211 protein-coding genes, 5 tRNA genes and 1 pseudogene (2 of these 217 running past the window's edge) are annotated in these 230,686 nt (G+C 74.4%); 89 read left to right on the forward strand and 128 right to left on the reverse strand.

The window, feature by feature from the left end; translation table 11 throughout:
- The 6 genes from OOT42_RS16255 to OOT42_RS16280 all read right to left on the reverse strand — a co-directional run.
- Positions 1–2,123, reverse strand: the 5' end (the start) of a protein-coding gene (locus tag OOT42_RS16255) for a hypothetical protein (protein ID WP_273652199.1). The gene continues 2,497 nt to the left of window position 1, outside the view; the window shows 2,123 of its 4,620 coding nt (coding positions 1–2,123); it begins with the start codon at positions 2,121–2,123; the stop codon falls past the left edge of the window.
- A gap of 397 nt (positions 2,124–2,520) precedes the next feature.
- On the reverse strand, positions 2,521–3,726 hold the full coding sequence (locus OOT42_RS16260) for a nitrate/nitrite transporter (protein WP_273652200.1): 1,206 nt from the start codon (positions 3,724–3,726) through the stop codon (positions 2,521–2,523).
- Positions 3,723–4,484, reverse strand: a complete 762-nt coding sequence (gene narI, locus OOT42_RS16265) for a respiratory nitrate reductase subunit gamma (RefSeq protein ID WP_273652201.1) — start codon at positions 4,482–4,484, stop codon at positions 3,723–3,725. The genes OOT42_RS16260 and narI overlap by 4 nt, the downstream gene beginning before the upstream one ends.
- Positions 4,484–5,212, reverse strand: a complete 729-nt coding sequence (gene narJ / locus OOT42_RS16270; RefSeq protein ID WP_273652202.1) for a nitrate reductase molybdenum cofactor assembly chaperone — start codon at positions 5,210–5,212, stop codon at positions 4,484–4,486. Before narJ ends, narI begins: the two co-directional genes overlap by 1 nt.
- Entirely contained in the window at positions 5,209–6,951 is a 1,743-nt protein-coding gene (gene narH, locus OOT42_RS16275) for a nitrate reductase subunit beta (RefSeq protein WP_273652203.1), read from the reverse strand. Before narH ends, narJ begins: the two co-directional genes overlap by 4 nt.
- Positions 6,952–6,988: 37 nt before the next feature.
- A complete protein-coding gene (locus OOT42_RS16280) occupies positions 6,989–10,702 on the reverse strand; it encodes a nitrate reductase subunit alpha (RefSeq protein WP_273652204.1) in 3,714 nt (1,237 codons plus the stop codon).
- 10 nt (positions 10,703–10,712) lie between these two features.
- Between OOT42_RS16280 and OOT42_RS16285 the strand changes: the two genes are divergently transcribed.
- The 3 genes from OOT42_RS16285 to OOT42_RS16295 all read left to right on the forward strand — a co-directional run bounded on the left by OOT42_RS16285 (position 10,713) and on the right by OOT42_RS16295 (position 13,060).
- Positions 10,713–10,910 (forward strand): hypothetical protein, encoded by a 198-nt coding sequence (locus OOT42_RS16285; RefSeq protein ID WP_273652205.1) that lies wholly within the window; start codon positions 10,713–10,715, stop codon positions 10,908–10,910.
- Positions 10,911–11,134: 224 nt separating this feature from the next.
- Entirely contained in the window at positions 11,135–12,637 is a 1,503-nt protein-coding gene (locus OOT42_RS16290; protein ID WP_273652206.1) for an MDR family MFS transporter, read from the forward strand.
- 30 nt (positions 12,638–12,667) lie between these two features.
- On the forward strand, positions 12,668–13,060 hold the full coding sequence (locus tag OOT42_RS16295; RefSeq protein WP_273652207.1) for a hypothetical protein: 393 nt from the start codon (positions 12,668–12,670) through the stop codon (positions 13,058–13,060).
- A gap of 54 nt (positions 13,061–13,114) precedes the next feature.
- On the opposite strand, the gene OOT42_RS16300 is transcribed toward OOT42_RS16295, so the two are convergent.
- Positions 13,115–14,062, reverse strand: coding sequence for an AraC family transcriptional regulator (locus OOT42_RS16300; RefSeq protein ID WP_273652208.1), 948 nt, complete (start codon positions 14,060–14,062; stop codon positions 13,115–13,117).
- A 107-nt stretch (positions 14,063–14,169) separates the two neighbouring features.
- On the opposite strand from OOT42_RS16300, the gene OOT42_RS16305 reads away from it, so the two are divergent.
- Positions 14,170–14,868 carry a class I SAM-dependent methyltransferase gene (locus tag OOT42_RS16305; protein ID WP_273652209.1) on the forward strand — a complete coding sequence of 233 codons (699 nt, stop codon included), beginning with the start codon at positions 14,170–14,172 and terminating at the stop codon, positions 14,866–14,868.
- 39 nt (positions 14,869–14,907) lie between these two features.
- Here OOT42_RS16305 and OOT42_RS16310 read toward each other — a convergent pair whose 3' ends face one another.
- Positions 14,908–15,564 carry a hypothetical protein gene (locus OOT42_RS16310; RefSeq protein ID WP_273652210.1) on the reverse strand — a complete coding sequence of 219 codons (657 nt, stop codon included), beginning with the start codon at positions 15,562–15,564 and terminating at the stop codon, positions 14,908–14,910.
- 61 nt (positions 15,565–15,625) lie between these two features.
- On the opposite strand from OOT42_RS16310, the gene OOT42_RS16315 reads away from it, so the two are divergent.
- Both OOT42_RS16315 and OOT42_RS16320 read left to right on the forward strand, forming a co-directional pair.
- The gene (locus tag OOT42_RS16315; RefSeq protein WP_273652211.1) at positions 15,626–16,384 is read left to right on the forward strand and encodes a class I SAM-dependent methyltransferase; all 759 of its coding nucleotides are present in this window, start codon (positions 15,626–15,628) and stop codon (positions 16,382–16,384) included.
- A gap of 17 nt (positions 16,385–16,401) precedes the next feature.
- Positions 16,402–17,130 carry a GNAT family N-acetyltransferase gene (locus OOT42_RS16320; protein ID WP_273652212.1) on the forward strand — a complete coding sequence of 243 codons (729 nt, stop codon included), beginning with the start codon at positions 16,402–16,404 and terminating at the stop codon, positions 17,128–17,130.
- A gap of 84 nt (positions 17,131–17,214) precedes the next feature.
- Here OOT42_RS16320 and OOT42_RS16325 read toward each other — a convergent pair whose 3' ends face one another.
- From OOT42_RS16325 to OOT42_RS16335, 3 genes are all read right to left on the reverse strand, one after another.
- Positions 17,215–18,441: a family 16 glycosylhydrolase gene (locus OOT42_RS16325; protein ID WP_273652213.1), complete on the reverse strand. Its 1,227-nt coding sequence runs from the start codon at positions 18,439–18,441 to the stop codon at positions 17,215–17,217.
- 308 nt (positions 18,442–18,749) lie between these two features.
- On the reverse strand, positions 18,750–19,946 hold the full coding sequence (locus OOT42_RS16330; RefSeq protein WP_273652214.1) for an RNA polymerase sigma factor: 1,197 nt from the start codon (positions 19,944–19,946) through the stop codon (positions 18,750–18,752).
- Complete coding sequence (locus OOT42_RS16335) at positions 19,943–20,320, reverse strand: YciI family protein (protein WP_273652215.1); 378 nt, start codon at positions 20,318–20,320, stop codon at positions 19,943–19,945. Before OOT42_RS16335 ends, OOT42_RS16330 begins: the two co-directional genes overlap by 4 nt.
- Positions 20,321–20,457: 137 nt before the next feature.
- Here OOT42_RS16335 and OOT42_RS16340 point away from each other — a divergent pair, with 137 nt between their 5' ends.
- From OOT42_RS16340 to OOT42_RS16350, 3 genes are read left to right on the forward strand one after another with little or no spacing between them, the layout of a single operon-like run.
- Positions 20,458–21,039, forward strand: a complete 582-nt coding sequence (locus OOT42_RS16340; RefSeq protein WP_273652216.1) for a DUF3592 domain-containing protein — start codon at positions 20,458–20,460, stop codon at positions 21,037–21,039.
- Between the two features lie 37 nt (positions 21,040–21,076).
- Positions 21,077–21,562, forward strand: a complete 486-nt coding sequence (locus tag OOT42_RS16345; protein WP_273652217.1) for a PPOX class F420-dependent oxidoreductase — start codon at positions 21,077–21,079, stop codon at positions 21,560–21,562.
- Positions 21,563–21,579: 17 nt separating this feature from the next.
- The gene (locus OOT42_RS16350; protein WP_273652218.1) at positions 21,580–22,068 is read left to right on the forward strand and encodes a GrpB family protein; all 489 of its coding nucleotides are present in this window, start codon (positions 21,580–21,582) and stop codon (positions 22,066–22,068) included.
- Between the two features lie 5 nt (positions 22,069–22,073).
- Here the strand turns inward: OOT42_RS16350 and OOT42_RS16355 are convergent, their stop codons facing one another.
- Entirely contained in the window at positions 22,074–22,838 is a 765-nt protein-coding gene (locus OOT42_RS16355) for a glycerophosphodiester phosphodiesterase (RefSeq protein ID WP_273652219.1), read from the reverse strand.
- A gap of 75 nt (positions 22,839–22,913) precedes the next feature.
- On the opposite strand from OOT42_RS16355, the gene OOT42_RS16360 reads away from it, so the two are divergent.
- Both OOT42_RS16360 and OOT42_RS16365 read left to right on the forward strand, forming a co-directional pair.
- On the forward strand, positions 22,914–23,327 hold the full coding sequence (locus OOT42_RS16360; protein ID WP_273652220.1) for a DoxX family protein: 414 nt from the start codon (positions 22,914–22,916) through the stop codon (positions 23,325–23,327).
- Between the two features lie 329 nt (positions 23,328–23,656).
- A complete protein-coding gene (locus tag OOT42_RS16365) occupies positions 23,657–24,007 on the forward strand; it encodes a hypothetical protein (protein WP_273652221.1) in 351 nt (116 codons plus the stop codon).
- A gap of 1 nt (position 24,008) precedes the next feature.
- Here OOT42_RS16365 and OOT42_RS16370 read toward each other — a convergent pair whose 3' ends face one another.
- Positions 24,009–25,541: an MATE family efflux transporter gene (locus tag OOT42_RS16370; RefSeq protein ID WP_273652222.1), complete on the reverse strand. Its 1,533-nt coding sequence runs from the start codon at positions 25,539–25,541 to the stop codon at positions 24,009–24,011.
- 396 nt (positions 25,542–25,937) lie between these two features.
- On the opposite strand from OOT42_RS16370, the gene chvE reads away from it, so the two are divergent.
- The 7 genes from chvE (at position 25,938) to OOT42_RS16405 (ending at position 33,879) form a co-directional block, all read left to right on the forward strand.
- Positions 25,938–27,092, forward strand: a complete 1,155-nt coding sequence (gene chvE, locus OOT42_RS16375) for a multiple monosaccharide ABC transporter substrate-binding protein (protein WP_273652223.1) — start codon at positions 25,938–25,940, stop codon at positions 27,090–27,092.
- Between the two features lie 115 nt (positions 27,093–27,207).
- On the forward strand, positions 27,208–28,743 hold the full coding sequence (mmsA, locus tag OOT42_RS16380; protein ID WP_273652224.1) for a multiple monosaccharide ABC transporter ATP-binding protein: 1,536 nt from the start codon (positions 27,208–27,210) through the stop codon (positions 28,741–28,743).
- On the forward strand, positions 28,743–29,924 hold the full coding sequence (gene mmsB, locus OOT42_RS16385; protein WP_273652225.1) for a multiple monosaccharide ABC transporter permease: 1,182 nt from the start codon (positions 28,743–28,745) through the stop codon (positions 29,922–29,924). Before mmsA ends, mmsB begins: the two co-directional genes overlap by 1 nt.
- Positions 29,925–30,058: 134 nt before the next feature.
- Entirely contained in the window at positions 30,059–31,243 is a 1,185-nt protein-coding gene (locus tag OOT42_RS16390; protein WP_273652226.1) for an ROK family transcriptional regulator, read from the forward strand.
- A 58-nt stretch (positions 31,244–31,301) separates the two neighbouring features.
- Positions 31,302–32,081: an ATP-binding cassette domain-containing protein gene (locus OOT42_RS16395; RefSeq protein ID WP_273652227.1), complete on the forward strand. Its 780-nt coding sequence runs from the start codon at positions 31,302–31,304 to the stop codon at positions 32,079–32,081.
- Complete coding sequence (locus tag OOT42_RS16400; protein ID WP_273652228.1) at positions 32,078–32,521, forward strand: hypothetical protein; 444 nt, start codon at positions 32,078–32,080, stop codon at positions 32,519–32,521. Before OOT42_RS16395 ends, OOT42_RS16400 begins: the two co-directional genes overlap by 4 nt.
- Before the next feature lie 152 nt (positions 32,522–32,673).
- A complete protein-coding gene (locus OOT42_RS16405) occupies positions 32,674–33,879 on the forward strand; it encodes a Fic family protein (RefSeq protein WP_273652229.1) in 1,206 nt (401 codons plus the stop codon).
- 30 nt (positions 33,880–33,909) lie between these two features.
- Here the strand turns inward: OOT42_RS16405 and OOT42_RS16410 are convergent, their stop codons facing one another.
- Genes OOT42_RS16410 through OOT42_RS16435 form a run of 6 tightly spaced genes read right to left on the reverse strand, consistent with a single transcriptional unit; the run spans position 33,910 to position 40,481 of the window.
- A complete protein-coding gene (locus OOT42_RS16410; protein WP_273652230.1) occupies positions 33,910–34,551 on the reverse strand; it encodes a transaldolase family protein in 642 nt (213 codons plus the stop codon).
- A 2-nt stretch (positions 34,552–34,553) separates the two neighbouring features.
- Entirely contained in the window at positions 34,554–36,026 is a 1,473-nt protein-coding gene (gene xylB / locus OOT42_RS16415) for a xylulokinase (protein WP_273652231.1), read from the reverse strand.
- The gene (locus OOT42_RS16420; protein ID WP_273652232.1) at positions 36,026–36,682 is read right to left on the reverse strand and encodes a KpsF/GutQ family sugar-phosphate isomerase; all 657 of its coding nucleotides are present in this window, start codon (positions 36,680–36,682) and stop codon (positions 36,026–36,028) included. The genes xylB (OOT42_RS16415) and OOT42_RS16420 overlap by 1 nt, the downstream gene beginning before the upstream one ends.
- A 52-nt stretch (positions 36,683–36,734) precedes the next feature.
- Complete coding sequence (locus OOT42_RS16425) at positions 36,735–38,333, reverse strand: sugar ABC transporter ATP-binding protein (protein WP_273652233.1); 1,599 nt, start codon at positions 38,331–38,333, stop codon at positions 36,735–36,737.
- A gap of 1 nt (position 38,334) precedes the next feature.
- The gene (locus OOT42_RS16430) at positions 38,335–39,354 is read right to left on the reverse strand and encodes a substrate-binding domain-containing protein (RefSeq protein ID WP_124342704.1); all 1,020 of its coding nucleotides are present in this window, start codon (positions 39,352–39,354) and stop codon (positions 38,335–38,337) included.
- A 41-nt stretch (positions 39,355–39,395) separates the two neighbouring features.
- On the reverse strand, positions 39,396–40,481 hold the full coding sequence (locus OOT42_RS16435) for an ABC transporter permease (RefSeq protein WP_273652234.1): 1,086 nt from the start codon (positions 40,479–40,481) through the stop codon (positions 39,396–39,398).
- A 110-nt stretch (positions 40,482–40,591) separates the two neighbouring features.
- On the opposite strand from OOT42_RS16435, the gene OOT42_RS16440 reads away from it, so the two are divergent.
- The 8 genes from OOT42_RS16440 (at position 40,592) to OOT42_RS16475 (ending at position 48,402) form a co-directional block, all read left to right on the forward strand.
- Positions 40,592–41,584 carry a sugar-binding transcriptional regulator gene (locus OOT42_RS16440; RefSeq protein WP_273652235.1) on the forward strand — a complete coding sequence of 331 codons (993 nt, stop codon included), beginning with the start codon at positions 40,592–40,594 and terminating at the stop codon, positions 41,582–41,584.
- Positions 41,581–42,282 (forward strand): ribulose-phosphate 3-epimerase, encoded by a 702-nt coding sequence (locus OOT42_RS16445; protein ID WP_273652236.1) that lies wholly within the window; start codon positions 41,581–41,583, stop codon positions 42,280–42,282. Before OOT42_RS16440 ends, OOT42_RS16445 begins: the two co-directional genes overlap by 4 nt.
- Before the next feature lie 97 nt (positions 42,283–42,379).
- On the forward strand, positions 42,380–42,667 hold the full coding sequence (locus tag OOT42_RS16450; RefSeq protein ID WP_273652237.1) for a hypothetical protein: 288 nt from the start codon (positions 42,380–42,382) through the stop codon (positions 42,665–42,667).
- A gap of 61 nt (positions 42,668–42,728) precedes the next feature.
- Complete coding sequence (locus OOT42_RS16455) at positions 42,729–43,244, forward strand: putative immunity protein (protein ID WP_273652238.1); 516 nt, start codon at positions 42,729–42,731, stop codon at positions 43,242–43,244.
- A gap of 269 nt (positions 43,245–43,513) precedes the next feature.
- On the forward strand, positions 43,514–45,304 hold the full coding sequence (locus OOT42_RS16460) for an FAD-dependent oxidoreductase (RefSeq protein ID WP_423776020.1): 1,791 nt from the start codon (positions 43,514–43,516) through the stop codon (positions 45,302–45,304).
- Positions 45,305–45,520: 216 nt separating this feature from the next.
- Positions 45,521–45,790, forward strand: coding sequence for a metal-sensitive transcriptional regulator (locus OOT42_RS16465; protein WP_273652240.1), 270 nt, complete (start codon positions 45,521–45,523; stop codon positions 45,788–45,790).
- Between the two features lie 87 nt (positions 45,791–45,877).
- Entirely contained in the window at positions 45,878–46,564 is a 687-nt protein-coding gene (locus tag OOT42_RS16470) for a Type 1 glutamine amidotransferase-like domain-containing protein (protein WP_273652241.1), read from the forward strand.
- A 215-nt stretch (positions 46,565–46,779) separates the two neighbouring features.
- Positions 46,780–48,402 carry an LCP family protein gene (locus tag OOT42_RS16475; protein ID WP_273652242.1) on the forward strand — a complete coding sequence of 541 codons (1,623 nt, stop codon included), beginning with the start codon at positions 46,780–46,782 and terminating at the stop codon, positions 48,400–48,402.
- Positions 48,403–48,594: 192 nt separating this feature from the next.
- Here OOT42_RS16475 and OOT42_RS20330 read toward each other — a convergent pair whose 3' ends face one another.
- The 9 genes from OOT42_RS20330 to OOT42_RS16515 form a co-directional block, all read right to left on the reverse strand.
- Positions 48,595–49,080 carry a ribonuclease H family protein gene (locus OOT42_RS20330; RefSeq protein ID WP_423775919.1) on the reverse strand — a complete coding sequence of 162 codons (486 nt, stop codon included), beginning with the start codon at positions 49,078–49,080 and terminating at the stop codon, positions 48,595–48,597.
- Positions 49,077–49,472, reverse strand: coding sequence for a TIR domain-containing protein (locus OOT42_RS20335; protein WP_423776021.1), 396 nt, complete (start codon positions 49,470–49,472; stop codon positions 49,077–49,079). Before OOT42_RS20335 ends, OOT42_RS20330 begins: the two co-directional genes overlap by 4 nt.
- Before the next feature lie 572 nt (positions 49,473–50,044).
- Positions 50,045–52,201, reverse strand: coding sequence for a DEAD/DEAH box helicase (locus tag OOT42_RS16485; protein WP_273652244.1), 2,157 nt, complete (start codon positions 52,199–52,201; stop codon positions 50,045–50,047).
- Positions 52,177–53,073 carry a HamA C-terminal domain-containing protein gene (locus tag OOT42_RS16490; RefSeq protein WP_273652245.1) on the reverse strand — a complete coding sequence of 299 codons (897 nt, stop codon included), beginning with the start codon at positions 53,071–53,073 and terminating at the stop codon, positions 52,177–52,179. The genes OOT42_RS16485 and OOT42_RS16490 overlap by 25 nt, the downstream gene beginning before the upstream one ends.
- Before the next feature lie 801 nt (positions 53,074–53,874).
- Positions 53,875–53,947: transfer RNA gene (locus tag OOT42_RS16495), tRNA-Arg, on the reverse strand.
- Between the two features lie 249 nt (positions 53,948–54,196).
- Positions 54,197–55,714, reverse strand: a complete 1,518-nt coding sequence (locus OOT42_RS16500) for a non-reducing end alpha-L-arabinofuranosidase family hydrolase (RefSeq protein WP_273652246.1) — start codon at positions 55,712–55,714, stop codon at positions 54,197–54,199.
- A gap of 73 nt (positions 55,715–55,787) precedes the next feature.
- Entirely contained in the window at positions 55,788–57,275 is a 1,488-nt protein-coding gene (locus OOT42_RS16505) for an endo-1,4-beta-xylanase (protein ID WP_273652247.1), read from the reverse strand.
- Positions 57,276–57,335: 60 nt separating this feature from the next.
- Positions 57,336–59,444, reverse strand: coding sequence for a family 43 glycosylhydrolase (locus tag OOT42_RS16510; protein ID WP_273652248.1), 2,109 nt, complete (start codon positions 59,442–59,444; stop codon positions 57,336–57,338).
- A gap of 246 nt (positions 59,445–59,690) precedes the next feature.
- Positions 59,691–60,047 carry a VOC family protein gene (locus tag OOT42_RS16515; protein WP_273652249.1) on the reverse strand — a complete coding sequence of 119 codons (357 nt, stop codon included), beginning with the start codon at positions 60,045–60,047 and terminating at the stop codon, positions 59,691–59,693.
- Positions 60,048–60,143: 96 nt separating this feature from the next.
- Here OOT42_RS16515 and OOT42_RS16520 point away from each other — a divergent pair, with 96 nt between their 5' ends.
- From OOT42_RS16520 to OOT42_RS16530, 3 genes are all read left to right on the forward strand, one after another.
- Positions 60,144–60,491: a VOC family protein gene (locus tag OOT42_RS16520; protein ID WP_273652250.1), complete on the forward strand. Its 348-nt coding sequence runs from the start codon at positions 60,144–60,146 to the stop codon at positions 60,489–60,491.
- Between the two features lie 330 nt (positions 60,492–60,821).
- Complete coding sequence (locus OOT42_RS16525; protein ID WP_423775920.1) at positions 60,822–61,238, forward strand: DUF6318 family protein; 417 nt, start codon at positions 60,822–60,824, stop codon at positions 61,236–61,238.
- Positions 61,239–61,543: 305 nt separating this feature from the next.
- Positions 61,544–62,131 (forward strand): hypothetical protein, encoded by a 588-nt coding sequence (locus OOT42_RS16530; RefSeq protein WP_273652252.1) that lies wholly within the window; start codon positions 61,544–61,546, stop codon positions 62,129–62,131.
- Between the two features lie 248 nt (positions 62,132–62,379).
- Here the strand turns inward: OOT42_RS16530 and OOT42_RS16535 are convergent, their stop codons facing one another.
- Entirely contained in the window at positions 62,380–64,029 is a 1,650-nt protein-coding gene (locus OOT42_RS16535) for a glycosyl hydrolase family 18 protein (RefSeq protein WP_273652253.1), read from the reverse strand.
- Between the two features lie 446 nt (positions 64,030–64,475).
- On the opposite strand from OOT42_RS16535, the gene OOT42_RS20250 reads away from it, so the two are divergent.
- The 5 genes from OOT42_RS20250 to surE all read left to right on the forward strand — a co-directional run bounded on the left by OOT42_RS20250 (position 64,476) and on the right by surE (position 67,985).
- Positions 64,476–64,997, forward strand: a complete 522-nt coding sequence (locus tag OOT42_RS20250) for a VOC family protein (protein ID WP_337251877.1) — start codon at positions 64,476–64,478, stop codon at positions 64,995–64,997.
- Between the two features lie 84 nt (positions 64,998–65,081).
- On the forward strand, positions 65,082–65,291 hold the full coding sequence (locus OOT42_RS20255) for a VOC family protein (protein ID WP_337251898.1): 210 nt from the start codon (positions 65,082–65,084) through the stop codon (positions 65,289–65,291).
- A 58-nt stretch (positions 65,292–65,349) separates the two neighbouring features.
- A complete protein-coding gene (locus tag OOT42_RS16545; protein ID WP_273652254.1) occupies positions 65,350–65,712 on the forward strand; it encodes a nucleotide pyrophosphohydrolase in 363 nt (120 codons plus the stop codon).
- A 99-nt stretch (positions 65,713–65,811) separates the two neighbouring features.
- A complete protein-coding gene (locus tag OOT42_RS16550; protein WP_273652255.1) occupies positions 65,812–66,786 on the forward strand; it encodes a 1-phosphofructokinase family hexose kinase in 975 nt (324 codons plus the stop codon).
- Positions 66,787–67,220: 434 nt separating this feature from the next.
- Entirely contained in the window at positions 67,221–67,985 is a 765-nt protein-coding gene (gene surE / locus OOT42_RS16555) for a 5'/3'-nucleotidase SurE (RefSeq protein ID WP_273652256.1), read from the forward strand.
- Between the two features lie 15 nt (positions 67,986–68,000).
- On the opposite strand, the gene OOT42_RS16560 is transcribed toward surE, so the two are convergent.
- The 6 genes from OOT42_RS16560 to OOT42_RS16585 are packed head-to-tail and all read right to left on the reverse strand — an operon-like array spanning position 68,001 to position 73,365.
- Positions 68,001–68,870 carry a prenyltransferase gene (locus OOT42_RS16560; protein WP_273652257.1) on the reverse strand — a complete coding sequence of 290 codons (870 nt, stop codon included), beginning with the start codon at positions 68,868–68,870 and terminating at the stop codon, positions 68,001–68,003.
- Complete coding sequence (locus OOT42_RS16565) at positions 68,867–69,229, reverse strand: lycopene cyclase domain-containing protein (RefSeq protein ID WP_273652258.1); 363 nt, start codon at positions 69,227–69,229, stop codon at positions 68,867–68,869. The genes OOT42_RS16560 and OOT42_RS16565 overlap by 4 nt, the downstream gene beginning before the upstream one ends.
- Positions 69,226–69,606 carry a lycopene cyclase domain-containing protein gene (locus OOT42_RS16570; protein ID WP_273652259.1) on the reverse strand — a complete coding sequence of 127 codons (381 nt, stop codon included), beginning with the start codon at positions 69,604–69,606 and terminating at the stop codon, positions 69,226–69,228. The genes OOT42_RS16565 and OOT42_RS16570 overlap by 4 nt, the downstream gene beginning before the upstream one ends.
- Positions 69,603–71,342 (reverse strand): phytoene desaturase family protein, encoded by a 1,740-nt coding sequence (gene crtI, locus OOT42_RS16575; protein WP_423775921.1) that lies wholly within the window; start codon positions 71,340–71,342, stop codon positions 69,603–69,605. The genes OOT42_RS16570 and crtI overlap by 4 nt, the downstream gene beginning before the upstream one ends.
- Positions 71,339–72,220, reverse strand: coding sequence for a phytoene/squalene synthase family protein (locus tag OOT42_RS16580; RefSeq protein WP_273652260.1), 882 nt, complete (start codon positions 72,218–72,220; stop codon positions 71,339–71,341). The genes crtI and OOT42_RS16580 overlap by 4 nt, the downstream gene beginning before the upstream one ends.
- 41 nt (positions 72,221–72,261) lie before the next feature.
- Positions 72,262–73,365: a polyprenyl synthetase family protein gene (locus OOT42_RS16585; RefSeq protein ID WP_273652261.1), complete on the reverse strand. Its 1,104-nt coding sequence runs from the start codon at positions 73,363–73,365 to the stop codon at positions 72,262–72,264.
- A gap of 226 nt (positions 73,366–73,591) precedes the next feature.
- On the opposite strand from OOT42_RS16585, the gene galE reads away from it, so the two are divergent.
- Positions 73,592–74,551, forward strand: coding sequence for a UDP-glucose 4-epimerase GalE (galE, locus tag OOT42_RS16590; RefSeq protein ID WP_273652262.1), 960 nt, complete (start codon positions 73,592–73,594; stop codon positions 74,549–74,551).
- A 39-nt stretch (positions 74,552–74,590) separates the two neighbouring features.
- Here galE and OOT42_RS16595 read toward each other — a convergent pair whose 3' ends face one another.
- Positions 74,591–75,523, reverse strand: coding sequence for an LLM class flavin-dependent oxidoreductase (locus OOT42_RS16595; RefSeq protein WP_273652263.1), 933 nt, complete (start codon positions 75,521–75,523; stop codon positions 74,591–74,593).
- A 70-nt stretch (positions 75,524–75,593) separates the two neighbouring features.
- Complete coding sequence (locus tag OOT42_RS16600) at positions 75,594–75,938, reverse strand: metallopeptidase family protein (protein ID WP_273654873.1); 345 nt, start codon at positions 75,936–75,938, stop codon at positions 75,594–75,596.
- A 144-nt stretch (positions 75,939–76,082) separates the two neighbouring features.
- Here OOT42_RS16600 and OOT42_RS16605 point away from each other — a divergent pair.
- The 6 genes from OOT42_RS16605 (at position 76,083) to OOT42_RS16630 (ending at position 77,806) form a co-directional block, all read left to right on the forward strand.
- A tRNA-Glu gene (locus tag OOT42_RS16605) sits at positions 76,083–76,155 on the forward strand.
- 45 nt (positions 76,156–76,200) lie between these two features.
- A tRNA-Asp gene (locus tag OOT42_RS16610) sits at positions 76,201–76,274 on the forward strand.
- Positions 76,275–76,313: 39 nt separating this feature from the next.
- Positions 76,314–76,386 (forward strand) — tRNA-Phe (locus OOT42_RS16615).
- A 142-nt stretch (positions 76,387–76,528) separates the two neighbouring features.
- Positions 76,529–76,969 (forward strand): phage holin family protein, encoded by a 441-nt coding sequence (locus tag OOT42_RS16620; RefSeq protein WP_273652264.1) that lies wholly within the window; start codon positions 76,529–76,531, stop codon positions 76,967–76,969.
- 112 nt (positions 76,970–77,081) lie between these two features.
- Positions 77,082–77,492, forward strand: coding sequence for a phage holin family protein (locus OOT42_RS16625; RefSeq protein ID WP_273652265.1), 411 nt, complete (start codon positions 77,082–77,084; stop codon positions 77,490–77,492).
- Entirely contained in the window at positions 77,489–77,806 is a 318-nt protein-coding gene (locus tag OOT42_RS16630; protein WP_273652266.1) for a DUF3618 domain-containing protein, read from the forward strand. The genes OOT42_RS16625 and OOT42_RS16630 overlap by 4 nt, the downstream gene beginning before the upstream one ends.
- A gap of 355 nt (positions 77,807–78,161) precedes the next feature.
- Here OOT42_RS16630 and OOT42_RS16635 read toward each other — a convergent pair whose 3' ends face one another.
- Positions 78,162–78,371, reverse strand: coding sequence for a BldC family transcriptional regulator (locus OOT42_RS16635; RefSeq protein ID WP_124343038.1), 210 nt, complete (start codon positions 78,369–78,371; stop codon positions 78,162–78,164).
- 414 nt (positions 78,372–78,785) lie between these two features.
- On the opposite strand from OOT42_RS16635, the gene OOT42_RS16640 reads away from it, so the two are divergent.
- The gene (locus OOT42_RS16640) at positions 78,786–78,998 is read left to right on the forward strand and encodes a DUF3073 domain-containing protein (RefSeq protein ID WP_124343037.1); all 213 of its coding nucleotides are present in this window, start codon (positions 78,786–78,788) and stop codon (positions 78,996–78,998) included.
- A 222-nt stretch (positions 78,999–79,220) separates the two neighbouring features.
- Here the strand turns inward: OOT42_RS16640 and purM are convergent, their stop codons facing one another.
- The 22 genes from purM to OOT42_RS16750 all read right to left on the reverse strand — a co-directional run bounded on the left by purM (position 79,221) and on the right by OOT42_RS16750 (position 99,409).
- Positions 79,221–80,342 carry a phosphoribosylformylglycinamidine cyclo-ligase gene (gene purM, locus OOT42_RS16645; protein ID WP_273652267.1) on the reverse strand — a complete coding sequence of 374 codons (1,122 nt, stop codon included), beginning with the start codon at positions 80,340–80,342 and terminating at the stop codon, positions 79,221–79,223.
- Entirely contained in the window at positions 80,339–81,886 is a 1,548-nt protein-coding gene (gene purF / locus OOT42_RS16650) for an amidophosphoribosyltransferase (protein WP_273652268.1), read from the reverse strand. Before purF ends, purM begins: the two co-directional genes overlap by 4 nt.
- A gap of 90 nt (positions 81,887–81,976) precedes the next feature.
- Positions 81,977–82,372, reverse strand: coding sequence for a histidine kinase (locus OOT42_RS16655; protein WP_273652269.1), 396 nt, complete (start codon positions 82,370–82,372; stop codon positions 81,977–81,979).
- Positions 82,373–82,397: 25 nt separating this feature from the next.
- Complete coding sequence (locus OOT42_RS16660; RefSeq protein ID WP_273652270.1) at positions 82,398–82,778, reverse strand: sterol carrier family protein; 381 nt, start codon at positions 82,776–82,778, stop codon at positions 82,398–82,400.
- Between the two features lie 114 nt (positions 82,779–82,892).
- The gene (locus OOT42_RS16665) at positions 82,893–84,248 is read right to left on the reverse strand and encodes a glycoside hydrolase family 6 protein (RefSeq protein ID WP_273652271.1); all 1,356 of its coding nucleotides are present in this window, start codon (positions 84,246–84,248) and stop codon (positions 82,893–82,895) included.
- Positions 84,249–84,517: 269 nt separating this feature from the next.
- The gene (locus tag OOT42_RS16670; protein WP_273652272.1) at positions 84,518–85,696 is read right to left on the reverse strand and encodes a flagellar hook protein FlgE; all 1,179 of its coding nucleotides are present in this window, start codon (positions 85,694–85,696) and stop codon (positions 84,518–84,520) included.
- A gap of 36 nt (positions 85,697–85,732) precedes the next feature.
- A complete protein-coding gene (locus OOT42_RS16675; protein ID WP_273652273.1) occupies positions 85,733–86,179 on the reverse strand; it encodes a flagellar hook assembly protein FlgD in 447 nt (148 codons plus the stop codon).
- Positions 86,180–86,279: 100 nt separating this feature from the next.
- A complete protein-coding gene (locus OOT42_RS16680; RefSeq protein ID WP_273652274.1) occupies positions 86,280–87,755 on the reverse strand; it encodes a flagellar hook-length control protein FliK in 1,476 nt (491 codons plus the stop codon).
- Complete coding sequence (locus tag OOT42_RS16685; RefSeq protein ID WP_273652275.1) at positions 87,752–88,495, reverse strand: C40 family peptidase; 744 nt, start codon at positions 88,493–88,495, stop codon at positions 87,752–87,754. Before OOT42_RS16685 ends, OOT42_RS16680 begins: the two co-directional genes overlap by 4 nt.
- Positions 88,492–88,917: a flagellar export protein FliJ gene (locus tag OOT42_RS16690; RefSeq protein WP_273652276.1), complete on the reverse strand. Its 426-nt coding sequence runs from the start codon at positions 88,915–88,917 to the stop codon at positions 88,492–88,494. Before OOT42_RS16690 ends, OOT42_RS16685 begins: the two co-directional genes overlap by 4 nt.
- A complete protein-coding gene (locus tag OOT42_RS16695; protein WP_273654874.1) occupies positions 88,914–90,221 on the reverse strand; it encodes a FliI/YscN family ATPase in 1,308 nt (435 codons plus the stop codon). Before OOT42_RS16695 ends, OOT42_RS16690 begins: the two co-directional genes overlap by 4 nt.
- 92 nt (positions 90,222–90,313) lie before the next feature.
- On the reverse strand, positions 90,314–91,144 hold the full coding sequence (locus OOT42_RS16700) for a FliH/SctL family protein (protein WP_273652277.1): 831 nt from the start codon (positions 91,142–91,144) through the stop codon (positions 90,314–90,316).
- Complete coding sequence (gene fliG / locus OOT42_RS16705) at positions 91,137–92,138, reverse strand: flagellar motor switch protein FliG (protein ID WP_273652278.1); 1,002 nt, start codon at positions 92,136–92,138, stop codon at positions 91,137–91,139. Before fliG ends, OOT42_RS16700 begins: the two co-directional genes overlap by 8 nt.
- Positions 92,138–93,748, reverse strand: coding sequence for a flagellar basal-body MS-ring/collar protein FliF (gene fliF, locus OOT42_RS16710; RefSeq protein WP_273652279.1), 1,611 nt, complete (start codon positions 93,746–93,748; stop codon positions 92,138–92,140). The genes fliG and fliF overlap by 1 nt, the downstream gene beginning before the upstream one ends.
- Positions 93,748–94,056, reverse strand: a complete 309-nt coding sequence (fliE, locus tag OOT42_RS16715; protein WP_124344291.1) for a flagellar hook-basal body complex protein FliE — start codon at positions 94,054–94,056, stop codon at positions 93,748–93,750. Before fliE ends, fliF begins: the two co-directional genes overlap by 1 nt.
- Positions 94,056–94,454, reverse strand: a complete 399-nt coding sequence (gene flgC, locus OOT42_RS16720) for a flagellar basal body rod protein FlgC (RefSeq protein WP_124344292.1) — start codon at positions 94,452–94,454, stop codon at positions 94,056–94,058. Before flgC ends, fliE begins: the two co-directional genes overlap by 1 nt.
- The gene (locus OOT42_RS16725) at positions 94,454–94,801 is read right to left on the reverse strand and encodes a flagellar basal body rod protein FlgB (RefSeq protein WP_273652280.1); all 348 of its coding nucleotides are present in this window, start codon (positions 94,799–94,801) and stop codon (positions 94,454–94,456) included. Before OOT42_RS16725 ends, flgC begins: the two co-directional genes overlap by 1 nt.
- Before the next feature lie 135 nt (positions 94,802–94,936).
- Positions 94,937–95,293, reverse strand: coding sequence for a hypothetical protein (locus tag OOT42_RS16730; protein ID WP_273652281.1), 357 nt, complete (start codon positions 95,291–95,293; stop codon positions 94,937–94,939).
- A gap of 1 nt (position 95,294) precedes the next feature.
- Positions 95,295–95,738 carry a flagellar export chaperone FliS gene (fliS, locus tag OOT42_RS16735; protein ID WP_273652282.1) on the reverse strand — a complete coding sequence of 148 codons (444 nt, stop codon included), beginning with the start codon at positions 95,736–95,738 and terminating at the stop codon, positions 95,295–95,297.
- 23 nt (positions 95,739–95,761) lie between these two features.
- Entirely contained in the window at positions 95,762–97,120 is a 1,359-nt protein-coding gene (fliD, locus tag OOT42_RS16740; protein WP_273652283.1) for a flagellar filament capping protein FliD, read from the reverse strand.
- 149 nt (positions 97,121–97,269) lie between these two features.
- A complete protein-coding gene (locus tag OOT42_RS16745; RefSeq protein WP_273652284.1) occupies positions 97,270–98,379 on the reverse strand; it encodes a flagellin in 1,110 nt (369 codons plus the stop codon).
- A gap of 139 nt (positions 98,380–98,518) precedes the next feature.
- The gene (locus OOT42_RS16750; RefSeq protein WP_273652285.1) at positions 98,519–99,409 is read right to left on the reverse strand and encodes a sigma-70 family RNA polymerase sigma factor; all 891 of its coding nucleotides are present in this window, start codon (positions 99,407–99,409) and stop codon (positions 98,519–98,521) included.
- 380 nt (positions 99,410–99,789) lie between these two features.
- On the opposite strand from OOT42_RS16750, the gene flgN reads away from it, so the two are divergent.
- The 5 genes from flgN to OOT42_RS16775 all read left to right on the forward strand — a co-directional run bounded on the left by flgN (position 99,790) and on the right by OOT42_RS16775 (position 104,371).
- Entirely contained in the window at positions 99,790–100,269 is a 480-nt protein-coding gene (flgN, locus tag OOT42_RS16755; protein ID WP_273652286.1) for a flagellar export chaperone FlgN, read from the forward strand.
- 15 nt (positions 100,270–100,284) lie between these two features.
- Positions 100,285–101,712, forward strand: a complete 1,428-nt coding sequence (gene flgK / locus OOT42_RS16760; protein WP_273652287.1) for a flagellar hook-associated protein FlgK — start codon at positions 100,285–100,287, stop codon at positions 101,710–101,712.
- Positions 101,713–101,716: 4 nt separating this feature from the next.
- Positions 101,717–102,598, forward strand: a complete 882-nt coding sequence (gene flgL / locus OOT42_RS16765) for a flagellar hook-associated protein FlgL (protein WP_273652288.1) — start codon at positions 101,717–101,719, stop codon at positions 102,596–102,598.
- Positions 102,595–103,023, forward strand: a complete 429-nt coding sequence (locus OOT42_RS16770) for a flagellar assembly protein FliW (protein WP_273652289.1) — start codon at positions 102,595–102,597, stop codon at positions 103,021–103,023. Before flgL ends, OOT42_RS16770 begins: the two co-directional genes overlap by 4 nt.
- Positions 103,024–103,156: 133 nt before the next feature.
- A complete protein-coding gene (locus tag OOT42_RS16775) occupies positions 103,157–104,371 on the forward strand; it encodes an EAL and HDOD domain-containing protein (RefSeq protein ID WP_273652290.1) in 1,215 nt (404 codons plus the stop codon).
- Between the two features lie 93 nt (positions 104,372–104,464).
- Here OOT42_RS16775 and OOT42_RS16780 read toward each other — a convergent pair whose 3' ends face one another.
- From OOT42_RS16780 to OOT42_RS16795, 4 genes are all read right to left on the reverse strand, one after another.
- Positions 104,465–107,560: a sacsin N-terminal ATP-binding-like domain-containing protein gene (locus OOT42_RS16780; protein ID WP_273652291.1), complete on the reverse strand. Its 3,096-nt coding sequence runs from the start codon at positions 107,558–107,560 to the stop codon at positions 104,465–104,467.
- The gene (locus OOT42_RS16785; protein WP_273652292.1) at positions 107,557–108,459 is read right to left on the reverse strand and encodes a DUF3027 domain-containing protein; all 903 of its coding nucleotides are present in this window, start codon (positions 108,457–108,459) and stop codon (positions 107,557–107,559) included. Before OOT42_RS16785 ends, OOT42_RS16780 begins: the two co-directional genes overlap by 4 nt.
- Before the next feature lie 2 nt (positions 108,460–108,461).
- Complete coding sequence (locus OOT42_RS16790; RefSeq protein WP_273652293.1) at positions 108,462–108,842, reverse strand: cold-shock protein; 381 nt, start codon at positions 108,840–108,842, stop codon at positions 108,462–108,464.
- A 130-nt stretch (positions 108,843–108,972) separates the two neighbouring features.
- A complete protein-coding gene (locus OOT42_RS16795) occupies positions 108,973–110,220 on the reverse strand; it encodes a M20 metallopeptidase family protein (protein WP_273652294.1) in 1,248 nt (415 codons plus the stop codon).
- A 211-nt stretch (positions 110,221–110,431) separates the two neighbouring features.
- Between OOT42_RS16795 and OOT42_RS16800 the strand changes: the two genes are divergently transcribed.
- Entirely contained in the window at positions 110,432–113,179 is a 2,748-nt protein-coding gene (locus OOT42_RS16800; protein ID WP_273652295.1) for a helicase-associated domain-containing protein, read from the forward strand.
- Entirely contained in the window at positions 113,176–114,822 is a 1,647-nt protein-coding gene (locus OOT42_RS16805; protein WP_273652296.1) for a DNA repair helicase XPB, read from the forward strand. Before OOT42_RS16800 ends, OOT42_RS16805 begins: the two co-directional genes overlap by 4 nt.
- Before the next feature lie 234 nt (positions 114,823–115,056).
- On the opposite strand, the gene OOT42_RS16810 is transcribed toward OOT42_RS16805, so the two are convergent.
- Positions 115,057–115,602: a hypothetical protein gene (locus OOT42_RS16810; RefSeq protein ID WP_273652297.1), complete on the reverse strand. Its 546-nt coding sequence runs from the start codon at positions 115,600–115,602 to the stop codon at positions 115,057–115,059.
- Between the two features lie 220 nt (positions 115,603–115,822).
- Between OOT42_RS16810 and OOT42_RS16815 the strand changes: the two genes are divergently transcribed.
- Entirely contained in the window at positions 115,823–117,859 is a 2,037-nt protein-coding gene (locus OOT42_RS16815; RefSeq protein ID WP_273652298.1) for a TPM domain-containing protein, read from the forward strand.
- A gap of 122 nt (positions 117,860–117,981) precedes the next feature.
- Positions 117,982–118,758 carry a PspA/IM30 family protein gene (locus OOT42_RS16820; protein ID WP_273652299.1) on the forward strand — a complete coding sequence of 259 codons (777 nt, stop codon included), beginning with the start codon at positions 117,982–117,984 and terminating at the stop codon, positions 118,756–118,758.
- Positions 118,759–118,852: 94 nt separating this feature from the next.
- Here the strand turns inward: OOT42_RS16820 and OOT42_RS16825 are convergent, their stop codons facing one another.
- Positions 118,853–119,605: a type 1 glutamine amidotransferase gene (locus OOT42_RS16825; RefSeq protein ID WP_273652300.1), complete on the reverse strand. Its 753-nt coding sequence runs from the start codon at positions 119,603–119,605 to the stop codon at positions 118,853–118,855.
- A gap of 215 nt (positions 119,606–119,820) precedes the next feature.
- Between OOT42_RS16825 and OOT42_RS16830 the strand changes: the two genes are divergently transcribed.
- From OOT42_RS16830 to OOT42_RS16840, 3 genes are read left to right on the forward strand one after another with little or no spacing between them, the layout of a single operon-like run.
- On the forward strand, positions 119,821–120,549 hold the full coding sequence (locus OOT42_RS16830; RefSeq protein ID WP_273652301.1) for a response regulator transcription factor: 729 nt from the start codon (positions 119,821–119,823) through the stop codon (positions 120,547–120,549).
- Positions 120,546–122,129 carry a sensor histidine kinase gene (locus OOT42_RS16835; protein ID WP_273652302.1) on the forward strand — a complete coding sequence of 528 codons (1,584 nt, stop codon included), beginning with the start codon at positions 120,546–120,548 and terminating at the stop codon, positions 122,127–122,129. Before OOT42_RS16830 ends, OOT42_RS16835 begins: the two co-directional genes overlap by 4 nt.
- Before the next feature lie 3 nt (positions 122,130–122,132).
- Positions 122,133–122,924, forward strand: coding sequence for an HD domain-containing protein (locus tag OOT42_RS16840; RefSeq protein ID WP_273652303.1), 792 nt, complete (start codon positions 122,133–122,135; stop codon positions 122,922–122,924).
- 97 nt (positions 122,925–123,021) lie between these two features.
- Here OOT42_RS16840 and OOT42_RS16845 read toward each other — a convergent pair whose 3' ends face one another.
- On the reverse strand, positions 123,022–123,543 hold the full coding sequence (locus tag OOT42_RS16845; RefSeq protein ID WP_273652304.1) for a DinB family protein: 522 nt from the start codon (positions 123,541–123,543) through the stop codon (positions 123,022–123,024).
- A gap of 196 nt (positions 123,544–123,739) precedes the next feature.
- Here OOT42_RS16845 and OOT42_RS16850 point away from each other — a divergent pair, with 196 nt between their 5' ends.
- On the forward strand, positions 123,740–124,030 hold the full coding sequence (locus OOT42_RS16850; RefSeq protein WP_124341363.1) for a WXG100 family type VII secretion target: 291 nt from the start codon (positions 123,740–123,742) through the stop codon (positions 124,028–124,030).
- A 69-nt stretch (positions 124,031–124,099) separates the two neighbouring features.
- Positions 124,100–124,378 (forward strand): DUF4031 domain-containing protein, encoded by a 279-nt coding sequence (locus tag OOT42_RS16855; protein WP_273652305.1) that lies wholly within the window; start codon positions 124,100–124,102, stop codon positions 124,376–124,378.
- Positions 124,379–124,390: 12 nt separating this feature from the next.
- Here the strand turns inward: OOT42_RS16855 and atzF are convergent, their stop codons facing one another.
- From atzF to urtA, 8 genes are all read right to left on the reverse strand, one after another.
- A complete protein-coding gene (gene atzF / locus OOT42_RS16860) occupies positions 124,391–126,316 on the reverse strand; it encodes an allophanate hydrolase (protein ID WP_273652306.1) in 1,926 nt (641 codons plus the stop codon).
- A gap of 162 nt (positions 126,317–126,478) precedes the next feature.
- Complete coding sequence (gene uca / locus OOT42_RS16865; protein ID WP_273652307.1) at positions 126,479–130,126, reverse strand: urea carboxylase; 3,648 nt, start codon at positions 130,124–130,126, stop codon at positions 126,479–126,481.
- A gap of 319 nt (positions 130,127–130,445) precedes the next feature.
- Positions 130,446–131,213, reverse strand: coding sequence for a GntR family transcriptional regulator (locus OOT42_RS16870; RefSeq protein WP_273652308.1), 768 nt, complete (start codon positions 131,211–131,213; stop codon positions 130,446–130,448).
- A gap of 202 nt (positions 131,214–131,415) precedes the next feature.
- A complete protein-coding gene (urtE, locus tag OOT42_RS16875) occupies positions 131,416–132,111 on the reverse strand; it encodes an urea ABC transporter ATP-binding subunit UrtE (RefSeq protein WP_273652309.1) in 696 nt (231 codons plus the stop codon).
- A complete protein-coding gene (gene urtD / locus OOT42_RS16880) occupies positions 132,111–133,025 on the reverse strand; it encodes an urea ABC transporter ATP-binding protein UrtD (protein WP_273652310.1) in 915 nt (304 codons plus the stop codon). Before urtD ends, urtE begins: the two co-directional genes overlap by 1 nt.
- The gene (urtC, locus tag OOT42_RS16885; RefSeq protein WP_273652311.1) at positions 133,022–134,185 is read right to left on the reverse strand and encodes an urea ABC transporter permease subunit UrtC; all 1,164 of its coding nucleotides are present in this window, start codon (positions 134,183–134,185) and stop codon (positions 133,022–133,024) included. Before urtC ends, urtD begins: the two co-directional genes overlap by 4 nt.
- On the reverse strand, positions 134,182–135,066 hold the full coding sequence (gene urtB / locus OOT42_RS16890) for an urea ABC transporter permease subunit UrtB (RefSeq protein WP_273652312.1): 885 nt from the start codon (positions 135,064–135,066) through the stop codon (positions 134,182–134,184). Before urtB ends, urtC begins: the two co-directional genes overlap by 4 nt.
- Before the next feature lie 90 nt (positions 135,067–135,156).
- Positions 135,157–136,419, reverse strand: a complete 1,263-nt coding sequence (gene urtA, locus OOT42_RS16895; RefSeq protein WP_273652313.1) for an urea ABC transporter substrate-binding protein — start codon at positions 136,417–136,419, stop codon at positions 135,157–135,159.
- 239 nt (positions 136,420–136,658) lie between these two features.
- Here urtA and OOT42_RS16900 point away from each other — a divergent pair, with 239 nt between their 5' ends.
- Entirely contained in the window at positions 136,659–137,885 is a 1,227-nt protein-coding gene (locus OOT42_RS16900) for a pyridoxal phosphate-dependent aminotransferase (protein ID WP_273652314.1), read from the forward strand.
- A gap of 12 nt (positions 137,886–137,897) precedes the next feature.
- On the opposite strand, the gene OOT42_RS16905 is transcribed toward OOT42_RS16900, so the two are convergent.
- Positions 137,898–138,725 (reverse strand): AfsR/SARP family transcriptional regulator, encoded by an 828-nt coding sequence (locus OOT42_RS16905; protein WP_273652315.1) that lies wholly within the window; start codon positions 138,723–138,725, stop codon positions 137,898–137,900.
- 207 nt (positions 138,726–138,932) lie between these two features.
- Between OOT42_RS16905 and OOT42_RS16910 the strand changes: the two genes are divergently transcribed.
- From OOT42_RS16910 to OOT42_RS16970, 13 genes are read left to right on the forward strand one after another with little or no spacing between them, the layout of a single operon-like run.
- Complete coding sequence (locus OOT42_RS16910; RefSeq protein WP_273652316.1) at positions 138,933–139,604, forward strand: hypothetical protein; 672 nt, start codon at positions 138,933–138,935, stop codon at positions 139,602–139,604.
- Between the two features lies 1 nt (position 139,605).
- Positions 139,606–139,908, forward strand: coding sequence for a hypothetical protein (locus tag OOT42_RS16915; RefSeq protein WP_273652317.1), 303 nt, complete (start codon positions 139,606–139,608; stop codon positions 139,906–139,908).
- Positions 139,905–141,047 carry a hypothetical protein gene (locus OOT42_RS16920; protein WP_273652318.1) on the forward strand — a complete coding sequence of 381 codons (1,143 nt, stop codon included), beginning with the start codon at positions 139,905–139,907 and terminating at the stop codon, positions 141,045–141,047. The genes OOT42_RS16915 and OOT42_RS16920 overlap by 4 nt, the downstream gene beginning before the upstream one ends.
- A gap of 1 nt (position 141,048) precedes the next feature.
- A complete protein-coding gene (locus OOT42_RS16925; RefSeq protein ID WP_273652319.1) occupies positions 141,049–141,570 on the forward strand; it encodes a phage baseplate assembly protein V in 522 nt (173 codons plus the stop codon).
- A complete protein-coding gene (locus tag OOT42_RS16930; RefSeq protein WP_273652320.1) occupies positions 141,570–141,887 on the forward strand; it encodes a hypothetical protein in 318 nt (105 codons plus the stop codon). The genes OOT42_RS16925 and OOT42_RS16930 overlap by 1 nt, the downstream gene beginning before the upstream one ends.
- Positions 141,884–142,309 (forward strand): GPW/gp25 family protein, encoded by a 426-nt coding sequence (locus OOT42_RS16935; RefSeq protein ID WP_273652321.1) that lies wholly within the window; start codon positions 141,884–141,886, stop codon positions 142,307–142,309. Before OOT42_RS16930 ends, OOT42_RS16935 begins: the two co-directional genes overlap by 4 nt.
- Positions 142,306–144,876 carry a baseplate J/gp47 family protein gene (locus tag OOT42_RS16940; RefSeq protein ID WP_273652322.1) on the forward strand — a complete coding sequence of 857 codons (2,571 nt, stop codon included), beginning with the start codon at positions 142,306–142,308 and terminating at the stop codon, positions 144,874–144,876. Before OOT42_RS16935 ends, OOT42_RS16940 begins: the two co-directional genes overlap by 4 nt.
- Positions 144,873–147,419 (forward strand): hypothetical protein, encoded by a 2,547-nt coding sequence (locus OOT42_RS16945; RefSeq protein ID WP_273652323.1) that lies wholly within the window; start codon positions 144,873–144,875, stop codon positions 147,417–147,419. The genes OOT42_RS16940 and OOT42_RS16945 overlap by 4 nt, the downstream gene beginning before the upstream one ends.
- Positions 147,416–149,605 (forward strand): phage tail protein, encoded by a 2,190-nt coding sequence (locus OOT42_RS16950; protein WP_273652324.1) that lies wholly within the window; start codon positions 147,416–147,418, stop codon positions 149,603–149,605. The genes OOT42_RS16945 and OOT42_RS16950 overlap by 4 nt, the downstream gene beginning before the upstream one ends.
- A gap of 1 nt (position 149,606) precedes the next feature.
- Entirely contained in the window at positions 149,607–152,669 is a 3,063-nt protein-coding gene (locus OOT42_RS16955; protein ID WP_273652325.1) for a DUF6519 domain-containing protein, read from the forward strand.
- The gene (locus OOT42_RS16960) at positions 152,666–153,805 is read left to right on the forward strand and encodes a DUF4157 domain-containing protein (protein WP_273652326.1); all 1,140 of its coding nucleotides are present in this window, start codon (positions 152,666–152,668) and stop codon (positions 153,803–153,805) included. Before OOT42_RS16955 ends, OOT42_RS16960 begins: the two co-directional genes overlap by 4 nt.
- Before the next feature lie 31 nt (positions 153,806–153,836).
- Complete coding sequence (locus OOT42_RS16965) at positions 153,837–154,817, forward strand: DUF4157 domain-containing protein (RefSeq protein WP_273652327.1); 981 nt, start codon at positions 153,837–153,839, stop codon at positions 154,815–154,817.
- Complete coding sequence (locus OOT42_RS16970; RefSeq protein WP_273652328.1) at positions 154,814–155,149, forward strand: hypothetical protein; 336 nt, start codon at positions 154,814–154,816, stop codon at positions 155,147–155,149. Before OOT42_RS16965 ends, OOT42_RS16970 begins: the two co-directional genes overlap by 4 nt.
- Positions 155,150–155,197: 48 nt before the next feature.
- Here the strand turns inward: OOT42_RS16970 and OOT42_RS16975 are convergent, their stop codons facing one another.
- From OOT42_RS16975 to groL, 10 genes are all read right to left on the reverse strand, one after another.
- The gene (locus OOT42_RS16975) at positions 155,198–156,286 is read right to left on the reverse strand and encodes an eCIS core domain-containing protein (RefSeq protein ID WP_273652329.1); all 1,089 of its coding nucleotides are present in this window, start codon (positions 156,284–156,286) and stop codon (positions 155,198–155,200) included.
- The gene (locus OOT42_RS16980) at positions 156,283–158,286 is read right to left on the reverse strand and encodes an ATP-binding protein (protein ID WP_273652330.1); all 2,004 of its coding nucleotides are present in this window, start codon (positions 158,284–158,286) and stop codon (positions 156,283–156,285) included. The genes OOT42_RS16975 and OOT42_RS16980 overlap by 4 nt, the downstream gene beginning before the upstream one ends.
- Positions 158,283–159,560, reverse strand: coding sequence for a DUF4255 domain-containing protein (locus tag OOT42_RS16985; protein ID WP_273652331.1), 1,278 nt, complete (start codon positions 159,558–159,560; stop codon positions 158,283–158,285). The genes OOT42_RS16980 and OOT42_RS16985 overlap by 4 nt, the downstream gene beginning before the upstream one ends.
- Positions 159,557–160,054, reverse strand: coding sequence for a hypothetical protein (locus tag OOT42_RS16990; protein WP_273652332.1), 498 nt, complete (start codon positions 160,052–160,054; stop codon positions 159,557–159,559). Before OOT42_RS16990 ends, OOT42_RS16985 begins: the two co-directional genes overlap by 4 nt.
- A 699-nt stretch (positions 160,055–160,753) precedes the next feature.
- Positions 160,754–161,476, reverse strand: a complete 723-nt coding sequence (locus OOT42_RS16995) for a hypothetical protein (protein WP_273652333.1) — start codon at positions 161,474–161,476, stop codon at positions 160,754–160,756.
- Between the two features lie 4 nt (positions 161,477–161,480).
- Positions 161,481–162,002, reverse strand: a complete 522-nt coding sequence (locus OOT42_RS17000; RefSeq protein ID WP_273652334.1) for a phage tail protein — start codon at positions 162,000–162,002, stop codon at positions 161,481–161,483.
- A gap of 11 nt (positions 162,003–162,013) precedes the next feature.
- The gene (locus OOT42_RS17005) at positions 162,014–163,558 is read right to left on the reverse strand and encodes a phage tail sheath family protein (RefSeq protein ID WP_273652335.1); all 1,545 of its coding nucleotides are present in this window, start codon (positions 163,556–163,558) and stop codon (positions 162,014–162,016) included.
- 107 nt (positions 163,559–163,665) lie between these two features.
- On the reverse strand, positions 163,666–164,337 hold the full coding sequence (locus OOT42_RS17010) for an SIMPL domain-containing protein (RefSeq protein ID WP_273652336.1): 672 nt from the start codon (positions 164,335–164,337) through the stop codon (positions 163,666–163,668).
- A gap of 21 nt (positions 164,338–164,358) precedes the next feature.
- Entirely contained in the window at positions 164,359–165,006 is a 648-nt protein-coding gene (locus tag OOT42_RS17015; RefSeq protein WP_273652337.1) for a hypothetical protein, read from the reverse strand.
- Between the two features lie 191 nt (positions 165,007–165,197).
- Positions 165,198–166,823: a chaperonin GroEL gene (groL, locus tag OOT42_RS17020; RefSeq protein ID WP_273652338.1), complete on the reverse strand. Its 1,626-nt coding sequence runs from the start codon at positions 166,821–166,823 to the stop codon at positions 165,198–165,200.
- Between the two features lie 355 nt (positions 166,824–167,178).
- Between groL and OOT42_RS17025 the strand changes: the two genes are divergently transcribed.
- Positions 167,179–168,804, forward strand: coding sequence for a glycoside hydrolase family 15 (locus OOT42_RS17025; RefSeq protein ID WP_273652339.1), 1,626 nt, complete (start codon positions 167,179–167,181; stop codon positions 168,802–168,804).
- A gap of 111 nt (positions 168,805–168,915) precedes the next feature.
- On the opposite strand, the gene OOT42_RS17030 is transcribed toward OOT42_RS17025, so the two are convergent.
- The 3 genes from OOT42_RS17030 to OOT42_RS17040 all read right to left on the reverse strand — a co-directional run bounded on the left by OOT42_RS17030 (position 168,916) and on the right by OOT42_RS17040 (position 170,185).
- On the reverse strand, positions 168,916–169,119 hold the full coding sequence (locus OOT42_RS17030) for a cold-shock protein (protein WP_013769803.1): 204 nt from the start codon (positions 169,117–169,119) through the stop codon (positions 168,916–168,918).
- Between the two features lie 122 nt (positions 169,120–169,241).
- On the reverse strand, positions 169,242–169,844 hold the full coding sequence (locus tag OOT42_RS17035) for a LytR C-terminal domain-containing protein (protein ID WP_273652340.1): 603 nt from the start codon (positions 169,842–169,844) through the stop codon (positions 169,242–169,244).
- Positions 169,845–169,873: 29 nt separating this feature from the next.
- Positions 169,874–170,185 (reverse strand): DUF3263 domain-containing protein, encoded by a 312-nt coding sequence (locus OOT42_RS17040; RefSeq protein ID WP_273652341.1) that lies wholly within the window; start codon positions 170,183–170,185, stop codon positions 169,874–169,876.
- 122 nt (positions 170,186–170,307) lie between these two features.
- Here OOT42_RS17040 and OOT42_RS17045 point away from each other — a divergent pair, with 122 nt between their 5' ends.
- On the forward strand, positions 170,308–170,985 hold the full coding sequence (locus OOT42_RS17045) for a uracil-DNA glycosylase (protein WP_273652342.1): 678 nt from the start codon (positions 170,308–170,310) through the stop codon (positions 170,983–170,985).
- A 6-nt stretch (positions 170,986–170,991) separates the two neighbouring features.
- On the opposite strand, the gene OOT42_RS17050 is transcribed toward OOT42_RS17045, so the two are convergent.
- From OOT42_RS17050 to OOT42_RS17065, 4 genes are read right to left on the reverse strand one after another with little or no spacing between them, the layout of a single operon-like run.
- A complete protein-coding gene (locus OOT42_RS17050) occupies positions 170,992–171,840 on the reverse strand; it encodes a hypothetical protein (RefSeq protein ID WP_273652343.1) in 849 nt (282 codons plus the stop codon).
- Positions 171,841–171,881: 41 nt separating this feature from the next.
- Complete coding sequence (locus OOT42_RS17055; protein WP_273652344.1) at positions 171,882–172,307, reverse strand: hypothetical protein; 426 nt, start codon at positions 172,305–172,307, stop codon at positions 171,882–171,884.
- Positions 172,291–172,854 carry a signal peptidase I gene (locus OOT42_RS17060; RefSeq protein ID WP_273652345.1) on the reverse strand — a complete coding sequence of 188 codons (564 nt, stop codon included), beginning with the start codon at positions 172,852–172,854 and terminating at the stop codon, positions 172,291–172,293. Before OOT42_RS17060 ends, OOT42_RS17055 begins: the two co-directional genes overlap by 17 nt.
- A gap of 38 nt (positions 172,855–172,892) precedes the next feature.
- The gene (locus OOT42_RS17065) at positions 172,893–173,369 is read right to left on the reverse strand and encodes a hypothetical protein (protein ID WP_273652346.1); all 477 of its coding nucleotides are present in this window, start codon (positions 173,367–173,369) and stop codon (positions 172,893–172,895) included.
- Positions 173,370–173,560: 191 nt separating this feature from the next.
- Between OOT42_RS17065 and OOT42_RS17070 the strand changes: the two genes are divergently transcribed.
- The gene (locus OOT42_RS17070) at positions 173,561–174,376 is read left to right on the forward strand and encodes an SGNH/GDSL hydrolase family protein (protein ID WP_273652347.1); all 816 of its coding nucleotides are present in this window, start codon (positions 173,561–173,563) and stop codon (positions 174,374–174,376) included.
- A gap of 6 nt (positions 174,377–174,382) precedes the next feature.
- On the opposite strand, the gene OOT42_RS17075 is transcribed toward OOT42_RS17070, so the two are convergent.
- The 4 genes from OOT42_RS17075 to OOT42_RS17090 form a co-directional block, all read right to left on the reverse strand.
- The gene (locus OOT42_RS17075; protein ID WP_273652348.1) at positions 174,383–175,501 is read right to left on the reverse strand and encodes a hypothetical protein; all 1,119 of its coding nucleotides are present in this window, start codon (positions 175,499–175,501) and stop codon (positions 174,383–174,385) included.
- 4 nt (positions 175,502–175,505) lie between these two features.
- Positions 175,506–176,153: a signal peptidase I gene (locus OOT42_RS17080; RefSeq protein WP_273652349.1), complete on the reverse strand. Its 648-nt coding sequence runs from the start codon at positions 176,151–176,153 to the stop codon at positions 175,506–175,508.
- Between the two features lie 5 nt (positions 176,154–176,158).
- Positions 176,159–176,584, reverse strand: a complete 426-nt coding sequence (locus OOT42_RS17085) for a hypothetical protein (RefSeq protein WP_273652350.1) — start codon at positions 176,582–176,584, stop codon at positions 176,159–176,161.
- Positions 176,585–176,810: 226 nt separating this feature from the next.
- Positions 176,811–178,019, reverse strand: coding sequence for a sensor histidine kinase (locus OOT42_RS17090; protein ID WP_273652351.1), 1,209 nt, complete (start codon positions 178,017–178,019; stop codon positions 176,811–176,813).
- 117 nt (positions 178,020–178,136) lie between these two features.
- Between OOT42_RS17090 and OOT42_RS17095 the strand changes: the two genes are divergently transcribed.
- From OOT42_RS17095 to OOT42_RS17105, 3 genes are all read left to right on the forward strand, one after another.
- On the forward strand, positions 178,137–178,805 hold the full coding sequence (locus tag OOT42_RS17095) for a response regulator transcription factor (protein WP_273652352.1): 669 nt from the start codon (positions 178,137–178,139) through the stop codon (positions 178,803–178,805).
- Between the two features lie 121 nt (positions 178,806–178,926).
- Positions 178,927–179,154 carry a hypothetical protein gene (locus OOT42_RS17100; RefSeq protein WP_273652353.1) on the forward strand — a complete coding sequence of 76 codons (228 nt, stop codon included), beginning with the start codon at positions 178,927–178,929 and terminating at the stop codon, positions 179,152–179,154.
- Positions 179,155–179,279: 125 nt separating this feature from the next.
- Positions 179,280–180,326 carry a LacI family DNA-binding transcriptional regulator gene (locus OOT42_RS17105; RefSeq protein ID WP_273652354.1) on the forward strand — a complete coding sequence of 349 codons (1,047 nt, stop codon included), beginning with the start codon at positions 179,280–179,282 and terminating at the stop codon, positions 180,324–180,326.
- A gap of 22 nt (positions 180,327–180,348) precedes the next feature.
- On the opposite strand, the gene OOT42_RS17110 is transcribed toward OOT42_RS17105, so the two are convergent.
- From OOT42_RS17110 to OOT42_RS17130, 5 genes are all read right to left on the reverse strand, one after another.
- Positions 180,349–180,936 carry an NADPH-dependent FMN reductase gene (locus OOT42_RS17110; protein WP_273652355.1) on the reverse strand — a complete coding sequence of 196 codons (588 nt, stop codon included), beginning with the start codon at positions 180,934–180,936 and terminating at the stop codon, positions 180,349–180,351.
- A gap of 222 nt (positions 180,937–181,158) precedes the next feature.
- A tRNA-Thr gene (locus OOT42_RS17115) sits at positions 181,159–181,235 on the reverse strand.
- A gap of 111 nt (positions 181,236–181,346) precedes the next feature.
- Positions 181,347–182,270, reverse strand: a complete 924-nt coding sequence (locus OOT42_RS17120) for a DsbA family protein (RefSeq protein ID WP_273652356.1) — start codon at positions 182,268–182,270, stop codon at positions 181,347–181,349.
- Positions 182,271–182,311: 41 nt separating this feature from the next.
- Positions 182,312–182,797, reverse strand: a complete 486-nt coding sequence (locus tag OOT42_RS17125; protein ID WP_273652357.1) for a hypothetical protein — start codon at positions 182,795–182,797, stop codon at positions 182,312–182,314.
- Between the two features lie 81 nt (positions 182,798–182,878).
- Positions 182,879–184,699: a serine/threonine-protein kinase gene (locus tag OOT42_RS17130; RefSeq protein ID WP_273652358.1), complete on the reverse strand. Its 1,821-nt coding sequence runs from the start codon at positions 184,697–184,699 to the stop codon at positions 182,879–182,881.
- A 153-nt stretch (positions 184,700–184,852) separates the two neighbouring features.
- Here OOT42_RS17130 and OOT42_RS17135 point away from each other — a divergent pair, with 153 nt between their 5' ends.
- The 5 genes from OOT42_RS17135 to OOT42_RS17155 all read left to right on the forward strand — a co-directional run bounded on the left by OOT42_RS17135 (position 184,853) and on the right by OOT42_RS17155 (position 191,555).
- Positions 184,853–186,280, forward strand: coding sequence for an alpha,alpha-trehalose-phosphate synthase (UDP-forming) (locus OOT42_RS17135; RefSeq protein ID WP_273652359.1), 1,428 nt, complete (start codon positions 184,853–184,855; stop codon positions 186,278–186,280).
- Complete coding sequence (gene otsB / locus OOT42_RS17140; protein ID WP_273652360.1) at positions 186,273–187,070, forward strand: trehalose-phosphatase; 798 nt, start codon at positions 186,273–186,275, stop codon at positions 187,068–187,070. The genes OOT42_RS17135 and otsB overlap by 8 nt, the downstream gene beginning before the upstream one ends.
- 63 nt (positions 187,071–187,133) lie before the next feature.
- Entirely contained in the window at positions 187,134–188,759 is a 1,626-nt protein-coding gene (locus tag OOT42_RS17145) for a PQQ-binding-like beta-propeller repeat protein (RefSeq protein WP_273652361.1), read from the forward strand.
- A gap of 198 nt (positions 188,760–188,957) precedes the next feature.
- A complete protein-coding gene (locus OOT42_RS17150; RefSeq protein WP_273652362.1) occupies positions 188,958–190,085 on the forward strand; it encodes an ABC transporter ATP-binding protein in 1,128 nt (375 codons plus the stop codon).
- A gap of 183 nt (positions 190,086–190,268) precedes the next feature.
- Positions 190,269–191,555, forward strand: a complete 1,287-nt coding sequence (locus tag OOT42_RS17155) for a DUF4032 domain-containing protein (protein WP_273652363.1) — start codon at positions 190,269–190,271, stop codon at positions 191,553–191,555.
- An 18-nt stretch (positions 191,556–191,573) separates the two neighbouring features.
- Here the strand turns inward: OOT42_RS17155 and rlmB are convergent, their stop codons facing one another.
- From rlmB to OOT42_RS17180, 5 genes are all read right to left on the reverse strand, one after another.
- Entirely contained in the window at positions 191,574–192,578 is a 1,005-nt protein-coding gene (gene rlmB, locus OOT42_RS17160) for a 23S rRNA (guanosine(2251)-2'-O)-methyltransferase RlmB (RefSeq protein ID WP_273652364.1), read from the reverse strand.
- Between the two features lie 83 nt (positions 192,579–192,661).
- On the reverse strand, positions 192,662–194,086 hold the full coding sequence (cysS, locus tag OOT42_RS17165) for a cysteine--tRNA ligase (RefSeq protein WP_273652365.1): 1,425 nt from the start codon (positions 194,084–194,086) through the stop codon (positions 192,662–192,664).
- A 112-nt stretch (positions 194,087–194,198) separates the two neighbouring features.
- Entirely contained in the window at positions 194,199–195,434 is a 1,236-nt protein-coding gene (locus OOT42_RS17170) for an alanine racemase (RefSeq protein ID WP_273652366.1), read from the reverse strand.
- The gene (locus tag OOT42_RS17175) at positions 195,431–196,729 is read right to left on the reverse strand and encodes an MFS transporter (protein ID WP_273652367.1); all 1,299 of its coding nucleotides are present in this window, start codon (positions 196,727–196,729) and stop codon (positions 195,431–195,433) included. The genes OOT42_RS17170 and OOT42_RS17175 overlap by 4 nt, the downstream gene beginning before the upstream one ends.
- Positions 196,726–197,397, reverse strand: a complete 672-nt coding sequence (locus OOT42_RS17180; RefSeq protein WP_273652368.1) for a TetR/AcrR family transcriptional regulator — start codon at positions 197,395–197,397, stop codon at positions 196,726–196,728. Before OOT42_RS17180 ends, OOT42_RS17175 begins: the two co-directional genes overlap by 4 nt.
- Before the next feature lie 163 nt (positions 197,398–197,560).
- Here OOT42_RS17180 and OOT42_RS17185 point away from each other — a divergent pair, with 163 nt between their 5' ends.
- Positions 197,561–198,928 carry a D-arabinono-1,4-lactone oxidase gene (locus tag OOT42_RS17185; RefSeq protein WP_273652369.1) on the forward strand — a complete coding sequence of 456 codons (1,368 nt, stop codon included), beginning with the start codon at positions 197,561–197,563 and terminating at the stop codon, positions 198,926–198,928.
- A gap of 121 nt (positions 198,929–199,049) precedes the next feature.
- A complete protein-coding gene (locus OOT42_RS17190; RefSeq protein ID WP_273652370.1) occupies positions 199,050–200,000 on the forward strand; it encodes a quinone oxidoreductase family protein in 951 nt (316 codons plus the stop codon).
- A gap of 102 nt (positions 200,001–200,102) precedes the next feature.
- Here the strand turns inward: OOT42_RS17190 and OOT42_RS17195 are convergent, their stop codons facing one another.
- Both OOT42_RS17195 and OOT42_RS17200 read right to left on the reverse strand, forming a co-directional pair.
- Positions 200,103–200,333, reverse strand: a complete 231-nt coding sequence (locus OOT42_RS17195) for a hypothetical protein (protein WP_273652371.1) — start codon at positions 200,331–200,333, stop codon at positions 200,103–200,105.
- A gap of 68 nt (positions 200,334–200,401) precedes the next feature.
- The gene (locus tag OOT42_RS17200; RefSeq protein ID WP_273652372.1) at positions 200,402–201,313 is read right to left on the reverse strand and encodes a LysR family transcriptional regulator; all 912 of its coding nucleotides are present in this window, start codon (positions 201,311–201,313) and stop codon (positions 200,402–200,404) included.
- A 96-nt stretch (positions 201,314–201,409) separates the two neighbouring features.
- Between OOT42_RS17200 and OOT42_RS17205 the strand changes: the two genes are divergently transcribed.
- Positions 201,410–202,471, forward strand: a complete 1,062-nt coding sequence (locus OOT42_RS17205) for an EamA family transporter (protein WP_423775924.1) — start codon at positions 201,410–201,412, stop codon at positions 202,469–202,471.
- Here the strand turns inward: OOT42_RS17205 and OOT42_RS17210 are convergent.
- From OOT42_RS17210 to OOT42_RS17220, 3 genes and pseudogenes are all read right to left on the reverse strand, one after another.
- Positions 202,393–202,815, reverse strand: a pseudogene (locus OOT42_RS17210) (2-C-methyl-D-erythritol 2,4-cyclodiphosphate synthase); the annotation flags it as partial. The gene OOT42_RS17205 and the pseudogene OOT42_RS17210 sit on opposite strands and share 79 nt — an antisense overlap.
- The gene (ispD, locus tag OOT42_RS17215; protein ID WP_273652374.1) at positions 202,812–203,672 is read right to left on the reverse strand and encodes a 2-C-methyl-D-erythritol 4-phosphate cytidylyltransferase; all 861 of its coding nucleotides are present in this window, start codon (positions 203,670–203,672) and stop codon (positions 202,812–202,814) included. The gene ispD and the pseudogene OOT42_RS17210, both read right to left, overlap by 4 nt.
- 46 nt (positions 203,673–203,718) lie before the next feature.
- The gene (locus tag OOT42_RS17220) at positions 203,719–204,201 is read right to left on the reverse strand and encodes a CarD family transcriptional regulator (RefSeq protein WP_013769765.1); all 483 of its coding nucleotides are present in this window, start codon (positions 204,199–204,201) and stop codon (positions 203,719–203,721) included.
- 345 nt (positions 204,202–204,546) lie between these two features.
- Between OOT42_RS17220 and OOT42_RS17225 the strand changes: the two genes are divergently transcribed.
- A complete protein-coding gene (locus OOT42_RS17225; RefSeq protein WP_273652375.1) occupies positions 204,547–205,128 on the forward strand; it encodes a hypothetical protein in 582 nt (193 codons plus the stop codon).
- 91 nt (positions 205,129–205,219) lie between these two features.
- On the opposite strand, the gene pstB is transcribed toward OOT42_RS17225, so the two are convergent.
- The 8 genes from pstB to OOT42_RS17265 form a co-directional block, all read right to left on the reverse strand.
- Positions 205,220–205,999, reverse strand: coding sequence for a phosphate ABC transporter ATP-binding protein PstB (pstB, locus tag OOT42_RS17230; RefSeq protein ID WP_273652376.1), 780 nt, complete (start codon positions 205,997–205,999; stop codon positions 205,220–205,222).
- Positions 206,000–206,008: 9 nt separating this feature from the next.
- Entirely contained in the window at positions 206,009–206,968 is a 960-nt protein-coding gene (gene pstA / locus OOT42_RS17235) for a phosphate ABC transporter permease PstA (protein ID WP_273652377.1), read from the reverse strand.
- Positions 206,968–207,987, reverse strand: a complete 1,020-nt coding sequence (pstC, locus tag OOT42_RS17240) for a phosphate ABC transporter permease subunit PstC (protein WP_273652378.1) — start codon at positions 207,985–207,987, stop codon at positions 206,968–206,970. Before pstC ends, pstA begins: the two co-directional genes overlap by 1 nt.
- 90 nt (positions 207,988–208,077) lie before the next feature.
- On the reverse strand, positions 208,078–209,190 hold the full coding sequence (gene pstS, locus OOT42_RS17245) for a phosphate ABC transporter substrate-binding protein PstS (protein WP_273652379.1): 1,113 nt from the start codon (positions 209,188–209,190) through the stop codon (positions 208,078–208,080).
- Positions 209,191–209,344: 154 nt separating this feature from the next.
- Complete coding sequence (locus OOT42_RS17250; RefSeq protein ID WP_273652380.1) at positions 209,345–210,061, reverse strand: response regulator transcription factor; 717 nt, start codon at positions 210,059–210,061, stop codon at positions 209,345–209,347.
- Positions 210,058–211,263, reverse strand: a complete 1,206-nt coding sequence (locus OOT42_RS17255; protein ID WP_273652381.1) for a sensor histidine kinase — start codon at positions 211,261–211,263, stop codon at positions 210,058–210,060. The genes OOT42_RS17250 and OOT42_RS17255 overlap by 4 nt, the downstream gene beginning before the upstream one ends.
- Positions 211,264–211,391: 128 nt before the next feature.
- A complete protein-coding gene (locus tag OOT42_RS17260) occupies positions 211,392–211,874 on the reverse strand; it encodes a DUF1269 domain-containing protein (RefSeq protein ID WP_273652382.1) in 483 nt (160 codons plus the stop codon).
- Positions 211,875–211,904: 30 nt separating this feature from the next.
- Positions 211,905–212,306, reverse strand: a complete 402-nt coding sequence (locus tag OOT42_RS17265) for a DUF7144 family membrane protein (protein ID WP_273652383.1) — start codon at positions 212,304–212,306, stop codon at positions 211,905–211,907.
- A 206-nt stretch (positions 212,307–212,512) separates the two neighbouring features.
- Here OOT42_RS17265 and OOT42_RS17270 point away from each other — a divergent pair, with 206 nt between their 5' ends.
- A complete protein-coding gene (locus tag OOT42_RS17270; RefSeq protein WP_273652384.1) occupies positions 212,513–212,734 on the forward strand; it encodes a hypothetical protein in 222 nt (73 codons plus the stop codon).
- A gap of 33 nt (positions 212,735–212,767) precedes the next feature.
- Here the strand turns inward: OOT42_RS17270 and OOT42_RS17275 are convergent, their stop codons facing one another.
- Positions 212,768–215,176 carry a LuxR C-terminal-related transcriptional regulator gene (locus OOT42_RS17275; protein WP_273652385.1) on the reverse strand — a complete coding sequence of 803 codons (2,409 nt, stop codon included), beginning with the start codon at positions 215,174–215,176 and terminating at the stop codon, positions 212,768–212,770.
- A 235-nt stretch (positions 215,177–215,411) separates the two neighbouring features.
- Here OOT42_RS17275 and phoU point away from each other — a divergent pair, with 235 nt between their 5' ends.
- On the forward strand, positions 215,412–216,077 hold the full coding sequence (gene phoU, locus OOT42_RS17280; protein WP_273652386.1) for a phosphate signaling complex protein PhoU: 666 nt from the start codon (positions 215,412–215,414) through the stop codon (positions 216,075–216,077).
- Between the two features lie 114 nt (positions 216,078–216,191).
- On the opposite strand, the gene OOT42_RS17285 is transcribed toward phoU, so the two are convergent.
- The 6 genes from OOT42_RS17285 to OOT42_RS17310 form a co-directional block, all read right to left on the reverse strand.
- Positions 216,192–216,932 (reverse strand): phosphoglyceromutase, encoded by a 741-nt coding sequence (locus OOT42_RS17285; RefSeq protein WP_273652387.1) that lies wholly within the window; start codon positions 216,930–216,932, stop codon positions 216,192–216,194.
- 72 nt (positions 216,933–217,004) lie between these two features.
- Positions 217,005–218,345: a glycosyltransferase gene (locus OOT42_RS17290; RefSeq protein ID WP_423775925.1), complete on the reverse strand. Its 1,341-nt coding sequence runs from the start codon at positions 218,343–218,345 to the stop codon at positions 217,005–217,007.
- Positions 218,346–218,500: 155 nt separating this feature from the next.
- Complete coding sequence (locus OOT42_RS17295; protein ID WP_273652388.1) at positions 218,501–223,684, reverse strand: glycoside hydrolase family 3 N-terminal domain-containing protein; 5,184 nt, start codon at positions 223,682–223,684, stop codon at positions 218,501–218,503.
- Between the two features lie 197 nt (positions 223,685–223,881).
- Positions 223,882–224,937, reverse strand: a complete 1,056-nt coding sequence (locus tag OOT42_RS17300) for a lactonase family protein (protein ID WP_273652389.1) — start codon at positions 224,935–224,937, stop codon at positions 223,882–223,884.
- Between the two features lie 65 nt (positions 224,938–225,002).
- Complete coding sequence (locus OOT42_RS17305) at positions 225,003–225,398, reverse strand: hypothetical protein (protein WP_273652390.1); 396 nt, start codon at positions 225,396–225,398, stop codon at positions 225,003–225,005.
- A 117-nt stretch (positions 225,399–225,515) separates the two neighbouring features.
- The gene (locus OOT42_RS17310; protein ID WP_273652391.1) at positions 225,516–226,751 is read right to left on the reverse strand and encodes an ROK family protein; all 1,236 of its coding nucleotides are present in this window, start codon (positions 226,749–226,751) and stop codon (positions 225,516–225,518) included.
- A 101-nt stretch (positions 226,752–226,852) separates the two neighbouring features.
- On the opposite strand from OOT42_RS17310, the gene xylA reads away from it, so the two are divergent.
- Both xylA and xylB (OOT42_RS17320) read left to right on the forward strand, forming a co-directional pair.
- The gene (gene xylA, locus OOT42_RS17315; protein WP_273652392.1) at positions 226,853–228,040 is read left to right on the forward strand and encodes a xylose isomerase; all 1,188 of its coding nucleotides are present in this window, start codon (positions 226,853–226,855) and stop codon (positions 228,038–228,040) included.
- Positions 228,041–228,218: 178 nt separating this feature from the next.
- On the forward strand, positions 228,219–229,667 hold the full coding sequence (xylB, locus tag OOT42_RS17320; protein WP_273652393.1) for a xylulokinase: 1,449 nt from the start codon (positions 228,219–228,221) through the stop codon (positions 229,665–229,667).
- Positions 229,668–229,848: 181 nt separating this feature from the next.
- Here xylB (OOT42_RS17320) and OOT42_RS17325 read toward each other — a convergent pair whose 3' ends face one another.
- On the reverse strand, positions 229,849–230,686 hold the 3' end of the coding sequence (locus tag OOT42_RS17325) for an endo-1,4-beta-xylanase (RefSeq protein WP_273652394.1). The gene runs 3,938 nt beyond the window's last position; only the last 838 of its 4,776 coding nucleotides appear in the window; its start codon lies off the right edge, out of view; the stop codon is at positions 229,849–229,851.

Raw genomic sequence — 230,686 nt, forward strand, 5'->3', positions numbered from 1 at the left:
GCGAACGGCAGGTCCGCCAGCCCGCTGCCGCCCGGGGTCGTGGCGAGCACCTCGTCGAGGGCCCGCAGGTCCTCCGCGACGGCCTGGTGCTCCTCCTCGATGTGCTCGAGCCCGTCGGGCAGCCGCGGCCAGCCGCCCGCGGGGCAGTGCGCCTGCCAGATCTCGCGCTGCGCCTGCACGTCGAGCAGCGCGGTGTGCAGGTCGGCGACGGGCCGGCCCGGGCGGACCATGTCGCGGGCCTGGCGCCGCAGCCGGCGACGCAGCCAGAAGCCCATGTCGACGCCGCGCTCGGCGCGCCACTGCGGCGTCGCGGTGGCGGCGACGAGGTCCGCGGCGGTCCGCTCGAAGACGATCGGGAGGAACACGTCGAGGGCTCCGCGGACGCCGTCGAGCATCCGGAGCTGCTCGGCCCACGACGCGACGGACGTGGCCTGCGTGAGCCCGGTGTCGGCGGCGACCTGCGCGGTGCGCTCGACGAGCGCGGGCAGCGCCCCGTCGAGCAGGCGTGAGATGCGCCGCACGACGACGTCCGCGTCGGCGCGCGTGCGCAGGTCGGCGCCGTACCAGGGCGTGTCGGTGGGCTTGACGTCGAACGCGCCGAGCTCGCCGGCCCGGACGAGGTCCGCGCCGAGCGCGGCGCGTCGCTCGGCGTCGAGGACGCGTGCGACGTCGGGCGTGAGCCGCACCGTGGTGCGGGGCGCGGGGCGGGTGGACGTGAGGCGCGCGAGCTGCTGGAGCGCGTCGTACGCGGACGCGCCCCACGGCGAGCGCGGGGCGTGCAGGTCGTCGACGTAGGCGCGCAGGCGCTCGCGGTGCTCGACGAGCCGCGTGCGCAGGACGTGCAGGCTCTGCCCGTCGACGGCGGGCGCGTCGAGCGTCATGGCGCCGAGCAGGCGGCGCGCGGCGGCGGTGCGCCAGCCGGCCTCGGGGGCGACGTCGAGCAGCAGGTCGCCGAGGCCGAGCTCGTCGAGCCGAGTCGCGAGCGCGGCCGCGGCGCGGCGGTGGCCGGGGACGTAGAGGACGGTGCGGCCGGACGCGGCGGCGTCGGCGACGACCGCGGCGAGCGTGCCGGTGACGTCGGCCCCGGTGGGGGCGTCGACGAACAGGTGGGCGCCGGTGCTGAGCGCGTCGAGCAGGTGCTGCTGCGCGGGGTCGAGGTCGCCGACGCCGCGCTCGACGCCCGGGTCACGGTCTCCCGCGACGGGCTCGGGCAGGCGGACGACGAGCCGCTCGCGGTCGACGTCGACGCCCGCGAGGGCGCACACGACCTCGTGCTGGTCGAGCTCCGCGGAGAGCGCGTCGAGGTCGTCGACGAGAATCTGCCCGGGGTGCACGAACGTCCCGACGACGACCTTCTCGAAGAGCCGGAAGTCGTCGAGCACGGCCTCGCCGAGCGACGACAGCCGCGCGAGCGCGCCGCGCGGGTCGAACCCGCCGCTCTCGAACGTGCCGCGCGCGACCGCACCGGGGTCGAGGAGCGCGCCGCGGGTGCGCAGGGCGCGCGCGAGGACGGGGTTGACGTCGAGCGTGGGCTCGAGGGCGATCTCGTAGTCGGCCTCGCCGGTGCCGCGGGCGCGCAGCGTGACGGGGCGCAGCAGGACGGGCGCACGGACGGTGCGCGCCTGCGTCGTGGAGCGCGGCGCGGGCTCGGTGGGCCGGGTCGCGACGGCGAGCGCGTCGACGTCGTCGTGGTCGCCGTGCGCGGCGGGCCGCTCGGTCCAGGTCGCGACGCCGATCGCGAGCGCGGTGGGGGCGATGCCGTAGCGCTGCTCGTACACGGCGGCGCGGGCCGCGACGGCGCGCGCGCGGCGGCGGGCGGTCGACAGCGCGGCGCCCTCGCGGACGAGGTTGGACAGGCGGGTGGGCCGGCCGGCGAAGAGCTGCGCCATGCCGGACGGGTGGGCGGCGGTGAGGTCGAGCGCGGCGTCGCCGAGCAGCTCCATGTCGGCGAGCGTCGACCCGCCGGCGGCCTCGACCAGCCCTTCGCGCCAGCGTTCGACGGCACGGTCGACGAGGTCGGCCCGGGTCGGCGGGGCGACGAGGGCGACGGGGGCGTTCGGGGTCACGTCGGTCGCGGGAGCCTGGTCGGGACCCGTGCCGGACGAGCGCGCGGGGACTGTCACCCCAGGAACGGTAACGGCACGTCCAGCGGTCGGCGGGGTGGCGCGCCGAGGCTCGCCCGATGGTGTCGCGGCACCTGCGTCCGGTGGGGTCGACCCGCGGTCCTCCCGCGTCGTCATGCGGTTCTCCCGCCGTCCGGGCCGGGCCGGGGAGGTCGTCGGCCGACCCACGGCGCGGGCCGTCGACGTGCCCGCAGACGACAGGAGCGGGACGGTTCCGAAGACCCGTCCCGCTCCTGGGAAGTCAAAACGGTGCGCACCGCGCAGGGGGCAGGCGATGCGCACCGTCGAGTACGAGTGTGCGCCATGAGGGGCCTCCTGGTCAAACGTCCAGGCCAGGCCGACGGGCGGTTTTCACACGATCGGGTCTGCCGTTGCTCGGGCACCTCGATCGGTCGTGTCACGCTACCCGGTCCTCGCGCTTCAGGCGCAGCAGGACGAACAGGAACGACACGATCGCGGTGGCCGACAGGAGCAGCAGCCCGACCGTGTAGGAGTGCGTCGCCTCGTCGTAGGTGGCGCCCATGACCAGCGGCGGGAAGTACCCGCCGAGACCACCCGCGGCGCCGACGATGCCGGACACGGCACCGACCCGGTCGGCGGGCGCGCGGCGCGCGACCCACGCGAACACGCCGCCCGTGCCGATGCCGAGGAAGAACGCCATGAGCACGAACTCGGTGCCGGCGGGGACCTCCGGGACGGGCTTGAACGACAGCAGCACGGCCATGACGGCGGCGCCCGCGAGGGACACCAGCACGATGGGCTTGGGGTGCACGCGGTCGGACAGGATGCCGCCGATCGGGCGCGCGATCACGGCGGCGATCGCGAACCCGGCGGTGCGCGCGCCGGCGTCGGCGAGGTCGTAGCCGTAGACGTCGGACAGGTACGTCGGCAGGTAGGTGGAGAACGCGACGAACCCGCCGAACGTCACCGCGTACAGGAACGACATCTGCCAGGTCACGGGCAGCTTGATCGCCGCGCGCAGCTTCGGGACGACGGGCTGCGTCGACGGCTTCCACGCGGGCGCGTCGCGCGTGACCGTGAGCACGACGAACCCGGTGACCGCGAGCGCGACCGCGACGAGGACGTGCGTCGTCACGTACCCGAACGAGTTGACGAGGCGCGGGGTGAAGAACGACGACAGCGCCGTGCCGCCCATGCCGATGCCGAAGATGCCGGTCGCGAACCCGCGGCGGGCGGGCTCGTACCACGCGTTGACGAAGGGGATGCCCGCGGCGAACGTCGTGCCGGCGATGCCGAGCAGGAAGCCGAAGACGAGGAGCAGGACGTACGACTCCTGCTCCCCCGCGAACGCGACGAGCAGCACGGGGACGATCGAGATCAGGGACAGCACGCCGAGCATGCGGCGGCCCCCGACGCGGTCGGTGAGCGCGCCGACGGGGATGCGCCCGACGGCACCGACGAGCACCGGTGTCGCGACGAGGAGCGACTTCTCGGTCGACGACAGCCCGAGCTCCTCGGTGTACCGCGCGGCGAGCGGGCCGACGAGGTTCCAGGCCCAGAACGTGATGGCGAACGTCCACGTCGCGAGGACGAGGTTGAGCGTGCGGCCCGCCACGCGGGTCACGGGTGCCGTCGTGGTCATCGACCCCTCCTCGTGCCTTCGCGGTCACGCGTGCCGACCGGGTCCCAGCCGCGCCGCGGGGCGCTCGCGCCCGGGGTCGGGCGGGCGTCCCGGCTGCGGTACACGACGTACGGGCGGAACAGGTAGTGGAACGGCGCGGTGAACGCGTGCACGAGGCGCGTGAACGGGAAGATCGCGACGAGCGCGAGGCCGACCAGGGTGTGCCACTGGAACGACGCGGGCGCGGCCGCCATCGACGCGACGTCGGGCTGGAGGACGAACAGCGACCGGAACCAGGGGGCGACGGTCTCGCGGTAGTTGTGCGCCTCGTGGCCCGCGCCGACCGAGTTGAGCGTGGTCCACAGGCCCAGCACGATCGCGGCGACGAGCGCGACGTACATCGTCTTGTCGTTCTTCGTCGTCGCCATGAAGACGGGTCCGGTGCGGCGCCGCCGGTAGACGAGGATCGCGACGCCGACGAGCGTGCAGAAGCCCGCGATGCCCCCGATGATCAGGGCCATCGCGTGGTACGCCTCCTGCGACAGCCCGGCCGCGTCGGTCCACGACTGCGGGATCACGAGGCCGCCGACGTGCCCGACGATGACGAACACGAGCCCGAAGTGGAACAGCGGGCTGCCGATCCGCAGCAGGCGCGACTCGTAGAGCTGCGACGAGCGCGTCGTCCAGCCGAACTGGTCGTACCGGTACCGCCAGATCGTCCCGCCGACGAGCGTGACGATCGCGAGGTACGGGACGACGCCCCACAGCAGCACGTCCATCAGCGGCTCCCCCCGGTCGGTGCGGACGCGGTCCCGAGGACGCCGGCGGTGCCGCCGGCTCCCCCGCCCGCGAGCGGCAGCAGCCGCGGGTCGGCGGCGTCCAGCCCGACGGACTCGCGGGGCGGCCCGGCTGCCGCCATCGCGTGCACGGCGGCGCGGTCACGCGGCGACTCCCCCGGCAGCGTCGCGCAGACCGCGGTGAGGACCCCGGCCCACGGGCTCCCCGACTCGACGAGCGCGAGCCGCACGAGCTCGAGGCTCGGCCGGTACTCCTGGAGCAGCGCGGGACCGTCGACGGGGTCCGCGACGGCGGCGTACTCGAGCACGAGCGGGACGTGGTCGGGCAGCTCGCCGCGGGTGTCGACGAGCATCCCCGACGCGCGGTAGCGGGCCTTGAACGCCGCGAGCACCTCGCCGCGGCGGCGCGTGTCGCCGTCGGTCCAGTACGACAGGTAGAGCGTCTGGCGACCGGACAGGTCGAACGCGTCGACGTAGGCGCGCTGGAGGTCGGCGAGCGGCGTCGTCGCGGCGTGGTCGAGGAACGCGCGCAGGCCGTCGCGCGCGGGTCCGGCGGGCAGCTCGTCGACGGCCGCCACGAGCAGCGGGAGCCGGTCGACGAGGTCGTCGTCGGGGTACGCGAGGCACCACGACGCGACCTGGTGCACGACGCGCGCGGACGTGCGCCGCTCCGACGACCCGCGACGACCGCGCACGAGCGGCCCCCTCACGACCGTGTCCCCGTCACGCCCGGGTCGACGCCCGGCCCGTCGTCGGCGCCACCCGTCGCGCCCGGCCCGGGCGCCGTGGCCCGCCCGCCCGACGACGGGAACAGGCCCGGCGGGGTCCCCTTGCCGTCCCAGTTGAGCAGGTTGACCCGCCCGTGCATCTCGGACGGCGTCGCGACCCCGTCGGACGTCTGCCGCTGCTTGAGCGCGTGGAACGTCTCGACCGCGACGGGCACGGGCCGGCCGGACGCCTCGCCGAACGGCGCCTGCTCGTACATGCCGGGGCCCTCGTCGTAGTCGAGCGAGCAGCCGAGCTCCTCGAGCTCGTGCCCGCGCTCCTCGTGGGCCTTCGGGATGACGTACCGCTCGTCGTACTTGGCGATCGCGAGCAGCCGGTACATCGCGTACATGAGCTGCCCGGTCATGCCGACGGACGCGGGGATCCGCTCGTCGGCGTCCTCGTCGAGCGTGATGCCGCGCAGGTAGCCGCGCATCGCGGCGAGCCGGCGCAGGACGCCGGTGACGACGTCGGTGTCGCCCGCGGTGAACAGCGACGCGAGGTACTCGACGGGGATGCGCAGCGCGTCGATCGCGCCGAACAGGTTGCCGTGGTCCTCGGCGTCGTGCCCCTGCTCGCGCAGCAGGTCGACGACGGGCGACAGCGGCGGGACGTACCAGACCATGGGCATCGTCCGGTACTCGGGGTGCAGCGGGAGGGCCACGCGGTAGGTCTTGGCGAGCGCGTAGACGGGTGAGCGCCGCGCGGCGTCCATCCAGTCGGCGGGGATGCCCTGGTCACGTGCCGCGGCGACCACCGCGGGGTCGTTCGGGTCGAGCATGAGGTCGAGCTGCGCCTCGTAGAGGTCCTGGTCGTCCGGGACGGACGCGGCCTCGGTGACGCGGTCGGCGTCGTAGAGGACGAGCCCGATGTACCGCAGCCGCCCGACGCACGTCTCCGAGCAGACCGTCGGCAGCCCCACCTCGACGCGCGGGTAGCAGAACGTGCACTTCTCGGCCTTGCCGGTCTTGTGGTTGAAGTAGATCTTCTTGTACGGGCAGCCGGTCACGCACTGGCGCCAGCCGCGGCAGCGGTCCTGGTCGACGAGGACGATGCCGTCCTCGGCCCGCTTGTAGATCGCACCCGACGGGCAGGACGCCATGCACGACGGGTTGAGGCAGTGCTCGCAGATCCGCGGCAGGTACATCATGAACGTCTTCTCGAGCTCGAACCGGATGCGGTCCTCCGACTGGGCGCGCACCTTCGCGACCATCGGGTCGAGGTGTCCCAGCTCCGCGGTGCCGCCCAGGTTGTCGTCCCAGTTGGCCGACCAGCGGATCTTGGTGTCCTCGCCGGTGATGAGGGACTTGGGGCGCGCGACGGGGAAGTCGTCGCCGAGCGGCGCGTCGACGAGGTTCTCGTAGTCGTACGTCCACGGCTCGTAGTAGTCCTCGAGCTTCGGCTGGACGGGGCTCGCGAAGATCGTCAGGAGCTTCTTGACGCGGCCGCCGGCCTTGAGCGTCAGCCGCCCGCGCTTGTTGAGCGTCCACCCGCCGCGCCACTGCTCCTGGTCCTCGTACCGCCGGGGGTAGCCCTGCCCGGGGCGGGTCTCGACGTTGTTGAACCACACGTACTCGACGCCCGCGCGGTTCGTCCACGCCTGCTTGCAGGTGACCGAGCACGTGTGGCACCCGATGCACTTGTCGAGGTTCATGACCATCGCCATCTGCGCCATGACCCTCATGAGCCGGCCCTCCGCTGGACCTCCGGTGCCGCGAGCATCAGTACTCCACCTCCTGCGAGCGGCGGCGGATCGTCGCCACGATGTCCCGTTGGTTGCCGGTGGGGCCGAGGTAGTTGAACGTGTAGGACAGCTGTGCGTAGCCGCCGACGAGGTGCGTGGGCTTGACCAGCAGGCGTGTCACGGAGTTGTGGATGCCGCCGCGCCGCCCGGTCTTCTCCGACTTCGGGACGTCGATCGTGCGCTCCTGCGCGTGGTGCACGAACACGACGCCCTGCGGCAGGCGGTGGCTGACGATGGCCCGCGCGACGAACACGCCGTTCGCGTTGACGCACTCGATCCAGTCGTTGTCCTGGGCGCCGATGATCGCGGCGTCCTGCACCGACACCCAGCAGACGGGGCCGCCGCGCGACAGCGACAGCATGAGCAGGTTGTCCTGGTACTCGGAGTGGATCGACCACTTGTTGTGGGGCGTCAGGTACCGCACGGTGACCTGCGCGTCGCCGTCCGGCCCGAGCCGGGGTTCGCCGAGCAGTCGGTGCAGGTCGAGCGGCGGGCGGTAGATCGGCAGCGCCTCGCCGAGGTCCGTCATCCAGTCGTGGTCGAGGAAGAAGTGCATGCGCCCGGTGAGCGTGTGCCACGGCTTGAGCCGCTCGACGTTGACGGTGAACGGCGCGTACCGGCGGCCGCCCGTCTCCGACCCCGACCACTCGGGCGACGTGATGACCGGCACCGGGCGGGCCTGGGTGTCGGCGAACGTGATCCGCTTCTCCTCCGACCCCTCCGCGAGGTCGGCGAGCGGCTTGCCGACCCGACGCTCGAGCGACCGGAAGCCCTGCGTGGCGAGCTCGCCGTTCGTCGTGCCGGACAGGGACAGGATCGCCTCGGCGAGCTTGACGTCGGTGTCGAGCGCCGGCCGCCCGTCGCCCGCGCCGCCGAGCATCACGCCGTTGAGCCGCCCGAGCCGGTCGACCTCGTGCTCGAGCCGGTAGGTGACGTTCTTGATCGTGAACCCGAGCCGGTCCGCGAGCGGGCCGAGCGAGCCGAGCTTGTCCGCGATCGCCGTGTAGTCCCGCTCGACGACCTGCAGGAGCGGCAGGTTGACGCCGGGCTGCGGCGCGATCTCGCCGCTCGCCCAGTCCCGCGCCCGGCCGCCGACGTGACCGGCCGCCTCACCGGGGGTGTCGTGCTGCACGGGCACGCTCACGACGTCGTACCGCGTCCCGAGGTGGGTGCGCGCGAGCTCGGAGAACCGACGTGCGACCAGGTGGAACGCGTCGAAGTCCGAGCGGGCCTCCCACGGCGGGTCGATCGCCGGGGTGAACGCGTGGACGAACGGGTGCATGTCCGTCGAGGACAGGTCGTACTTCTCGTACCAGGTCGCGGCCGGGAGGACGACGTCCGACAGCAGCGTCGTCGACGTCATGCGGAAGTCCGCGCTGACCAGCAGGTCGAGCTTCCCCTCGGGCACGCCGTCGCGCCACGTCACGTCCCGCGGCCGCACGTCGGCCGGCTCGGCCGTGACGTTCGAGTGCGTGCCGAGCAGGTAGCGCAGGAAGTACTCGTTGCCCTTGGCCGACGACCCCAGCAGGTTCGCGCGCCAGAGGATCAGCGTGCGCGGCCAGTTCTCGGGCGCGTCGACGTCCTCGACGGCGAACTTCACGCGGCGGTCCGCGATGCGCTCGACCAGGGCGGCCGTCGCGTCGGGCGCCTCGCCGGCGTCGGCGGCCGCGCGCACCTCGTCGGCCAGGTCCAGCGGGTTGCGGTCGAACTGCGGGTAGAACGGCATCCACCCGAGCCGCGCGGACTGCGCGATCGTGTCCGCGGTGTGCATGCCCGCCAGGTGCCCCTCGGCGAGCGGCGACGCGAGCGCGTCGGCGCGGTAGCCGTCGAACCGCCACTGGTCGGTGTGCATGTACCAGTACGACGTGCCCGTCATGGTCCGCGGCGGCCGCGACCAGTCGAGCGCGTTCGCGAGCGAGAGCCACCCCGTGAGTGGCCGGCACTTCTCCTGCCCGACGTAGTGCGCCCAGCCGCCGCCGTTGCGGCCGAAGCACCCGGTGAGGGCCAGCAGCGCGAGCACCGCCCGGTACGTCGCGTCGCCGTGGAACCACTGGCAGATGCCCGCGCCCATGATGATCATCGACCGGCCGCGCGACTTCTCCGCGTTCGCCGCGAACTCGCGGGCGATCCGCGCGCACGCCGCCGCGGGGACCGACGTGATCGCCTCCTGCCACGCGGGCGTGTAGGGGGTGTCGGCGTCGTCGTAGCCCGCCGCCCATGCGCCCGGCAGTCCGTCCCTGCCGACGCCGTACTGCGCGAGCATGAGGTCGTAGACGGTCGTGACGAGGTGGTCGCCGACGCGCCGCGCGGGGACGCCGCGGTGCAGGACCGAGCCGGAGCCGTCGGGCTGGTCGAACACGGGCAGCAGCACGGGGACCGGCTCCGCGGCCGTCGTCCCGGCGTCGGCCGCCGACAGCGCCGGGTCGACGCCCTCGAGGTCGAGGTTCCACCGCCCCTCGCCCGACTCGGTGTAGCGGAACCCCATCGACCCGTTCGGCACGACGGGCCGCCCGGTCGCCGCGTCGAGCAGGACCGTCTTCCAGTCGTCGCCCTCGCCGCCGGGGACCGCCCCCGGCAGGTCCGACGCCCGCAAGAATTTCGATGGGACGTACCCGCCCTCGGCGTGCTCGGTCAGCGTCACCAGGAACGGCAGGTCCGTGTACTGCTTGACGTAGTCGCGGAAGAACGGCACCTCGCGGTCGACGAGGAACTCGCGCAGCACGACGTGCCCCATCGCCATCGCGAGCGCCGCGTCCGTCCCCGCCTGCGCGGGCAGCCACTCGTCGGCGAACTTCGTGTTGTCCGCGTAGTCCGGCGACACGGTGACGACCTTGGTGCCGCGGTAGCGGACCTCCGCCATCCAGTGCGCGTCGGGCGTGCGCGTCACCGGGACGTTCGAGCCCCACATCATCAGATAGGTCGCGTCCCACCAGTCGCCCGACTCGGGGACGTCCGTCTGGTCGCCGAACATCTGCGGGCTCGCGACGGGGAGGTCCGCGTACCAGTCGTAGAACGACGTCATGACGCCGCCGATGAGCTGCACGAACCGCGTCCCGACGCAGTGCGACACGATCGACATCGCCGGGATCGGCGAGAACCCCGCACAGCGGTCGGGGCCGTACGTCTTGATCGTGTGCACGTGGCCCGCGGCCACCATCTCGACGGCCTCGTCCCATCCCACCCGCACGAGCCCGCCCTTGCCGCGCGCCTGCTGGTAGCGCCGCCGGCGCTCCGGGTCCCCGACGACGTCCGCCCACGCGAGCACCGGGTCCTTCAGGCGAGCCTTCGCCTCGCGGTACATCTCGACGAGCACGCCGCGCGCGTAGGGGTACCGGACGCGGGTCGGCGAGTACGTGTACCAGGAGAAGGCCGCTCCGCGCGGGCAGCCCCGCGGCTCGTAGTCCGGGCGGTCCGGCCCCGGCGACGGGTAGTCCGTCTGCTGGGCCTCCCACGTGATGATCCCGTCCTTGACGTAGACCTTCCACGAGCACGACCCGGTGCAGTTCACGCCGTGCGTCGAACGGACCACCTTGTCGTGGCGCCATCGGTCCCGGTAGAACGCGTCGCCGCGCCGGCCGCCCTCGCGGAACACCGCGCGGCCGTCCGCCGTCTCGTCCCACCGCGTGAAGAAGCGCCCTGCCTGCAGGAGCGCGTCGGTCGCAGGTCCGTCGAGTCGAGCCCCATCGCCCATGGCCCCGACCATGCCGGAGCCTGCCGACGGTCGCCACCGGAGCGTGCTCGCGGAGGGCGAGCGGCACGGCCTGCGGTCGCGCGCCGAGGGGCACCGGGTCGACCGGGGCCACCAGGTGATGGACCCCGTGCTGGTCGCCGGGCCGTGGGTGCTCGCCGCCGCCGGTGCGGTGCTCGTCGTGCGCGCGCTGCGCCGCCGGACCGCCTGAGGGCCGCCCGGCCCGGGTGACGTGCCCGTCCGCGGGAAGCAGCGGGCGGGCCGATGAGTTGTGGCGTGGTGGGCGGTCGGTCAGGGAGAGGCCCGTCTGCCGGTGGCGTATTTGCGTCGACCGTGTCAGACCCCTCGACAAGACTGGACGCTCCGCCGTCGACGCCGCTCGCGTCGACGCGTGCGACACCACTCCCGACCGTCCCCCGGAAGCCAGGTGCCCCTGTGACCGAGACCTCCACCGCCGCCGCGCGCGACGAGACCGCCCCCGGCGGACCGTCCGCCGCGCCGGTCGCCGCCGCCGACCGGATGAACCCGCGCGACCGCCTCGCGGTCACGGTCCTGCTCGTCTCGACGTTCGTCGTGATCCTCAACGAGACGATCATGGGCGTCGCGCTGCCGCGCCTCATGGCGGACCTGGCGATCACGGCGTCGACGGCGCAGTGGCTCACGACCGCCTTCATGCTGACGATGGCCGTCGTCATCCCGGTGACCGGGTTCGTGCTGCAGCGGATCACGACGCGGCCCGCGTTCCTGCTCGCGATGACGCTGTTCGCGACGGGCACGCTGATCTGCGCGCTCGCGCCCGGGTTCGTCGTGCTGCTCGGCGGGCGGATCGTCCAGGCGACGGGGACGGCGATCATGCTCCCCCTGCTCATGACGACCGTCATGACCGTGACGCCGCCAGCCGCGCGCGGCCGCACGATGGGCAACATCTCCGTCGTCATCTCCGTCGCGCCCGCGATCGGCCCGACGATCTCCGGCCTCATCCTGTCGGTGCTGAGCTGGCGCTGGATGTTCGGGCTGGTCCTGCCGATCGCGGTCGTCGCGATCGTGCTCGGCGCGATGCGCCTGCCGAACGTCACCGAGCCGCGGTACGCCAAGGTCGACGTCACGTCGGTGATCCTGTCCGCGCTCGGGTTCGGCGGGATCGTCTACGGCCTGTCCGGCCTCGGCGAGATCACCGACGGCGGGGTCGCGACGGGCACGTGGATCTCGCTCGGGGTCGGTGCGGTCGCGCTCGTGCTGTTCGTCCTGCGGCAGCGCTCGCTCGCCCGCGTCGACGACGCGCTGCTCGACCTGCGCGTGTTCTCGTCCCGGACGTTCGCGGTGTCGGTCGCCCTGCTCGCCGGGCTCATGGTCTCGCTGTTCGGCGTCATCATCCTGCTGCCGATCTACGCGCAGTCCGTCCTGGGCCTCACGACCCTGCAGACGGGGCTGCTGCTGCTGCCGGGCGGGCTGCTCATGGGCCTGCTCGCGCCGTCCGTCGGGCGCGCGTACGACAAGGTCGGCCCGCGCCCGCTGCTCGTCCCGGGCGCGCTCGCGCTGAGCCTGGCGCTGTGGGGCTTCGTCCTGCTGCAGCCGGACTCCTCGCCGTGGATGCTGCTGGCCGCGCACCTCACGATGTCCGCGGGCCTGGCGCTCATGTTCACGCCGCTGTTCACCTCGGCGCTCGGGTCGCTGCCCGCCGAGCGGTACTCGCACGGGTCCGCGGTCGTCGGCACGCTCCAGCAGGTCGCGGGTGCCGCCGGCACGGCGCTGTTCGTCACCGTGCTCACCGCGCAGTCGATCGCGCTCGCCGAGGGCGGCGCGGGCGAGGTCGCGGCCACCGCGGGCGGCATCCACTCCGCGTTCCTCGTCGGCGCGATCCTGTCGCTCGTCGCGCTCCCGGTCGCCTTCCTGGTGCCGCGCGAGCGCGTCGAGGGCGCGCACGGCGGCGGGCACTGAGCGCCGGGCACTGAGGGGCGGGGTGCACGGATGAGCGGGCTGACGGCCGACTGGATCGAGCACCGGCGCGAGGGCGACCGGGAGCTGCTCGGCTGGATCCGCGTCGACGGCGACGGCTTCGTCGCCGTCGACCGGATCGGCCGCGAGCTCACCGGGGTCGTCGACTGGCACGACGCCGAGGAGACGCTCGACGCGCACGGCCTGCACTGGCTCGCCGACCGGTGGCAGCTCACGCTCGACGACGGGCGCGTCGTGCGCGTGCGGATGTCCGAGGTCGCCGCCGACCGGGTCGTCGTCACGACCGACGACTTCGGTGACGTGAACGCCGTCGTCGAGCGCTACGTCCTGCCGTTCCCCGCGCCCGCGACGCTGCGCCCGTTCGCGGGCGACCCCGGCCTGATCGACGGGCTCGGCGCGCACTGACCGGGCACCGACCGGGCGTCGGGCCGCACGTGCGGTGTGGCGTCGCGGGCCGTCTCAGCGGGCGCCGCGGCGCCACCGTGCCGGGGTCACGCCGTGCTGCTCGCGGAAGCGTCGCACCAGGTAGGCGGCGTCCCGGTGGCCCGTGCGCTCGGCGACGACCGCGACCGGCAGGTCGGTCTCGACGAGCAGCCGGCGCGCCTCGATCATGCGGCGCTCGGTGAGCCACTCGAGGACCGTCCGCCCGGTCCGCTCACGCACGACGGTCGTGAGGTGCCCCGTCGTGTAGCCGAGCGCACGGGCGACGTCCCGCGTCGAGATCGGCTCGCGGAAGCCGGCCTCGACCGCGTCGAGCACAGCCGCCACGAGCGGGTCGGCGCCGCCGTCCGCGGGCGGCCCGACCAGCCGCGCGAGCGACACCAGCAGCAGCGTCAGCGCCGCCGTCGCCGCCTCGTCGGTCGCCGCGAGCGCGGGCGGGTCGCCGTGCGCAGGTGCCTCGCGCGCGAGCACCTGCAACAACGCCTCCCACGTGTCGCGGTCGCCGTCGGGCAGGTGCAGCGTCCGCGGACCGCTCGGTGGCAGGTCGGCGAAGGCCGCGAGCAGGGGGTGGAAGCGCCAGGCCAGGGGGCTCGCGGTCGCACCCGCCACGGCGTCGGCGGTGAAGAACACGACCCACGAGCGCGCGTCCGCGGGATCGTCCGTGGTCGCTCCGCCGACGACCTGACCCGGGGGGACGAGGCAGAGGTCGCCCGGGACGAGCGGCACGGACCGGCCGTCGACGAGCAGCGTCCCCGACCCGCGTGCGACGTGCACGAGCACGAAGAAGTCGTGCGCGTGCGGCACGCCGCCGGGCAGCGCCTGCGGCGAGACCTGGTCGCCGGTGAAGAGCTCGGCACCGACCGGGACGCGTCCCGGGCGCCGGTCGTAGGCGACGACGGGGGCGCCGTCCGCGCGGCGGCGGGCGCGCGTGAAGGGCAGCGGCGTGGCTGCCGAAGAACGTCGCATTCTCCCCGCACTTCCGTCCTGGTCCGCTCCCCGGCGGGGTCGGACGCTGGTGTGAGCCCGGCGGACGGTCTACCACGCCGCCGACGACCAGGAACAGGTGGTGCCCGATGTCCCCGCAGCCCGACGTCCGGCTCGTCGACGACCTCGCCGACGATGCCGTCACTCCCTACCTCCCCCCGACCGGCAGGTCGTCGCTCCTGCCGTTCTACGACCTGCTCAGCACCGTGACCCGCGTGCGCCGCCGGCACGCGCAGCTCGTCGCCCTGGCGGGGATCGCGCCCGGCGACCGCGTGCTCGACCTCGGGTGCGGCACCGGCAACGTCGCGCTGCTGGTCGCCCGGACGGTCCCCGGGACGGTCGTCACGGGCCTCGACCCGGACCTGCCCGCGCTGCGTCGCGCGACCCGCAAGGCGCGCCGGGCGCGCGTGCCGCTCACGTGGGTGCGCGGGTACGGGCAGCGGATCCCGCTGGCCGACGCGAGCGTCGACCACGTCGTGTCGTCGCTCGCGCTGCACCACGTGCCCGACGCCGACCGTGCCGCGACCGCGGCCGAGGTCGCGCGGGTCCTGCGGCCGGGCGGCACGGTGACGGTCCTCGACTTCGGGGGCGGTGCGCACGGCGGCCACTCGGCCGTGCGGGCGCACCTGCCGCGGTTCGGCCCGGCCGTCGCGGACCGCGTCCGGGCCAACCTCGACGACGGGATCGTGCGGATGCTCGCGGGTGCGGGGCTGGTCGACGCGCGCGAGGTCGAGCACGGCCGCCTCGCGGGTGCGGAGATCACGTTCGTGCAGGCGCGCAGGGCCTGACGCGCGGCGCCGCTCGTCTCCCGTGCGCGGCTCGCCCGGTCAGCCCGCCGACCGCGCCGCGTCGGCGCCCGGCACCCCGTCGGGGGCACCGGACGGGCGCTCGATCGTCGTGCGGACCGCGGTGACCGTCGGGCGGCGGGGCACGGACGAGAACCCGAACGCGACGGGCGGCACGGCGGCCTGCAGGTCCCCGCACGGCGTGCCGCCCCACGTGACGCGGGCGTCGACGACGCGGTGCTGGTCGGTCGCGCCGTACCACTCGCGGCGTCCGGCGCCGGCGCTGCCGCGGGTCCGGACGCCGGGCAGCAGGGCGCGGGCGACGGGGTCGGCGAGCGTCGCGAACGCGCGGGACCGGGCGAGCGGCCGTGGCACCGCGCGCAGCAGCCGGCCGAGCGGGGTGCGGTCGCCGATCGTGACGTCGGCCGTGAGCGGACCGGCGTCGACGAGCCAGCGCCGACCGGTCGGGTCGCACGTCACGCGGACCGGCACCAGCTCGACCTCGTCGAACTCGTACGTCGCGGCGATCTCGTCCGCGACGTCGCGGTGCGGCGCGAGCAGAGTCCTGCGGCCCGACGCGTCCTGGGTCATGACGTCCGCGAACGGCGGCCACGGCGAGCGCAGCCAGCGGCCGATCACCACGCGGCGGCCGTCGGCCGTCGCGAGCCCGAGGATGTGGCCGTCGTAGCGGTCGAGCACGCCTCAGTGTCGCCGCGTGCGGCTCCGGTCGCGCGCGGGCGGCCGGGCATACGCTGCCCCCGTGCCCGACCCGATGCACTTCGACGGCATGGCGGACCTCTACGACCGGGCGCGGCCGCCCTACCCCGACGCGTTGTGGGAGCGCCTGCGTGCGCTCGGCGTGCTCGGTCCCGGGACGCGCGTGGTCGAGCTCGGCGCGGGGTCGGGTCTCGCGACGGCGCCCCTGGTCGCGGCGGGGGCGCGCGTCACGGCCGTCGAGCCCGGCCCGGCGCTGGCCGACCTGCTGCGGCGGCGGGTCCCGGAGACGACGGTGCTGGTCGGGACCGCGGAGTCCGTGCCGCTCGACGACGCGGCGTTCGACCTCGCGGTGGTGGCGACGGCCGTGCACTGGCTGGACCTCGACGTCGTCCTGCCCCGGCTGCACCGCGCCCTGGTCCCCGGCGGCCACCTCGCGGTGTGGCGGCACGTGTTCGGCGACCCGGCGGCGGCACCCACCCCGTTCCGCGAGCGCGTCGCCGGCATCGTCCGTGCCCGCGGGGACGTCCCACCGCGACCGGGTCCGACCGAGGTCGACACGGCGGGATGGGTCGCGCGGCTGACCGCGGGCGGCTGGTTCGCGCTGCGTGCCGTCGAGGAGCTGCGGTGGTCCGTCGGCCTCGACGCCGAGCAGGTGCGCGACCTGTTCACGACCTTCAGCGAGTGGTCGGCCGAGGAGGCCGACGCGGCCGGGCGCGCGGTGCTGGACCTCGGCGGCCGCGTCACGGAGCACTACCTGACGCCGCTGCTGGTGCTGGGCCGCGCCGAGGTGCCCGACCGCTGAGTGCGAGGATCGTCGCCATGGAGCAGGACCGCGCGCAGGAGCCCGCACCGCCCGTCGGGCAGGTCGTCGAGCGGAGCCTCGCGGAGCTGACGGACGCCGAGGTCGACGAGGTGTACCGGCGGCTGCTGGTGCCGACGTTCCGACCCGAGGAGCTCGTGACGCTCGGCGAGGTGCGCGCGACGTTCACCGGGCCGGACGCGCAGCCGTCGGACGTCGTGCTGGCCGACGGCCGGCCGGTGGGCGTCATGCTGGGCACCTGGTACGCCGGCCGCCGCGCGCTGCTGCTCACGTACCTCGCGCTCGACCCGTCGGCGCGGGGGCTCGGCCTCGGCGGGAGGCTGGTGCGCGAGGTGCTCCCGCGGTGGGTCGCCGCGTCCCCGGGGGCGCTCGTCGTGGCCGAGGTGGACGACCCGCGCGCCTGGGCGGCCGACGCGACGCAGGGCGACCCGGTCGCGCGGCTGCGGTTCTACGGCCGGCACGGTGCGCGGCTCGTGCCGCTCCCCTACGTGCAGCCGTCGCTGCGCCCGGGCGCGCCGCGCGTCGACGGGATGCTGCTGCTGCGGCTCGACGCCACGCCGGGCCTGACGGGCGACGTCCTCGCGACGTTCCTCGCGGACTACTACGTGGATGCGGAGGGACCGGCCGCACCGGCGGACCCGCAGGTCGCGGCTCTGCTGGCCGCGGCGCGGGCGCTCGACCTCGACGCGCTGTGGCCCGTGGACCGCTGGGCGGACGTCGACCGCTGAGCGTCCGCGGGCGACGTCATCGGCTGACGGGCCGGGTGCGTGTCGGCGCACCCGGCCCGTCAGGGTCCGGACCCGGTCAGCGGGTCACAGGTACCACTGCTGGTTCGCCTGGTTGTTGCAGTCCCAGATCTGCACGCGCTGACCGTCGTGGACGGGGAGCCCGCCGACGCCGTCGAGGCAGCGCCCGGACTGCGGGTTCTTGATCGCGCGCGTGCCGGAGTCGTACGTCCAGCGCTGCGCGGCGGTGCCGTTGCAGGTCCAGAGCTGCACGACGGTCCCGTTGGCGGTGCCGCCACCGCTCACGTCGAGGCACTTGCCGAGCGCGCGGATCGTGCCGTCGGAGCCCCGGGTCCACGACTGGGCGGCGTTGCCGTTGCAGCCGACGACCTGGATCGGGTTGCCGTCGTGCGTCTGCGCCCACGGGACGTCGAGGCACAGGGAGTTCGCGACGCGGATCGTGCCGGTGCCGGTCGGCAGCGAGCCGCCGCCCCCGCCTCCGCCGCCGCCCGTCGCGCCGTTGTCGTAGACGCGGACGTAGTCGACCTTCATCTGCTGCGGGAGCTGGGTCGACCCGTCGGGGTAGCCGGGCCACTGCCCGCCGACGGCGACGTTGAGGATGAGGAAGTACGCCTTGTCGAACACCCAGGGGTTGCCGCCGACGCGGCTCGTGGTGACCTGGTGGAAGACGTTGCCGTCGACGGACCAGGTGATCGAGCCGGGCTTCCAGTCGACCGCGTAGGTGTGGAAGGTGTCGGCGAACGACCAGTTCTGCGGGTGCTGGTAGACGCCGCTGATCCCGGCGCCGCCGGAGTAGCCGGGCCCGTGCACCGTGCCGTAGATGCGGTGGGGCTCCTTGCCGACGTTCTCCATGATGTCGATCTCGCCGCTGCTGGGCCACGACGTCTGCGGGAAGTCGCCGCCGAGCATCCAGAACGCGGGCCAGATGCCCTGGCCGCGCGGGATCTGGATGCGCGCCTCGACGCGGCCGTACTTCACCTCGACCTTGTCGTTGCTCTGCAGCCGGGCGGACGTGTACGACCCGTCGGCCTCGCGCCGCGCGGTGATGACGAGGTTGCCCTGGCCGTCGAGCGCGGAGTTGTTGCGGGACGTCGTGTAGGTCTGGAGCTCGCCGTTGCCCCAGCCGCCCGCGCCCGTGTCGTAGTTCCAGACGCTGCCGTCGGGCGCGCTGCCGGCGCTGCCGTTGAACTCCTGCGACCAGACGACGTCGCCGACGGCGGCGGCCGCGGGTGCCGTGGGGCCGCCGGTGAGCTGGGCCGCGGTGAGGGCGCTGGCGACGAGGCCGGCGGTCATGACGCTCGCGCCGATCACGCGGCGGCGGGCGTGGCGTGGGCGGGACGTGCGTGGGCGTGACGTGTGCGGGCGGGACGTGCGGGGACGTAGGCGTGCGACGGGCATCGGTGCCTCCTCGGGGTCGTCTGACGGACGACGGAGGCGCGGCTGACTCGTGTCACTTCGCTGTGCCGGGCGCGCCCTGCCGTCCGGCGACCGACCGTAACGGCCCTGCTTACTGACAGGCAAGTAATCCTTACGGGTGGCCGCGTGACCGCGCGTCGGCAGCGCGTTGACCTGCGACGACGTGGCGCGGCGCGCGAATCGATTCAGGAGGAACCGGACCGTCGGCGCCCTTCGAGGTAGTCACGGACGGCGTCGTCGTCGGACAGCGCGGCCGCCCGCGCGAACGCGTCCGCGGCCTCGTCGGGACGCCCCGCACGGGCCAGCAGGTCACCGCGCGCCGCCCACCACGGCTGGAACGCCGGCACCGGCTCGGGCGGCAGCGCCGCCAGCCCGGCCTCGGGCCCGTCGAGCCGCCCGACCACCACGGCGAGCGCCGTGCGCGACCCCAGGCTCGGCGCGACCGCGTCCAGCGCCCGGTACAGCGTCCGCAGCGCCGTCCAGTCGACGACGCCCGTGCGTCGCCGGTCGCAGTGCACCGCCTGGATCGCCGCCTCCAGCCGGAACCGCCCCGGCGGCCCCGGGCGCGTCGCGCGGCGCAGGTACGACTCCCCCTCCGCGACCAGGTGCTCGTCCCAGGTCGACGGGTCCTGCTCGTCGAGCGGCACGAACGCGTCCCCGGCCTGGCGACGGGCCAGCGACAGCGTCACGAGCGCCGCGAGCGCCCACGCCTCCGCGTCGTCGTCGAGCAGCGACGCGAGCACGACGGCCAGGTGCTGCGCCTCCCCCGCGAGCTCCCGCCCGTCCTGACGCCACGTCACCGCCGCGCAGCCGTACACCGCCTCGAGCACCGCGGGCAGGCGTTCCGGCATCGACCGCCGGTCCGGCACGACGAACGGGATCCGCGCCCGGGCGATGCGCCGCTTCGCCCGCACGAGCCGCTGCTGCATCGCGCCGGGCGACACCGCGAACGCGCGCGCGACGACCTGCGAGTCCAGGCCGAGCACCGTCTGCATCATGAGCGGCGTGCGCACGTCGGGCGCGATCGCGGGGTGCGCGCACACGAACAGCAGCGCGAGCCGCCGGTCCTCGATCGCGTCCGGGTCGACGTCCACGCCGTCCGGCGCGGCCGGCGCGCGGGCGTCGTCGAGCGGCGCCGACCGTCGCACGGCGGCGGACCGCCACACGTCACGGAGCCGGTTGCGGGCCACGGTGAGCAGCCAGGCGTCGGGGGCGCGCGGGACACCGTCGGCCGGCCACGTCGTCAGCGCCCGCTCGAACGCGTCGGCGAGCGCGTCCTCCGCCTGCGCGAGGTCGCCCGTCGACGCCGCGAGCAGCGCGACCAGCCGGCCGTAGGAGTCGCGGGCGGCACGCTCGGCGGCCGCCCGCGCTCCCGCGGTCACGCGTTCGGCACCCACACGCCGTCGACGACGTGCGTCGCGCCCGGCCGGACCTCGACCGCGCCCCAGCTCACCGACGGCGCGCGCTTCGCCCACTCGAGCGCCGCGTCGAGGTCGGGGACGTCGACGACGAACGTGCCGCCGAGCTGCTCCTTCGTGTCGGCGAACGGCCCGTCCTGCACCTGCAGGACGCCGTCGACCGTGCGCAGCGTCGTGGTGCTGCTCGACGGCTGGAGCACCTCGGCGCCGACGAGCACGCCCGCGGCGTGCAGGGTCGCGGCGTACGCGCTGAACTCGCGCTCGCCCTCCTCCCACCCGCCCTCGCCCAGGTCCTCGGGAGTCATCTCGGGGTAGTGCAGCAGGATCGTGTACCGCATGGGGTCCTCCTCGGTGTCGTCAGCGTAGGTCGCGAGCAGGGCCGCGACACCAGCATGACGATCTCGACCGTGCCGGGCAGACACCGCTGCCCGCATCCGCCCCCACGCGTCGCGTCCGTCGCGCTAGCGTGCGCGTCATGGCAGGTCACCCGGCGCCGCCCCGCGGCCCCGACGAGCCCGCCGCCGGCTCCCCCGGGACCGCCCGTCGTGCACGGGTCGCCGCACCGTCGCGGCGCCGGCCGGCGCGGGTCCTCGCCACGACCGCGGCCCTCGTGTCGGCGCTGGGCCTGGTGCTCGCCGTGGTCGCCGTGTTCCTCGTCGTGCGGGACTACCGGTTCCGCGGCGAGGCGATCGCGCTCGACACGACCGGGCGGACGGCGACGGTCGAGCACGCGGAGGTCACCGACCGCGGCACGGTGCAGGTCCGCTTCGTCGTCGCCGGCCGTGACGTGACGACCCGCCCGCTCGGGTCGAACCCCGACACGACCGACGTCGACGGTCCCCTGGTGGTCCGCTACGACCCGTCGGACCCGCAGCGGGCGATGCTCACCGGGGACGTCACCTACTACGTGGAGGACGCCATGCTCGGCGGCGTGCTGGCGTCCGTCCTGTTCGTCCTGCCTGCCGTCGTGACGGCCCTCGTGTGGCGGCTCGCGGGCCGGCCCCCGTGGTGGCGGCACGTCGCGTGGCGCCACGGCTTCGGTCCCACGATCCCCTGACCTCCGCGACGGCCGCCCGACGCCTACCGTGGACGGCATGCCCCGCACCGTCGCCACCACCCGCACCGTCGACCTGCCCGAGCTCCTGGACTTCGTCCGGCCGCGCCACCACTTCCTCCTCGTGACCGCGCGCGCCGACGGCCGCCCGCAGGTGTCGCCGGTCAGCGGCGGCGTCGACGACCGGGGCCGGCTGGTCGTGTCGACGTACCCGGGCCGGGCCAAGACCCGCAACGCCGAGCGCGACCCGCGCGTGAGCGTGTGCGTCCTGTCCGACGACTTCGGCGGTGCGTGGGTGCAGGTCGACGGCGACGCCGAGGTGCTGCACATGCCCGAGGCGGAGGACGCGCTCGTCGACTACTACCGCTGCATCGCGGGCGAGCACCCCGACTGGGACGAGTACCGCGCGGCGATGCGCCTGCAGGACAAGTCGCTGATCCGCGTGACCCCGACGCGCTGGGGACCGGTCGCGACGGGCGGCTTCCCGGAGGACGTCGCGGCGCGGCTCGACGCGCTCGACGCCTGACCGGCCCGGGGCGACGCGTGCTGCGCCGGTCCGACGAGGTGCGCGACCAGGCGGCCGCGGTGGTCGATGCGGAGCGCGCGGCGCTGGTCGCCGCCGGGGTGCCCGGTGAGCTCGCGTGGGTCGGCGGGTCGAGCGTCCCGGGCGCGCTGACGCGCGGCGACGTCGACCTGCACCTGCGCGTGCCGCCCGACGCGTTCGCGTCCGCGGTCGACCTGCTCCGGCGCGACCACGCCGTCGTGCACCCGGAGATCTGGTGCGCGACGCTCGCGACGTTCGCCGTCGACGCACCGCTGCCGGCCGGGCTCGCCGTCACGCCCGTCGGCTCGGAGCACGACGTGCGCTTCATGCGGACGTGGGCGCGGCTGCGCGCGGACCCGGCGCTGCTCGCCGAGCACAACCGCGTGAAGGCCGAGGCGGACGCGCTCGCGCCCGACGAGTACGAGGCCCGCAAGTCCGCGTTCTTCGACCGCGTCCTGGCCGCCGACGACCCGGCACCCGGCGTCTGACGACGTCAGCGCCAGAGCCCGCGCTCGGTGAGCACGTCCTTGAGGACGTCGGCGCGGTCGCTGATGATCCCGTCGACGCCCAGGTCGAGCAGCGTCCGCATGTCGTCGGCGTCGTCGACCGTCCACACGTGCACGAGCAGCCCCGCCGCGTGCGCCGCCTGGACGTGCCGGCCGGTCAGCACCTGCCGCCCCCGGAACCGCCACGGCACCTGGTAGACGTCGAACCGTCGGCGGGAGAGCCCGTGGAACCGCACGCGACCGCCGCTGCGCACGAAGGCGACGGCCTCGGTCGTCCCGGCCGACGTGGCGACGGGCCGCGACAGCCTCGCGACGGTCGCGTCCCGCCGCGACGCCGAGAACGACGCGACGCACACCCGGTCGTGCGCCGCGGTCCGCTCGATGGCCTCGGCGACGGGCACGATGCCCGACCGCTCCTTGACGTCGACGTTCACGCGCAGGTCGGGCCAGGTCGCGAGCACGTCCTCGAGGAGCGGCACGGGCTCGACGCCGCCGATCCGGGCCTCGCGCACGCGTGCCCACGGCAGGTCGGAGACGCGACCGGTGCGGTCGGTCGTGCGGTCGAGCGTCGCGTCGTGCAGCGCGACGGCGCGCCCGTCGGCGGTGCCGTGCGCGTCGGTCTCGACGTACGTGAAGCCGAGGTCGACCGCCGCCTGGAACGCCGCGAGCGAGTTCTCGAGCCCGTCGGGCGAGAACCCGCGGTGCGCGAGCGCGGCGACGCCGCCCGGTGCGTCGAGGTACGGATGGCTCACGTCGGACCTCCCGATGCCAGCACAGCACACCGTCCCTGACCTGCGCGATCCGGCCGCGCCGGTGACGATGGGGCCATGTCGCACCTCGCACGCACCGCCCGCGTCGCCGGCCAGGTGGCCCTCGGGGCCGCGCTCCTCGCGGCCGGGACGTCGCACCTCACGACGAAGCGGGAGGAGTTCCAGGCGCAGGTGCCGTCGTGGTTCCCCGCCGACCCGGACGCCGTCGTGCTCGTGTCGGGCGTCGCGGAGCTCGCCCTCGGGGCTGCGCTCGTCGGGACATGGAAGCAGCCGGCCCGTGGGTGGGTGGGCGCCGCGGCGGCGGCGTTCTTCGTCGCGATCTTCCCCGGCAACGTGGCGCAGCTCGTCGAGCGCAAGGACGGCTTCGGGCTCGACACCGACACCAAGCGCGCCGTGCGGCTCGTGTTCCAGCCCGCGCTCGTCGGGTGGGCGCTCGCCGCGACCGACGCCCGCCGCGCGCTCACCCGCTGACCGGGCGAGGACTTCACCCGCTGCCCCGTACGCGGGCCGGGTGTTTGCCGTGCCCGCGTCCCACCTCCGGGGTGACAGGCAGCCCCGAGAGACGGGAGGCGCACATCCACCGCACCCCATCCACGCACGCCGTCGCACCTGAGACCAGGGGCGGGTCGCTCGCGACGGAACGCTGAGCCGCCACGCCGGGTCCCTCTCCCCCGTCCCCGGGACCCGCCGCGGCGCACCGCCCCATCCCGCGGCACGTCGGGTCCTCGTCCTTCTCCCCCGGTCGACGAGAACCCGGCGTGCCGCTTCCCCGTCCGGGCGAGTGCCGCCACGATGACCACGTGCCGTCCCGTCTCCGGCAGTCCCGCGTCGTCCTCGCCGTCCTCGCCTCGGTCGTGCTCGGCGCGTCCGCCGCGGGCTGCTCGTCCGGGTCGGGACTGCCCGAGCGGGACCCCGACGTCACCGCGACGATCGCCCGCACGACGGACGCGGCCGTGCTCACCGACGCGGACGACCCGTACTACGAGGGCATGTCGCTCGCCGACGACCTTCCCGTCGTGGGCGGCGACGGCGCGGCCGCGACGGTGGCCGGGCTGGTCGACGGCGACCGCGTCCGGGTGTGGATCGGCGGTTCGTGCGCGGAGTCGTGGCCGGTGCTCTGCGAGATCGTCGGCGTGGAGCTCGTCGAGTGAGTCAGTCGCGCGTGGCGCAGCCGTCGTGGGCGAGGACCTCGTCGGGCGCGCGGTCGTCGGACGGCTCGGAGGCCACGCCCTCGGGCGCCGGGCGCGGCGACGGCAGCGCGTCGACGTCCGGGACGACGGCCTCCAGGACCGCCGAGCCCTCCGCGGGCCCGTCGGCGACGAGCGTGACCGGGGGCTCGCCGACACCCGTGACGGGCTGCTGCGCGAGGCGGCGCGCGGCGGCGAGGTACGCCGGGACGAGGAGCGCGACGGCGCCGATCCACGCGAGCGGGTTGCCCCACACGACCCCGTCGTACCCGTAGGACGCCCCGAGCACGACGGCGGCGCCGACGCGGCAGACGAGCTCGATCGCCCCGGTGACGGTCGGCACGACGGTCTGCCCGAGACCCTGGAGCGCCCCGCGCAGGACGAACAGCACCCCGAGCACGACGTACAGCAGACCGTTGACGAGCAGCAGGTGCGCGGCCATGCCGACGACGGACTCCTCGCCGTCCCCGACGAACAGCCGGACGATCGCACCTCCACCGGCGACGAGCACGGCGCCGACGAGGACCGAGCCGACGACGGACATCCACGCGGCCTGCACGACGCCGCGCCGGATCCGGTCGGGTCGCCCGCCGCCGAGGTTCTGGGCGACGAACGTCGACACCGCGAGGCCGAGCGACGCGAGCAGCGCGACGGCGAGCCCGTCGACGCGCGCGGCGGTGGTGTAGGCGGCGACGGCGTCGGAGCCGAGCTCGTTGAGCCGGACCTGCACGGCGAGCGTGCCGATGGCGATGATCGACGCCTGGAAGCCCATGGGCAGGCCGAGGCGCAGGTGCAGGCGCAGCTCGTCGCCCGTGACGCGCCAGTCGTCGCGGTGGACGCGCAGGACGGGCACGCGGCGCCGGACGTGGTCGAGGCACAGCACGACGGAGACGCCCTGCGACACGACGGTCGACAGCGCGGCGCCACCGACGCCCCAGTCCAGCCAGGCGACCGCCCCGACGACGAGCGCGATGTTGAGCACGCAGCTGACCGTGAGGAACACGAGCGGGGTGCGCGAGTCGCCGATGGCCCGGATCACCGCGGACAGGAAGTTGAAGAACATCATCGTGCTCGCGCCGAGGAAGCTCACGACGGCGAACGTCGTGGCCTGCGGCAGCAGGTCCTCGGGCGTCTGGAGCAGCCGCAGCGCGGGCGCGGCGAGCAGCGGTGCGGCGACGGTGAGGACGAGGCTCGTGATGCCGGACAGCACCGCGCCGGCTGCGACGGAGCGGCGCACGGCGTGGTGGTCGCCGGCGCCGAACGCCTGCGCGGTCGGGATCGCGAAGCCGTTCGTCATGCCCCACGCGAAGCCGAGCAGGAGGAACAGCAGCGAGCCGGTGGCGCCGACGGCGGCGAGCGCGTCGACGCCCAGGATGCGGCCGACGACCATGGCGTCGGCGGCCTGGTAGAGCTGCTGGACGATGTTGCCGACGAGCAGCGGGACGGCGAAGAGGAGGATGACGCGCCAGGGGCGACCGGCGGTGAGGACCTTGGGCACAGCGATTCCCGGGACAGGAGAGGGCGGGCTGGGAGGGGGCGCGGTGGTCGGGTCGTGCCGGTCGCGTCAGGCATCGATCGTATCGATACGATCCGCCGCGGACGAATCGATTTGATCGCACATCGGCGTCACTCGATCGAGTTTCATCCGTCCGGGGGAAGCGCTCGCTCACGCGACCTCGGCGTGCCCGGACCGTTATGGATTCGAAACCCAAAAACAGAAACACCGGCTTGACTTCGGTTCTCGAACACAGGACCGTGGTCGTTGCTGCCGGGCGCTGTCGCCCGAAGACCAGGCCCCGGTGCGGGACCGCGCAGCGAGCGGGTCGCTCCCGCGGTTCGACAACACAGGCACGCCCCAGGGGCGGCCGATCTCAACGACGAGAAGGAGTGCACGATGCGACGCAAGATCACCATCGCCGCCATCGGCGCGACGCTGGCCCTCGGGCTTGCGGCCTGCTCCGGCGGTGGCGCCGGGAGCACGGACGACTCGACCAGCGGCGGCGAGGGCGGCGAGGGCCAGCTCGTCGGCGTGGCGATGCCCACGCAGACCTCCGAGCGCTGGATCGCCGACGGCGACGCGGTCAAGGAGGGCCTCGAGGCCGCCGGCTACAAGGTCGACCTCCAGTACGGCAACGACGACATCCCGACGCAGCAGTCGCAGATCGACCAGATGATCACCAAGGGCGCCAAGCTCCTGATCGTCGCCTCGATCGACGGCACCGCGCTCGCCAACCAGCTGCAGGCCGCGGCCGACGCGGGCATCCCCGTCATCGCCTACGACCGCCTCATCCGCGACACCGAGAACGTCGACTTCTACGTCACGTTCGACAACTACAACGTCGGCGTGCAGCAGGCGACCTCGCTGCTCGTGGGCCTCGGCGTCCTCGACGAGGACGGCGTCGCCGTCCCCGACGTGGCCGGCCCGTTCAACATCGAGCTGTTCGCCGGCTCGCTGGACGACAACAACGCGCACTTCTTCTGGAAGGGCGCGATGGACACCCTCGAGCCCTACATCGAGGAGGGCATCCTCGCCGTCCCGTCGGGCCAGACGGACATCGAGCAGGCGGCCATCCTGCGCTGGCAGCAGGAGACCGCGCAGAAGCGCATGGAGGACCTCCTGACCTCCACGTACGGCGGCGGCGCCAAGCTCGACGGCGTGCTCTCCCCGTACGACGGCCTGTCGCGCGGCATCATCACGGCGCTGCAGAACGCGGGCTACGGCCCGACCCGCTCCGCCGCGACGCCCATGCCGGTCGTCACCGGCCAGGACGCCGAGATCGCGTCGGTCAAGCTCATCCAGGACGACGTCCAGTTCTCGACGATCTTCAAGGACACCCGCAAGCTCGCGGAGCAGGCCGTCGTCTCGGCCGACCAGTTCCTCGCGGGTGAGACGCCCGAGTCGAACGACAAGGACACCTACGACAACGGCGTGAAGGTCGTGCCGTCGTACCTCCTCGAGTCCGACATCGTCTACGCGAACAACATCCAGGCGCTGCTGATCGACACCGGCTACTGGACCGCCGAGCAGGTGGAGAAGGGTCAGGCCTGACCTTCCCCCCGCGGGTCGCGCCGCACGCCGCGGCCGGTCGGCGCCCTCACGGGCGTCGGCCGGCCCGGCCGGCGGGCCCCACGCCACGAGCAACCAGAGAGGCGGTCGGACGCAGATGAGCACCATCCTCGAGATGCAGTCGATCACCAAGACGTTCCCTGGGGTCAAGGCCCTCCAGGACGTCAACCTCGTCGTCGAGCGCGGTGAGATCCACGCGATCTGCGGCGAGAACGGCGCCGGCAAGTCGACGCTGATGAAGGTCCTGTCGGGCGTCTACCCGCACGGCACCTACGAGGGCCGGATCCTGTTCGAGGGCGAGGAGGTCGCCTTCGGGTCGATCAACGACTCCGAGGACAAGGGCATCGTCATCATCCACCAGGAGCTCGCCCTGGTCCCCTACCTGTCCGTCGCCGAGAACATCTTCCTCGGCAACGAGCAGCGCGGTGCCGGCGGGCTCATCGACTGGAACCGCACGAACGCCGAGGCCGCCCAGCTCCTCGCGCGCGTCGGCCTCGACGAGCTCCCCGTGACGCCCGTCGGCCAGCTCGGCGTCGGCAAGCAGCAGCTCATCGAGATCGCCAAGGCGCTGTCGAAGAAGGTCAAGCTCCTCATCCTCGACGAGCCGACCGCCGCGCTGAACGACAGCGACTCCGAGCACCTGCTGGACCTGCTGCGCCAGCTCAAGGACCACGGCATCACCTCGATCATGATCAGCCACAAGCTGAACGAGATCGCCGAGATCGCCGACTCCACCACGATCATCCGCGACGGCAAGACCATCGAGACGCTGAACATGAAGCGCGACGGCGTCACGCAGGAGCGCATCATCCGCGGGATGGTCGGCCGCGACCTCGAGCACCGGTACCCGCCGCACGAGTCGACCCCCGGCGCCGAGGTGCTGCGCGTGGAGGACTGGACCGTCCACCACCCGACGCAGCCCGACCGCGTGGTCGTCGACAACGCCTCGTTCTCCGTGCGCGCCGGCGAGATCGTCGGCATCGCGGGCCTCATGGGTGCCGGGCGCACCGAGCTCGCGATGAGCCTGTTCGGTCGCACCTACGGCAGCCACGTCACCGGCCGCGTCTACCTGCGCGGCGAGGAGATCCGCACGCGCACCGTCGACGAGGCCATCGGCCACGGCATCGCCTACGCGACCGAGGACCGCAAGAAGTACGGCCTCAACCTCATCGAGGACATCCGCACCAACATCTCCGCCGCGAGCCTGCGCAAGCTGTCCCGCCTGGGCTTCGTCAACGGCAACGAGGAGATCAAGGTCGCGGAGGACTACCGCAAGTCCATGAACATCAAGAGCCCGACCGTCATGGCGCTCACCGGGAAGCTCTCCGGCGGCAACCAGCAGAAGGTCGTCCTCTCCAAGTGGATCTACACGGACCCTGACGTGCTGATCCTCGACGAGCCCACGCGCGGCATCGACGTCGGCGCGAAGTACGAGATCTACACGATCATCAACCGGCTCGCGGACCAGGGGAAGGCGATCATCGTCATCTCCTCGGAGCTGCCCGAGCTGCTCGGCATCTGCGACCGGATCTACACCCTGGCCTTCGGCCGGGTCACCGGCCAGCTGCCCCGCGGCGAGGCCACCCAGGAGAGCCTCATGGAGCTCATGACCAAGGAAAGGGAGAACGCCTGATGACTGCCGTCGCGGGTCTCAAGGACATCTTCACGCGCAACCTGCGCACGAGCGGCATCTACATCGCCTTCGTCGCGATCATCGGGCTCTTCACCATCCTCACGGACGGCATGCTGCTGAGCCCCGGCAACATCACCAACATCGTCCTGCAGTACTCGTACATCCTGATCCTGGCCATCGGCATGGTCATCGTGATCATCGCCGGGCACATCGACCTGTCGGTCGGGTCGGTGGTGGCGCTCACCGGAGCAGTCGCGGCGGTCGTCGTCATCAAGAACGGCAGCCCGTGGTGGATCGGCGTGCTCGCCGCGCTGGCCGTCGGCCTCGCCGTCGGCGCATGGCAGGGCTTCTGGGTCGCGTACGTCGGGATCCCCGCGTTCATCGTGACGCTGGCCGGCATGCTGCTCTTCCGCGGCATGACGCTGCAGGTGCTCGACAACATCTCGCTGTCGCCGTTCCCGGCCGAGTACCAGAAGATCGCCGGCGGGTTCCTCAACGGCATCCTCGGCGGCCAGGGCTTCGACGTCTTCACGCTCGTGATCTTCGCGATCGCGATCGCCGGCTACGCGTTCAGCCAGCTCCGCGCCCGCCAGGCCCGCATCAAGTACCAGCAGACCGTCGAGTCGTTCCCGCTGTTCGTCCTCAAGCTGGTGCTCATCGCGGCCGTCGTCATGGCGTTCGCCTACCAGCTGTCGCGCAGCCGCGGCCTGCCGATCGTGCTGATCATCCTCGGCGTCCTGATCCTCACCTACCAGATCGTCACGACGAAGACGGTGTTCGGCCGCCACGTCTACGCGATCGGTGGCAACCTGCACGCCGCCGAGCTGTCCGGCGTCAAGGTCAAGAAGATCAACTTCTGGATCTTCGTCAACATGGGCTTCCTCGCCTCGGTCGCCGGCGTCGTCTACTCGTCGCGGTCGAACGGCGCGCAGCCGGGTGCGGGCAACATGTTCGAGCTCGACGCGATCGCCGCCTGCTTCATCGGCGGCGCGTCCACCACGGGCGGTGTCGGCCGGGTCACCGGCGCGATGGTCGGTGGTCTGATCATGGGCGTCATGTCCAACGGCATGCAGCTCATGGGCATCGACCAGTCCGTGCAGCAGATGGTCAAGGGCCTCGTGCTGCTGCTCGCCGTCGCGTTCGACATCTACAACAAGCGTCGCGCGGGCGCCGCTCGCTGATCGCGCACCGGCCGGGTCCCCGGCGGCGCTCGTCGCCGCGGGGGCCCGGCCTTTCGCACACACCTCCGACTCCCGGCCTACCGACGCGTTCGCCCAGGCCAGGTAGTCTCTGCCGCGTGAGAGGACGGTAGGCGGTGGCCGGTTCGCAGTCCTCGTTGCGTGAAGCCAACCGCAGCGCCGTCGTCGAGACCGTGAAGCGCCACGGCGGGCTCACCCAGGTCGAGCTCGTCGGTGCCACGGGGCTCTCCCCCGCGACCGTCTCCACGATCGTCAAGCAGCTCGTCTCCGACGGCGTCGTCGAGGTCCGCACCACCATCCGCACCGGCCGCCGCGCGCAGCTCGTCACGCTCGCGCACCGGGTCGGCCTCGCGGTCGGCGTCCACGTCGGCCAGCGCCACATCCGCGTCGCGATCGCCGACTTCACGCACGAGGTGCTCGCCGAGCGCGTGCTCCCCATGCCCGTCGACCACCCCGTCGACACGTCCCTCGACCGGACCGCGCTCCTCGTCGTCGACCTGCTCGAGCGCCTCGGGCTCGCGATGCAGGACGTCGTCGGCATCGGCATCGGCCTGCCTGCCCCCGTCGACGACGCGACCGGCATGATCTCGGTGCGCGGCGTCATGCGCGGCTGGGACGAGGTCCACGTCGGGCACGTCCTGTCGAAGCGCCTCGCGCTGCCCGTCTACGTCGACAACGACGCCAACCTCGGCGCGCTCGCCGAGAGCACGCGTGGCGCGTCGCGCGAGTACCGCGACAGCGTCTACGTCCGCGCCTCCTACGGCACCGGCGCCGGCATCATCATCAACCACCAGCTGCACCGCGGGTTCGCCGGCACCGCCGGCGAGATCGGCCACGTCCAGGTCGACCCGCAGGGCGACATCTGCCGCTGCGGCAGCCGCGGGTGCCTCGACACCGTCGTCGGCGCCCGCGCGATCGTCGAGCCGCTGCGCGCGACGCACGGCAACCTCACGCTGCGCGACGTCGTGCAGCGTGCCCGCGAGGGCGACCCCGGCTGCGCCCAGGTCATCGCCGACGCCGGCGCCGAGATCGGGGCCGTCGTGTCCGGCGTCGCCATGACCGTCAACCCGCAGTGCATCGTCGTCGGCGGCGAGCTCGCCGAGACCGGCGAGATCCTGCTCCAGCCCATGCGGGAGGCGCTGCGGCGGCGCGTCCTGCTCAACCAGATCGCGCCTCTCGAGGTGATCCCCGCCGAGCTCGGCAACGCCGCCGAGGTCGCGGGGGCCATCGCGTTGGTGATGCAGCACGCCGACGTCGACCTGGACCCGCCGGTGACCGCTCCCGAGCGGGCCGACGCATGAACCGCCCGGAGGCATGATGACTGGAACGACCGTGAAGGACGAAGGGCAGGTGCGACCGATGGCGACGATGCCACCCCGCGTGCCGCTGCTGTCCATGAAGCAGATCACCAAGAGCTTCAACGCCGTCGAGGCGCTCGTCGGCGTGGACTTCGAGGTCCACGCGCACGAGGTCGTCGCGCTCGTCGGCGACAACGGCGCCGGCAAGTCGACGCTCGCGAAGATCGTGTCCGGCGTGCTCACGCCCGACTCCGGCATCGTCGAGATCGACGGCGAGCCCGTGTCCATCCACTCGCCGTCGGCCGCGCACGCGCTCGGCGTCGCGACCGTCTTCCAGGACCTCGCCCTGTGCGACAACCTCGACGTCACCGCGAACCTGTTCCTCGGCCGTGAGCTCACGCGCGGCGGGTCGGGGCTCAAGGACGGCGAGATGGAGCAGACGACCAAGCGGATCCTGCACGACCTCAACAGCCCGATCCCGTCGGTGAAGACCGAGCTGCGTGCCCTGTCCGCCGGTCAGCGGCAGTCCGTCGCCATCGCGCGCACCCTCATCGGCAACCCGCGCATCGTCGTGCTCGACGAGCCCACCGCAGCCCTGTCCGTCGCGCAGACCGCCGAGGTGCTCACGCACATCGAGCGCCTGCGCGAGCTCGGTCTCGGCGTCATCCTCATCAGCCACAACATGGTCGACGTGCGCGCCGTGTCGGACCGGATCGAGGTCCTGCGGCACGGCCGGAACAACGGGTCGTTCGACGCGGGGACCGCGAGCTACGAGAGCATCCTCGCCGCGATCACCGGCGCGACGAAGTACACCCAGGGCGGGGACCGGCGGTTCGGATGAGGATCCCGGGTCGTCGCACGCACGTCGCCGGCGTCGTCGGTGCCGGCTTCATCGCCGCCGAGGCGCCCGCGCTGCAGACGTCCCTGGTCGCCGCGCTCACGATGCACGAGCGGGCCGCCGAGCGGCCCGTCACCGTCGAGCTGCGCGTCGACCGCGGCCGCGGCACGCGGCTGGTCCTGAGCGCGCGCAACGTCGTCATCGGGTTCGTGCCGCCCGACGAGGTGCCCCTGCTCGCCGCGCAGCTGCCGTCCGGGAGGGCGCTGCTCGTCGTGCCCGGCGTCGTCTACCACCAGGACGGGCTCTGGCGGCTGTGGGTGGGGCCGGAGCCGTCCTCCTTCCCTGCGCCCGCCGACGACCTCGACACGCTCCCCGTGCCCGACCCGTCGATCGCCGGGATCCCGCTGAAGATCCTGCGGTCGAAGGACGACGACGACCGCTGACCGTCTTCTGTCGACGGGCGTCGTCGAACGTCACCTCCTGGTCGACGTCACTGACGGAAGTCACTGCACGGAGGCGTCGATCCTTCAGGAACGACGTACCGTTACTGAAGGCTAACGCGGTAGCCTTCAGTAACGAGCGCAGGAGGTGAAGGATGGAAGCCCCGACGGCTGCCGAGCCACCCGCTGCGCCGTGGCCCGCCTTGTCGTTCGAGGCACGCGACTGGACGCCGAACAATCCGCACCTGGACGCGTTCCAACGTCTACGGACGACCCGCCCGTACCAGGCCGCCATCCCGCCGGCCATCGGCGATCTCGCCGTCGACACGCCGCCGCGCGTGCGGGCGATCGCCGAGCAGGCGACGCTCGACGTCGCCCGGTTCGACCAGGAGATGGCAGCCCTGCCCTTCCCGATGCCCGCCGTCCTGCTGCGGACCGAGTCCGCGTCGAGCTCGCAGATCGAGCACCTGACGACCAACGCCCGCAACCTCGCCCTCGCCGCACTCGGTGCGCCGTCGCGCCAGAACGCCGAGCTCGTCGCCGCGAACGTGAGGGCCATGACGACCGCCCTCGCGGGCGGCGACGAGGTGACCCCCGAGCACATCCTGAGCGTGCACGCCACGCTCCTGCGCGAGAGCGAGCCCGACGTCGCGGGTCGGTGGCGTCAGGAGCAGGTGTGGGTGGGCTCGTCGACCCTCAGCCCGCACGGTGCCGACTTCGTGCCGCCGCACCACGAGCGGGTCCCCGCGGCCATCGACGACCTCGTCACGTTCGCAGCCCGGGGTGACGTCCCGGCGATCGTGCACGCCGCGGTCGTCCACGCGCAGTTCGAGACGATCCACCCGTTCACCGACGGGAACGGTCGTACGGGACGTGTCCTCGTGCACACCATGCTCCGCCGCCACGGCCTCGCGCTCCATACCACCGTGCCCGTCTCGGCCGGCCTGCTCCGTGATCCCGACGCGTACTTCGCTGCGCTCGGGGCGTACCGACTCGGCGACGTCGGGCCGATCATCGAACAGGTGGCCGATGCCGCCACGGCCGCGACGGTCAACGGCCGCGCGCTCGCCGCGGACATCACGTCAACCCGGGCGCGGTGGCACGAGATGATCCACGCGCGCACCGACTCGACCGCATGGCGGCTCGCTGACGCGCTGTTCGCGCAGCCCGTCGTCACCGCGGACTACGTGACGACGACGCTGGGCGTGTCGGAACGAGCGGCGTACAACGCGATCGAGGTCCTCGTGCGCGACGGCGTCCTGCGCTCGCCCTCGACGGGTCGTCGCTCCCGCGTGTGGCAGGCCGACGACGTCCTCGTCGCGATGGACGACTTCGCCGCACGGGCCGGCCGGCGTCGCTGACGTCCTCGCGGACGCCCCTGAGCCTTCCCGTCAGCGGAGAGCCGCGACCGCCTCGTCGAACTGCGCGAGAGCGGCGTCGGTGAGGGGCTCGACGAACAGGTCCTGCGCGACGGCGGCGCCGAGCGTCACGGCGTGCGCGCCCGCGGCGGCCAGCGTCACGACGTCGTCGACGGTCCGGATGCTCGCGACGAGCACCTGCGTCGCCGTCCCCTCCAGCACGCGGACCATCTGGGCGACCTGCCCGTGCCCGTCGCGGCCCGACTCGGTCATGCGGCCGAGGTACGGGGCGATCCACCGGGCGCCGGCGGCGGCCGCGAGGACGGCCTGCCGCGCGTCGTAGACCGCGGTGACCAGCACGGGGACGCCGTCGTCGGCGAGGCGGCGGGTCGCGGCGAGCCCGTCCCGAGTCGCGGGGACCTTGACGACCAGGCGGTCGGACAGAGCGCGCAGCGCGTGACCCTCGGGGACGATCGCGTCGACGTCATGGGCCGTGGTCTGGACGAACACCTCGGAGGTGCGCTCGAGCAGCCAGCCGACGAGGTCGGGCACGGCGTCGAGGCGCACGTCGCCGCGCTGGAGGATCAGCGGGTTCGTCGTGACACCGCGGAACAGGCCCGTGGCGAGCAGCGGCTCGAGCGCGGTGCGGTCGGCGCTGTCGAGGTAGAGGTCCATCGTCACTCCGGGGTCTCGTCGGGCTGGCGGGCGTCGGCCAGCGCGCGGTAGCGGCGCCACACGTCGTCGTCGACGGCGCGCTGCGACTCGACGACACCCGTCGTGGCAGGGGTCCAGGTGTCGCGCACGGTGCGCACATCGGCGCCGGCGAGGACGGCCGCGGCCTGCACGGTGGCGCCACGCGCGGTGGCCTCGTCGACGTCCCGCGTGTGCACGGGTCGGCCGAGCGCGTCGGCGAGCACCTGCCGGTACGCGAGCGACCGGGCTCCCCCACCGGTGACGACGACCTCGCCGTCGGCGGTCGCACCCGCGGCGCGGATCGCGTCGTGGCCGCGCACGAGCCCGAGCACGACGCCCTCGTAGGCGGCGAGCGCGAGCTCCTCGCGGGTCGTGTCGGAGCGCAGCCCGGCGAGCACGCCGCGCGCGTCGGGGCGGTCGGGGCTCCGCTCGCCGTCGAGGTACGCGGCCATGACCATGCGGTCGGCGCGACGCGGTGCGGCGAGGGCGAGGCGCGTGAGCTCGGGGTGGTCGACGCCGAGCAGTCGCGCGACGGTGTCGGTGACCTTGGCGCAGTTGAGCGTGCAGACGAGCGGCAGCCAGCCACCCGCGGCGTCGGCGACGCCGTCGACCCACGCGGTCGCGTCGTGCACGGGCGTGGGCGAGGTCGTCATGACGACGCCCGACGTCCCGAGGCTGTAGAGCACCTGGCCGGGCGCGAGGCCGATGCCGAGCGCGCCCGCGTGCTGGTCGCCCGCGCCCGCACCGACGACGACGTCGACACGGAGGCCGAGCGCGCGGGCGTCGGCGGTCGACGCGGTGCCCGCCGCCTCCGACGGGCCGAGGACCGTGGGCAGCAGCGTGGACCACGGGAGGTCGTCGCGGACCCAACGGTCGAGGTTGTCGACCAGGTACCGGCCGTCGTGCGCGGCGTAGTAGCCGGTGCCCGAAGCCTCCGAGCGATCGGTCACCGCGCGGCCCGTCAGCCGGTAGGTGAGGTAGTCGTGCGGCAGCAGGACGCGGGCGGTCTCGTCGAGGAGGTGCGGCTCGTGCTGCGCGACCCACGCGAGCTTGGTGATGGTAAAGGCGGCGGTCGGCACGGAGCCGACGGCGTCCGCCCACCCAGCCGTGCCGAGGTCGCGGACCAGCGCGTCCGCCTGCGGGCTCGACGTCGTGTCGTTCCACAGCTTCGCGGGCCGCAGCACGCGGTCCTGCGCGTCGAGCAGGACGAGGCCGTGGCACTGCGCGGCGACGCTCACGGCGTCGACGTCGCCCGCGCTCAGCCCGGCGTCCGACAGAGCACCGCCGAGCGCGAGCCCGAACGCCGCCCACCAGTCGGCCGGGTCCTGCTCGCTCACCGGCGGCGACGTCGGCGGGTGCGCGCTGCGGCCCGACCCGAGCAGCCGGCCGGAGCCCGCGTCGCGCAGCTCGACCGTGCAGGACTGCGTCGAGGAGTCGACGCCCGCGACGACGCCCATCAGGCCTCCGGGCGGCGCTCGGCGCCGTCGGACGCGAGCGACGGGAGCGCGTCGGGCAGCTGCTCGATCCGCCCGACGGCACCCGCGGGGTGCGTGAACAGCACCTGCTCCCAGCCGTACCCGCGGATCTGCATGAGCACCGCGGCGAGCGCGTCGCCCCACGCGGCGGTCGCGAGCGTCGAGCCCATCGCGATGACGCCGCCCGGGTCGACCTCGGGCCCGGCGTCAACGACAGCGGTGAGGTCGGCGAGGGTGCCGAGCGTCGAGGTCGGCGACGCGGTCAGGGCGATCACCGGGACGCCCCGCTGCTGCACGCGGCGGGACAGGTCGTTGAGCTCGTCCGACTCGCCGCCGCGCGAGATTGTGATGAGCAGGTCACCGGACACCACGGCACCCATCGTGCCGTGCAACGCGTCCATGCCCGGCAGGAAGACCGCCGGGGTGCCGCACACCGACAGCAGGTGCGCCATGCGGCGCGCGACCGCGCCCGACGTGCCCGAGCCGGTGACGAACACCTTGCCGGTCACGCGGCCCACGAGCTCCACGGCCGCGACGAACGACTCGTCGAGCTGGTCGGCGACGTCCGCGACCCCCTGGCCCTCGCGCCGCACGATGTCCCGTGCGGTCTGGAGGGTCGCCGCAGCGCTCGTCGTCATGGGGGTGCTCTCTTCCGTCGGTGGTCCGTGGTGCGTCATGAGGAGGCCGGGATCAGGCGGCGGCCCACGCCGCGAGGCGCAGCGCCTGCGGGGTGCGGTGCTCGGCGGACAGCTGCTCACCGGTGCTGCGGCCGTGCGAGACGACGACGATGTCGTCGGCGACCTCGCAGATCTCCTCCTCCTCGGAGGAGACGAGCAGCACGGTGAGCCCGGCGTCGTGCGCGAGCGAGCGGACGATGCGGTGGATCTCGGCCTTGACGCCGAGGTCGACGCCCTTGGTCGGCTCGTCGAGCAACAGGACCCGCGGTCGCTGCGCGATGGCCCGCGCGAGCAGCACCTTCTGCTGGTTCCCGCCCGACAGGCTGACGACGGGCCCGTGCACGTCGCCGCGCACGCGCAGCTGCCCGAGCAGGTCGTCGGCGTCGCGCAGCATGCGGCGCTTGTCGAGGAGACCCGCCCGGCGGTACCGGCGCAGCACGGGCAGCGCGACGTTCATCGGGGAGTCGAGCTTGGGCACGATGCCGTCGCTCTTGCGCTCCTCGGTGACGTACACGACGCCCTCGCGCTGGGCCCTCGCCGGTGTGCCGGGGCGGTACGGACGGCCGTCGAGCAGGACCGTCCCGGCCGTGACGGGCGCGAGGCCGACGAGCGCGCGCATGACCTCGGTGCGGCCCGCGCCGACGAGGCCGTACAGGCCCAGGACGCGGCCGGGCTCGGCGGTCAGGCTGACGCCGTGCACGCCCGGCGCGTGCAGGTCTCGCACCTCCAGGCGGGGCCCGCGCGTCGCGTCGGGGAGCCAGCGGCGGACGTCGGCGACGGGTGCCGCCTCGGCGTGCTCGGGCTCGGGCGTGCGGACGGCCTGCGCCGGGGCCTCACCGGCGCGCAGCCGGTCGTCCATCTGGGCTGCCTCGTCGCCCGCGATCGCCGCGACGACGTCGTGCCGGCTGACCTCGTCGACGCGGGCGTCGATCCGGACGCGCCCGTCGACGAGCGCGACGACCCGGTTGCAGACCGCGTAGAGCTCGTCGAGCTTGTGGTCGACGAACACGATGCCGAGCCCGCGGTCGGCCGCGAGGGACCGGACCATGTCGAGCAGGCGCTCGACCTGCCCGCCCTCGAGGCTCGTCGTCGGCTCGTCGAGCAGCAGGTACTTCGCGTCGCGGTGCGTGGCGACCGCGATCTCGAGCATCTGCCGGGTCGCGACGGGGTAGTCGCCGAGCTTGCGGTCGACGTCCACGTCGAGCCCGAAGGACTCGACGAGCTTCCGCGCCCCGGTGCGCATCTCGTCGCGGCGGAGCAGCCCGCCCCGCGAGTGCTCGTCGCCGAGGTAGACGTTCTGCGCGACGGTGAGGTTCGGCAGGAGCGAGAGCTCCTGGTACACGGTCGCGATGCCCGCGGCGATCGCGGCGGCGGGCGAGTCGATCGTCTCGGCGCGGCCGTCGACGACGATCTGGCCGCCGTCCGGGGTGGTCGCCCCGGCGATGGTCCGCAGGAGCGTCGACTTGCCCGCGCCGTTGTGGCCGACGAGCCCGACGACGTCCCCCGGCCGCACGTCGACCGAGACGCCGTGCAGCACCGACACACCCGAGTACCGCTTGATGATCCCTCGGACGCTCAGCCCTGCCGGCGTCCCGGTCGACGTCGTGGTCATGTCAGCCGACCTCGCCCGGACCCGGCGTCTGGCCGACGGTGAAGAGCTTGAGCGACTGCAGGATCTCCGCCTCGGGCGTCGCGCCGTCGACCCACGCTCGGATCTGCTCGACGACCTGCTGGCCGTAGGCGTTCGGCTCCTGGGCGACGCACGCGGGGTACTGCTCGGTCAGCGTCTGCTCGGAGGCGCAGAACCCGTAGACCTTGACCGCGCTGTTGGCGCCGAGGGCCTGGAGCGCGCCGTAGGCGGCCGGGCCCGTCGACGCGAAGATCACGTTGATGTCCGGGTTGCCGGAGAGCATCTCGGTGGTCGCGCGCAGGCTGTCGTCGGGCTTGACGTTGCCGTCGACCTTCGCCACGACGGACGCGTTCGGGTTCGCGGACAGGGCCTCCTCGAAGCCGGCGTCGCGCATCTGCGTCGGGGTCTCGTCGGGCTCGGTCACGAAGCCGACCTTGATCTCGGCGTCGGCGCCCAGGTCGGCGAGGACCTGCTCGGCGGTCTGGCGGCCGCCCGCGGTGTTGTCGGCGCCGAGGTACTGCACGATGCTCGCGCCCTGCGACTCGAGCGCCTCGGGGTCGATGCCCACGTTGACGGTGAACACCGGCACGCCCGCGTCGTTCGCGGCCTTGACGATCGCGGCGCCCGGCTCGGACTTGACCGCGTTGAGGGCGAGCGCGCACGGCTTCTTCTGCAGCATCGACTGCGCCTGCGCGAGCTGGTTGGCGTCGTCGTCGTCGGCGATCTGCACCTCGACCGTGAACCCGTTCGCCTCGGCCGCCTCCTCGAAGCCGGCCTTCATGGCGACGTAGTAGGGGTTGGTGAGGTTCGGCAGCGCGACCGCGATGAACGGGGTCTCGTCGTCGCACGAGTCCGGGCGGGGGATCTCGCCGGAGGCGGCGGTGGCCGCGCCGGACGAGCCGCCGTTCGACGAGCCCGTGCCCGTGTCGACGGCACCGCACGCGCCGAGCACGAGGGTGGTGGCGGCCAGGCCGGCCGCGAGGGCGGGGATGCGAAGCTTCATCGCTCTGTCTCTCCTGGGGGTGGGTCGGGGTCGTGCCGGGTTCACCGGTGGTCGGGGGTGCCCGCGGTGACGGGGGTCGCGGGGGACGCGGGGGTGACCGCTGCGTCGGTGCCGCTCGGGGGTCCGCCGCGCAGGCGGCGGCGGAACAGGTCGCTGAGCGACGACTGGCGGCGGTAGGTGTCGAGGATGACGCCGCCGAGGATGATCAGGCCGATGACGAGCGGCTGCCAGTACGACTGGACGCCGACGACGTTCATGCCGTTGGACACGGTCGCGATGAGGACGGCGCCGAGCAGCGCACCGGGCAGGGAACCGATCCCGCCGAACAGGCTGACACCGCCGACGACCGCCGCGGCGATCGAGTAGAAGAGCTCGTTGCCCGAGCCGGCCGACGGGTAGCCGACCATGAGGCGCGACGTGACGATGAGGCCGCCCATGCCCGCGCAGAGCCCGGAGACCGCGTAGACGAGCATCGTGACGCGGCCGATCGGGATGCCCGACAGGCGCGAGGTCTCGGCGTTGCCGCCGACCGCGTAGATGTGGACGCCGGTCGGGGTGAGCCGCAGCAGGACCGTGAAGACGATCGCGAACACCGCGACGAGCACGACCGGCATGGGGATCCCGAACAGCGACCCGCGGCCGATGATCGCGAACATCGGGTCGGCGACGTTGACGGAGCTCGCGCCGGTGAGGATGAGCGGGATCGACGCGGCGACGCCGAACGCCGCGAACGTCACGATGAACGGCGGCAGCTTCAGGTAGTGGATGAGCGCGCCGTTGATGACACCGACGAGCGCGCCGACCGCGAGCGCCGCGAGGGCGGCGGCCCACCACGGGAGTCCGCTGCGCATCGCGAGGGCGGCGATCATCCCGGTCAGGGCGACGTTGGAGCCCGTCGACAGGTCGATGCCGCCGGTGAGCAGCACGAACGCCTGGCCCATCGCGAGGAACGCGATGACCGTGCCGTTGAGCAGCAGCAGGTTGGCGTTGTCGAACGTGCGGAACGTCGGGGACATCAGGCTGAAGATCACCGCGACGAGCACGATCACCACGCCGATGCCGAGCTCCTCCGGGATCCGGCGGCGCTTCACCATGTCTGCCTCCTCGCAGCCTGTGTTCTTGCTCATATGAGCACCACGCGTTGCTCATCTGCCTTCGACACTACGTCGCGGATCTCGCTCGGATCAACTTGGCCAGATCACGATTGGGCAACGTTCGAGCGCGCTATGGTGCTCACATGAGCGAAGCAGAGGGGCGCGGCAACGGCGCCGACGACCGCGGGCTGATGGTCCTGGCGGCCCGGCGCTACTACGTCGACGACGTGTCGAAGGTGCAGATCGCGGAGGAGCTGGGCGTGTCCCGGTTCAAGGTCGCGCGCCTGCTCGAGCACGCGAAGGCGACCGGCGTCGTCACGATCACCATCCACGCCGACGGGCTCCAGGACCCGGCGCTGGGGGCTGCGCTGCGCGAGCACCTCGGGCTCTCCGCCGTGACGGTCGTCGAGACCAGCGGCGACGCCGACGCCGTCCGCCACCAGGTCGGCGAGGCCGCCGCGCAGGTCCTCGGCGCGACGCTGCGCGAGGGCGAGGTGCTCGGTCTCGCGTGGGGCCGCACCCTCACCGCCATGAGCGCCGCGCTGCCGCCGCTCCCCCGCGTCGACGTCGTCCAGCTCACCGGCGCGATCGGCACCGACCTCGACGAGTCGCCCGTCGAGATCGTCCGCCGCGTCGCCCTGCGCTCCGGCGGCACCGCCCGCCCGATCTTCGCGCCGCTCGTCGTCGACGACGCCCGCACCGCCGACGCCCTGCGCCGCCAGCCCGACGTCGCCGCCGCCCTGCGCATGTTCGACTCCGTGACCACCGCCGTCGTCTCCGTCGGGTCGTGGGAGCCGCCGGACTCGCAGCTCCTGCGCACCATCAGCGACGCCGAGCGGTCTGCCCTGCTGGAGTCGGGCGTGCGCGCCGAGGTCGCGTCGCTGCTCGTCTCCGACTCCGGCGAGCTCGTCGCGCCGCACTTCCAGGACCGCTGCGTGACCATCGAGTTCGCGCAGATGCGCGCCATCCCGCGCATCGTCGCCGCGGCCGGCGGGGCGCAGAAGGCGCAGGCCGTCGCCGCGATCGTCCGCGCCGGGCTGTGCACCGAGCTCGTCACCGACCGCGCGCTCGCCGAGGCGCTGCTCGCACTGCCGCGCGTGTCGCCCGCGCCGGGCGACGCCGGGGCGGACTCGTGACGCTCGTCGTCGCCGCCTCGCTCTGGTCCACCCCGCCCGCGCTCCTCGCCGACGAGGCCGTGCGCCTCGCCGCCGCCGGGCTCACACGGTGGCACTGGGACGTCTCCGACGGCGTGTTCGCCGCGCCCGGCGGCTTCGATCCCGACACCGCGTGCCGGCTGTCCCACCTGACCGGGCTGCCCGGCGAGGCGCACCTCATGGTGTCCGACCCGCTCGCCGAGATCGACGCGTGGACCGCCGTCTGCGACACCGTGATCGTGCACGTCGAGGCCGCAGGCTGGGCGCGCGCGGTGTCCCGGATCCGATCTGCCGGGCGGCGTGCGGGTGTCGCGATCTCCCCGTCGACGCCGCTCTCCGCCCTCGACGACCTCCCACCCGACGTCGCGGTCCTCGTCATGTCCATCACCCCCGGCCAGGCGGGCTCGACGTTCCTGCCGTCGACGCTGTCCCGTCTCGACGCGCTCGCAGGTGGCCGCGATGCTGACGCCGGCGGTGGCGTCGCGGCGGTCGGCCGTGGCGCGGGTCGCCGCGCGCTCGGCGTCGACGGCGGCGTCACGCTCGACCACGCGCACGACTGCGCCGCGCACGACGCCACCTGGGTCGTCAGCGGCTCCGCCCTGTGCGGCGCCCCCGACCCGGCGTCCTGGCTGGAGACCGCGAGCGCCGCACCCGTCGGCGGGACGGCCGCCCGCCGCTGAGGCCCCTACCGCGGAGCACGCGCCGCGGAGGGCTCCCGGCTGCGTCGACGCTCCCCCGGCGGGAGCATGGGAGCGTCGCCGACGACGGGAGCGCACGATGAGCGAGCTGACCAGGACCACGACCGACCCCGACGAGATCCGGCGGTTCGTCGAAGGCCACCAGGCGGTCCCCGCGCTGATCCGCGCCGTCTACCCGAAGGACCCCCGCATGCCCGCGGTCATCTTCCCGGAGGGCCCGAGCGGTCACGGCGCCGAGCGCGCGACGTGGGAGGAGTTCTTCGCGGCCCTCGACGCGTCGAACCTCGCCTTCCAGTACCCGCTCCCGGCCACGCCCGGCGGCCACACACCCCCGTTCTTCGAGCTCATCCAGCGCGAGGACGACTGACGCGCCAGCCCTGGACGGGGGCCTGGACGCGCACGTCAGCCCTCTGCGCCAGGATGAACGCGTGCCGATCCTCCCGCGTGAACGCGACCCCCGGCTCATCACGATCCGCCGCGGCGGCACGCTGACCGACGAGCACCACGTCCTGCTCGCGCGCTGGGCGCTCGCGTGCGCGGAGCACGTGCTGCCGCTGTTCGAGCGCGAGAGCGATGACGGCCGCCCGGCGGAGGCGCTGCGCATCGGACACGCCTGGACCCGCGGCGAGGCGACGATGCGTCAGGCGCACGACGCGGCCTTCCGGGCCAACGCCGCCGGTCGCGGGCTGCCGGACCCGGCGCGGTTCGCCGCCCTCTCGGCGGGTCAGGCGGTCGCGGTGGCGCACGTCGCCGCGCACGACCTGGGGGCCGCGGCCTACGCGATACGCGCGGTCACGGCGGATGTCCCCGAGGCCGAGCGCGAGACCGCCCGCGTCGCCGAGCTGCGGTGGCAGCGCGACCTGATCCCCGACGACCTGCGGGACCTCGTGCTCGACGACCAGCGTCGGCGGAACGCGATCTGCTGGGACGTCTTTTCCGACTGAGGCCCCGCGGCTCGACGACGGCGCCCCCCCTGCGCCACGGCGTCCGGGGTGCGGGCTGCGCACTGCGGGCTGCGGGCTGCGGGCCGGCTCGGCGGTTCCGCTCCTGCCCACGTCGGCTCCATGTAGCGGGCTTCACGGACGCCGCGGCTTGATGATCGGATACCCCCGGGGGTATCGTTCGAGCCGTGCCCAGCACCGAGACCCCGCTCCCCGCGCACCCGAGCGACGCCCCGCGCCGCCTCGTGATCGTCGGTGGCGTCGCGGGCGGCATGAGCGCCGCCGCCCGGGCCCGACGGCTGTCCGAGTCGGCCGAGATCGTCGTCCTCGAGCAGTCGCCGTACGTGTCGTTCGCCAACTGCGGCCTGCCGTACCACCTGTCCGGCGAGATCGCGGACCGCGACGACCTGCTGCTCCACACGCCAGTGAGCCTGCGCGCCGCCCTCAACCTGGACGTCCGCACCGGCCACCGCGCCGCCGCGATCGACCGCGCCGCGCGCACGGTGACCGTCGCGACTGCCGACGGTGCGTACGCGCTTCCCTACGACGCGCTGCTGCTCGCCCCCGGCGCGGTCGCGGTCCGCCCGCCGATCGACGGCCTCGACCACCCCGCGGTCCACGCGCTGCGGACCGTCCCCGACGTCGACGCCCTGCGCGACCGCGTCGACCAGGCGCTCGCCCGCGCCACGGGCACGTGTCCCCCGCGGGCCGTCGTCGTCGGCGCCGGCTTTATCGGCCTGGAGGCCGTCGAGGCGCTGGTCGCGCGCGGCTTCGAGGTCGACCTCGTCGAGCTCGCGGACCACGTCCTGCCGCCCCTCGACGCCGAGCTCGCTCCCCTGCTCGCCGACGAGCTCCTGGCCCACGGCGTCGCGCTGCACCTCGGCGTGTCGGCGACCTCCGTCGTGGATGCCAGCCCGGCCGCCACCTCCGTCGCGGATGCCTTCCCGGCCGCCACCTCCGTCGTGGATGCCCTCCCGACCGCCACCTCCGTTCCGTCTGGCGCGGCCGGGACCGACCGCGCGACGAGCGCGTCGAGCGCGTCTGGTCCTGCCGATGCCCCCGCCGGGCAGGTGACCGTGACCCTCTCCGACGGCACCGCGCTCGACGCCGACCTCGTCGTGGTCAACGTCGGCGTCCGCCCCGCGAGCGACCTGGCCCGCGACGCCGGCCTCGACCTCGGGGCGCGCGGCGCGATCCGCGTCGACGCCGACCACCGCACGTCGGACCCGCACATCTGGGCCGTCGGCGACGCGATCGAGGTCCGTCAGGCCGTCACCGGCGACGCCGGCCCGGTGCCGCTCGCCGGACCTGCCAACCGCCAGGGCCGGCGCGCCGCCGAGTCGATGCTCGGCCACCGCACGACCCCGCAGGCCGCCGTCCTCGGCACCGCGATCGTCCGCGTCTTCGGCCTGACCGCGGCCGTCACGGGAGCCAGCCAGGCCACGCTCGTGCGCGCGGGCATCGAGCACGAGGTCGTCCACCTGCACCCGAACCACCACGCGGGCTACTACCCGGGCGCGTCGGCCGTGCACCTGGTCGCGTCGTTCGCGCCCGACGGTCGCCTCCTCGGCGCCCAGGCCGTCGGCCGCGAGGGTGTCGACAAGCGCATCGACGTCCTCGCGACGGCGCTGCGCGCGGGCATGACCGCCGACGACCTGGCCGAGCTCGAGCTCGCCTACGCGCCGCCGTACGGCTCGGCGAAGGACCCGGTCAACATGCTCGGCTTCGTCGCGCAGAACGCGCTCGACGGCACGATGCCGCAGTGGCAGGCCACCGACCTGTCTGATGCGATGGAGTCGACCCTGATCCTCGACGTCCGCTCCGCGAAGGAGCGCGCCGCCGCCCACCTGCCCGGCTCGCTGCACGTCCCGCACACCGAGCTGCGCGACCGCCTCGACGAGGTCCGTACCGCCGCCGACGGCCGCCCGATCAGCGTGCACTGCGCGAGCGGCGTCCGCTCCTACCTCGCGACCCGCATCCTGCGCGGCGTCGGCCTCGACGCCCGCAACCTCTCCGGCGGCTGGCAGACGCTGCAGGCCGTCCACCCGTCCCTGTCCGCCTGACCCCTGCTCCGCCCTTCCCCGAGGAGAACCCCCATGTGCTACCCGGTCACCTGCCCCACCTGCGGCAAGACCACCTGGGACGGCTGCGGCATGCACGCCCAGGACGTGATGGGCTCCGTTCCGCCCGCCGACCGCTGCACCTGCCCCCGCTGACCTCGCTTCACCCGGTACCCGCGGGGGTATCGTCGCCACACGCGTCCGACGAGGAGAACCGCCATGCAGCTCGACCCTGACGAGATGACCAGCGTCACCAACCGCCTCAAGCGCGCGCAGGGCCAGCTCGCCGGCGTCATCCGCATGCTCGACGAGGGCCGCGAGTGCGAGGACGTCGTCACGCAGCTCTCCGCCGTGTCCCGCGCACTCGACCGCGCCGGGTTCGCGATCATCGCCTCCGGCATGAAGCAGTGCATGACCCCCGGCGCCGACGGCTCCGAGGGAACCCTGGACGTCGCCAAGCTCGAGAAGCTCTTCCTCTCGCTGGCCTGACCCCACCGGTTGCCGCTGAGTCCGGGCGCGGTCGACAGTCTCCCTGTCGACCGCGCCCGTTCTCGTCCCGCGACCCGGAGGCCCCTGGTGAAGCTGCTCCTCACGTCGGGCGGGGTGACCAACCCGTCGATCCGGGCCGCGCTCGTCGAGATGCTCGGCAAGCCGATCGAGGAGAGCCACGCGCTGGTCATCCCGACCGCGCAGTGGGGGCACCCGATGTGCGGCCCGTCGTCGGTGCATCGGACGGTGGCCGCGGGGGCGGGTGCCGAGCACCTCACCGGCCTGGGCTGGGCGTCCCTCGGCGTCCTCGAGCTCACCGCCCTGCCGACCATCGGAGCTGACCGCTGGATCCCCTGGGTCCGCGAGGCGGACGCCCTCCTCGTCGACGGCGGCGACGCGACCTACCTCGCCCACTGGATCCGCGAGTCCGGCCTCGACGACCTGTTCCCGTCGCTGCCCGACACCGTCTGGGTCGGCGTCAGCGCCGGCAGCATGGTCATGACGCCCCGCATCGGCGACCTGTTCGTCGAGTGGCCCGGCGCCCCCGACGACCGCACCCTCGGCCTCGTCGACTTCGCGATCTTCCCCCACCTCGACGCGTTCCCCACCAACACCATGGCCGATGCCGAGCGCTGGGCGGCCGACCTCGACGTCCCGTCGTTCGTCCTCGACGAGCAGACAGCGATCGCCGTCGTCGGCGGCTCGGCCGACGTCGTCTCCGACGGCCGGTGGAAGCGGTTCGAGGCGGGATCCTCGACGGCACGGCACCCGTAGTCGCGTCCGGATCACCAGCAGCACCCTCGACGTCTCGCCGACCTGATGCGACGCCATCACCGTGCGCTCGCGCCCCTGACCAGTGGCACCAGGAAAGGGGCAGATTCGCGAGATGCAGCGGTGGCGCGCGGCCGGGACGGTGGCTTCTTCGCGACGGACAATTGCCTCGAAGACCTCTATAGCGGGCGTCCGGGGTGTCCCCACACACTGGCTCGATGGGCCCGTCCGGTGCCGTCCCGGCGACGGCAGTGGCGAACCACTTCGACGTGCTGCTGGTCGGCGCCACGAACGTGGGTCCCTCGCTCGCGGCCGAACGACTCCTGCGCGCCCGGTTCGGCGACGACAGCGCCGTGACGGTGACGAGCGCCGGGATCGACGTCGCTCCGGACGACCCGGTCCCCGAGCACCTCAACGAGCTCCTCGCGCGCGAGGGCCTCGCCGTCGATGGCCACCACGCCCGGGAGGTCGACGCGACCATGGTGGCGGAGGCCGACCTCGTCCTCACCGCCACCCGGCACGAGCGGTCGGCGGTCGTCCGCAAGGTCCCCGCGGCGGTCCGGCGGACCTTCACGCTGTGCGAGCTCGCCCGGGTCGCCACGTCGTTGGGCCCGTCGGCCCTGCCGGAGGGCGATGTCGCGGCGCGCCTATCCGCGCTGGCCCAGCTCGCACCGGTCCACCGCGTCGGCACCGCCCCGCCGGTGGCCGAGGACGACGACGTCCCCGACCCGGGCGAGACCGGTCGACGCGGCTACGAGAAGTCGTTCGCCAAGGTCCGGGCCGCCGTGGACGGCATCGCGTGGACGGTGCTCACACCTCCCGACGAGCCGAGCCCGCCCCCGCCCGAGCTCCCTCGAACTCCGCCCAGCCACCGCGGCCGGAACATCGCGCTCGCGGTCCTCGGATCGTTGGTCCTGCTGCTGCTCGTCGCCATGGGCGGGGCACTCGTCGTCGCCGGCACGCTCGACAACCGGCTCGAGCGCTTCCCCGACCCCGTCGCACTCACGGACCGACCCGCCCCTCTCCCGCCGGCCGAGGCCGGCGGCCCCGTCCCGGTGACCATCCTCATCCTCGGCTCGACGAACGACGTCCGCACCGAGGGCGGCCAGGACTGGGTCGCCGCGGCCGCCCAGACCGACATCGTCATGCTCGCGCACGTCTCGGCCGACCGGTCCAGCGTGAACGTCATCGCGATGCCCCCCGACCTCTCCGTGGACGTGCCCGGGTCGGGCCCGGGGACGCGGCGCTCCGCCTTCGCCCAGGGCGGCCCGACGGGCGCGGTGCAGACGGTCGAGCGGCTGACGAACGTCCGCCTCGACCACGTCGCGCTGACCGACTCCGAGACGTTCGCCCGGCTGACCGACGGGCTCGGCGGCGTGGAGATCGAGCTAGACAGCAGGCTGGTGGTCGACGGCGGTCAGACGTTCCCCGCCGGCCGTCACCGACTCACGGGCGAGGAGGCCCTCGTCTGGGTCCGCGGGGACGGCCTCGACGACACGTCGCGTGCGGAGCGTTCGGCGGTGTGGCTCCGCGCGATCCTCGACCGGTTGGGAGACGACGACGTCCGACGCAGCCCGGCCACATGGCTGCGGCTTCTCGGCATCGTCTCCGGCTCCGTCGCCGTCGCCGTCGACGAGAGCTTCGACCGCTCCGAGCTGGTCGGCCTGCTCACGAGCGTCCGCCACCTCGGCCCCGAGGAGGTCCGGGTCCTGCCGGTCCCGACGACGGTCGTCCCCACCGGCGACTCCGCCGCGCTGGCCCCCGACGCCAGACCCTTCGGCGCCCTGATGGAAGCCCTCCGCAGCGACGCGCTGGACGAGCACCTCGTCACCGGTTCCTAAACCCTCGACCGCCCGCCTACGCCGTCGACGACCAAAGAGCCAAGGGCGTTGAGGACACCGTTAGGGACGCCAGTTCGGCGGGCGAGTGAAAGGCGCTCTAGGCGGAGATTTGCTCAGATCTCGGCAAGCAGGGCCCAGGAGGGCGCGTGACTGAGCGAAGCGCAGCCGAGCGGCCCACAACTCGCCGGCACTCTAGACCGCCCCCGAGACGCACCGCGTGTTGCCCGGTCCGGTACTCACTGGCCTACCTTCTTTCACGGCGGTCGCCGCGTCTCTTGCGTGTTGGTCGGCGAGTTCGTTCTCGATGTGCCCCGCATGGCCACGAACGTGCGCCCAGCGCACATCGCGACCATCCAGCAATTGCTCGATCATTTGAATGGGCCGCTGATTCGCGACCGGCTTTCTGCCCGACGTCCGCCAACCACGTTGCTTCCAGCCCGCAAGCCACTCGGTAAAGACGGAAATCGAATATGCACTATCTGTTTGAATCAGTAATGGGCGAGACGGAGGAGTGACGAGCAGCGCCTCGTAGATGGCACGCAATTCCATCAAATTGTTCGTCGTCCCGTTATGCCCCCCTGCGGCCCAACAGTCCGCCGACACGACCCACGCCCAGCCTCCTGGACCGGGGTTGCCCAACGACGAGCCGTCGCAGGTTATCACCAGCCGCCCTGTCATAGGGCACCTGGATCGACTTGATACCCCGCTGCCTTAAGTTCCTTAAATAGCGCTGTCTTCACCTCGTTCACCGACGACTTGTAGGGGAGATACAACAGACCGTCAATGTCACTCGGACGCTCGATGTCATGCTGAGTGAGGATCGCTACGCGCGCTCGGCCAAGTCGAGCGAGGACCATTCCGAGTTCGAGGATGACATTCTGTCGCGCGCGCGGCCGCGCATCGGCTGGCGAATCCTTACGATGGCCAATGTCGTCGGGAGTCAAGAGGACGCACGCGAACCCAACATTCCCGCTGTCACTCAAGTGATGCTCGAGCTTCTCGATAATGGTGTGACCGGTCGCAGGGAGGTTGGCGAGAAGGACGACGTCAAGGCCAAACTTGAGCAACATCAGTTCGACGGCGTCCCTCGCAGCCTGATCATGGCCATAGACGACGAACACCAATTTACTTGGGCCGGGCGTCGTACCTACGGCGCTTCCAGTGACGCCCGGCGCCGCTGGGACAGGAGTCAGCCCACTTGTCTTCCACGCTTCGAGCTCCTGCCGAAGCGTGGTCTTTGTTCCTCCGACAACCACGGCGCCGCTCGCGTAGAAGTTGATCGTCTCACCAGTCGCGACCCGCAATTGACGGGCATGATCGATCTCGCGTTCGGTGTAAGGAAGGCCCCGCTGTACTAGCCACGCAGCTACGCTGTCGAAGTCCACTAGGCCAGTAGATCACGAGCAAGCGCGGGCGTTGTGAAGTCGGACGGCATGTCGGCGCACCGCGCTGCGTCAAGCCGAGATCTGCACGCCGGCACTCAGCGGATCCCCACAATGTCCGAAAGGGTCTGCGGTCTCAGAGGTGGCCCGCGCGGGCCCTCGTTCGCAGGGCACGCGTGCGTGCGGGAGCCATCCGCCAGCGTCAGGCCACGGACTCACCGGTCGCAGGCACGACGGCCCCTTTGAAGGCCTTGAAGGGCTCACACCTCTCCGACCATCCGGGCCACAAGAGATCGTTCGAACGGAGACAACTCAGGCAACGACTGCGAAGCGACCATCCGAATACGCCCCAGCAGGTCGTCGAGTGTGTCGGCCGACCTGAGCTTCGCTGCCAGCTTGCGGGTAACTTCGATCGGGAGGCCAAACTCTTCAACAGACGCGAATAGCGGTTGAGCGAAATTTGCCTCCACGCGAGCCGCATATGCTTCGAACGAACCAGGCGTCATGCCTCGACTTTGCAGCACGTCGGCGGCTATCCGATCAACCGCACGAACCAGTTGCGGAAAATTGTGATCAACCCAGAAGCGAACAAAGTCAAATGCGAGCTCGATGCGATCGTCAAGATCCTCACCTGCCCGCCACCAATTTGGATCCTTCGTGAAGTCGGCAATAACGTCACGCATGCGACCATCGGCTTGGCTCGCGGTGGCGATATAACGGGTCAGTTGCTTCGCGGACGTCGGGCCATGCCCTTGGTGATAATCCGGCGGGATGAAATTCCAGATCAGCGATGACAGGCCTTCCAGTTGACCGTACCGGGGATAGGCGGTCGTCCATTGCAGTTCCGCCAAGCGAGCGCGCGGCATTCCATTCAGATGCTTGGCCAGCTCAATCTGCTGCTCAGGCTCGACGCCCATTACGGCCGCCATAGTGTCTTCGCTCACCAGATCTTGCTCAAGGATCGGACGCAAACGCTCTTGCGTCTGCTCCGTTCGTTCTGCGCTGTCGATGTCGAGAAGAACCGAACTCGGTGCCGCATCACTCTGCGTCAGGACCGGGACGTCAATCGTCGGAAGTTCGCCTCTGGGCTCATCGTGGAAGACGTAGACAGTACCAACAAAATGCTGCAACATTCTGCCGGCCCGACCGCGAATGTTGGCAAATGTAAAATAGCTATATGCTCGTCGGGCGATATTCTTGTCAAGAATGATGATCCGCTTCGCACGGGTGTTCACGCCTTCGATCAGCGAGTTGCTACAGACTAGGACCCCCAAGTCACCGCGATTGAAGCCGTCGACCATGTGCTGAGCTAGCCATCGAGGCAAGCGGCCGTGATGCGCGCCGATCCCATGGCGCATAGCCCGAGGAAGAATCCATTCCGGATGGTAGTTCTGTTCCACCCATTCCGCCGCATCGGGCAACCCGGAGCCGTACCGTTCAGGTGCGTCGGCCTCCAGCAACCACTTTACGACCAGCCGCACCCGTGCTGGACTCTGGCAATAGATCAGCGTCGGTTCCTCGGATCCCGCCAGTACTTCAAGGATCTTCGCCCGTCGCTCCGTATCGTTGTTTGCTTCGAGCCTCACGGTGTCGGCAGCAACGGTCGCAAAGTCCGTCTTCACGAACGAAGCCGTGAAATCCTCCGGCAGGAGGTCGTCCAGGGAGCTGATACTGGGGCCTGCCATGTAAAACTGAGCGCCGGTCTTCAAGAGCCGCGCGACCGCGCGATTTAGTAGCGCGGACCTGCCGCTCAACTGGCCATTCGGCTCATTGTCAGAGAGCTTGTAGAACTCATCAATGAAGAAGAGGTCGACATCGGGAATCTCGTCAAGGGCCAGAAAGCGCTCCTGAGTCAACACCAGGAGGTTCTTCTCTCCGTAGGCCTGCCCGGGGTGTGTGATCATTTTATACCCAGGCTGTCGACTCAATCTGCGCCGCGTTTCGTCGAGAAGTGCGATCGTCGGGACTATTATCACGACGTTGCGATATTGCCCTGCCTCAAGCAGGGCATCAACGATCAGGCTCTTTCCGAAGCTGGTCGGGGCTGACAGAATCACATTCTGACCGTCAAGAAGGCGCCGAAACACCTGCGCCTGGACACGGTGAAACACCGTATCCGATCCATCGTGCGGCCGATGCAGTTCCAGAAGTACCCGATCGCGGAATATCAACGGGTCCTCCCTGGAGCCACGAGGTACGTAAGGGTAGAGCCCGCTCGCCATCGCGAGAGCATTTAGCAAGGCCGCCTCGGCCTCAAAATCGTGAGCGCGATCGAGTGCGCGAATCACGAGGTCCACGGCTTGAGACCGGTTCTCGCCTACATCGAGGATCGCCGCGATTTCTCCGAGGAGCGAGAATTTGTCCTCGATCACCGGGCCAGCGAGCGCCGTCCTTAGGGCTTCGTAGCCGTCTGCCACGCTTTTAGCCTCCCATCAAACGCGTCTACGAGCGTTTGCTTTGTCGCCATCGGCAGGAGGAAGAGGTGCGCCCTGACCGTCCTTGGGAGCGTCCAACTGCTGTAGCGACGTTTGAATGTCTCCCATTCCTGGGCGAGTTCAGCCTCAATTTCTTGCAGGTAGACTTGTGACGACTCGCCATGCTTACCAGTCACGTCGCTGTCGTACGTGATGAAGACCGGAATGACCACGCGACGGAAAGCCGCGTCGAGAGAAGTCTTCCGCGCGAGAAGCGCCCGAATCTCGTCCCGGTGCGGATAAGCTCTCGGAATCTTGTCGGATATCGCGGCGAACTCGTACCTTAGGTAGTCGCGTTGCAGATGCACGCGAAGTTCTTCGTATATCTCTGCCATTGCACTTCGGCTGTCCGTGTAGAATTTTGCCTCTCCCAGCCATAGCTCCAAGCTTGACGTGCCATCGTCTTCTTGACCGGATTCGACTACGTGGACTGCATCGAATCCCTTCACAGTATCGTTTGCTGCATCTTTGAAGTAGATGCGCGTGATGAGGCGTTCGCTCTTTAGGAAAGTGCGAAGGATGATGTGCAAGAGAAGCTCACCAACCTCGCCACGTCGCTTGTAGTCGATGGTTTCGTAAACGCGACTGAGAGCCTTATTGAACAGGTCGAGATGGTTGGTAGAACTAAACTCTTCGAGCTCGTCCGCGGAGAGAATCCAGTCGGTGGCCCACTGGACGAGGTCGTACGAGAGCTGTCGATGACGCCAAGCACCGTCCTCGAACCCCGCACACACACCCAGGAGCGGGACATCGTCGTCGAGTTGGGTGACAACGACTTCCAACACGGTGTCTGGACGCGCAGCATCATTGGGCATCGTGCTTCCAACACCTCGCTTCCGACACCAAGAGTCATCGCAAGATAGCGTGATGAGCGGTACGCGGGCGTTTTTCGCACTGCGCCGCGTGTTGCCGTTGCCACCTCCTCCCCGAGTAGGCGGTCGCGCGCGGTCGCCCAGTGAAAATGAGCGCGCGGCGCTCCTTCGAATACGTCACTGAGCAGGAGCATGGCAGACGACATGCACGCGCTGTGCGCGGGAAGTCGTCCGGCGTGGCAATCGGGTAGTGGGCCTCGCGGTCAAGAGGGGATCTGCGACGGGGGCGCCTCGCGACGTCCTCCAGGTCCTCGGGGTGTGGTTGGCCTGGCGCCGCTGGCGGCCGGAGATCGTACTGGCGGGCTGACGACCCGCCGTAGACTCGCCAGACGTCGCACCCGACACTCGATGCCGTGCTGCGCGCGATGTCGATGCCGTGCTGAGCGCGATACGGAAGGGTTTGCAGTTTGAGGGGATTTATGTGAGAGAGCTTCCTCATCTGAAGGACGCCCAGCTTGGTAGCAATTGGTCAATACGTCCGAAATTGGGGCGGCTCAACACTGGCGATAGAGTTATCGTTGCTTTGGCCCGCGCAGCCCTTTCAGCCCCGCGACGCCGCGACCGCCGTGATCGTGCGACCGTCTGCGAGCACCGCCTTGTACCGCTGCTCCGCCACGCTCATCTCCCTCATTAAGGGAGCGTCAAGGATCAACCGGAACCGGTGTCAACCATCACCCGGAACCACGTCAGCCCTCAGCCGAACACGAAACGTCCAGCATCAGGCGGAACTACACAACACCGCTGTGCGCCTGGGCAGATTCGAACTGCCGACACCCGCTTTAGGAGAGCGGTGCTCTATCCCCTGAGCTACAGGCGCTCGGGCTCGTTGAGCCCGTGCGTCGTCGGCGGCCCGGGGGCGTGCCGACGCGGTGGTCAGCCTACCGGCACGCCGTCGCGCCGGGTCGTCGGCCCGCCAGGGCGGTGAGGCGGCACCGACCGGACGACCGTACGGAGACGATGAGAGAGGGCGGGCTTCATCGGAAGCCCGCCCTCTCCGTTTCCACGTCGCCTGGGTGATGCGTCCGTGCCCCTCAGCGACCCTAGCGGCGACGCGGTGGTGCGACGGTCAGCGCTGCAGCGTCAGCAGGCCCGGCCGGTACGGCAGGAGCCCGTAGTCGCCGCCGGAGGACGGCGAGCGGCCCTGGTAGAGCAGCTGCAGGTTGCACGGGTCGATGGTGTTGGTCTGGTCCGCGGAGGTGCGGATCAGCTCACCGTGGCTGATGTCGTTGGTCCACGTCGCACCGCTGTTGGCCTTGCCGGCGAACGGGCGGCTCTCGGTGGCGGCCTGCGGGGTCCAGGTGCCGTTGAGGCTGGTGGCGGTGAACGAGCGGAAGTACCGGCCGTTCGAACCGATGGCCTCGACGATCATCAGGTAGAGGTTCTGGTCCTTGACCTTGTAGACCTGCGGCGCCTCGAACAGGTTGTTCGTGGTGTCGCTCATGACGACGGTCGAGGAGGACCCGAAGGAGCCGGGGAAGTTCCCGATCGGCATCGAAGCACGGTAGATCTTGCCGTTGTCACCGGCGAAGAACAGGTACATGTTCTGGCTGTCGCCGATGATCGTCTGGTCGATCGGGCCCGTGCCGGAGCCGGAGATCGAGCCGGAGAACAGGGTCTGCGGCGACGACCAGCCGTTGGCGTTCGTGGGGTTGCTCGACGTGCGGTAGGAGAACGCCGCGCCGCCCCACTGGTAGGCGAGCACCCAGATGTTCTTGGGCGCGAAGTAGAACAGCGAGGGCGCGACGGTCCCGGAGGACATGGCGTTCTGCGACGCGGAGCCCAGCTGGGAGAAGTTCGAGACGAGCCCGAAGTTCATCGAGCCCCACGACGTGCCGAAGTCGTGCGTCGTCGCGTAGACGAGGTGCTGGCCGTTGTACGGCGCGGTCGTGAAGTCCTTCAGCGAGGCCCAGCCGGACCGCGGCTGCGCGAGCGCACCCGTGGAGGACCAGCGGTAGGTCGACGGGAGGGAGCACTGACCGGTGGGCGGCGGGCTCGTCGGCGGCGGCGTGGTCGGGTTGCCACCGCCGAGGCGCACGAGCTGCCACTGCTGGTTGGCGCCGTTCCAGTCGGCGTACTGCACGACGGCAGCCCCGTCGGAGCCGGACGCGCCCTGCACCTCGACGGCCTTGCCGCTGTGCCGGGCGATGAGCTGGATGTACCCGTCGATGTCCTGGATGCTGAACTGCTGGTTGGTCGAGTTCGCGTCGGACCACTGGATGACGGCGGCACCGTCAGCGGTCGAGCGGTTGGAGATGTCGAGCACCTTGCCCGACAGCTTCGACTTCAGCCGGTAGTAGCCGCCGCCGGAGTCGACGAACTGCCACTGCTGCTGCGAGCCGTCGTTGCGCGACCACTGCACGATCTTCGCGCCGTCGTTCGTCGCGAGGTTGTAGACGTCGAGCGCCTTGCCGCTGCTGCGGTTGACCAGCACGTACGACGCGGACGTGTCGATCGACGCCGCTTGCGCGGGCGGTGACGCCGTGACCGCGGCGACCAGGCCGGCGGCGGCGACGGTCACCACCATCAAGCCCGCCTGCAGGCGTCGTTGCCCGCTCACGGCGAGCGTTCCTTGGGTCGTTCTCATGTGTGTCCCACTCCTTCGGGGGTCTCGGGGGTGGGGCGCCCGGTCGGCACCCCACCCCGGTGAGAGGTGTCGGTCATCCGACCCGGACGAGCTGCCACTGCTGGTTGGCGCCGTTCCAGCTCGTGTACTGGACGATGTTGGCGCCGTCGGCGGTCGAGGCTCCCTGCACCTCGAGGGCCTTGCCGCTGTTGCGGTTGACGAGCGTCGCGTAGCCGTTGGTGATCGTGGCGCGCCACTGCTGGTTGGCCCCGTTGTTGTCGGCCCACTGGACGATCGCGCCGCCGTCGGCGGTCGACTTGGCGTAGACGTCGAGGTTCTTGCCCGACAGTCGTGACTTGACCTCGTAGTAGCCGTCGCTGTTCAGCTGGAACTGCCACTGCTGCTGGTTGCCGTTGTTCCGGGTCCACTGCGTGATCCGGGCGCCGTCGTTGGTCGCCAAGTTGTAGACGTCGAGGGCCTTGCCGCTGTTGCGGTTGACCAGCACGTACCAGGCGCCGGCCTCGATCGAGGAGCTGCCACCCGGGTCGGGGTTGTTGGTGCCCGCGTTGAGGGCGTTGAGGACCGACGTGTACGCCGCCTTCTTGTTGCCGGACGCGTCGAAGAGCAGCGGGTTGGCACCGGTGCGCCACGAGTCGGAGTCACGCACGCCCCAGACGGTGATGCCCGTGCAGCGCGCCACCGCGAGGCACGCGTTCGTCACCTGGGCGTACGCGTTCGCCTGGTTGCTGCCCTGCTGGATGTCGAGCTCGGTGAGCTGGACGTCGACGCCGAGGTCGGAGAAGCGCTGCAGGTTGGCCTGGAAGTCGCTCGGCATGCTGGTGCCGAGGTGTGCCTGGAACCCGACGCAGTCGATCGGCACACCGCGCGACTTGAAGTCGCGGACCATGTTGTAGACGGCGGTCGACTTCGCGTTGATGCCGTCGGTGTTGTAGTCGTTGTAGCAGAGCTTGGCGTTCGGGTCGGCCGAGCGGGCGGCGCGGAACGCGGCCTCGATCCAGTCGTTGCCGGTGCGCTGCAGGTTCGAGTCGCGACGGCTGCCGCGCCCGTCGTCGGCGAACGCCTCGTTGACGACGTCCCAGGCGTAGATCTTTCCGCGGTAGTACGACGCCACCTGCGTGACGTGGTTGATGAGCGCGCTGCGGAGCGCGGAGCCCGACATGTTCTGCATCCACCCGGGCTGCTGGGCGTGCCACGCGAGGGTGTGCCCGCGGACGCGCTTGCCGTTGCTGAGCGCCCAGTTGACGATGCGGTCGCCGTTGGTGAAGTTGAAGCGGCCCTGCGACGGCTCCGTCGCGTCCATCTTCATCTCGTTCTCGGCGGTGATCATGTTGAACTCGCGGTTCGCGATGTTGATGTAGGTGCTGTCGCTCATCCGCCCCGCGGCGATCGCGGTGCCGTAGTACCGGCCCTTCTCCGCCGCCGACGCGCCGAGCGTCGACGCGGCCTGCGCCGGGCTCGCCACGGCGGCGAACGTCGTCAGCACCAGACCGGCCGTCGCGGCGAGGGCCGCCGCCCGTCGTCGCACCGGGTGCCGTCGTGGCTGCTGTGTCCTGCTGTGCATCGTCACTCGCTCTCTGCCGGGACGGCGCACCGGTGCGCCGTCGGACTGGGGCACGCCTCGTCAGGGCGTGGTGAGGTCGAAGCTGCGGACCGTGACGGCTCCGCCGAGGGCTCGGGTGGCGTAGTTGAAGATCCCGAACCGGTAGCCCATGAAGAACTCCCACGAGTTGTTCAGGGTGAACGAGGGCCCGAGCGGGACGAAGCTCGTCCCGTCGGTGCTGTAGGAGAAGGTCGCCGTCCGGCCGGAGCCGGGGCGGATGTCGGCCTTGGCGCGCAGCCAGATCCGCCCGCCGCTGACGGTGGCCCCGGCCCGTTCGACGCCCGTGCCCGTGGTCGCCCACGAGCCGTTCATCGTGAGCCCGTCGGTCATCACGACGCGCGTCTGGCCGTTGTTTTTGACCACGCCGATCCAGGCCGACGACTGCCGCAGCATCGCCAGGCCCGACCGGTCGCCGTCGGCCATCTGCGAGTAGTCGAGCTCGATGGTCGCCGTCGACGTCGGCCCCTGGATGCGGTGCGTCAGCGTGTTGCGGGCGTTGTAGAGGTCGTTCGTGACGGTGGCCGTCTGGAGCCGCAGGCCGTTGTTCACGCTGAACCGGCTGGTGTCGGGGTTGTGGTTCCACTCCCACCGGTGCCCGAGCGTCGGGCCGGTGAACGTGTCCCGGCCGATCATCGACGCGACCGTCTTGGTCGTCGAGATCCGGGGCTTGTCGTACGTCGTGCCCCACCGGCCGTTCACCGTCTGCACCGACGGCCACCCGTCGGCGCTCCACGTCAGCGGCGCGAGCGTCGGGACGCGGCCGCCCGGGTACGCGTCGGTGAACGCCATGTACCACCAGTCGCCCGCCTGCGTCTGGACGATGCCGCCCTGGTGCGGCACTCCCCCACCCGAGATCGGGCCCGGCAGGTCGAGCAGCACCTGGCGCATCTCGTACGGCCCGAACGGCGACGAGGACCGCAGCACGTACTGGCCGTTCGCCGGCCGCGTCAGCCAGATGTAGTAGTAGCCGTTCCGCTTGTAGAAGCGCGCACCCTCGAGTGTCCCGACGCTCGACGGCGTCTGGAACACCTGCTGCGCCCGCACCTGCGCGGTGCCGTCGGCGTTGAGCTGCGCGACGCTGATCGTGCCGTTGCCGTACGCGACGTACATCGTGTCGTTGTCGTCGACCAGCAGGCCCGCGTCGTAGTAGCAGCCGTTGATCCGCGCTTTCTTGGTCCACGTCGCGTCGACCGCGGGCGCCGTGTAGACGTACGTGCGGTTGAACTCCGTGCAGCCGAGCCAGTAGTAGGTGCTGTTGCTCGGGCGGTAGGTCAGCGCGGACGCCCAGATGCCCTTGACGTACTTGCGGCCGCCGTTGAGGTCGTAGCCGCTGTCGTCGAAGTCGAGGCGCGGGACCGAGTGGCCGGCGTACTCCCAGTTCACGAGGTCGTACGAGCGCAGGATCGGAGCGCCCGGCGAGTAGTGCATCGTCGACGCCGAGTAGTAGTAGGCGTCGCCGACGCGGATGATGTCGCCGTCGGCGAAGTCCTGCCAGACGACGGGGTTGGTGAACGTGCCGGTGGTGGGCGGCGGGGTCGTCGTGCCGCCGAGCTTGACGAGCTGCCACTGCTGGTTGGCGCCGTTCCAGTCCGCGTACTGCACGACGGCCGCGCCGTCAGCGGTCGACGCCCCCTGCACCTCGACGGCCTTGCCGCTGTGCCGGGCGATGAGCTGGATGTACCCGTCGACGTCCTGGACGCTGAACTGCTGGTTCGTGGAGTTCGCGTCGGACCACTGGATGACGGCCGCGCCGTCGGCGGTGGACCGGCCGTTGATGTCGAGGACCTTGCCGGAGAGCTTCGACTTGAGCCGGTAGTAGCCGCCACCCGAGTCGACGAACTGCCACTGCTGCTGCGCGCCGTCGTTGCGCGACCACTGCACGATCTTGGCGCCGTCGTTCGTCGCCAGGTTGTAGACGTCGAGCGCCTTGCCGCTGCCGCGGTTGACCAGCACGTACGACGCAGTGGTGTCGATCGACGCGGCCTGCGCGGGGGGCGACGCGGTCGCCGCGAGCGCGGCCGTGACGGCCAGCGTCAGGACGAGCGCGCCGGCCCAGGTGCGCCGTCGGCGGGGTGCTGTTCTCCGGGTCGAACCGCTTCGCTCACGAAAGTCGACATCGTCGTCGCTCATCGCCGTCTCCAGGTGCGGGTGTGAGGGCTGACGCCTCGCCGTGTGTTAGCGCTAACACGGCAGGACGCGGACACTCTGGCACGGAGCAGGGCGGATCGGACCGGGTGCAAAACGATTCGGAAGGGGCCAGTTCTTCACCGGTGAAGGGACCGGACCGTTTCGGCGGTGTCGCGACGGCGGCGCGGGGACGCGTCGAAGCGCACCGTCACCCTCGATCGGGTGACCGCCGAGGACCTGAGCCTCGGGTCAGCTCACGCAGAGGCAGAACGGATGACCCGCCGGGTCCAGGAACACGCGGAACGTCTCCCCCGGCTGGTGCTCGGCCTTCGTCGCCCCCAGCGCGAGCACCTCGGGCTCGGCGGCGTCGAGGTCGCGGACCATGACGTCCAGGTGCATCTGCTGCGGCACGTCCTGACCCGGCCACCGGGGCGGCGTGTACGGGTCGACGCGCTGGAACGAGATGCACTGCGTGTCGCCCTCGCGGATCTCCGCCCAGCCCTCGTCGCCGGACACCTCCCATCCCAGGAGCTCCCCGTAGAACCGCGCGAGCGCCGGCGGGTCGGGGCAGTCGATGACGAGACCGGGGTATCGGGCGATGGCCATGCGGCGGACGCTACGCCGGGCCACCGACATGCCTGCGGCTCGGCAGCGGCCACGGCGCACAGCACTCGTGTCGGGGGCATCGGCCAAGGTGCGCGCATGACGTCGATCGCCTCTGCCTTCGTCCCCGTGCACGACCCGGTGGCCGCCGCCGACTGGTACCGCGAGCACCTCGGCCTGACCGTGGAGTCGGCGTCCTCGTTCTCGGCAGTCCTCACCGACGGCTCCCGCCGCGTGACGCTGATGGGACCGCGCAGCGGCATCGCTGCGACGCCCGGCCTGCCCTGGGCCTCCGCCAGCTACCGCGTCGACGACGTCGCGAGAACGGCCGCGGCCCTCCGCGAGCGCGGACTCGACGTGAGCGACGTCGCGGGCGACCCGTCCGTCTGCCTCTTCGTCACCACCCGCGACCTCGACGGCAACGTCGTGCTCCTCGTCGACCGCTGACCGCTCGTCGCTCACGAGCGACTGTGGCGATCAACGACGGGCCGGTCGACGGGGCCTGGGCCAGCACAGGTGGGTCGCGGTCCGCGGTTGTCCACAGATTCGAGCGAGCATCACCACCGCATGTCCGGTTTCGGTAGTTTCGCGCCCATGCTTCGACGACGAACTGCGCAGGGGGCGTTCGCCATCGCACTGCTGGCCCTTGGGCCAGCCCTGACGGCCTGCGCCCCGGATGACGATCCCGCCCGGCCGACACCGACCGCGGACGACCCTGAAACGTCCACTTCCTCACCTGTTGTCCACCCCATCGTCCGACCGACTCCTGACGAGGCGATGAAGACACCCGACGAAGCGGGAGCCGCGGCGGCTGCCGAGTACTTCGTGCAGCTATACGACTACTCGTTCGCTTCGGGCAACCTCGAGCCATGGAACGCCTTGGCGGGCGAGACGTGTGACTTCTGCCGAGACATCGCGGCCGACGTGGCAGAGATCGGTCAGAGCGGGAACCGCACGCTGAACGAGCCGACGTCGATCGTCACGTCCAGGGTCTGGATGATCGAGCCGGCGAAGTGGTTCGGAGCGGACCTGATCGTCCGAGAGGCCCCTTCCACTCAGGTCGACGCCACAGGGGCGACCGTGGCGACCGACGACGGCGGCGAGTTCCGTCTGGCGCTGGCGCTGAGCTGGGCTGACGGGTGGACAGTAGACGAGGTTGACGTCCTCGATCCTGACGAAACCCCCCAGTGGTGATGGGACTCGTCGCCCCGGCTCTTGTTGTTCTCACCGCCTTGACGGTCGGCGCGCCGGCTCCCACACCCGCGGCACCGCCAAAGCAGGGACTGGCGGGCCACCGGGCCAATGCGGCAGGCGGCGAGGTGTTCGAGCTGTGGGGCAGTGAGGCGCGAGAAGCGGCGAGCCGAGCGCGGGCGCAGTACGTGGACGGCGCTCCGACTCGTCAACCGGAGTTCAGGCGGGCGGCCGCGTGTCGCGAAGCGGCGGGTCGGTGGGTGATGGGGAACGAAGATGGCTCGTGCCCGACGGGCATCGACGAAGCCATGACCATCGACTGCCAAGGTGAACAGTTCCAGCAGCCGCTGTGGCGGAGGCTCCCCGCCGGAGTGGCCGAATGGACGCCGTGGCAGCAGATCGACGCTGGTGGGTGCGGCGAGATCCTGCCCGTGTTCACCGTCGAGGACTTCCGGCGGCTGCCGTTGGCTCCGCCGGTGCTGATATTGCAGCCGGACCGGGGGTGGGTGCTGGTGAACAAGGAGACGATCGTCCGGACCGAGCGGGTCGAGCAGACGTTCCAGACGAACCTCGCCGGGTACGACGTCGAGGTCGTCGCGAGTCCCGAGCGGTTCCACTACGACTTCGGTGACGGCTCCGACCTGTGGACCCGGTCGGCCGGCCACCCGTACCCCGATCACGACACGTTCCGCGTCTACGAGACGACGGGCACGTACGCGGTGACCCTCACGACCGAGTGGTCGGGCCGCTACCGGATCGCGGGTGACGAGGCCTGGTACCCCGTCACCGGCACGGCACAGACGTCGACGACGAGCGCACCGTTCGAGGTCGTCGAACGCAGGTCACGCCTGGTCGACGACCTCTGCACCGACGTCCCCAAGCCCGACGACTGCTGACGTGGAAGCGGTGTTGCGTCAGGCGCGACAGATCTCCCACACCGTGGCGGGGCCGCTGCCGGCCGTCGCTCGGTGGGGCCCGTCGGGCGCGCCGGCGGCCGCGCGGCGGACGGCCGGTCGGCTGACGCGCCGAGGGCCGGGCGGTCGAGCGGCCGACCGGTCCAGGCACGGGCGATCCCGGGGACGACGAGGCCCCGGACCCGAGGAGAGTGGAGGGGTCCGGGGCCGCGTCGCCGCGCCGGCGCGCGCTACTTCAGGCCGTTGTTGATGGCCGTGATGAGCTCGCCGTTCGAGGTGTCACCCGACAGCTCCCAGAAGAACGCGCCGCCGAGGCCCTGGCTCTTGGCCCAGGACATCTTCCCGGCGATGGTCGACGGGGTGTCGTAGCTCCACCACTCGCTGCCGCACTTGGCGTAGGCGGTGCCGCCGACGGTGCCGGTGGCCGGGCAGCGGTTCTTGAGGACCTTGTAGTCCTCGATGCCCTGCTCGTAGGTGCCCGGGGCGGGGCCGGTCGCGGAGCCGCCGGGGGCGGTCTGCGAGACGCCGTTCCATCCGCGGCCGTAGAAGCCGATGCCGAGCAGGATCTTGCTCGACGGGATGCCCTTGGCCTTGAGCTTCGCGACCGCGTCCGCGGAGTTGAAGCCGGCCTGCGGGATGCCGGAGTACGACGTGAGCGGCGAGTGCGGGGCGGTCGGGCCCTGCGGGTTGAACGCGCCGAAGTAGTCGTACGTCATGGGCATGATCCAGTCGAGCTTCTGTGCCGCGGTGGCGTAGTCGGCGGCGTCGATCTTGCCGCCGTTGCTGCCGTCCGCGGTGATCGCGGCCGTCACGAGCGCCTTGGAGCCGAACTTGTTCCGCAGCGCGGTGACGACGTTGTTGAAAGCCTTCGGGCCGCTGCTGTCGCAGGTGAGGCCGCACGCGTTCGGGTACTCCCAGTCGACGTCGATGCCGTCGAACACGTCGGCCCAGCGCGGGTCCTCGACGAGGTTGTAGCAGGACTCCGCGAACGCGGCGGGGTTCTGCGCGGCCTGCGTGAAGCCGCCGGACCAGGTCCAGCCGCCGAAGGACCAGATCACCTTGAGGCCGGGGTTCATGGCCTTGAGCTTGCGCAGCTGGTTGAAGCTGCCGCGCAGCGGCTGGTCCCACGTGTCGGCGACGCCGTCGACGCTGTCGGCCGCCGTGTAGGCCTTCTCGTAGTCGGCGTACGAGTCACCGATGGTGCAGCGGCCGCCCGTGGTGTTCCCGAAGGCGTAGAGGATGTGCGTCAGCTTCGACGCGGAGCCGCTCGTCTGGATGTTCTTGACGTGGTAGTTGCGCCCGTAGACGCCCCACTCGGCGAAGTAGCCGACGACCTTCTGGCCGGACGGCGTGCCCGGGTCGGTCGGGGTCGGCGTCGGGGTGGTGGGTGTCGGGGTCGGGGTCGTGGGCGTGGGGGTCGGGCTGGTCGGCGACGGGCCGGGGCCGCCGGTGCAGGCGCCGCCGTTGACGGTGCACCCGGTGGGCATCTTGAGCGCGCCGGAGGCGACGTAGCCCCACGACTGCGTGGCGCCGGGGGCGAGCGCGCCCGCCCAGCTCTTGCCGGTGACCTTGTAGTGGTTGCCGGTGCGGGTGACGTCGGCGTCCCACGCGCTCGTGATCTGCACGCCGCTGGGCAGGTCGAACTCGAGGGTCCACGTCGGGATCGTCGCGGTGGTGCCGTTGCTGACCTTGACGGACATCTGGTGGCCGGTGCCCCAGTCGCCCGCGGAGGTGAACGTGGCGGTGAGGGATCCGGCGGCGGTCGCCGCGGTGGGCAGGCTGGCGGCGACGAGCGCCGCGACGACGCCGGTGACGGCGGCGATCGCCGTCGCGGCGAGCGCCCGTCGGCGTCGTGAGGGTCGGTGGAACCGGGGTCGCATCTGGCCTCCTGGGGGGAGTGGTGGAACCTGGCGATTTGTAAAGATCACTCACTAATGGTTCACTTGCGACAGTAGCGACGGCCCGGAAGGGCGGTCAACGACGCCGCGTGCGCCCCGACGCCCCGGCGGATGCCCCGCCGCAGCGGCGGGAGTGCAGGTCAACCGCTTGTGGACGACTGCGTTGACGCTGGTCACAGGCGCTGAGACCGCTCCCACGGACACGTGTCACCCAGGATCGGGCAAGCGGTTGCGCGGCTGCTCCACACAGGCGAATTGATCACTCGAACGAGTGAGCGCACCGCCACTCGTTCGTGTGGGTGGTCGGTCGTAGCGTCGTCGTCGAGCCCGCGACACCCCGCCGGTCCAGCACCGGTGGAGTCGAGGCCCGACGACCGGACGACGACGGACGTGAGGGGGCGACCGTGCAGCGCACCTATCCCGCAGGCGTGACGTCCTGGGTGGACGTCGAGCAGGACGACGTGGAGGCAGCCACTCGCTTCTACGGCGCCGTCCTCGGCTGGACGTTCCACGACGCGACGCCACCCGGCACACCCGTCCGCTACGTCATCGCGCAGGTCGACGGGCAGGACGCGGCCGGCATCGGCGGACCGGCGACACCGACGGGCACCCCGTCGACCGACCCGTCGTGGCAGACGTACGTCGCGGTCGACGACGTCGCCGCGGCCCTCGCGCGGGTCGAGGCGGCGGGTGGCACCGTCACCACCGGCCCCACCGTCGCCGGCGAGGGCGGCACGTGGGCCGCGTTCACCGACCGCCAGGGCGCGGGGCTGCGGCTGTGGCAGGCGCATCGCCGGCTCGGCGCGCAGATCACCAACGCCCCGGGCACCTGGAACTTCAGCGACCTGCACACCCCCGACGCCGAGGACGCGCGCGACCTGTACACCCGCGCCTTCGGGTGGGAGTTCAGCGACCTCGGCTTCGGCACGATGGTCCGCGTGCCCGGCTAAGGCGACCACCTCGCCGCGACCGTCGACCCCGGCATCCACGAGCGGCAGGACGAGGTCTCCGCGCCCGCCGGGTTCGCCGACGCGATCGGCTGGCTCGTCCCGGCAGCACCCCACGACCCGCCGCACTGGCACGTCACGTTCGCCGTCGCCGACCGCGACGCCACGGCGGACCTCGTCGTGCGCCACGGCGGAACCGTGCTCGGCACCGACGACTCCGCGTGGACCCGCACCGTGACGGTCCGTGACCCGCAGGGTGCGGTGTTCACCGCGAGCCAGTTCACGCCGCCGGCATGACGGGCCGCACGCCGGACGCCGCTCCCCCGGCCGGCGACCGTCGTGCCAGGCTGACGCCGTGACGACGTCGGACGAGCGCGAGATCGCCGAGCTCACGCGCCTGGTGCGGGAGTTCTCCACCGAGCGGGACTGGCAGCAGTTCCACGACCCGAAGTCCGTGATCCTCGCGCTCGTCGGCGAGGTCGGCGAGCTCGCGGAGCTGTTCCAGTGGGTCCGCGCCGACGACGCCGTCGCGACCTTCGCCGTCCCCGAGCGCAAGGCCCGCGCGGGCGAGGAGATGGCGGACGTCCTCATCTACCTCGTGTGCCTCGCCGACGTGCTCGGCGTCGACCTGGGCGCCGCCGCGCGCGCGAAGCTCGCCGCGTCGCACGTGCGCTTCGCGGCCGACGAGGTCCGCGGTCGCGCGCCCGACAAGCCGTGACGAGGGCCGGCAGCGGCGCGGCGTCGGCCTGCCGAGCGTGACCGGCCCGCGCACCGCTCTCGGCGCGCGCCCGACAGCCGCCGCCACCACACTCGACGCATGCCAGCAGCGCACGACCGGAGCGTCGACCCGTCCGCCGGGCCGCGCGTGTGCGTGCTCGCGCCGACGCCGCTGCTGACGGTCACGATCGAGGCGCCGACGAGCGAGGAGTCGCACCCCGAGGTGCACGTGCACGCCGGCGGGCAGGGCCTGTGGGTCGGGCGCATGGCCGTGTCCCTCGGTGCCGACGTCGTCGTGTGCGGGCCGTTCGGCGGCGAGACCGGCACCGTGCTCGCGCACCTCGCGGAGGTCGAGCGGCTGCGCGTCCGCCCGACCGCGTACGCGGGCGGAAACGGCGCCTACGTGCACGACCGGCGCGACGGCGACCGGCGCGAGATCGCCGAGACCCCGCCGCACCCGCTCGACCGGCACGAGCTCGACGACCTCTACGGCACGGTCCTCGTCGAGGCGATGGACGCGGACATCACCGTGCTCACCGGTGCGGACCCGCCGCGGATCCTGCCCGCCGCGGTCGTCGGGCGGCTCGCGGGCGACCTGCGCGCCGCCGGTCAGACGGTCGTCGCTGACCTCTCCGGCCGGGCCGCCGCCGCCTTCGCGGACGCCGGAGGTGCGGTGCTCAAGATCAGCCACGAGGAGCTGCTGGAGGGCGGGTTCGCCGACTCCGACAGCCTCGACGACCTGCGCGACGGGGCACGACGGCTCGTCGAGCGGGGTCTCGAGGCCGTCGTCGTGTCCCGTGCGGGCGAGCCGGTGCTCATCGTCACCGCCAAGGACGTGCGCGAGGTGTCGCCGCCGCCGATCACGGTCGTCGACCACCGCGGCGCCGGCGACTCGATGACCGCAGGCATCGCCGTCGGGCTCGGTCGCGGGCTGACGCTCGCCGAGGCCGTGCGGCTGGGTGCCGCGGCGGGTGCGCTCAACGTGACGCGTCGTGGCCTGGGCACGGGTCGCCGCGAGCAGATCGAGCGCTTCGCCCGCCGCGTCGTCGTCCGCCCCACCGACGACTCACCCTGACCAGCCCCTCCCCCTGGGCACGACCGGTCCCGACGGACCGACCACCGTCGGCCGCGGCCCAGTCCGCCCCGGCCTTGTCCGCGAGGCACTGCGGCAGACGACCGGCGACCCGGGGCTGGGTACCGGAAAGCGGGGCGTAGCGGTCACCAGACCCGGGTCGACGGTCGGTCGGCGGACGACCCGGGGGTGGGTACCGAGAGGCCGCCGGTGCGGTGACCGGACCGGGGTCGGCCGTCGGCTGGTCGGCGGCGGCGGGTCGACAGGGCCGTCTCGGGTGGGCGGCGGCGGGTCGACGGGGCCGTCTCGGGTGGGCGGCGGGTCGACGGGGCCGTCTCGGGTGGGCGGGCGGGTGGGTCGCGGGTGCCGTCGGGTGGCGGGTGGGCGTCCGGTCGGGTCCGATGGACGGGGGCCGGACGACGACGAGAGGTGGCGGCATGCGGGTGCTCGTGACGAACGACGACGGGATCGACTCCCCCGGGCTGACGACGCTCGCGGTGATGGCCGCGGACGCGGGGCACGACGTGGTGGTCGCCGCCCCGGCGCGCGAGTCGTCGGGCGCGAGCGCGTCGCTGCTCGGCGCGGAGCAGGACGGGCGGCTCATCGTCGCGTCAAAGCCGTCGCCCGGGCTGCCCGACGAGATCCCGTCGTTCGCGGTGCGCGCGGCGCCCGGGCTGATCGCATTCGTCGCGGCGTACGGCGGGTTCGGGCCGAAGCCGGACGTCGTGCTGTCGGGCGTCAACCGCGGTGCGAACACGGGGCACGCGGTGCTGCACTCGGGCACGGTCGGCGCCGCGCTGTCGGGCGCGACGCACGGGATCAAGGGGCTCGCGGTGTCGATCGCGTACCACGAGCCCCGGCACTGGGAGACGGCGGCGGCGTTCGCGCGGCCGGTCCTCGACTGGGTCGTCGAGCACTGCCCGGGCGACCGCGTGCTCAACCTCAACGTGCCGGACCTGCCCGTCGAGCAGGTGCGGGGGCTGCGGAAGGCGCCGCTCGCGTCGTTCGGTGCGGTGCAGGCGCGGATCCACGAGCTCGAGCACGGCCACCTGCAGCTCACGTACTCGGACGTCGAGATCACGCGCGAGCCCGACACGGACGCGGGGCTGCTCGCGCGCGGCTGGGCGACGGTCACGCAGCTGCTGGCCCCGGCGTTCGACGCCGACGCGCCGCTGCCGGAGTCGGGCCCGCTGACGGCCTGACCGGGAGCCGCGCCGTCAGGTCCGCGCGATCGCGATGAGCAGCATCGTCACCAGGAAGCCGGTGACGAGGTTGAGCCACAGGAAGCGCCGCCAGCCGACGTTGGCGCGCTCGCAGTCGTCGTCGGTCACGCGCCAGAACAGCGCGGTCGAGACCGCGTAGGGCAGGGGCAGGATCGCGGCGAGCACGCCGGGCCACGGCACGACGAGCAGGACGGCCGCAGCGGCGACGTAGGCGACAGTCGCCAGGACGACGGTCGCGTGCGCACCGAGGACCGTCGCGACGGACGCGATGCCGCCCTCGCGGTCGGCGCGCACGTCCTGCACGGCCCCGAACGCGTGCGACGCCATGCCCCACAGCACGAACGCGACGAGCACGGGCCAGACGGTGGGCGCCGACAGGTCCGCGTCGACGAGCACGAGCGCGTAGAGCAGCGGCCCGACGAAGTGCATCGCGGACGTGAACGAGTCGAGGAACGGCCGCTCCTTGAACCGCAGGACGGGTGCGGAGTAGGCGACGACGAGGAACAGCACGACGGCGAGCACGACGGTCGACGCGACGGACCCGACGGCGACGAGGTAGACGACGAACGGCACCACCGACAGCGCGCTGGCCCACAGGATCCGGCGGTGCACGGCGCGCGCGCGCTCGGGGGCGACGAGGCCGCCCTCGATCCCGCCCTTGCGGGGGTTGCGCAGGTCGGACGCGTAGTCGAACACGTCGTTCACGCCGTACATCAGCAGGTTGTACGGGACCAGGAAGAACAGCGTGCCGACGACGAGCGTCACGTCGATCCGCCCCTGCGTCGCCATGAGGTACCCCGCGGCGAACGGGTAGGCGGTGTTGATCCAGGAGAACGGCCGCGACGCGGCGAGGACCTCCTTCACCCCGCCCCCTCGCCCGCGGTCCCGTCACCGGCCCCCGACGACGGCCCGTCCACCGGGTCGGTCGCTGCCGCGCGACGCCGGCGACCGAGCAGGGTCCACAGCACGGGCATCCCGACGGCGGCGGCGATCGCGTACGCGAAGTCCTCCAGCGGTGCCCCGACGACGTAGATCCCGAGGATCTTGGACGGGTCGAACACGTACAGGTCGGCGGCGATCATCAGCGTGTCGAAGACGGCCGTGAGGACGCACAGGTGCACGACCGTCCACACGACGGGCCACCCGCGCAGGCGGCGCAGCACGGGCCAGGACACGGCGAGCAGCACGACGAGGACCGCGACGTTGAGGACGATGTTCGTCACGACGCCTCCTCCGACCCGCCCGAGCCGGACGACGACGCCCGCAGCGCCCGCGCGCCCGCGGCCCGCAGCGACGCGGTCCGGTCGAACCACCGCCACGCCAGCAGGGCGACGTAGCAGAGCAGCGTGAGGAAGAAGACCTCCTCGATCGGCAGCTCGGGCGCGAGGAGGATCCCGGTCATGTGCGGCGAGTCCCCGCGCGCGAAGATCCCGAGCAGCAGCCCGGCGACGTCCCACAGCAGGAAGGCGGCGACGCCGATCCCGACGGTCCACCCGGCGCGTCGCGGGTCCTCCCAGAACGCGAGCCGGAACCGCCGGTCGAGCAGCGCGAGGCCACCGAGGGACAGCAGGAGCGCCCCCAGGTAGGCGAGTCCCGTCATGCGCCCGACCGTACGCCGGACCAGAGGCCCGCCGGGCGTGCGGCGTCGAGGAACCCCCGTCGCAGGGGCGCGGGCAGCGGGCGCGTCGACGTCTCCCCCAGCAGCCGCTTCGCGACGAGCTCGGCGCTGATGAGACACATCGGCAGCCCGACGCCGGGGATCGTCCCGCCGCCGACGTGCAGCAGGTTCGCCACGCGTGCGGACGCGTCGCCGGGCCGGAACATCGCGCTCTGCGCGAGCGTGTGCTCCATGCCGAGCGCGGTGCCGCGCCACGCGGACAGGTCGCGCGCGAAGTCGGCGGGCGCGACGACGTGCCGCGTCACGACGCGTCCGCGCAGGTCGTCGATGCCGGCCCACGCGCCGACCTGGTCGAGGAACCGGTCGGCGTGCCGCTCGACCACGTCGCGCTCGGGGCTGCCGGGCGGGCCGTCGCCGAGCGACGCGTCGGCGGGGAACGGCACGAGCAGGAACAGGTTCTCGTGGCCGGGCGGCGCGGCGGTCGGGTCGGTCGCGGTGGTGCGCGACGCGTACACGGACGCGACCTCGGGGACGCGCAGGTCGGCGGGCGCGGTCGACCGACCGGTGCCGAGGATGTCGTCGAAGTTCCCGGGCCAGTCGCGCGTGAAGAACAGCGAGTGGTGCGCGAGCTCGGGCAGGGACCCGCGCACACCGGCCATGACGAGCAGCGCGGAGATGCCCGGGCCGTGCCGCTCCCACGACGCGGCGGGGTGGTCGCTGTGCCGCGGCTCGAGCAGCGCAGTCTCGGTGTGGTGCCGGTCGGCGCCGGAGACGACGACGTCAGCCTCGACGAGCTCGCCGCCGGCGAGCCGCACGCCGCGCGCGACACCGGTGCGCCGCGGCGTCCGCGCGGACCACGGCACGTCGTCGACCTCGATCGCGACGACGTCCGCGCCGGTCCGGATCTCGACGCCCTCGCGCACGGCGAGCCGTTCGAGCGCCTCCATCACGGTGTACATGCCGCCGCGCGGGTACTGCACGCCGTCGACGAGGTCGAGGTGGCTCATGAGCGAGTACAGCGCGGGGACGCGGTACGGCGACGAGCCGAGGAACACCGCGTGGTACCCGAGCGCCTGCCGCAGCACGGGGTGCTCGACGGTCCTCTCGATCTTCTCGGCGAGCGTGTGCGTGAGCAGGTCGACGAGCGTGCCGGCCCGGCGCACGACGGGCGCCGACAGCAGCCGGTCCGGGCGCTGGAACGTGGTCCACAGGAAGTGGTCGAGCGCGGTCCGGTAGGCCGTCGACGCGTCCTGCGCGTAGCGCCGCACGGCCTCGCCCGCGCCGGGCTCGAGCGCCTCGAACGTGGCCCAGTTGGTCTCGGGATCACCGGTGAGGTCGAAGCCGCCGGCGGGCCCGCCGGCGACGTCCGGCTCGGTGAACAGGCGGTAGGCCGGGTCGAGGCGCACGAGGTCGAGGTGGTCCTCGACGCGCTCGCCGAGCAGCGCGAACGCGTGCGCGAACACCTCGGGCATGAAGTACCAGGACGGCCCGGTGTCGAACCGGAACCCGTCGAGCGTGAGCGTGCCCATCCGCCCGCCGACGCGGTCGTGCCGCTCGAGCAGCGTGACGCGCGCTCCCCCGCGGGCGAGCAGTGCGGCCGTCATGAGCCCACCGATGCCGCCGCCCACTACGACGACGCGGCCCGGCCCGCCGTCGGGCGCGCCGGCGCGGGGTGAGGGCGCACCCGCCGGACGGGTGCGCGGTGCCGTCGTCGTCACGCCTGCTGACCTCCGCGTCGCACGTCCCACCACTCACGGGCCACCGCGGCCGCGACCACCCGCGCCTTCACCGGCGCCGGGACGCTCGCCCGGGCACGCACGAGCGCGTCGACCGGCTGTGCGGCGAGGTCGTCGAGCAGCCGGTCGTAGAGCGCGAGCGTCGCCGCGACCGCGTACCGCGAGCGCCCCGGCAGCCGCGGCAGCGCGGCGCGCGCGACGGCGACGTCGTGGGCGATCTCGTCGAGCACGGCGGCCCGCTGCGCCTCGGACAGCCGCCCGCGCTCGGTGCCCGGGAAGTACGTGCGGCCGAGCTCGCCCGCGTCGACGCCGAGGTCGCGCAGGAAGTTGATCTTCTGGAACGCGGCGCCGAGCGCCCGCGCACCCGCGACCTGCTCGGCGTCCGGCTCGACGAGCGGGGTGCCGGGCGTGCGGTCGGCGTTGAGGAAGACCCGCAGGCACATGAGGCCGACGACCTCGGCCGACCCGTACACGTACCGGTCGAAGCTCTCGCGGTCGTGCACCTCGACGGTGAGGTCGGCGCGCATCGACGCGAAGAACGGCTCGGTCTCGGAGGTCGTGATGCCGACGCGTCGGGCGGTCCGCGCGAACGCGTGCACGACGAGGTTCGTCGAGTAGCCGGTGCGGAGCGCCCGGACCGTCTGCGCCTCGAGCTCGTCGAGCTCGTCGGCGGCGGTCGGTCCCTGGAAGGTGTCGACGACCTCGTCCGCGAGCCGGACGAGCGCGTAGACCGCCTCGATGTCGCGGTGCGCGCGCTTGCCGAGCAGCCGTGCGCCCATCCCGAACGACGTCGAGTACGCGGACAGGACGAGCGCGCTGGTGCGGCCGGCGGTCGCGTCGTAGAGGCGGACGGATCGCACGTGTGCGGTGTGCGGCGCTCCGCGGGACTGGTCCACGGTCATCAGTGTCCCCGTCCGGCCAGGTCGTCCACCACACCGACGAGGTAGTCGCCGAGCGGGTGCGGCAGGTGCGCGGCGTGGGCGCGGGCGGTGTCGGCGGTGCGCTCGACGAGCAGGCGCATGGCGCCGAGCGCGCCGGAGTCGACCATGACGCTGCGGACGCGGTCGGCGTCGCGCTCGTCGAGGTCGGGCTGCCCGACGTACCGGTCGAGCACGGCCCGGCCCGCGCGGTCGGCGCCCGCGTAGGCGAGGCGCAGCAGCTCGGTGCGCTTGCCGCGGCGCAGGTCGGACAGCGTGGACTTGCCGGTCGCGGCGGGGTCGCCGAAGACGCCGAGGTCGTCGTCGGCGAGCTGGAACGCGAGGCCGAGGGCGACGCCGACGTCGTCGAGCCGCCGCCGCACGTCGAGGTCGGCACCCGCGAGCGCGGCTCCGGAGGCCAGCGGGGAGCGGCACGTGTACTCGGCGGTCTTGAGGGCGGCGACGAGCAGCGCGTCGACGTCGCGCGGCGCGAGCGACTCGGAGACGACGTCGAGCAGCTCGCCCGCGACGGCGGTCTCGATGCCGTCGGCGAGCAGGTCGGCGAGGTGCTCACGCAGGTCGCCGGGCACGGGGGTGCGTGCGAGCAGGCGGAACGCGGTCGTGAGCGCGAGGTCCCCCGCGAGGAGCCCGGCCGTGAGCGCGCGCTCGTCGGCGACGTGCTCGGGCAGCCCTGCGGCACGGGCGCGCTGCCGGGCGGACCCGCCGGCGTTGAGCCGGCCGCGGCGGCGGTCGTCGTGGTCGAGCACGTCGTCGTGCGCGAGCATCGCGACGTGCAGCGCCTCGTGCGCGGCGGCGACGGGCACGACCACGGACGACTCGCGGCCGCCGAGGCCCAGGTAGGCGGCGGCGACCAGGCGGGGGCGCAGCAGCTTGCCCCCGAGGGTGGCGCTCAGGTCCTCCCAGAGCGTCCGGGCCTCGACGGCGTGCCGGCCCGCGCGGGCGGCGCGCTCGACGAGCAGGTCCCGCAGCGCGGCATCGGCCCGCGCGGTGACGTCCTCCACGGCGAGTGCGAGCTCGGCGGTGGAGCGCAGGCTCCCGCCGGCGACGGCAAGGTCGCCCTCGTCCACGTGCCCTCCCGGTTTCTTCGGTGCGACCGCGGGTGATCGTGGGCACGGCCCCCGACGGAATGGTCAGCCTACTGAGTATTCGACCCGGCGCCACCGGACGGATGCAGCAGTACACGTCCTCTTCCGTGCGGAGGGCACGGCTGGATGCAGCAACAGTCGATCAATTTCCGATCAGATTCGACCAGGATCAAACACAGATCAACACGCGTGCGGTACCGTGGGCGTCATGACGTGGATGGTGACGGGTGGTGCCGGGTACATCGGGTCGCACGTGGTGCGGGCCTTCCAGCAGGCGGGCATCCCTCCCGTGGTCCTCGACGACCTGTCGAGCGGCCACCGCGGTTTCGTCCCCGACGACGTCGCGTTCGTCGAGGGCTCGATCCTCGACACCGGCCTCGTCGCCCGCGCGCTCGCCGAGCACGAGGTCGAGGGCGTCGTGCACCTCGCCGGGTTCAAGTACGCGGGGGTCTCCGTCCAGCGTCCGCTGCACACCTACGAGCAGAACGTCACGGGCACCGCCCACCTGCTCGACGCGATGGCGCAGCAGGGCGTCGGCGCGATCGTCTTCTCGTCGTCGGCCGCCGTCTACGGCACGCCCGACGTCGACCTCGTCACCGAGGACACCGCCACCACGCCCGAGTCGCCCTACGGCGAGTCGAAGCTCATCGGCGAGTGGCTGCTGCGCGACCAGGGCCGCGCGACCGACCTGCGGCACACGTCGCTGCGGTACTTCAACGTCGTCGGCTCGGGCACGCCGGACCTCTACGACACCAGCCCGCACAACCTGTTCCCGCTGGTCCTCGACGCCCTGACCGCCGGCCGCACGCCGCGCATCAACGGCACCGACTACCCCACGCCCGACGGCACCTGCGTGCGCGACTACCTCCACGTCGCCGACCTCGCCGACGCCCACGTCGCCGCCGCCCGCGCGCTCGCCGACGGCCGCCCGCTCGAGCGCGTCTACAACCTCGGCTCGGGCGACGGGGTCTCCGTCCGCGAGATCATGACCGCGATGGCCGACGTCACCGGCATCCCGTTCGAGCCCGAGGTCGCCCCGCGGCGCCCCGGCGACCCGGCCCGCATCGTCGCGTCGGGCGAGCTCGCCGCGCGCGACCTCGGCTGGCGCATGACGCACACGCTGCGCGACATGGTCGCGACCGCGTGGGAGGCCCGCCAGGCGCACTGACCCGCACCGCCCCGCTCCGCCCCGCGCGACGAGGCGGCGTCAGCGCGGGGCGACCGGGAGGGCCTGCAGCTCCGGGAGCCGGGCCGCGAACGCCTCCAGGACCGACTCGCGGCCCGCGTACACGCCGTCGGGTCGGGGCCAGTGCACGACGACGTCGGTGAACCCGAGCGCCGCCGCGCGCTCGACGCCCTCGACGGCCAGGTCGAGCGACGTCAGCGAGAACACGGGCGCACCGTCGAGACTCAGGTACCGGCGCAGCCGCGGCGTCGTGACCCCGTCACGACCCTCGGTGGCCTCGACCGCGTCCATCTGCGCCGACACCTCGGCGAGCCCGGCCCACCAGCGCTCCTGCGCACCCGTGGGGTCACCTTCGGCGCCCTCGGTGTCGTACGTCGGCCCGTAGGTGACCCAGCCCTGCCCGAGCCGCGCGGCCAGCCGCATCGTGCGGGGGCCGGCCGCGGCCATGAGGAACGGGACCCGCGGCTGCGCGATCGTGCCGGGGATCATGCGCGCGTCGTGCGCCTCGTAGAACTCACCGGTGAACTCGGTCGACGCCTGCACGAGCAGCCGGTCCAGCAGCGTGACGAACTCCTCGTACCGCCGGGTCCGCTCGCCCCGCGACCACGGCGGCCCGGTGACGGCCGCGTCGAACCCCTCGCCGCCCGCGCCGATCCCGAGCAGGAACCGGCCGCCCGACACGTCGTCGAGCCCGAGCACGTCCTTGGCGAACGGCACGGGGTGCCGGAAGTTCGGCGACGCCACGAACGTGCCGAGCCGGATGCGCTCGGTCACGGCCGCGGCCGCGGCCAGCAGCGGCACGGTCGCGAACCACGGACCGTCGGCGAGCGTGCGCCACGCCAGGTGGTCGTACGTCCACGCGTGGTCGAACCCCCACTCCTCCGCCCGACGCCACCGCTCCTTCGCCTGTGACCAGCGGTCCTGGGGCAGCAGCACGATCCCGACGGCGACCATGCGCCGACCCTAGCCGCCGGCGACGACAGCCGACCGCGCGCGCGACGCCGTCACGCCACCGAGGGCGCGGTCAGCCCCAGCCGAGCTCGTGCAGCCGGTCGTCATCGATGCCGAAGTGGTGCGCGACCTCGTGCACGACGGTCACCGCGACCTCCTCGACGACCTCGTCGCGGTCCTCGCAGATCGCCAGCGTCGGGTTGCGGTAGATCGTGATGCGGTCGGGCAGCGACCCGGCGGCCCACCACTCGCCGCGCTCGGTGAGCGGCGTCCCCTCGTACAGGCCGAGCAGCTCGGGGTCGTCGGACGGCGCCTCGTCCTCGACCAGCACGACGACGTTGTCGATCAGCCGGGCGAGCTCGGGCGGGATCTCGTCGAGCGCGTCGCGGACGGCGTCCTCGAACTCGGCACGCGACATCTCCACCACGCTCCCATCCTGCCTGCTCACGGCCCCGACGCCTCCCCGGTCCGTCCGGCCGGGCGCAGCGCTTTTGGAGTTCGGCCCCCGCTCCCGTATGCTCGTCTCCGGTCATCCGGCGCCTCGTCGTCAGGGGCGGGACACGCCCCCATCGTCTAGCGGCCTAGGACCCCGCCCTTTCACGGCGGTAGCACGGGTTCGAATCCCGTTGGGGGTACGAGCAGGTGCAGTGAAGCAGTACAGCAAGGCCTTGTTCCACCAAGGCCCCGTAGCGCAGTTGGTTAGCGCGCCGCCCTGTCACGGCGGAGGTCGCGGGTTCAAGTCCCGTCGGGGTCGCTCGAAGCGCCGGTCCTCGGACCGGCGTTCTCGTTCCGAGGCTCTGTAGCTCAGTTGGTAGAGCGTTCGACTGAAAATCGAAAGGTCACCGGATCGACGCCGGTCGGAGCCACCGCGACGAAAGGCCCCCTGGATCACCAGGGGGCCTTTCGTGCGTCTCCGGGCGGTATGACCTGGGCCGATGATCCCGACCAGGACGCGCTCGCCCGCCTAGGGTGGGACGTGCACCGCACTGTCCCCCGACGGAGGAACCCGTGAGCAGCACCGGCCCCGAGCGCCCGCGCAAGCCGTTCTTCGAGCGCTTCACCGAACCGTTCGCCGACATCGCCCGCGAGAAGATCGGGCAGGCGGAGGACCGGGTCCGCGAGGCGATCCAGGCCGAGATCGACGCCGTCAGCGCGAGCGTGCGCGCCCGCGCCGTGCAGGTCCGCCCGTCGGCCATCGGGTTCGGCGCCGCCGCGCTGCTCACGTTCTTCGGCCTCGCCCTGTTCGTGACCGCCGCCGTCGTCGGCATGGCGCACGTCGTCGAGCTGTGGCTCGCGGCGCTGCTCGTCGGCGCGGCGCTCATCATCGTCGCGGGCGGCCTCGCGGCGTGGGCCCGGCACCGTTTGCCGAAGGGTCAGCCGCTGAGCGTCACGCGCGCTCACGAGGTGGTCCACCCCGCCGAGGAGCAGGTCCACCCCTGGTCCGACTGACGCTCGCTCGGCCGCCCGTCGGCGCCGCACGGATGCGCCCCGCCACCTGCGCTTGCACACTGGGAGTCCCGGTCCGAGGACGCCGGGCGACGAGCGACGGAAAGGCGTCACCATGACCACGCAGCCAGGACCGACGGGCGAGACCCGGAGCATCGGTCAGCTCGTGAGCGACCTGAGCGAGCAGACGTCCCGGTTGGTCCGCGCCGAGCTCGACCTCGCCAAGGCCGAGATCCAGGCCAAGGCGCAGCAGCTCGGGATCGGTGCGGGACTGCTGGCCGCGGCCGGCATCCTCGCGCTGTACGTGCTGGCCGCCGCGATCACGACCGCGATCCTCGGCCTGTCGACCGTGATGGACGCGTGGCTCGCGGCGCTGATCGTCACGGTGTTCCTGCTGATCGTGACGGTGATCCTGGCGCTCGTCGGCATCCGCCTGGTCAAGCGCGGGTCGCCCCCGACGCCGGAACGCGCGATCGAGAACGTGCACGAGGACCTCGAGGCCGTGAAGGCGGGGTGGAACGCATGAGCGGCCAGACCACGAAGAAGGACGACGCGACGCAGGACCAGAAGCCGGCGATCACCACGCCGCGCATGGTCGAGGCCGAGAGCGAGGTCGCGCGCACGCGTGCCGAGCTCGCGGCGACCGTCGACGCGCTCGCCGATCGCCTCGACCCGCGCGCGCAGGCGAAGAGCGCCGTCGACGGCACCAAGCGGCTGTGGTCGGACGCCACGACCAAGGACGCCGACCCGCACCGGCAGAAGCGGGCGCGCGCCGTGATCGGCGGCGCCGTGGCGGTCGTCGCGCTCCTCGCGGCGGCGGGGCTGCGCCGCAAGGGCTGACCACCTGACGGCCTGATCGACCGACCGACCGCGGCGCTGCCATCTCGGGCGCCGCGGTCGTCGTCGTGACGCACGGGGTGCGGAGGTCGTCGTGACACACGGGCTGCGGACGTCGTCGTGACGCACGGGGCCCGGATCGGGTGCGGGGCCGCGCGGCATCGGCGGCGGGGTCACGACGTCGTCGTCGTCCCAGGGGCCGCAGTCGGCACGCTCCTCCGGGGCCGGTGTCGGCGTGCGGTGTCCGGTCCGGACACGAGGACGTCGGCGCCCTCACGGCGCCGGCGTCATGGCCGCACGAGGCGGCGAGAGGGGCGGACGGGTGGAGCGCCCGCCCCGGTCGGTCGTCGGACGGGCGTCAGTCGTCCGACGCGTGCTGCTGAGGGACGCCGTTGAGCAGGTCGCGCACCTCGGACTCCCGGTAGCGACGGTGGCCACCGAGCGTGCGGATCGAGGAGAGCTTCCCGGCCTTCGCCCAGCGGGTCACGGTCTTCGGGTCGACCCGGAAGAGAGTGGCGACCTCGGACGGCGTGAGCAGCGCCTCGGACTCTGCGGGGTGAGCGGTCATCAGCTGCCTCCTGCGGCGAGCGTGCGGGCGGCCGGCGAAGACGTCGGGTCCGCCCCAGCGGGTGCGGTTGGTGCGGTGCGCGGTAGCGCGGCGGTGCGGGTGGTGCGGGCTGTCCCACTAGCATGAACGAACCGGCCATACGGCGCATTCCGGGACACAGTATGGTCACGGATGCCGCATCACTCTCATCCAACTCTCATCATGCATCGTTACACGAACCGTACCGTCAGCCTAAACCCGACGAATCGGTCATCACGACCCCTGCGGCGGACGTGATGTGTGTCGCTCGCCCGCGAGTGGTCGGAATAGCGCGGGACCATGTACCGTTGCCCCACGAAGAGACGATTCAGCACCCCGGGGCCGCACGTGTGAGCACGGTGCCGCCCCGCATCCACGTTAGAGGGGGTCGATGCCATGGGGCGCGGCCGTCAGAAGGCGAAGCAGACCAAGGTGGCCCGGGAGCTGAAGTACTTCAGTCCCGAGACCAACTACCGAGCCCTCGAGCAGGAGCTCGGCTCGCTGAGCCACAACGATCTGGGATCCGAGCGTCGCGGCAGCGCCGTCGACACAGGTGACTGGTCCCGGGACGAGGACGACGACTACCGTCGCTGGTCCGACGACGGCTGAGGTCGTGAGGTCAGCGTGACGGCCCCTCCGAGCGTGACCCCTCCGCCCCGCTGAGGTCGTCGTCGCCCGGACCCGTCCCCGCCGACCCGCACGGTGCGGCACAGCGGTCACTCCACCACACACTCACCGGCCGGTGACGTCCTGCGTCACCGGCCGGTTGGTGCGTGCGTGAGATCGGTGCGTCCGTGATCCCCGCGCGTCGAACGCGGCAGGTCCCCGGGATCAGACGCGGTAGTTGCCCGAGAGGCGGACGGCTCCCCCGTCGACGCCCTTCGTCCCCGCGACGAAGTCCGGCGACCCCGGCACGTCGAGCGTCGGGTCCGCGTCACGCACGTGGCCCAGCACCCACGCGGGCAGCGCGAGCTCCGACGCGTGCGCGAGGACCGCGTCCACCGCGTCGGCCGCGACGACCGCGACCATGCCGACGCCCAGGTTGAGCGTGCCCTCCAGGTCGTGCCACGGCACGCCGCCGAGCCGCTGCACGAGCGAGAAGACGGGCGGGAGCTGCCAACCGCTGCGGTCGACGTCGGCGACCAGGCCGCGCGGCAGGACGCGCGCGACGTTCGACGCGAGCCCGCCGCCGGTGACGTGGCTGAACGCGTGGATCCCGACGACGCCGGCGCGCTCGACCAGCGCGAGGACGTCGCTCGCGTACACGCGCGTCGGCTCGAGGAGCTCCTCGCCGAGGGTGCGGCCGAGCTCGTCGACGTGCCGGTCGAGCCCCCAGCCCGCGACCTCGACCACCTTGCGGACCAGCGAGTAGCCGTTGGAGTGCAGGCCGCTCGACCCGAGCGCGACGAGCACGTCGCCCGCCCGCACCCGGTCGGGACCGAGGAGCTGGTCGGCCTCGACGACACCCGTCGCGGCGCCCGCCACGTCGTACTCGTCGGGGCGGAGCAGGCCGGGGTGCTCGGCGGTCTCGCCGCCGACGAGCGCCGTGCCCGCGACCGAGCACGCCGCCGCGATGCCGCGCACGATGTCGGCGATCCGCTCCGGCACGACGCGGCCGGTCGCGATGTAGTCGGTCATGAACAGCGGCTTCGCGCCGACCACGACGATGTCGTCGACGACCATGCCGACCAGGTCGAACCCGATGGTGTCGTGCACGTCGAGTGCCTGCGCGATCGCGACCTTGGTGCCGACGCCGTCGGTCGACGTGGCGAGCAGCGGACGGCGGTACCGCGTGAGGATCGTCGCGTCGTACAGCCCGGCGAACCCGCCCACGCCGCCGAGGACCTGCGGGCCGTGCGTCGCGCGCACGGCGTCCTTCATGAGCTCGACGGCCTTGTCGCCGGCCTCGGTGTCGACGCCGGCGTCGGCGTAGGTGACGTGCGGGGTGCTCACGGGTGCTCCAGGGCGGTCGCGCCACCGGTCGACGGGACGATGGTCAGCAGGCCGTCCTCGGGGGCGCCGAGGGGCAGCTCGTTCTGCTCGAGCAGGTGCTTGCCGAGGCGGTCGGCGGGCGGCAGCTCGATCGGGTAGCGGCCGGAGAAGCACGCGGTGCACAGCTGCGAGCGCGGCTGCTCGGTCGCCTCGACCATGCCCTCCTCCGAGATGTAGCCGAGCGAGTCGGCGCCGAGGGACGCCGCGATCGCGTCGACGCCGAGGCCGTTCGCGATGAGCTCGGCGCGGCTCGCGAAGTCGATGCCGTAGAAGCACGGCCACTTCACGGGCGGCGAGCTGATGCGGACGTGCACCTCCGCGGCGCCGGCCTCGCGCAGCATCCGGACGAGCGCGCGCTGGGTGTTGCCGCGGACGATCGAGTCGTCGACGACCACGAGCCGCTTGCCGCGGATGACCTCGCGGAGCGGGTTGAGCTTGAGCCGGATGCCGAGCTGGCGCAGCGTCTGCGACGGCTGGATGAACGTCCGGCCGACGTAGGCGTTCTTGGTGAGGCCCTGGCCGAACGGGATGCCGGACTCGGTCGCGAACCCGACGGCCGCGGGCGTCCCCGACTCGGGCACCGGGATGACGAGGTCGGCCTCGACCGGGTGCTCGATCGCGAGGCGACGGCCCATCGCGACACGCGCGGCGTGCACGGACCGGCCCGCGATCGTCGTGTCGGGGCGGGCCAGGTAGACGTACTCGAAGACGCAGCCGGCGCGGTCGACGGGGGCGAACCTCGTCGAGCGCAGGCCGTCGGCGTCGATCGCGATGAACTCGCCGGGCTCGACCTCGCGCACGAAGGACGCACCGACGATGTCGAGCGCGGGCGTCTCCGACGCGACCACCCAGCCGCGCTCGAGCCGCCCGAGCACGAGCGGGCGCACGCCCTGCGGGTCGCGCGCCGCGTAGAGCGTGTGCTCGTCCATGAAGACGAGGCTGAACGCGCCCCGCAGCCGGGGCAGGACCTCGAGCGCGGTGGCCTCGAGGGTGTGGTCCGGGTCGCCCGCGAGGAGCGCGGTCACGAGCGCGGTGTCCGTGGTGTTGCCGCGCGCGAGCTCGCCGCGGCGCTGGTTGCCGTACCGCTCGGCCACGAGGTCGACGAGCTCGGCGGAGTTCGTGAGGTTGCCGTTGTGCCCGAGGGCCACCGTGCCCGCCGCGGTCGCGCCGAGCGTCGGCTGCGCGTTCTCCCACGTCGAGCCGCCGGTCGTGGAGTAGCGGGCGTGCCCGATGGCGATGTGCCCCTGCAGGGCGTTCAGCGCGGTCTCGTCGAAGACCTGGGAGACGAGACCCATGTCCTTGTAGACGAGGAGCTGCTGGCCGTTCGACGTCGCGATGCCCGCGGACTCCTGCCCACGGTGCTGCAGCGCGTAGAGGCCGAAGTACGTGAGCTTGGCGACCTCTTCGCCAGGAGCCCAGACGCCGAAGACGCCGCAGGCGTCCTGCGGGCCTTTCTCGCCGGGAAGGAGGTCGTGGTTCAGTCGTCCGTCTGCGCGGGGGGCCACGGCCCTATGGTCGCACACCGGTCCGCGCCGCCCGCAGGCGCGCCCGGCGTCCGGACACGCGGCCCGGCGCGCCCGGGCACACGGGCCCGGTCAGCGGCGCCGGGCGTGCGGGTCGCGCGAGCGGCGGTCGGCGAGAACGGCCAGCGCACCGCCGACGAAGCCCCCGAGGACGCCGAGGCCGACGGCCGTCACCGTGCGGACCGCCCCCTCGCCTTCGAGGAACCAGATGAACCCGGTCCCGTCGGCGATCCACTCGACCCCGGGGGCCTTGAGCACCGCGACCAGGACGAGGCCGACGACGATGCCGACGATCGCGCCGGCGGCGATGAAGACGCTGAACTTCGGCGCGCGGCGCACGGTCGCCGGGCGCGCCGTCGCGAGGAGCTCCGCCTCCGACGGGACCGGGCTCTCGGCGGCGGGCGTCACGGACGGGTCCGGCGTGGGCCGGTCCGCGGGGTCCGCGGGGGTGGGGGCGGTCGACGACACCCCGCGATCCTAGGTCAGCGGCCCGTCAGCCACGGCGGCGGGCGGCCTGGAGCGGCAGCCACGCGGACAGGTCGGCGCGCTCCCCCGACGCCCGCACGGCACCGGCCGCGACGGCGTCCGCCCAGGTCGTCGCGCCCGTCACGAGCGCGAGCCACGTGCCCGGGTCGGTCTCGACGACGTTCGGCGGGGTGCCGCGGGTGTGACGAGGACCCTCGACGGCCTGGACCGCGCCGTCGGGCGGGACGCGCACCTCGACGGCGTTCCCGGGCGCGACGTCGGCGAGCTCCTCGAGCGTGAACCGCACCGCCGTCCGCCGGGCCGCGACCGGCACGGCCGCGGGGTCGGCGCGCCACACGTCGAGCGCGGCGCGTCCGTCGTCGGGAGAGGTCCGTCGTCGGGGAGGCACCCGCCCATCCTCCCCTGCCGTGCACCGCGCGGGCGCGCCCGGGCACGGACGAGCCCCGCGGACGAGGGTGGTCCGCGGGGCTCGTCGGGGGGCCCGCTCAGGCGGGTCGCCGGCTCACCACTTGGCGTTGCGCGCGAGCTCCAGGGCGATCTCCTGCCACCACTGGCCCGCGGCGGGGCCACCGTTGCACGAGCCGTCGGACTCGCCGGGCAGCTTGACCCACAGGAGCGCGACGAGGCCGGAGCCGTCGTTGACGTACGTGGGCTTCTCGCCGAGCGCGCGACCGCGCGGGTTGCACCACTCGCCGTTCGAGCCGTTGCCGTTGCGCGAGGTGTCGATGACGAAGCCCTTGCCGCCGAGGCGCTGCGAGATCTGCTGGCCGTACGACTTGCTCGCGGCGGTCGTCTGGTAGTTCGACGTGTTGAGCGCGAAGCCCACGGCGTACTCGAAGCCGACCTGGTTGAGCCGGTTGACCGCCGTGTCGACCGACAGCCACGCGGAGTGGCCGGCGTCGATGTAGACCTTCGCGCCCTTGAGCGTCAGCGACTTCGCCGCGTACTTGAGGAAGCCGATCCGGTCGCCCTGGCCGGAGCAGTCGCCGAGCTGCGCGAGCGCGTCGGGCTCGAGGACGACGATCGGGTTGCCCTTGATGCCCTGCGCGATGGTGTCGATCCAGCGCGCGTACTCGGACTCGGCGACGCCGCCGCCCGAGTGGGAGCCGCAGTCACGGCCCGGGATGGCGTAGACGACGAGCGTCGGCGTCTTGCCGGCGGCCACGGCACGGCCGGTGTAGTCGGCGACCTCGGCCTGCGCCTTCGACGCCTCGGTCCAGTTGCCGACCCAGTACGACTGCGGCGTGAGGGCGATCTTCGCGAGCAGCGTCTTGTCGGTGCCCGACGCGGCCTGCCACGCCTTGTAGGACTGGTTCGCCGTGTCGACGTAGAAGCTGCCCGAGGGCTGCGGCGTGACCGTCGGCGTCGGGGTCGGGGTCGGGGTCGGCGTCACGGTGGGCGTCGGCGTCTGGGTCGGGGTGACCGTCGGCGTCGACGTCGGGACCGTCCCGCCGGTGCACGTGGTGCCGTTGAGGCTGAACGACGTCGGGACGGGGTTCGAGCCGCTCCACGAGCCGTTGAACCCGAACGACGTCGTGCCGCCGGTCCCGATCTGGCCGTTCCACGACACGTTGGTGACGGACACCTGCGAGCCGTTGGTCGTGACGTTGCCGTTCCAGAGCTGGGTGACCTTCTGGCCGGCGGCGTACGTCCAGTCGAGCTTCCACGACGACACCGGGTCGCCGAGGTTGGTGATCGTGACGTTGGCGCCGAAGCCGCTCTGCCACTGGTTCGTCACGTCGTAGCTCACGCGGCAGCCGGCGGCGGCCTGGGCGGCGCTGGCCGTGACGGCGGTGAGACCGCCGACGGCGACGGCCGCGGCAGCGAGGAGCGCGGCGGCGGATCTGCGGGTGGACATGCGGGGTGCTCCCTGGTGTCTCGGCTGGCTCGGGGTCCTGACGAGGAAACCCGACGTCACGGGGCCGGCGCGAGCGGATGCGGAGCACCTAATCGCTTAAGTACGGCGGGTCGGGGCTCGATGCGCTTCGACCACGCGCTTCGACGTCGGCGTCGACGCCGCGCTGAGACCCGCGCCGAGGTCCGCACCGAGGTCCGTGCTGACGCCCGCCGGACAGCACGACGGCCCCGCACCGTGGAGGTGTGCGGGGCCGTCGCGCGGGTCGCGGGTCAGCGCTTGAGGTTGACCAGCTCCTGCAGGACCTCGTCCGACGTCGTGATGACGCGGCTGTTCGCCTGGAACCCGCGCTGGGCGATGATCAGGCTGGTGAACTCGCTGGACAGGTCGACGTTCGACATCTCCAGCGCGCCGCCGGCCAGCGTGCCGCGGCCTCCCGTGCCCGCCGCGCCGACCTGCGCGTCGCCCGAGTTGACCGACGTGCGGAACAGCGAGCCGCCCGCCTTCTCCAGGCCCGACGGGTTGGTGAACGAGCCGATCGCCAGCCGGCCGATCGTCTGCTTGAGGCCGTTCGAGAACGCGCCCGTGATGGTGCCGTCGGCGCCCAGCGCGAACGACTGCAGGACGCCGGCCGCCTGGCCGTTCTGGGTGCGCGCCTTGACCGAGTCGATGCCCGAGAAGCCGGTGATCGTCGACAGGTCGACCGCGACGCCGCCGACCGTGACCGTCGTCGGCGTCGTGAGCGCGCCCGCCGCGGTGAACGTCATCGCGCCCGCGTTGACCGTCGCCGTCCCGTCGGTCGCCGTGAGCGACCAGCCCGTCGCGGACTTGGTGAACGTGAGCTCGAGCTCGCGCGCCGCGCCCGTCGCGTCGTAGACGTCGATCGTGCGGTTGATCGTCGTGCCGTCCGCCGCGTCCGCGTCGAGGTTGCCCTCGTACGCCGCCGTCGACGTCGCGACCGCGGGCATGAGCGTGCCGGCCGGGACGCGCAGGTCGACGAGCGGGCCGTTCGTGTCGACGACGCCGTTCACCGCCGCCCAGCCCTGCACGAGCGCCCCCTCGCCCGGGAGCACCATCTGGCCGGTCGCGTCGAAGTCGAACGACCCGGCGCGCGTGTAGTACGACTCGTTGCCCTTGCGGACCACGAAGAACCCGTCGCCCTGGATCATCATGTCGGTGCTGCGGCCCGTCATCTGCGACGCACCCTGCGTGAAGTTCGTCGTGATGCCCGCGACGCGCACGCCCAGGCCGACCTGCGCCGGGTTCGTGCCGCCGACGCCGTCCTGCGCGCCCGCACCGTTCTGGAGCATCTGGCTGAGCGTGTCCTGGAACTGCGTCTGCGACGCCTTGAAGCCCGTCGTGTTGACGTTGGCGATGTTGTTGCCCGTGACGTCGAGCTGGGTCTGGTGGGCGCGCAGACCGGAGATGCCGGAGAAGAGCGAGCGGAGCATGGCGGTGGTTCCTTTCGGCAGGGGTGCTGCGCGGGGTCAGGCGGTGGTGGCGGGAGCGCCGGAGGCGGGGGTGGCGGAGGTGACCGCCGAGACCGCGTCGAGGGTGACGTCCGTGTCACCGACCTTCACGGTGGGCACAGGGCCCGCGTAGGACACGGCGGTGACGACGCCCGACTGCTCGGCTCCGTCCGCGTCGGTCCAGGTGATCTGCTGCCCGACGAGCTGGGCTGCCGACATCCGCATCTGCAGCGCGAACGACTCACGCTGCGTGTCGGCCAGGGCGACCAGCGACTCCATCGTGGAGAGCTGGGTCGTCTGGGTCATGAGCTGCGAGGAGTCCATCGGGGCCGACGGGTCCTGGTTGCGCAGCTGGGCGACGAGCAGGTCGAGGAACGCCTGCTTGTCGAGCTCCTTGGTGGCCTTCGAGCCCGACGTGTCCGCCGTGCGGCTCGTCGCGCCGAGGAACGAGACGTCGATGCTCATGGTGTCTCCTGCGGGGTGCGGGGTCGGGGGCGGGTGCCGGGGTCGTGGGGGGCGGGTCGGGGCGGCGGTCCCGGTGGGGCGCCGTGTCGCCCGGGCCGGGTCACAGGTCGACGTCCAGACCGGACGACGCGCGGCGCGGGCCGCTGCTCGACGCGGACGGTCCGGCGTCGGCGCCGCCCACGGCCGCGCGACCCGTCCGGGCCTCCGCGGGCGTGCGGGCCGCCCCCGGGTCCGGGCGGTCCGACGGCGCGTCGCCGCCGACCCCGACCTGCACGTCGAGACCGCCGAGGTCGCGGCTGAGGTCGCGGCGCAGGTCCGCGAGCGCGCCGCGCAGCGCCTCGCGCGACGCCTCCGTGCCGCCGACGAGCTCGACGCGGACCTGGTCGGCCGCGATGTGCGCGACGACGCGGACCGGGCCGAGGTGCTCCGGGTCGACCGGGACGGTGAGGACGTGCCGCCCGTGGCCGAGGCCGCCGAGCGCCGTGAGCCGCGCGCCGAGCTGCTCGGCGAACGGTGCCGGTGCCGGGCTGCCCGGGCTCGCCGCCGCGTGGGCGGGGGTGGCCGGCGTCGTCGACGTGGTGGGCGCGGCCGTCGTCTGGCCCGTGAGCGCGGCGGCGAACGTCGTCGCGCCCGCCGGGGTCGCGCTCGTGGCGGTCTCGCCCGGGGCGGTCGCCGCGCGGGCGGGGTCGCCGGCGGGCGTGGCAGCGGACCCCGGGGCGTCGGGCCGCGCACCGGCCGCCGACGCCGGGGCGCCGGTGGCGCCGGTCGGGACGGTCGACGTCGCCGGTGTCGCGGGGCTCGTCGGGGCGGTCCCGGTCCCCGGGACGGTCGCGCCGGGTGCCGTGGTGGTCGTCGTGGTCCCGGCCGTGCCCGTGGCACCGGTGCCGTCGCCGCCGTCCGTGGCGTCCGCGACGCCTGCCGGCGCGGCGGGTGTCGCGCCGAGGACGAGCGCGTCGGGACCCGGTGTCGCGGCCGTGCCCGTGAGGCCCGCCGCGGTGCCGGCGGGGGTGCCGGCAGCGGTCGCGACCGCGTCGCCGGTCAGGGCCGTCGGGGTGCCCGCGGCGACGGCGGCGAGCACCGTGGCGGCGGGGACGACGGTGGTCGCAGCGGCGAGCGGTGCGTCCGGGACGGGGGTCGTCGCGGGCGTCGGCGCGGCGGCGGTCGCGGCCTCGGCGGTCGCGTTCGGGTCGGTCGTCGTCGGGTCGGTCGTCGTCGGGTCGCCCGCGGCGGCGGCGCCCGGCTCGCGCAGGGGGTCGACAGCGTCGGGGCGTGCGGAGCCGTCGGTGGCGGGGCGGCCCGCCGCACGGTCGGTGCGACCGGCGCGGTCGGCACGGTCGCCCGCGGCACGGTCGGCACGGTCGGCCGGACGCCCGGCACGGTCCGCCGGGCGGTCGGCGACGCGGCCCGTCGAGGTACCGCGCACGTCGTCGCGTGCCGGTCCGGAGCGCACGTCGCGGGCCTGGACCGCGTCGAAGGTGCGGGCGAACGCGTCACCCGCACCCGGCACGGCGGCGGGGCCGGTCCCGCGCGACGTGCGCGCGGCGGCCGTGGTCACGGAGGGGGTCGTGGCGGTCACGAGGCCACCCCCAGCGCGCTCGCGAGGCCGGCCACGGACGACGGGTCCCGCGTGCCGGACAGCGACGCGAGGAGCTCCATCGCGGCCCGCTGGCTCGCGGCCGTGGCGGACGCGCCGCCGCTGCCACCGAGCGCGGCGACACCAGCCGACACGGTCGTCGGCTGCTCCTGGGGGAGGATGCGGCGGATCGCCGTGGGCGTCGTGTAGACGTCCCGCACGACGACGTGCGCGCCCGGCTTGGGTGCGTCGACCATCTTGCCGTCGCCCACGTAGATGCCGATGTGCGTGCCGCCGCCGAAGACGACGAGGTCACCGGGCAGCGCCTGGTCGAGGGACGCGACGGGCTCGCCCATCCGCTGCTGGTCGCGCGCGACGCGCGGGACGTCGCGGACGCCGACGTCGGCGAGCGCGCGGACCACGAGGCCCGAGCAGTCGAGGCCGCCCTCGTCGAGCGACTCGCCGCCCCACACGTAGGGGACGCCGACGTACTTCTGCGCGGCGGCGACGAACGACTGCCCCGTCGCCCCGCCGGTGGTACCGGACGCGGGGGCCGGGCCGGACGCGCCGGAGAGCGACGCGAGGAGCGTCTGGAAGTCGTCACCGGTCGTCGTGGCGACCGCGGCGGACGCGGTGGACACCGTGGCCGCCGTCGTCGTCGGCGCGGACGTGCGCGGCGGCGCGACGAGCGACCGCAGCTCGGCCATGCGTGCCTGCACGGTCGCGATCCCGTCGAGCGTCATGCGTCCTCCCGTCCGGCGCGGCGGCCCGCGACCTCGTCGAGCACGACCTGCTCGGCGTGCAGCTCCTCGGCGCGGACGGTGGCGTCGTGCCGCTCCTCCAGCCGCTCGACGGCGCGCGCGTCGCGGCGGGCGGCGACCCAGACGTCGGTCCGCTCGTCGGTGTGCGCCTGGGCCGCGACGACCCGCTCGCCGTGCTCCTCGAGCAGCGCGACGAGCGACGCGCGCGACGCGACCGACGCGCGGAAGGCCAGGTCGTCGGCCATGTCGGGCAGCGTGGAACCGGTGAGGCGCTCGCGCGTCTCGCGGGCGCGGTCGGCGGCGGCCTGCTCGGCGCGACGGGCCGCGGCGAGCTCGCCGGCGGCGCGCTCCTCCGCGAGGGCGCGCACGCGCAGCAGGCCGGCGAGCGGGAAGGAGCGGGTCATGCGACGTCCCCCAGCTGCTGGACGAGCGCGGACAGGTGCGACCACGCCTGCGCGGACGGGACGACGTCGTCGATGTCCTGCCGCAGGAACGCGTCGATCGCGCGGCCGTGCGTCACGGCGGCGTCGACGAGCGGGTTCGAGCCGGCGACGTACGCGCCGACGTCGAGCAGGTCCTGCGCCTGGCGGCGGGCGGCCATGACGGCGCGCAGCCGGCGCGCGGCGTCGCGCTGCTCGGGGGTCGTGACGCGCGACGCGACGCGGCTGATCGAGCCGAGGGCATCGACGCTCGGGAAGTGCCCGGCGACGGCGAGGCGGCGGTCGAGGACGACGTGCCCGTCGAGGATCGAGCGCGCGGCGTCGGCGATGGGCTCGTTGTGGTCGTCGCCGTCGACGAGGACCGTGTAGAGGCCGGTGACGGACCCGGTCGCACCGGTCCCGGCGCGCTCCAGGAGCTGCGCGAGCAGCGCGAACGTCGACGGCGGGTAGCCGCGGGTCGCGGGCGGCTCGCCGACGGAGAGGCCGATCTCGCGCTGCGCCATCGCGACGCGCGTGAGCGAGTCCATCATGAGGACCGCGTGCCGGCCCTCGTCGCGCAGCTGCTCGGCGATCCGGGTCGCGAGGAACGCGGAGCGCAGGCGGACGAGCGGCGGCTCGTCGGAGGTCGCGATGACGACGACCGAGCGGGCCAGCCCCTCGGGACCGAGGTCGTCCTCGAGGAACTCGCGGACCTCGCGCCCGCGCTCGCCCACGAGCGCGATGACGGACACCTCGGCGTCGGTCCCGCGCGCGACCATCGACAGCAGGCTCGACTTGCCGACGCCGGACCCGGCGAACAGGCCGAGCCGCTGGCCGCGGCCGACGGTGACGAGGGTGTCGAGCACGCGGACGCCCAGGTCGAGCGGCTCCTCGACGCGGCTGCGCTCGAGCGGGTGCGGCGCGCGGCCGTCGAGCGGCACCCACGCCTGCGCCCGCAGCGGGCCCTTGCCGTCGATGGGGCGACCGAGCCCGTCGAGCACGCGTCCGAGCAGGCCGGGCCCGACCGGCACGCGCAGCGGCTCGTGGAGCGGGCGGGCCGGGATGCCGGCGCGCAGTCCCGTGGTCGGGCCGAGGGGCATGCACCGGGCGGTCGCGCCGGCGGTCGCGACGACCTCCGCGAGGACGTCGTCGCCGACGCGCACGAGCTCGCCCACCGCGGCACCCGTCCCGACGACCTCGATCGTCAGGCCGACGACCGTGCGCACCGTGCCGACCCGCTCGGGGGCGGCGGCGGCGAGCACGCGGTGCCACGCGGGGGCACCGAGCACGGGGGCGGCACCGTGCGCGGGGGCGGGTCCGCGCGCGGGGGCGCCGGGCGCGGTCGCGCGGACGGGGGCGACGGGCGCGTCGAGGGTCGCCGTCACGCCTGCTCCAGGGCGGCGCGCGCGCGGGCCAGCGCGGTCGTGACGCGGGCGTCGAGGTACCCGTCGGGCAGCTCGGCGACCGCGTCGCCGGGCACGAGCGTGGCGTCCGCGACGAGGGTCACGGTCGCGGGCAGCGTGGGGGCAGGGCCGGCCGTCGCGTCCGTCACGGCGTCGACGGCCGCGAGGTCGTCGGGGTGCATCCGGACCGTGACGGGCTCGGCCGCGTCGACCCGGGCGAGCACGCGGGCGAGCGCGGCACGGGCCCCCTGCGCGTGGTCCGTGAGCTCGACGCCCAGGACCGCGGTGGCGAGGTCGAGCGCGGCCACGTGCAGGAGGTGCTCGACGTCCGCGACGACGGGCACGGTCCGGGCCGCGGCGGCCGAGGCGGCGACCTGCAGCGCGTCGAGGGCACGGTCGAGCGCGACCTGCGCGGCGACGCGGCGCTCCTCGGCGGCCGCGCGGACGCGCACCGACTCCTCCTGCGCGACGCGCGCGGCCTCGCGGGCACCGGCCGCGTAGCCGGCGGCGAACCCCTCGGCGCGTGCGGCCTCCGACGCGGCGCGGTCGATCACCGGGGCGGCGGTGGCGGCGGCCGCGAGCGGAGACGGCGTGAACAGCACCGGCTCGGCGGTCGGCCGGGTGGCGACCGAGGCCGCCGCCGCACCGGCCGGGGCGAACGCGGTCGACGTGACCGGCACGCCGGTGACGGCCGGGAGCGCGGCGGCGACGACGGCCCGCGCGGGGGCGGGCGCGGCCGGCTCCGCGGCGGGTGTCGCGGAGCCGTCCGGGGTGGGACGCGGCGTGGGGACGAATCCGAGGTCAGGCAACGAGCTCGTCCTCCGCGTCGCGCCGGATCACGATCTGGCCGCTCTCCTCCAGGCGACGGATCACCTGGACGATGGCCGCGCGCGCGTCCTCGACGAGCGAGAGGCGCACGGGGCCGAGCAGCTCGATCTCCTCCAGCAGGTTCTCCCGCGCCCGCTCGGACAGGTTCCGCATGACGGTCTCGCGGACCCCGTCGCTGACGCCCTTGAGCGCGACGGACAGCTGGGCGGTCTCGACCTGGCGCAGCACGAGCTGCATCGCGCGGTCCTCGAGCAGCGTGATGTCCGCGAACACGAACATGCGGCTGCGGACCTCCTCCGCGAGCTCCTCGTCACGTGCGGCCAGGCCCTCGAGGATGACCTTCTCGGTGCCGGGGTCGGCGCGGTTGATGATCTCGACGAGCGGCTGGACGCCGCCGACCGCGGCGAAGTCGTTGGCCTGCAGGACGCTCGACGCCTTGCGCTGCAGCGTCTCCGCGATGACCTGCACGACGTCCGGCGACGCGCGCTCCATGAGCGCGATGCGGTGCGCGATGTCCGCCTGCAGCTCGGGGTCGAGGCCCGCGAGGATGATGCCCGCGTGGTCGGGCTTGAGGTGCGCGAGCACGAGCGCGATGGCCTGCGGGTGCTCGCTCGACAGCAGCGAGACGACCTGGCGCGCGTCGGCGTGCTGGAGGAACTCGAACGGCTGCCCCTGCATCGTCGTCTGGAGGCGCTCGAGCACGTCGGCGGCCTGCTCGGCGCCGAGCGACGCGACCAGCAGGTGCTGCGCGAGACCCATGCCGCCGCCGACGCCGGGTCCGACGACGGACACGGCGTGGAACTCCTCGAGGACCTCGTCGGCGAGCCGCTGGTCGACGCGCTCGAGCCGCAGGATCTCGGCGGTGAGCTCCTCGATCTCGGACACGTCGAGCTGCGCCATGACGCGCGCCGCCCGGTCGCGTCCGAGCTGCAGCAGCAGCATGGCCGCCTTCTGGGTGCCGGTGAGCGGGGCCATCAGCGGCGTCCCGCCGGGGTCGCGGTGCCGAGCCAGCCGCGCAGGAGGTCCGCGACCTCCTGCGGCTGCTCGTCGGCGAGCGCGGAGATCTCGGCACGCTTGCGCGACACCGGGTCGGGCTCGGTGGGCAGCGGGCCGGCCGGCAGCTCGGGCAGGGCGTCCTCGGGGAGGCCCTCGAGCGCGAGGCGCGTGTCGTCGTCGAGGACCGGCTGGAGCGCGCCCAGGTCGATCGCCGTGCGGCGGGCCTTGCGCGAGCGCCGCGTCATGCCGATCGCGACCGCCAGCAGCAGCGCGAGCACGACAGCGCCGATCGCGGCCTGCTGGATGAGCGACCGCTGCTCGGCGGCCTTCGCGGCGGCGTCCGCCGCGGCGAGCGCCTCGCCCGCGGCCTCGGCCTGCGTCGTGTCGAACGGCACGGCCTGGACGGCGACGGTGTCGCCGCGCTCCGCGTCGATGCCCGCGGCGGCCGCGATCGTGTCGCGCAGCTCCGCGAGGTCGATCGGCGCTGCGGCCTTCTCGTCCAGCACGACCGCGACGGACTGCCGCTCGATCGCGCCCGGGCCCTGCTGCACGCGCTCGGTGGTCTTGTTGACGGCGTTGGTGCGGTCCTCGGTCGTCGACTCGTACGAGCCGGACCCGTCCGCCCCGTCGCCGCCCGGCACCTGGATGTTGTCCGGGCCGAGCACGCCGGCGGCACCCGACGCGGCCCCGCCCTCGTACTTCTCGGTCGTCGTCGAGGACGCGAGCGGCGGGGTGTCGGGCGTCGCCGCGAACTCCTCGGTGGTCCGGTCGGTCTGGCTCTGGTCGACCTCGGCGGTCACCGTGACGGCGGACTTCCCGGGGCCGACGACGCGGTCGAGCAGCGCCTGCACCGACGCGGCGACGCGCGCCTCGTAGTCGCTCGCCTGCTGTCCGCCGAGGCCGCCCGTCGTGCCGGTGCCGACCGCGGACAGGACCTCGCCCGTCGAGTCGACGACGGCCACGTCGGTGGGCTTCATGCCGTCGATGCCGGCGGAGACGAGGTGCACGATCGCCTGCACCTGGTCGACGGACAGCGACGTGCCGGGACGGGTGCGGACGAACACCGACGCGGTCGGGTCGGCCTTCTCGGAGACGAACACCGAGTCCTCGGGCAGCGCGAGCTTCACGGTCGCGGACTCGACGCCGTCGATCGCGCCGATCGTGCGGGCGAGCTCGCCCTCGAGCGCGCGCTGGTACGTCGTCTGCTGCTGGAACTCGCTCGACGTCATGGGCATCTCGTCGAGCAGCGAGTAGCCGCCGCCGTCCGCGTTCGTCGGCAGGCCGGCCGCCGCGAGCTTGATGCGCTGGTCGTAGAGCGACTTCTCGGGGACCAGGACCGTCGAGCCGCCGTCGGCGAGCTGGTACTGCACGCCGTCCGCGGTGAGCTGGTCGACGACCGCGGAGGCGTCCGCCCCGGACAGGCCCGTGAACAGCGGGCTCAGCGTCGGGCGCGACAGCCACGTGGAGAGCGCGAACGCGCCCAGCACGAGCACGGCGACGCCGATGATCGCGAGCGTGCGCTGCGCGAGCGAGAACTGCTTGACGGCCCCCGTGAGACGGTCCACGGCGGCCTGCACCTGGGCGGGCATCAGGCCTGCATCCTCATGATCTCGGTGAACGCCTCGACGGCCTTGTTGCGCACGGCCGCCGTGAGCTCGAGCGCGGTCGACGCCTGCGCGGACGCGATCGTGTAGTCGTGCACGTCGTCGAGGTCACCCGTGACGGCACGCACGGCGAGCTCGTTCGACGTCGACTGCAGCTGCTGCAGGTTCTCGATCGAGCCGAGGATGCCGGCGAACTGCGCACCGGCGGCCGGGTCGGCGGCGGTCGCGGCGCGCGTCGCGTCGAGCGCACCGGTGGGGAGCACCCCCGTCACGGGGGTCACGGCGAAGGTCATCACTGCCGTCCGATCTGCAGGGCCGCCTGGTAGGTCTCGCGCGCCCGGTCCACGACCGTGGCGTTCGCCTGGTAGCCGCGCTGGGCCATGATCAGCTGGGTCATCTGGCTCGACATGTCGATGTCGGGGTACCGGACGTAGCCGTCCTCGTCGGCCAGCGGGTTCGACGGCTCGTACACGAGGCGGCCCTCGGCGCTGCCCTCGACGATGCCGGCGACCTGCACGCCCTGGTTCTCCCCCGCGCTCTCCGCGGCGACGACGTACTTGGCGCGGAACGCGTCCTCCGACGTGGGCCGGACGGTGTTGAGGTTCGCGAGGTTGTCGCTCACGGCGTCGAGCCACTTGCGGTGGACGGTCAGGCCCGTGGAGGCGATCCCGATCGCTCCGAAGATCGTCATCAGCTGGTCCTCATGGCGGTGCGGACGGACGAGAACTGGCCCGAGACCGCCTGGGTCGCGAGCTGGTAGCGCAGGTTGGTGTCGATGTTGAGCAGCGTCTCGGCGTCGAGGTTGACGTTGTTGCCGTCCTCGCGGGTGGGCTCGAGCGACCGGTGCGTCGTCGCCTGCACGGCACCGTCGCCGTGCGCGACCGCGCGGGTCAGCTCGTCCTCGAACCGCACGCGACGGGCCTGGAACCCGGGGGTCTGGATGTTCGCGACGTTGTCGGCGATGGCGCGCTGGCGCAGCGCGAGGCCGTCGAGCGCGCTGTTGAGCGCGACGGAGCTCACGGAGTCGAACAGACCCATGACAGGTACACCTCTCCCGAGGACGGGTGGGGCGGCCGATCCGTGGCCTGTTGCGTGAGCGAATCCTTGCTCACTCCCCCCATCGACCGGGCCTCCAGGCCGATGAGAGGTTTCAGGACTGGCGAACGGGTGACATCACGCCTGGGCGTCGACGTACACGGGGAGGTCGGGGCGACCGGGGCGCAGCGCGTCGGCCGCGACGAGGTGGCGGCGGCTGCGCACGAGCGCCTCCGCGGTGCGGCGGGCGACGTCGAGCTGGCGGTCGAGCAGCGCCTGGCCGCGCGCCTCCAGCGAGACGGGCAGGGCACCCAGGTCGCGCGGCGGCTGCCAGACGGCGGACCGCGCGACGTCCTCGACCGACGCGAGGTGGGCCGTGCGGAGCAGCTCCTCCGCGGCGGCGACGTCGACCTCGAGCGCGTCGAGCGCGCGGACCCACGCGGCGTGGAAGTCCGTCGCGGGCGTGCCGGCCGCGCCGGCCGCCGGGGCGAGCATGTCAGCCGACGCCGAGCAGGCCGACCGCGGTCGCGGTCTCCAGCGCGGGCGCGTCCGCCGGGGTGGGGACCGGCACGTGCGCGAGCGAGCGCGCCGCCTCGTGCCAGGCCTCCGCGAGCGGCTCGATGAGCGCGCGGCAGGACGTCGTGAGCTCGACGTCCCCGCGCGACCCGGCGCGGATCAGCTCGCCCAGCAGGAACCGGTAGATCGCCATGAGCTGCGGCCCGCCGTCCCAGGCGTCCTCGTCGAGGCTGACGATGAGCTCGGCGACGATCTCCTGCGCGTGCTGCAGGTGGCCGCGGCCCGTGACGACGTCGCCGGCCTCGAACGACTCGACCGCGCGGTCGACGTCGACCAGCATCCGGTCGTAGAGCATCGTGAGCAGGCGCGCGGGTCCGACCGTGGCGACCGCGTCGGCCACGTACCGCGAGCGGATGTCAGGCATGAGGGACGACCTTCCGGTGGGCGTCAGGAGCTCGAGGACGCGGACAGGGACGAGAGCTGGCCGGCGAGCCAGCTCGACTGCGACTGCAGGTTGGACAGCGTGACCTCGAGCGCGGAGTACGTCTTCTGCAGGCCCTCGCGGCGCAGCTCGAGACGCCGGTCCCACGCGTCGATCTGGGTGCCGAGGCTCTTGACGAGGTCCTGCTGGCCCGTGATCTTGCGCGTCAGCGTGCCGTCGACCTTGTCGGAGGCCTCGCCCGCGACGTCCGCGACCCGCTGCGCGAGGCCCGAGACGACCCTCTGGACCTTGTCCGGGTCGGCGGTGAGCGCGGCCTGGAACTTCTTCTCGTCGAACGTGAAGGTGCCGTCGCGGCCGATCGTGATGCCGACCTCGGACGGGGACACGCCGTCGACGGGGTACGACGCGGCGGACTGGAGCTGCTGCCGGAGCCCGCGGACGGCGGAGTCGCCGCTGAACAGGCCGCCGGAGATCACCGTCCGGCCGTCGCTGTCGGTCGTCGTCGACGTCGCCGTGCGGGACGTGATCTCGGACAGCACGACGCCCAGCGAGCCGACGAGCCCGGAGGCGAGCGACGTGAGCGCCGCGGTGTCCCGGCTGACGGTCAGCGTGACCGGGTCGGCCTCGACCTTGGAGACCGTGATCGACGTCCCGGCGAGGACGTCGGAGAACGTGTTGGTGGACGACGTGACCGTCTGCTCGGCGCCCGCGATGCCGGCCCACAGGGTGATCTCGGCGTCCTTCGCGGCGCGCGTCTCGGTGAGCGCGACCGCGGTCGCGGTGCTGCCCTCGACCTCGGCCTTCGTCCCGGCGAAGACCTCGAACGCGTGGGCCTCGCCCGACTCGGCGGAGGTGAGCTGCAGGCGCGTCGTGCCGCCCGCCGTGACGGCGACCGCGTTGACGCCGGCCTTCGACGCGGTGATCGCGCGCGCGGTGGCGGCGGCGTCCGCGCCGACGACGACCTCGGTGAGGGTGCCGTCGGGGGCCTTGAAGGTGAGGGTGCTGCCGGCGGCGGGGAGCGTGCCGTAGGCCGGGGTCAGGGAGACCTGGCTCGCGGCGAGCGCGTCGACCCGGAAGGTCAGCTCGGTGGGCGTGCTGCCCGTGGTCGTCGTCGCGGTGACGGACGTCGCGGACGCGGTCGCCTTCGTCGCTCCCCACGAGGTCGCGGTGGCGGCCTTGGTCGCGGCGTCCTTGAGCGACGACACCTTGGTGTTGAGCGACTGCAGCGCGGTGACGAGGCTCGTGGTCGCGGTCTGCTTGGACTTCAGCAGCGCCTGCGGCGCGGCCTCGACCTGCATGAGCTGGTTGATGAGGTCGGTCGTCTGGAGTCCGGAGACCAGGCCGTCGATGCCCATCGTCGCCATGCGTCGTCGCTCCGCTCGTCGTCGGGCCCGTCGGGCCCGGGGGGTCGTGCTCGTGCTGAGGCGCCGGTGGCGGGCGGCTGGTGGGCCGCCCGCCACCGGAGCGCTCTAGGTGGTGGCCGTCCCCGGTCGGGGGGTGGTCACCGGGTGGATCACCGCAGGAGGGACAGGACGCCCTGGGGGATCTGGTTGGCCTGCGCGAGCATCGCCGTGCCGGCCTGCGACAGGATCTGCGCGCGGGTGAAGGAGACCATCTCCGACGCCATGTCGGTGTCGCGGATGCGGGACTCCGACGCGGACAGGTTCTCGACCGAGACGTTGATGTTCTTGATCGTGTGCTCGAACCGGTTCTGCAGCGCACCGAGGTTGGCACGAGCGGTCGACACGTCGCCGATCTGCTGGTCGATCGTGTTGATCGCGGCCTGCGCGCCGGTGTGCGACGAGAAGTCGAGCGCACCCGCCGCACCGGTGCCGGCGGACGTGCCGGTGCCGGTCACGGTGACCGCGGAGGACGAGTTCTTCGACGTGACGACGAGCTGGCCGTTCGTGTTCACCGCCGCGTTGAAGTTGGCGGCGAAGCCCGAGTCGCTGTTGAGCGTCGTCGCGAGGTCGCCCGCGGTGCGGGTCGCGTCGACCGCACCCGTCGCGACCGTCACGTCCACGCCGTCCTGCGAGAAGACGACGTCACCGGTCACGGTGGCGGCGTCGACCGCACCCGTGAGGGCGTAGCGGCCCGTGGTGAGCGCGTCCGCCACGGCCGTCACGTCGGCCGACGAGAGGTCGACGGCGATCCGGCTGTTGAGGTCGCCGTCCGCGCCGACCTGGAAGTTCAGCGTGCCCGCGCCGTTGAGGAGCTTGGTGCCGTTGAAGTTCGTGGCGTCGGCGATGCGGCTGAGCTCCTCGCGGAGCTGCGTGGCCTCGGCGTTGATGTTGGTCCGCGCCTCGGCGTTGTTCGAGTCGTTCGCCGCCTGCACGCCCAGGTCGCGCATGCGCTGCAGGATGGAGTGGACCTCGGTCAGGGCGCCCTCAGCCGTCTGCACGACCGAGATGCCGTCCTGGGCGTTGCGCGCCGCGACCTTGAGGCCGCCGACCTGCGAACGCAGACCCTCGGAGATGGCCAGACCGGCCGCGTCGTCCGCCGCACGGTTGATGCGGAAGCCCGACGACAGCTTCTCGAGCGACTTGCCGAGGTCGTTCTGGGTGTTCGAGAGGTTGCGGTAGGCGTTGACCGCGGCGATGTTCTGGTTGATCGAGAGACCCATGGTTCTCTTCCTCCTTGATTCGGGTCCTGAGCGGCCCATCCGTGGGCACACCCTGCAGATCGGCGGGTCCGGGCGGTCGGTGAGGGATTGTGTCGAGGAATTTCTCGACGTCCCCCGGCCGGCGCCCGGCCGCCGAGGATCAGGCGCCGCGCAGACGCGCCGCGACGGGGGTCCCGTCGGGCGCGGCGACGACGTCGCGCTGGGTCGGCACGCCCGACAGCCGGTCGGCGGTCGGGATCGACGTGACGAGCGCGGCGCGCGCGGCGACGGCGGCGAAGTAGGACTGACGGCGGCGCTCGGCGACGCCGTCGGCGCGCTCGGGCGCGGGCACGAGGTCGGGGTCGAGGCCGGCGTTCATGCCGTCACGCAGCAGGCCGAGGGCCTCGGTGCGGAGCTGGCTGATGCGCGACTGCGTGACGCCGAGCTCGGCGGCGAGGTCGGCGACGCTGCGGTCCTGGAGGAACAGGCCCTCGATCACGGTGCGCAGGCGGTCGGGCAGCGTGACGACGGCGGCGCGCAGCCAGCGGTGGCGCTCGTCGGCGAGGACGCTCTCCTCGGGCGTGGGCTCGCGGTCGACGACGAGGTCGGCGACGGTGCCCTCGGTCGCGTCCATCGACAGGACGCGACGCTCGGCGTCGCGGGTCGCGTCGTCGACGGCCCGGACGTCGACGCCCATGGCGTGCGCGAGCTCCTCGCGCGTCGGCTTGCGCTTGAGCACGCTCGTGAGCCGCTCGGTGGTCGCGGCGAGCTCGCGGACGCGCTGCCGGGCGCCGCGCGACGCCCAGTCCATCGACCGCAGCTCGTCGACGAGCGCGCCCTTGATGCGCAGCGACGCGTAGCGGGCGAACGGCACCCCGGTGGCCGGGTCGTACGCCTGGGCGGCGAGCACCAGCGCGAGGCTGCCGGCCGACGCGAGCTCGTCGCGCGACACGGTCGGGGGGACGCGGTGCAGCATCTCGCTGACCGCGTACCCGACGAGGGGCAGGTGCGTCGTGACGAGCTCGTCGGTCGCCGCTGTGTTGTTGCTCACCTGCACTCGTTCGGCCCAGGTGCCAGCACCCTTGAGTCACGTTTCACGCTTCACCCATGACTGGACGCGCGTTCAGGTCGAGGGCCGTCCCATTCGCCCCGGCGAGTCCTGGGGAAACGTTTCACGACGACGTTTGACCAGGTCGGCATGTGACGTGCATCACACTCGAATGGTCGCGCGGGAGTTTTCGGACGCTTCCCGGCGCACCGGACGCGCGCGTCCGGAACCGCTTCGACGACACGCCCGTCACCTTCCTGTGTGACAGCGCTCCCACCACCGTCCAGGCGATCTGCCGCGAACTCGTCACAATCGCCCGACCCGTGCCGATGGAGGGTGCAGACGCCCGACGGACCCCGCCGGGCAGGACCTGGAGGACACCCATGCCCCTCAACGGGCTCTCCGACGCACTGTGGCAGCAGCGCAACCTGCTCGAGCTCCTCCTCTTCAAGCTCGAGGAGGAGCAGCTGATCCTCACCAGCGGACGCTCCCGCTGGCTCGGTCACGCGACCCGTGAGGTCGAGACCGTCCTCGACGAGATCCGCACGGCCGAGCTCGGGCGCGCGCTCGCCGCCGAGCTCGCCGCCGTCACGCTCGGGCTGCCCGGCGAGGCCAGCCTCGCCGAGATCGCCGCCGCCGCCCCCGCCCCCTGGGACGACCTGCTGCGCGCGCACCGCGACGCCTTCGCGTCGCTCGCCGCCGAGATCGGCCAGCTGTCCGACGGCAACCGCGAGCTCCTCGCGCTCTCCCACCGCGCCACGCAGGAGACGCTCGCGACGCTGCAGGACGTCCACACGTACACGGGCGCGGGCACGACCGCGGCGGCCGCACCCGCCGCCCGCCTCGTCGACCGCACCCTCTGAGGAGACCCCCACCGCATGAGCACCTTCTCCGGCCTCGGCACCGCGCTGAGCTCCCTGATCGCGCAGCGGCAGGCCCTCGACGTCGCGGGGCAGAACGTCGCCAACGCCAACACCGTCGGGTACACGCGGCAGCGCGCGTCGCTGTCCGCGCTGCCCGCCGCGAACGTCCCCTCGATGTTCTCCGTCAACAACGGCGCCGGCGAGGGCGTCCGCGTCACCGGGATCGAGCGGCTCGGCGACGTGTTCCTCGACCTGCGGCTGCGCACCCAGACCGCCGGCGCGTCCTACCTGTCGGCACGCGCCGAGGCGTACGGCGTGCTCGAGAAGAGCCTCGGCGAGCCCGGTGAGACGGGCCTCGCGAGCCAGCTCGCCACGATGTGGGGCGCCTGGTCCGACCTGTCCAACACGCCCGACAAGAACGCGGCCCGCGCGGTCGTCCTGCAGGACTCGAAGGCCGTCGCCGACCGCATCGCGAGCCTCTACTCGTCCGTCCAGACGCAGTGGACGCAGGCCCGCACCACGACCGCCGGGCTCGTCGAGCAGGTCAACACCACGGCCGCCGGCGTCGCCGACCTCAACGCGCGGATCCTCGAGATCACCAACGGAGGCGGCACCGCCAACGAGCTCATGGACCGCCGCGACCAGCTCGTCACGCAGCTCTCGTCGCTCGTCGGCGCGTCCGCCACGACCCGGGAGAACGGGCAGGTCGACGTCCTCGTCGGGGGCAACGCGCTCGTCTCCGGCAAGCGCGTCCACGAGCTCGCCGTCACCGGCGCCGCGTCCTTCGCGCAGGCCACCGCCGGCCAGGCGGTCAGCGTCGTCTGGGCCGAGCGACCCACGCAGAGCGCGGGCCTCGACGGCGGCCGCGTCGCCGGGCTGCTGTCCGTGCTCGCCCCGCCCGACGCGACCGGCACCGGCGGCATGCTCACCGAGGCCGCCGCACGCTACGACGCGCTCGCGACGACCCTCGCGACCCAGGTCAACGCGCTGCACGGCAGCGCGGTCACCGTCGACGGGCGCACCACCGGCGACTTCTGGACGTTCCAGGCGGGCCGGCCCGCCGCGCTCGGCCTCACCGTCGCCATCACGTCCGCCGCCGACGTCGCCGTCGCCGACCCGACCAAGGGCGCCCTCGACGGCACGGTCGGCGACGCGATCGCCGCGCTCAAGACCAGCGAGACCGGGCCCGACGCGCACTGGTCGTCGACCGTCGTCGACCTCGGCGTGCGCGCGTCGAGCGCGACGTCGCGCGCCAAGGTCGCCGAGTCCGCGCGCGTCACCGCCGAGCAGCAGCAGCTCGCCGCGACCAGCGTGGACACCGACGAGGAGACCGTGAACATGCTCGCCTTCCAGCGGGCCTACGAGGGTGCCGCGCGCGTCCTCACCGCCGTCGACCAGATGCTCGACGTGCTCATCAACAAGACCGGCCTCGTCGGAAGGTGACGCGATGATCCCCCGGGTGACGCACCTGACAGTCCAGCGGCAGACGCTGGCGAACCTGCAGGGCAACCTCACGTCGATGGCCGACCTGCAGGCGCAGCTGTCGAGCGGCAAGAAGATCACCGTGCCGTCCGACGACCCCGCCGGGGCGTCCGACGTGCTCCGCCTGCGCGGCGAGCAGCGGGCGCTCACGCAGTACGCCCGCAACGCGACCGACGGCGACTCGTGGCTCACGACCGTCGACTCGGCGCTGCAGTCGTCGCTCGCGGCCATGCGCCGGGCGCGCGACCTCACCATCCAGGGCGGCAACGGCGGCCTCGGGCCGACGTCGCGCGAAGCCCTCGCCGCGGAGATCGAGGGCGTCCGCGACGGCCTCATGGACCAGGCCAACGCGTCGTACGCCGGCCGCACCGTCTTCGCCGGCACGTCCGACGCCGGGCGCGCGTTCCGGCCCGACTACACCTGGACCGGCACGGCGGGTGCGTCCGTCGACCGCCGCGTCGGGGACGCCACGACGGTCCGCGTCGACGCCGACGGGTCCGCCGTCTTCGGCGAGGGCGCGACGTCCGTCTTCGCGCTCCTCGACGAGGTCGCGGCGACGCTGCGCTCCGGCGGTGACGCCCCGCAGCACCTCGCCGCGATCGACGCCCGGATGGACGCGATGCTCACCGAGCTCTCGTCCGTCGGTGCACGGCAGAACCAGGTCGGCTCCGCGCAGACCTCGATCGTGAGCAACCAGCTCACCACCAAGACGCAGCTGTCCGGGATCGAGGACATCGACCTGGCGCAGACGATCCTCGACATCCAGATGCAGGAGGTCGCCTACAACGGCGCGCTCGGCGCCGCTGCGAAGGTCCTCCAGCCGAGCCTGATGGACTTCCTCCGATGAACATCGCCCCCGCCACCGTGCCCGTCGCCGTCGCCGGCCACGTCCTCGACGTCCCCGGCGAGCTGCGGCTCGTCACCGCCCTCCCCGGCCTGCCCGGCCGCACCCGGTACGTGCTCGACGCGCTCGACGACACCGGCGTGCTGTTCGCGCTGCGGTCCGTCGACCCCGACGAGCGCGAGGTCCGCCTCTTCGTCGTCAGCCCGACGCTGTACTTCCCCGACTACCACCCGCGGATCCGCCCGGGCGTGCTCGGCGTCGACACCGACGCCGCCGACGTCGTCGTGCTCGTGGTCGTGCACCCCGGCGCCACGGGCGAGCCCCCGACCGCGAACCTCCTCGCGCCCGTGCTGATCGACCGGGCACGCGGCCTCGCCGTGCAGTCCGTGCTCGACGAGGACTGGCCGCTGCGCGCACCCGTCGGCTGACCTCGAGGCCCACGTCCGGACACCGCCACGGGTCCGGACGGGCGTCGTCGTCCCCGGCCCCTCAGATCGGCACGCCTCCTGCCGATAGGGGGACCAGCAGCACTTCGCACCTCGGAGGAGAGGGACGACCCGCATGTACCAGCTGGACCAGCCGCCTGCCCACGTCGGATCGGCGGTCGTCCACCGTCAGCCGATCGTGCACCCGGACCGGTCGGTGTTCGGGTACGCGGTCCGCGCGTCCGTCATGGCCCCGGACGGCTCCGTCGAGCCCGAGCAGCGCGTCGAGCACCTCGTCGAGGCCCAGTACCGGATCCTCGACCCGGACCTCCTCGCGGGCGACAAGCTGCTGATCCTGCGCGCGACCACGCGCGTGATGATGGGCGGCTACGACCTGCCCCCCGCCGGTGGCGGCGTCGTCGTCGAGATCCCCGGCCACATGACGTCCGGCGACGACGCGGTCGAGCAGGTCATCGCGCTCAAGCACATGGGCTACGGGCTCGCCCTCGGCGACTACACCGGCCTGCCCGCGCACGACGAGCTCCTCACGATCGTCGACTACGTGAAGATCGACGTCGCGGCGCAGCTCGACCGGCTCGACGACCTCGTCGCGCACGTGCACAAGTGCGGCGCCCACGTCATCGCCGAGCGCGCCGACTCCCGCGACCGCATCCACGCCGCGCTGTCCGCCGGGGCGGACCTGCTGCAGGGCCCCATGTTCGAGCGGCACCGCTCCGACTCCGGGCGCCAGCTGTCCGCGGGCGAGGTCCAGTGCTTCGAGCTCGTCCGCCTGCTCTCGGCCGAGTACCCCGACCAGGACGCCGTCGTGCACGTCGTCGAGTCCGACCCCGAGCTCACGATGCGCGTCCTGCACCTCGTGAACTCCAGCGCGAGCGGCGTGCGGCGGCGGATCGACTCCGTCCGGCAGGCCGTCGTGCTCGTCGGCCCCCGCCAGCTCAACGCGCTCGCGATGGCGTCGCTCGTCGACGCCCGCACCGCCGCCGTCGGTCCCCTCTGGTCCGTCCTCACCCGCGCGCTCACGTGCTCGCGGCTCGCGGGCACCGACTCCGGGTACGTCGTCGGGATGCTGTCCGCCGTCGCGTCGCACCTCAAGCTCTCGATCGACTCGATCATCGAGCGGTCCGGCGTGTCCGAGGCCATCGCCGACGCGCTGCGCGACCAGACCGGCCCCCTCGGTCCCGTGCTCGCCGCCGTGCTCGCGCACGAGGAGAACGACACCGCCGCCGTCGTCGCCGCCGGGTACGAGCCGATCGAGGTCGCGCACGTGCACCTCGCGGCCATCCCGGAGGCGCTCGCGACCGCGACGGCCCTGGCGACCGCGGCCGCCTGACGACCAGGCCGTCGGGCCGTCGGGGGGCCGTCGGGGCGTCCTGGCCGTCCGCCGGGCGGGGCGCCTGCGGGCGCACGGCTCACCGCGTGCCGGTCAGTCCGCGACGTCCCAGGCCGCGTCGAGCGCCACCTCCGCCGCGCGCGTCGGGTCGAGCAGCACCGTCTCGACCGCGAACCGCGCCGCCCACCGCCCGGACGCCTGCGCGAGCCCGGCCGCGAGCCCCGCGACGTGCACCGCGTGCACGACCGCGTCCGGGCCCGCGCCCTGCACCCACCAGTCCACCGGGGCGCCGTCGACCGTCAGGTCGTCGTGCTCGACCCACGTCGCGGGTGCGCCCGGCAGCAGCGCGCGCGCCTCGGCCGGCACGTCGACGACCTCGCCGTCGCCCCCGACCTCCCCCGCCGCGAGCTCGTCGACCAGCGGCAGGTCCAGCAGCTCCGCGGTGCGCGCCGTCCCGGGGACGACGGCCGCGACGTCCGTGCGCTGCCACCACATCGGCCGGTCCGCGACCGCCGCGTCCTCGGCGCGCACGACCGCGACGCGCCCCACGCCGACGAGCGCGGGCACCCGCTGCGGCGGAACGTCCGGCGTCGCCGCGCGCCACACCGCCGCCGCGACGCCCGGCTCGACCGCCGACCCCACCGGCCACGCGTCGAGCAGTGCCGTCCACGCCTGCTCGTCGACCTCCGCGAGCGTCGCGACGCCGCCGAGCGCGCGCTGCACGCCCACGTCGCAGGCCGCGAGCGCGTCCGGCGCGGGCGGGAGCAGCGCGGCGACCACCGGGTCGACCGCCCCGGCCTGCCCGTCGGCACCGCCGACCCCGCCCGCGCCGGTCGCGCCGCTCGCCGCGAACGGGCCTGTCGGAGCGAGCCCGGCGTGCGTCCGCAGCCACCACGCCGTGTACGACGGCGCCGTCGCGGCGCTCTCGCCGCGCACCCGCTCGACGAGCGCCCGGCGCAGCGCCGGCTCCCCGCCGATCCGCGCCAGCACCGCCGGCCACGCCCCGTCCGCGACCGCGTCCAGGTCCGCGACCGCCACCGCCTCCCCCACGTAGGCGCCCGGACCGAGCCGGTCCGCGAGGTGGTCGAGGTACTCCTCCCAGCCGTCGAGCGACTGCGCGGCCAGCACCCACGGGTCCGACGTGTCGTCGCCCAGCGAGGCCGCATCCGCCACGACGTGCCCCACCGGCACGACGACGAGGTCCGCGCGCACACCCGCCGCGACCAGCACGTCCGCACCCCACCGGTCCACGTCGTCGACCGACACGGGCGCCAGGACGCGGTCGTCCAGCAGCGCCGCCGCCGGACCGTCGGGCAGCACGAGCCCGTCCGCGGGCGTCGGCTCCCCGTCGGCCGCCGTCAGCGTGAGGAGCCCCAGCCACGGGCGGGCCTCGGGCGGCGGGCCGCCCGGCAGCGTCGCCGCGACCACCGTCAGCACCGCGTCCGTCACCTCCGCCGCCGCGTCGAGGTCGTCGTCGTCCGCCGCCGCGAGCACCGCCGCGCGCACCGCCGGTTGCGTCAGCAGCGCCTCCGCGTCCGCCTCGAACGCGCCCAGCCGCTGCAGCAGCGGGTGCTCCGCGGCCGGGTCGACGATCCGCAGCCCCCACCGGCCCAGCACGTCCAGCGCGTCCGCACCGAGCCGCTCCGCGAGGTCGCCGTCGAGCATCAGCGTCCCGCGCGCACCCCGCACGACCCGGCCGTCCGCGAGCGGCACCGGCAGCGCCCCGAGCGCCTCCCGCGTGCGCGAGTCGTCCGCGAGCCCCTCCAGCGCCGCGTACAGCTCGGGCCACGCCGCGTCCGCGACGGCCGGGAGGTCCTCGACGACGTCCGCGAGCGACCGGACCTCGACACCCAGCGTGCGCGCCTGCGCCTCACGCCCCGGCGGCAGCGCGACGAGCCCCGCGACCCGGCCGCCCAGCGCCGCGACCGCCTCGCCGCGACCGCCCTCGCCCTGCACGGCGACCGCGTCGCGCGGCGCGACCAGCGCGTCGCCGCCGTCCGGGTCCTCCTGCACCCCCGCGCGCCGCAGCAGCGGCGTCCGGGACAGCCGCTCGACCACCCGCGCGCGCAGGGCGCCGTCGAGCACCCCGTCCGCGAGCCCCGTCGGGACGAGCGCCAGGGCGTCCCCGTCGTCCGCCGCGACCCGGTGCGCGAGCGTCGCGTACACCTCCGCCGCGCGGTCGAGCAGCGCGTCCGTCAACGGGCCCGGTGCGACACGGCGACGCGTCGGGTCGAGCGGCAGCGTCGCCACGAGCAGCGCCGGCAGCGTCGACGGCTCGTCCGTGGGGGTCGGCGCGTGCACCACCCGCACACCCGGGTGCGGGCCCGAGCGGGGCAGCGCCCACGTGACGCGCCAGTCCCGCGCGGCCCGCTCCTCGACCGGCCGGTCCGCGAGCAGCGCGAGCGGCAGCTCGCCCTCCGCCGACGCCACCAGCCAGCGTCGTCCCACGTCCGCCACGCGCCGCGGCGGCTCGTCGGACGTCAGGTCCTCGACGACCACCTCGACCAGCGCCGGCAGCGCCAGCAGCAGCGCGTCGTCGACCGCCCGCAGCAGCCCGCGCACCTCGTCCGCCGCGACCTCGTCGCGCAGCTCCAGCACCACCGCCGTGTCGTACCCCGCGGGCGGCGACCCGTCCGCCGGCAGGGGCACCCGCAGCGCCGGCAGCGAACCGTCGCGACGCCGCACCTCGTCCGCGAGCGCCGGCACCCCCGCCGACGCCTCCGCCAGCAGCTCCGCCGTGTCCCGCAGGCTGAACCGCACGCCGCCCGTCGTCGACACCACCGACACCTCGTCGGACACCGCGCGCACCGCGGCGAACCCCACGCCGAAGCGCCCGACGACCCGCCGGTCCGGTGCGGTTCCGCCGTCGGGCCGCTTCGACGACGCCCGCATCGACGCGAGCGACGCGACACCCGCCTCGTCGAGCGGGGCACCCGTGTTCGCCGCGACCAGCACGAGCGTGCCGTCGTCCGCGCGTGCGAGCCGCAGCAGCAGGCGACCCTCGACCCCGGCCCGCGCCGCCGCGTCGGCGGCGTTCTGCGCGAGCTCGACCACCAGGCGGTCGCGGTAGTAGCCGCGCGCGTGGTCCTCCTCGGTGTTCGCGTCCTCCCGCAGGCGGGCCGGGGACGCGCGCCACGCCCCCAGCACGGCGGCGCGCAGGGCCGCGGTGCCGAGGGCGTCGAACGTCACTGCTCCGGGTCGGTCCCGGTCTCGGCCACCGGCGCGCCCTCGGGGGCGGCGTCCTCGGCGGGAGCGGAGTCGTCGGGGACGGCCGCGGACGACGCCGGGACGTCGGGCGTCGTCTCCGCGGGCTCGGCGGTGGGCTCCTGGGCACGCGCCGCGTGCGGCACGACCTCGACACGGGTCTCGTCGATGAGCGGGTCCGGCGCGGGCCAGTCGCTCGGCGGCGCGTCGGCGTCGGTCTCGGAGTGCGCGCCGCAGCCGTGGTCGAGGCTCACGACCTTGCCGTCGTCGGGCGACCACGCGTTCGCGCAGACGCCGAACACGGTGCCGAGCGACCCCTGGATCGGCACGAGGAACCCGCACGACGCGCACGCCGCGGACGACGCGAGCGCCCCGGCGGTCGTCGGGCCGTGCGAGCCGCGGTACCACCGCTCGGCGGCCTCGTCGCGCCCCTCGGGGGACAGCACGCGGACGCGTGCGAGGGCGAGCTCGTCGATCGCGACGGAGTCGAGCTCCTCGTCGCCGGTCGGCGTCCAGCCGGGCTCGAGGCGCGGGTCGTCGGCGCGGAACGGCAGCACGTCGCCGGGGCCGATGTCGCCCGGGCGCAGGCGGTCGGACCACGGCACCCACGTGGCGGCGAGGATCGCGTCGTCGCCGGGCAGCAGCTCGGCCTCGCACACCGTGGGCGTCCGGCCGCGCGGCACGCGCGCGACGGTGACGGTCCACTCCCAGCCGCGGTAGCCCTTGGCGAGGCACGCGAACCGGTGGGAGACGAGCCGCTCCCCCTCGACGACGTGGCCGAGGTGCTCCCCGACGTCCGCCGGGTCCTCGGCGATGCCGACCGCGACCTCGCGGGCCAGGTCGACGGCGTTGCCGAGGACGGCGTCCTTCGTGGCGACGGCCATGCTCAGGCCTCGAGGTCGTCGGCGACGCGGCGCAGCAGCGTGGCGTACTGCGTGGCGCGGGCCTTCTCGGGGTAGCGGCCGCGGCGCAGGTCGTTGCCGACGCGGTCGAGCACCTTGATGAGGTCCTCGATGATGACGGCCATGTCGTCCGCGGGCTTGCGCGCGGCCTTCACGACGGACGGCAGCGGGTCGAGGATCTTCACGGACAGCGCCTGCGGGCCGCGACGGCCGTCGGCGACGCCGAAGTCGACCTTGGTGCCGGGCTTGGGCGTGACGCCCGCGGGGAGCGCGGACGCGTGCAGGAAGACCTCACCGCCGTCGTCGTCGGCGATGAACCCGAACCCGCGCTCGGTGTCGAACCACTTGACCTTGCCGGTGGGCACGGCAACCCCTTGTCCTTCTGCGTGACGACGTCCCCTCGACGTCCTGACCCTCCAGGTTACCGGCCCGGGCGCCGCCGGTGCGCCTGCCGGTCGCGTCGACCACCCGGCCGCCGCGCTCCGTCCCGCCCGGTCAGCCCTGCGCGAGCCGGTCCAGCGCGAGCGCGGCGAGCACCGCCGGACCCGTGACGAGCGCGTCGTCCGCGAACCGGGCGTGCGCCGAGTGGTTGTACGCGGCCGTGCGGGGGTCCTCGCCGGCCGGTGTCGCACCGACCGCGACGAACACGCCGGGCACCCGCTCGAGCACGTACGAGAAGTCCTCGGCACCGGGCAGCGGCTGCGCCGCCTCGTGCCACGCGTCGGGCCCGAGCAGCGCCGGGACGACGCGGGCCGCGCGCGCCACCTCGTCGGGCGCGTTGACCGTGACGGGGTAGCCGCGCTGGTAGTCGACGGTGACGGTCAGCCCGTGCGCGGCCGCGACGCCCTCGCACACGCGGGTCAGGCGCTCGGGGACGACCGCGTGCGCGGCCTCGGAGAAGGTGCGGACCGTGGCCTCCAGCCGGGCCGTCGGCGCGATGACGTTGTCCGTCGTCCCGCCGAGGATGTGACCCACCGTGACGACGACCGGGTCGAACACGTCGAACTGGCGCGTGACCATCGCCTGCAGCGCGAGGACGATCTCGGCCGCCACGGGGACCGGGTCGGCGGCGAGGTGCGGCATCGAGCCGTGCCCGCCGCGTCCCTCGACGGCGACGTGCACCGTGTCGGCCGCGGCGAGGATCGTGCCCGGCCGCGACATCACCACGCCCGTCGGCAGCAGCGACGACATCACGTGCAGCGCGTACGCCGCCACCACGCGCTCGCCGGCCGCGTCGAGCACGCCCTCGTCGATCATGACCCGCGCGCCGTGGTCGCCCTCCTCACCCGGCTGGAACATGAGGACGACCGACCCGGCGAGGTCCGCGCGCCGGGCCGCGAGCAGCCGGGCCGCGCCCACGAGGCCCGCGGTGTGCAGGTCGTGCCCGCACGCGTGCATCACGCCCGGGTGCTCGGACGCGAACGGCTCACCCGACTCCTCCGGGACCGGCAGCGCGTCCATGTCGCCGCGCAGCAGCACCGCCGGTCCCGGGCGCCCGCCGCGCAGCACCGCGACGACCGACGACAGCCCCGTGCCCGTCGTGACCTCCAGACCGAGGCCGTCGAGCGCGTCCAGCACGAGCCGCTGCGTGACCGGCAGGTCCAGGCCGATCTCGGGCGCGCGGTGCAGGGCGTGCCGCAGCGCGACGACGTCGTCACGCTGCGCACGGGCGTCCGCGAGCAGGGCCGCGAGCGCGTCGTCGCCGACCGTGCCGGCGGCGGTGGGGTCGAGGGTTCCGGTCACGGCTGACCTCCGGGCGGGAGCGGGTGGACGTCTCGCACGCTAGCGTCCGGCCCGGCACCTCGCCCGGACCCCGCCCGCGTCACGCGACGGCGGCCACCGTGCGTGCCGGTCGTCGTCGCCCGCCCGTCCCCGCCGTCGACGCTCGGCCGAGCGGTGGAGCGCGACCCCGGCCCCCGCCCACCGCGAGGAGGGGGCACGTATCGTGGGACGGATGGCCACGTTCACCGGGTACCTGCGCGCGTGCGGGGACGACGACCTCGTCACGCTCCTGCGCCTGCGCCCGGACCTGGCGTCGCCGTCCCCCTCCACGCTGTCGTCGCTCGCGGCCCGGGCGACCAGCCGGGCGAGCCTCGAGCGGGCGCTCGCGGCGGTCGACGCGGCCGTGCTGCAGGTCGTCGAGGCCGTCGTCGCCCTGGGTGCGGAGCGCCCCGTGACGGCCGCGGCCGTGCGGGCCGCGGTCGCGGGAGACGACACCGCGGCGGCCGCGCTCGTCGACGCCGCGCTCGCCGACGCGCAGGCCCGGGCCCTGATCCACCCCGACGTGCCGGAGCCCGCCGCACGCGCGGGCCGGCGGCGGTCGACGGCCGACGACGCGCCGCTGCACGCGGCCCCCGGCCTCGCGGAGCTGCTCGGCCCGTACCCGGCCGGCCTCGCCCCGGTCGAGCACCACCGCACCGAGACCCACGCCGACGGCCGCGGGTCCGCGGTCCCCGACGACCCGGCCGAGGTCCGGTCGCTGCTGCAGGACGCCCCGGCAGGCGCGCGCCAGGTGATCGACGCGCTGCTGTGGGGGCCGCCCGTGGGCCTCGCCCCGACCAACGCGACCGCGACCGCGGGCGCCGTGCAGTGGCTGCTGCGGCGCGGGCTCCTCGTGCACGGCGACAGCCGGCACGTCGTCCTCCCGCGCCGCGTCGCCCTCGCGCTGCGCGGCGGGCGGACCCACCGCGCGCCCGCGCTCGCGCCCACGGTGCCGGCCGACGCCCCGCACCGCTCCCCCGCGCTGGTCGCGGCCGAGTCGGTCGCGGCGGGCGAGCACGTCGTGCGGCTCGTCGCGCGGCTCGCGCACCTGTGGGAGCACGCGCCCGCACCCGTGCTGCGGTCCGGCGGGCTGGGCGTGCGCGAGCTGCGCCGGGTCGCGACGACGCTCGAGGTCGACGAGGCCGAGGCGGCGTTCGTCGTCGAGCTCGCGGGCGCCGCCGGGCTCGTGGCCGACGACGGCGAGGAGTCGCCGTCGTTCGTGCCGACGCTCGACCTGGACGACTGGGCCGCGCTCGACGTGCCCGCCCGCTGGGCGGTCCTCGTGCGGACCTGGCTGAGCACGCCCCGCACGCCGTGGCTCGTCGGCAGCCGGGACGAGCGCGGTGCGGTCCGCGCGGCCCTCGACCCGGAGCTGCACCGCACGTGGGCCCCGCGCCTGCGGCGCTCGGTGCTGGGCGTGCTCGCCGACGCCGACGGCGTCGCGCTGACCGCGCACCAGGTGCTCGACGTCCTGCGCTGGCGCGCGCCGCGGTCCGTCCCGCCCGAGCCCGCCGTCACCGCGGTGCTCGTCGAGGCCGGTCGACTCGGCGTGCTCGGGGCGGGCGCGCTGTCACAGGCCGGCCGCGCCCTCCTGGACTCGCCCCCCGACGACACGGCCGCGGCCGAGACGTTCGCCGCCGCGCTGCCCCCGGCCGTCGACGAGGTCCTGCTCCAGGGCGACCTCACCGGCATCGTGCCGGGCCGCCCGAGCCCCGCGCTCGAGGCGCTGCTCGACGCGACGTCGCACGTCGAGTCCCGCGGCGGCGCGCTCACCGTGCGGTTCACGCCCACGACCGTGCGCGCCGCGCTCGACGCGGGCGCGACCGCCGACCAGGTGCTCGCGGACCTCGCCGCGCACGCGCGGGGCGTCGTCCCGCAGCCGCTGGAGTACCTGGTCCGGGACGCCGCCCGGCGCCACGGCCGGCTGCGCGCCGGCACGGCGTCGAGCTACGTGCGCGCGGACGACCCGGCCCTCCTCGCGGGCCTCGTCGACGACCCCCGCCTCGCCGACCTCGGCCTCGTCGCGCTCGCCCCGACGGTCCTGGCCGCGCAGGCGAGCACCCGCGAGCTCGTCGAGACGCTGCGCGAGCGCGGCCTCGCGCCCGTCACCGAGGGGCCCGACGGGGAGGTCCTGCACCTCGCGCCCGTCGTGCGACGCGTCGGGCGGCGCGGTGCGGCGGCGGCCCGCCGTCGGGCGAGCGCGGCCGTCGCCCCCACCGGTCCGACCGCGTTCCGCGAGCCGCTGCCCGACGAGCGACTCGCCGCGCTCGTGCCCGAGCTGCGTCGTGCCGACGCCGAGCAGGTCACCGACCGCGTCGCGCGGGCCCGCGACCTCACGCACGGCGGGCGGGAGGCGGTGCACGGGACGGTCCCGGCCCCGGGCGGAGCGTCCGCGACGGGCGGGCCGTCCGCGGCGGAGGCCGCCGGTCCGCGGGGTGCGCGCCCGCGCGGCTCGGACGAGGACGCGTCCGCGTCCGGTCCCGGCTCGGCGGGTGGCGAGGCCGCCGGGTCGTACGCCGGGCGGGCGGCGGTGCGCGCCCGCAGCGCCGCGCCCGCGGGCACCCGGCCGGGCGGCGGTGCCGAGGGCGCCGGTCCGGCGACCGGTGCCCCCGGGGGGCCTGCGGCCGGGACGCGCGCGGGCGTTGTCGTCGGGGGCGAGGGAACAGCGGACCCCGCGGCGGCGTTGGTGCTGCTGCGCGAGGCGGCCGCGGAGCGCTCGACGGTGTGGGTCGAGCTCGTCGGGTCGCAGGGCGTGCCCGAGCGGCGGCTGCTGCGACCGGTGCACGTCGAGGGCGGGCGGCTGCGGGCCGTCGACCCGGCGCGCGAGGCCGAGCTGACGGTCGCGGTGCACCGCATCGCGTCCGTCCAGAGCGCCGACGACGACCCGCCCGGCACCCCGGGCGACACCACTGCCGCCGACGAGGCGAAGGAGACCACGTGACGAACGGCCCGCTGATCGTGCAGAGCGACAAGACGCTCCTGCTCGAGGTCGACCACGACCAGGCCGACGCCTGCCGGCGGGCCATCGCCCCCTTCGCCGAGCTGGAGCGCGCGCCGGAGCACGTGCACACGTACCGGCTGACGCCGCTCGGACTGTGGAACGCGCGCGCCGCCGGGCACGACGCCGAGCAGGTCGTCGACGTGCTGCTGGAGTACTCGCGCTATCCCGTGCCGCACGCGCTGCTCGTCGACGTCGCCGAGACGATGTCCCGCTACGGGCGGCTGCAGCTCGTCCAGCACCCCGTGCACGGCCTCGTCCTGCACGCGCTCGACGCCGCGGTGCTCGCCGAGGTCATGCGGTCCAAGCGGACCGCCGGGCTGCTGGGTGCGCGGATCGACGAGGCCGACGTCGTGGTGCACCCGTCGGAGCGCGGGCACCTCAAGCAGGTGCTGCTCAAGCTCGGCTGGCCCGCCGAGGACCTCGCGGGGTACGTCGACGGCGAGGCGCACGCGATCGACCTCGCGCAGGACGGCTGGCACCTGCGCCCCTACCAGGAGCACGCGGTCGAGTCGTTCTGGCACGGCGGGTCCGGCGTCGTGGTCCTGCCCTGCGGCGCGGGGAAGACGCTCGTCGGCGCGGGCGCGATGGCGCGGTCGTCGACGACGACGCTGATCCTCGTCACCAACACCGTGTCCGCGCGGCAGTGGCGCGACGAGCTCGTCAAGCGCACGACGCTCACCGAGGACGAGATCGGCGAGTACTCGGGCGCCCGCAAGGAGATCCGGCCCGTCACGATCGCGACCTACCAGGTGCTGACGACCAAGCGGAAGGGCGTCTACACGCACCTCGAGCTGCTCGACGCGCGCGACTGGGGCCTCATCGTCTACGACGAGGTCCACCTGCTCCCCGCGCCGATCTTCCGCATGACCGCCGACCTGCAGGCTCGGCGGCGGCTCGGCCTGACCGCGACGCTCGTCCGCGAGGACGGCCGCGAGGACGAGGTGTTCAGCCTGATCGGCCCCAAGCGGTTCGACGCGCCGTGGAAGGACATCGAGGCGCAGGGCTACATCGCCCCCGCCGACTGCATCGAGGTCCGCCTGACGCTGCCCGACCACGAGCGCATGCTCTACGCGACCGCCGAGCCCGAGGACAAGTACCGCCTCGCCGCGACGGCCGCCGGGAAGAACCGGGTCGTCGAGCGGCTCGTCGCGCAGCACGAGGGCGACCAGGTGCTCGTCATCGGCCAGTACCTCGACCAGCTGCACGAGCTCGCGGAGCACATCGACGCCGACCTCATCACCGGCGAGACGACGGTCCGCGAGCGGCAGCGCCTGTTCGACGCGTTCCGGGCCGGCGAGATCCACAAGCTCGTCGTGAGCAAGGTCGCGAACTTCTCGATCGACCTGCCCGAGGCGTCCGTCGCGATCCAGGTGTCCGGGTCGTTCGGGTCCCGTCAGGAGGAGGCGCAGCGCCTCGGCCGGATCATGCGCCCCAAGTCCGACGGCAAGACCGCGCACTTCTACACGGTCGTCGCGCGCGACACCGTCGACCAGGAGTTCGCGGCCCACCGCCAGCGCTTCCTGGCGGAGCAGGGGTACGCCTACTCGATCGTCGATGCGGAGGATCTCGACGTAGCGCAGTAGGTGGTGAGGGCGGCGCCAGCCGCACTCGCCACCTACGGAGCGCAGTCGAGATCCGACCAGAAATACAGGGATCTCGACGTCCCGCAGCAAGGGGTGAGGGGGCCCCGGGCCGCACTCGCCACCTACGGAGCGCAGTCGAGATCCGACCACAAGCACAGGGATCTCGACGTAGCGCAGCAGGGAGTGAGGGCGGTCGCCCGCCGCAGGCTCCCGGTCAACGCGCAGGCGTCCCCGTCAGCGGGTGGCGACGCGGGCGTCGTCGGTGATCCAGGAGAGCCACTGCACCGCCTGGGAGCGCATGAGGTCGGCGACGGAGCGGCCGAGGTCCCAGAGCGCCGGCCCGACGCGTGCCGCGTCGCGGACCCATGCGGGTGCGGACGCCGACCACCACGCCGCGACGGCGTGCCGCTGGAAGGCGAGGCTCGCGGCGACGTCGCACCGGGTGCGGTGCACGGCGCCGACGACGTCGTCCACGACGTGCGCGATGGCGGCGGTGAGGTGCTCGCGGTCGTCGGACGCGTTGGTGCGGGACTCCCGACCGTCGGCGTCGGGCGCGTCCGCGACGACGACCCGGCTCGTCGTGGCGACGCCCGGACCGACCGTGGCCGCGTCCCGGCCGAGAGCGGCCCGCGTCGGGGCACGGTCGACGGGTGCCGCGGCGCGCGTCGGGGCGCGGTCGGCCGTTCCCGCGGCGTGCGCGGGGGCGGTCACGGCGACGAGTCCGAGGAGCGTGAGGACCGCGACGGCGGCGACGTGGCTCGCCCGGCTGCTCCGTGGCACGGCGTCCGCTCCCTGGGTCCGCGCGGGCACGACGATTCCTGTGCGCCCGCTGTGTGCGACGACCCTCCCACCGTGGTGTCCCCGCGGTCAACGTGGCGCGCCGCGCTGACCTGCGACGACGCGCCACGGACGACCTCCGCCGCGGTGGCACCGGTGCGCGGGGAACCCGGACGGGCCGTGCGTCGTTGCGGCGGGTACCACCCTGAGAAAGGATCGTCGCGTGCGTTCCCGGTCCCGCGCGTCGTCGCTCGTGCCCCTCGTCGCTCCCGCGCGCGCGGCCACCGCGCTCGCCCTCGCCGTCACCGCGCTCGTGGTGCCCGCGCTCGTGGCCGCCCCGGCGGCCGGGGTGCCGCTGCGCACGGCGGAGCCGGTGTCGATCACGGCGGACATCACCGACGAGGTCGGCGCGCTGGACGGGTCGGAAGGCGAGGTCCAGGCGGCGCTGGACGAGCTGTCCGACGCGACCCCCTACGACCTGTACGTCGTCTACGTCGCGGACTTCGCGGGGCAGAACCCGGTCGACTGGGCGCAGGCGACGGCCGCGCAGTCCGGGCTGGGCCCGTCGGACTTCGTGCTCGCGGTCGCGACGGAGGCGCGCCGGTACGCGCTGGTCCCGCAGCAGACGGGCGACCTGTCGAGCAGCGAGGTCCAGGCGGCGGCGACGGCCGCCGAGGACCACCTGTCGCAGGAGGACTGGGCGGGCGCGGCGGTCGCGACCGCGGACTCGCTGCGCGCGTCGGCGACGGGTGCAGGCGGTGGCGGCGGGTTCGGCTTCGGCGGGGTGCTGCTGCTCGGCCTCGTCGTCATCGGCGGGTTCTTCGTGCTGTCGGCGTTCCTGCGTCGCCGGCGCGACCGGCAGATCGGGCCGCCCCCTCAGCAGCAGGCCGCAGGGCCGGTCGACGAGCTCGCGGCGCTCCCCACGGCCGAGCTCGACAAGCGGTCGTCGTCGGCGCTGGTCCGCATCGACGACGCGCTGCGCACGTCGGAGGAGGAGCTCGGCTTCGCGCAGGCCCAGTTCGGTCCGGACGCGACGCGCGAGTTCGAGCAGGTGCTCACGGGCGCGAAGCAGCAGGTCACCGAGGCCTTCCGGCTGCGGCAGACGCTCGACGACGACATCCCCGACACCGAGCCGCAGGTCCGCGAGACGGCGACGCGCATCATCCGGACGGTCGCGCAGGTCTCGGCGGCGCTCGACGCGCAGAAGTCGGCGTTCGACCAGCTCCGCGACGTGGAGTCGCGCGCGGGCGACGCGATCGAGGCCCACGCGCGCGAGGCGGCGGCGCTGCAGACGCGCGTCGACACGGCCCGCGCGACCCTCCAGACGCTCCAGGCCCGGTACCCGGCGACGGCGCTCGCGTCGGTCGTGCACAACCCGGACCAGGCGCGCCTGCTGCTCGACGAGACCGGCGCGACGCTCACCCAGGGCCGGGCGGCGCTCGAGCAGGGCGACCGCGCGACGGCGGTCCGGTACGCGCGGGCCGCGGAGGAGGCGCTCGGGCAGGCGCGCGTCCTGCTCGACGCGGTCGACCACGCGGGCACGGACCTCGCGTCGGCGGGTCCGCGGCTCGACGCGGCGATCGCGTCGATCACGTCCGACATCGCCGACGCGCAGCGGCTCGGCCCCGGCCGTCCGGAGGTCGCCCCGCGCGTCGAGGCGGCGCACGCCGCGATCGCCACCGCGCGCACGGCCCGGACGGGCGACGGCGACCCGCTCGCGGCGCTGCGCACGATCACCGAGGCCGAGGCCGCGATCGACGCCGCGCTCGCGCCCCTGCGGGAGGCCCGCGAGCGCGCGGACCGGGCGCGCAGCCTGCTCGACGAGACGCTCGGCCGGCTGCGGTCGGCGCTGCGCGCGACGAGCGACTTCGTCGCGACCCGGCGCGGTGCGGTCGGACCCGAGGCACGGACCCGGCTCGCGGAGGCCGAGCGCTGGTACCGGCAGGCGGAGGACCAGGCCGGGACGGAGCCCGAGGCCGCGCTGGAGTCGGCGCGGCGGGCCGAGCAGCTCGTCGCCGACGCGCAGCACCTCGCGCAGGCGGACGTCGAGCAGGCCGACGCCTACCGGTACCAGAGCACCGGCCAGCGCGGCATGGGCGGCGGCGGTCTCAACGGCGTCGGCGGGATGGTGCTCGGCGGCATCCTGCTCGACTCGATCCTGCGCGGCGGCGGCGGCTGGGGCGGCGGCGGCGGAGGAGGCGGCGGGGGCGGTTTCGACGGCGGCGGGTTCGGGGACGGCGGCTTCGGCGGCGGTTTCTGACCAGCGGGCCCGGACGCCCGGCAGGACGCGCGGACGACCGTCGACCGGACGGCACGGGCGCGGCACGAGCAGCACGACCAGCGCAGGACCAGGCACGACACGGAGCGAGGGAAGGCACGGCGATGACCGAGAAGCAGAGCATCTTCGGGCGGATCACCCAGCTGGCGCGCGCGAACATCAACGCGCTGATCGACCAGGCCGAGGACCCGCAGAAGATGCTGGACCAGCTGGTCCGCGACTACACCGGCTCCATCGCCGAGGCGGAGAAGGCCATCGCGCAGACGATCGGCAACCTGCGGCTCGCGGAGCAGGACTACAACGAGGACGTCGCCGCGGCCCGCGAGTGGGGCGGCAAGGCGCTCGCCGCGTCGACCGCCGCCGACCAGGCGCGCGCCGCGGGCGACGTCGCGAAGGCCGACCGGTTCGACAACCTCGCGAAGGTCGCGCTCGGCAAGCAGATCCAGGCCGAGGGCGAGGTCCGCGAGGCCGAGCCGCTCATCGCGTCGCAGCGCGAGACCGTCGAGAAGCTCAAGTCGGGCCTGGGGCTCATGAAGGACAAGCTCGGGCAGCTCAAGACGCGCCGGGACACGCTCGTCGCCCGGCAGAAGTCCGCGCAGGCGCAGCAGACCGTGCAGACCGCGATCTCGTCGATCAACGTGCTCGACCCGACGAGCGAGCTCGCGCGGTTCGAGGAGAAGGTGCGGCGCGAGGAGGCCTACGCGATGGGGCAGGCCGAGCTCGCGGCGTCGTCGATCGACTCGCAGTTCGCCGAGCTCGAGGCGTCGGGCGCGCAGATCGAGGTCGAGGCGCGTCTCGCGGCGCTCAAGCAGGGCAGCGCGCCCCAGGCGCTCGGCACGACGCCCGTGACGCCGCAGCTGGAGGCCGCGCCCGAGCAGTGACGCGGCGGTCCGCCGCACGGACGACGACGGCCGGCTCCCGGGTGGGGGCCGGCCGTCGTGGTGTCCGGGTCGACGCGGCCCGGGCGCGTCAGGGTCAGGCGGGCGTGCGGTCGTCCGCTCGGGCCACGACCAGACCGGCGAACGTGCGGGCGATCGTCTCCCCCGCGCGGGCGACGGCCCCGTCGTGCTCGGCGGTCGCGGCGTCGACCGCAGCGGTGTCGACGTCGTCGTGCAGCTCCGCCCACGCGTGCAGGGTCGCGGGCGACGCCTCGGGGTGGAACTGCACGCCCCACGCCGTCCCGACGCGGAACGCCTGGTACGGGTACTGGCGGGAGTGCGCGAGCCACGTCGCGGTGCGCGGCAGGTCGACGATCGCGTCCGCGTGCATGCTCGGCATCGGCGTCGACCGGTGGTCCTCGGGGACGTCCGCGTCGACGAGCGCGCCGACGACCGGGTCGCCGACGGCCTCGGGACGCCAGCGGACGTCGACGACGCCCGACTCGCGTCCGGGCGGTGCGGCGACGTGCACACGGCCGCCCGCGGCGACCGCGAGCAGCTGGGCGCCGAGGCAGATGCCGAGCGTCGGGACGCCCGCCTGGACGGCGTCCGCGAGCAGGGTCCGGGTCTCCCGGATGCCGGGCTCGTCGTCGGACAGCGCGGACATCTGGCCGCCGAGGACGAGCAGGCCGTCGAGGGTGTCGGCCGGGCCGGTCGTCTCACCGAGGTCGGCGCGCACGACGCGCACCTCGATGTCGTCGAGCCAGCCGGCGAAGCGGTCGAGCGGCACACCGGCGTCGAGCTGGACGACCGTGAGCACCGGGGCGGTGGGGGGCGTGGCAGCAGTCACGAGGCAGCACCGTACCCGTTGCGCGGCCCGCGTCACCCGGGCCCTGTGGGCCGTCCGGGGCGCCGCCGCAGGTCGGGACGCGACGTGTGCCGCAGGGTGAACCTCGCACGCGGCGTCCGGGCGGGCGGGACGTGGTCCGAGTCCAGCGCGGGCACGGCCCCGCGTACGCAGCGCGCTCCCAGGCGACACCCAGGATCCGGGACCAGACTGGGAGCATGACCGGTGCGCCCGCCCAGCCCGAGGCCCGCCTCCTCGTCGTGGACGACGAGCCCAACATCCGCGAGCTCCTCGCGACGTCCCTGCGGTTCGCGGGCTTCGAGGTGCACGCCGCCGCCGACGGCGGGTCCGCGCTCCGGCTGGCGCGCGACGTCGAGCCCGACCTCGTGGTCCTGGACGTCATGCTCCCCGACATGGACGGGTTCACCGTCACCCGCCGCCTGCGCGAGAAGGGCCAGCACGTCCCCGTGCTGTTCCTCACAGCGCGCGACGACACCGCCGACAAGGTGCAGGGCCTCACGGTCGGCGGCGACGACTACGTCACCAAGCCGTTCAGCCTGGAGGAGGTCGTCGCGCGGATCCGCGCGATCCTGCGCCGCACCTCGCCCGGTGTCGAGCTCTCGTCGAGCGTGCTGCGGTACTCCGACCTCGAGCTCGACGAGGACAGCCACGAGGTCGTGCGCGCGGGCCACCCCGTCGAGCTGTCCCCCACCGAGTTCAAGCTGCTGCGCTACCTCATGCTCAACCCCGGCCGGGTGCTGTCGAAGTCGCAGATCCTCGACCACGTCTGGCAGTACGACTGGGGCGGCGACGCGAACATCGTCGAGTCGTACATCTCCTACCTGCGCCGCAAGGTCGACCAGCTGACCGACGCCGACGGCAACCGGCTGCCGCCGCTCATCCACACCAAGCGCGGCGTCGGGTACCTGCTGCGCGAGTCGACGTGACCGCGTCCTCGCCGTCGCCGCAGGCCTCGCCGCTCGACCCCGACGCGCCCGCCCCGCGACGACCCGCGTCGCTGCGGGCACGGTGGGACGCCGTGCCGCTGGTCCACCGGCTCGTCGGCATCATCACGGTCCTCGTGGGCCTCGGCCTCGTGCTCGCGGGCGTGGTCAGCGCGACCCTGCTCGGCGGGACCATGGTCGGGCAGGTCGACGAGAAGCTCGAGTCCGAGGGGCTGAGCCTCGCGCAGCAGCAGCTCGACTCCCTCACCCCGTTCGGCAGCAGCCTCGCGCCGAGCGACTACTACGTGCGCGTGCAGGTCGGCGGCTTCGAGAACGTCAGCCCGCCGTCGCGGTCCGCACGCCTGCGGTACGGCGTCCCCGTCGTGCCCGACCTCACCGCGGCGCAGGCCACGGCCCGGCGCGGCGAGCCGTTCACCGTCGGTTCGACGACGGACGACTCACGGTGGCGGGTCGTCGCGTACCCGCTGACGGCCGACGACGCGACCGGCTCGGTCGTCGTCGCGCTGCCCCTCGGTGACGTGCAGAGCACCGTCAAGCGCATGGTGCTCGTCCTCGTCGTGAGCGGGGCCGGGATCGTGCTGCTCGGCGCGCTCGCCGGCGCGTGGGCCGTGCGGCGCTCGCTGCGCCCGCTGCGGGAGATCGAGTCGACCGCCGCCGCCATCGCCGCGGGCGACCTGTCGCGTCGCGTCCCGCCCGCGCCCGAGCAGACCGAGGTCGGCCGGCTGTCCGCCGCGCTGAACGGGATGCTCACCCAGATCGAGCAGGCGTTCGCCGCGCGCACCGCGTCCGAGGCGCGCATGCGCCGGTTCGTGGCCGACGCGTCGCACGAGCTGCGCACGCCGCTCGCCGCGATCCGCGGCTACGGCGAGCTGTACCGGATGGGCGCGCTGCGCGAGTCCGCGCAGGTCGACGACACCATGCGGCGGATCGAGGACTCGGCGACCCGCATGGGCGGCCTCGTCGACGACCTGCTCGCGCTCGCGCGGCTCGACGAGAACCGCCCGCTGCGCCGCGAGCCCGTCGACCTCACGGTCCTCGCGGCCGACGCGGTCAGCGACCTGCACGCGCTCGACCCGTCGCGCGCCGCCCGGCTCTTGCCCCTCGCGCCGGGCGCGCCGTCCGGGCCGCACGTCGTGCTCGGCGAGGAGCCGCGACTGCGGCAGGTCGTCGCCAACCTCGTCGGGAACGTCGTGCAGCACACCCCGGCGGGCACGCCCGTCGAGCTCGCCGTCGGCACCGCACCCGACGGGCAGGCCGTCCTGGAGGTGCGCGACCACGGCCCGGGCATCGACCCCGAGCACGCCGCGCGGGTGTTCGAGCGGTTCTACCGGGTCGACGCGTCACGCGGTCGCGACTCGGGCGGCGCGGGTCTCGGCATGGCGATCGTCGCCGCGATCGTCACCGCGCACGGCGGGACCGTGGGCCTCGCCGAGACGCCGGGCGGCGGCACGACCGTCCGCGTCCTCCTGCCCTCCGCACCTGCGGAGGTTCACGAACCGGACCTCCCGGTGTCGCCGGGAGGCTCTACTATGGCGCGTCCTGACCATCGGCGTGAGGCTTGATCCATGGGCGTCCACGACGCACCCCAGTGGCTGTTGTCCGCGTTCCAGCGCAGCGCACAGGGAGCCGGAGCGACAGCGACGACGGAGGAGATCCGCGACGTCGGGCAGTCGCTCGTCGACAGGTGGTCCGCACCCGGCCGCGACTTCCACAACCTCCGCCACCTCGTCGACGTGCTGGTCCGGGTCGACGAGCTCGTCGAGGAGACGCACGAGCCCGACCTCGTCCGGCTCGCCGCGTGGTACCACGGCGCGATCTTCGACTCGGCCGAGCGCAAGGCGTACGCCAACCGTGGCGGCGAGGACGAGATCGCGAGCGCCCGGCTCGCGGTCGACGAGCTGACGCGCCTCGGCGTGCCCGAGCGTGCGACGCAGCGCGTGCACGACCTCGTCGTCGCGCTGGTCCGGCACTCCCCCGACCCGGCCGACTTCGACTGCGCCGTCCTGTGCGACGCCGACCTGGCGATGCTCGCCGCGGAGCCGCAGCGGTACAAGGCGTACCTGCACGACGTGCGCGCCGAGTACTCCCACCTGCCCGTCGAGGCGTACGTGCGCGCCCGGCTCAAGATCCTCGACAAGCTGCTGCGCCGGCCGTCGCTGTTCTCGTCGCCCCTCGGCGCCGCGTGGGAGGAGCCCGCGCGGCAGAACCTCTCGGCCGAGAAGCAGCGGCTCGAGAAGGAGCTCGCGAAGATCGACGCCGAGGCGCTCGCCGCGCAGCACGCCGACACCGCCACGCTCGCGGCGTCCGACGACGCGGCCGCGCAGGCCGCCGTCCGCGCGTCGAGCGGCGACCGGTAGGACGCTCCTCGACGACCACGGTCGAGCGGGGGCCGGGTCGGCGCAGGCCGACCGTCCCGGTCGGACGCTCCGTCGGCTCCGGACGCCCCGTCGTCCCCTACTCGCCGGTCGTGCCGTCGGCCAGCTCGCGCGCGATGTCGAGGTGCCCGGCGTGACGTGCGTACTCCTGCAGGACGTGGAAGGCGATCCACGCGAGCGTCGGGGTCGGCGTGGAGTCGAACCGGCCGCCGAGCGCGGCGCGGGCGTCGAGCGGCGTCGAGGCGAGGACCGCCGTCGTCCGCCGGCCGCCCGCGTGCAGCCGCGTCACCAGGTCGGCGGCGGTCACCGCGTCGGCGACGTGCCACCGCGCCCCGTCGGCACCTCCCGCGTGGTCGCCCCACGGGTCGTCGACGTGCTCCCCGAGGAAGCCCCACACGAACCAGCGACGCTCCATGTGCACGAGGTGCGCCAGAAGCTGCACCGGGGTCCACCCGGACGGGAGCAGCGACGTCCGCAGCTGCTCCGCGGTGAGGCCGACGGTCTTCCGCTCGACGGCGCCGCGGTAGTAGTCGAGGTAGGCGACGAGCTGCGCGGCGGGGTCGGCGGAGTCGACCCGGGGTTCGACGTCGGAGACGGCCATGGGGAGAACGTAGCCGCGCCCGCACGACGCGCGGGCGGGACGCAGGCGCGCCGCCGAGCCGTCCACAGCCCCCGGTGCCGTCGGGTGCGTCCACCGGTCGCGACGACCTGGTGCGCCGGTCACCGCGGTGCTCCCTAGCGTCGTGGCTCACGAGGTCGCGTCACGAGGGCCGACCTGTCGAGCCAGGAGGATCCGCATGAGCAGGTACGAGGTCGACAGCGCGCACGTCGCGCAGGCGGCGGCGGGGGTGCAGGCCCGCGCGGCGTCGATCCGCAGCGAGGTCGCCGCGATGCACCGGCAGCTCGCCGATCTCCAGGGCACGTGGCGCGGGTCCGCCGCGACCGCGTTCGCCGGCGTGGTCGCGAACTGGTCGTCGACGGAGGCCCGGCTCGAGCAGGCGCTCGACCAGATCAGCGCCGCGATGCACAGCGCGGCGCAGACGTACGCCGACGCGGAGGCCCAGGCATCGCGGCTGTTCACCGCCTGACGGCCACCACGGACGGGGCGGGACGGGTCGACGACGCGGTGGCACGACGGGGCACCTAGGCTCGGTCGTGTGACCGTGCTCGTCGACCCGCCGCTGTGGCCCCGGCACGGCACGACCTGGGCGCACCTCGTCAGCGACACGTCGCTCGACGAGCTGCACGCGTTCGCGGCGCGGGCAGGGCTCCCCCGGCGCGCGTTCGACCTCGACCACTACGACGTGCCGGACGAGCGGCTCACCGAGCTGGTCGCGCTGGGCGCGCAGCCGGTCAGCGCGGGCGAGCTGATCCGGCGGCTCCGGGCGTCGGGCCTGCGTGTCCCGGCACGCGACCGCGGCGGGCACCGGCACTGACCGGCGCGGTCGTCACGCCCCGGCTCGCAGGGCGGCGACCCAGCCGCCCGCCCACGTGATGTCGGCACCTGTCAGTCCCGCCTCGGCGGTGCAGCCGAAGCCCACGACCCAGGTGCCGTCCTCGAGCTCGACCTGACCGAGGTTCATCGGGCCGGGCAGGCCCGCGAGCAGACGACCGAGCGCGCCCGGCGAGACCCGCCAGACCTCGCCCGCGATCGGCGCGCCGTGCCCGGGACCGACCCGGACGAGGCCCGGCTTGCGCGGGGTCGTGGCGAGCGCGACGAGGCGGTACGCGTCGGACGTGCGGACGGTCGCGACGTACCGCGCGCCCAGGTCCTCGAGCTCGCCGTGGAGCGGCTGGCCGCGCAGGTGCGCGCCGACGACGAGCACGTCGACGCCCACGTCGACCACGAGCGGGGCGGAGACGGGCGACGAGGTGTCCGCGGGAGCGGGAGCGGCGGGTGAGGAGGGTTCATGGGTGCGGTGCAGGAGGCGAGCCGCGAGGTCGAGGGCGAGCTGGTCGTCGAACGCGCGGGCAAGGACGGTCACGCCGAAGGGACCGCCGTCGGCCTCCCCCGCCGGAACGGCGACGGCGGCGAGGTCGAGGAGGTTGACGAAGTTCGTGTACGTGCCGAGGCGGCGGTTGAGGCCCACCGGGTCGGCCTGCACGGCGGCGATCGTGGGGTGCTCGGTGGTCGTGGGCAGGAGCAGGAGGTCGCACCCGTCGAGCGTGTCGAGCGCCTCCGCGCGGGCGGCGGCGAGGCGGGCGCGGTCCGCGACGTACGCGTGCGCGGGGACGTCGCGGCCGGCGCGGATGATCGCGGCGACGGTCGGGTCCGCGTCGGCCGGGTCCGTGTCGAGGAACGCGCCGACGGCCTCGTAGCGCTCGGCGACGATCGCGCCGTCGTAGAGCAGCGTGGCGGCGTCGAGCATCGCCGAGACGTCGACGGTCCGGGTGCGGGCGCCGGTCGCGACGACGGCCGCGACGGCCTCGTCGAACGCGGCACGCCAGCCCGGCGACAGGACGACGAGGTCCTCGGCACGCGGGACGCCGACGACAGGTGTGGTCCGCAGCGCGAGCTGAGCGTCGGCAGGCCAGGTGCGTCCCGACGGGTCCGACGAGTGCGGGCCGACCATGAGCCGGGTCGCGAGAGCGCCCAGCGCGAGGTCACGCGTGAACGTGGTGACGACGTCGTACGTCCGGCATGCGGGGACGACCCCGGCCGTCGGCACGAGACCCACCGTCGTCTTGATGCCGACGATCCCGTGGAACGCGGCCGGCACGCGGCCCGAGCCCGCGGTGTCGGTCCCGATGCCGACGTCCGCGACGCCCAGCGCGACCGCGACGGCCGAGCCCGAGCTCGACCCGCCCGACACCCGCTCCGGCAGCGTCGCGTGCCGGACCGCGCCGAACGGGCTGCGGGTGCCGACGAGGCCCGTCGCGAACTGGTCGAGGTTCGTCTTGCCGAGGACCACCGCGCCCGCGTCGACGAGCCGCTGCACGGCGGGGGCCGTGACGGTCGCCGCTCCGGGGCGTCCGGCCGGCGACGTCGCGTACGAGGGGCACGCCGCGGTCGTCGGCAGGCCGGCCACGTCGACGTTGTCCTTGACGGCGAGCACGACGCCGGCGAGCGGCAGGTCCGCACCGGCCGCGACCCGCGCGTCGACGTCGGCGGCGGCCGCGAGCACGTCGGCACGGTCCACGAGGGTGATCCACACCTCCGGCCGGTCCACCGCGTCGAGCCGCTCGAACGCCGCCCGCGCCCGGCGCACCGCGGCCCCTGCCGCTGCCGTCGAGCCGTCGAGGCGCGACCGCCCCGGGTCGCCGCTCGCGTCGGCCGCGGAGCCGTCGAGGCCCGACCGCCCCAGGTCGCCGCTCGCGTCGACCGCCGAGCCCGTCCCCACCACGTCCACCACGTCGTCCACCCTCCCCGTCACTTGGCGACCCTGACACGTGCTGCCACGGTCACGCCTCTGCGCCCGTCACCCGCGCCCCACCGGGCCGGTGCCGTCGCGGCCGGACGCGCGGCTCGGCGTCACAGGCCCACCGCGAGGATCGCGAGGGGCGGGCCACGTCGCGGGCGGCCGCACGGCTCCGCGTCACGGGCCCACCGCGAGGATCGCGAGGGGCGCGCCGGGCGCGACCTGCTGACCGGGTGCGACCAGGACCTCCAGGACCCGCCCGTCCGCGGGTGCGACGACACCGAGCTCGAGCTTCATGGCCTCGAGCGCGACGAGCAGGTCGCCCTCGCGGACCTGGCTGCCCGACGCGGCCTCGACGCGCCACACGCTGCCGACCATCGGCGCCTCGACGAGCACGTGCCCGTCGGCGAGCTCGATCTGCGCGGCACCGGCGAGGCCCGCACCGGCCGGACCCGCGTCGGGTGCCGGCTCGTCGTGCGCGTCGAGCTCTCCGGCGGCGGCCCACGCGGCACGCTCGTCGGCGAACGCGGCGGCCTGCCGGGACTGGAACGTCGCGATGTCGTCGGCGTGCGCGGCGAGCAGGTCGAGGTGCTCGCGGTAGGAGAACGTGCCGTGCTCGACCTCGACGTCGAGGCGTCCGGCGGCGAACGCGGCCCGCTGCTCGAGGAGCTCCGCGGCGCCGACGGGGTGCCAGACGACGCGGTCGAAGAACCGCAGCAGCCAGGGCTTGCCGGGCTCGAACACGCCGCGCTGACGGTGGCCGGACCAGATGGGCACGGTCCGCCCGACGAGCTGGTAGCCGCCGGGCGAGTCCATGCCGTAGACGCACAGGTACTGCCCGCCGAGCCCGACGGTGTCGGCGGCGGTCCACGTGCGGGCCGGGTTGTACTTGGTCGTCATGAGGCGGTGGCGGGGGTCGAGCGGCACGGCCAGCGGGGCGCCGAGGTAGACGTCGCCGAGCCCGAGGACCAGGTACTCGGCGCTGGTCATGGTGGCGAAGACGTCGTCCGTCGACGGCAGCCCGTTGATGCGGCGGACGAACTCGATGTTCGACGGCAGCCACGGCGCGTCGGGCCGGACGCCGGCCTGGTAGCGGTGCACGGCGTCGGCGATCACGGGGTCGTCGAACGACAGCGGCAGGTGGATGCGGCGGCTGGGGACGACGAGGTCCGCGGTCGCGGGCAGCGTGGCCTCGAGCTCGACGAGCACCGCGACGAGGGCGCGGACGGACAGGGCGTCGGGGTCGACGTGCACGTGCAGCGACCGCACGCCCGGCGTGATGTCGACGATGCCGGACAGGTCGCGTGCGCGCAGCGCCTCGCCGAGCGCGTGGACGCGCATGCGGAGGCCGAGGTCGAGCACCATCGGCCCGTACTCGACGAGCACGTTGTCGTCGCCGCCGCGCAGGTAGACGACGTCGGGGGTGCCGAGCGGGTCGTCCGGGTCGCCGGGGACACGCGCGAGCACGCCGTCGTCGCCGTCGGGCCCGGTCGCGAGCGCGGACGGGACGGTGGCGGCGGCACGCAGGGCGTCGGACCCGCGCAGCGCGTCGGCGGTCGCCTCGGGGACGGGCACGAGTCGGACGGTGTCGCCCGGGCGGATCTGGCCCATCTTCCAGCGGTGCCCGGCGACGACGGTCACGGGGCACGCGAACCCGCCGAGGCTGGGCCCGTCGGGGCCGAGCAGGATCGGGGTGTCGCCCGAGACGTTGAGCGCACCGACGGAGTACGGGTTGTCGTGCAGGTTCGACGGGTGGAGTCCGGCCTCGCCGCCGTCGGGCCGCGCCCACTGCGGCTTGGGTCCGGTGAGGCGGATGCCGGTGCGGTTGGCGTGCGTCTGCACCTGCCACGTCGCGTCGTACAGCATCCGCATGTCGTCGGGCGTGAAGTACGTCGGCGCGGGCTGCGGCCCTTCCTGGACGGCGACCTCCCACGCGTGCACGAGCTGCGGCCGGTCCTCGACGGGCACGGGCGCGACGGGCGGCGCGTCGGACGGGACCACGGCCGGGACGAGGGTGTCGCCGAGCGCGAGCGCGCGGCCGGTGTACCCGCCGAACCCGCCGAGCGAGAACGTCGACGCGGACCCGAGGTAGAGCGGTACGTCGAGCCCGCCGCGCACGAGCACGTAGGTGCGCAGGCCCGCACCGGAGGGTGCGCCGACATCGAGCACCGACCCCGCCGGCACGACGACGGGTTCCCACTGCGGCACGGGCTCGCCGTCGACCGTCACGGGCGCGTCGGCGCCGGTCACGCAGACGACCGCCTCGTGACTGAACCGCAGGCGCGGGCCGGTGAGCGTGCACTCCAGGCCGGGCACGCCCTCGGGGTTGCCGAGCGCGCGGTTGCCGAGCCGGAACGACAGGTCGTCCATCGGTCCGGACGGCGAGATGCCGACGTCCCAGTGCCCGAGCCGTCCGGGCCAGTCCTGCACGGTCGTCATGACGCCGGGCCGCTCGACCGCGACGTGCGGCTCGTCGTCGACGACCCCGCCGAGCGTGCCCGTCGTGTGCGTCGCGGCGCGCACCGCCGGGTCGGCGACGGCGGCGCGCAGCAGCGGCAGGTTCGTCTGGAGGCCCGACATGCGCGTGTCCGCGAGCGCGGCGGCGCACGCGTCGAGCGCGGCGTCGCGGTCGTCGGCGTGCACGATCACCTTGGCGAGCATCGGGTCGTAGAGCGTCGTGACCTCCTGCCCGGTCTCGGCCCACGCGTCGACGCGCACCCCCGTCGACGGGTCGGGGTAGACGACCTCGGTGAGCAGGCCGGCGCTCGGCTGATGGTCCTTGCGGGGGTCCTCGGCGTAGACGCGCGCCTCGATCGCGTGGCCGCGGATCGCCGGGCCGGCGTCGGGGACCTCGTCGAGGAACGACGCGTCGCCCTGCGCGAGGCGGATCATCCACGCGACGAGGTCGACGCCCGTGACGGCCTCGGTCACGGGGTGCTCGACCTGCAGGCGCGTGTTGACCTCGAGGAACGACACCTCGCCGCGGTCGACGTCGTACACGTACTCGACGGTCCCGGCGGACCGGTACGCGACGGACGCGGTGAGCGCACGCGCCGACGCGTGCAGCTCCGCGCGGACGGAGGACGGCAGCGCGGGTGCGGGGGCCTCCTCGACGACCTTCTGGTGGCGGCGCTGCAGCGAGCAGTCGCGGTCGCCGAGGCTCACGACGCGACCCGCGCCGTCCCCGAAGACCTGCACCTCGAGGTGCCGTGCGTGGGCGACGTACCGCTCGAGGAACACCCCGGCGGACCCGAACGACGCGGCGGCGATCCGCTGCACGCGGTCGAACGCCGCGACGAGCTCGCCGGGGTCGGCGCACGCCTGCATGCCGATCCCGCCGCCGCCCCCGACCGCCTTGACCATCACCGGGTAGCCGACGACCTCGGCGGCGGCCAGCGCGTCGGCCACGCTCTCCAGGAGGCCCGAGCCGGCGACCAGCGGCACGCCCGCGGCGCGGGCGGCCTCGCGCGCCTCGTGCTTGTCGCCGAACACCGACAGGTGGGCCGGCGTCGGCCCCACGAACGCGAGCCCGGCGGCCTCGACCTGCGCGGCGAACGCCGCGTTCTCGGACAGGAACCCGTAGCCGGGGTGGATCGCGCCCGCACCGGTCTCGGCGGCGGCGTGCAGGACGAGCTCGGTGCGCAGGTAGCTCTCGGCGGCCGGCCCCGGACCGAGCCGGACGGCCTCGTCGGCGAGCCGGACGTGCGGGACGGCCGCGTCGGCGTCGGAGTAGACCGCGACCGTCCGCAGGCCGAGGTCGCGCGCGCTGCGCAGGATGCGGACGGCGATCTCGCCACGGTTGGCGACGAGCAGGGTGTCGAACACGGCGTCCCCCCGGTGCGGTCGTCGGACCGGCCGCACCCGCGGCCCCGACGGCGGCGGATCACGATCGGCGGGTGTGTATACACCCCGGTATCCCGCACGCTACGAACCGGTTGTTTCCCACCCCACCGCCCCGCGTAAACGTCGCGTTACGACCCGCCGCAGCCTCCCCCACTCGCGAGCGACGCGACGACCCGGGCCTGGTGACCGCGCCGGCGCCGGAACCGGTCACAGGCCCCGGGTCGGCGGGGCGGGGGCGGGCGACCGGCGGACCACCGCGAGGGCGCGGGAGGCGTCGCTGGGTGGGCGACAGGTCGCGGGGTCAGCCCGCGAGGGCCATGCGGGTCATGGCGCTGGTGGCGCGCTCCATGACGACCTCGAGGGACTCACCGACGTGCTTGTGCAGCGCGGTGAGCGCCTCGGGGAGGCGGCGCTCCAGGACGAGCTCGACGATCTCGATGTGCTCGTCGATGGTGAGCGCGATCCGGCCGGTCTCGACGAAGTCGTGCATCCGCACGGCCCGGATCTTCTGGTTGACGGTGACGAGCGCGTCGGTGAGCTGCGCGTTCCCCGACGACCGCGACAGCGCCTGGTGGAACCGCTCGTCGAGCAGCACGAACGACGGGTCCGGGTCGGGCGGGGCGTCGCGCAAGGCGTACCAGCGACCCAGCTCCTCACGGAGGATCGCCTCGTCGTGCCGGACCGACGGGTTCTCGATGGCGCGCGCGATGCCGCGCAGCTCGAGCGTGATGCGCAGCTCGTAGAGGTTGCGCAGGTCCTCCAGGCTCGGGACGACGACCGCGTACCCGTAGTCGGTGCGCTCGACGAGCCCGTCGGACAGCAGCCGGGACAGCGCCTCGCGCACGGGCGTGCGGGACACGTCGAACGCCTTGCCGAGCTTGGGCTCGGTGAGCCGCTCGCGCGGGGAGATGCGGCCGTTGAGGATGTCGTCGCGCAGCCGGTGGTAGACGACCTCGCGCAGCGACCGGGCCTCGGCGGCGGCCTCGTCGGACGTCCCTCCACCCGGGGCGGGACCCGCGCCGGCGGCCGGGTCGACGGCCGTGGACGGGCCGGTCAGGCCGGTGCTCATGCTCACGGAGCCTAGTCCTCCCCCTCGCCGCGTCCTGGCCGCGACGTTCCCCCGCCGGCCACGGTCCTCGCCGCCGACGTGGCACGGGCGAGGACCGCGACCCGCACCGCCGACCTGCCGTCGCCGGCCCTCGGACGCGCCGCCGTCGTCGTGCCGGCCCCGACCCGAGCACGCGTTGCCGCCGTCATGTCCCCGCCGACGGTCACAGGGCCATCGCCGCCCGCACGTCGGCCTCCTGCTCAGCCCCGCCGGACCCGGTGCTCGTGACGCGGCCGGACTCGAGCACGTAGTACCGCTGGGAGGCGGCGAGCGCGAAGCCGACGTGCTGCTCGACGAGCAGGACGGTGAGCCCGCGCTGCGCGGTGAGCGTCGCGACGGCGTCCTCGATCTCCTGCACGACGGACGGCTGGATGCCCTCGGTCGGCTCGTCGAGGACGAGGACGCGCGGACCGGTGACGAGCGCCCGCGCGATCGCGAGCTGCTGCCGCTGACCGCCCGACAGCAGCCCGGCACGGCGGGAGAGCAGCCCGCGCAGCGCCGGGAACAGGTCGAGCGCGTCGTCGACCCGGGACGCCCCGGCCGACCCGGCGCCGTCGGCGACGAGCTGGAGGTTCTCGCGCGCGGTGAGCTGCCCGAAGGACTGCTGACCCTGCGGCACGTACGCGAGGCCGCGGCGGACCCGCTGGTGCGGGCGCAGGCGCGTGACGTCGTCGCCGTCGAGCGTGACGCGACCCGACCGGACCGGCAGCAGCCCGACGGCGGCGCGCAGCAGGGTCGTCTTCCCGGCGCCGTTGTGGCCGAGCACGGCGGTCACGCCGCCGTCGGCGACGGACACGTCGACGCCGTGGACGACGGACGTGCGCCCGTACCCGACGTGCACCCCGGTGAGCTCCAGCATCACGACACCTCCTTCGACGACGCCGACGCCGGCGCGCGAGCGCCCGCGTCCCGGCCCAGGTACACCTCGACGACCTTCGGGTCGGCCTGCACCTGCGCGACGGACCCCTCGGACAGCACCGACCCCTGGTGCAGGACGGTCACGGACGACGCGAACGCCCGCAGGAACTCCATGTCGTGCTCGACGACGACCACGGTCCGCTGCTCGCCGATGCGCTGCAGGAGCCGGCCGGTCTGCTCGCGCTCGGACTGGGACATGCCGGCGACGGGCTCGTCGAGGAGCAGCAGTCGTGCGTCCTGGACGAGCAGCATGCCGATCTCGAGCCACTGCTTCTGGCCGTGCGCGAGCACCCCGGCGGGCACGTCCCGCACGTGCCCGAGCCCCACGGTGTCGAGCGCGGCCTCGACGTGCTCGGGCACGTCGGTCCGGCGGCGCAGCATCGACCACGGGCGACGCGACGCGCCCGCGGCGATGTCGAGGTTCTGGAGCACGGTGAGCTCGTCGAACACGGACGCGGTCTGGAAGGTCCGGCCGACGCCCGCCCGGGCGGTGCGGTGCGAGGCACGCCCGACGAGCTCGACGCCGCCGAACCGCGCCGACCCGGTCGCGGGTGCGAGTCCGGTGAGGGCGTCGACGACGGTCGTCTTCCCCGCGCCGTTGGGGCCGATGAGGAACCGCAGGTCGCCCTGCGTGACCGTGAGGTCGATGCCGTCGACGGCGACGAACCCGTCGAACACGACCCGCAGGTCGCGGACCTCGAGGTAGTCGTGCCGGAACCGCTCGCCGGGCGCGGCGATGACGGCCTCGAGCGCCTCGGTGTCGAGCCCGGTGGTGCCGTCGACCGGGACCGCGTCGGCCGGGTCGGAGCCGCGCGTGTGCGTCGGCGGCGCGGCGTCGTGACGCTCGGGGCTCATGCGGTCCTCCCGCTGACGGCGGGGTCGTGGACCCCGGACTCCTGGTCGTCGTTGCGCGGCGCGTCCCGCAGCACCGGGTCACCCCCGTCGTCGCCGCTGTCGCCCGAGCCGGCCCCGGACCCGCCGCGGCGACGCCGCCAGACCTGGCCCAGCGAGGCCAGCCCGTTCGGCAGGAACGCGACGACGACGATGAACAGCGCACCCTGGAAGTAGGTCCAGAACGACGGGAACGACTCGGACAGGCTCGTCTCGGCCCACGAGACGCCGATCGCACCGAGGACCGGTCCCAGCAGCGTGGCCCGACCGCCGATGGCGACGCCGACGAGGAACGCGATGGACGGCACGACGCCGACGTCGGCGGGCGAGATGATCCCGACGATGGGCGTGAACAGCGCCCCGCCGATCGCGGCGAACGCGGCGGCGACGGTGTAGGCGACGACCTTGACGAGCGCGGGGTCGTAGCCGAGGAACCGGACGCGGTTCTCCTGGTCGCGGACGGCGACGAGCAGCTCGCCGTAGCGGGATCGCATGAGCAGCCGGACGGCGGCGACCATGAGCAGCAGCACGACGGCGGCGATGTAGTAGAGCATCCGCTTGTTCACGGGGTCGGACAGGTCGTAGCCGAAGAAGCCCTGGAACCCGTTGAGGCCGTTGGTGCCGCCGGTGACCTTCTGCTGGCCGATCAGCAGGATCGCGAACGCGGCGGCGAGCGCCTGGGACAGGATCGCGAAGTAGGCACCGCGGACGCGCCGCTTGAACACCGCGAGCCCCAGGAGCGCCGCGAGACCGGCCGGGAGCAGCAGGATCGCCAGGATCGTGACGACCGGCGACCGGAACGGCTCCCACCACCCGGGCACGGTCCCGTCGCCGTAGAGCAGCATGAAGTCGGGCACGCCGCCCGGGCCGGCGTCGGCGAGCTTGAGGTGCATCGCCATGAGGTAGCCGCCGAGCCCGAAGAACACGCCCTGCCCGAGCGTGAGCATCCCGCCGCGGCCCCACGCGAGGCCGATGCCGACGGCGACCATCGCGAGGCACAGGAACTTGCCGAGCAGGTTGAGCCGGAAGTCCGACAGGACGGCGGGTGCGACGCCGAGCAGCAGCGCGGCGGCGAGCAGGAACCCGCCCCAGACGCGGGCGCGCGGACCGAGCCGGGCGCTCATGCGAGGCTCCGGGTCCGCACGGAGACCAGGCCCTGCGGCCTGACCTGCAGGAACGCGACGATGATGACGAAGACGAGCACCTTGGCGAGCGACGCGGTGGTCGAGTACTCGATGCCGGCCTGCAGCAGCCCGAGCCCGACGGCCGCGATGACCGCGCCCTTGAGCTGGCCGATCCCGCCGACGACCACGACGAGGAACGCGTCGACGATGTAGTTGGTGCCGAGCGTCGGGCCGATCGACCCGAGCAGCGTGAGCGCGACGCCCGCGACCCCGGCGACGCCGGACCCGAGGAAGAACGTGAGCCGGTCCGTCGCCCGGGTCGAGATGCCCGACGTCTCCGCGAGGTCCCGGTTCTGCACCGTGGCGCGGATGCGGCGGCCGAGCGGCGTGAACCGCAGCGCGAGCGACAGCGCGACGACCGCGAGGACCGCGAGCGCGAGGATGAACAGGCGGGTCCTCGGGATGCCCACCCCCAGGATCTCGACCGCGCCCGACAGCCAGGACGGCGCCCGCACGTCGACGTTCGGCGCCCCGAAGACGTCCCGCGCGGCCTGCTGGAGCACGAGCGCGACGCCGAACGTCACGAGCAGGGTGTCAAGCGGCCGCTTGTACATGCGGGAGATGAGCGCGACCTCGAGCAGCAGGCCGAGCAGCCCGCCGACGAGGAACCCGATCACGAGCGACACGAGCAGCGAGACGCCCGCGTCGGCGATCACGCCCTGCACGACGAACGCGGTGTACGCGCCCGCCATCATGAACTCGCCGTGCGCCATGTTGATGACGCCCATCTGACCGAACGTCAGCGCGAGCCCGAGCGCCGCGAGCAGCAGCACCGACCCGAGGCTGAGCCCGGCGAAGAGCTGGGAGACGAGGGCGTCCATGCGCGGCCCGTCCTTTCGTGTGGTCCGGGGACGAGGGGCGGTGGCGCCCCGACGCGCGTGCGTCGCGCCGGGGCACCACCGGTCAGCGGGTCAGGACAGGTCCTCGGCCCACTCGTAGCCCTCGAGGAACGGGTCCGGCTCGATCGGGCCGTCGGACGACCACTCGGTGTAGATGAGGCCGTCGGGGCCGATCTTCCCGATGAGCGCGGTCTTGGCGATGTGGTGGTTGTCGCCGTTCACGGTGACGGTGCCCTCGGGGGCGTCGAACGACACCCCGTCGGCCGCCTCCTGGATGTCCGCGACATCGAAGGACTCGGCCTTCTCGACCATGCCCTTCCACAGGTAGAGCGACGTGTACGCGGCCTCCATCGGGTCGCTCGTCACGCGGTCGTCGCCGTACTTGGCCTTGAACGCGGCCACGAAGTCGGCGTTCTCGGGGCTGTCGACCGTCTGGTAGTAGTTCCACGCGGTGAGCTGGCCCTCGATGTTCTCGATGCCGATGCCGCCGACCTCCTCCTCCGCGATCGACACGGAGACGACGGGCAGCGCGTCGGCGGTGAGGCCGACGTTCTTGTACTCCTTGAAGAACGCGACGTTGGAGTCGCCGTTGAGGGTGTTGAACACCGCGTCGGCGCCCGAGCCCTTGAGCTTGGTGACGATCGTCGCGAAGTCGGTGTGGCCGAGCGGCGCGTACTCCTCGCCGACGATCTCGACGCCGTTCGCCTCGGCCCAGGCGACGATCTCCTTGTTGGCCGTGCGCGGGAACACGTAGTCCGACCCGACGAGGAAGAGCTTCGTCTTGCCCTGCTCCTTGAGGTACTCGACCCCGGGGAGGATCTGCTGGTTGGTCGTCGCGCCCGTGTAGAAGATGTTCGGCGACGCCTCCAGGCCCTCGTACTGGACCGGGTAGAACAGCAGCGCGTCGTTGCTCTCGAAGACCGGGAGCATCGCCTTGCGCGACGACGACGTCCACCCGCCGAAGACGGCCGCGACGCAGTCGGACTTGATGAGCTTCTCGGCCTTCTCCGCGAAGACCGTGGGCTCGGACGCGCCGTCCTCGCCGACGACCTCGAGCTGCTTGCCGAGCACGCCGCCGCCGGCGTTGATCTCCTCCGCCGCGAGGTCGAGCGCGTCACGCACGGTCTGCTCGGAGATCGCCATCGTGCCCGACAGCGAGTTGAGGAAGCCGATCTTGATCGAGTCGCCGGAGGTGTCGACGCACGACGCGGAGCCCGACGCGCTGGAGTCGCCGGAGGAGCCTGCGTCGGTCCGGGAGCCGCAGGCCCCGAGGGCCAGGACGAGCGCGACGGCGGCCGGAGCGGCGAGCGCGCGGGTGGTGAGGAGTCTGGTCAACGGACGTGCCTTTCGCTGGGGACGAGCTCACGGACGAACCGGACGAGGCACGAGGACAGCCGCAGGCACCGCGCTGTGTCCCGAGGTGTATACATCCCTGTGCCCATGCCCGCAGACGCTAGGGACGGGATGTTTCCGCCAGCCCCCCGCCCGCGTGAACGGTCTGTTTCGCCCAGGTCCCGGTTCGGCCACGACGGTCGGCCCGTCGAGCGCGGTCACGTCCGGCGTACGCTCCCGACATGCCGCACCTGCGTCCGCTCGACCAGTCCTCGAAGCTGAAGAACGTCCTGTACGAGATCCGTGGGGCGGCGCTCGACGAGGTCGCGCGGCTCGAGGCCGAGGGGCACACGATCCTGCGGCTCAACACCGGCAACCCGGCGGCGTTCGGGTTCGAGGCGCCGCACCAGATCGTGCGCGACGTCATCGCGTCCATCCCGAACGCGCACGGCTACACCGACTCGCGCGGCATCCTGTCGGCGCGCCGCGCGATCGTCACCCGGTACGAGACCGAGCCCGGCTTCCCGCAGATCGACGTCGACGACGTGTTCCTCGGCAACGGCGTGTCCGAGCTCATCACGATGGTCATGCAGGCGCTGCTCGACGAGGGCGACGAGGTGCTCATCCCGTCGCCGGACTACCCGCTGTGGACCGCGATGACGTCGCTGTCGGACGGCGTGCCGGTGCACTACCGGTGCGACGAGTCGAACGGCTGGCAGCCGGACCTGGAGCACCTCGAGTCGCTCGTCGGCCCGCGCACCAAGGCGATCGTCGTCATCAACCCGAACAACCCGACGGGCGCGGTGTACTCGCGCGAGACGCTGGAGGCGATCGCGGACATCGCGCGCCGGCACTCGCTGCTGGTGCTGTCCGACGAGATCTACGACCGGATCCTGTTCGACGGCGCGGTCCACACACCGATGGCCGCGGTCGCGCCCGACCTGCTCACGCTCACGTTCAACGGGCTGTCGAAGACGTACCGCGTCGCGGGCTACCGCTCCGGCTGGCTCGTGGTGACGGGTCCGCGCGACCACGCGGCGGGGTTCCTGGAGGGCATCGAGCTGCTCGCGTCGACGCGGCTGTGCCCCAACGTGCCCGCGCAGCACGCGGTGCAGGCCGCGCTCGGCGGGGTCCAGTCGATCGAGGGGCTCATCGCGCCCGGCGGGCGGCTGCACGAGCAGCGCGAGGTCGCGTGGCGTGGGCTCACGTCGATCCCGGGCGTCACGTGCGTGCGACCCGACGGCGCGCTCTACCTCTTCCCGCGCCTCGACCCCGAGGTGCACGAGATCCACGACGACGCGCGCCTCGTGCACGACCTGCTGGTGAGCGAGCACATCCTGCTGGTGCAGGGCACCGGCTTCAACTGGCCGACCCCCGACCACCTCCGCGTCGTGACGCTGCCCGAGGCGCGCGTGCTGGCCGAGGCGGTCGAGCGGATCGGCAACTTCCTGTCGTCCTACCGCCAGTAGCCGACGCGGCGCTCACGAACGCGCGGTCGCCGAGACCGGGTGCCGCTCCGGCGCGAGCGCGACGACGTGCAGCGCGACGGCCGCGCCCGGCGCCCGGGTGATGAGCGCCGTGAGCGACGCCGACGGCTCGATGCCGAGCTCGTCGTGCAGCGTGCGGCAGCACGCGTCGTAGGCCCGCCGCGCCTCGACGACGTTGCCCTCGGCGAGATGGATCCCGACGACGGCCCGGTGCGCGCTCTCGCGCAGCTCGTCGGCGCGCAGCGCGGCGAGCGCGAACTCCAGGGCCAGCCCGTACCGGCCGCGGTCGGACAGCCACCGCGCGGTCGCCTCGAGCACGTGCAGCCGGAGCTGGTGCAGGCGCTCGCGCTCGGCGTCGAGCCAGCAGTCCTCCCAGTCGGGGAGCAGCTCGCCCTCGCCCGGGTCCTCGGGCAGGAGGCCCTCGTCGTCGGGCTCGTCGCGCAGCAGCGCGTGCGACCGGTCGATGAGCCGCTGGACGTCGACGACCGGCGCGAGGCCGAGCTCGACGGCGCCGTGCGCCGCGACGACGAGGCCCGGCGCGGCCTGGTTGACGCGCCAGATCCCCGTGCGCAGGCTCGCGAGCGCGCGGCGCTCCTCGGTGTCCGGCCACAGCAGCCCCGCGAGGCGGGAGCGGCCCGTGCGGCCCCGCAGCGCGAGCATCGCGACCAGCCGCTGCGTCCCGGCCGGCAGGGCCACCGGGTCGCCGTCGACGTCCATGGTGAACGCGCCGAGCAGCCGGATCGACACCTCGGGCGTCGGTGGCGACGAGCGCGCGCCCGACCCCGTCGTCGACGCCGCCCGTGCCTCTGGACGGTGGGACACGTCGCAACCCCCTCACGGGGCCCCGCACGCCCCGTAGGCGACCACCGCAGGACCGGTGCATCCGGCCCGTGCCACGCCCAGGAAGGAGGTCGCGCCCCCGGCGGCAGATACATCCGACGACCGGACCGGGCGGTGCGCCCGGCCCGTCCGCCACGCCCGTGACGGGGGCGTGACAGGGGCGTGACGACGCCCCACGACGATCGCCGCATGAGCAGCTTCCCGGGCACGCCGCGCGTGATGGCGGGCGCGCTGGTCGCCGTCGACCCGACCGCGCCGCTCGCGCGTCTCGCGGTGTTCCAGTACAACCCAGACGAGGTGCGCCGCGAGCTCAAGCCGCGTCGGCCGTCGTCGGGCGGCGAGTCCGCGTCGGACGCGCTGCGCGTGTGGGGCGCGGCCGTCGAGACGATCCAGATGACGGTCGAGCTCGACGCGACGGACGGCCTCGAGACGGGCGACGTGCTGACGCAGACGATGGGCGTCTCGGGCCGGCTCGCGGTGCTGGAGATGCAGCTCTACCCGACGACCGTGCAGGTCATCACGCGCACCGCGCTGACCGCGGCAGGCGTCATCGAGGTGCTCCCGCCCAGCGGGCCGCTCGCGGTGCTCGTGTGGGGTCCGGGGCGCGTCGTGCCCGTCAAGGTGGACTCGCTCAGCATCCGCGAGCAGGCGTTCGACCTGCTGCTCAACCCGATCCGCGCGTCCGTCGACCTCGCGCTCACGGTGCTCACGTACGACGACCTGCCGCCGACCGACGTGGGCTTCGCGATGTCGCTCGTCCACCAGGTCCAGCAGGAGGTCAAGGCGAGCATCGCGGGCGTCGCGAACGTCGCGGGCGCGCTCACCGGGTCCGCGGGCGTCTCCGTCTCGGTGGGGGGCTGACGTGGGGCGCTACGACCCCGTCGCGACGACGGTCCTCGAGGTCACGACCACCACGGGCGCGCGCCGGCAGGTGCGTTACCTGGTCCGCCGCTTCCCGCCCGACCCGGCGGGCCAGGCGACGCTCGCGGTGCACCTCGTCGTGCCGGGCGACCGCCTCGACCTGCTGAGCCACCGCTACACGGGCGACGCGCTCGGGTTCTGGCGGGTGTGCGACGCGAACGACGCGCTCGACCCGGACGCGCTCGTCGACGCGGAGGCCGTCGGGACCGAGGTCGTCGTCCCGCTGCCGGGGGCGACGCCGTGAGCCTGCTCGGGGTCCACATGGCCCTCTCGGCCGGCCCGACGGTGCCGCTCCCGCTGCCGCCGGACGTCGCGCTGCGCGTCCGGTCGGTGCAGGTCACCGAGTCGGACGCGCGGCCGAGCGTGTTCAGCATCGTGCTCGACGCGGGCCGGTCGGGGCCGACGGCCGCGCTCGACTCCCCCGTGCTCACGACGTCGCCGCTGCGCGCCAACGCACGCGTGGTCGTCGAGCTCACGACCGGAGTGCTGCCGCAGGTGCTGGTCGACGGGATCGTCACCGAGACGACGCTCGTCCCGGGCGGCGGCGACCAGCGGGCCGAGCTCACGCTGACCGGACGTGACCTGTCGGTGCTGCTCGACCGGCACGAGGTGTCGACCGAGCACGTCGCGCTGGAGGACTCGCTGCAGGTGCTCGCGATCGCCGGGACGTACGCACCGCACGGCATCGTCCCGCAGGTCCTGCCGCCGCCCGTGATGGACGTCCCGCTGCCGATCGAGCGGACGCCGACGCAGCAGGTGACCGACTGGCGGCACCTCACGAACCTCGCCGCGCGGCACGGCTACGTCTGCTACTTCGTGCCCGGGCCGGTGCGGGGGCTCAGCACCCTGTACTGGGGCCCGGCGGTGCGCGCGGGCGTCCCGCAGCCGGCGATCTCCGTGGACCTCGGGCCCGCGACGAACGTGCAGGGACAGGTGTCGTTCACGACGGACGTGCTGCGGCCCGAGAACGTCGAGGGGCAGGTCCAGGACGCGCGCACGGGTCAGACGCTCCCCGTCCGCACCGTCGTGCCGACGCGACCCCCGCTGTCGGCGGTCCCGGTGTGGGCCGAGCACCAGGACGCGCTGCGGTCGCGGCAGTTCCGCGGCACGGGCATCAGCGCGGCCGCCGCGTTCGCGCGCGCGCAGGGCGTGCTCGACGAGAGCGTCGACGCGGTCACGGCCACCGGCACGCTCGACGGCGGCGCGTACGGCACGGTGCTGCGGCCCCGCACGCTCGTCGGGATGCGCGGCGCCGGGTGGGCGGGCGACGGGCTCTGGTACGTGCAGCAGGTCGTGCACCGCGTCAGCCGTGGCGCCTACTCGGCCGCGTTCACGCTCCAGCGCGAGGGCGCCGGCGCGATCACGCCCGTGGTGATGGTGTGACATGACCGAGCCCAGCATCCCCGGCGCGACGCGGTTCTACGGCAAGTACCGCGGGACGGTCGCGTCGAACCTCGACCCGATGCAGCTCGGCCGCGTGCAGGTCGAGTGCCCCGCGGTGCTCGGCCAGGGGCGCATGAGCTGGGCCATGCCGTGCTCGCCCTACGCGGGCGACGGCGTCGGCCTGTTCCTCGTCCCGCCGACGGGCGCGAACGTGTGGGTCGAGTTCGAGGGCGGCGACCCGGACTCCCCGATCCTCGCCGGCTGCTTCTGGGGCACCGGCCAGGTGCCCGCGTCGCCCGCCGTCGCCGAGGTGAAGATCCTCAAGACCGACGCGCTGAGCCTCGAGCTCAACGACCTGCCGGGCGCGGGCGGGCTGAAGATCTCGGTCGGGTCGCCCGCGGTCGCGTCGACCATCACGGTCGAGGCCACGAGCAGCGGCTTCGAGGTCGCGCTCGGCAGCAACAAGGTCACGGTCTCGATGTCGTCGGTCTCGCTCAACGACGGCGCGCTGGAGGTGCGCTGATGCCGGGCAACCTCGTGACGCAGGGCGCGACGGTGACGTGCGCGCACCAGGGGCAGGCGAGCCCCGCGTCGGCGTCGCCGCGCGTCACCGCGGGCGGGCAGGGCGTCGTCCTGCTGCCCACGCCGTACACGGTCGCGGGCTGCAGCTACCCGCCGCAGTCGGGCGGCCCCGACGTGTCCGCGCAGTGGAGCAGCGGCACCACGCGCGTGACGTCCGGCGGGCAGCCGCTCGCGATCCAGGGCGGCTCGGGCACGTGCCAGCCGACGGGCGTCCCGCTGACCTGCACGCAGACGCAGACCCGGGTGACGGCGACATGAGCACGCCCGCCTCCCCGCGCCGGCTCGCCCCGGCCCGCCACGTCTCGTTCCCGCTGCGGCTCGACCCGCGCGGCCGCACCGCGCTCGCCGAGGACCCCGCGTACGTCGCCGGGCTCGTCGAGCAGGTCCTGTTCACGGGGCCCGGCGAGCGCGTCAACCGGCCCGACTTCGGCTCCGGCGTCGCCCGGCTCGTGTTCGCGCCCATGGACGACGCGCTCGCGGAGACGACGCGCGCGCTCGTGCAGGGTGCCCTCCAGCAGTGGCTCGGCGACCTCGTGCGCGTCGAGGACGTACGCGTCACGGCCGTGGACTCGCGCGTCGAGGTCGTCGTCGCGTACGCGCCGCTGCACGCGACGTCGACCGGGCAGCGCCGGACCGTCACGGTGCAGGGCGGCGCACCCGCGACCGGGGGGCTGCCGTGACCGCCACGACGTCGCTCCCGTTCGTCGCCGGCATCGACCTCGAGGCGCGGCGCGCGCTCGTCCGCGGGCGGCCCGGGCTCGACCAGCCGGGCGGGATCGACGGCGTCGACCACGTCGAGGTGCTGTCCAACCACGACGACGCCCCGGGGCACGTCCCGGGCGCCCCCGAGCAGCGCACGCTCCTCGTGCACCTGCTCAACGGCCCGGTCCCGGCGACGTGGACCGCCGCGACCGTCGCCGTCGTGGGCGGCGTCCGGCAGGACGCCTCCCTCAACCCGGTGCGCGTCGAGTGGGCCGTGCCCGCCGTCGCCGTCGTCGGCACGACCGCGAGCCCCGACCCCGCGCTGCCGCCCGGCGTCGTCGAGGCCGACCGCACGCTCGTCGCGCAGGCCCTGCCCGCGCCGGCCGACCCGGACCACGACCCGGCGGTGCTCCGCGCGCTCGTGGTGCGGACCTCGTCGTGGGGGGACCTCTCGACGTACACGCTGCGGCTGCTCGGCCCCGGCGGCGTCGGCGCACCCGACGGGGTGGACCTGCCGCTGTCGACGGCACCGTTCGCGTTCTCGGTGGACTGCCCGAGCGACCTCGACTGCCGGCCCGGCTGTGCCGACGCGACGCCCGCCGAGGACCTCATGCCCGGCGACTACCTGGCGCGGGACTACGAGGCGCTGCGCACCCGGCTGCTCGACCGGCTCGCGACCCTGCTGCCCGACCGGGACGACACCAACCCCGGCGACCCGGCCGTCATGCTCGTCGAGCTGTTCGCCGCGGTGGGCGACCGGCTGGCCTACTGGCAGGACGCGGCCGCGGTCGAGGCCTACCTCGGCACCGCACGCCGCCGCACGTCGGTGCGCCGCCACGCGCGCCTGCTCGGGTACGCGGTGCACGAGGGCTGCTCGGCGCGCACGCTCCTCGCCCTCACGACGACGGCCGGCACGCTCACCGTGCCCGCCCGCACACCCGTCACCGACCTGCCCGCCCGGCAGGACCAGCCCGTCGACGTGCCCGTCGACGCCGCGGACCTCGGCGGCACGGTGTTCGAGACCGTCGCGCCCGTCGAGATCACGCCCGCGCGCAACGCGCTGCCCCTGTACGCGTGGGGCGACCCCGACCACTGCCTGCCCGCGGGGTCGACGGCCGCGTTCGTCGCGACGCCCACGGGCGTGGACCCCGCGCTGCGCGCCGGGGACCTGCTCGTGCTCGTCGACCAGCCCGTGAACGGCGCACCGCGCGACGGCGCGCCCGCGCTGCGGTTCCCGGTGCGGCTCGTCGCCGACGCGCGTGAGCACGCCGACCCCCTCGACCCGGCCGTGCGCGTCTGGGAGCTGCGGTGGTCGGCCGCCGACGCGCTGCCCGCCGCGCTCCAGGTCACGACGCCCGGCACGGACGACCCGCGCGCCGTCGCGCTCGCGAACGTCGTCGTCGCCGACCACGGTGCGAGCGTGCGCGGCGAGACACTCGTCCCGCCGACCGTGCCCGCGGGCGTGCCGTGGCGCCCGCGCCTGCAGCGGCCCGGCCTGACGTACGCGGACCCCGACCTCCCGGCGTCCGCCGCCGCGACCGCGCTGCTGCACCCCGACCCGCGCCGCGCGGGCGCGGCGCTCGCGCTCGACGACGGGCAGCGCACGTGGTCGCCCCGGCCCGACCTGCTCGCGAGCGGGCGGCTCGCGACGCACCTCGTGGTCGAGCCCGAACCCGGCGGGGTGTCCCGGCTGCGGTTCGGCGACGGCGTCACGGGCCGCGCACCGGCCGTGGGCGCGACGCCGCTCGCGGCGTACCGCGTCGGGACGGGCACGGCGGGCGACGTCGCGCCCGACCGGCTCGTGCGGCTGCTCCCGCGCGCGGACCGGCTCGCGCCGCCGGACGGCGTCACCGTGTGGAACCCGCTGCCGGGCGTCGGCGGCACCGACCCGGAACGGCTGGAGCAGGTGCGCCAGCTCGCCCCGGCCGAGCTGCGCACGCAGCGCCGGGCCGTGACGTCGGAGGACTACGCGACGGTCGCCGAGCAGCACCCGGGCGTCCAGCGGGCGGTCGCACGGCGCCGGTGGACCGGGTCCTGGTACGCGCAGGAGGTCACGGTCGACCCGGTCGTGGCGCACGCCGACGACCCCGCGCTGCCCGGCGAGGTGCTGGCCGCGCTGGAGACGCGCCGCATGGCGGGCGTCGACGTCGAGCTCGAGCGGCCGGTCCTCGTGCCGCTCGCGATCGCCGTCACGGGCTGCGTGCGCGCGGGCCACCTGCGCGCGGACGTCGAGGCGCGCGTGCGCGACGTGCTCGGGTCCGGGCTGCGCGCCGACGGGCAGCGGGCCTTCTTCCACCCCGACCGCTTCACGTTCGGCGACCCGCTGCGGCTGTCCGACCTGGTCGCCGCCGCGATGGCCGTCGAGGGTCTCGCGTGGGTCGACGTCACGCACTTCGCCCGCGCCGACGCGACCGCGACGCAGGCCGCCGCGTCGCTGCTCGCGGGCGAGCTGCTCATGGCGCCGCGCGAGCTGCTGCGCTGCGACAGCGACCCGAACCAGCCCGAGTCCGGGCACGTCGAGGTGTCCCTGGGAGGTGGGTCGTGACGACCGACTGCGGCTGCGGCAGCACCGGCGGGTCGACGTGCACCTGCGGGGGCGCGCTGCCGACCAGCCCCGAGGGCAACCTGCCGGGCCAGGACGCGCTGCGCTGGCGGGTCGCCCCGCACGACACCGCGCTCGCGCGGATGCGCGCCTACCTCGCGTCGCCCGCGCACGACCTGCCGGTGCGCTCGCTCGCGTCGCAGCCGCCCGCCGACCCGGCGATCGCGCTGCTCGACACGTGGGCGACCGTCGGCGACGTCGTGTCGTTCTACACCGAGCGCCTCGCGCAGGAGGGGTTCCTGCGGACCGCGACCGAGACCGCGAGCGTGCGGCAGCTCGCGCGCACCCTCGGGTACGAGCTGCGACCCGGGGCAGCGGCGCAGGTCGAGCTCGCGTTCGACGTCGAGACGGCCGCCAGCGCACCGCTCGAGGTCGACGTCCCCGCGGGCACGCCCGTGCAGTCGGTGCCGCCGCCCGGTGCGCTGCCGCAGACGTTCGAGACGACCGACGACCTGCTCGCCCGCGTCGGGTGGAACGCGGTGCCCGCGCTCGCGCGCGAGCCGCAGTCGTTCCGGGTCGACAGCGGCGTCGTGTGGCTCGACACCGTCGCCCCGCTCGTCGCGGTCGACGACCGGCTGCTGCTCGTCGACCCGTCGGCCCGGGGCGACGACCCGCGCGCGGCACGACCCGTCCCGATCTTCACCGACGGCTGGTGGGCGTTCCGCCGGGTCGTGGCCGCCGAGGTCGACCCGCCCTTCGCCGCGGGCTGGACGCGGCTGACCCTCGACTCGCCCGTGGACCTGGACGGCAGCGGCGAGGTGCTCGTGCTGCGGCTCGCCCGGCGCCTCGACCTGTTCGGCCACAACGCGCCCCGGCCCGAGCTGCTCCAGGACGAGGACACGCGCATCGCGTTCGTGAAGACGGGCGGCGTCGAGCAGCTGTGGCCCGGGTGGGGGGTGTCGGGTGCCCTGGAGATCGAGGGCGTCGTGCGCGACCTCGTGCCGGGCTCGTGGCTCGTGCTCGAAGGACCCGCCGACGTGCAGGCGTTCGAGGCGACCGACGTGCGGCACGGCGGCGCGCGCCGGTTCGGGGTCGCCGCGAGGACGACCGTCGTCGAGGTCGACGCACCGGACCGGATCGCGGCCTTCGCGCGCGACACGACGCACGTGCACGCCGTGAGCGAGCTCCTGCCGACCGCGTGGCGCCCGCGCGAGGCGCCCGTCGGCGCGCCGGTCCTCGCGGGCACGGTGCTCGACGTCCTGCCGACGGTCCCGCCGCTCGAGCCCGGGCGCCGGGTCCTGGTGTGCGGCACGACGACGGACGACGAGCCCGCGGTCGAGGCGGCAACCGTCGTCGGGGTCGTGCCGCTGACGGGATCCGCCGTGCCCGCCGGTGGCGCGCAACGGCTGGTCGTCGACCCGCCGCTCGCCGCGTCCTACCGGCCGAGCACCGTGGTCGTGCGCGGCAACGTCGCCGACGCGACGCACGGCGAGACCACCGCGCAGGTGCTCGGCAGCGGTGACGGCCGGGTCCCGTTCCCGCGCTTCGCGCTGCGCAAGGCACCGCTGACGTTCACCGCGACGACCGCCGACCCGACGGGTGTCGTGGCCGCGCTCGAGGTGCGCGTCGAGGACGTCGCGTGGGACGCGGTCCCGACGCTGCACGACGCCGGCCCGCGCGACCAGGTGTACGTCGTGCGGCAGGGCGAGGACGGCACGTCGACGGTCGTGTTCGGCGACGGGCTGCACGGCGCGCGCCTGCCCACCGGGGCCGAGAACGTGACCGCCGGGTACCGCACCGGCATCGGCGCGGCCGGCGCGGCCGAGGCCGGCGCGGTCATGCTGCCCGTGCGCCGCCCGCGCGGCATCGCGGCCGTGAGCAACCCGGCGCCGACGCACGACTGGGCGCCGCCCGAGGACCTCGACAGCGCGCGCGTCAACGCCCCGCAGCGCATCCGCACGCTCGACCGTGCGGTGTCCCCCGCCGACTACGCGGACTTCGCGCGCGGCTACGCGCGGGTCGGCGCGGCGAGCGCGCACGTCGTCTGGGACGGGCGCACCCGCACCGTCGTCGTCTCGGTGCTCGGGGCTACGGGCGACCCCGCGACGCCGACGCTCGTCGCCGACCTGCGCGCGACGCTCGACGCGGCCCGCGAGCAGCGCGCACGACGGGTCGTGCTGCCGGGCGAGGTCGTCGACGTCGGCGCGTCGTTCGCGGTGCGCGTCGACCCGCGCCACCTGGTCGAGGACGTCACGGCAGCGGTCACCGACGCGGTGCTCGGCGCGTTCGGGGCGCTCGACCTCGCGACCCCGCTCGCGGCGTCGTCGGTGCTCGTCGTCGCGGCCGGCGTCCCGGGCGTCGTCGCCGTCACCATGCCGGTGCTGTCGGCGCCGGGCCTCGCGGACGCGTCGGACGACCTGCTCGTCGCGGCGGCCGCACGGTTCGAGGTCCCGTCCGGCTCGCCGGCCGGAACCGGCCCGCGGCTGCTCGCGGCGCAGGCGCTGCGCCTGACGGCCGCCGGTCTGGACGTCGAGGTGATCGCATGAGCCCGTCCGACGTGCGGCGCGACGAGCGCACCGCCTACCTCGAGAGCCTCCTGCCGGCGCACGTGCTCCAGCGCGACGCCGAGACCGGCGGGCTGCTGCGCGCGCTCCTCGGGGCGGTCGCGGGCGAGCTCGCGACCCTCGAGGACGACGTGCAGGCGCTGTACGACGCGTGGTTCGTGGAGACGGCGCCGGAGTGGGTGCTGCCGTACCTGGCCGACCTCGTCGGGCTGGAGGGCCTGCCCGGCGACCTCGGCGCGGGGACCGGGGCGGGCGTGTCGCGGCGGGGCGTCGTCGCGAACACCGCGGCGTACCGGCAGCGCAAGGGCACGGTCGCGGTCCTGGAGCAGGTCGTCCGGGACGTGACGGGCTGGCCCGCGAAGGCCGTCGAGGGGTACCGGCTGCTCGGCACGACGACGCACGTCAACCACGTCCGCACGGACCGACCGACGTGGGGCAGCGTGCGTGACGCCGCGAGCGCCGAGCTCGAGTCGCCCCGGCTGGCCGGTGGCGCGCTGACGCGGTTCGCGCACACGGCCGACGCGCGCCGGGTCGCACCGGCCCGACGCGGCGGGCGCGGGGTGCACGGGATCGAGGGCGTCGCGGTGGTCGTGTTCCCGGTGCAGGTGTACGAGGCGTCCGACGTGCCGGCGCGCGCGCTCGGCGCCCCTGCCGCGGGCTGGGCGACGCACCCCCTGGGCGTGCGCGAGGCGTGGTTCGCCGTGCCCGCGACCGAGGAGACGATCGAGCACCTGGCCGTCGAGGCGGACCTGCCCGTGCCGCTGCGCCCGCGCCGCCTGCGGGCGCTGCTCGCGGCCGCGCGGACCGGCGCGACGACCGGCCCGGCGCTGCCGGTCGCGGTGCGCGTCGACGACGACCCGCCGCTCGGACCCGACCGGCTGCTGGTCCGCGGGCTGGAGGAGCCCGACCCGGCGCTGGCCGGGTGGCAGGCCACGGTCGACCCGGTGTGCGGGCGCGTGCACACCTACCTCGCGGGCGTCGCGACCAACCCCGGCGCGGTGCACGTGCGGTACGCGTACGGCGCGGCCGCGGACGTCGGTGCGGGCACGTACGACCGGACCGCCGGGCACGTCGACGCGCTCGCGGCCGACCCGTTCACCGGCGACGTCGACGAGCGCGGCGACACCGTCGCGTCGCAGGTGCTCGTCGACGCGGGCTCGACGCAGCCCGGCGTGCCGACGACGGTCGCCGACGGGCTGGTGGAGATCGCCGCACGCTGGTCCGACCCCGACGTGTCCGGCACGACCCAGGTGCTGTCCGTCGCGGACTCGGCGGTGCACACCGGCGACCTCACCGTCGACGTGCCCGCGGAGAGCCGCCTGGTCCTGGTGGCGGCGACGTGGCGCGGGCGGCTCCTGCTCGACGGCGACGTCGAGGAGCCCGTCCCGGGCGTCTACTCGCCCGACGGGCTGCGGCCGCGCGTCGTGGGGGACGTCCTCGTCACGGGTGGGGCGGGCGCGGCGGTGCTGCTCGACGGGCTCGTCGTCGAGGGCGACGTCGTGGTGCGCGCGGGCGACCTGCGGTCGCTCACGGTGAGCCAGTGCACCGTCGCCGGGCGCGTCCGCGTGGAGGGCACCGACGCGGACCCGAACCGTGAGCTCGCCGTCGCGGTGCGGCGCAGCCTGGTCGGCGGCGTGGACCTGGTCGCGACGGTCCCCGCCCTGGCCGTCGTGGACAGCGTCGTCGACCCGGCCCTCACCGACCCGCTCGCCGACCCGCCGCCCGCGGGCCCGGCCGTCGTGGCGCCCGGAGCGCACGCCGTGGTCGAGGGCGCGACGCTGTGGGGCACGCTCGACTCCCGGCTGCTCGACGTGACGTCGAGCCTGTGCCTCGACGTCGTCACGGTGGTCGACCGGCAGCGCGGCTGCGCGCGGTTCAGCTACCTCGCGCCGGGCTCGCGCACGCCCCGCCGGTTCCGCTGCGTGCCGCCGACGGACACCGCGGTCGCCGACCGGCCCGCGTTCCTCGCCGACGGTGCGTCGCTCGGGTCGCCGTCGTACCCCTCGCTCTCCCCCGCCGCCCCGGCGTCGCTGCGTCGCGGCGCCGAGGACGGCGCGGAGATGGGCGTCCACCACCACCTGCGCCGGCCGCCCCGGCTCGACGCGGCACGCCGCCTCGTCGAGCCGTACGTCCCGGCGGGGATGCAGATCGGACTGTTCGGGAGCTGACATGCACGCAGACCTCACCCGCCGGACCTTCGACCCCGCCCTGGGGTTCCGGTCCGTCGTCATGCAGCAGGGCCGGGTCCTGCTCGACGCGGAGTGGAACGAGCAGACCGAGATCACCGCGCACCACGACGAGGTCCGCACGGCCGACGTCGTCGGGCCTGCGGGCGGCGTCGACCCGGGCGACGGGTCGCCGGGCCCGTTCGCCGTCGTCTCGCTCGCGACCGGCCTGCCGCCGGACGCCGGTCCCGTCGCGTGGGCGGACCTCGCCGTCACGCGCGGCCGGTACTACGTCGACGGGGTGCTCGCGGAGTCGTCGCCCGCGGACGGCGACCCGTGGCCGCTCGCGGACCAGCCGTTCCTGCGGGCGGTCGGCGCGGACCCCGGGCTCGTCGAGCCCGCGACGGACGGCCGGTACGCGGTCCTCCTCGACGTGTTCGACCACCTCGTGACGCCCGACGAGCGGCCCGAGCTGCTCGAGTCCGCGCTGGGCGGCCCCGACACCGCGGTCCGCGACCAGACGGCCTGGCAGGTGCGGCTGGCCGCGCTGCCCGGCGACGAGGTGTGCTCGGAGGTCGACGCGGCGCTGCCCGTCCGCGTGCCGCGCACCATGACCGCGGACCTCGAGGACGCGGTCGCGCAGACCGACCCGTGCGCGATCACCGCGGGCGGCGGCTACGAGCTGCTGGAGAGCCAGCTGTTCCGCGTCGAGGTGTTCGACGTCGACCCGCAGCCGCGGTTCGTGTGGTCGCGCGAGAACGGCTCGGTCGTCGCGGGCCTCGTCGAGGTCGAGCCGTCGACCGTCGCCGGGGCCGACGACGCCCTGACCCTCGACCGCGTCGGCCGTGACGAGGGCCTGCCGATCCTGCCCGGCGACCTCGTCGAGGTCACGAGCACCGACCGCGTGCTGCGGCACCTGCCCGGCTACCTCGCACGCGTCGGCTCCACGGCGGACTCGGTCGTCGACACCGTCGTGCACGTCGCGTGGGTGGACACCGCGCTGCCGGACGTCGCGGGCCTCGGCCGCGCACCCGTCGTGCGCCGGTGGGACGGCGGACCGACGCCGCTGGCCACGACGCCGAGCGCGCTGGAGGGCGGCATCTCCGTGGCGTTCCCCGCGGGCGGCACGCCCGCCGTCGGGGACCACTGGCTGATCCCGGCCCGCAGCGTCCAGCTCGCGTACGGCACGACCGCGCGGCAGGGCACGATCGAGTGGCCCGGCGCCCCCGGTGCACCGGTCGCGCTGCCGCCGCGCGGGCCGCGCGAGCGCCGTGCACGGCTCGGCGTGCTCGAGCGCGGCACCGACGGGTGGACCCTCGTCGCCGACTGCCGGGACCTGTTCCCGCCGCTCACCGCGCTCACCGCGATCGACCTCGTCGGCGGCGACGGCCAGGAGGCCATGCCGGGCGACGAGCTCCCGGAGCCCGTCCGCGTCGCCGTCCGCAAGGGCGGCATCCCCGTCGCGGGCGCCGCGGTGCGGTTCACCGCCGCGGGCGGCACCCTGCGCACGCCCGCCGGCGCCCTCGGCAACCCCGGCGTAGTCACGACCGGCGCCGACGGCGTCGCGGCGGTGCTGTGGACGCTCGACCCCGACGGCGACACGACCCAGACGCTCACCGCCCAGCGGCTCACCGACGTGCTCGCCCCGCAGGACGTCGACGTCGTCGCCACCGGGCGGCTGTCCGTCGCGCGGCAGGTCGCGTGGCAGCCGGTGTGCGACGGCTTCGGCCGCACGCGCACGGTGCAGGACGCGCTCGCGCAGCTCGTCCGGACGCCGTCGCTCAAGCTCCTCGGCGGTGACGGGCAGGAGGTCGACGCCCGCGGGCGCACGGTGCCGCGCGTCGTGCGCGTGGCCGTCGACGACCCGTGCGGGCCCGCGCGCGGCGCGGTCGTGACCGCCGTCGCGAGCAAGGGCGGCGGGCTCGTGCTGGCCGTGAAGGCGGGCGCCCCCGTGCCGCCGACGCTCGTGGGCGTGCCCCGCGCCGACGAGCAGGTGTCCACGAAGACCGACGAGGCGGGCGTCGCGACGTTCGTCTGGCAGCCGTCGTTCCTCGACCCCGAGACGGGGGCGCTGCTGCGCAGCGACGTCCTCACCGTCACGCTCGACGAGGCACCCGGACCCGTCCCGGCGGACGAGGCGCCGATCCAGGTCACCGCGAGCCTCGACCCGGGCGGCTCGCGCACCCCGGGCGTGCACGTCACCGCGGTGCGCTTCTTCTCCGGCGAGGACCTGGAGAACGACGCGACCTACGGGTTCGACCAGCTCGGCGGCCGGTTCCCCGGGATCGCCGTCGTCCTCGACGCGCCCGTCCGGCAGGACTCCGTGCAGCGCAAGCCCGTCGGGCGGGTGCTCCTCGAGCTGCCCTGGCCGACGCCGCCCGAGGACGACCTGTGGGGTTCGCCCTCGTGGGCGCGGCGCACCGTCGAGATCGCGGGCGAGCTCAACGCCGACGGCGCGCTCATCGTGTGGTCCCCGGTCCAGCCGATCGACGAGACCCTCAAGCGCGTCACCGGGCGGCTGCGTGCCCTGGCCCGCGAGCAGCGGCTCGGCGAGCCGCCCCTGCCGCTGCTGCTGCGCCTGCAGCTCGACGGCTGGGCGATCGTCGGGGAGGACGAGTCCCTGCACCTCAACGGGCACACCGAGACCGTCGTCGTGGACGGCTTCACGCGCCTGCGGCTGCCGACGACCGACGAGGTGACGGGCGGCCGGTTCGAGACGTGGTTCTGGTTCAGCGACGGCGGCCCCGAGCGGCCCGGCCCGCAGGTGTTCGCTCCCGGACGGCTCGCGCTGTCACGGCTGTCCGTCGACGTGGGACGTCTCCTGCGCCCGCCCGGGACCCGCGCGACGCCCGGCGGGCCGACGCTCGACGTCGACGACCTGTCCGGCCGCACGCGCGCGCTCGTCGAGCGGCGGGCCGCCGAGGCCCGGGTGGAGGTGACGTTCGTCGAGGAGGACGCGCCCGGGGTGCGGCGCAACGTGGTGCTCGGCACCGACGCGCCGGCGGGCACCGCGCTCGGCCCGGGCGACCGGCTCGTCGTGCGGGTCGCGCGCGGAGCGGGCGGATGACGACCACCCGGGCCCGCGAGGCCCCCGCGACCCGCGAGCACCCGCGGGAGGCGCCCGTGCGCGGCGGCTTCCCCCTCGACGCCGCGACCCGCGGCGCCATGGAGGCGGGCCTCGGCCACGACTTCTCGGCCGTGCGCGTGCACGCCGACGACCGCGCCGCGGCCACCGCGCGCGAGCTGCACGCCCGCGCGTTCACCGTCGGCACGGACGTCGGGTTCGCGGCGGGCGCGTACCGGCCGTCGACGCCGCAGGGGCGGCGGCTCATCGCGCACGAGCTCGCGCACGTCGTGCAGCAGTCCGGCGCGCCGGGGCTCGCCCGCGCGCCGGTGCACCCCGCACCCGACCGGGCCGCGCCCGAGCGGGAGGCGTCCGACGCGGCGCGGACCGTGCTGGCCGGCGGACGCGCGGTCGTCCGCGAGCGCCCCGGCCCCGGTGCGCTGCTGGAGGACGAGAAGGAACCGCCGGGTGCGGGCGCGGAGATCGTCAAGGGGCTGTCGACGTTCGTCGACAAGGCGAAGGACGACCCGAAGATCAAGAAGGAGATCATCGAGCCCGTCACCGACGCCGCGAAGAGCCGCTGGGACGCGCTGTCGGGCGGCGAGAAGGGCGCGGTCGTCGGCTTCGGCGCCGCCACGTACGGGCTGGGCGTCGGCGCGATGCTGTCCGACCCGACCGGCCGCCGCACGTTGCAGGGGTTCAACCTCGCCGCGCCGCTCGGCCTCGTCCCGTACGCGACGCTCACGTCGTTCAGCTACCAGCTCCCGGACGCGAAGGACCCGACGTACAGGTTCCGGACCAGCGTCGACCTCGGCGACCTGATCAAGGCCGCGCACGGCTGGAAGGGCCTCAGCCTCTCGGCCGACCTCAGCTGGTCGTGGGACCCGGCGACCGAGAGCCTGAGCCTCGCGGGCGGCACCGCGCGGCTCGGTCTGCTGCCGGGCGTGAGCGTGTCCGGCGGGACGTACCCGTCGCTGCTCGGGTTCACGCCCGCGTTCGCGCCGCCCGACCTGCCGGGCGGGCCGCGGCAGGCGTTCGACCAGCCGAAGGCCCCGAACCTCCCGGACACGCGCGTCGTCCTCTCGATCGACCTGCTCAAGCTCCCGACCGTCGGCCCCGCCCTCCGGGGCGTGTTCTAGGCGACGCGGGGACGAGGACCGAGGGGGGACCATGGGCGAGCACGAGATCGTCGGGCGGCCGGGCGACCGGCACGAGCAGGAGGCGGACCGCGCGGCCGAGCGCGTGACGGCACCGCCCGGTGGGCACGCCGGGCACGACGAGCCCGGGCTGCTGCGCGCGTACGGCGGCGCGCTCGGGCACGACTTCTCCCGGGTCCGGCTCCACGACGACGCCACCGCGCACGCCGTGACCCGCCGGTTCGGGGCCGACGCCGTGACGATCGGGCACCACGTGCTGTTCGCGCCCGGTCGGCGCGACCCCGCCTCGCCGCAGGGACGCCGCCTGCTCGCGCACGAGCTGACCCACGTGCGGCAGCAGGCGTCGACCGGACCGCGCGTGCAGGGCAAGTTCGTCGCGACCGGCGACACCGCCGGGTTCGTCGCGATGGTCAACGGGATCCTCGCGGTGCAGCACCGCATCGAGGTGAACAGGGCCGGGGAGGTGTCCGTCGTCGCGACCGACGTGCAGGGACCGCCGACACGCGACGCGACCGAGCTGCTCGCCCAGATCCGGTCGATGATCGCCGACGGCACGACGATCACGGTGCGCATGATGCACGGCTCGGCCCGGACGCTCGCGTCGGACACCAACGTCATCGTCGGCAACTACGGCCTCAACACCTTCGACCTCGACGACCTCGCGATGTACGGCGGCGTCTCCAGCCACTCCCGGATGGGCGACAACACGGCCTCGATGCTGCTGCACGAGCTGGTGGAGCAGCAGCGGAAGCAGGCCAGCGGCGAGGCGTTCGGGCCGGCGCACGCGGCGTCGCTCGCCGCGCAGGGCCGCATGCTCGGCGCCACCTGGGTGGGTGACACGCCCCGCGCCGTCCCGGGAGGCACGGAGATCACCCGGACGTGGCGCTACCCCGACGGGCGTGAGGTCGACACCATCACGACCATCGACATGGCCACGGGTAACGTGACCGGCGTCCGACAGGCCGTACGACCCCCCAGGGGGAGGACACCGTGACCGCGCTGCCCCCCGACGCCACCGTGACGTGGACCGCGCACGCGTTCGGGCTGAGCCCCGTCGTCACCGGCGACGCGCAGGCCGACGAGCGCACCCTGCTGGCGCTCCTCGACGACCCCGACCGGTTCGTCCTGGCGCACGTCCTGCTCACCCGCGACTCCGGGGTCCGGCACGAGACGTACCCGACGTACAACGGGCTCGCGGTCGACGTGCGCGCCGACGGGACGGTGCACGTCGACCCGGCGCAGCGCGCGCCGCTGCGCCGGCGCTGGGCGGCGTGGGCGGCCTCCGACCCCCGGCCCGACGCGCTCCCGGCGGACCCCGGCGCCTGACGCGACCCCGGTCGCGTCAGGCCGAGGCTGTCGGGCCGGCCGGACCGGTCAGGGCACCTGCATGCCGTACATGCGAGCGTAGTTGCGCCAGTCGAAGAGCTGCATGAACGAGTGCTCGGCGGCGTCCGCGCTCGCCTCGGCGCTCTGCGACGGCGAGATCTGGTCGCGCGACGCGTTCGACGACCCGCGCGCCGCACCCCCGCGCACCGCCGGGTCGGTCGCCGGCAGCGCCTCGCGGTGCGCGTGCTCGTCGGACGCGGGCCGGGCCCCCGCGTGGGTCATCCACCGGGCCAGCGCGTCGTGCAGCGACTCGCCCTCCCGGCTGCCGACGAAGTCGTCGCCGAACTCCGCGCCCGCGGCGTTGCTGGGGATGTCCTCGGGCGAGAAGCCGCTGCGGTACGAGTCGCCCCACTCGGTCGCCCACTGGAGGCCCTCGTTGAGCAGGCCGAGCCCTTCCGCGACGACGCTGCCGGTGGACGCCGCGTAGCTCGCGGCGGCTCCGAAGTGCCGGATGTCCACCCACCCGTACGTGTCGGTGTAGAAGTACCGGTCCGCGTTGCCGCCGTGCGCCTCGCTCAGCGCGTCGAGCACCTCGCCGGGTGAGCCCGTCTGCGCGTCGACGAAGTCGAGCACGTGCTGCGGGTCGGTCGTGCCTGCCTGGTTGGGGGCGCGGTGCAGCGTGCGCGCCGCCGGTGGCGCAACACCCGCGCCGGCGGCCACGGCCCCGCGCACGTCGACCGGCCCGCGCGTGGGGCCCCCGCCCGACGCACCGCGGGCCACGCCCGCCGCCACGCCCACCGCGTGCTCCTCGGCCCGCACGCCGTCGCCGCCCCGCCCCGCCGCGGCGGCACGGTTCTGCAGCGCGTGCACCACCTCGTGCGCGGTGAGCTCGAGCGACGCGCCCGGGGGGAGGCTGACGGCGTCCCCCACGGTGAACGCGTGCGCCCGCACCCGGGCGCGCGCCGCGGCACCGCCCCCCGGGTCGGCGACGCGGATCGTCGCGAGGTCGTGCCCGGCGAAGGCGCGCTCGAGCTCACGCCGGTGCGGCAGGGCACCGGCCGACGCCGACCCGACCGCCTCGGCCGCGACCTGCTCGGCGCTGCGCCGGTGCGGCTCCGCCGCCGACGACCGCGTCATGCCGGCCGCCGTGTGCCCGTCGCGGCGCGCTGCGCCACCCGCCCGCTCTTGCCGAGCTCCCACCGCACCGCCTGCGTCAGGTGCTCCGTGGTCAGCACACCGCCGTCGGCCGCGGCGAGGTACGCCGCCTGCAGCGCCGCCGCCGCGATCCCGCCGCCCGACAGGTCCGCCTCCGCGACGCGGGCGAGGTCGAGGCCCGACGTCGGCAGCGCGACGGGCAGCGACTGCCGCCACATCCGCAGCCGCGCCGCACGGTCCGGGTACGGGAACGCGACGACGGTCGCGAGGCGCCGGGTGAACGCGACGTCGAGGGCCGAGCGGGCGTTCGTCGTGAGGACGGCCAGCCCGCCGAACGCCTCGAGCCGCTGCAGCAGGTAGCCGACCTCGACGTTCGCGTACCGGTCGTGCGCGTCCTTCACCTCCGAGCGCTTGCCGAACAGCGCGTCGGCCTCGTCGAACAGCAGCACCACGCCGCCGTCCTCCGCCGCGTCGAACAGCCGCGCGAGCCGCTTCTCCGTCTCCCCGAGGTACTTGTCGACGACCTGGCTGAGGTCCACGTGCACCAGGTCGAGGGCGAGCTCGTGCGCGATCACCTCGGCGGCGAACGTCTTGCCCGTCCCGGAGTCGCCCGCGAACAGGGCGGTCGTCCCGCGGCCGCGGTCGGAGGTCGCCGCGAAGCCCCACGCGTCCAGGACCGTCGCCCGGTGGCGCACGGTCGCGACGAGCGCGCGCAGCTGCGCGAGCTGCTCGTCGGGCAGGACCAGGCGCGACCAGTCGGCGCGCGTCGTGCGGACCCGCGCCAGCCCGCCGACGTCCGTGCGCGGCCGCCTCCGGCACGCCGCCCAGACCGTGTGCCCGGCGACGACGTCCGCCGCCGCCGCGTCGACGTCGGGCAGCGCGAGGTCGAACGCGCCCGCGGCCGCCGCGACCTCCTCCGGCACGACGTGCGGCACCCCCGCCCGGTCGAGCGCCGCGTGCAGCGTCGCGGCCCGCTCGGCGACGCCGAGACGCGGGACGCGCAGCACGGGCACGTCCAGCCCGTCCAGCGACCCCGCCGCGGGCCCCGTCGAGACGGTCACGACGAGCGGCGACCCCGGCGGCAGGGAGCGGGCGACCGTCGACGCGAACCCCGGCGACGCGTCCTCGAGGTCCAGCACCCAGCCCACGTGCGCGAGCGCGGTCTCCCGCGCCGCACGCCGCAGCAGCAGCGCCAGGTCCGCCGTACCCGTCGGCAGGTCCGCCGCCGCCAGGACGCGCGGCCGCAGTCCCGCCGCCGCGCACGCCGCCGCCGCGACGAGCCGCGTCGTCCGTGGCTGCGGCCCGCGCAGCGCCACCGCGACCGTGCCCGACCCCGCGGCGAGGCGCCGCACGACGTCCTCGGCGACCGCCGCCAGGGTGGGCGGCAGGACGTCGGGCGGCTCGACGGGGGCGCTGAGCAGCGCGAGCCGCGCGTCGACCATGTCGACCCCCACCAGGTGGTGCACGACCCGCTCGTCCGGGACGAGGGCCGACGCGAGGACCGCGTCCGCGTCGCGGGGACGCACGAGCTCCCAGTGCCGCAACGGCGACCCGGGCGCGAGGGCGTCCCAGTGCGCGTCCGGGAGCAGCGCGAGCGCGGCACCGAAGGTCGGCGAGGCGTGGCCCGTGCGCTCGCGCAGCTCGTCCGCGACCGCCCCCACCAGCTCGGGGCCGCACGCGAGCAGCAGCGTCGCGCGCTCGAACGCCGACAGCCCGAACACGGCCGCGACCTCGTCCAGCCGACCGGGTCCGGGCGCGCCCGCCCGCACCGCCGCCAGCCGCCCGCGCGCCGGCGCCGCGTCGCGGCCGGTGACGAGCGCACGCACGACGTCCAGCTCGGCGACGAGCAGGTCGCGGTGGGGTGACCCGCTCCCGGCGGCGCCGCCCACGCGGGCTCGGGGCGCGGTGCGGGCGTCCCCGGTCACCGCGTCGTGCGCGTCCGCGACGGCGGTGCCGGTCAGGTCGTCGACCAGGTCGCTCACGGCAGCGTCACCGCCGGACCGTCGTACGTGCCGGCGCTCGCGGTGGGCACCGACTCCACGCCGTCGACCGCGACCCGCACCAGCCACGTCCCCGCGGTCAGCGCGGCCTCGTCGACGTCGAGCACGGACGGCGGCACCGGGTCGGCGGGGTTCGCGGGCTCGACCAGCGGCCCGGCGGGCGGGAACGTCACCGTGACCACGCCCGGGTCGCCGGGGGCGCCGCCCGTGAGACGGCCGAACGTCACCGTCGCCCGCTGCCCCTCCCGCAGCGCGGGCGTCACGCGGACCCGGACGAGCCCCGCGGGCCGCGTCACGTTCGTGATCGTCGGGACGAGCGCGAGCGGCAGGCCGTTGGACCGGCCGCGCACGCGCTCGGGCTCGCCGCTCACCGGGTCGGCGGGCTGCACGTGGTCGACCTGCACGCGGTGCGCCCCCGCGGGGACGCGGTCCGTCACGGCGACCACGAGCCGGTCGGACCGCGCCCCGGGCTCGGGGGTCAGCCGCCGCCCGCCCAGGGTCACGGTGGTCGTGCCCTCGCCCAGCAGCCCCGATCCGACGAGCGTGAGCGTCGCGCCCGTGACGGCCGGCCCGCCGCCCGCCACCTCCACCGCCGCGAGCCGCGCCTGCGTGAAGGTCCGCACGCCGAGCGCGCGCTCCAGCACGGGCAGCGGCCGGTTCACCGGCAGGTCGGGCTCGAGCAGCACCACGGTCGCCGTGTACGCCTGCGACAGCAGGTACGGCGCACCGAGCACGCCCCACAGCTTCGAGATCTCCTCGAGCGTGAGGGGCGTCGGGCTGAGCTTGACGAGCTCCGCCTGGTCCGCGAGGTCGCTGTGGTCGAGGAACGCCGTCGCGCCGGACCCGAACTTGTCGATCGCGTCCTCGATCACGTCCTTCGTCAGCACCGGGGTCACCGCGAGCGCGAGCGTCCCGCGCGCGAGCAGCCGCTGCGGCTCGAGCGCGGCCTCGTCGCCGTACGCCGTGACGAGGTAGTGCAGGTCGAGCGCCGCCACCGGGCGGTGCGTGAGGACCCCCGACGACGAGCGCGTCGGCAGGTCCGAGAGGTTCCACGCGTGGTTCGGCGTGACCTGGTACAGGTACACGTTGAGCCCGGCGCTGTCCGAGCCGGGGGCGTCGTCGTCGACCGCCAGGTGCGACGGGTGCAGCGTCGTGACGTCCGCGCCGCCCACGGGGTCGGGCTGCCAGGACAGCGACTCGTGCAGCACGTGCCGGATCGTCGACGTGACCGCCGCGATCGCCAGGACGTTGCTCACCGCACCCACCTCCGGTCCTGCTTGTCGAGGTACGCGGCGTGGTCCGGGTGCCGCGGGGCGCGGTCCGGGACGGGCGCGGCACGCGGCGGCTCCGGTGCCCGGTGCACGTCGATCCGGTCGATGTGCACGTGCACGTCGCCGTGGCCGTCCCGCACCCCCGCGAGGTCGTCGAGGCGCACGGTCGCGCGCCCGTCACCGCGCACGTCCGCGCGGCCGGGGGCGGTCGTCGGGACCACGACCAGGCGGTCCGCCTCCCGGCGCGTCAGAGCGCGCGCCTCGACGAGCGCGGCCGCGAGATGCTCCGACACGAGCCGGTCGGCCGTCACGCGCGGCGCGCCCGACGGGTCCGGCACGGGCGGCCCGACGGACGACGCGGCCCCCGCGTGTGCCGCTCCGGCCTCGGCGCCGGGCGCGTCGGATGCCGCCCCGAGCAGCGGCACCCGGGGGCTGCGTCGGGCGGCGTCGGACGGCGCGCGGTCAGCGAGGGACGGCACGGCGCCCGCACCGCTGCCGACCGCCCCACCGTCCGCGGTCCTCCCCGCGCCCGACGAGGACGCGCCCGCGGGTGGACCGCCCGGGTCCTGTCGCGCCTCACGTGGTCCGGTGTCCGTCGACGCCGCGACCGGGCCGCGGTCGTGCCCGCCCGCGACGCGCGTCGTCGCAGCACCGGGACCGGGACCGGACCGCCCGCCCGCCGGGCCCACCGTGCTGCCGTGCGCCTCCGACGACGCCCCGCCGCCGGTCAGCCACGCCGCTCTGAACTCCGCCCGCCCGGCGCCGCCGGGTCCGGCACCGCCGGACGCGCCCGCTCGCCCGGCCGAGCCGGGACCGCCGGACGCGACCGTCGCACCGGCCGGGTCGGCGACGTCGGCGTGCCCCGGTCCGCCCCCGCGCACCGGAGTCGCCGCGCCACCCGCACCGGGCGGACGCGCATCACCGACGGCACCCGCCGCACCGACCGCACCGACCGGGCCGCCCGCCGCCAGGGCGGGCGGCCGGCCCGAGACCGCCCGTGCGGGGGGCGGCTCGTCCGTCGCCGCTCCCGGCCACCCGGCCGCCCCCGGCGGCCCGGGCGCCCGTCCCCCCACGGGCCGGGCCGCGGCACGTTCGAACGGCGACGCGCGGCGCGCGGCCAGCACGGGTGCGGCACCGGCCGCCCCCGCGGCGATCCGGTCGAAGGCGTCGGGCATCGCTCACCCCCGCACGAGGTCGAGGTAGGTGGCGCGCCGGGCGGGCGACAGCGCGAGGATCGCGTCCTGCGACCAGCCGTACGCGCGCGCCAGGTCGGCGACGTCGACCAGCAGGTCGCGGGCGTCGTCCCGCACCCGGGCCGCGAGCAGGGCGACGACGTCGAGCTGGGCGGCGGCGTCCGCGCCGCACGCGGGGCACGCGGTGCGCACGGTCGACGCGGCGACGCCCGCGAGCGCGTCGGCCGCGCGCTCGACCGCCGCGCGCACGGCGGGTTCGTCGCGGTCGGCGCCGGGAGGCCACGCCTCGCACCGCTCGCGGAGCGCGCGGGCGGGGTCGGGGTCGGCGAGCGCCGCGAGCACGTCGGACGTCGTGGGGGCGCGCACGACGACGGCACCCGACGGCGTGGGCACCGCGACCGACGCCGCCGCTGCCGGGCCGACGTCGGGCCCACCCGGTCCGGCGAGCGCGTCGAGGTCGAGGTCGACGTCGAGCAGCTCGCCGCACCCGGGGCACGTCAGGACGGTCGCCAGCACGGGCCCGCACCGGGCGCGCAGCTCGGCGAGCGCCTCGGCGGCCGCGTCCCGCAGCGGCACCGCGCAGGCGTCGGGAAGGTCGGCGACCCGGCCGCGCGCGACGAGGACGACCGCGCCCCGCGCCGCGGGGTGCACCTCGTCGAGCGCCTCCCACAGCGCGAGCGTGGCACCCGCGTCGAGGACCGCGGTCACGGCGTCACGGCTCGACGAAGGACGGCTCGGTCGGCTCGGTCACCGCGTAGTCCCGTTCCCAGCCCTCGTTCTCGAGCTTGAGCGTCTGGATGGCGACCGCGTTCGCGTTCGCGTCGAGGTCGGGCAGCGCCTGGAACTCCGACACCCAGCACCGGAACACGCGGTAGGAGATCGCGAGCTGCCCGGCCTCGTTGTAGAGCTCGATGATGACGTCCTTGCGGAAGTCCTTGAGCGACACCTCCGCGCCGAGGCCGGAGCCGAAGTTCCACACCTTGTTGGCCCACTGCTCGAACTCGACGTCGTGCGTGACGCCGCGCTCGAGGGTGATCGCCTCGAACTCGGTGCGCCCGGGCGACTTGCGCGAGCTCGACGGGTCCCCGCCGTGCCGGTGCTTGACCACCTCGGTGGTCTTCTTGAGCGCGCCGACCTTCGACACGCCCGCGACGTACTTGCCGTCCCACTTCACCCGGAACTTGAAGTTCTTGTACGGGTCGAACCGGCCGGCGTTGACGGTGAACTCAGCCACGGGGTCGCCTCCTACACCGCAGCCGCGGCGGTCTTCTGCTGGATGGAGATGAGCACGAACTCCGCGGGCTTGAGCGGAGCGAAGCCGACCTGGATGTTCACGATGCCCCGGTCGATGTCGTACTGCGTCGTGGTCTCCGCGTCGCACTTGACGAAGTACGCGTCGCGCGGCGTCGAGCCCTGGAACGCGCCCTTGCGGAACAGGTCCTGGAGGAACGCCCCGACGGACAGCCGGATCTGCGACCACAGCGGCTCGTCGTTCGGCTCGAACACGACCCACTGCGTGCCGCGGTACAGGCTCTCCTCGAGGAACAGCGCGAGCCGCCGGACCGGCACGTACTTGTAGTCGTCGGCGAGCGCGTCCGCGCCGCGCACGGTGCGCGCGCCCCACACGACCGAGCCGGCCTCGCGGAACGCGCGCAGCGCGTTGACGCCGACCCGGTTCAGCGTGCCGTTCTCGTCGTTGGTCAGGTTGACCGCGAGGTCGACGACCCCGGTCAGCCCCGCCTCGAGCCCCGCGGGCGCCTTCCACACGCCGCGCGAGCCGTCGGTCCGGGCCATCACGCCCGCGAGCGCGCCGCCCGGTGCGAACGTGTCGATCGCGCCGTTGCGCAGCGGGTCCGCGTGCCGCACGCGCGGGAAGTAGAACGCGGCGTTGCGGGTCGCGGTCCCGGTCAGGCCGACCGACGCCGCGAACCCGGGGGCGTCGCCCGTGGTCAGCGCACCCGGCGGGTCGACGACGAGGAAGGCCCGACGTTCCACCGCGTAGGCGAGCGCCGGCGCCCACACGTCGTCCGGCAGGTCCCCGCCGGGCGTCGGCGGGGGCAGCACGACGATGTTGACGAGGTCGGCCAGCTCCAGCGCGTACAGCCCGCGCTTCGCCGTCTGGAACCCGGTGCCGACGTAGTCGTCCGAGTCGACCGCGCCGCCGTCCGCGCCCGCCGTGCCCACGACGTACGTGCCGTCCGCGGGCCGCGTCGTCGGGAGCGTCCCGTCGACCGCCAGCAGCAGCGACGAGTCCAGGACCCGGTCGACCTGCCGCGGCCCGTCGACCACCGTCACGTTGAGGTACACCTCGAGCGGGTCGGTCTGCGCGGGGTCGCCGTCGTGCACCGCGAGCGTGAACAGGTCCGCTCCGGTGACGTCGCCGCCCTGACCGGCCGCGATGTCGTCGGCCTCGGCCGTCGACGCGGGCGACGACACGACGACCTGCAGCGTGTTCGCCCACGCGCCCGGGCCGGACGCGACGAGGTCCAGGTCGTCGAGCGCGAACGTCGCCACGGCCGCGTCGGCCGCCGCCACCCGCACGACGAGCGCGGGCCCGCCGCCGTTGAGGTAGAAGTCGCGCACCGCGTAGCCGAGCCCGCGCCCGCGCGAGAGGCCGCCGAACAGGCGCTCGAAGTCGGAGAAGCTCGCGATCGGCACGGGCTCGTCGACCGGGCCGCGCGGCGCGACGCCCACGAAGGCCGTGACCGCCGTCGCGACCCCGGTGATCGTGCGGTTCCCGCTCGGGACCTCCGTGATGTAGACGCCCGGGTACGTCGGGGTGATGGTCATGGGTGCTCCTTGGTCGCGCTGGCGTTCCCGCGATCCGAGACTCGCGGCACCGCGTCAACCCCGCGTCACCCGACCGTCACGCGGCGGCGCCCGCCGGGACCACCCCGTCAGGAGGCGGCGAAGCGCGCGTGCACCCGGGCGGTGATCGTGATGTCCTCCGGCTTGAGGTCGAGGCCGCCCGCGGGTCCGGCCGCGGCGGCGGCGCGGGACATCTGCGCGGCACCCGGGTCGGTCGTGGGTCGGGACTGGTCGCCGAGCATCCCGGGGTCGGCGACCGCGAGCGGGCGGACGTCCGCGAGCCCGAGGGCGTGGGCGTAGGTCGTCGCCGCGGCGACCGCGTCCTGCACGGCGCGTGTGCGCGCGTCGGCCGTCAGCCGGGTCCGTGTCACCTCGGTGAGCGCCCACTCGATCCCGCCGACGCTCACGCCGTCGCGCGCGGCGACGTCCTCGACCCACGCGGCCAGCCGCGCGAGGTCCCGGAACTTCACGTCGAGCCGCACGGCGGCGTGGTGCACGAGCGGCAGCTGCTTGCCGTCCTTGTTCCACGGCCGGTCGGCCCACACGCGGATGCGGTCCGACGACCACCACGTCACCGCGGGTGCAGCCGGGTCGGTGAGCCGCTTCGCCTCGTCGGCCAGCCGGGCGTGCTCGCGCAGGGTGCGCTCGACGACGCGCTCGCGGTCGGGGCCCTCGAAGCCGACCGTCAGCACGACGGTCCCCCGCTCGGCCGGGTGGTGGTGGTCGAACCGTCCCTCGACGGTCACCGTCGTCTCGTGCACAGGCCGGAGCGTAACCGCCGCTCACACGATCTTCGGGAAGGCGAGCAGGAACCCGATGCCCGCGACGACCATCACGACCGCGACCCCGAGCAGCACCCAGCGCACCCGTTCCGTGCGCCCGCGCGTCGACAGCGACGCGAAGAACAGCACGAGCGCGAAGAGGACGGTGAGGAAGGTGTACCGGTCGCTGCGCTCGTCGAGGACCAGCCCGCGCGCGAACATGTCCTCGGCGCGCGCGTCGGCGGCCGCCGCCTCGGCCGTGCCCGGCGGCTCGTACGACGGCATCACGAACGGGCTCGCGGGCGCGGACGGGTCCTGCAGGGGCTGCGTCGCGAGCCACTCGTCGACGGCCGGGCCGAAGTGCGGGCTGAAGCGTTGCCGGACGAACGCCGCGAGGGGCTCGTCGCCCTCCGCCACCGCCTGCACCCAGACGGCGAACGTCTGCAGGTCGTACCCGCGGGCCGCGTCCGCCTGCGACTCGTGCCGGCTCGCCTCGATGCGCGCGGACGACGCCTTCGAGAACGCGATCGACATCTCGCCGCCCCACTGGCTCGCCTCGAAGACGCTCCACGCGGTGAGGACTGCGGTGACCGCGAGGACGACGACGGTCAGGACCTCGCGGACGTGCCCCGGACGTGCCGGGGCGGGCGCGGTCCCCTCGTGCGTCATCCCCGTCCTCCCTCGACGCCACCGCCACCCGTCCCGGTGCGGGCACGGTAGGCCGGGCGCACGTCGCCGCACGTCATCCGGGACGGGTGACCTGCGCCGACGGCGACGCGCGAGGGGCCGGTCACCCGCAGGTGACCGGCCCCTCGTGCCGAGCAGGGTGCGGCCGTCAGGCCGCGTGACTCACGTCGGCGTCAGAAGCCGCCGCCGAAGTCGTCGCCACCGCCGGCCGGGAGGGCCGGGGCCTTCTCGGGCTTGTCGGCCACGACGGCCTCGGTGGTGAGGAAGAGCGCCGCGATGGACGACGCGTTCTGCAGCGCGGAGCGCGTGACCTTGACCGGGTCGTTGACGCCGGCGGCCAGCAGGTCCTCGTACGTGTTGGTCGCGGCGTTGAGGCCGTGACCCGTCGGGAGGTTGCGGACCTTCTCGGCCACGACGCCGCCCTCGAGACCGGCGTTGACGGCGATCTGCTTGAGCGGGGCCTCGATCGCGGACTTCACGATCAGGGCACCGGTGAGCTCGTCACCCTCGAGGTCCAGCTTCTCGAACGCGAGCGCGCCGGCCTGGATGAGGGCCACGCCACCACCGGCGACGATGCCCTCCTCCACGGCCGCCTTCGCGTTGCGGACGGCGTCCTCGATGCGGTGCTTGCGCTCCTTGAGCTCGACCTCGGTGGCCGCGCCCGCCTTGATGACGGCGACGCCGCCGGCGAGCTTGGCGAGGCGCTCCTGGAGCTTCTCGCGGTCGTAGTCCGAGTCCGAGTTCTCGATCTCGGCGCGGATCTGCGAGACGCGACCGGCGATCTGCGCGGCGTCGCCGGCACCCTCGACGATCGTGGTCTCGTCCTTGGTGACGACGACCTTGCGCGCCGTGCCGAGGACCTCGAGGCCGACCGTGTCGAGCTTGAGGCCGACGGTCTCGGAGACGACCTGGCCACCGGTGAGGATGGCGATGTCCTGCAGCATGGCCTTGCGGCGGTCGCCGAAGCCCGGCGCCTTGACGGCGATGGACTTGAACGTGCCCTTGAGCTTGTTCACGACGAGCGTGGCCAAGGCCTCACCCTCGATGTCCTCGGCGACGATGAACAGCGGCTTGCCGGCCTGGATGACCTTCTCCAGCAGCGGCAGCAGGTCCTTGACGTTCGAGATCTTCGACTCGACGAGCAGGACGAACGCGTCCTCGAGGACGGCCTCCTGACGCTCGGGGTCGGTCACGAAGTACGCGGACAGGAAGCCCTTGTCGAAGCGCATGCCCTCGGTGAGCTCGAGCTCGAGGCCCAGCGCGGACGACTCCTCGACCGTGATGACACCCTCCTTGCCCACCTTGTCGAGGGCCTCGGCGATGAGCTCGCCGATCGCGGTGTCACCGGCGGAGATGGCGGCCGTGGCGGCGATCTCCTCCTTGGTCTCGACCTCCTTGGCCTGCGCGAGGAGCTGCGTCGTGACGGCCTCGACGGCCTTCTCGATGCCCTTCTTCAGCGCGATCGGGTTCGCACCCGCGGCCACGTTGCGCAGGCCCTCGCGGACGAGCGCCTGGGCGAGGACGGTCGCCGTCGTCGTGCCGTCACCGGCGACGTCGTCGGTCTTCTTCGCGACCTCCTTGACGAGCTCCGCGCCGATCTTCTCGAACGGGTCCTCGAGGTCGATCTCCTTGGCGATGGAGACACCGTCGTTGGTGATCGTGGGGGCGCCCCACTTCTTGTCCAGGACGACGTTGCGGCCCTTGGGGCCCAGGGTGACCTTGACGGTGTCGGCGAGGGTGTTGAGACCCCGCTCGATGCCGCGGCGGGCCTCCTCGTTGAAGGCAATGATCTTGGCCATGGGGCTGTGATCCTTCGCTCGGTTTCCGTGGTGGCCGCTGGGTGCCCGCGACGGACGACGCGCCGCGCGCGGTCCTGTCCCGCGACGCGACGCACCTCACCGGGCGGCCGATGCTTCTGTCACTCTCGACCCGAGAGTGCTAAGTCAATGGTTAGCACTCGACCCCTGCGAGTGCAAGGCGCGTTCGCCCAGGGACGACCCCGCGACGCGCCCGGCGGACACCCCGGGACCGACCACCGCGCCCCGGCCACGCGTGCGCGGGGCCCGCTCGCGTCCTGGACGCCTGACCGACCTGAGCACGGACTCACCCGCCGAACCGCCCGGACGCGTGCGGACGCCGGTCTATCGTGCGCGTGTGCCAGGTCACACCGGGGTGGTCGACGACGTCGTCGACGCCGTCACCGTGCCGTCGGCGCGAGCGACGACGGACCCCGTCCGCCCGGCCGGCCGTCCCGCCCGGACGTCGCCCGACCCGGCCGCACCCCGCCCCGCCGCGCCTCGGGCTGCGAGCCCGCGACCGCGCCCGGTGCGCACCCGGACGCCGCTCGTCCGCGCCGCCACCGCGACCGTCGGGAGCCTCGTCGCACTGGCCGTCCTCGCCGCGCACCTCCCGCCGGACGGCCGCTCGGGACCGCGCACCGCACCGGCCGCCGCAGTCGTCGGCCCACCGACGGCGTGGGCGCAGATCCCGCTGTACCAGGAGACAGTCACGCTGCTGCCCGACGGCACGCGCACCGAGGTCCGCAGCGGCACCGACCCGACGTTCCTCGCGGGCTCGCGCGTGCTCGACCCCGCGGCGGCGACGCTCGCGCAGGCGGTCGGCGCGTCGTCGGCGGCGACCCTGACGTCCCGGGGCGAAACGGGTGCCGCCGCGGTCGCCCAGGAGCAGCGCCAGTGGCTCGACGCCGGCACGGTCCCGGGCGCGGGCGGGCCGTACGAGCCCATGGCGCGCGCGGCGCTGCTCGACCTGCACACCCTGCTGCTGCCGAACGGCGCGGCGGTCGCGGGCTGGTCGGAGCGGTGGCGGTACGTGTGGCCGCGCGACGCCGCGTTCGTGTCCGTCGCGCTCGCGCGCACGGGTCACACCGCGGACGCGCTCGACGTGCTGGCGTTCCTCGACGACGTGCAGGCCGCCGACGGCTCGTTCCAGGCGCGCTACCTGCCGGACGGGTCGGGCCCGCCCGACGACCGCGGCGTGCAGACGGACGGGACGGGCTGGGCGCTGTGGGCGGCGGGCCTCGTCGTCGCGGAGCTCGACGACCCGGAGCAGCGCGCGGCGGCGGCGCACCGGCTGCGCCCGCTGGTCGTCCGCTCGACGCAGCACGCGACCGCGCTCGTCGCGCGCACGGGCCTGCCGCCCGCGTCGCCGGACTACTGGGAGGTGCCGGAGCGCGCGCTGACGCTGGGCACGGTCGTGCCGCTCGTCGCGGGGCTCCAGCAGGCCGACGGGCTCCTCCGGCTCACGGGCGACGTCGCCCTCGCCGACGCCGCCGCCCGCGCCGCGACCCGCACCCAGGTGGCGACGATCCGCGAGTTCGGCGGCTCGGGGTACGCCCGGTACGCGGCGGGCGGGCACGCGGACGCGGCGACGGCGTTCCTGCTGACCCCGTTCCTGCGGATGCCGGCGCCGGGCGCGCACGACGCGTGGCTCGCGTCGGTCCCGACGATGCGTCGCCCCGCGAGCGGGCTGGCGCCGGGCGCGGGGTGGCGGGACGACGGCGTCTCGTGGACCCCGCAGACGTCGCTGTACGCGTGGGTCGCCGCGGAGAACGGCGAGCCGGGGCTCGCGCACGGGTGGCTCGACTTCCTCGACGCGCACCGCACGACGGCCGGCTCGATCCCCGAGAAGGTGCTCGGCGACGGGTCGCCGGCCGCGGTCGCGCCGCTCGCGTGGAGCGCCGCGTGCGTGCTCCTGGCACTCGACGCGCTCGACGCCGCCGCGTCGACCACGACGCCGCACACCGCGCCGCTCCCCCGCTGACCACGAACGCGCGAGGGCCGCGCACCACGGGGGGTGCGCGGCCCTCGCCGATGCGTCCGACGTGGACGTCCGGAGCTGGAGGGCCGGGGAGACGACGCCGGGGGCGTCAGGTCAGACGGGACGAACCTGCTCGGCCTGCGGGCCCTTCGTGCCCTGACCGACCTCGAAGTCGACCTGCTGGCCCTCCTCGAGGGTCCGGTAGCCGTCGACCTGGATGGCGCTGAAATGCACGAAGAGGTCCTGACCTCCGCCGGTCGGGGTGATGAAGCCGTACCCCTTCTCCGCGTTGAACCACTTCACGGTGCCCTGGGCCATGCGAACTCCTCGACGATCGGTGCGCCGCGGGCTCCGCCGGCCCCCGGTGCGCGTGAGCCTAGTGGTCACGGGCACGCCACGACCAGGGTCATCTCGGAGGTGACCAGGGGCGTCGGTGCCGGTCAGGCGTCGGGGTCGGTGCGCAGGACGACGACGATGCCGTCACCCGCCTGCTCCGGGGAGAGCGTGACGGCGGTGAGGCCGAGCGTCTGGGCGACGAGGTCGGCGGTGGAGCGCAGGTCCTCGCTCGCGTAGAACACGGTCGAGTCGGTCACGCCCTCGCCGTCGGAGTTGCCCGTCGTGGCGGCGGTGAAGCCGGCCTCCTGGAGCTTGGCCTGCTGCCGGGCGGCGACCCCGCTGACCCCCGACGCGTTGAGCACCTGGACGGGCGTGCTGAGGACCGGCTCCACGGCGGGCGGCTCCTCGGTCTCGACAGGCGTCTCCTCCGTCCCCTCGGCCGGCGTCTCCTCGGTCCCGTCGGTCGTGCCGCCGTCCGTCGTCCCGTCGTCGACCGTCGAGCTGCCCGGGGTGTCGTCGGCGCTGTTGATGAGGCCCCAGGCGGTCACGGCGCCGTAGGCGAGGACGGGGGCGAGGACGAGGACCGCGAGGAACGGCCACCACCGGCTCCAGGCCGTGCGCGGTGCCCGGTGGACGCCGCGGGGCGCGTCGGGGTCCGCCGGGGCGTCGAACTCGTCGTCCGGGTAGGGGTAGTCGGCCTTGCTCACGGCCGCAGGCTATCCGCTGGACCTGGGGCTCAGGCGTCGGTCGCGAGGCGACGCGCGGTACGGGCCCGCTGGCGGGACTGCCGCAGGCGCCGCAGGCGCTTGACGAGCATGGGGTCGTGCGCGAGGGCCGCGGGCTCGTCGATGAGGGCGTTGAGCACCTGGTAGTACCGCGTGGCGGACATGTCGAACAGCTCGCGGACCGCCTGCTCCTTGGCGCCGGCGTACTTCCACCACTGGCGCTCGAACGCGAGGATCTGCTCGTCGCGCTCGCTCAGCCCGGAGGTTCGCCCGTCCGGCCCAGCGTCGACGGTGCCGATCGGGAGCGCGGTCGCGGTGTCCATACGGCCTCCTCGGTGGTGCGGGGCGGGTCGGTCAGCGGCCATCGTAGGTCCGAACCACACCGGTGTCATTCCGCCTCACCGGCCGCCACCCCGCCGGACGCCGACCGGGTACCCTCGCCCGCGTGAACCCGGCTCCCCTCACGTCGCTCGTCGCCCCGGACTGGGCGCACGCGCTCGCGCCGGTGGAGCCGCACCTCCGCGCGGCGGGCCAGTTCCTGCGCGAGGAGGTCGCCGCCGGGCACGGCTACCTGCCCGCGGGCGACGCCGTCCTGCGTGCGTTCGCGCGGCCGCTCGCGGACGTCCGCGTCCTGGTCGTGGGGCAGGACCCCTACCCCACGCCCGGGCACCCGATGGGCCTGTCGTTCTCCGTCCAGGCGGACGTGCGGCCGCTGCCGCGCTCGCTCGACAACATCTTCAAGGAGCTCGTCGACGACCTCGGCGTGCCGCGCCCCACGTCGGGCGACCTCTCGCCGTGGGCGGACCAGGGCGTCATGCTGCTCAACAGGGTCCTGACCGTGCGCCCCGGCGCGCCCGCCTCCCACCGCGGCAAGGGCTGGGAGGCGGTGACCGACCGCGCGATCGCGGCGCTCGTCGAGCGCGGCGGCCCGCTCGTCGCGGTCCTGTGGGGGCGCGACGCGCAGTCGCTGCGACCCGCGCTGGGGTCCGTGCCGCGCGTCGAGTCGGTGCACCCGTCGCCGCTGTCGGCCTCGCGCGGGTTCTTCGGGTCGCGCCCGTTCTCGACGGTCAACCGCCTCCTGGAGGCCCAGGGCGCGCCGCCGGTGGACTGGCGGCTGCCCTGAGCCGGGTCACGGCCGGCAGATGACCGGCGTGCCGGGTGCCGTCGTGAGGAAGACCTGGACCTCGGGCGTCTCCCCGCGGTTCGCGGGGAGCATGCCCCGGACCACGGGCAGCTCCGCGCAGCGCGAGTGCACGACCGCGACGTTGTTCGCCGACGTGATCACGGCGTCCTGCCACGACCAGCCGGTCGCGGGCACCGCGCGGTCCGGGACGGTGAACGCGAACTCGACGTGCTCGGTCGGCGTGATGCCCGGGGCCGAGAACAGCACCTTCCAGTACGCCTTCCAGTACCCGCCCTCCTGCCAGAAGCTCGGGTCGCCGTAGCCGGTGACGGTGCACGGTCGGGCGACGGGGGCACCGTTCGCGTCCACGACCCAGCACGAGTCCGGCGCGGGTCCGGGCACGCGCCACGCCGCCGGGATGGCGAACCCGCCGACGAGCACGCGCACGCGCGTCACGTCGGACGGAGCCGGAGCACCGGTCAGCGCGTAGGACTGGTCGACCGTGGCGAGAGTGCCCTCGGCGGTGCCGAGCACGCCGGCGGCGCCGAACAGCGTCACGCTCACGGGGGCGCCCGCGCACGCGGCCGCGTCGATCGCGGTGAGACCGTCGAGCGTGACGGCGGTGGGCGCGGAGGTCGAGGTCGGGACGACGTCGACCTCCGTCGTCGTGCACGCGCTGCGCGCGACGATCGCGGACCGCTCGGCGTGGACGTCGAGCCGCGACGCGCTCGCGTGCGGCAGTGCCGCGCCCACGACGAGCGTCGCGAGCACGGCGAGCGCGGCCGTCCCGGCCCGACGCCGGCGCGCGCGTGCGCGGAGGTCGGTGGTGGGTGCCGACGGGCGGCGGCGGGGCACGGCAGGGCCCGTCGGCCCGGGGACTCGGGTGCGCTGGGGTCTCATGACAGGGTCACCACCACGGTGTGCACGGAGGTCGCGAGGACGGGAGGCAGTCCGCCGAGGAGGACCGACGAGTGCCCGGCGGGCAGCGGCGCGGTCGCGGCGAGCAGGAGCGCGCCGGACGCGTCGTGCGCGGTCGCGGACACCGTGCGGCCGGCGCAGGCGACCGCGTCGACGTCGCCGACCTCGAGGCCGTCGATGCGGTCGGTGTCGACACCGCCGGCCACCTCGTACACGAGGCGGGTCGTCACGGTGTCGTCGCAGGGCGGCGCCACGGGGGCGGTGCCCGACGCGACGCCGTCGGTCGCACCGACGGACAGCCGGGAGGCGGACGCGGTCGTCACGCCCCCGACGAGGACGACGAGCAGTGCCGCGACCGCGGCACGGAGGCCGCGCGTCGGTCGCGCGTCACGGAGCCGGCGCACGGGGTGCCTCCTCGGGGGTGTGGTGGTGCGGGTCACGCCCGGCCGGGTCACGGGCGGGCCAGAGCCACCACCCGGCGACGATCACGCCGAGCGCGAGCCACGTCAGGGGTGAGGCGAGCACGGGCGTCACCGCACCGACACCGCCGACGTGCCACCGGACCACGCCGGCGACGTCCTCCGCGGTGGGGTGCCAGACGTCGTCCCAGCCGTTGTTGTCGCCGCGCGTCGTCCAGCCGGTCGCGGCGTCGCCGCCGACGATGCGGTGCACGACGTACGCGTCGACGCCGTCGGGCCGGTAGACGATGACGTCGCCCACCGCGGCGGTGCCGGCCCGCGCGACGACGAGGTCACCCGTGGCGTACGTGGGCTCCATCGAGCGCCCCGAGACGACGACGACGGTCGTGGCGCCGCCCCACGCCGTCGGCCACAGCAGGACCGTGGCGGTGACGACGAGGGCGGCGGGGACCCACGCCACGACCCGCCGCCACCGGGCGCGGGGCCGCGGGGCCGCGGCGGTCGCGGCCGTGGACGGCGTGGTCGTGATCATGGGTGCTCCTCCGGTCGGTCGGTCGGACGGTCGGCGTCTCAGGCCGACGCGGGGGCCTCGAGGATCACGGTCACGTCGGTGAGCTCGTCATGGCTCGTGAGGCCGGTGCCCGCGAGGACCTGCCCGGTCGGTCCGGCGGCCGTCGCGGGGGTGAACGTGAAGGACAGGTCGCCGGCGGCGCGCTCCACGTAGACCGTGCCCTCCCAGCCGGTGACGTCCGCCGTGCCCACGTCGAGGGCGATCGTGAGGTCGACGGGGACGGCGCCGTCCGTGGGCGCGGCGGCCCCGTCCTCGGCACGGACGGTCGTGAGCGAGGCGCTCGCGCCGGTGAGACCGGTCACCGTCGTGGCGCTGCCCGAGGCGACGCCGTCCGTCGCGTCGACGTCGAGCATCGACGCCGAGGCCGTGGCGAGCCCGGCGATGCCGAGGCCCACGAGGCCGATCGCGACGGCCTTGCGGCGTCGGTCCTGACGGTCGGTCTGGGTGGTCGGGGTGGTGATGTGCTGCGTGCTCATGGTGGACCTCCGGGCCCGTCCCCCGCCCGTCGGTGCCGAGCGGGTCGTGCGGGCCCCTGTGTTGGGGACGCCTCCATGGTCACAAGAGAAATTTCAGTTCCAGTGGGACGGTGGTCCCAGAAATCTGGACAACCGTCCGAGTTCCCGGGTGAAAAAGGATGCGTCGGGCGACGTCGGCGCGGAGCGCCAGAATGGGGGCCGTGACCACCCCCGCCGACACCGCACCCCGCTGGTCCCGCTACGTCGCCATCGGCGACTCGTTCACCGAGGGCCTCTGGGACTCCCCCGACGGCCCGGACGCCGCGCAGCGCGGCTGGGCGGACGTGCTCGCCGCACGCCTCTCGCAGCGCCGCACCGCGGCGGGCGGGTCCCCGCTGGAGTACGCCAACCTCGCGATCCGCGGGCGGCTCCTGCGGCCGATCCTCGTCGAGCAGGTCCCGGCCGCCCTGGCCATGAAGCCCGACCTCGTGAGCCTCGTCGGCGGCGGCAACGACATCCTGCGACCCGCCGCCGACGTCGACCGGCTCGCGCGACTCCTCGAGCAGGCGGTCGTCCGGCTGCGCGAGTCAGGGGTCGACGTGCTGCTCGGCACGGGGGTCGACGCGGTCGACAGCCCGCTCGTGCGCGCGACCCGCTCGCGCGTCGCCGTCTACAACGCGCACATCTGGTCGATCGCCCGCCGGCACGACGCGCACGTGCTGGACCTGTGGGGCATGCGCAGCCTGCGCGACTGGCGCATGTGGGCCGACGACCGCATCCACCTCACGTCCGACGGTCACGCGCGCGTCGCGCAGGCCGCGCTCGTGGGCCTCGGCCTGCCGCCCGACGAGCCCCGCTGGGACGACCCCCTCGCCCCGCTGCCGCCGACGCCGCGGATCGAGCAGCTGCGCGGCGACGCGCAGTGGTTCCGCGAGCACGTCTACCCGTGGGCCACCCGTCGCCTGCGCGGCCGCTCGTCGGGCGACCTGCGCCGGCCGAAGCGGCCGGTCCTCGCGCCCGTCGAGTAGCCGCGGTCAGCGGTCGACGACGCAGGTGGAGAACGCGAAGGACTGCGTCCCGACGATGTTCGACGCGGTCCGCGACGTCGTCTGGAAGACGTAGGGACCGGCCAGCGACGGCACGACCGTCCGGTCGATCCGCCACTCCTCGCCGCCGTACCGCCACGCGTCGGGCGAGCCGCCCGCGGACCGCAGGCGCGCGACGGCCGCGGTCATGTCGACGGGCGTCTGCCAGGCCACGTAGAACGGCGACGTGCCGTTGCCGGTGACGGTCGTGACGACGCACGCCTCGCGGTCGGTCCAGGTGCCCTGGGCGAAGGACACGGTGTAGGCCGACGGGGTCACGACGGCGCCGGGCAGGGAGAAGTTGCAGACCGTCACCGTGCGGACCTGGCCCACGACGACCGTGTCGTACGGCTGCCAGACGTCGGTGCGCCCGGAGATCTTGATCAGCCCCGCCGTCGTCGGTGCGCCGAGCTGGTACTTCCACGACTCGTCACCCTGGAGCGAGTAGCCCGTGCGTGCGCCGTTGAAGGGTGCTTGCGTCGTGTCGATCCAGGCGGACCAGACGATCGGCGTCGTCGACCGCGTCGTGACGCGGATCGTGAAGCACGCCTGCTGCCCGCTCGTGGCGTTGGTGAGGTCCCACGTGACGGTCGTGTCGAACGCGGACCCGTCGGGGCCCGGGTAGACGGGACCGGACGCGGCGGGCGGGGTCCACGTGGCCGAGACGGGCCAGCCGTCCCCGGCGACGAAGACGCGCGCGGTCGTGGCGGTCGGCGCGGAGAACGGCGTGGTCGTCGTCGCCGTGAACGTGCCGGCGGCGAGCGTGCCCGTCGCGTCCAGCAGCACGGTGCCCGCGCTCGTCGCGAGGATGACGCGCCCCGTCGTGCACGTACCGCCGAGCCCGCTCACGGTCACCTGCGTGTACTGGCCGCCGACGGGCGTCCCGCTCGCCGCGACGGCCGCGGGCCCGGTCGCGCAGCGCTGGACCGCGGTGCCGTACGGCTGACCCGGCGTCGTGAGCGACAGCCGCGCCGCGCTGGCGACGCCCGTGGCGAGGACGGCGACGACGAGGACCAGCACCGTCACGACCAGGCCGGCGGTGCGCGGGTGCAGCAGGCTCCGGTGCACGGCGTCAGCCGCCGGCGGGGGTGAGCGCGGGGCGCCGGGTGCCGTCGTCGTCGACGGCGTGGGGCTCGGCGGAGGCGGCGGGGTGGACGTCGGGGTCGGGTCCAGCGCCGGCCTCCGCGGCCCGCGCGTCACTCGCGTGGGGCTCGCGGTTCTCGTCGCGCGACGACGGCCAGACGAGCAGCGCGCCCGCGATCAGCAGGCACGACCCGAACACCCACGGCGACGCGACGAACCGCCCGACCAGCCCGACCTTGGCGACGTGCAGCTGCGCGACGCCGAGGACCTCGTCGTCCGTCGGTGCGAACGGGTCGGTCCAGTCGTTGTTGTCGCCCTGGACGACCCAGCCGTTCTCCCCGTCGCCCCCGACGAGGCGGTGGATGATCCGGCCGCCGTCGAGCTGCTCGGGACGGTAGACCACGACGTCGCCGACCTGCGGCGTACCGCAGCGCGAGACGACGAGGTCGCCGGTCTCGTAGGTGGGCTCCATCGAGTGCCCGGAGACGATCGTCAGCGTCGTGCAGCCGCCGAGGTTGGTCGGCCACAGCAGCCACGCGGCGACCGCGGCGGCCGCGTAGAGGAGGACCGAGGCGACGGCACGCAGCACCCGGCGCGCGGGGCGCGCACCGGGTGCCGTCGTGACGTCGCTGGTCATCGGCGTCAGCCGTCGATGCTGACCGCGAACGAGGAGATCGTGTTGTAGTCGACGCCGGCCGGGAGGGCGAAGGCGACGACCGTGGCCGTGGTGTGCGGCGCGGTGAGCGTCTTGGGGGTGAGCTCGGTGTACGAGCCGGACGCGGTCTTCCACGCGACGCGGATCGTCTTGCCCTGGCAGTCGGCGTCGATGTTGCCGAACTGCACCTCGGACGGCGCGTAGCCCGTCGTGCCGAGCGTGGGCGTCTTGTACTTGGCGGTGACGGCGCCCGTCGCGGCCTTCTGGCAGGTCGCGTCGACGCTCACGGTGCCCGTCGCGGCGGTGCCGTTCGAGGTCAGGTTGAGCTGCGACGCGGACGCGAGGGACAGGCCGGCGACGCCGAGGACGGCCAGGCCGACGGCCAGGCCCTTGCGGGTCGAGAACTTCGCCATGGTGACTCCTGGATCGTGACGACGCGGGTCGGCGTGTCGTCGATCCGCTCGGGCTCCGGTGGCGGAGCGCCGTCGCAGACGCTACGAACGTCCGATCGACCGCCGTCGGCCCGGCCTGGGTGCCAGCACCCGGGCCGCCGGGAACGTCGTTTTCTTTCACCCGGAGCGGATCCGCACGATCCTGGACGACCGTCCATGAAGCGGACGGGGGCGATGTGACCTGCGCCTACGGCCGAACGGGTGACACCTTGTGGCCGTTCGTGCCGAGCGGGATGCGCGCGACGAGCCGCGCCCCCCGCCCCGCGCCGGGGTGCAGCTCGACGGAGCCGCCGACGAACGTGAGCCGCTGCCGCATGCGGGCGGTGCCGGACGCGACGCCCGCCGTCTCCTCGTCGTACAGCGCGCCGTCGTTCTCGACGGCGACGACGAGCACGCCGTCCTGCACGTCGACCTGCGCGACGATCGACGTCGCGGGACCGTGCTTGAGCGAGTTCGTCACACCCTCCTCGACGACCCGGACGGCCAGCAGGCGCTCGGGCACGGTGAGCCGCGGGTTCGCGGGGTCGTCGTACGCGCGGGCCGCGTCGGTGACCTCGAGGCGGGTCGCGATGCTCGCGGGCAGCCGGCCGAGCAGCGCGCGCACGGCGGGCACGAGCCCGAGCTCGAGCCGGTCGGGGTACAGCAGGCGGCTCATCTCGCGGACGTCCGCCGCGCGCGCCTGCGCGAGCTCACCCGCGATCCAGCGCAGGTCGTCGAGGTCGCCCTCGTCGAGGGGACCCTGGGCGGCGTGCGTGACGATCTGGTCGAGGCGGGCCTCGACGAGCACGAGCTTGTTCTGGAGCGTCCCGTGCAGGCCCTCCGCGACCTCGCGGCGCACGCGGATCTCCTCCTGCTCGAGCGCGCGCACGGCGTTCTCGACGAGCACGGCCTCCCGCTCGGCGGACCGGATCTGCGCCCGCAGGCGGCGCCGGGCGACGAGCCCCCACATCCCGATCGACCCGGAGATGACCCCGATGACGAGCCCCGACACGAGCTCGGCCTCGACGACCTCGCGGCTCGGGTCGGCGTAGACCCCGAGCAGGTGCTGGGCGCCGACGCGCAGGACCGCGCACGCGGTCGCCGCGAACAGCAGCGACACCGCCATGTGCCACAGGCGCGTGGCGCGGTGCGCGTTGACGACGGCGAGCACCGCGACGAGCCCGACGACCGCCGCGAAGTTCGCGCCGAGCCGGCTCCAGACGCTCACGGCGTCCCACTCGGTGACGACCCGGCTGTAGATGTACGTCGTCTGGAGGGCGGCGCCGATCGCGTAGCCGCTCGCGACGATCCCGCTGGCACGCAGGAGCCCGACGCGGTCGTTGCGCAGGTCGCGGGCACGCCGGGCGACGAGGGCGGCCGAGTCGTCGTCGGCGGCGGTGGTGCGGGTGGTGGGCATCGGTCGTCCCTGCGGGCCGTGCGGGTGCACCGGACGGGTGCTCGTGCGCGTGGTGTCGGTCACGTCGGACGCTCCGGGTGACTGACGCGCGGCGCGGCGACGACGATACTTGCCCCGATGAACACTGCCGTGACCGGCCCGGTGCGCGTCGCCGTGGTCGAGGACCAGCCGCTCTTCCGCTCGATGCTCGAGCGGATGCTCGACGACACCGACGGACTGCACGTCGTGGTCGCGACGGGCTCGGTGACGGAGGCGACGCGCCTGCTCCCGCCGGGCGCGGTGGACGTGGTGGTGCTCGACGTCGACCTCCCCGACGGCAACGGGATCGCGCTGGGCGTGACGCTCCGCCGCCGGCAGCCCGGGCTCGGGGTGCTGCTGCTGTCGGCGCACGACGCGATGGACCTCCTGCTCGACCTCCCGCCCGACGTGGCCGCGGGATGGGGCTACCTGTCGAAGACGTCGTCGACGAGCGAGGAGGTGCTCGTCTCGGCGGTCCGCGCGGCCGCGGTCGGCGAGACGGTCCTCGACCCGGCCCTGCTCGCACGCATGGCACCGCGCGCGGGGTCGGCGGTGTCCCGCCTGACCGACCGGCAGTACGAGGTGCTGCGCCTGCTGGCCGAGGGGCTGTCGAACGCGGGCATCGGCGCGCGTCTGGGGATCACCGAGAAGTCGGTGCAGAACCACGTGAACGCGCTCTACGCGACGCTCGGCATCGACACCGACCCGAGCCGCAACCCGCGGGTCAGCGCGGCGCTGCGGCTGCTCGCGGAGACGGGTCCCGCCTAGTCAGGGCCGTTCCCCCTGGTCAGGGGCAATCTTCCGATGGGGCTTGACCGGTACAGTCAACCGGTCTTACTGTACCGGTATAGCGGTCTGTAGCGGTACAGATCGGAAGGGAGAAGGACCCGTGCTCGACCAGTCGATCGGCCTGCTGCTCGCCCGTGACGCGTCCGTCCTCGAGTCGCACAGCGCCCGCCCGTGGGCCCCCGTCGCCGAGGAGCGCCCCGCCCGCGAGCCGCAGCCGCACCGCCCTCGCGTCCCGCGCACCCGTCGCGCCCTCGCCCGGGGCCTGCACCGCGTCGCCGACGCCGTGCAGCCGGCCTGCACGTTCGAGGTCGGCCACCCCGCGCGATGACCACGACACCCGCCCCGCTCGCCACGCCCGGGACCGGCCCGGAGGCGACATCCCTCGGGCGGCGCTCCCCGGTGCCCGGCGGCACGACCTACCCTGTCCCGCATGCCGCGGAACAGGGTGGCGTCGTGCCCCGGGTGACCCTCCAGACCATCGCCGACAAGGTCGGCGTCAGCCGCATGACCGTGTCCAACGCGTTCTCGCGGCCCGACCAGCTCTCCGCCGACCTGCGGCGGACCATCCTCGACGCCGCCGCCGAGCTCGGCTACGTCGGCCCCGACCCGTCCGCGCGCGCCCTCGCCCGCGGTACCACCGGCGCCATCGGCCTGCTGCTCACCGCGTGGGTCGGCGACGCGCTGCGCGACCCCATCGCCGCGTCGTTCTTCGGCGCCATCGCCGAGGAGCTCCAGCCCACCGGCTACGCCGTCGCCCTCCTGCCCGGCGAGAAGGCGGCCCGCGACATCCCCCTCGACGGCGCGCTCGTGTACGCGTGCGGCGGCGACTCCGCCGCGCTCGACTGGCTCGTGCGCCGCAAGCTGCCGCTGGTCTTCGTCGACCTCGACCCCATCCCGGGGCACCCGTCGATCGTGCTCGACGACCGCGCGGGCAGCCGGCAGGCCGCCGAGCACGTCCTCGCGCTCGGTCACCGGCGCATCGCGTTCTTCACCATGGGCGGCCGCGAGCGCCACGGCCACCTCGCCGACGGCCGCACCGCCGGCCACGACTACGTCTCCCGCACGCGCGTCGCCGGTGCGGTCGAGGCGCTCGACGCCGCGGGCGTCGTGCCCACCGCCTACGAGATCGTCGACAACGTCGACCCGTACGCGCACGAGGGCGCGCGCGCTCTCCTCACCGGCCCCGACCGCCCGACCGCCGTCCTCTGCTTCTCCGACCTCATGGCGACCGCCGTCCTCGACGTCGCCGCCGAGCTGGGGCTGCGCGTGCCCGAGGACCTGTCCGTCGTCGGCTGGGACGACAGCCCGCTCGCCGCGCGCGTCCGCCCCGCGCTGACCACGCTCCGTCAGGACCTCGAGACCAAGGGCCGCACCGCCGCGCGCACGCTGCTCGCCGCGATCGAGCGGTCCCGCGCCGGCGAGCCCGTCGAGCCGACCCGCACCGAGCTGCCCGTCGAGCTCGTCGTCCGCGCCAGCACGGGCCCCGCGCCGACCGACTGACGGCCGCCCGCCGAGCCGCCGGTCACTGGTCCGGGTCGCCGATGTGCCCCGGGGCGGTCACCGACAGCACGCGCTGCACGAACGAGCAGTACTCCTCCATGTAGTGGCGCAGGAACTGCTCGAGCGACGCGTCTGCGACCGACCCGTCGTCGCCGAACGTCGAGTCCGTGACCTGGATGTACACCTCGGGCGAGTTGAGCTGGGGCGCGTTGAGGAAGCTCAGCACGCTCCGCATCGACGACTGCATGACCGCGGTGCCCACCGCGCCGATCGACGCCCCGACGATCCCCGTCGGCTTGCGCGCGAACGAGTTCGTCCCCCACGGCCGCGACCCCCAGTCGATCGCGTTCTTGAGCGCACCCGGGATGCTGCGGTTGTACTCGGGCGACACGAACAGGATCCCGTCGGACGACTCGATCGCCTCCTTGAGCGCACGCGCGGGCGCCGGGTAGTCCGCGTCGTGGTCCGGGCTGTACAGCGGGAGGTCACCGATCGGGATCTCGGTGAACGTCAGCTCGTCGGGCGCGAGCGCGATCAGCGCCTGCGCGAGGCGGCGGTTGATCGAGCTGCTCGACAGGCTCCCGACGAAGTAGCCGATGCGGTAGGTCACGACGGTCTCCTCTCCGCGGGCCGGCGGAGCAGGACGCGCGCACCGGCACCGGGGCTTGCGGACCCGTCCGATTCTGGTGCGGACCGTCGAGGCCCGCGCGGTGAGGCGAGGCTGGGCGCGCCCCCGTGCACGGGCGCGCAGCAACCCGCACAACCTGGAAGATGCGGGTTCCTGTTACAGGTTGTCGGACAGCGCGAGGGGCGGACTCCCACCTGACGCACATGGAGCCCCCTGTCGGATTCGAACCGACGACCCCCTGTTTACAAGACAGGTGCTCTGGCCGACTGAGCTAAGGAGGCGGGCGGGGACAGCGTACCGGTGCCCCTCGCGGCTCCGGACGCGCCGACGGGCGGACCGGGACCCCTCGCAGGGTCCGGCCCGCCCGTCGGTGCGGCGGTGCGGGGCGGGCGTCAGCCCTTGGCGGCGGCGGCCTGCTCCACGGCGGCGCGCAGGGCGCCCGGCTGCTGCCAGTTGCCATCCCACTTCACGCCGTCGATGAGGATGTACGGCGTGCCGAGGTCGGGGAACTGCGCCGACGCGGACGCGTACGCGGCCTTGACCCACGGTGCGAAGGTGCGCCACTCGCCGTCCTTCTCGGTGGTCTCGCCGTCGGCCTCGACCTCGTAGGTGCCGGTGACCGTCGACGTGAACTTGCCGGTCACGTCGGCGGGAACCCCGACGCCCTCGGCGATGTCGGCGATCTCGGCGTCGGACAGGCCCGAGCTGCCCTCGGCGGGCTGGGTGTCCTCGGCGTACAGCGCGGACATGAAGTCGATCAGGTGCTCCGGCGACTCGTCCGCGACCACGGCGTACGCGTTCGCGGCGCGCGTCGAGTAGAACGTGCCCTGCGAGAAGTGGTCGAGGAACGCGAGCGGGTGGAACGCGACGGTCACGCCGTCCGTCTCGGTGAGGGCCTGCACGTCCTCGCCGTTGGTCTGCTCGAACTGGCCGCAGACCGGGCACATGAAGTCGAAGTAGATCGACAGCACGGTGTCGTCGTCGCCCTGCTCGCCGACGCCCGCGGTGCTCACGGGGATCGCGCCCTCGTCGTTCGCGGTCGCGGGAGCCTCGACGTCCGCGAGCGCGGGCGCGACGAGCCCCTCCTCGCCGCGGCCGTAGGTGACCGTGCCGTAGGCCTCGGCGCGCTCGCGCGACTGGTTGACGATGAAGAACACGACGGCGCCGAGCGCGAGGACGGCGAGGACGAGGCCGCCGATCGCGAGCATCCGGTTCCGCTTGGCCTTGCGCTCCTGCTCGGCGCGCATCGCGGCGGCCTTGGCGCGCGCCTCGTCGCGTCGGACCGCCTTGGTCGGGCGGGGTTCGTTCGTGGGCATGGGTACTCCTGGTCCTGGGAAGAGGGGGTCGGGCGGGTCGGTCAGGCGACGACCGGCGGACCCCGGACCGGGAGGACGGTGACGAGCAGGCGGTCCCGCAGGACGGGGGCGACGTGGTCGACGGGCGTCGCGGCGACGACGGGCAGCGCGACGGACACGTCGTCGAGACGGACGGCCCACCGGCGCAGGAGCCGCGCGACGCCGCCGGCCGCGCGCGCGACGACGACCGACGCGCCGAGCCCGCCCGCCGCGAGAGCCAGGTGCGTGACGACGACGGGGACGGCGACGCTGAGCAGCAGCACCGCGCCGCCGGCCGCGGGGCCGAACGCGTAGGTGCCGTCGGGGCAGTCGGAGACGTCGCTCAGCAGCGCGAGCCGTACCCCCCAGGGGCCGACGCCGACGGCGGTGACGCACTGGTGCAGCAGCACCCGCCCGGACGCGGCGACCGCGAGGCCGAGCAGCGCGGCGAGCGCGGCGACGGCGACGAGCGCGCGCGAGTCCGCGAGCGGGGCTCGTCGTGCACGCATGCGGCCCAGCGTAGGGCCACGACCTGTGCGGCCGGGCCGGGTCGGAACGGTTCGTGCCCCGCTCGTGCCCGGCGACGCCGGTCAGGGCATGGTCGGCGTCGGGAGCGGCCACCACGAGATCGCGCGGCCGTCGAGCAGCAGCGCGACGAGGACCGCGGCCGCCGCGAGCAGCACCACGACCGTGATGAACGCGCCGAGCCGTCCGGGGGCGACCACCGCGAGGGTCCGGCGGGCGCCGACCCGGGTCATGGCCGACAGGGGCCCCCACCAGACGACGAGCACGGCCAGCAGCACGAGCGCGCCGACGACGAGCGACGCGGTCAGACCCTGCACCGGCTGCCCGGACGACGACCCGTCGATCGTCCAGCGCCCGGAGTCGAGCAGCCACCAGAGCACCCCGACGACGACGACCGCGACGCTGCCGCCGACGACGAGCGACGGCACGAGCCCGGCGGTGGCCCGCAGGAGGTGCCACGGCCCGGCGGCGACGGTGACGGGGATGTCGGAGCGGCGCACGCCGAACCGCTCGCGGCGGTGGTGCATGGCCTCGACCGCGGTGCCGAAGGTGCGCGCGACGAGGAGCAGGACACCGACGACGACGAGCGTGACGCCCGGGAACAGCGTGCCGGCGACCCCGACGAGCAGGGCGGCGGCGAGCAGCGTGCCCCAGCGCCGCTCGGTGGGCGGGCGCACGTACCCGGAACCCTCGGGCCCCGGCTGCTCGGACGCGTCGAGGTCGTCCTGGATCCAGTCGACGCCGTCGGGGTCGTCGTCGTCCTGCGACCACCCGTCGGCGTCCTCGTCGCCGGACCAGCCGTCCCAGCCGTCGTCCTCGCCGTCGTCGAGGTCGTCGTCGGTGCCGGGCTCGAACGTGCGCGTCCTGCCGTCGTGGGCGACGAGCGTGGCCGTGCCGGCGGCGACCGCCGCGCCGGTGGGCCGTGCGCCGGCCTTCGTGAGGAGCACGGTGCCGCTGGAGTCGGCCGGGTCGACGTGCGTCGTGTCGGTGCCGTCGGCGGGGTCGACGCGCGTGGTCGCGGCGAGGTCCTCCGGGTGGACGACGGTCGTGGCGGTGTCGTCCTCGTCGACGACGTCCCCGTCGGTCGCGACGACGGTGAGCGCGGCGACCACGTCCTCCGGGTCGGTCCGCGCGTCGGGATCGGCGACGAGGGCACCGCGCAGCGCGGTCGCGGTGAGCGTGCCGAGGCCGTCGAGGTCGGCGTCACCGGCACGCGCGCGGGAGAGGACGACCTCCAGGGGCCGGGTCCCGAACGGGGCGCGCCCGGTCGCCGCGTAGGCCAGGACGGCCGCCCATCCCCAGTAGTCGCTCGACGCCGTGGGCTCGTCGCCGTCGAGCAGCTCGGGCGCGAGGTAGCCCGGCGTGCCGATGACGAGGCCGTCGGACGTCAGCGGGGCGTCGCCCGCGGCCTGCGCGATGCCGAAGTCGATGAGCACGGGTCCGTCGTCGGTGACGAGGACGTTCGCGGGCTTGAGGTCACGGTGCACGACGCCCGCGCCGTGCACGGCCGCGAGCGCGGACCGCAGCCCCTCGGCGAGGTCGAGCAGGTCCTGCCCCGCGAGCGGGCCGCGTTCGCGCACGTGGTCCTCGAGCGTGTCGCCGTCGACGAGCTCGGTGACGAGGAACGCCTCGGTCGAGTCCGCCTCGGCGTCGAGGATCGCGGCGACGCCGGGGTGGCGCAGCTTCTGCAGCGCCCGGACCTCGCGACGCAGCCGGTCACGGGCGACCGCGTCGGACCCGAGCTGGGGGTGCAGCAGCTTGAGCGCGACGGCCGTGCCGCCGCCGTCGACGGCCCGGTACACGGTCCCCATGCCGCCCGAGCCGAGCGGCGCGACGATGCGGTACCCCCCGATGTCCGACCCCGGCGTCAGACCGATCCGCTCCATGCCCGCACGCTAGCCCGGGACGCGGACGGCCGTCCCCCAACGCGCGGGTGACGTGTGACGCGCGTCGCGTCCACCCGTGACCAGGGGCGCTCACCAGGCCGGACGGCTAGGGTCGACGCAGACCCCGAGGAGTTGATCTCGTTGCCTTCCGACGTGCCCGACGCCGGCTACGACCTGCTCGTCGTCGCGAACCGTCTTCCCGTGGACGTCGCCCTGGGCGACGACGGTGAGCCGACCTGGACCCGCTCGCCCGGCGGCCTGGTGACCGCGCTGGCGCCCGTGATGGCCGGCGCGGACGGCGCGTGGATCGGGTGGGGCGGCTCCCCCGACCTGGAGCTCGAACCGTTCGCGGTGGACGGCACGCAGCTCGTGCCGGTCACGCTCAGCGCGTCCGACGTCGAGCGGTACTACGAGGGGTTCGCCAACGACACCCTCTGGCCGCTGTACCACGACGTCATCGCGCCGCCGACGTTCCACCGGCAGTGGTGGGACGCCTACCAGCGGGTGAACAAGCGGTTCGCGGAGGCCGCCGCGCGGCACGCGTCGAAGGGCGCGACGGTCTGGGTGCACGACTACCAGCTGCAGCTCGTCCCGAAGATGCTGCGCGAGCTGCGGCCCGACCTGCGGATCGGCTACTTCCACCACATCCCGTTCCCGCCGCTCGAGATCTTCGCGCAGCTGCCCTGGCGGCGGCAGGTCGTCGAGGGCCTGCTCGGCGCGGACCTCGTGGGCTTCCAGCGGGCCGGGGACGCCGCGAACTTCGTGCGGATCGTGCGGCGCCTCACGGACCTCACGACGCGCGGCCAGGTCGTCACGCTCATGAAGCACGGCCGGGTCGACCGGCACGTCCGGGCGGCCGCGTTCCCGATCTCGATCGACTCGCACGCGTTCGACGACCTCGCGCGCAGCCACGACGTGCAGATGCGCGCGAAGCAGATCCGGCACGAGCTGGGCGACCCCGAGGTGCTGCTCCTCGGCGTGGACCGGCTCGACTACACCAAGGGCATCCGGCACCGCATCAAGGCGTACGGCGAGCTCCTGGAGGACGGCCGCCTGTCGCCCAGCACGACGACGCTCGTGCAGGTCGCGAGCCCGAGCCGGGAGAACGTCGGCGCGTACCAGCAGCTCCGCGACGAGGTCGAGCTGCTCGTCGGGCGGATCAACGGCGACTTCGGCCAGGTCGGGCACGCACCCGTGCAGTACCTGCACCAGTCGTTCCCGATGGAGGAGATGGCGGCCCTGTATCTCGCGGCCGACGTCATGCTCGTGACCGCGCTGCGCGACGGCATGAACCTCGTCGCGAAGGAGTACGTCGCGGCCCGGTCCGACGACCGCGGCGCGCTCGTCCTGTCGGAGTTCACGGGCGCGGCCGACGAGCTGCAGGGTGCGGTGCTCGTGAACCCGCACGACATCGACGGCATGAAGGACGCGATCACGTACGCCGTGCACATGGACCAGCGGGAGGCGCGCAAGCGCATGCGCCGCCTGCGTCGCCGCGTGCTCGGCCACGACGTGACCGCCTGGTCGAAGGAGTTCCTCGCGGTGCTGACGGCGATCCCCGCCCGGACGGACCATGTCTGACGCCCCCGCGGACGCCGCGGCCCTGCGCGAGGTCCTCGCGGGCCTCGCCGCCGACCCGTCGTCGCGGCCGCTGCTCGTCGCGCTCGACTTCGACGGCACGCTCGCACCGCTCCAGGACGACCCGCAGCGCTCGCGCATCCTGCCCGACGGCGTCGAGGCCCTCACCCGGCTCGCGGACGCCGACGGCGTCGCCCTGGCGCTCGTGTCGGGCCGCGCGATGAACGACCTGCACGCGCTCGCCGAGGTCCCGGCGGGGACCTATCTCATCGGCAGCCACGGCGCCGAGCGCGCCCGCGTCACGCGGTACGGCCTCGACCGCGACGTCGTGCAGCTCACCGAGGAGCAGTCGGACCGGCTCGGGGCGCTCGGCGCGGAGGCCGCGCAGGTCGCGCGCGGGCGGGACGGCGTGTGGGTCGAGACGAAGCCGACGGCGGTCGTCGTGCACACGCGCCTCGCCGAGCGCGACGTCGCCGACCCGGCGGAGGCCGAGGCGGTCGCGCTGGGCGAGCGGCTCGGGTCGGGGGTGCTGCACGGCAAGGACGTCGTCGAGATCTCCGTGCTGCGCGCGAGCAAGGGCGAGGCGCTCACGGCGCTCCGCGACGAGCTCGGCGCCCCCGTCGTGCTGTACGCGGGCGACGACGTCACCGACGAGCACGCGTTCGCCGCGCTCGGCGACGGCGACGTGACCGTCAAGGTCGGGGCCGGCGACACGGTCGCCCGGTTCCGCGTCGACGACCCGCAGGCCGCCGTCGACGCCCTCGCGGACCTCGCGGCACGGCTGCACGGCTGAGGTCGGCCCGGCCTCACCCGCTCCCCGCCCGCGCCCGCGCGGAGCCGGGGTTACCGTGACGAGATGTCCGGCCGCATGCAGGACGTGCACCTTGTCGAGGTCGACGAGCACGACGACCCGGCCACGCCCGCTGCCCGGTCGCGCACGCGCCGCGACGAGCCGCCGGCCGAGCCGTCGACGGGTGCTGCTCCCGCCCCGGTCCCGCCGCCGGGTGGCGGCGACCGCCCGGACGCGGCGGCCGCCGCACGCGGCTGGGTGCGGCGGCACCTGCGCCTCGTCGTCCCCGCCGTGCTCGGCGCCGCGGCGCTGCTGGTCGGAGCGCAGGCGCTGCTCGACGCCCGCGAGCGCGCCCGGGTGGAGGCGCTCGCCGACGTCCGCGGGGTGCTCCGCCCGGTCGACCCCGACCTCGGCGTCCGGTGGGCCGCGGGCGCCGAGGACGCGCGGGTCGTGGAGTCGGGCGTCCTCGTCGACGGGCTCGTCGTCGGGGCCGCACCGCTGCCGTCCGCGCAGGTGCAGGTGCGCGCGCTCGACGAGCGGACGGGCGCACTGCGGTGGACGCGCGAGCTCGACCTGCCGACGCCCCTCATGACGCCCGACGCCGCCGACCCGGCGACGTGGACGGTGTGCACGACCGCCGGCGCGCCGGCCCGAGCCGGCGCCGACGGGTCGACGGCCGACGCACGGCCGGTCGTCGGCTGCCTCGCCCAGCAGCCCGGGTCGGACATCGGTCCCCCGCCCGACGTGTCGCTGTGGTTCCTCGACGCGCGCGACGGGACGCTGCTGTCGACGCAGCGCCTGCCCGGCGACGCGGCGTTCACCGTGCTCGACGGCCGCTTCCTCACGGCGATCCGCGTCGAGGAGCAGGTGGACTCGGCCCGCTGGCGGGTCATGGCGACGGACCCGGCCACCCGGGACGTGCTGTGGACGTGGACGACGCCACGGCTCGCGGCGCCGCGCGTGACGCAGCCGACGGACGTGTGGTCGTCGTCGTTCGCGTCGCTCGACGCGCGCGGCGACCGCGTGCTCCTGGCGGTGGGCACGTCGTCGTGGCTGCTCGACGGCGACGGCACGTTCCTGCGCCGCGACCGGCTCGAGCCCGGCTGGTGGCCCGAGCTCGCGCGCGGCGGCGCGGTCGTGCACTCGACGTGGTCGGAGGACGGCCGCCCGCAGGCGCGGCTGCTGCGGTCGGACGGGACGAGCGCCACGGTCGACGCGACGCCGATGTGGCTCCGGGTCGACGACGGCTCGGTCCCCGGGTCGGTGCTGTTCGCGACGCGCGACGTCGGGCCGTCGGGCGTGGTCGCGTCGGTGTCGGCGCGCGACGCGTCGACGGGCGATCTGCGGTGGCGCGTGACGGGGGTCGAGGCGACGTCGGCGCTGCTGCTCGACGACCGGCTCTACGTCGTCGGGGCGGACGGCCTGGCCGCGATCGACGCGCGCACGGGCGCGGTCCTGTGGACGACGGCGCTCGGCCGGACGGTCGACGAGGTGTCCACGGACGGCCGCTGGCTGCTGCTGCGGGGTCCCGGCCCGGTGGTGGAGGCGTACGCGACCGGCGACGGCGGGCGCGCGTGGCGCGCCGACCTGACGGGCGAGGTGCTCGAGGCGGGCACGAACCTGCGCGTGGGGTGGCAGGTGCCGCGGATGTACGCGCTGCGCACCGACGGGTCGGTCGCGGTGCTCGGCTGAGGGCGGGTCGCCCGACGGCCGTGCGCGGCACCTCGACGGTTGCCCCGGCCCACGAGATCTGCGTCACGCGTGTGGCATGATGACCTCGGACCGAGGACGGGCCTTCGCCCCCCTCGGTCCGTGTCAGCGAAGACACGGTGACACCCTCCACAACGGATCGTCCGGCACGTACCTGCCGGTGAAGGGAACTGATCAGTCATGGCTACGGTCACGTTCGACAAGGCCACCCGGGTCTACCCGGGCACGGAGCGCCCTGCGGTCGACTCGCTCGACCTGCACATCGAGGACGGCGAGTTCCTCGTCCTCGTCGGCCCCTCCGGCTGCGGCAAGTCCACCTCGCTCCGCATGCTCGCGGGTCTCGAGGACGTCAACGCGGGTCGCATCCTCATCGGCGACCGCGACGTCACGGACGTCCAGCCGAAGGACCGGGACATCGCGATGGTGTTCCAGAACTACGCGCTGTACCCGCACATGACGGTCGCCGACAACATGGGCTTCGCGCTCAAGATCGCCGGCACGCCGAAGGCGGAGATCCGCCAGCGCGTCGAGGAGGCCGCCAAGATCCTCGACCTCTCCCAGTACCTCGACCGCAAGCCGAAGGCCCTCTCGGGTGGTCAGCGTCAGCGTGTCGCCATGGGTCGCGCCATCGTGCGTCAGCCCCAGGTGTTCCTCATGGACGAGCCGCTGTCGAACCTCGACGCCAAGCTCCGCGTCCAGACCCGTACGCAGATCGCGTCGCTGCAGCGTCGTCTCGGTGTCACCACCGTCTACGTCACGCACGACCAGACCGAGGCCCTCACCATGGGCGACCGCATCGCGGTCCTCAAGGACGGCCTCCTGCAGCAGGTCGGCACGCCGCGCGACATGTACGACACCCCGGCCAACGTCTTCGTCGCCGGCTTCATCGGCTCGCCGGCCATGAACATCGCGACCGTCCCGGTCCTCGAGGGCGCGGCCCAGCTCGGCCGTGCGCGCGTCTCGCTCCCGCGCGACGTCATCTCGAAGTTCACCGAGGCCGACCGCAACCACATCACGCTCGGCTTCCGTCCCGAGGCGCTCGAGGTCGTCCCGCAGGGCACCCCCGACGCGATCCCGGTCATCGTGAACATCGTCGAGGAGCTCGGCTCGGACGCGTTCCTCTACGCGTCGCTCACGAACGAGTTCGGCGGCGCCGAGGCCGTGCACTCCGGTGCCGGCGACGCGCAGATCATCGTCCGCATCGACCCCCGCGGCGTGCCGGACAAGGGCGCGACGGTGTGGGTCCGCATCCGCGAGGGCCAGCAGCACCTGTTCCACGCGGGCACCGGCGAGCGCATCACGGTCTGACCGCTCCCCGCAGCACCGCCGACGGGCGGGTCCGGCTCCGGCCGGGCCCGCCCGTCGGGCGTTCACCGCCCCGCGCGCACCCGCACCGCGCCGTCGCGTTGTGCGAGACGCCCACACGTCCTCCCCGACTTCCGTTCCTGCGCGCAGGGGTCGGTCGTCGGACCACTCTGAGAGGATCGGGACATGAGCCCGACGCCGCAGCGCCTGCAGATCACCGCGGCCAACCCGGACCCCGCGCTCCTCGACCTGCCCTGGCAGGTGCCGCTCGAGGACTGGCCGGCCGAGACGCTGGCCGCCCTCCCCCGCGGCATCTCCCGGCACATCGTGCGGTTCGTCCGCCTGTCCGGCCGGGTCATCGCGGTCAAGGAGATCGGCGAGACCGTCGCGTACCGCGAGTACGAGCTGCTGCGCCAGCTCGACCGCATCGACGTGCCGAGCGTCGTGCCGGTCGGCGTCATCACCGGCCGGCGCGACCCCGACGGCGAGCCGCTCGAGGCCGTGCTCATCACCGAGCACCTGCAGTTCTCCCTGCCGTACCGCGCGCTGTTCAGCCAGTCGCTGCGCCCCGACACCGCCACGCGCCTCATCGACGCGCTCGCCGTGCTGCTCGTCCGCCTGCACCTCGCGGGCTTCTACTGGGGCGACGTGTCCCTGTCGAACACCCTGTTCCGCCGCGACGCCGAGACGTTCGCCGCGTACCTCGTCGACGCCGAGACGGGCGACCTGCACGACACCCTGACGACGGGCCAGCGCGAGTACGACCTCGAGGTCGCGCGCGTCAACATCATCGGCGAGCTCATGGACCTGCAGGCGGGCGAGTTCCTCGAGGAGGACGTCGACGCCGTCGCGATCGGCAACGCGCTCGCCGAGCGGTACCGGGACCTGTGGCGGGCCCTCACCGAGACCGAGTCGTTCGGCTACGGCGAGCGGTGGCGCGTGCAGGCACGCATCGACCGCCTCAACGACCTGGGCTTCGACGTCGGCGAGCTCGACATCACGACCGACGTCGGCGGCACGACCGTGCAGATCCAGCCGAAGGTCGTCGACGCGGGCCACCACTCGCGGCGCCTCATGCGCCTGACCGGCCTCGACGTGCAGGAGAACCAGGCCCGCCGCCTGCTCAACGACCTCGACGAGTACCGCGCCGCGACCGACCGGCAGCGCGAGGACGAGGCGTTCGTCGCGCACGACTGGCTGACCGAGGTGTTCGAGCCCGCGGTGCGCGCGGTCCCGCGCGACCTGCGGCACAAGCTCGAGCCCGCGCAGGTGTTCCACGAGCTGCTCGACCACCGGTGGTACCTGTCGCAGCAGCACGGCCGGGACGTGCCGATGCCCGAGGTCGTCAAGAGCTACGTGAAGAACATCCTGCCGACGCGCCCGGACGAGGACGCGATCCTCGGCGTGCAGTCGGGCGACATCCGCGACACCGACATGTTCCCGCAGGTCGAGGACGACCAGATCCTCGGCTGACCCGCCGCGCCCTCGTCGTCAGGAGGCGCGGCGGCGCGCGACCTCGTACAGGGCGATGCCCGCGGCGACCCCGGCGTTGAGCGACTCGACGGCCGAGGCGATCGGGATGGACGCGATCGCGTCGCACTGCTCGCGCACGAGCCGGGACAGGCCCTTGCCCTCCGAGCCGACGACGAGCACGAGCGGGTCCTCGGCGAACGCGATGTCGCCGATCGCGACCTCGCCGCCGCCGTCGAGCCCGACGACGAACACGCCCGCCTCGCGGTACGCCTGCAGGGTGCGCACGAGGTTCTTCACGCGCGCGACGGGCACGCGTGCCGCGGCACCCGCGGACACCTTCCACGCGGAGGCGGTGACGCCCGCGGCACGCCGCTCGGGCACGAGCACGCCGTGCGCGCCGAACGCGCCCGCGGACCGCAGCACGGCGCCGAGGTTGCGCGGGTCGGTCACGCCGTCGAGCGCGACGACCAGAGCCGGCTGCTCCGACGCCTCGGCGGCGTCGAGCAGGTCCTCGTCGTCGGCGTACGCGTACGGCGGCACCTGGATCGCGACGCCCTGGTGGACGGACCCGTCGGTGAGCCGGTCGAGCTCGGTGCGGCTGACCTCGAGCAGCGGGTAGCCGGCCTCGGCGGCGGTCGAGACGATCTCGCGCGTGCGGTCGTCGGCCTCGAGCCGCGCCGCGAGGTACACGGTCGACACCGGGATCCCGGCCCGCAGCGCCTCGACGACCGAGTTCCGCCCGGAGACGATCTCGTGGGTCGACGACGTGCGTCCGCCGCGTCCCCCGGCGGCGCTGCGCGACGCGCCCGCCGCCCGCTGACCCGACCGGCCCTGGCCGGCGACCGCGCGCTTCTCCGCCGCGACCTTCTTCTTGTACGCCGCGTGGTACGGGCGGTCCTCGGCCTTCGGCGTCGGCCCCTTGCCCTCGAGCGACTTGCGGCCGTGCCCGCCCGTACCGACGGACGCGCCCTTCTTCGAGCCCGGCTTGCGGGTCGCGCCTCGGCGCTGGGAGTTGCCGGCCATGGGTGCTGTCTCCTACGTGTGGTGGTGCGTACGTCTGGTGCGGTGTCGGCCCGCGCGCGTGTCGGTGCGGGCCGCGGTGGCGGTCAGGACTCGGGTCGCAGGGACCAGCGGGCCCCGGTCGGTGAGTCCTCGACGACGATCCCGGCGGCCGCGAGGCGGTCACGGATCGCGTCGGCGGTGGCGAAGTCACGGTCGGCGCGAGCCTGCGCCCGGGCGTCGAGCTGACCGGCGACGACCGCGTCGAGCGCCCGCGCGTACCGCTCGTCGCCGCCGCGCGCCGCCCACTGCGGGCTGCCCGGGTCGAGCCCGAGGACGTCGAGCATCGCGCGCAGCGCGACCATCTCGGTCCGGGCCACGACGAGGTCGCCCGACGCGAGCGCGCCGTTGCCGAGGCGCAGGTGCTCGTGCACGACCGCGAGCGCGGCGGGCACGTTGAGGTCGTCGTCCATCGCGGCGACGAACGCGTCGGGCAGGTCGGCCTTGGCGACCTCGTCGAGGTCCGCGGCGCCCACCTTCTCGGCCGCGCGCTCCACGAACCCGGCGAGGCGGTCCCACGTGGCCTCGGCCTCGCGCAGCGAGTCGTCGGTCCACTCGAGCATCGACCGGTACTGCACGGCCGTGAGCGCATAACGGAGCACTGCGGCGCGGACGCCCTGGAGGACGACGTCGACGAGCAGCCCGTTGCCGAGCGACTTGCTCATCTTCGCGCCGCCCTGCGTGACCCAGCCGTTGTGCAGCCAGTACTGCGCGAACCCGTACCCGGCGGCGTGCGACTGCGCCTGCTCGTTCTCGTGGTGCGGGAACCGCAGGTCGAGCCCGCCGCCGTGGATGTCGAACGCGTCGCCGAGGTAGCGCCGCGCCATCGCCGAGCACTCGAGGTGCCAGCCCGGCCGTGCGCGGCCCCACGGCGTCTCCCACGACGCGCTCGCCGGCTCTCCCGGCTTGGGCGACTTCCAGAGCGCGAAGTCGCGGGCGTCGCGCTTCGTGACGCCCGACGCGTCGTCCGGGGCGGGGACCATGTCGTCGACGCGCTGGTTGGTGAGCGCCCCGTACTCCGGGTAGGAGCGGACGTCGAACCAGACGTCGCCCGGGCCGGTCGCGTACGCGTGGCCCGCCTCGACGAGCCGGTCGACCAGGTCGACCATCGCCGGGACGTGCCCCGTCGCGCGCGGCTCGTAGGTGGGCGGCAGCACGCCGAGCGCGTCGTACGCCGCGGTGAACTCGCGCTCGTTGGTCATGGCCCACGCCCACCACGGCTCACCCGCGTCGGCGGCCTTGGCGAGGATCTTGTCGTCGATGTCCGTGACGTTGCGGACGAGCGTCACGCGGTGGCCCGTCCGGCGCAGCCAGCGCACGAGCACGTCGAACGCGACGCCGGACCGGACGTGGCCGATGTGCGGAGGTGCCTGGACGGTCGCGCCGCACAGGTAGATGCCGACCTCGCCCGCGGTGAGCGGGACGAAGTCGCGCACCGTGCGGGTCGCGGTGTCGAACAGGCGCAGGGTCACGCCCGTCATCGTACGGGTCCTCTCCTCACCGCCGCCGCCGTCGCGGCTGCTCACCGGGGGTCGCGCACCGGCGCCGGGCGCGCACACCCGAGCGGGAGCGGTCCGGCGGTCGTCAGCCGAAGGTGCGGCCCTCGCCGCGGTACGTCGGCACCGACGCCTCGACGGTGGTGCCCCGGACGAGGTGCACGGTCGCGAACCGCTCCATCACCTCACCGGCCTTGGCGTGCCGGAACCAGACCCGGTCCCCGACGCGCAGGTCGGCGCCCGACGCCAGCCGCAGCGGCGTCTGCACCTCCCCCGCTCCCTCCCGGCCGGTGAGCGCGAGCCCGTCGGGCCACACGGGCCGGGGCAGCCGCGTCTTCACGGCCGGGCCGGACGCGACGTACCCGCCGCCGAACACGGTCGCCCAGCCCGGGCCGGGCACGCGCACGACGTCGAGGCCGAAGTACGCGGCGGGCCGCGGTGTGAACGACCGGTAGGCGTCGAACAGGGTCGGCACGAACAGGCCGGACCCGGCGGTGACCTCGGTGACGGTGCCGTCGGAGACGCTCGTCTCGACCGACCCCGACCCGCCCGAGTTCACGAGGTCGAGCGGGTGCCCGACGGCGTCCTGCACGGCCTCGACGACGGCCGCGCGGCGCACCGCGAGGTCGGCGACGGACAGCCGCTTGACGGCCCGGACGGCGGGGCTGGTGTCGGGCAGCCCGGCCACCTGCGCCTCGTAGAACATGACGCCGCGCACCACGAGCGGCCCGCGGGCCTCCACGGCGGCGGCCAGCACCGCGGCGTCGGCCGCGGAGTGCACGGGTGACCGGCGGACGCCGAGGTGCGCACGCAGCGGACCGAGCCGCACCCGCAGGGACGCGTCGACGTCGAGGCAGACCCTCAGCGTCGTGCCGTGCGCGGTCGCGGCGGCCGCGGCGAGGTCGGCCTGCGCGACGTCGTCGACCATGAGTGTCACGGCCGCGGCGGCGCGCGGGTCGGCGGCGAGCTCGTCGAGCGCGCCCGTGTCGACGCTCGGGTAGCCGAGCAGCACGTCGTGGACGCCCTCGCGCGCGAGCCACACGGCCTCGCGCACCGAGTACGCCATGACGCCGGCGAACCCGGGCCGGCCGAGCACGTCGTGCAGGACGTGCCGGACGCGCACCGACTTCGAGGCGACCCGGACGGGAGTGCCGCCGGCCCGGCGGACCAGGTCGGTCGCGTTCGCGTCGAGCGCGTCGAGGTCGATGACCGCGAGCGGCGCGGCCAGGCCGCGGGTGGCCTCGTCGAGCCGGGCGCCGAGCGTGCGCGTCGTCGCGTCGGGCTGCGGCGCCGGCCGGGCGGTCGCGCGGGTGCTGGTCGTCACCGGACCTCCTCGTCGGTCGACCGGACCGTACCGCCCGACGCGGTGACGGGGCCGGCGGACCCCGCCAGGGCCTCGGACCCGCCCGCGCCGGGGGCGGCCGTCCCGCGCCGCCCGAACCGTGGCGCGACCACGGCGACGGCGACGACGAGGAGCACGGGGACGACGAAGCCGGCGCGCAGCGTCGACCCGGACCCGATGGCACCGACGAGGACGCCGCCGAGGACCGCCCCGACGTAGTTGAAGACGTTGAGCCGCGCGACGACGGCGTCCGCGTGCCCGGGGGCGAGCGCGCCGGCGGCGGAGAAGCACAGCGGCGCGATGACGCCGAGGCCCGCACCGGTGACCGCGAAGCCGAGCAGCGCGACGGGCGTGCCGGGCGCGACGACGACGAGCGTGAGCCCGACGGCGCCGACGACGGCCGCGACCCGCACGACGGCGGCACGCCCGTGCCGGCGCACCAGCGGGTCGCCCGCGACGCGCGAGACGAGCGTCGTCGCCAGGTAGGCCGCGTAGCCGAGCGGCGCGATGCGGGACGTCGCGTCGAGGACGTCGCCGAGGTAGATGGTCGACCACGTCGAGACGGCGGTGTCGGCGACGTAGTAGGCGACGACGCCGAGCCCGAGCAGCAGCACGGGTCCCCACGGCACGCGTCCGGCCACGTCGGCGCCGGTGTCGGCCGCGGTCTCGGCCGCGCGGTCGCGGTGCCAGCCGGCGACGGCGACGAGGAAGGCCGCGAGCGAGGCGACGAGGATGCCGGACCAGAGCACGAACGCCACGGGCCCGAGCGACACGGTCCCGGCAGTCACGGAAACGAGCACGGCGCCGGCGATGCCGCCGACGGACCAGGCGGCGTAGAACCCGGTGAGCAGCGACCGTCCGTAGGCGCGCTGCACGGACACGGCCTGCATGTTGGTCCCGGCGTCGACGAGCCCCAGCCCGAGCCCGTAGACGGCGAACCCGAGCACGAGCACCGCGAAGGTCGGCGCGGCGGACACGACGGCGACGGCGGTCACGAGCACGGACAGGCCGGCGGCGAGCGCCCCGCGGCTGCCCGCGCGACCCCGCGCGACGCGATCGGCGACGAGCGTGCCGAGGGCCGCGAGCGCGCACACGCCGAGGACGACGAGCGTGATCTGCCCGTCGCCGACGCCGTACCGGTCCTTGAACTGCTCGAGGCTGGTCAGCAGGAGCGCGTAGACGAAACCCTGCGCCGCGAACCCGCCGGACGTCGCGACCCGGGCGCGCCGGGCCGCGGTGCTGACGATGCTGCTCCCCCTGGTGGCGGCGGCGCTCACGCGGTGGACTGCTCGTCCGCGCGGGCGGACGTGTCGTGCGGCAGGCCGTGGTCGAGCGCCTCGGGCGCGAGCTCGACGGGCACCGCCATCGCGGCGAGGTACTGGCCGAAGCCCTGCAGACCGCGTCGTGCGGCCTCGGAGTCGCCGTCGACGAGCCACGCGAGCGAGAAGCCGTCGACGACGGCGACGACGGCCCGGGCGACCTGCGCGCGCGGCACGGTCCAGCCGACGTGCGCGGCCTTCTCGACGAGCTCGAGCACCTGTTCGGCAGCGGACCACTGCCCGCGGTACTGCTCGATCGCGACCTGGTTGAGCTCGGCGTGCCGCAGCGACGACGTCGTGAGCTCGTACGACAGGAGCTGAGGGCCGCGCGCGGACGCGATGGTGTCCCACAGCGCGTCGAGGACGGCACCGACGATGGTGCCGACGTCGGCACCCTCGGGCAGGTCGTCGAGGCTGCGGGCGAGGTTCTGGTTGGTGATGGCGTGCGCCATCGACCGCAGCAGCTCGTCCTTGTCCTGGAAGCAGTAGTGCACGACGCCGAGCGAGACGCCGGCCTCCGCGGCGATGGCGCGCACGGTCGCGGCGTCGATGCCGTCGCGGCTGGCGACGGTGAGCGCAGCCTCGATCAGCTGCTCGCGCCTCTCGGCGACGGGCAAGCGGTTCATCCGGGTCCCCTCCCTCGATGCGCCCGTCCCTCACCGGCCCGACCGCCGGTGCGCGAGGTGCGGGTCGCGTCTCCCCACGCCATATCTCAATGTTCCTCGTGACGATAGTCAAGGTGTGTTCGCACTTGACTTGGACAACCGCCCAGGAGGAACGTTTGTCACGATGGGAAAAACGTCGGCCGCCGCCCCGTGGCAGAACTGGGCCCGCACCGCGCACGCGACCCCGCGCAGCGTGGCGCACCCGCGTGACCTGGGCGAACTGGCCGCGACGGTGCGCGCCGCGGCACATGCGGGGCTGCGTGTGCGGGCCGTCGGGGGCGGCCACTCCTTCACCCCCGCGGCGGTCACCGACGGCGTCCAGCTGCACCTCGACGCGCTCGACGCACTCGAGCGTGTCGCCCCGCAGCCCGACGGCACGACGCACGTCACGGTGGGCGCCGGCATCCGCCTGCGCGCGCTCAACACGCTGCTCGCGCAGCACGGCCTCGCGATGCGCAACCTCGGCGACATCGACAAGCAGTCGATCGCGGGCGCCGTCTCGACCGGCACGCACGGCACCGGCTCACGGCTCGGCGGGCTCGCGACGCAGGTCGTCGGCGCACGGCTCGTGCTCGCCGACGGCGACGTGCTCGACGTGTCGGCGACGCGGCACCCGGAGCTCTTCGAGCTCGCGCGTCTCGGGCTCGGCAGCGTGGGCGTGCTCGCGGCCGTGACGCTCGAGGTGGTCCCCGCGTTCCGCCTCGAGGCGCGCGAGGAGCCGTGGCCGCTGGACCGCGTCCTGGAGGAGCTCGACGGGCCCGACGGCCTCGTCGACGGCAACGACCACTTCGAGTTCTACTGGTTCCCGCACACCCGCCGGGCGCTCACCAAGCGCAACAACCGGGTGCCCGACGACGTCGTCCGCCCGCTGCACCCCGTGCGGTCGTGGATCGACGACGAGCTCCTGTCCAACGCGATGTTCGCGGTCACCAACCGCATCGCGACGCTCGTCCCGCCCGCGACCGTCGGCATCAACCAGCTGAGCAGCCGCGCCCTGTCCGCCCGCCGCTACACCGCGCCGTCCGCCGAGGTGTTCGTCTCGCCGCGTCGCGTCCGCTTCCGCGAGATGGAGTACGCGGTCCCGCGCGAGCGGATCGCCGACGTGCTCGCCGAGGTCGACGCGTGGATCGAGTCCTCGGGCGAGCGCCTCCCGTTCCCGGTCGAGGTCCGCTTCGCCGCCCCCGACGACCTGTGGCTGTCGACCGCGCACGGCCGGCCCACGGCCTATCTCGCGGTGCACCAGAACGTGCACCTGCCGTACACGCGGTACTTCACGGCGGTCGAGCGGATCGCGGCCCAGGTCGGCGGCCGCCCGCACTGGGGCAAGCTGCACTGGCTCGACGCGGACGACCTCGCGCGCGTCTACCCGCGGTTCTGCGACGCTCAGCGCGTGCGGGCGCAGGCCGACCCCGGCGGCGCGTTCAGCAACGCCTACCTCGACCAGGTCCTCGGGCCCGTGCCGCACGACGAGCAGGCACCGCGCGCCGCCTGAGCACCACGGCGCTGGACGCCCGACCAGGCCGGCCCGCCGGCGATCACTCGTGCGAGTGATGGTGTCCATGCGGACGCATCCACCCTGGCGGCCGACGGGTGACCGGTGCAGGCTGTGGCGGGTGAGTGTCACGAGCAGGGCTGTCGTCGCGACCGCGTTCGGTGGGCCGGAGGTGCTCCGCACCGTCGAGACCGCACCCGCAGACCCCGGACCGGGCCACGTGCTCCTCGAGGTCCGCGCCGCCGCCGTCAACCCGATCGACTGGAAGATGTACGCGCCCGGGCCGGGCAACGACCCCGCGAGGCTGCCGATCCGGCTCGGCCTCGAGGTCGCGGGGGTCGTCACCGCCGTCGGCCCGGCCGTGCGCTGGCTCACCGTCGGCGACGAGGTGATCGCGTGGCGCGTCACCGGCGGCTACGCCTCGCACCTGGAGGTGTCGGAGCAGGTCACGTGCCGTCGACCGCGCACGCTCGACTGGGCCGCCGCGTCCGGGCTGCTGCTCGTCGGCACCACCGCGGTGCACACGCTGTCCGCGACCGGCACGCACGACGGTGACGTCGTCCTCGTGCACGGCGGCTCCGGCGGCGTCGGCCGCATGGCCGTGCAGCTGGCCGCCCTGCGTGGCGCGCGCGTCATCGCGACCGGCTCGCCCGAGACGCACGACGACCTGCGCGAGCTCGGTGCCGTCCCGGTCGCGCACGGTCCCGGGCTGCTCGACCGGGTGCGCGAGGCCGAGCGGACGACCGGACCGGTCACGGTCGCGATCGACACCGTCGGGTCCGACGAGGCGCTCGACGTCTCCGTCGCGGTCGTCGCGGACCGGCTCCGCGTCGCCACCATCGCCGGCTTCGGCCGCGCGGGCGACCTGGGCATCCGGGCACTCGGCGGGGGCCCGGGCGCCGACCCGGGCACCGCGGTCCGGGAGGCGGCGCGCGCCCAGCTCGCGGAGCTCGCCGCCGACGGCTCGCTCGACGTCAAGGTCGCGCGGACCTTCCCGCTCGACGAGGCGGCGGAGGCCCACCGGACGAGCCGCGAGGGGCACGCGCGCGGCAAGCTGGTCCTGATCCCCTGACCGCGCCTGCGCCGACCGGCGGCCCGTCAGGCGGCTCCCGCGGGGGCATGACCGCGACCGTGATCGCCGGGCGCCCGTCCGGAGCCGGTCCGGTGGTGGTCGTCAGAACGTGACGGGCGGCGGGGTGCCCTCGGCGAGGGTGCGGCGGCGCTCGTCGTCCAGACCGACCAGGCCCTGCTCGGTCGCGGCCAGCACCTCGGCCGGGACGCGGACGCGCAGCCGGACGCGGTTGCCGGGCTGACGCAGCGGAAGGGCGCCCGAGCCGGAGCGGGCAGCCGAGAGCGCTCCCACGCCCTCAGGCGCGGGCCCCGGCTCCTCGGACCACTCCGTCACGACCCGGGACGCTAGCGCAGGACGGGCGCCCGCGCGAGCCCCCGAGGGGGTGGAGGTGCGGAGCGCGCTCAGGACGGTCGCGGCCCGCCGATCCGGTCCGCGAGCACGCGCAGCTCGTCGAGCACGCGCCGCACCACGACACGCTCCGCCCGGTCCGCGCGCAGCAGCGCGTCGATGCGCCGCCCGGCCCGGACGTCCGCGAGCGGGACGAGGCGCACGCGCGGGTCGTCGCCGAACGTGTAGCGCGGCAGCAGCGCGACGCCGTGACCTACGGCGACGAACGACGCGGCGACGTGGAAGTCGTTGATGCGGTGGACGACGCGGGGCGCGTCACCGGAGCGGCGGGCGACCGCGGCGAGGACCGTGGCCACCGGGAAGCCCTCACGGACGGCGACCCAGTCGACGCCGGCGAGGTCGCCGGGCGGCACGGACCGGCGGCGGGCGAACGGGTGGTCGGGCGGGACGGCGACGTCGAGGGGCTCGCGCAGCAGGGGGACGACGCGGACGCCGGGCGCCGCCCAGGGTCGGCCGTCGTCGGGGCGGTGCGCGACCACGACGTCGACGCGGTCGGTCAGGGCGACGAAGTCGTCCTGCGCCACGTCCTCGTCGGAGCACTCGACGACGACCCCGTCCAGCGCGGCCACCCGGCTCAGCAGGCCGGGCAGGAGCAGCTGTGCGCCGCTCTGGAACGCGCTGACCCGCACGACGCCCACCGGGCGGGCGAGGTAGGCGTCGACGGCCCCGCGCGCGCGTTCGAGCGCCACGGCGACGTCGACCGCGGCGTCGGCGAGCGCGACCCCCGCGGCGGTGAGCCGCAGCCCGCGGCCGACGCGCTCGGTGAGCGGGACGCCGACCTCGCGCTGCAGCCCGGCGACGTGCTGCGACACGGCGGACGGTGTGAGGTGCAGCGCCGCGGCGGCCGCGGTCACGCCGCCCTGGACGTGCACGGCGCGCAGGATCTCGAGGGAGCGGGCGTCCACGCCGTCGACGCTAGCGCGGATCGTTCAGCGTCGCTGCATCATCGGATCGCGACAACTCGATGGTGCTGAAGGGTCGCGCCCGTCCATGCTGACGACGTGACCGCCCGCGACCGCGCCCTCGCCGTCCTCGTCGCCGTGCTGTGGGGCCTGAACTTCACGGCCATCCACCTGCAGCTCGAGCAGTTCCCGCCGTTCCTGCTCGTCGCGCTCCGCTTCGCGCTCATCGCGGTGCCGACCGTGCTCCTCGTCCGACGCCCTGCCGCGCCGTGGCGGTGGGTGCTGCTCTACGGCCTCGGGTTCGGCGTCCTGCAGTTCCTGTTCCTCTACCTGGCGATGGACTCCGGCATGCCGACGGGCCTCGCGTCGCTCGTGCTCCAGTCGTCCGCACCCTTCACCGTCGTGCTCGCGGCGGCGCTGCTGCGCGAGCGGATCACTGCGCGGCAGGGCGTGGGCGTCGGGGTCGCGGTCGTCGGGCTCGGCGGGATCGCGCTGCACCGGGCGGGCCTCGACGGCGGCGCGACGCTGCTGCCCGTCGTGCTCACCTTGTGCGGCGGGCTCGGGTGGGCCGTCGGGAACCTCGGGAACCGCCTCGCGATGCGCGCCGCCCCCGGCGAGCCGCTGCGGCTCCTGCTCTGGATGTCCGTCGTGCCGCCGCTGCCGATGCTCGCCGCGTCGCTCGTCGTCGAGGGGCCGGAGCGCATCGCGGCGTCGTTCGACGGGCTCGCGACCGCGCAGGGGCTGCTCGCGGTCGGCGGGCTCCTCTACACGGTCCTCATCGGCACGCTGCTCGGCTCGGGCCTGTGGACCGCACTCATGGGCCGGCACCCGTCGAGCACCGTCGCACCGTTCTCGATGCTCGTGCCGGTCGCCGGGATCGCCGCGTCGTGGCTCCTGCTGCGCGAGCCGACCCCGCTCGTCGAGATCGCGTGGGGCGTCGTCGTGGTCGGCGGCGTGCTGCTCGGCAGCACGCGCGCCGCGCCGCGGTGGTGGCCGGGCGGCTCGCGTCAGCCGGCGACGGGGACGACGAGCGCCGTGGCGACCGCCGCGACACCCTCGCCGCGACCGGTCAGCCCCAGCCCGTCCGACGTCGTCGCCGACACCGTGACGGGTGCCCCCGCGGCCGACGACAGCGCCGCCTCCGCCTCGGCGCGCCGCTGACCCAGCCGCGGGCGGTTGCCGATCACCTGCACCGCGACGTTGCCGACCTCGAACCCGGCCGCCCGGACGCGACGCGCGGCCTCCGCGAGCAGCGTCGTGCCCGCGGCACCCTTCCACTGCGGCTCCGAGGTGCCGAAGTTCGACCCGAGGTCGCCCAGGCCCGACGCCGACAGCAGCGCGTCCGCGGCTGCGTGCGCGGCGACGTCCGCGTCGGAGTGGCCCGCGAGCGGCCGCTCCCCCGGCCACGCCAGCCCGGCGAGGTGCAGCACCGCGTCGGGCGCGGGGTCGGGGTCGTAGGCGTGCACGTCGACGCCGATCCCCGTCCGGGGCAGCGGCACGGTCACAGGGCCTCCTCGACGGGGACGGGTGCGGGTCGGGCCGTACCACCGGGTGCGGCGGCCTTGGGCGACACGTCGGGCTGCTCGGAACCGGCCCGCGCCGCGTTGGCGCCCAAGACGAGCTCGGCGACCGCGAGGTCACGTGCGGTGGTGACCTTGGCGGCGTCCTCGTGGCCCGCGACGACCCAGACCGCGCCACCGGCCAGCTCGACGAGCCCCGCGTCGTCGGACGCGGCGAGCGCCTCGTCGTGCGCGACGTGCGCCCCGTGCGCGTGGGCGGCGGCCAGGACGTCGAGGCGGAAGCCCTGCGGCGTCTGCACGGCGCGCAGGTCGCCGCGGGGCACGGTCCGGACGACCGGCTCGACGGCCGGGGACGTCACGTCCTCCCGGAGCGCGTCGGTGCGGGCCTCGGGCGCTCCCACCTGCTTGACGGTGTCCGTCACGGGGACCCCCGGGACGACGGCGTCGTGACCGGACCGCACGGCCTCGACGACGCGCGCGACGAGCGCGGGCGGCACCAGGGGTCGCGCGGCGTCGTGGACGAGCACGACGTCGACGCCGTCGCGCGACGCGAGGACGTCGAGCGCGGCGGCGACGGACGACTGCCGCGTCGGCCCCCCACGCACGACGACCACGTCGCCACCGAGCCCCTCGAGGAGGGAGCGGACGGTGTCGACGTGGTCGGCGGGTGCGGTGACGACGAGCGTCCCGACCTGCTCACCGTCCGAGGTGCGGGCGGTGAGCAGCCGGCGCGCGGCGTGCACGACGAGCGGTTCGCCACCGAGCGGCACGAGGGCCTTCGGCAGCGTGTGGCCGAGCCGGGAACCGCTCCCGGCGGCCGTGAGGACGGCGGCGACGCTCACCGGGACGCGGGGGCGAGGTGGGCGTGGCCGACGTGTTCGACGAGGGTCAGGACGCGAGGACCTCGTCGAGGATCGCCTCGGCCTTCTCCTCCTCGGTGTGCTCGGCCAGTGCGAGCTCCGAGACGAGGATCTGACGGGCCTTGGCGAGCATGCGCTTCTCGCCCGCGGACAGGCCGCGGTCGGCGTCACGACGCGACAGGTCGCGCACGACCTCCGCGACCTTGATGACGTCGCCCGAGGCGAGCTTCTCGAGGTTGGCCTTGTAACGGCGCGACCAGTTGGTCGGCTCCTCCGTGTACGGGGCGCGCAGCACCTCGAACACCCGGTCGAGGCCCTCCTGGCCCACGACGTCACGCACACCCACGAGGTCGACGTTCTCCGCCGGTACCTCGATGGTCAGGTCCCCCTGTGCGACCTTGAGCTTGAGGTAGATCTTGTCCTCTCCGCGGATGGTCCTGGTCTTGATCTCTTCGATCAACGCTGCACCGTGGTGCGGGTAGACAACGGTCTCCCCAACAGTGAAAGTCATCTGCAGGCGTCCCCTTTCGCAGACGTGTATCTTATCACGCCCGATTTGACTCCCCGACGGCGTGAGACCTGCATCACTGCAGGTCAGCGCGGTCCTCGTCGGCGGGACTGCATCCCCGACGCCTCGCCACGCGGGACGTCGGACCCACGACCTGGGCGAACGTCCCGGTAGGTTCCTCCCGGGCAGGTCGCGCGCGTGCGCCGCACCGGGCGCGCCCGCCGGACGGCTAGGCTTGCCGTGCGGTCGTCTACGGAGCCCGCCGGCAGCCGTCGGCACTCCCCGAGGGCGGCCGTCGACCTGACCGGATCCCCGCCACAGGGGCACCCGACGCCCCGAGGAGTCATCGTGACCTCGCCCCGCCCCCGCACCCCCCGGCTCCTCGCGCTCGCCGGCGCGACCGCCGCCGCGCTCGCGCTCGCGGGCTGCTCGGCCACCAACCCGATCACGACGCAGGACGAGTACGCGGCGTCCGACGGCGTGCGCGTCACGGTCGGCGAGATCCGGGGCGACAACCTGCTCGTGCTGTCCGACGGTGACGGCGCGCCCGGCGTGCTGCACGGGGGCCTCGTGAACGACGGCTCCGAGGACGAGCGCGTGACGTTCACGTTCGAGGGCGCCGAGCCGACGACGGTCGACGTCCCCGCGGGCGCCACGGTGCTGCTCGACGGCACCGACGAGGACGGCCGCGCCGACGTGCGGCTCACCGCGGTCGACACGATCCCGGGCGGTCTCGTCTCGCTGACGCTGGGCACCGACACGTGGGGCTCGTCGACGTTCGACGTCCCGGTCCTCGACGGCACGCTCCCCGAGTACGCGGGCCTGGTCCCGACGCCCACGCCGACCGCGACGCCCACGCCCACGCCGACGGCCACCGAGACGGCGGCCGTGGAGCCCACGCCGTCGCCGACGGAGACGTCGCAGGACTGACGCTCCCGCCCCGTACGCACGCGCACGAAGGCCCGACCGGATCGCCCGGTCGGGCCTTCGCCGCTCCCGGGACGCGCCCGGACGGCCGCGGTCAGCCGAAGCGGCCCGAGATGTAGTCCTCGGTGGACTGCTCGCGCGGCGAGGAGAAGATCGTCGAGGTGTCGTCGATCTCGACCAGGCGGCCCGGCTGGCCGGTGCCGGCGAGGTTGAAGAACGCGGTCCGGTCGGACACGCGCGCGGCCTGCTGCATGTTGTGGGTGACGATCACGATCGTGTAGCTCGCCTTGAGCTCGGCGATGAGGTCCTCGATCGCGAGGGTCGAGATGGGGTCGAGCGCGGAGCACGGCTCGTCCATGAGCAGCACCTGCGGCCGCACGGCGATGGCGCGCGCGATGCACAGACGCTGCTGCTGACCGCCGGACAGGCCCGAGCCGGGGCGGTCGAGGCGGTCCTTGACCTCGTTCCAGAGGTTCGCGCCGCGCAGCGACGCCTCGACGAGGTCCTGCGCGTCGCCCTTCGACATGCGGCGGTTGTTGAGCCGCACGCCCGCGAGCACGTTCTCGGCGATCGACATCGTCGGGAACGGGTTGGGGCGCTGGAACACCATGCCGACCTGGCGGCGGACCGCGACGGGGTCGATGTCGTTGCCGTAGAGGTCGACGCCGTCCATCGCGACGGTGCCCTCGACGCGAGCGCCCGGGATGACCTCGTGCATGCGGTTGAGCGTCCGCAGGAACGTCGACTTGCCGCACCCGGACGGGCCGATGAAGGCCGTGACCGAGCGGGGCTCGATGGCCATCTCGACGTCCGCGACGGCGCGGAAGTCGCCGTAGTAGATGTTGAGGTCCTTGACGTCGATGCGCTGAGACATGCGGGGTCCTTAGCCGAGGTTCTTGGGAGCGAAGAAGCGGGTGATGAGGCGCGCGACCAGGTTGAGCAGCATGACGATGAGGATCAGCGTCAGCGCGGCGGCCCAGGCCCGGTCGTAGTTGATGGTCGCGACGCAGTCGACGGCGTCCGGCGCGCACGGCACGAGGCCCTGCTGGTACTGCCGGTACACGTAGACGGGCAGCGTCATCATGCGGCCCTCGAACAGGTTGAAGTTGATCGAGTCGATGACGCCGACCGTGACGAGCAGCGGCGCGGTCTCGCCGATGACGCGCGCGATGGCGATCATCACGCCCGTGCCGATGCCCGCGACGGCGGTGCGCAGGACGACCTTGACGATCGTGAGCCAGCGGGGGACGCCGAGCGCGAGCGCGGCCTCGCGCAGCTCGTTGGGCACGAGCCGCAGCATCTCCTCGCAGGACCGCACGACGACCGGGATCATCAGGACGGACAGCGCGACCGACCCGACGATGCCCATGCGGACACCCGGGCCGAGGATGACGGCGAACAGCGCGTACGCGAACAGGCCCGCGACGATCGACGGGATGCCCGTCATGACGTCGACGAAGAACGTCACCGAGCGCGCGAGCGCGCCGCGCCCGTACTCGACGAGGTAGATGGCGGTGAGCAGGCCGATCGGCACCGAGATGAGCGTCGCGAACAGCGTGATCTCGACCGTGCCGACGATCGCGTGGTAGATGCCGCCGGCGTCCATGCCGCCGAACACGCCGCGCATCGAGTGCGTGAGGAAGTACGCGTCGAACCGCTCGATGCCGTTCGCGATCACGGTCCACGTGACCGAGACCAGCGGCAGCATCGCCACGGCGAACGCGGCGACGACGAGCCCCGTCATGAACCGGTCGCGGCGACGGCGACCCTTGTCGACGGTCGACAGCACCCGGCGCAGGTCGGCGTTCGCCGCGGGGGCGACCGGTGCGGTGGCGGCGGTCATCAGTTGGCTCCCGAGAAGTCCTTGCGGCGCGCGACGATCGCGCGGGCGGCCATGTTGACGAGCAGCGTGATGACGAACAGCGCGAGACCCGTCGCGATGAGCGCCGAGACGCCCAGCGGGTTCGCCTCGGGGAACTGCGCCGCGATGTTCGCGGCGATCGTCTGCTGCTGGCCGGCGGCGAGCAGGTAGAACGAGTAGAGGAACCCGGGCGACAGGATCATCAGGACGGCCATCGTCTCGCCCAGCGCGCGGCCGAGGCCCAGCATCGCGGCGGAGATGATGCCCGAGCGCGCGAACGGCAGCACGGCGGTGCGGATCATCTCCCAGCGGGTCGCGCCGAGCGCGAGCGCCGCCTCCTCGTGCAGCCGCGGGGTCTGCAGGAACACCTCGCGGCTCACGGCGGTGATGATCGGCAGCAGCATCACGGCGAGGACCAGCCCGACCGTCAGGATGACGCGCGCGGTGGGCGACACGTCGCCGCCGAACAGCGGGATCCAGCCGAGGTACTCGTTGAGCCACGCCCAGACCGGCTGCACGAGCGGCGCGAGCACGAGCGCGCCCCACAGGCCGTACACGACCGACGGGATCGCGGCGAGCAGGTCGACCAGGTAGCCGAGGCCCGACGCGAGCCGGCGCGGCGCGTAGTGCGAGATGAACAGGGCGATCCCGAGCGCGATCGGCGTCGCGATCAGCAGCGCGAGCGCGGCGGCCAGGACCGTGCCGAACACGAGCGGGCCGACGAACGCGGCCAGCGAGTCCGCGCCGCGCAGCCACGTGATCTTCTCGGTCAGCTCGGCGGCCGGCGTCGTGAGCGCGGGCCACGCGCGCAGCACGAGGAAGACCGCGACCGCGGCGAGGACGACCAGGATGAGGGTGCCCGCGCCCGTCGCGGCCCAGCGGAACACGCGGCTCGCGCCCCGGTCCCGCACGCGGCCGGAGCGGCGCAGGGGCGGGGCGGTGCGCGACGGCGGCCCGTCGCTGCGTCGGCCCGCCGTCGGGGGGCTCGTCGTACTGGTCACGGTTCTCCTGTGAGATCGAAGAGGGGCGACGTGCGAGGAGCCGGTGACCGACCCGCATCCCCCCGGTGCGGGCCGGTCACCGGCGTGCCGTCACGCGGCGGCGATCGCCTCGACGGCAGCCTGCGCGTCGGCCGCGAGCGCGTCCGACAGGGGCGCGGAGCCCGCGGCCTGGGCGGCGGCCTCCTGGCCCTCGGTGCTCACGACGTAGCCGAGGAAGCCCTTGACCAGGTCGGCCGTCGCGGCGTCCTCGTACTGGAGGCACGCGACCGCGTACGAGACGAGGAACAGCGGGTAGGCACCCGACTCCGTGGTCTCCCGGTCGATGTCGATCACGATGTCGTGCTCGGTGCGGCCCTCGGCGCGCGGCGACGCGTCGAGCGCGGCCGCGACGGCGTCCGCCGACGGGGCCACCCACTCCTCGCCGACCTTGATCGACGCCTTGCCGAGCGAGCCGGCGGCCGACTCGTCCGCGTAGGTGATCGTGCCGTTGCCACCCTGGACCGTCTGGATCACGCCGGACGTGCCCTGCGCGGACTCGCCGCCCTCGAGCGGCCAGTTGCCGTCGGCCTCGTGGGCCCACGCGCCGCCCGACGCCTTGCCGAGCCAGTCGGTGAAGTTCTTCGTCGTGCCCGACTCGTCGAGGCGGTGCACGGGCGTGATCGCGACCGCGGGCAGCTCCGTGTCGGGGTTCTCAGCGGCGATCTCCGGGGCGTCCCAGCTGGTGATCGTGCCCTGGAAGATGCCGGCGATGGTCGTCGCCGAGAGGTTGAGCTCGGTGATGCCCTCGAGGTTGAAGACGACGGCGATGGGGCTGACGTAGACGGGGATGTCGATCGCGTCGGCCGAGCAGGTCTCCTGCGCGGTCGCGAGCTCCTCCTCGTCCAGGGCCGAGTCGGTGCCGGCGAACTGCACGGCGCCCTCGAGGAACTGGGTGCGGCCGCCGCCCGAGCCGACCGGGTCGTAGTTGACGGTGACGTCGGGGTTGCCGCTCTGGAAGCCGGCGCGCCACGCGTCCATGGCCTTCTCCTGCGACGAGGCGCCCGCACCGTTGAGCTCACCGCTGAGGGTGCTGACGCTCTCGTCGGACCCGGAGGTCGCGTCGCCGGAGCCGGTCGGGTCGTCCGATCCGCACGCCGCGAGGGCGAGGGCGAGAGCGCCGGTGAGGGCGACCGCCCCGGCGCGGCGGTGGAGGGAGAGCTTCACTGTGGGTCCGTCCTTTCGTGCGCGCACCGGGGTGTGCGCGGCGAGGCCGACGGTAGGAAGCCCACGTGACGCGCCGGACGGCGGTGGGTGAACCCGGGGTGAACGGTGGCCGACGAAGTGCGCGGCGGTGTCCGGGGACGTGTCCCTGGTGGGACTACGCCTCTTCGAGCTTGTAGCCCAGGCCGCGGACCGTCAGCAGCAACGTGGGGTTGGCCGGGTCCTCCTCGATCTTGGCGCGCACACGCTTGACGTGGACGTCGAGCGTCTTGGTGTCGCCGACGTAGTCGGAGCCCCAGATGCGGTCGATGAGCTGCCCGCGGGTCAGGACGCGTCCGGCGTTGCGCAGCAGCATCTCGAGGAGCTCGAACTCCTTGAGCGGGAACGGCACGACCTCGCCGCGCACCTTCACCGTGTGCCGGTCGACGTCGAGCTCGACGGGTCCGCTGACGAGCAGCTCCTCCTCGACGGCCGGGCCGGCCGGTGCGGCGGCGGCCCCGGCGGTCACGGCGGCCTCCCGGCGGCGCAGCACCGCACGCATGCGGGCGAGCAGCTCGCGCGACGAGTACGGCTTGGTGACGTAGTCGTCGGCGCCGAGCTCCAGGCCGACGACCTTGTCGATCTCGTCGTCCTTCGCGGTGAGCATGATGACGGGCACGTCGCTCGTCAGGCGCAGGCGGCGGCACACCTCGGTGCCGGGCAGGCCGGGCAGCATGAGGTCGAGCAGCACGAGGTCGGCGCCGTGCTCCTCGAACCGCTCGAGCGCCTCGGGGCCGGTCGCCGCCGTCACGACGTCGTACCCCTCGCGCTCGAGCTGGTACGTCAACGGCTCCCGGTACGACTCCTCGTCCTCGACGAGCAGGATGCGGGTCATGAGGCGTTCCGCCGCACGGTGTCTCCCTGGGGGATGGTCGCGGACGGCGGCAGGTCGACGACGTCCGAGGAGGTGAGGTCGGCGCGCGGCAGGCGGATCGTGAACGTCGACCCGCGGCCCGGCTGCGACCAGACGGCCACGTCGCCGCCGTGGTCCGCGGCGACGTGCTTGACGATGGACAGGCCGAGCCCGGTGCCGCCCGTGTCGCGCGAGCGCGCGGGGTCGACACGGTAGAACCGCTCGAACACGCGCTCCTGCTCGGCGGCCGGGATGCCGATGCCCTCGTCGACGACGGCGATCTCGACGAGGTCGTCGACCTCGCGCACGCCGACCCCGACGTGCGCGGCCTCGCCCGAGTAGGCGACCGCGTTGTCGACGAGGTTCCGCACCGCGGTGACGAGCAGGTCGTGCTGGCCGAGGACGCGGGTCCCGCGCACGCCGCCGATGTCGAGCCGCACCTTCTTCGCGTCGGCGCGCGTGCGGGCGCGGTCGACGGCCTCGGTCAGCACCGCGTCGACGTCGACCATCGCGACCTGGCCGACCGCACCGGCCACCTGGAGGCGGGACAGCTCGATGATCTCGTGCACCAGCGCGGACAGGCGCGCGGCCTCGGCCTGCATCCGGTCGGTGAAGCGGCGCACGGCGTCGGGGTCGTCGGCCGCGTCGTGCACGGTCTCCGCGAGGAGCTGCAGCGCCCCGACCGGTGTCTTGAGCTCGTGCGAGACGTTGACGACGAAGTCGCGGCGCATCGCCTCGATCCGGCGGGCCTGCGTGAGGTCCTCCGCGAGCACGAGCACGTGGCGGGGCGTCACCTGCGCGACGCGGACCTGCACCATGAGGATCCCGGAGCCGACCGGACCGCGCGGGACCTCAAGCTCCTCGTCGAGGATCACGCCGTCGCGGCGCACCGCCGCGATCATCTCCCGGATGGACGCCGGCACGATCCGGCCGTCGCGGACCAGGCCGAGCGCGTGCGCGGGCGCGCTGGCCCGCACGACCGTGTCGTCCTCGTCGAGCACGATCGCCGCCGAGCGCAGCACCGCGAGCGCGCGCACCAGGCCGTCGTCGAGCTCGGGCTCCGGCTGGGGCGCCGGGACCTTCTGGGCGCGCTCGCTCACGCGGAACGCCAGGGTGGCCCCGATACCGGTCAGCAGTCCGAGGCCGCCGGCGAGGAGCAGCGCAAGGCCGTCGAACCCGTCCACGCCCCCAGGGTAGGCCGCGAACGGCGGCGCACCGGCGACGGCGCACGTCTGCGCCGGGACCGTCGCCCAGCGTTCACCGAGCCGTCCGCGGCCGTTCACCGCCCGCCGGGAACGAGGTCGCGGAGCCGTCAGCCGAACGTCTCCAGCAGCGTCGAGCGCTCGCCCTCGGTGAGGTTCGTCGCGACCAGCGTCGAGTGCAGGCCGTGGAACCGCTCGCCGAGGCGGTCGAGGTCGCCGTCGGTCGTCACCGCGCACAGCAGCGACGTGCCGGGCGTGACCTGCTCGCGGATGGTGTCGAGCTGGGCCTGGTCGATGCCGACGGCCGCGACGGCCTTCGAGATCGAGCCGATCGCCGCACCCGCCGCCGCGCCGAGCAGCGGCACGAAGAAGATGCCGCCGAACAGCAGCCCCCAGAAGGCACCCCAGCCCGCACCGCGCTTCTTGTCGTCGTTGCTGTGGTGCACGTCCGGGCGGGACGCGTCCGCGGGCCACTCGACGAGCGCGTGGTCCACGATCGTCACGAGCCCGTCCTTCGCGGCCTCCTTGAGCGCGGTCTCGGCGTGCTTCGCACCGTCCGGGGTGTCGAACTTCCACGCGGTGAACGTCGTCATCGTGCGCCTTCCCTTCGTCCGTCCGGCCCGTCAGGAGACGGCCCGCTCGACCTCCTCGCCGTGGACGATCAGCGCCCACAGCACCACGACGTCCAGCACGATCACCGCGAGCGACCACCACGGCGTGATCGGCAGGGACACGAACTGCGCGACCAGGTTGAGCACGACGAGCACGCTGGCGGTCCACCGGGCCCAGGCGGCGCCCGTGAACAGCACGAGGCCCAGCGCCGTCATCGCGGCGCCCAGGACGAGGTGCACCCACCCCCACGTGGACACGTCGACGATCGTCACGCCCTGGCCGGACCACGCGAGCACCTTCTCCTCCGAGAAGACGGCGATCAGGCCGGCGACGACGTTGAACAACCCGACGGTGAGGAGGCAGAACGCGCCGAACCACACCCACCCGACCCAACCCGTCACCGTGCGCGCCATCGCCTGCCCCTCTCGTCGCCGGCGCAGCCCCGTCCGGGCCGCTCGCCGACACTGTCGCGCGGCACGTCAGGACGTCGCCTCACCCGCGTCGGGTGACTGGACGGCGCGCGTCGGGAGCCGGTCGGCGCATATCACCCGACGGGCGTGAGGCGACCCCGCCACCCCCGCCGCGACGCTGGTCCGGTCGGTCCGACGAGGGAGCTGCCGTGCTCTACCACATCCGCGTGGACGGGTCGCCGGGGGGTGCCGACCTGGAGCAGCTGCTGCGTGAGCACGCCGACGTGGTGGCGACGCCGACCCCCGACGGGACGGTGCTGTCCTGCCGCCTGCCCGACACCGCGGCGCTCACCGGTGTCGTCGCGCTGCTGCACGACCTGGGTCTCGTGCTCGTCGAGGCGCACGCCGTCCCCGAGCCCGGCGAGGAGTGACCCGCGTCGCGCGACGCGCGGCCGCGCGGACGGCTAGAGCAGCCCGCGCTCCGCGGCGACGCGGATCGCGTCCCGCCGCCCGGCCACCCCGAGCTTGCGGTAGATCGAGCGCTGGTGGGTCTTCACCGTGTTCGTCGACACGAACAGCGCGGCGGCGATCTCCGTGGTGGTCATCGTCGAGCGCAGCCGCACGAGCACCTGGTGCTCGCGCTCGGTGAGGTCGAGGTTGCCCCACCCCCCGCGCTGGGCCCGGCGTGGGGCGTCCCCCGCGACGAGGCTCGCGACGAGCGCCTCGTGCGTGCTCCCCCACCGCAGGTGCTCGAGCAGCAGCTCGTGCAGGACCGGCTCGAGCTCGACGAACGGGCGGCGGACCCCGGCAGGCTCGGCGACGTCGAGCGCACGCTCCAGCAGCCGGTGCGCGGCGTGCTCGTCGTCGGCGGCGACGGCGAGCGCCCGCTGGAGGACGGCGACGACGTCGACCGAGGTGCGGCAGTGCCCCGTCGCGATCCGCCCCAGCAGGTCGAGGCTCGCGTGGTCCTCGGCTCCCGGCGCGCCGGCCGGGGTCGCGTGCCGCGCCCGCCCCGTGTCGCCCGCCCGCAGCGCGTCCTCCACCCGACGCCGCGCTCCCTCGAAGCCCGCGCGGTCGTCCTGCGCGTGGCACACCAGTGCGAGCGTCGCCGCGGCCCGGACCGCGACCGCCTGCTGCGCGGGACCCGCGAGGACGAGCGCGTCCTCCAGGTCGGCGCGCGCGTCACCGAGCCGGTCCTGCCAGTACGCGACGAGCCCACGGACCAGGTGAGCGGGCGCGAGAGCACCGGTGCGGACGCCGTCGGCCGCGAGGAGGTCGACCGCGAGCGCGTCCGCGACCCCGAGCTCGCCGGCGTCGGCGAGCAGCAGGGCGCGCTCCGCACGGCATGCGCTCGCGACCGTGGGCAGCCCGACCGCGTCGGCCGCCGCCGCGCCGTGCGCGAGGTGCGCGGCGGCCGCGGCCGGGTCGACGCCGTCGTGCGCCTCGGTGCGACCGAGCAGGTACAGCGCGAGCGCACGGGTCGGCGGTGCGACGTCGGGGCCGTCCACGTCGACGGTCGGCGCCCGGTGCTCCTCGTGCGGCAGGCCGTCCGGGCCGACGGTCGACCCGAGCGCGCCGACGAGCACCTGCGCGAGGAGCTCGTCGTCGGGACCCCACGACGCCACGGCCCGCTGGATGTGCGGGAACACGGTCGGGTCGCCGCGCCCGTCGAGCAGGTCGGCGGCCGCCTGCGCGAGGAGCAGCCACGCGTCCCGTCGTCCCTGCGCGACGACGAGCGCGCACAGCCGGCGCAGCAGCGTCGTGTCCCCGGCGACGAGGACCTCGGGCCAGTGCGCGCGCAGGACGTCGACCGCGAGCGCGCCGTCACCGGCCGCGCACGCGTGCCGGACGGCTCCCGGCCAGTCCGTGTCGCGCCGGTGCAACGCGACCGTGCGGTGCGCCGCGGCGAGCGCGGCCGGGTCGCGCCGGGACAGCAGGACCCGGCACTGCGCGGCGAACAGCCCGTGCCAGCGGTAGGCGGTCGCGTCGGGCGTCGTCGCGGGCGTGAGGAAGAGCCCGCGGGCGACGCAGTCGTCGAGCAGCGTCGCGCCGCCGGGGACCAGCGCCTCCGCGAGGCCGGGGTCGACGACGTCGTCGACGGTCGCGCGCAGCACGAACGCCCCGAGCGCCGCCGGCAGCCCGGCGAGCACCTCGTCGACGACGTAGTCGGCCACGGGCACGGCCGTCGACGGGACTGCGCCCAGCCGCCGCGCGACGTCCGGCCCGGTCGCGACGCCCAGCAGGATCATGCGCACCGCGACGGCCCACCCGTCGGTGAGCGCGCGCAGCTGCTCGGCGCCCGCCCGGTCGAGCGTGACGCCCGCGGCCGCGGCCACCCGGACGACCTCCTCGGCCCCGAGCGCGAGCGACACGGCACGGACCTCCCCGAGCTCGCCCGCGACGCGCAGGCGGTGCAGCGGGACACCGGGGTCGGCGCGCGCCACGAGCACGAGCCGCAGCGCGGGCGGCGCGTACCGGACCAGCCGGCTCAGCACGTCGCGCGCGGTCGGCCCGTGCACCTCGTGCACGTCGTCGACGACGAGGACCAGCGGCGTCGTGCGCGGGCCCAGAGCCACGAGCAGCGCGTCGAGACGCCCGCGGGCGCCGGGGTCGGACGCGGCGGCGGCCCGTCGCAGGCCCGCCCGCTCGTCGTCGGTGACGGCGACGGCCACGGCGGCCTCGAGGCCACGCACCAACCGTGACGGGTCGTCGTCGGCGGCGTCGAGCGTGAGCCACGCGACGGGGTGGCCGCTCTGGGCGGCCCACGACGCGACGAGCGTCGTCTTGCCGAAACCGGCGGGGGCGACGACCGCGGCCACCCGGTGACCCGCGACGGCGGCCTCGAGCTCGGCCGTCGGACCCGGTCGGGGCACGACGTGGACCCCCAGGGGAGGTGTCGTGACCTTGACCCCTGGTGCCACCCCGCGCGCCTCCGGCCGGACGCCCACGAGGTGAACCTATCGGGCAATCGGGGCGGAGGCGAGACCATCCGGGTGACGTCTCTCCTGACGACCGCCGTCGCGCGTTCACCTCGGCGCGTCCAGCCGTTCACCTCGCGGTGCGAGCCTGACGGCCGCGCGGCACAGTGCCGCAGCAGGAGAGGACGGCATGCGGGACATCTTCGACGCCGAGCTGGCGCAGCTCGGCCACGACCTCGTCGCGATGAGCGGCCGGGTCGAGCGCGCGATCACCGACGCGGGTGTCGCGCTCCTCACGGCGGACCTGACGCTCGCCGAGTCGGTCATCGCCGCGGACGTCGAGATCGACGCGATCGAGCGTGACCTCGACGAGCGCTGCGTGCTGCTGCTCGCGCAGCAGCAGCCCGTCGCGACCGACCTGCGGATCGTCGTGTCGGCCCTGCGCATGAGCGCGACGCTCGAGCGGATGGGCGACCTCGCGCGGCACATCGCGCAGGTCGCGCGCGGCCGCTACCCCCGGCAGGCGATCCCGCACGGGCTGTCGGGCACGTTCACCGAGATGCACGACGCGGCCGTCCGCGTGGCGCGTCGCACGACGACGCTGCTCACCAACCACGAGCTGCCGCTGGCCGAGAGCATCGAGCAGGACGACGACCTCCTCGACGAGCTGCACGAGGACACGTTCGCCGCGCTGCTGTCGGGCGGCTGGGACGGGTCGATCCAGGAGGCCGTCGACGTGACGCTGCTCGGCCGGTACTACGAGCGCTTCGGCGACCACGGTGTGTCGATCGCGCGTCGCGTGACCTACCTCGTCACCGGCGTGCTGAGCCAGGAGCTCGACCGCTCGGCCAGCTGAGACCACGCTGACGTCGGGCGCGCCAGGACTGCAGCACCGCGGTCCCGCGCCGGACGGACGGAGGCGCCGCCACCCCTGCTCGGGTGGCGGCGCCTCCGTGGTCCTGCGGGCGGGTCAGCGACCCTGGTTCGCGACGGCCTTGATGGCCTCCGCGGCGGCCTCGGGGTCGAGGTACGTGCCGCCCTTCGTGACGGGCTTGAGGGTCTCCTCGTCGAGCTCGTAGAGCAGCGGGATGCCCGTCGGGATGTTGATGCCGGCGATGGTGTCGGCGTCGACGTCGTCGAGGTGCTTGACGATCGCGCGGATCGAGTTGCCGTGCGCGGCGACGAGGACCGTCTTGCGGGCCTGCAGGTCCGGCACGACGTCCGACTCCCAGTACGGCAGGGCCCGCTCGAGGACCTGCGCGAGCGCCTCGGCGCGCGGGATCGGCTCACCGGCGTAGCGCGGGTCGGCGTCCTGCGAGAACTCCGAGCCGAGCTCGATGTCCGGCGGCGGCACGTCGTAGGAGCGGCGCCAGAGCATGAACTGCTCCTCGCCGTACTCGGTGAGCGTCTGCTTCTTGTCCTTGCCCTGCAGCGCGCCGTAGTGGCGCTCGTTGAGGCGCCAGCTGCGCTTCACCGGGATCCAGAGGCGGTCCGCGGCGTCGAGCGCGTAGTTCGCGGTCGTGATCGCACGGCGCAGGAGCGACGTGTGCACGACGTCGGGCAGGACACCCGCGTCCGTGAGCAGCTTGCCGCCGCGCTTCGCCTCCTCGACGCCCTTCTCCGACAGGGGGACGTCCACCCAGCCGGTGAACAGGTTCTTGGCGTTCCACTCGCTCTCGCCGTGGCGGAGCAGCACGAGGGTGTAGGTCATGCGCCCATCCTGCCGCAGGGTGCGCGACGCGTCGCCGGGACGTCCGTCCCTGGGACGAGGCCGCGCGGGTGCTCAGCGCGAGCGGCGGGCCTCGGCGGCGACGCCGTAGACCTTGAGCACCTGGTCCGCGGCCGCGGACCAGCCGAACCGCTCGGCGCTGCGGCGGGCGGCCTCCCCGTAGGCGGTGCGGACGGCCTCGTCGGCCAGCACGTCCGCGAGGACGTCGGCCCACACCGCCGGGTCGTGGCCGCGCACGAGGCGGCCGGACACCCTGTCGTCGACGATCGTCCGGAGACCGCCGACGGCCGCGGCGACGACGGGGACGCCGCTGGCCTGCGCCTCCGCGGCGACGAGGCCGAACGACTCGCTGCGCGACGGCATCGCGACGACGTCGGCCGCGTGGTACCAGCGCACGAGGCTGTCGCGGTCGGCGGGCGGGCGGACGACCACGTCGTCGGCGACGCCGGTCACGGCCGCGAGCGCCTGGAGCTCCCGGACGGCCGTGGACCGGCCGCTCGGGCCGCCGAGGACGACGAGCAGCGGCACGGGTCGGCCCGTCGCGCGCAGCACGCCCAGCGCGCGGACGAGCACGTCGGGGGCCTTGAGCGCCTGGACGCGCCCCGCGAACAGGACGACGCCGCGGTCGGCGGGCAGGCCGAGCGCCTCCCGGGCGGCACGACGCCCGGCGTCGGGCACGGGGGCGAAGCGGTCGAGGTCGACGCCGGGCTCGACGACGTGCACGCGCGACGGGTCGGCGCCGTACAGGTCGACGAGCTCGCGGGCCTCGACGGGCGTGCTCGCGACGAGCGCGTCGGCGGCCGCGACGACCTCCTCCTCGCCGAGCACGCGCCCACCGGGCTCGGGCTCGTCGCCGGGTGCCAGCGAGGCGTTCTTGACGCGCGCGAGCGTGTGCGACGTGTGGACGAGCGGGACCTCCCACCGGTCCGCCGCGATCTGACCCACCTGCCCGGACAGCCAGTAGTGCGAGTGCACGACGTCGTACCAGCCGGGCCGGCGCGCGGCCTCGGAGCGCAGGACGCCCGCCGCCATGCCGCACAGCACGCCGGGCAGGTCGTTCTTGTCGAGCCGCTCGAACGGTCCCGCGGGCACGTGGTGCACGAGCACGGGCGGGGTCACGCCGGCGTCGACCTCGTCGGCGAGCAGGACCTCGCGCGACTCGTCGCGGGTCAGGGTGCGGCCGCCGGCGTCGGCGCCCGGCACGACGACCGTCTCCGGCAGGTCCGACGACGTCGCGCGCGTGAAGATCTCGACGCGCGTGCCGCGGGCCGCGAGCGCCTTCGACAGCTCGAGCACGTAGACGTTCATGCCGCCCGCGTCCCCGGTGCCCGGCTGGTCGAGCGGGGACGTGTGGACCGAGAGCATGGCGACGCGCGGGGCATGCTCCGAGGTCACGTGGGCTCCTGGGGACGGACGGGTTCCTGCGCCCATTGTCGCCCCGGGAGCGCGGTGAGCGCCGCGCGAGCGGCGAGACTCCCGTCACGCGGCCGGCCGCGGGGTCCGGTTCGGGTCGGTCCGTCCGGTCCCCGCGGTCGGCTGCGGGCGTCGGGTCAGCGCACGACGAGGATCCGCGGCGGCGCGAGCGACGCGTGGTAGGTGCCGTCGCCGCCGTACGTGACCACCACGAGCGACGTGCGCGTGGACCGCGGGAGGTCGACGACGGCGTTCCCGTCGGCGTCGAGCGTGCCCGTCGCGGCCCGGCGGCCGTTGAGCCACACGGTCACCGTGCCCGTCGGCTCGCGCTCCGCGACGCCCTCGACCTGCACGTGCACCTGCTTCGGGTCGCCGCGGCCGACGGTCCAGTCCGTGCCGGCCGTCCGGACCTCGGGCACGACCTTGCCCACGGTGAGGCGCCGCTCGTCCGACGTCGACGCGGCGACGGGCGGGTCGGTGGACGCCGTGCCGCCGTAGACGGCGACGACGGTGTGCCGGCCGGTGGCCAGGTCGGCGGGGAGGCGGACCTCCGCGACGGCCTGGTCGCGACCCCGGGGCGTGAGCGTGCCCGTCGCGACGGGCTCGCCGTCGACGCGGACCTCGACCGTGCCGGTCGGCGTGACGCCGTCGGCGCGGACCGTGACCTTCGCGGTCACCGGCCTGCCGAACGGTGCCGACGACGGGAGCCGGAGCGACGTCGTCGACGCGACCGGGGCCGTCGTCGGGACGCCCGCGACCTGCGCGAGCAGGTCCGCCGCCTCGCCCGCCGAGCCTGCCATGAGGAGGTGCTCGGCGTCGGCGGTGAGCGCGGCGGCGTCGGCGGGGGCGGTCCCGCCGGTGACCGCCGCCTGCGCGAGGTCGCGCAGGAGCGACACGACGAGCCCGGCGGCGGTGGCCGTCGTCCGGTCGGTGCCGTCGAGCGCCGCCGCCGCGTCGGCGAGCAGCGGGACCGCGGCGCCGTACGCGGCCGGGTCGAGCGTGCCGCCGTCCCACACGTCGGCGTCGAGCACGGCCTGCACGGCGTCACGTGCGTCGCCGGCGGGCAGGCTCTCGACGGCTGTGGTCAGGCGGTCGCGCTGCGCGTCCGTGCGCAGGCCCCAGCCGTACGCGTACAGCGGGTCGTACGCGTCGTCGCCGACGTTGACCGGGAGCTGGTCGGCCGACGCGGGCCACGTGACCGGGAGGCGGCCGGTGAACGGCTCGTCGCCGAACAGCACGTCCGCGACGCCCGCACCCTCCGAGCCCGGCAGCCACGACGCGACCAGCGCGTCGATGTCGTCGAGCCGGTCGGTCACGAGCTGCGGGCGGCCCGAGACGACGAGCACGACGCACTCGACCGCGGCGCACACGGTGTCGACCGCCGCCTGGTCGGCGGCCGACAGCGACAGGCTCTTGCCGTTGTTGCCGACGTCGCCGACGCCCTCCGCGTAGGGCGTCTCGCCGACGACGACCACGCCGACCGTCGCGTCGCCGACGGGCGCGGACGCGTCCTCGGAGTACGTCACGTGCGGGTCGACGACCTGGATCGCCTCGAGGATCGACGTGCCCGTCGTGGTGTCGCCCGAGCCGCCCTGCCACGAGACCGTCCAGCCGCCCATCTGGTGGCCGAGGTCGTCCGCGTTGGAGCCCGCGACGTACACGTGCGCGTCCTTCGCGAGCGGGAGGGCACCGTCGTTCTTGAGCAGCACCTGGCTGCGCGCCGCGGCCTCGCGGGCCACCGCACGGTGCTCGGCCGAGCCGAGGTCGGCGGTGTGGGTGCGGTCGGCGAACGGCTGCTCGAACAGCCCGAGGGCGACCTTCTGCGTGAGGATGCGGCGGACCGCGTCGTCGACGCGCTCCTCGCTCACCTGGCCGCTCTCGACGCTCGCGACCGTCGCGGTGATGAACGCACCGAAGTTGTACGGCGCCATCGCCATGTCGAGCCCCGCGTTCACGGCCCGCGCCGCCTTGTCGGCGTACGTCCCGCCCGGGAGCTTGTCGATGCCCTCCCAGTCGGAGATCACGAACCCGTCGAAGCCGAGCTCGCCCTTGAGCAGGTCGGTGGTGAGGGCGCGGTTCTCGTGCATCCGGACCGGGTCGCCGCCGCCGACCGCGACGGCCGAGTACGACGGCATGATCGTCCCGACGCCCGCCTCGATCGCGGGCACGTACGGGTCGACGTGCAGGCGCCGCAGCTCGTCGAGCGACGCGACGCGCGTGACGCCCTGGTCGATCGGGTACCCGTTGCCCGCGAGCTCCGGCACGTACGTGGTGCCGCCGTCGCCGACCCAGTGCTTCGCGGTCGCGAGCACCTTGCCGGGGCCGGACAGGTCCGTCGGGTCGTCGCCCTGCAGGCCCGTCGTCGCGGCCGCGGCCATCGCCGTCACCAGCGCCGGGTCCTCGCCGAACGACTCGTACGAGCGGCCCCAGCGCTCGTCGCGCGTCACGCACAGGCACGGCGCGAACGTCCACGGGACGCCCGTCGCGCGCACCTCCTGCGCCGTGACCTGCTGCACGCGCTCGACGAGGCCCGCGTCGCGCGCCGCCCCCAGCCCCTCGTTGTGCGGGAAGATCGTCGCCCCGACCACGTTGTTGTGGCCGTGCACGGCGTCGACGCCGTAGACGATCGGGATCTGCAGCCGGCTCGCGAGCGCCTCGCGCTGGAAGCCGTCGACCATGTCCGCCCAGCCCGCCGGGGTGTTGTCCTGCGGGACCGAGCCGCCGCCCGACAGCACCGACCCCAGACCGAGCGTCCCGATCTGCGTCGGCGACTGCAGGCCCAGCCGCTCGGCCTGCGTCATCTGGCCGACCTTCTCGGCGAGCGTCATGCGGCCGAGCAGGTCCTCGACGCGCTCCGCCGTGGGGCGGTCGGCGTCGAGGTAGGGCGCGCCGACCGCGTTGAGCACGACGCGCGGGTTGCCGTCGACGGCGGCGCCTGTCGCCGTGAGCGTGAGAGTGAGAGCGCGGGCATCGTCCTGGTCCGCCGTCGCGTGCGTCGTGACCTCGATCGTCTGCGTCGCGCCCGACGCGGTGCCCGCCGGGAACGTCAGCGTCCCGTCGGCCCCGTCGTAGTGCTCGCCCGCCGTCGCGGTGCCGTCGGTCGTCGTGTACGCGACCGTGACGTCCTCCGGCAGGGGAGCGCCGTCCGTCGTGGTGAGGACCACCGGAACCTGCGCGGTCTCGCCCGGGTCGACGAGGACGACGTCCTGCGCGGGAGTCACCTCGGCCGTCGGTGCGGGCACCGCCGAGCCGTAGAGCTGCACGTCGTCGACGGCCCAGGCCACCGGGTTCGCGGTGTTCGGCACGAACGTCAGCGCGTAGCCCCAGGCCGACGTGAGGTCGAGCGTGCCGTTGCGCGTCGCCTCGTCACCTGGCTGGTAGCCGCCGAGCGTGAACTGGTCGAACGGCAGCTCGACGAGCTTCCAGCGGCTGCCGTCGGGCGACCAGTTGTCCTTGAACGTCGTGGCCCACAGCTCGGAGTGCTCGCCGTCCGGGCCGCCGTCCTTGAGCTCGACCTTGATGTCGTCACCGGCCGTCGGCGACGCCGGGCGCGTGTCCTGCGACGCGTACCAGAGCAGCCGGATGCCGCGGAACGAGGACCAGTCCTGGGCCGCCGCCAGGTTCTGGCTGAAGCCGCCCCAGCCGCCCGACGGGATCAGGTAGTCGCCCGACAGGACGTGGTTGTCCGCCGGGCCACCCTCACGGTCCTGCTGCGTGACGTCGAGCGACACCTGCGCGCCCGCCGAACCCCACGTGAACAGGCCGACGGTCGTGCCCGGCTCGGCGATCGGGACGTCGCCCTCGGCGTCCTCGATCGTCGTCACCCGGTCGTAGAGGGCCACGTCGTCGAACTGCCACGCGCCTGCGCCCAGGTCCGTCAGCGTGACCGCGAAGCCCGCCGACGCCGTCGGGTCGAAGCGCGCGTCGCTGCCGGGGTCGTTCTTGAGCCGCAGGTTCGCGAACGCGACGCTCACCTGCCGCCAGCCCGCGGTGTCGTCGACCACGCGCTCCTCGAACAGCTGCCCGCCGCTCTTGAGCTCGTACCGAAGAAGCCCGCCGTCGCCCGTGCCGCGGAACCAGAACGTGAAGCCGTCGTGGTCCGACCAGTCGGTCGCGGCGATGTCGTGGGTGAAGCCGAACCAGTCGCCCGGCGCGGGTGTGCCACCGACCGTCGCGACCAGCACGTCGCCGCCGTCGGGCCGGTCGCCCGGCGCGGTCGTGAGCACCGGGGTGACTGGCGCGCTGATCCCCCACGTCGTGTAGCCCTGCGGGACGCCGTCCTCGTAGTCGTCGAGCACGGTCACCGCGCCGACGTCGGGCAGCGAGCCGTGCGGCGTGATGGTCAGCGTCGTCGTCGTGCGGCCGCCCAGGACCAGGCCGTCCGACGGGTCGCTCAGCGTGAGGACGACGGTGCGGGCCGGGGCGAGCGGGCCGTGGTCGACCGTCGCGACGTCGACCGTCGCGCTCGTCTCGCCGGGGGCGAACGTGACGACCTGGTCGACGGCGGTGTAGTCGCCGCCCGGGCTCGCCGTGCCGCCGGTGCTGGTGACGCGGACTGTCGTCTCCGCGGCGGCGGGCGTGGCCAGGACCACCGGCACCTGCGCCGTCTGGCCCGCGGGCACCGTGGCCGTCGACGCGCCGAACGCGGCCGGGACCGCGTCGGACGTGCCGAACACCTCGACCGAGAACAGCGAGTAGCCGTACCAGTGCAGGACCGGCGCCTCCCAGTCGAAGCTCGTGCGCTCGTCCATCTGCACCCGCACGTAGCGCGCGTCGGCGGGCGCGCCCAGGACGACCTCGTCGGTGCCGCCGTCGCCCGCGGGCTCGGTGTGCACCGTCGTCCACGACGCCGGGTCGTCCGGCGCCGCCGTCGCGACCTGCACCTCGTACGCCGTCGCGTACGCCGCCTCCCACGCCAGCACGACCCGGTCGACCTGCGCCGTCGTGCCGAGGTCGACCTGCAGCCACGCGGTGAACTCGACGTCCTCGTCCGGGCCGTTGCCGCTCGCCCACCGCGTCGCGGGGTCGCCGTCGATCGCCGCCGACGCCGGGAACGTACCGTCGGCGTCTGCCTGCGACTGCGACGCCGTCGCCGTGCCGGTGTGCGCGAGGTCGCCGGGGGTCGCGGCGGCCGCCGCCGGGGACGCGGCCGCGGTGGCGGTCACCGTCGCGACGAGCGCGAGCGGTGCGGCCAGGGCCGCGGCCGCGAGCGCGGCCGTCAGCGGGGACCGTCGGGGGCCGGAGCGGGTGCCCGTCGTGGCGGCGCCGAGCGGGTGGGCGGGGGTCCTGCGGGTGCGCAGGGTCGGACGGGCACGCAGCACGGTCACTCCTTCGTGACACCACGGCCGGGCCCCTGACCGGCCGGACGCCGCGGCCCTTGCCGTCGGCGGGCTCCGTCGCCCGCCCGGCATCGCGAACGGCCGCGGCTGGGCTCAGTCGACCACAAACACTTACAGGGCAGTAAGTGCAGAAGGTCACGATTCGGTCACGACGCCGGACGACCGCCCGGCGGCGACGGTCAGGCGGGGAGGACGCAGGTCGGGGACGGGAGGTCCAGCGTCGAGACGACCTCGCCCGACGCGTCCACGACCGCCAGACGGTGCGCGCGCTCCAGGGCGACGACCACCCACGGGCCGACGACGGCGAAGTGGCGCGGCCAGGACCCGCCGAGCGCGTGCGAGCGGCCCTCGGACAGCCGGCCGTCCGGCCCGATCGCGTACCGCGTGAGGACGTCGGCGCCCCGGACGGCGACGAGCAGCTCGTCGCCGTCGACGGCCAGGTGCGAGGGCAGCGCGCCGACCGGGTGGCGCACCGGCGCGGTGGGCTCCCGACCGTCGTCGGATGTCGCGGCGACGACCGCGGGGACGGTCTGCTTCGCGGTGCCGGTGGCCGTCTCGGGGTCCCAGGCCAGCACGTGGACCTGCACGTCGAGCTCGCCCGCGACGTACGCGGTGCGCCCGTCGGCGGCGAAGCCCACGTGCCGCGGACCGGTCCCCGGGGGCAGGGTCGCGGCGATCCCCTCGGGCTCGACTCCCCCGTCGACCACCCGGTACCGCCGCAGCTCGTCCGTCCCGAGGTCGGCCACGACCAGGTGCCGCCCGCCCGGCGCGAGCACGGCGAAGTGCGCGTGCGTCCCCTCCTGCCGGTCGGTCACCGGCCCGCTGCCCTCGTGCCCGAAGGTCGACGGCGCCGCGGCTGCCTCCGACGGCTCGGCGGCGAGCACGCCCAGGTGGCCCGACCCGTAGTTCGCGACGGCGACCAGGCCGTCGACGTCGGTGGTGACGTGGCACGGGTAGGCGCCGCCGGACGCGCGGCGCGACCGCTCGGTGAGCCCGCCGTCCGCGTCGACGTCGAGCGTCACGACCTCGCCGTCCTCGACCTCGAGGACCGCGTGCAGCGTGCGGCCGCCGGCGTCGGCCGCCACGAACGACGGCGACGGCAGCGTGACCAGGAGCGACGCGTCGTCGAGCGCACCGGTCGCGTCGTCGAGCGTCACCCGCCAGATGCCCTCGCCGAGCCCCACGGGGGTGCCGGCGCCTGCCTCGGGGTACGTGCCGATCCAGAGCTGGGTCACGGCCGCCGAGCCTAGACCGCTCCCCCGCGGCGCACCCGGCGACGCCCGCCGCCGGGGACCGCGGGTCACGGCACGCAGGAGCAGTACGCGAGCGCGTACGCGGCCCAGCCCGTGACGACGCCCACGAGCGCGGCCGACCAGACGGCCCACCGGGGACGCCGCCGGGCGCGCTGCGCCGGCAGCCGCCACCACGCCCCGACCGCGAGCCCCGCGGCGACGACCGCGCCCGCCGCGACGGTGCCGACCGGGCTCAGGCTCCAGGCCCAGCGACCGAGCGCGACGACGCCGAGCAGGAGCAGGCACGCGGCGCCGGCGATCACGGCCAGGACGAGGAACTCCCCGACGATCCCGCCGATCCCGCGCGCGACCAGCGCCGGCAGGCTGCGGCGGAGGGGCGCGTCGGCGGCGTGCCGCCGTCCGGTCGGTGTCGGCTGCGGATCTCCGGTGACCTGCTCGGGCACGCGTCGGGCCTCCTGGGACGTCGTGCGACGCAGCCTAGGGCGGGACTCGTCGTGCGCGCAGGCACCCGGGCGGTCGGCCCTCGCACGTGGCGTCCGAGGCCGCGCCCGACGACCGGCTCAGACCGCGTCGGTGCCGTCGACGAGCCACGCGGACGGGTCGGCGACGACCCTCCGCAGGACCGTGAGGGCGGCACCGGTCATGGCGGCGTGGTCGCCGGCGCGCGCGACGTCCACGGTCGGCTCGGCCCAGGGCGCCCCGATGACGTGCCGGTGGAGAGCGGCGAGGACGGGCCCGCGCACGTGGTCGGCCAGCGACGCGTACGTGCCGCCGAGGACCACGTGACCGACGTCGACGAGGTTGACGACGTTGGCGAGCGCGGCGCCCAGCACCGCGCCGGCCGCGGCGAGCGCGTCGCGGACCCCAGGAGCGTCGGCGGCGGCCGCGGCGACGAGCGCGTCGAGGCCGTCGTGCGGGTCGAGGCCGGCGGCGCGCAGCAGCGCGTCCTGGCCGGCGACCTGCTCGAGCGTGCGGCCGTCACCGACGAGGGTGTGGCCGAGCTCGCCGGCCCAGCCGTGCCGGCCGCTGAAGAGGTCACCGTCGAGGACGAGCGCGCCACCGACGCCGATCTCCCCGGAGACGTAGACGAACGACGGGCGGCTGCCGGGTGCACGGCGGACGTCGGCCTCGGCGCGTGCCGCGAGGTCCGCCTCGTTGGCGAGCCGGGGCGGGTGCGTCGCGAACGTGCGGGAGGCGCCCGCGGCGAGCGCGGCGACGTCGACGTCGCGCCAGCCGAGGTTGGGCGCGTAGCGGAGGGTTCCCCCGCGTGCGTCGACGAGGCCGGGCAGCGCGAGGCCGACGCCCGCGAGCCGCAGCGGACCGCGCGTCGCCTCCCCGTCGGCGTCGGGTGCGCCCGTGACGGCGAGGGTGTCGACGGCGGTGTCGACGAGCGCGCCGAGCCGCGTCAGGACGTCCGTGGGGTCGCTCCCGCGGAAGTCACCGTGCTCGACGTGCTCGGCGAGGACGCCGCGGGACAGGTCGAGCACGCGGACGCCGAGGTAGTCGACGTTCACCTCGGCGCCGAGCGCGGCGAGGGTGCCCGCGGCGGCGGTGAGCGGGACGGCGGGGCGGCCGGCGCGCTGGGTCGGGACGGGGTCGAGCTCGGCGACGAGACCGCCGGCGACGAGCCGGTCGACGAGCGAGGACACGGTGGCCCGGGTCAGTCCGGTCGCGGCGGCGACGTCGGCGCGGGACGGTGGGGTCGTGCCGGTCGCGGCGGCGTCGAGGACGTGCCGCAGGACGAGCCCCAGGTTGTGCTCCCGCAGGCTCCCCTGCCGCGCCGCCGTCGCCTTCACGGGGTTGACCCTAGCCCGGATCCGCCATAAGTTCATCCATACAACAAATCTCGTGCGGCAGACCCCGCCGCGCGAGGGCACTCGACGACGAGAGGTCCGTGATGGTCCGCAAGCCCACCCGCGACGACAAGTTCTCCTTCGGCCTGTGGACCGTCGGCTGGAACGCCCAGGACCAGTTCGGCAGCGCCACGCGGCCGTGGCTGGACCCGGTCGAGTCGGTCCACAAGCTCGCCGAGCTCGGCGCGGCGCACGTGACGTTCCACGACGACGACGTCGTGCCCTTCGGCTCCGACGCGGCCGAGCGCGACCGCATCCTCGCGAGCTTCAAGAAGGCGCTCGACGACACCGGCATCACTGTCGAGATGGTCACGACCAACACCTTCAGCCACCCGATCTTCAAGGACGGCGCGTTCACCTCGAACGACCGTCGCGTGCGCCGCTACGGCCTGCGCAAGGTCGTCCGCAACGTCGACCTCGCCGCCGAGCTCGGCGCGTCGACCTTCGTCATGTGGGGTGGCCGCGAGGGCGCCGAGTACGACTCCGCCAAGGACCTCAAGGCCGCGCACGACCGCTACGCGGAGGGCATCGACACCGTCGCCGCGTACATCAAGAGCAAGGGCTACGACCTCAAGATCGCGATCGAGCCCAAGCCGAACGAGCCCCGCGGCGACATCCTCCTGCCGACGATCGGCCACGCGATCGCCCTCATCGACCGCCTCGAGAACGGCGACATCGTCGGCCTCAACCCCGAGGTCGGCCACGAGCAGATGGCGGGTCTCAACTACACGCAGGGCATCGCCCAGGCGCTGTGGGCGGGCAAGCTGTTCCACATCGACCTCAACGGCCAGAAGTCCATCAAGTACGACCAGGACCTCGTGTTCGGCCACGGCGACCTGTTCTCCGCGTTCGCCACGGTCGACCTGCTCGAGAACGGCTTCCCGGGTGGCGGCCCCCGCTACGACGGCCCGGTCCACTTTGACTACAAGCCGTCGCGCACCGAGGACTTCCAGGGCGTGTGGGACTCGGCCGCCGCGAACATGGCGACCTACATCCTGCTCAAGGAGCGCGCGCAGGCGTTCCGCGCCGACCCCGAGGTCCAGGAGGCCCTCGAGGCCGCCGGCGTGCTCGAGCTGTCGCAGCCGACGCTCGCCGAGGGCGAGACCCTCGACGACCTGCTCGCCGACACCTCGGCGTACGAGGACCTCGACGTCGACGCGGTCGCCGCGCGCGGCTTCGGCTTCGTCCGCCTCAACCAGCTGGCCCTCGAGCACGCGCTCGGCGCTCGCTGACCCGCGACGCCGCCCGCCCCGGCTCCGCACCGGGCGGGCGGCGTCGTCGGCCGTCGGGACGACCCGGCCCTGCACGCCGGGGTCGGGTCGTCGCGGCAGCGGCCCCACGCCCCACCCCCCACCCGGCCCCGCTCCCGGACCGTGCGACGCCGCCGGTCCGCCCGCCGAAGGAAGCCTCATGACGCTCGTCGCCGGCGTGGACTCGTCCACGCAGTCCTGCAAGGTCGTCGTCCGCGACGCCGACACCGGGGAGCTGGTCCGCCAGGGCCGCGCCTCGCACCCCGACGGCACGTCCGTCGACCCGCGCCACTGGTGGGACGCCCTGCAGACCGCGATCGCGGACGCGGGCGGTCTCGACGACGTCGACGCGATCTCCGTCGGCGGGCAGCAGCACGGCATGGTCGCGCTCGACTCCTCCGGCGAGGTGGTCCGTGACGCGCTGCTCTGGAACGACACCCGCTCGGCGCAGGCCGCGCTCGACCTCATCGAGGAGCTGGGTGACGGCGACGCCGAGAAGGGCGCGCAGGCGTGGGCCGACGCCGTCGGGTCCGTGCCCGTCGCGTCGCTCACCGTCACGAAGCTGCGCTGGCTGCGCGACGCCGAGCCCGAGAACGCCGACCGCGTCGCCGCCGTCGCGCTCCCCCACGACTGGCTGACGTGGCGGCTCGGCGGCAACGGCGCGGGCTCGGGCGGCGCGGGCCTCGACCAGCTCGTCACCGACCGGTCCGACGCGTCCGGCACGGGCTACTGGTCGCCGGTGACGAACGACTACCGCCTCGACCTGCTCGAGCGCGGCCTCGGCCACCAGGTGCACCTGCCTCGCGTGCTCGGCCCCTCCGAGGCGGGTCCGCGCGCCGTGATCGGCGGGCGTGAGCCGATCCTCGGCCCGGGCGCGGGCGACAACGCCGCCGCGGCGCTCGCGCTGGGCCTGGGCCCGGGCGACGTCGCCGTGTCGATCGGCACCTCGGGCGTCGTCTCGGCGATCGCCTCCTCCCCCACCGCCGACGGGTCCGGCCTGGTCACCGGCTTCGCCGACGCGACGGGCGCGTTCCTGCCGCTGGCCTGCACGCTCAACGCGTCGCGCGTGCTCGACGCGGCCGCCCGGATGCTCGGCGTCGACCACGCGGGCCTCTCCGAGCTCGCGCTGTCCGCACCCGCGGGTGCCGACGGCCTCGTGCTCGTCCCCTACCTCGAGGGCGAGCGGACGCCGAACAAGCCCGACGCGACCGGCGCGCTGCACGGCCTGCGTCTCGCGAACACGACGCCTGCGCACCTCGCGCGCGCCGCCGTCGAGGGCATGCTGTGCGCGCTCGCCGACGGCATCGACGCGCTGCGCGCCCAGGGGGTCGCGGTCGAGCGGCTCTTCCTCATCGGCGGCGGCGCGCAGTCGCGTGCCGTCCGGGAGATCGCGCCGACCGTGTTCGGGCTCCCGGTCCACGTCCCGACGCCCGGCGAGTACGTCGCCGACGGTGCCGCGCGTCAGGCCGCGTGGGTCCTCTCGGGCTCCGCGACCGCGCCGTCCTGGACCGCCGCCGCCGAGGCCGCGGTGCACAGCGCCGACCCGGTCGCGCGCGTGCGCGAGCAGTACGCCGCGGTCCGCGAGCTGACGGGCACGCGCCCGCTCTGACGCCTCGCCGCACCGACGCACGAGAGCCCGGCCCCCCTCAGGGGCCGGGCTCTCGCGGTCTCCCCCGCTCCCGACGCCCCGATCGCCGTGACGGGACCAGGCACGACGCGCGGCGGCGGGACCGGGCACGACGAGGGCCCGACCTCTGCGGCGGTCGGGCCCTCGTCGTCCTGCGTCGCGGTCAGGCCACGTGCGACCCGCGGCGGCGCGAGCGCACCATCGCCGTCCCCGCGCCCAGCAGCGCGAGGGCCACGAGCACCAGGCCGGCGACCTGCGCGCCCGTGGTGGCGAGGCTCCCGCCACCGGACGCACCCGGGCCGGACGCGCCCGTGCCGCCGGCTGCGGCGACGACCTCGACGACCGTGGCCGCGAGGACCTGGTCGTCGACCGCGGCGGCGATGCCGTGGCGGCCGACCGCGGTGGTGGCCGGGATCGTCACCGACCCGGACGCCCCGCCCGACGCGTCGACGGTGAACGACCCGACGACGAGCCCGAGCGGACCGGTCGACCCGACCGCACGCGCCGCCATGAGGTTCACGCCCTGCACCTGGCCGACCAGCGACTCGGCGCCGAGCACGACGTCGACGACCGTGCCGGGCGCGAACCCGGACAGGGCCACTGGCACCGTGCCCCCGCGGGTCACCTTCCCGGCGCCCAGGACGAGGGTCGGAGTCTGCGGCTCCGGCTCCTCGCCCGCACCCTCGACCAGCCGCCCGACGCCCCAGCGCTCGGTCGTCTGGTAGCCGGTGCCGGTGGGCTCGGCCCAGGTGCGGACCGACGTGCGCGCACCGTCGCCCGTCGCGTCGTTGACCTGGACGTCGAGCCCGTGGAATGTGCCGGCGCCGCCCTGGTCGTGCAGGCCGATCGCGGCCTCCACGACGTAGCCGGACGCCGTGCGACGCGTCGCGCTCGTGAGGTTCGCCTTCTGGTAGGCCTCGTCACCCGTGCCGACGGACACGACGTTGTCGGCGCTGATGCGCAGCTGCGTGTCGTCGTACCGGTAGGAGCCGTTCTTCGCG

The sequence above is a fragment of the Cellulomonas fimi genome, assembly GCF_028583725.1.
Lineage (GTDB): Bacteria > Actinomycetota > Actinomycetes > Actinomycetales > Cellulomonadaceae > Cellulomonas > Cellulomonas fimi_B.

Coding starts and splice junctions, on each gene's coding strand:
- OOT42_RS16260 (WP_273652200.1), bottom strand. CDS start 3,726: ATGACCACGACGGCACCCGTGACCCGCGTGGCGGGCCGCACGCTCAAC.
- narI (WP_273652201.1), bottom strand. CDS start 4,484: ATGGACGTGCTGCTGTGGGGCGTCGTCCCGTACCTCGCGATCGTCACG.
- narH (WP_273652203.1), bottom strand. CDS start 6,951: ATGAGGGTCATGGCGCAGATGGCGATGGTCATGAACCTCGACAAGTGC.
- OOT42_RS16280 (WP_273652204.1), bottom strand. CDS start 10,702: ATGGGCGATGGGGCTCGACTCGACGGACCTGCGACCGACGCGCTCCTG.
- OOT42_RS16285 (WP_273652205.1), top strand. CDS start 10,713: ATGCCGGAGCCTGCCGACGGTCGCCACCGGAGCGTGCTCGCGGAGGGC.
- OOT42_RS16295 (WP_273652207.1), top strand. CDS start 12,668: ATGAGCGGGCTGACGGCCGACTGGATCGAGCACCGGCGCGAGGGCGAC.
- OOT42_RS16300 (WP_273652208.1), bottom strand. CDS start 14,062: ATGCGACGTTCTTCGGCAGCCACGCCGCTGCCCTTCACGCGCGCCCGC.
- OOT42_RS16305 (WP_273652209.1), top strand. CDS start 14,170: ATGTCCCCGCAGCCCGACGTCCGGCTCGTCGACGACCTCGCCGACGAT.
- OOT42_RS16320 (WP_273652212.1), top strand. CDS start 16,402: ATGGAGCAGGACCGCGCGCAGGAGCCCGCACCGCCCGTCGGGCAGGTC.
- OOT42_RS16325 (WP_273652213.1), bottom strand. CDS start 18,441: ATGACCGCCGGCCTCGTCGCCAGCGCCCTCACCGCGGCCCAGCTCACC.
- OOT42_RS16335 (WP_273652215.1), bottom strand. CDS start 20,320: ATGCGGTACACGATCCTGCTGCACTACCCCGAGATGACTCCCGAGGAC.
- OOT42_RS16340 (WP_273652216.1), top strand. CDS start 20,458: ATGGCAGGTCACCCGGCGCCGCCCCGCGGCCCCGACGAGCCCGCCGCC.
- OOT42_RS16345 (WP_273652217.1), top strand. CDS start 21,077: ATGCCCCGCACCGTCGCCACCACCCGCACCGTCGACCTGCCCGAGCTC.
- OOT42_RS16360 (WP_273652220.1), top strand. CDS start 22,914: ATGTCGCACCTCGCACGCACCGCCCGCGTCGCCGGCCAGGTGGCCCTC.
- chvE (WP_273652223.1), top strand. CDS start 25,938: ATGCGACGCAAGATCACCATCGCCGCCATCGGCGCGACGCTGGCCCTC.
- mmsA (WP_273652224.1), top strand. CDS start 27,208: ATGAGCACCATCCTCGAGATGCAGTCGATCACCAAGACGTTCCCTGGG.
- mmsB (WP_273652225.1), top strand. CDS start 28,743: ATGACTGCCGTCGCGGGTCTCAAGGACATCTTCACGCGCAACCTGCGC.
- OOT42_RS16395 (WP_273652227.1), top strand. CDS start 31,302: ATGGCGACGATGCCACCCCGCGTGCCGCTGCTGTCCATGAAGCAGATC.
- OOT42_RS16400 (WP_273652228.1), top strand. CDS start 32,078: ATGAGGATCCCGGGTCGTCGCACGCACGTCGCCGGCGTCGTCGGTGCC.
- OOT42_RS16405 (WP_273652229.1), top strand. CDS start 32,674: ATGGAAGCCCCGACGGCTGCCGAGCCACCCGCTGCGCCGTGGCCCGCC.
- OOT42_RS16410 (WP_273652230.1), bottom strand. CDS start 34,551: ATGGACCTCTACCTCGACAGCGCCGACCGCACCGCGCTCGAGCCGCTG.
- xylB (WP_273652231.1), bottom strand. CDS start 36,026: ATGGGCGTCGTCGCGGGCGTCGACTCCTCGACGCAGTCCTGCACGGTC.
- OOT42_RS16420 (WP_273652232.1), bottom strand. CDS start 36,682: ATGACGACGAGCGCTGCGGCGACCCTCCAGACCGCACGGGACATCGTG.
- OOT42_RS16425 (WP_273652233.1), bottom strand. CDS start 38,333: ATGACCACGACGTCGACCGGGACGCCGGCAGGGCTGAGCGTCCGAGGG.
- OOT42_RS16430 (WP_124342704.1), bottom strand. CDS start 39,354: ATGAAGCTTCGCATCCCCGCCCTCGCGGCCGGCCTGGCCGCCACCACC.
- OOT42_RS16435 (WP_273652234.1), bottom strand. CDS start 40,481: ATGAGCAAGAACACAGGCTGCGAGGAGGCAGACATGGTGAAGCGCCGC.
- OOT42_RS16440 (WP_273652235.1), top strand. CDS start 40,592: ATGAGCGAAGCAGAGGGGCGCGGCAACGGCGCCGACGACCGCGGGCTG.
- OOT42_RS16450 (WP_273652237.1), top strand. CDS start 42,380: ATGAGCGAGCTGACCAGGACCACGACCGACCCCGACGAGATCCGGCGG.
- OOT42_RS16460 (WP_423776020.1), top strand. CDS start 43,514: ATGAGCGCCGCCGCCCGGGCCCGACGGCTGTCCGAGTCGGCCGAGATC.
- OOT42_RS16465 (WP_273652240.1), top strand. CDS start 45,521: ATGCAGCTCGACCCTGACGAGATGACCAGCGTCACCAACCGCCTCAAG.
- OOT42_RS16475 (WP_273652242.1), top strand. CDS start 46,780: ATGGGCCCGTCCGGTGCCGTCCCGGCGACGGCAGTGGCGAACCACTTC.
- OOT42_RS20330 (WP_423775919.1), bottom strand. CDS start 49,080: ATGACAGGGCGGCTGGTGATAACCTGCGACGGCTCGTCGTTGGGCAAC.
- OOT42_RS20335 (WP_423776021.1), bottom strand. CDS start 49,472: ATGTTGCTCAAGTTTGGCCTTGACGTCGTCCTTCTCGCCAACCTCCCT.
- OOT42_RS16490 (WP_273652245.1), bottom strand. CDS start 53,073: ATGCCCAATGATGCTGCGCGTCCAGACACCGTGTTGGAAGTCGTTGTC.
- OOT42_RS16500 (WP_273652246.1), bottom strand. CDS start 55,714: ATGAGAACGACCCAAGGAACGCTCGCCGTGAGCGGGCAACGACGCCTG.
- OOT42_RS16505 (WP_273652247.1), bottom strand. CDS start 57,275: ATGCACAGCAGGACACAGCAGCCACGACGGCACCCGGTGCGACGACGG.
- OOT42_RS16510 (WP_273652248.1), bottom strand. CDS start 59,444: ATGAGCGACGACGATGTCGACTTTCGTGAGCGAAGCGGTTCGACCCGG.
- OOT42_RS16515 (WP_273652249.1), bottom strand. CDS start 60,047: ATGGCCATCGCCCGATACCCCGGTCTCGTCATCGACTGCCCCGACCCG.
- OOT42_RS16520 (WP_273652250.1), top strand. CDS start 60,144: ATGACGTCGATCGCCTCTGCCTTCGTCCCCGTGCACGACCCGGTGGCC.
- OOT42_RS16525 (WP_423775920.1), top strand. CDS start 60,822: ATGAAGACACCCGACGAAGCGGGAGCCGCGGCGGCTGCCGAGTACTTC.
- OOT42_RS16530 (WP_273652252.1), top strand. CDS start 61,544: ATGACCATCGACTGCCAAGGTGAACAGTTCCAGCAGCCGCTGTGGCGG.
- OOT42_RS16535 (WP_273652253.1), bottom strand. CDS start 64,029: ATGCGACCCCGGTTCCACCGACCCTCACGACGCCGACGGGCGCTCGCC.
- OOT42_RS16550 (WP_273652255.1), top strand. CDS start 65,812: ATGCCAGCAGCGCACGACCGGAGCGTCGACCCGTCCGCCGGGCCGCGC.
- surE (WP_273652256.1), top strand. CDS start 67,221: ATGCGGGTGCTCGTGACGAACGACGACGGGATCGACTCCCCCGGGCTG.
- OOT42_RS16570 (WP_273652259.1), bottom strand. CDS start 69,606: ATGACGGGACTCGCCTACCTGGGGGCGCTCCTGCTGTCCCTCGGTGGC.
- galE (WP_273652262.1), top strand. CDS start 73,592: ATGACGTGGATGGTGACGGGTGGTGCCGGGTACATCGGGTCGCACGTG.
- OOT42_RS16595 (WP_273652263.1), bottom strand. CDS start 75,523: ATGGTCGCCGTCGGGATCGTGCTGCTGCCCCAGGACCGCTGGTCACAG.
- OOT42_RS16600 (WP_273654873.1), bottom strand. CDS start 75,938: ATGTCGCGTGCCGAGTTCGAGGACGCCGTCCGCGACGCGCTCGACGAG.
- OOT42_RS16625 (WP_273652265.1), top strand. CDS start 77,082: ATGACCACGCAGCCAGGACCGACGGGCGAGACCCGGAGCATCGGTCAG.
- OOT42_RS16630 (WP_273652266.1), top strand. CDS start 77,489: ATGAGCGGCCAGACCACGAAGAAGGACGACGCGACGCAGGACCAGAAG.
- OOT42_RS16635 (WP_124343038.1), bottom strand. CDS start 78,371: ATGACCGCTCACCCCGCAGAGTCCGAGGCGCTGCTCACGCCGTCCGAG.
- OOT42_RS16640 (WP_124343037.1), top strand. CDS start 78,786: ATGGGGCGCGGCCGTCAGAAGGCGAAGCAGACCAAGGTGGCCCGGGAG.
- OOT42_RS16665 (WP_273652271.1), bottom strand. CDS start 84,248: ATGTCCACCCGCAGATCCGCCGCCGCGCTCCTCGCTGCCGCGGCCGTC.
- OOT42_RS16670 (WP_273652272.1), bottom strand. CDS start 85,696: ATGCTCCGCTCGCTCTTCTCCGGCATCTCCGGTCTGCGCGCCCACCAG.
- OOT42_RS16675 (WP_273652273.1), bottom strand. CDS start 86,179: ATGAGCATCGACGTCTCGTTCCTCGGCGCGACGAGCCGCACGGCGGAC.
- OOT42_RS16685 (WP_273652275.1), bottom strand. CDS start 88,495: ATGACGCTCGACGGGATCGCGACCGTGCAGGCACGCATGGCCGAGCTG.
- OOT42_RS16690 (WP_273652276.1), bottom strand. CDS start 88,917: ATGACCCGCTCCTTCCCGCTCGCCGGCCTGCTGCGCGTGCGCGCCCTC.
- fliG (WP_273652278.1), bottom strand. CDS start 92,138: ATGGCCCCGCTCACCGGCACCCAGAAGGCGGCCATGCTGCTGCTGCAG.
- fliF (WP_273652279.1), bottom strand. CDS start 93,748: ATGCCCGCCCAGGTGCAGGCCGCCGTGGACCGTCTCACGGGGGCCGTC.
- fliE (WP_124344291.1), bottom strand. CDS start 94,056: ATGACCTTCGCCGTGACCCCCGTGACGGGGGTGCTCCCCACCGGTGCG.
- flgC (WP_124344292.1), bottom strand. CDS start 94,454: ATGACGATCTTCGGAGCGATCGGGATCGCCTCCACGGGCCTGACCGTC.
- OOT42_RS16725 (WP_273652280.1), bottom strand. CDS start 94,801: ATGGGTCTGTTCGACTCCGTGAGCTCCGTCGCGCTCAACAGCGCGCTC.
- OOT42_RS16730 (WP_273652281.1), bottom strand. CDS start 95,293: ATGCTCGCCCCGGCGGCCGGCGCGGCCGGCACGCCCGCGACGGACTTC.
- fliS (WP_273652282.1), bottom strand. CDS start 95,738: ATGCCTGACATCCGCTCGCGGTACGTGGCCGACGCGGTCGCCACGGTC.
- fliD (WP_273652283.1), bottom strand. CDS start 97,120: ATGGCGACGATGGGCATCGACGGCCTGGTCTCCGGACTCCAGACGACC.
- OOT42_RS16745 (WP_273652284.1), bottom strand. CDS start 98,379: ATGGGTCTCTCGATCAACCAGAACATCGCCGCGGTCAACGCCTACCGC.
- flgN (WP_273652286.1), top strand. CDS start 99,790: ATGCCCCTCAACGGGCTCTCCGACGCACTGTGGCAGCAGCGCAACCTG.
- flgK (WP_273652287.1), top strand. CDS start 100,285: ATGAGCACCTTCTCCGGCCTCGGCACCGCGCTGAGCTCCCTGATCGCG.
- flgL (WP_273652288.1), top strand. CDS start 101,717: ATGATCCCCCGGGTGACGCACCTGACAGTCCAGCGGCAGACGCTGGCG.
- OOT42_RS16770 (WP_273652289.1), top strand. CDS start 102,595: ATGAACATCGCCCCCGCCACCGTGCCCGTCGCCGTCGCCGGCCACGTC.
- OOT42_RS16775 (WP_273652290.1), top strand. CDS start 103,157: ATGTACCAGCTGGACCAGCCGCCTGCCCACGTCGGATCGGCGGTCGTC.
- OOT42_RS16785 (WP_273652292.1), bottom strand. CDS start 108,459: ATGGCCGTCGCCACGAAGGACGCCGTCCTCGGCAACGCCGTCGACCTG.
- OOT42_RS16800 (WP_273652295.1), top strand. CDS start 110,432: ATGGCCACGTTCACCGGGTACCTGCGCGCGTGCGGGGACGACGACCTC.
- OOT42_RS16820 (WP_273652299.1), top strand. CDS start 117,982: ATGACCGAGAAGCAGAGCATCTTCGGGCGGATCACCCAGCTGGCGCGC.
- OOT42_RS16830 (WP_273652301.1), top strand. CDS start 119,821: ATGACCGGTGCGCCCGCCCAGCCCGAGGCCCGCCTCCTCGTCGTGGAC.
- OOT42_RS16840 (WP_273652303.1), top strand. CDS start 122,133: ATGGGCGTCCACGACGCACCCCAGTGGCTGTTGTCCGCGTTCCAGCGC.
- OOT42_RS16845 (WP_273652304.1), bottom strand. CDS start 123,543: ATGGCCGTCTCCGACGTCGAACCCCGGGTCGACTCCGCCGACCCCGCC.
- OOT42_RS16850 (WP_124341363.1), top strand. CDS start 123,740: ATGAGCAGGTACGAGGTCGACAGCGCGCACGTCGCGCAGGCGGCGGCG.
- OOT42_RS16870 (WP_273652308.1), bottom strand. CDS start 131,213: ATGAGCACCGGCCTGACCGGCCCGTCCACGGCCGTCGACCCGGCCGCC.
- urtE (WP_273652309.1), bottom strand. CDS start 132,111: ATGCTGGAGCTCACCGGGGTGCACGTCGGGTACGGGCGCACGTCCGTC.
- urtD (WP_273652310.1), bottom strand. CDS start 133,025: ATGAGCCCCGAGCGTCACGACGCCGCGCCGCCGACGCACACGCGCGGC.
- urtC (WP_273652311.1), bottom strand. CDS start 134,185: ATGAGCGCCCGGCTCGGTCCGCGCGCCCGCGTCTGGGGCGGGTTCCTG.
- urtB (WP_273652312.1), bottom strand. CDS start 135,066: ATGGACGCCCTCGTCTCCCAGCTCTTCGCCGGGCTCAGCCTCGGGTCG.
- OOT42_RS16900 (WP_273652314.1), top strand. CDS start 136,659: ATGCCGCACCTGCGTCCGCTCGACCAGTCCTCGAAGCTGAAGAACGTC.
- OOT42_RS16910 (WP_273652316.1), top strand. CDS start 138,933: ATGAGCAGCTTCCCGGGCACGCCGCGCGTGATGGCGGGCGCGCTGGTC.
- OOT42_RS16925 (WP_273652319.1), top strand. CDS start 141,049: ATGACCGAGCCCAGCATCCCCGGCGCGACGCGGTTCTACGGCAAGTAC.
- OOT42_RS16930 (WP_273652320.1), top strand. CDS start 141,570: ATGCCGGGCAACCTCGTGACGCAGGGCGCGACGGTGACGTGCGCGCAC.
- OOT42_RS16935 (WP_273652321.1), top strand. CDS start 141,884: ATGAGCACGCCCGCCTCCCCGCGCCGGCTCGCCCCGGCCCGCCACGTC.
- OOT42_RS16950 (WP_273652324.1), top strand. CDS start 147,416: ATGAGCCCGTCCGACGTGCGGCGCGACGAGCGCACCGCCTACCTCGAG.
- OOT42_RS16955 (WP_273652325.1), top strand. CDS start 149,607: ATGCACGCAGACCTCACCCGCCGGACCTTCGACCCCGCCCTGGGGTTC.
- OOT42_RS16960 (WP_273652326.1), top strand. CDS start 152,666: ATGACGACCACCCGGGCCCGCGAGGCCCCCGCGACCCGCGAGCACCCG.
- OOT42_RS16965 (WP_273652327.1), top strand. CDS start 153,837: ATGGGCGAGCACGAGATCGTCGGGCGGCCGGGCGACCGGCACGAGCAG.
- OOT42_RS16975 (WP_273652329.1), bottom strand. CDS start 156,286: ATGACGCGGTCGTCGGCGGCGGAGCCGCACCGGCGCAGCGCCGAGCAG.
- OOT42_RS17005 (WP_273652335.1), bottom strand. CDS start 163,558: ATGACCATCACCCCGACGTACCCGGGCGTCTACATCACGGAGGTCCCG.
- OOT42_RS17015 (WP_273652337.1), bottom strand. CDS start 165,006: ATGACGCACGAGGGGACCGCGCCCGCCCCGGCACGTCCGGGGCACGTC.
- groL (WP_273652338.1), bottom strand. CDS start 166,823: ATGGCCAAGATCATTGCCTTCAACGAGGAGGCCCGCCGCGGCATCGAG.
- OOT42_RS17030 (WP_013769803.1), bottom strand. CDS start 169,119: ATGGCCCAGGGCACCGTGAAGTGGTTCAACGCGGAGAAGGGGTACGGC.
- OOT42_RS17040 (WP_273652341.1), bottom strand. CDS start 170,185: ATGGACACCGCGACCGCGCTCCCGATCGGCACCGTCGACGCTGGGCCG.
- OOT42_RS17060 (WP_273652345.1), bottom strand. CDS start 172,854: ATGATCACGACCACGCCGTCCACGGCCGCGACCGCCGCGGCCCCGCGG.
- OOT42_RS17065 (WP_273652346.1), bottom strand. CDS start 173,369: ATGAGCACGCAGCACATCACCACCCCGACCACCCAGACCGACCGTCAG.
- OOT42_RS17070 (WP_273652347.1), top strand. CDS start 173,561: ATGGGGGCCGTGACCACCCCCGCCGACACCGCACCCCGCTGGTCCCGC.
- OOT42_RS17080 (WP_273652349.1), bottom strand. CDS start 176,153: ATGACCAGCGACGTCACGACGGCACCCGGTGCGCGCCCCGCGCGCCGG.
- OOT42_RS17085 (WP_273652350.1), bottom strand. CDS start 176,584: ATGGCGAAGTTCTCGACCCGCAAGGGCCTGGCCGTCGGCCTGGCCGTC.
- OOT42_RS17090 (WP_273652351.1), bottom strand. CDS start 178,019: ATGCCCACCACCCGCACCACCGCCGCCGACGACGACTCGGCCGCCCTC.
- OOT42_RS17095 (WP_273652352.1), top strand. CDS start 178,137: ATGAACACTGCCGTGACCGGCCCGGTGCGCGTCGCCGTGGTCGAGGAC.
- OOT42_RS17120 (WP_273652356.1), bottom strand. CDS start 182,270: ATGCCCACGAACGAACCCCGCCCGACCAAGGCGGTCCGACGCGACGAG.
- OOT42_RS17125 (WP_273652357.1), bottom strand. CDS start 182,797: ATGCGTGCACGACGAGCCCCGCTCGCGGACTCGCGCGCGCTCGTCGCC.
- OOT42_RS17130 (WP_273652358.1), bottom strand. CDS start 184,699: ATGGAGCGGATCGGTCTGACGCCGGGGTCGGACATCGGGGGGTACCGC.
- otsB (WP_273652360.1), top strand. CDS start 186,273: ATGTCTGACGCCCCCGCGGACGCCGCGGCCCTGCGCGAGGTCCTCGCG.
- OOT42_RS17145 (WP_273652361.1), top strand. CDS start 187,134: ATGTCCGGCCGCATGCAGGACGTGCACCTTGTCGAGGTCGACGAGCAC.
- OOT42_RS17150 (WP_273652362.1), top strand. CDS start 188,958: ATGGCTACGGTCACGTTCGACAAGGCCACCCGGGTCTACCCGGGCACG.
- OOT42_RS17155 (WP_273652363.1), top strand. CDS start 190,269: ATGAGCCCGACGCCGCAGCGCCTGCAGATCACCGCGGCCAACCCGGAC.
- rlmB (WP_273652364.1), bottom strand. CDS start 192,578: ATGGCCGGCAACTCCCAGCGCCGAGGCGCGACCCGCAAGCCGGGCTCG.
- OOT42_RS17180 (WP_273652368.1), bottom strand. CDS start 197,397: ATGAACCGCTTGCCCGTCGCCGAGAGGCGCGAGCAGCTGATCGAGGCT.
- OOT42_RS17185 (WP_273652369.1), top strand. CDS start 197,561: ATGGGAAAAACGTCGGCCGCCGCCCCGTGGCAGAACTGGGCCCGCACC.
- OOT42_RS17220 (WP_013769765.1), bottom strand. CDS start 204,201: ATGACTTTCACTGTTGGGGAGACCGTTGTCTACCCGCACCACGGTGCA.
- pstB (WP_273652376.1), bottom strand. CDS start 205,999: ATGTCTCAGCGCATCGACGTCAAGGACCTCAACATCTACTACGGCGAC.
- pstA (WP_273652377.1), bottom strand. CDS start 206,968: ATGACCGCCGCCACCGCACCGGTCGCCCCCGCGGCGAACGCCGACCTG.
- OOT42_RS17250 (WP_273652380.1), bottom strand. CDS start 210,061: ATGACCCGCATCCTGCTCGTCGAGGACGAGGAGTCGTACCGGGAGCCG.
- OOT42_RS17260 (WP_273652382.1), bottom strand. CDS start 211,874: ATGACGACGTTCACCGCGTGGAAGTTCGACACCCCGGACGGTGCGAAG.
- OOT42_RS17265 (WP_273652383.1), bottom strand. CDS start 212,306: ATGGCGCGCACGGTGACGGGTTGGGTCGGGTGGGTGTGGTTCGGCGCG.
- phoU (WP_273652386.1), top strand. CDS start 215,412: ATGCGGGACATCTTCGACGCCGAGCTGGCGCAGCTCGGCCACGACCTC.
- OOT42_RS17285 (WP_273652387.1), bottom strand. CDS start 216,932: ATGACCTACACCCTCGTGCTGCTCCGCCACGGCGAGAGCGAGTGGAAC.
- xylA (WP_273652392.1), top strand. CDS start 226,853: ATGGTCCGCAAGCCCACCCGCGACGACAAGTTCTCCTTCGGCCTGTGG.
- xylB (WP_273652393.1), top strand. CDS start 228,219: ATGACGCTCGTCGCCGGCGTGGACTCGTCCACGCAGTCCTGCAAGGTC.